The 230,686-nt window shown below is 69.6% G+C and carries 154 protein-coding genes, 2 pseudogenes and 1 riboswitch (1 of these 157 cut by a window edge); of the genes and pseudogenes, 70 read left to right on the forward strand and 86 right to left on the reverse strand.

The genetic code is table 11. The annotated features are described in order from the left end of the window. Positions 1 to 275: 275 nt before the first annotated feature. Together ACX1D1_RS00005 and ACX1D1_RS00010 are read right to left on the reverse strand one after the other, a co-directional pair. The gene (locus ACX1D1_RS00005) at positions 276 to 512 is read right to left on the reverse strand and encodes a type II toxin-antitoxin system Phd/YefM family antitoxin (RefSeq protein WP_182781396.1); all 237 of its coding nucleotides are present in this window, start codon (positions 510 to 512) and stop codon (positions 276 to 278) included. Between the two features lie 67 nt (positions 513 to 579). Next, positions 580 to 1,392, reverse strand: a complete 813-nt coding sequence (locus tag ACX1D1_RS00010; RefSeq protein WP_459055372.1) for a hypothetical protein — start codon at positions 1,390 to 1,392, stop codon at positions 580 to 582. 192 nt (positions 1,393 to 1,584) lie between these two features. On the opposite strand from ACX1D1_RS00010, the gene ACX1D1_RS00015 reads away from it, so the two are divergent. Both ACX1D1_RS00015 and ACX1D1_RS00020 read left to right on the forward strand, forming a co-directional pair. Beyond that, positions 1,585 to 4,806 (forward strand): DEAD/DEAH box helicase, encoded by a 3,222-nt coding sequence (locus ACX1D1_RS00015; protein ID WP_459055373.1) that lies wholly within the window; start codon positions 1,585 to 1,587, stop codon positions 4,804 to 4,806. Between the two features lie 91 nt (positions 4,807 to 4,897). Then, entirely contained in the window at positions 4,898 to 5,182 is a 285-nt protein-coding gene (locus ACX1D1_RS00020) for a hypothetical protein (protein WP_182798891.1), read from the forward strand. Positions 5,183 to 5,198: 16 nt separating this feature from the next. Here ACX1D1_RS00020 and ACX1D1_RS00025 read toward each other — a convergent pair whose 3' ends face one another. Both ACX1D1_RS00025 and ACX1D1_RS00030 read right to left on the reverse strand, forming a co-directional pair. Further along, on the reverse strand, positions 5,199 to 6,395 hold the full coding sequence (locus ACX1D1_RS00025) for a galactokinase family protein (RefSeq protein ID WP_459055375.1): 1,197 nt from the start codon (positions 6,393 to 6,395) through the stop codon (positions 5,199 to 5,201). Then, positions 6,392 to 7,240 carry a nucleotidyltransferase family protein gene (locus ACX1D1_RS00030; RefSeq protein WP_459055376.1) on the reverse strand — a complete coding sequence of 283 codons (849 nt, stop codon included), beginning with the start codon at positions 7,238 to 7,240 and terminating at the stop codon, positions 6,392 to 6,394. Before ACX1D1_RS00030 ends, ACX1D1_RS00025 begins: the two co-directional genes overlap by 4 nt. 145 nt (positions 7,241 to 7,385) lie before the next feature. Between ACX1D1_RS00030 and ACX1D1_RS00035 the strand changes: the two genes are divergently transcribed. Genes ACX1D1_RS00035 through ACX1D1_RS00045 form a run of 3 tightly spaced genes read left to right on the forward strand, consistent with a single transcriptional unit; the run spans position 7,386 to position 10,990 of the window. Beyond that, positions 7,386 to 8,840 carry a phosphoglucomutase/phosphomannomutase family protein gene (locus ACX1D1_RS00035; RefSeq protein ID WP_459055378.1) on the forward strand — a complete coding sequence of 485 codons (1,455 nt, stop codon included), beginning with the start codon at positions 7,386 to 7,388 and terminating at the stop codon, positions 8,838 to 8,840. Between the two features lie 57 nt (positions 8,841 to 8,897). Next, positions 8,898 to 9,782, forward strand: a complete 885-nt coding sequence (locus ACX1D1_RS00040) for an ABC transporter ATP-binding protein (RefSeq protein WP_459055380.1) — start codon at positions 8,898 to 8,900, stop codon at positions 9,780 to 9,782. After that, positions 9,779 to 10,990 carry an ABC transporter permease gene (locus ACX1D1_RS00045; protein ID WP_459055381.1) on the forward strand — a complete coding sequence of 404 codons (1,212 nt, stop codon included), beginning with the start codon at positions 9,779 to 9,781 and terminating at the stop codon, positions 10,988 to 10,990. The genes ACX1D1_RS00040 and ACX1D1_RS00045 overlap by 4 nt, the downstream gene beginning before the upstream one ends. Positions 10,991 to 11,024: 34 nt before the next feature. On the opposite strand, the gene ACX1D1_RS00050 is transcribed toward ACX1D1_RS00045, so the two are convergent. The 9 genes from ACX1D1_RS00050 to ACX1D1_RS00090 all read right to left on the reverse strand — a co-directional run bounded on the left by ACX1D1_RS00050 (position 11,025) and on the right by ACX1D1_RS00090 (position 21,885). Further along, positions 11,025 to 11,999 carry a sugar-binding transcriptional regulator gene (locus ACX1D1_RS00050; protein ID WP_220489060.1) on the reverse strand — a complete coding sequence of 325 codons (975 nt, stop codon included), beginning with the start codon at positions 11,997 to 11,999 and terminating at the stop codon, positions 11,025 to 11,027. An 851-nt stretch (positions 12,000 to 12,850) separates the two neighbouring features. Further along, entirely contained in the window at positions 12,851 to 14,242 is a 1,392-nt protein-coding gene (locus ACX1D1_RS00055) for an FGGY family carbohydrate kinase (RefSeq protein WP_459055383.1), read from the reverse strand. Between the two features lie 194 nt (positions 14,243 to 14,436). Beyond that, the gene (locus ACX1D1_RS00060) at positions 14,437 to 15,462 is read right to left on the reverse strand and encodes a D-ribose ABC transporter substrate-binding protein (RefSeq protein WP_459055384.1); all 1,026 of its coding nucleotides are present in this window, start codon (positions 15,460 to 15,462) and stop codon (positions 14,437 to 14,439) included. Between the two features lie 74 nt (positions 15,463 to 15,536). After that, complete coding sequence (locus ACX1D1_RS00065; RefSeq protein WP_459055386.1) at positions 15,537 to 16,655, reverse strand: ABC transporter permease; 1,119 nt, start codon at positions 16,653 to 16,655, stop codon at positions 15,537 to 15,539. Next, positions 16,652 to 18,223, reverse strand: coding sequence for a sugar ABC transporter ATP-binding protein (locus tag ACX1D1_RS00070; protein ID WP_459055387.1), 1,572 nt, complete (start codon positions 18,221 to 18,223; stop codon positions 16,652 to 16,654). The genes ACX1D1_RS00065 and ACX1D1_RS00070 overlap by 4 nt, the downstream gene beginning before the upstream one ends. Beyond that, positions 18,220 to 18,882, reverse strand: a complete 663-nt coding sequence (locus ACX1D1_RS00075; protein WP_459055388.1) for a DUF2291 family protein — start codon at positions 18,880 to 18,882, stop codon at positions 18,220 to 18,222. Before ACX1D1_RS00075 ends, ACX1D1_RS00070 begins: the two co-directional genes overlap by 4 nt. 194 nt (positions 18,883 to 19,076) lie before the next feature. Further along, on the reverse strand, positions 19,077 to 20,015 hold the full coding sequence (locus tag ACX1D1_RS00080) for a transketolase family protein (RefSeq protein ID WP_459055389.1): 939 nt from the start codon (positions 20,013 to 20,015) through the stop codon (positions 19,077 to 19,079). Next, the gene (locus tag ACX1D1_RS00085) at positions 20,012 to 20,899 is read right to left on the reverse strand and encodes a transketolase (protein WP_459055391.1); all 888 of its coding nucleotides are present in this window, start codon (positions 20,897 to 20,899) and stop codon (positions 20,012 to 20,014) included. Before ACX1D1_RS00085 ends, ACX1D1_RS00080 begins: the two co-directional genes overlap by 4 nt. Beyond that, positions 20,896 to 21,885, reverse strand: coding sequence for a sugar phosphate isomerase/epimerase family protein (locus ACX1D1_RS00090; protein WP_459055392.1), 990 nt, complete (start codon positions 21,883 to 21,885; stop codon positions 20,896 to 20,898). The genes ACX1D1_RS00085 and ACX1D1_RS00090 overlap by 4 nt, the downstream gene beginning before the upstream one ends. Positions 21,886 to 22,196: 311 nt before the next feature. Between ACX1D1_RS00090 and ACX1D1_RS00095 the strand changes: the two genes are divergently transcribed. Both ACX1D1_RS00095 and rbsD read left to right on the forward strand, forming a co-directional pair. After that, a complete protein-coding gene (locus ACX1D1_RS00095) occupies positions 22,197 to 23,093 on the forward strand; it encodes a ribokinase (RefSeq protein WP_459055393.1) in 897 nt (298 codons plus the stop codon). Then, positions 23,090 to 23,476, forward strand: a complete 387-nt coding sequence (rbsD, locus tag ACX1D1_RS00100) for a D-ribose pyranase (protein WP_459055394.1) — start codon at positions 23,090 to 23,092, stop codon at positions 23,474 to 23,476. The genes ACX1D1_RS00095 and rbsD overlap by 4 nt, the downstream gene beginning before the upstream one ends. Before the next feature lie 108 nt (positions 23,477 to 23,584). On the opposite strand, the gene ACX1D1_RS00105 is transcribed toward rbsD, so the two are convergent. Further along, positions 23,585 to 24,625, reverse strand: coding sequence for a nucleoside hydrolase (locus ACX1D1_RS00105; RefSeq protein WP_459055395.1), 1,041 nt, complete (start codon positions 24,623 to 24,625; stop codon positions 23,585 to 23,587). Between the two features lie 366 nt (positions 24,626 to 24,991). Between ACX1D1_RS00105 and ACX1D1_RS00110 the strand changes: the two genes are divergently transcribed. Beyond that, the gene (locus ACX1D1_RS00110; RefSeq protein ID WP_459055396.1) at positions 24,992 to 25,687 is read left to right on the forward strand and encodes a response regulator transcription factor; all 696 of its coding nucleotides are present in this window, start codon (positions 24,992 to 24,994) and stop codon (positions 25,685 to 25,687) included. Continuing rightward, on the forward strand, positions 25,684 to 26,799 hold the full coding sequence (locus tag ACX1D1_RS00115; protein WP_459055397.1) for a sensor histidine kinase: 1,116 nt from the start codon (positions 25,684 to 25,686) through the stop codon (positions 26,797 to 26,799). Before ACX1D1_RS00110 ends, ACX1D1_RS00115 begins: the two co-directional genes overlap by 4 nt. On the opposite strand, the gene ACX1D1_RS00120 is transcribed toward ACX1D1_RS00115, so the two are convergent. The 3 genes from ACX1D1_RS00120 to ACX1D1_RS00130 all read right to left on the reverse strand — a co-directional run bounded on the left by ACX1D1_RS00120 (position 26,800) and on the right by ACX1D1_RS00130 (position 28,582). Then, positions 26,800 to 27,558 (reverse strand): DUF2202 domain-containing protein, encoded by a 759-nt coding sequence (locus tag ACX1D1_RS00120; RefSeq protein WP_459055398.1) that lies wholly within the window; start codon positions 27,556 to 27,558, stop codon positions 26,800 to 26,802. Between the two features lie 98 nt (positions 27,559 to 27,656). Beyond that, a complete protein-coding gene (locus ACX1D1_RS00125) occupies positions 27,657 to 28,319 on the reverse strand; it encodes a PIG-L deacetylase family protein (protein WP_459055400.1) in 663 nt (220 codons plus the stop codon). 29 nt (positions 28,320 to 28,348) lie between these two features. Next, positions 28,349 to 28,582: a hypothetical protein gene (locus tag ACX1D1_RS00130; protein ID WP_459055402.1), complete on the reverse strand. Its 234-nt coding sequence runs from the start codon at positions 28,580 to 28,582 to the stop codon at positions 28,349 to 28,351. A 110-nt stretch (positions 28,583 to 28,692) separates the two neighbouring features. On the opposite strand from ACX1D1_RS00130, the gene ACX1D1_RS00135 reads away from it, so the two are divergent. After that, positions 28,693 to 30,423: a hypothetical protein gene (locus ACX1D1_RS00135; RefSeq protein WP_459055403.1), complete on the forward strand. Its 1,731-nt coding sequence runs from the start codon at positions 28,693 to 28,695 to the stop codon at positions 30,421 to 30,423. Positions 30,424 to 30,672: 249 nt separating this feature from the next. Next, positions 30,673 to 32,445, forward strand: a complete 1,773-nt coding sequence (gene sulP / locus ACX1D1_RS00140; RefSeq protein WP_459055404.1) for a SulP family inorganic anion transporter — start codon at positions 30,673 to 30,675, stop codon at positions 32,443 to 32,445. Positions 32,446 to 32,516: 71 nt separating this feature from the next. Here the strand turns inward: sulP and hslR are convergent, their stop codons facing one another. The 3 genes from hslR to ACX1D1_RS00155 form a co-directional block, all read right to left on the reverse strand. Next, entirely contained in the window at positions 32,517 to 32,882 is a 366-nt protein-coding gene (gene hslR, locus ACX1D1_RS00145) for an Hsp15 family ribosome-associated heat shock protein (protein ID WP_182781378.1), read from the reverse strand. Between the two features lie 271 nt (positions 32,883 to 33,153). After that, positions 33,154 to 34,506, reverse strand: coding sequence for a dihydrolipoyl dehydrogenase family protein (locus tag ACX1D1_RS00150; RefSeq protein WP_385899790.1), 1,353 nt, complete (start codon positions 34,504 to 34,506; stop codon positions 33,154 to 33,156). Further along, complete coding sequence (locus tag ACX1D1_RS00155; RefSeq protein WP_385899792.1) at positions 34,506 to 34,817, reverse strand: thioredoxin family protein; 312 nt, start codon at positions 34,815 to 34,817, stop codon at positions 34,506 to 34,508. Before ACX1D1_RS00155 ends, ACX1D1_RS00150 begins: the two co-directional genes overlap by 1 nt. A 55-nt stretch (positions 34,818 to 34,872) precedes the next feature. Between ACX1D1_RS00155 and ACX1D1_RS00160 the strand changes: the two genes are divergently transcribed. The 4 genes from ACX1D1_RS00160 (at position 34,873) to ACX1D1_RS00175 (ending at position 38,799) form a co-directional block, all read left to right on the forward strand. Next, a complete protein-coding gene (locus tag ACX1D1_RS00160; RefSeq protein ID WP_459055405.1) occupies positions 34,873 to 35,274 on the forward strand; it encodes a heavy metal-responsive transcriptional regulator in 402 nt (133 codons plus the stop codon). A 614-nt stretch (positions 35,275 to 35,888) separates the two neighbouring features. Then, positions 35,889 to 36,740 carry a dimethylargininase gene (gene ddaH, locus ACX1D1_RS00165; RefSeq protein WP_459055406.1) on the forward strand — a complete coding sequence of 284 codons (852 nt, stop codon included), beginning with the start codon at positions 35,889 to 35,891 and terminating at the stop codon, positions 36,738 to 36,740. Continuing rightward, complete coding sequence (gene rocD / locus ACX1D1_RS00170; RefSeq protein WP_459055407.1) at positions 36,737 to 37,978, forward strand: ornithine--oxo-acid transaminase; 1,242 nt, start codon at positions 36,737 to 36,739, stop codon at positions 37,976 to 37,978. Before ddaH ends, rocD begins: the two co-directional genes overlap by 4 nt. 164 nt (positions 37,979 to 38,142) lie before the next feature. Then, positions 38,143 to 38,799: an LON peptidase substrate-binding domain-containing protein gene (locus tag ACX1D1_RS00175; protein WP_459055408.1), complete on the forward strand. Its 657-nt coding sequence runs from the start codon at positions 38,143 to 38,145 to the stop codon at positions 38,797 to 38,799. A 61-nt stretch (positions 38,800 to 38,860) separates the two neighbouring features. Here the strand turns inward: ACX1D1_RS00175 and ACX1D1_RS00180 are convergent, their stop codons facing one another. Further along, on the reverse strand, positions 38,861 to 39,694 hold the full coding sequence (locus ACX1D1_RS00180; protein WP_459055409.1) for an alpha/beta fold hydrolase: 834 nt from the start codon (positions 39,692 to 39,694) through the stop codon (positions 38,861 to 38,863). A gap of 274 nt (positions 39,695 to 39,968) precedes the next feature. On the opposite strand from ACX1D1_RS00180, the gene chvE reads away from it, so the two are divergent. Beyond that, positions 39,969 to 41,120 carry a multiple monosaccharide ABC transporter substrate-binding protein gene (gene chvE, locus ACX1D1_RS00185; protein WP_459055410.1) on the forward strand — a complete coding sequence of 384 codons (1,152 nt, stop codon included), beginning with the start codon at positions 39,969 to 39,971 and terminating at the stop codon, positions 41,118 to 41,120. A gap of 95 nt (positions 41,121 to 41,215) precedes the next feature. On the opposite strand, the gene ACX1D1_RS00190 is transcribed toward chvE, so the two are convergent. Beyond that, entirely contained in the window at positions 41,216 to 41,566 is a 351-nt protein-coding gene (locus ACX1D1_RS00190; RefSeq protein ID WP_459055411.1) for a cupin domain-containing protein, read from the reverse strand. Between the two features lie 128 nt (positions 41,567 to 41,694). Between ACX1D1_RS00190 and ACX1D1_RS00195 the strand changes: the two genes are divergently transcribed. After that, entirely contained in the window at positions 41,695 to 42,990 is a 1,296-nt protein-coding gene (locus ACX1D1_RS00195; protein ID WP_459055413.1) for a glycosyltransferase 87 family protein, read from the forward strand. Here ACX1D1_RS00195 and ACX1D1_RS00200 read toward each other — a convergent pair. Continuing rightward, complete coding sequence (locus tag ACX1D1_RS00200; protein ID WP_459055414.1) at positions 42,974 to 44,233, reverse strand: glycosyltransferase; 1,260 nt, start codon at positions 44,231 to 44,233, stop codon at positions 42,974 to 42,976. The two genes, ACX1D1_RS00195 and ACX1D1_RS00200, sit on opposite strands and share 17 nt — an antisense overlap. A 46-nt stretch (positions 44,234 to 44,279) precedes the next feature. Here ACX1D1_RS00200 and ACX1D1_RS00205 point away from each other — a divergent pair, with 46 nt between their 5' ends. The 4 genes from ACX1D1_RS00205 to ACX1D1_RS00220 all read left to right on the forward strand — a co-directional run bounded on the left by ACX1D1_RS00205 (position 44,280) and on the right by ACX1D1_RS00220 (position 48,821). Next, positions 44,280 to 45,302, forward strand: a complete 1,023-nt coding sequence (locus ACX1D1_RS00205; RefSeq protein ID WP_459055415.1) for a GNAT family N-acetyltransferase — start codon at positions 44,280 to 44,282, stop codon at positions 45,300 to 45,302. 264 nt (positions 45,303 to 45,566) lie between these two features. Beyond that, on the forward strand, positions 45,567 to 45,920 hold the full coding sequence (locus ACX1D1_RS00210; protein WP_459055416.1) for an ArsR/SmtB family transcription factor: 354 nt from the start codon (positions 45,567 to 45,569) through the stop codon (positions 45,918 to 45,920). Positions 45,921 to 45,922: 2 nt separating this feature from the next. Then, positions 45,923 to 46,411 (forward strand): SRPBCC family protein, encoded by a 489-nt coding sequence (locus ACX1D1_RS00215; protein WP_459055417.1) that lies wholly within the window; start codon positions 45,923 to 45,925, stop codon positions 46,409 to 46,411. An 82-nt stretch (positions 46,412 to 46,493) separates the two neighbouring features. Continuing rightward, complete coding sequence (locus ACX1D1_RS00220; protein WP_459056604.1) at positions 46,494 to 48,821, forward strand: ATP-binding cassette domain-containing protein; 2,328 nt, start codon at positions 46,494 to 46,496, stop codon at positions 48,819 to 48,821. A gap of 770 nt (positions 48,822 to 49,591) precedes the next feature. Here ACX1D1_RS00220 and ACX1D1_RS00225 read toward each other — a convergent pair. The 13 genes and pseudogenes from ACX1D1_RS00225 to ACX1D1_RS00285 all read right to left on the reverse strand — a co-directional run. After that, positions 49,592 to 50,614, reverse strand: a pseudogene (locus tag ACX1D1_RS00225) (integrase core domain-containing protein); the annotation flags it as partial. A 620-nt stretch (positions 50,615 to 51,234) separates the two neighbouring features. After that, a complete protein-coding gene (locus tag ACX1D1_RS00230; RefSeq protein WP_459055418.1) occupies positions 51,235 to 52,260 on the reverse strand; it encodes a Gfo/Idh/MocA family protein in 1,026 nt (341 codons plus the stop codon). 42 nt (positions 52,261 to 52,302) lie between these two features. Next, positions 52,303 to 53,196 (reverse strand): oxygenase MpaB family protein, encoded by an 894-nt coding sequence (locus ACX1D1_RS00235; RefSeq protein WP_459055419.1) that lies wholly within the window; start codon positions 53,194 to 53,196, stop codon positions 52,303 to 52,305. 79 nt (positions 53,197 to 53,275) lie between these two features. Further along, on the reverse strand, positions 53,276 to 53,602 hold the full coding sequence (locus ACX1D1_RS00240) for a plasmid stabilization protein (RefSeq protein WP_459055420.1): 327 nt from the start codon (positions 53,600 to 53,602) through the stop codon (positions 53,276 to 53,278). A gap of 59 nt (positions 53,603 to 53,661) precedes the next feature. Further along, complete coding sequence (locus ACX1D1_RS00245) at positions 53,662 to 53,862, reverse strand: hypothetical protein (RefSeq protein WP_459055421.1); 201 nt, start codon at positions 53,860 to 53,862, stop codon at positions 53,662 to 53,664. 87 nt (positions 53,863 to 53,949) lie between these two features. After that, complete coding sequence (gene rplI / locus ACX1D1_RS00250) at positions 53,950 to 54,396, reverse strand: 50S ribosomal protein L9 (protein ID WP_182798916.1); 447 nt, start codon at positions 54,394 to 54,396, stop codon at positions 53,950 to 53,952. Between the two features lie 17 nt (positions 54,397 to 54,413). Beyond that, the gene (gene rpsR, locus ACX1D1_RS00255; protein WP_182781363.1) at positions 54,414 to 54,653 is read right to left on the reverse strand and encodes a 30S ribosomal protein S18; all 240 of its coding nucleotides are present in this window, start codon (positions 54,651 to 54,653) and stop codon (positions 54,414 to 54,416) included. A 98-nt stretch (positions 54,654 to 54,751) separates the two neighbouring features. Next, a complete protein-coding gene (locus ACX1D1_RS00260; RefSeq protein ID WP_182781362.1) occupies positions 54,752 to 55,303 on the reverse strand; it encodes a single-stranded DNA-binding protein in 552 nt (183 codons plus the stop codon). 157 nt (positions 55,304 to 55,460) lie between these two features. Continuing rightward, entirely contained in the window at positions 55,461 to 55,748 is a 288-nt protein-coding gene (gene rpsF, locus ACX1D1_RS00265; RefSeq protein ID WP_182781361.1) for a 30S ribosomal protein S6, read from the reverse strand. A 265-nt stretch (positions 55,749 to 56,013) separates the two neighbouring features. Next, on the reverse strand, positions 56,014 to 56,763 hold the full coding sequence (locus ACX1D1_RS00270; protein WP_182781360.1) for an SGNH/GDSL hydrolase family protein: 750 nt from the start codon (positions 56,761 to 56,763) through the stop codon (positions 56,014 to 56,016). A 1-nt stretch (position 56,764) separates the two neighbouring features. Further along, complete coding sequence (locus ACX1D1_RS00275; RefSeq protein ID WP_182781359.1) at positions 56,765 to 57,142, reverse strand: rhodanese-like domain-containing protein; 378 nt, start codon at positions 57,140 to 57,142, stop codon at positions 56,765 to 56,767. A gap of 45 nt (positions 57,143 to 57,187) precedes the next feature. Next, positions 57,188 to 57,520: a hypothetical protein gene (locus tag ACX1D1_RS00280; RefSeq protein ID WP_459055423.1), complete on the reverse strand. Its 333-nt coding sequence runs from the start codon at positions 57,518 to 57,520 to the stop codon at positions 57,188 to 57,190. Beyond that, the gene (locus ACX1D1_RS00285) at positions 57,517 to 59,307 is read right to left on the reverse strand and encodes an AMP-dependent synthetase/ligase (protein WP_459055425.1); all 1,791 of its coding nucleotides are present in this window, start codon (positions 59,305 to 59,307) and stop codon (positions 57,517 to 57,519) included. Before ACX1D1_RS00285 ends, ACX1D1_RS00280 begins: the two co-directional genes overlap by 4 nt. A gap of 56 nt (positions 59,308 to 59,363) precedes the next feature. On the opposite strand from ACX1D1_RS00285, the gene ACX1D1_RS00290 reads away from it, so the two are divergent. Then, positions 59,364 to 60,152: a deoxyribonuclease IV gene (locus ACX1D1_RS00290; RefSeq protein ID WP_459055426.1), complete on the forward strand. Its 789-nt coding sequence runs from the start codon at positions 59,364 to 59,366 to the stop codon at positions 60,150 to 60,152. A gap of 43 nt (positions 60,153 to 60,195) precedes the next feature. Here the strand turns inward: ACX1D1_RS00290 and ACX1D1_RS00295 are convergent, their stop codons facing one another. Next, on the reverse strand, positions 60,196 to 61,365 hold the full coding sequence (locus ACX1D1_RS00295) for an ATP-binding protein (protein ID WP_459055428.1): 1,170 nt from the start codon (positions 61,363 to 61,365) through the stop codon (positions 60,196 to 60,198). 167 nt (positions 61,366 to 61,532) lie between these two features. On the opposite strand from ACX1D1_RS00295, the gene ACX1D1_RS00300 reads away from it, so the two are divergent. From ACX1D1_RS00300 to mnhG, 6 genes are read left to right on the forward strand one after another with little or no spacing between them, the layout of a single operon-like run. Further along, positions 61,533 to 64,553, forward strand: a complete 3,021-nt coding sequence (locus ACX1D1_RS00300; RefSeq protein WP_459055430.1) for a Na+/H+ antiporter subunit A — start codon at positions 61,533 to 61,535, stop codon at positions 64,551 to 64,553. Next, entirely contained in the window at positions 64,550 to 64,978 is a 429-nt protein-coding gene (locus ACX1D1_RS00305) for a Na(+)/H(+) antiporter subunit C (RefSeq protein WP_182798924.1), read from the forward strand. Before ACX1D1_RS00300 ends, ACX1D1_RS00305 begins: the two co-directional genes overlap by 4 nt. Next, a complete protein-coding gene (locus tag ACX1D1_RS00310; RefSeq protein ID WP_255443456.1) occupies positions 64,975 to 66,528 on the forward strand; it encodes a Na+/H+ antiporter subunit D in 1,554 nt (517 codons plus the stop codon). The genes ACX1D1_RS00305 and ACX1D1_RS00310 overlap by 4 nt, the downstream gene beginning before the upstream one ends. After that, a complete protein-coding gene (locus tag ACX1D1_RS00315) occupies positions 66,525 to 67,115 on the forward strand; it encodes a Na+/H+ antiporter subunit E (RefSeq protein ID WP_459055431.1) in 591 nt (196 codons plus the stop codon). Before ACX1D1_RS00310 ends, ACX1D1_RS00315 begins: the two co-directional genes overlap by 4 nt. A gap of 1 nt (position 67,116) precedes the next feature. After that, positions 67,117 to 67,437, forward strand: coding sequence for a monovalent cation/H+ antiporter complex subunit F (locus tag ACX1D1_RS00320; protein WP_459055433.1), 321 nt, complete (start codon positions 67,117 to 67,119; stop codon positions 67,435 to 67,437). Beyond that, entirely contained in the window at positions 67,434 to 67,808 is a 375-nt protein-coding gene (gene mnhG, locus ACX1D1_RS00325; protein ID WP_459055435.1) for a monovalent cation/H(+) antiporter subunit G, read from the forward strand. The genes ACX1D1_RS00320 and mnhG overlap by 4 nt, the downstream gene beginning before the upstream one ends. Positions 67,809 to 67,818: 10 nt before the next feature. On the opposite strand, the gene ACX1D1_RS00330 is transcribed toward mnhG, so the two are convergent. Then, positions 67,819 to 68,886, reverse strand: coding sequence for an LLM class flavin-dependent oxidoreductase (locus ACX1D1_RS00330; RefSeq protein WP_459055437.1), 1,068 nt, complete (start codon positions 68,884 to 68,886; stop codon positions 67,819 to 67,821). Between the two features lie 164 nt (positions 68,887 to 69,050). On the opposite strand from ACX1D1_RS00330, the gene ACX1D1_RS00335 reads away from it, so the two are divergent. The 10 genes from ACX1D1_RS00335 to ACX1D1_RS00380 all read left to right on the forward strand — a co-directional run bounded on the left by ACX1D1_RS00335 (position 69,051) and on the right by ACX1D1_RS00380 (position 86,387). Then, a complete protein-coding gene (locus tag ACX1D1_RS00335) occupies positions 69,051 to 72,146 on the forward strand; it encodes a S8 family serine peptidase (protein WP_459055438.1) in 3,096 nt (1,031 codons plus the stop codon). Between the two features lie 918 nt (positions 72,147 to 73,064). After that, the gene (gene pta, locus ACX1D1_RS00340) at positions 73,065 to 75,122 is read left to right on the forward strand and encodes a phosphate acetyltransferase (RefSeq protein WP_459055440.1); all 2,058 of its coding nucleotides are present in this window, start codon (positions 73,065 to 73,067) and stop codon (positions 75,120 to 75,122) included. A gap of 18 nt (positions 75,123 to 75,140) precedes the next feature. Next, positions 75,141 to 76,331 carry an acetate kinase gene (locus tag ACX1D1_RS00345; RefSeq protein ID WP_182781346.1) on the forward strand — a complete coding sequence of 397 codons (1,191 nt, stop codon included), beginning with the start codon at positions 75,141 to 75,143 and terminating at the stop codon, positions 76,329 to 76,331. A gap of 149 nt (positions 76,332 to 76,480) precedes the next feature. Continuing rightward, on the forward strand, positions 76,481 to 77,257 hold the full coding sequence (locus ACX1D1_RS00350; protein WP_182798931.1) for an SDR family NAD(P)-dependent oxidoreductase: 777 nt from the start codon (positions 76,481 to 76,483) through the stop codon (positions 77,255 to 77,257). Between the two features lies 1 nt (position 77,258). Then, positions 77,259 to 78,062 carry a lysophospholipid acyltransferase family protein gene (locus tag ACX1D1_RS00355; RefSeq protein WP_370585666.1) on the forward strand — a complete coding sequence of 268 codons (804 nt, stop codon included), beginning with the start codon at positions 77,259 to 77,261 and terminating at the stop codon, positions 78,060 to 78,062. Further along, complete coding sequence (locus ACX1D1_RS00360; protein WP_459055441.1) at positions 78,059 to 79,765, forward strand: FAD-binding oxidoreductase; 1,707 nt, start codon at positions 78,059 to 78,061, stop codon at positions 79,763 to 79,765. Before ACX1D1_RS00355 ends, ACX1D1_RS00360 begins: the two co-directional genes overlap by 4 nt. A 321-nt stretch (positions 79,766 to 80,086) precedes the next feature. Continuing rightward, entirely contained in the window at positions 80,087 to 83,686 is a 3,600-nt protein-coding gene (locus ACX1D1_RS00365; RefSeq protein ID WP_459055443.1) for an nSTAND1 domain-containing NTPase, read from the forward strand. Positions 83,687 to 83,707: 21 nt separating this feature from the next. Continuing rightward, positions 83,708 to 84,478 (forward strand): peroxide stress protein YaaA, encoded by a 771-nt coding sequence (yaaA, locus tag ACX1D1_RS00370; protein ID WP_182781342.1) that lies wholly within the window; start codon positions 83,708 to 83,710, stop codon positions 84,476 to 84,478. A gap of 170 nt (positions 84,479 to 84,648) precedes the next feature. Beyond that, entirely contained in the window at positions 84,649 to 86,268 is a 1,620-nt protein-coding gene (locus ACX1D1_RS00375) for a sodium-dependent transporter (RefSeq protein WP_459055444.1), read from the forward strand. Then, complete coding sequence (locus ACX1D1_RS00380; RefSeq protein WP_182781340.1) at positions 86,265 to 86,387, forward strand: methionine/alanine import family NSS transporter small subunit; 123 nt, start codon at positions 86,265 to 86,267, stop codon at positions 86,385 to 86,387. The genes ACX1D1_RS00375 and ACX1D1_RS00380 overlap by 4 nt, the downstream gene beginning before the upstream one ends. Before the next feature lie 105 nt (positions 86,388 to 86,492). Here ACX1D1_RS00380 and ACX1D1_RS00385 read toward each other — a convergent pair whose 3' ends face one another. The 7 genes from ACX1D1_RS00385 to ACX1D1_RS00415 form a co-directional block, all read right to left on the reverse strand. Further along, positions 86,493 to 87,119, reverse strand: a complete 627-nt coding sequence (locus ACX1D1_RS00385) for a chromosomal replication initiator protein DnaA (protein ID WP_182798933.1) — start codon at positions 87,117 to 87,119, stop codon at positions 86,493 to 86,495. A 1,067-nt stretch (positions 87,120 to 88,186) separates the two neighbouring features. After that, on the reverse strand, positions 88,187 to 89,674 hold the full coding sequence (locus ACX1D1_RS00390; protein ID WP_459055446.1) for a glycoside hydrolase family 43 protein: 1,488 nt from the start codon (positions 89,672 to 89,674) through the stop codon (positions 88,187 to 88,189). Then, positions 89,671 to 92,082, reverse strand: coding sequence for a glycoside hydrolase family 3 protein (locus ACX1D1_RS00395; protein ID WP_459055448.1), 2,412 nt, complete (start codon positions 92,080 to 92,082; stop codon positions 89,671 to 89,673). Before ACX1D1_RS00395 ends, ACX1D1_RS00390 begins: the two co-directional genes overlap by 4 nt. A gap of 76 nt (positions 92,083 to 92,158) precedes the next feature. Beyond that, positions 92,159 to 93,034, reverse strand: coding sequence for an ATP-binding cassette domain-containing protein (locus ACX1D1_RS00400; RefSeq protein ID WP_459055449.1), 876 nt, complete (start codon positions 93,032 to 93,034; stop codon positions 92,159 to 92,161). Further along, the gene (locus ACX1D1_RS00405) at positions 93,031 to 94,827 is read right to left on the reverse strand and encodes a dipeptide/oligopeptide/nickel ABC transporter permease/ATP-binding protein (protein ID WP_459055450.1); all 1,797 of its coding nucleotides are present in this window, start codon (positions 94,825 to 94,827) and stop codon (positions 93,031 to 93,033) included. The genes ACX1D1_RS00400 and ACX1D1_RS00405 overlap by 4 nt, the downstream gene beginning before the upstream one ends. Next, a complete protein-coding gene (locus ACX1D1_RS00410; protein WP_459055452.1) occupies positions 94,824 to 95,765 on the reverse strand; it encodes an ABC transporter permease in 942 nt (313 codons plus the stop codon). The genes ACX1D1_RS00405 and ACX1D1_RS00410 overlap by 4 nt, the downstream gene beginning before the upstream one ends. Before the next feature lie 14 nt (positions 95,766 to 95,779). Continuing rightward, the gene (locus ACX1D1_RS00415; protein ID WP_459055454.1) at positions 95,780 to 97,336 is read right to left on the reverse strand and encodes an ABC transporter substrate-binding protein; all 1,557 of its coding nucleotides are present in this window, start codon (positions 97,334 to 97,336) and stop codon (positions 95,780 to 95,782) included. A gap of 139 nt (positions 97,337 to 97,475) precedes the next feature. Between ACX1D1_RS00415 and ACX1D1_RS00420 the strand changes: the two genes are divergently transcribed. Continuing rightward, the gene (locus tag ACX1D1_RS00420) at positions 97,476 to 98,135 is read left to right on the forward strand and encodes a TetR/AcrR family transcriptional regulator (protein ID WP_459055456.1); all 660 of its coding nucleotides are present in this window, start codon (positions 97,476 to 97,478) and stop codon (positions 98,133 to 98,135) included. A gap of 179 nt (positions 98,136 to 98,314) precedes the next feature. On the opposite strand, the gene ppdK is transcribed toward ACX1D1_RS00420, so the two are convergent. The 4 genes from ppdK to ptsP form a co-directional block, all read right to left on the reverse strand. Beyond that, positions 98,315 to 100,963, reverse strand: coding sequence for a pyruvate, phosphate dikinase (gene ppdK, locus ACX1D1_RS00425; protein ID WP_182781338.1), 2,649 nt, complete (start codon positions 100,961 to 100,963; stop codon positions 98,315 to 98,317). Positions 100,964 to 101,081: 118 nt separating this feature from the next. After that, positions 101,082 to 101,969 (reverse strand): pyruvate, water dikinase regulatory protein, encoded by an 888-nt coding sequence (locus ACX1D1_RS00430; RefSeq protein WP_182781337.1) that lies wholly within the window; start codon positions 101,967 to 101,969, stop codon positions 101,082 to 101,084. Positions 101,970 to 102,507: 538 nt separating this feature from the next. Further along, positions 102,508 to 104,268: a PTS transporter subunit EIIC gene (locus ACX1D1_RS00435; protein WP_459055458.1), complete on the reverse strand. Its 1,761-nt coding sequence runs from the start codon at positions 104,266 to 104,268 to the stop codon at positions 102,508 to 102,510. A gap of 13 nt (positions 104,269 to 104,281) precedes the next feature. Next, positions 104,282 to 106,870, reverse strand: coding sequence for a phosphoenolpyruvate--protein phosphotransferase (ptsP, locus tag ACX1D1_RS00440; protein ID WP_459055459.1), 2,589 nt, complete (start codon positions 106,868 to 106,870; stop codon positions 104,282 to 104,284). A 228-nt stretch (positions 106,871 to 107,098) separates the two neighbouring features. Here ptsP and ACX1D1_RS00445 point away from each other — a divergent pair, with 228 nt between their 5' ends. From ACX1D1_RS00445 to ACX1D1_RS00455, 3 genes are all read left to right on the forward strand, one after another. Continuing rightward, entirely contained in the window at positions 107,099 to 107,497 is a 399-nt protein-coding gene (locus tag ACX1D1_RS00445) for an SRPBCC family protein (protein ID WP_459055460.1), read from the forward strand. 271 nt (positions 107,498 to 107,768) lie between these two features. Then, complete coding sequence (locus ACX1D1_RS00450; protein WP_459056605.1) at positions 107,769 to 110,288, forward strand: sodium-translocating pyrophosphatase; 2,520 nt, start codon at positions 107,769 to 107,771, stop codon at positions 110,286 to 110,288. A 99-nt stretch (positions 110,289 to 110,387) separates the two neighbouring features. Continuing rightward, positions 110,388 to 110,786: a VOC family protein gene (locus ACX1D1_RS00455; protein WP_459055462.1), complete on the forward strand. Its 399-nt coding sequence runs from the start codon at positions 110,388 to 110,390 to the stop codon at positions 110,784 to 110,786. A gap of 484 nt (positions 110,787 to 111,270) precedes the next feature. On the opposite strand, the gene ACX1D1_RS00460 is transcribed toward ACX1D1_RS00455, so the two are convergent. After that, positions 111,271 to 111,642 (reverse strand): FKBP-type peptidyl-prolyl cis-trans isomerase, encoded by a 372-nt coding sequence (locus ACX1D1_RS00460; protein WP_459056606.1) that lies wholly within the window; start codon positions 111,640 to 111,642, stop codon positions 111,271 to 111,273. A gap of 211 nt (positions 111,643 to 111,853) precedes the next feature. Between ACX1D1_RS00460 and ACX1D1_RS00465 the strand changes: the two genes are divergently transcribed. Genes ACX1D1_RS00465 through ACX1D1_RS00475 form a run of 3 tightly spaced genes read left to right on the forward strand, consistent with a single transcriptional unit; the run spans position 111,854 to position 114,661 of the window. Then, positions 111,854 to 112,468: a DUF4282 domain-containing protein gene (locus ACX1D1_RS00465; protein WP_459055463.1), complete on the forward strand. Its 615-nt coding sequence runs from the start codon at positions 111,854 to 111,856 to the stop codon at positions 112,466 to 112,468. A 37-nt stretch (positions 112,469 to 112,505) separates the two neighbouring features. Further along, the gene (locus tag ACX1D1_RS00470) at positions 112,506 to 113,633 is read left to right on the forward strand and encodes a lipid II:glycine glycyltransferase FemX (RefSeq protein WP_459055465.1); all 1,128 of its coding nucleotides are present in this window, start codon (positions 112,506 to 112,508) and stop codon (positions 113,631 to 113,633) included. A gap of 2 nt (positions 113,634 to 113,635) precedes the next feature. Beyond that, positions 113,636 to 114,661 (forward strand): alanine racemase, encoded by a 1,026-nt coding sequence (locus tag ACX1D1_RS00475; protein WP_459055466.1) that lies wholly within the window; start codon positions 113,636 to 113,638, stop codon positions 114,659 to 114,661. 7 nt (positions 114,662 to 114,668) lie between these two features. On the opposite strand, the gene ACX1D1_RS00480 is transcribed toward ACX1D1_RS00475, so the two are convergent. From ACX1D1_RS00480 to ACX1D1_RS00500, 5 genes are all read right to left on the reverse strand, one after another. Further along, positions 114,669 to 116,012: a glycosyltransferase 87 family protein gene (locus tag ACX1D1_RS00480; protein WP_459055468.1), complete on the reverse strand. Its 1,344-nt coding sequence runs from the start codon at positions 116,010 to 116,012 to the stop codon at positions 114,669 to 114,671. A gap of 53 nt (positions 116,013 to 116,065) precedes the next feature. Beyond that, a complete protein-coding gene (locus ACX1D1_RS00485) occupies positions 116,066 to 118,330 on the reverse strand; it encodes a transglycosylase domain-containing protein (RefSeq protein ID WP_459055470.1) in 2,265 nt (754 codons plus the stop codon). Positions 118,331 to 118,422: 92 nt separating this feature from the next. Then, the gene (locus ACX1D1_RS00490; RefSeq protein WP_182781326.1) at positions 118,423 to 118,830 is read right to left on the reverse strand and encodes a hypothetical protein; all 408 of its coding nucleotides are present in this window, start codon (positions 118,828 to 118,830) and stop codon (positions 118,423 to 118,425) included. After that, entirely contained in the window at positions 118,827 to 119,282 is a 456-nt protein-coding gene (locus ACX1D1_RS00495) for a hypothetical protein (RefSeq protein ID WP_182781325.1), read from the reverse strand. The genes ACX1D1_RS00490 and ACX1D1_RS00495 overlap by 4 nt, the downstream gene beginning before the upstream one ends. Positions 119,283 to 119,994: 712 nt before the next feature. Continuing rightward, the gene (locus ACX1D1_RS00500; RefSeq protein WP_182781324.1) at positions 119,995 to 120,867 is read right to left on the reverse strand and encodes a mechanosensitive ion channel family protein; all 873 of its coding nucleotides are present in this window, start codon (positions 120,865 to 120,867) and stop codon (positions 119,995 to 119,997) included. A gap of 9 nt (positions 120,868 to 120,876) precedes the next feature. On the opposite strand from ACX1D1_RS00500, the gene ACX1D1_RS00505 reads away from it, so the two are divergent. From ACX1D1_RS00505 to murJ, 3 genes are read left to right on the forward strand one after another with little or no spacing between them, the layout of a single operon-like run. After that, the gene (locus ACX1D1_RS00505; RefSeq protein WP_182781323.1) at positions 120,877 to 122,400 is read left to right on the forward strand and encodes a CCA tRNA nucleotidyltransferase; all 1,524 of its coding nucleotides are present in this window, start codon (positions 120,877 to 120,879) and stop codon (positions 122,398 to 122,400) included. Positions 122,401 to 122,443: 43 nt separating this feature from the next. Continuing rightward, on the forward strand, positions 122,444 to 124,339 hold the full coding sequence (locus tag ACX1D1_RS00510) for a DUF6049 family protein (protein ID WP_255422003.1): 1,896 nt from the start codon (positions 122,444 to 122,446) through the stop codon (positions 124,337 to 124,339). Beyond that, positions 124,323 to 128,084 carry a murein biosynthesis integral membrane protein MurJ gene (gene murJ / locus ACX1D1_RS00515; RefSeq protein WP_459055473.1) on the forward strand — a complete coding sequence of 1,254 codons (3,762 nt, stop codon included), beginning with the start codon at positions 124,323 to 124,325 and terminating at the stop codon, positions 128,082 to 128,084. The genes ACX1D1_RS00510 and murJ overlap by 17 nt, the downstream gene beginning before the upstream one ends. Here the strand turns inward: murJ and ACX1D1_RS00520 are convergent. The 5 genes from ACX1D1_RS00520 to ACX1D1_RS00540 form a co-directional block, all read right to left on the reverse strand. Beyond that, entirely contained in the window at positions 128,071 to 130,308 is a 2,238-nt protein-coding gene (locus tag ACX1D1_RS00520) for an ATP-dependent DNA ligase (protein ID WP_459055474.1), read from the reverse strand. The two genes, murJ and ACX1D1_RS00520, sit on opposite strands and share 14 nt — an antisense overlap. Before the next feature lie 696 nt (positions 130,309 to 131,004). Further along, positions 131,005 to 132,522 carry a glycerol kinase GlpK gene (gene glpK / locus ACX1D1_RS00525; protein ID WP_459055475.1) on the reverse strand — a complete coding sequence of 506 codons (1,518 nt, stop codon included), beginning with the start codon at positions 132,520 to 132,522 and terminating at the stop codon, positions 131,005 to 131,007. A 22-nt stretch (positions 132,523 to 132,544) separates the two neighbouring features. Continuing rightward, the gene (locus ACX1D1_RS00530; protein ID WP_459055477.1) at positions 132,545 to 133,318 is read right to left on the reverse strand and encodes an MIP/aquaporin family protein; all 774 of its coding nucleotides are present in this window, start codon (positions 133,316 to 133,318) and stop codon (positions 132,545 to 132,547) included. A gap of 214 nt (positions 133,319 to 133,532) precedes the next feature. After that, on the reverse strand, positions 133,533 to 135,896 hold the full coding sequence (locus tag ACX1D1_RS00535; RefSeq protein ID WP_459055479.1) for a YhgE/Pip domain-containing protein: 2,364 nt from the start codon (positions 135,894 to 135,896) through the stop codon (positions 133,533 to 133,535). Beyond that, positions 135,893 to 138,550: an MMPL family transporter gene (locus ACX1D1_RS00540; protein WP_459055481.1), complete on the reverse strand. Its 2,658-nt coding sequence runs from the start codon at positions 138,548 to 138,550 to the stop codon at positions 135,893 to 135,895. Before ACX1D1_RS00540 ends, ACX1D1_RS00535 begins: the two co-directional genes overlap by 4 nt. Positions 138,551 to 138,660: 110 nt before the next feature. Here ACX1D1_RS00540 and ACX1D1_RS00545 point away from each other — a divergent pair, with 110 nt between their 5' ends. The 4 genes from ACX1D1_RS00545 (at position 138,661) to ACX1D1_RS00560 (ending at position 141,098) form a co-directional block, all read left to right on the forward strand. Beyond that, the gene (locus ACX1D1_RS00545) at positions 138,661 to 139,251 is read left to right on the forward strand and encodes a TetR/AcrR family transcriptional regulator (RefSeq protein ID WP_182781315.1); all 591 of its coding nucleotides are present in this window, start codon (positions 138,661 to 138,663) and stop codon (positions 139,249 to 139,251) included. Then, positions 139,248 to 139,871, forward strand: coding sequence for an MBL fold metallo-hydrolase (locus ACX1D1_RS00550; protein WP_459055483.1), 624 nt, complete (start codon positions 139,248 to 139,250; stop codon positions 139,869 to 139,871). Before ACX1D1_RS00545 ends, ACX1D1_RS00550 begins: the two co-directional genes overlap by 4 nt. A gap of 64 nt (positions 139,872 to 139,935) precedes the next feature. Continuing rightward, positions 139,936 to 140,925, forward strand: coding sequence for a UDP-glucose 4-epimerase GalE (galE, locus tag ACX1D1_RS00555; protein ID WP_182798947.1), 990 nt, complete (start codon positions 139,936 to 139,938; stop codon positions 140,923 to 140,925). Between the two features lie 47 nt (positions 140,926 to 140,972). Further along, positions 140,973 to 141,098 carry a hypothetical protein gene (locus tag ACX1D1_RS00560; RefSeq protein ID WP_255443458.1) on the forward strand — a complete coding sequence of 42 codons (126 nt, stop codon included), beginning with the start codon at positions 140,973 to 140,975 and terminating at the stop codon, positions 141,096 to 141,098. Positions 141,099 to 141,193: 95 nt separating this feature from the next. On the opposite strand, the gene ACX1D1_RS00565 is transcribed toward ACX1D1_RS00560, so the two are convergent. Further along, positions 141,194 to 143,671 carry an FAD-dependent oxidoreductase gene (locus ACX1D1_RS00565; RefSeq protein WP_459055485.1) on the reverse strand — a complete coding sequence of 826 codons (2,478 nt, stop codon included), beginning with the start codon at positions 143,669 to 143,671 and terminating at the stop codon, positions 141,194 to 141,196. 207 nt (positions 143,672 to 143,878) lie between these two features. Here ACX1D1_RS00565 and ACX1D1_RS00570 point away from each other — a divergent pair, with 207 nt between their 5' ends. Both ACX1D1_RS00570 and ACX1D1_RS00575 read left to right on the forward strand, forming a co-directional pair. Continuing rightward, a complete protein-coding gene (locus ACX1D1_RS00570; RefSeq protein WP_459055486.1) occupies positions 143,879 to 145,084 on the forward strand; it encodes a sensor histidine kinase in 1,206 nt (401 codons plus the stop codon). A 55-nt stretch (positions 145,085 to 145,139) separates the two neighbouring features. Beyond that, on the forward strand, positions 145,140 to 145,739 hold the full coding sequence (locus ACX1D1_RS00575) for a response regulator (RefSeq protein WP_459056607.1): 600 nt from the start codon (positions 145,140 to 145,142) through the stop codon (positions 145,737 to 145,739). Between the two features lie 16 nt (positions 145,740 to 145,755). Here ACX1D1_RS00575 and ACX1D1_RS00580 read toward each other — a convergent pair whose 3' ends face one another. Both ACX1D1_RS00580 and ACX1D1_RS00585 read right to left on the reverse strand, forming a co-directional pair. Then, entirely contained in the window at positions 145,756 to 147,084 is a 1,329-nt protein-coding gene (locus tag ACX1D1_RS00580; RefSeq protein WP_459055487.1) for an MFS transporter, read from the reverse strand. Between the two features lie 9 nt (positions 147,085 to 147,093). Beyond that, on the reverse strand, positions 147,094 to 148,284 hold the full coding sequence (locus ACX1D1_RS00585) for a TerC family protein (RefSeq protein ID WP_459055488.1): 1,191 nt from the start codon (positions 148,282 to 148,284) through the stop codon (positions 147,094 to 147,096). 209 nt (positions 148,285 to 148,493) lie between these two features. Here ACX1D1_RS00585 and ACX1D1_RS00590 point away from each other — a divergent pair, with 209 nt between their 5' ends. Both ACX1D1_RS00590 and ACX1D1_RS00595 read left to right on the forward strand, forming a co-directional pair. Beyond that, entirely contained in the window at positions 148,494 to 150,401 is a 1,908-nt protein-coding gene (locus ACX1D1_RS00590; RefSeq protein ID WP_459055489.1) for a penicillin-binding transpeptidase domain-containing protein, read from the forward strand. Between the two features lie 51 nt (positions 150,402 to 150,452). Continuing rightward, positions 150,453 to 152,039, forward strand: coding sequence for a choice-of-anchor I family protein (locus ACX1D1_RS00595; RefSeq protein ID WP_459055490.1), 1,587 nt, complete (start codon positions 150,453 to 150,455; stop codon positions 152,037 to 152,039). Between the two features lie 95 nt (positions 152,040 to 152,134). Here the strand turns inward: ACX1D1_RS00595 and ACX1D1_RS00600 are convergent, their stop codons facing one another. Then, complete coding sequence (locus ACX1D1_RS00600) at positions 152,135 to 152,482, reverse strand: DMT family transporter (RefSeq protein WP_459055491.1); 348 nt, start codon at positions 152,480 to 152,482, stop codon at positions 152,135 to 152,137. After that, positions 152,479 to 152,793, reverse strand: a complete 315-nt coding sequence (locus ACX1D1_RS00605) for a DMT family transporter (RefSeq protein WP_182781305.1) — start codon at positions 152,791 to 152,793, stop codon at positions 152,479 to 152,481. The genes ACX1D1_RS00600 and ACX1D1_RS00605 overlap by 4 nt, the downstream gene beginning before the upstream one ends. A gap of 18 nt (positions 152,794 to 152,811) precedes the next feature. Beyond that, positions 152,812 to 152,877, reverse strand: a riboswitch (guanidine-III (ykkC-III) riboswitch). Between the two features lie 330 nt (positions 152,878 to 153,207). Between ACX1D1_RS00605 and ACX1D1_RS00610 the strand changes: the two genes are divergently transcribed. Further along, positions 153,208 to 154,248 (forward strand): LLM class flavin-dependent oxidoreductase, encoded by a 1,041-nt coding sequence (locus ACX1D1_RS00610; RefSeq protein ID WP_182781304.1) that lies wholly within the window; start codon positions 153,208 to 153,210, stop codon positions 154,246 to 154,248. Between the two features lie 26 nt (positions 154,249 to 154,274). After that, the gene (locus ACX1D1_RS00615; protein ID WP_459055492.1) at positions 154,275 to 155,939 is read left to right on the forward strand and encodes a DUF885 domain-containing protein; all 1,665 of its coding nucleotides are present in this window, start codon (positions 154,275 to 154,277) and stop codon (positions 155,937 to 155,939) included. 109 nt (positions 155,940 to 156,048) lie between these two features. Here ACX1D1_RS00615 and ACX1D1_RS00620 read toward each other — a convergent pair. The 3 genes and pseudogenes from ACX1D1_RS00620 to ACX1D1_RS00630 all read right to left on the reverse strand — a co-directional run. Further along, positions 156,049 to 156,678: pseudogene (locus ACX1D1_RS00620) on the reverse strand (extensin family protein); the annotation flags it as partial. Between the two features lie 95 nt (positions 156,679 to 156,773). Then, complete coding sequence (locus ACX1D1_RS00625) at positions 156,774 to 157,271, reverse strand: flavodoxin domain-containing protein (RefSeq protein ID WP_182798956.1); 498 nt, start codon at positions 157,269 to 157,271, stop codon at positions 156,774 to 156,776. 90 nt (positions 157,272 to 157,361) lie between these two features. Continuing rightward, on the reverse strand, positions 157,362 to 157,964 hold the full coding sequence (locus ACX1D1_RS00630; protein ID WP_459055493.1) for a mycothiol-dependent nitroreductase Rv2466c family protein: 603 nt from the start codon (positions 157,962 to 157,964) through the stop codon (positions 157,362 to 157,364). A gap of 172 nt (positions 157,965 to 158,136) precedes the next feature. Between ACX1D1_RS00630 and ACX1D1_RS00635 the strand changes: the two genes are divergently transcribed. Further along, positions 158,137 to 158,811, forward strand: a complete 675-nt coding sequence (locus ACX1D1_RS00635; RefSeq protein ID WP_182798958.1) for a cytidylate kinase-like family protein — start codon at positions 158,137 to 158,139, stop codon at positions 158,809 to 158,811. A 46-nt stretch (positions 158,812 to 158,857) separates the two neighbouring features. Here ACX1D1_RS00635 and ACX1D1_RS00640 read toward each other — a convergent pair whose 3' ends face one another. The 3 genes from ACX1D1_RS00640 to ACX1D1_RS00650 are packed head-to-tail and all read right to left on the reverse strand — an operon-like array spanning position 158,858 to position 161,859. After that, positions 158,858 to 160,093: a dicarboxylate/amino acid:cation symporter gene (locus ACX1D1_RS00640; protein ID WP_182781298.1), complete on the reverse strand. Its 1,236-nt coding sequence runs from the start codon at positions 160,091 to 160,093 to the stop codon at positions 158,858 to 158,860. A gap of 48 nt (positions 160,094 to 160,141) precedes the next feature. Beyond that, entirely contained in the window at positions 160,142 to 160,918 is a 777-nt protein-coding gene (locus ACX1D1_RS00645) for a fructosamine kinase family protein (protein WP_459055494.1), read from the reverse strand. Further along, positions 160,915 to 161,859 carry an NAD-dependent protein deacetylase gene (locus ACX1D1_RS00650; RefSeq protein WP_459055495.1) on the reverse strand — a complete coding sequence of 315 codons (945 nt, stop codon included), beginning with the start codon at positions 161,857 to 161,859 and terminating at the stop codon, positions 160,915 to 160,917. The genes ACX1D1_RS00645 and ACX1D1_RS00650 overlap by 4 nt, the downstream gene beginning before the upstream one ends. A gap of 172 nt (positions 161,860 to 162,031) precedes the next feature. Here ACX1D1_RS00650 and ACX1D1_RS00655 point away from each other — a divergent pair, with 172 nt between their 5' ends. After that, the gene (locus ACX1D1_RS00655) at positions 162,032 to 162,961 is read left to right on the forward strand and encodes a DUF808 domain-containing protein (RefSeq protein ID WP_459055496.1); all 930 of its coding nucleotides are present in this window, start codon (positions 162,032 to 162,034) and stop codon (positions 162,959 to 162,961) included. Positions 162,962 to 163,244: 283 nt separating this feature from the next. On the opposite strand, the gene ACX1D1_RS00660 is transcribed toward ACX1D1_RS00655, so the two are convergent. From ACX1D1_RS00660 to ACX1D1_RS00685, 6 genes are all read right to left on the reverse strand, one after another. Further along, positions 163,245 to 164,849 carry a carbohydrate-binding domain-containing protein gene (locus ACX1D1_RS00660; RefSeq protein WP_459055497.1) on the reverse strand — a complete coding sequence of 535 codons (1,605 nt, stop codon included), beginning with the start codon at positions 164,847 to 164,849 and terminating at the stop codon, positions 163,245 to 163,247. Between the two features lie 298 nt (positions 164,850 to 165,147). Next, entirely contained in the window at positions 165,148 to 165,918 is a 771-nt protein-coding gene (locus ACX1D1_RS00665) for a polyphosphate polymerase domain-containing protein (protein ID WP_459055498.1), read from the reverse strand. After that, positions 165,915 to 166,499: a DUF4956 domain-containing protein gene (locus ACX1D1_RS00670; RefSeq protein ID WP_182800193.1), complete on the reverse strand. Its 585-nt coding sequence runs from the start codon at positions 166,497 to 166,499 to the stop codon at positions 165,915 to 165,917. The genes ACX1D1_RS00665 and ACX1D1_RS00670 overlap by 4 nt, the downstream gene beginning before the upstream one ends. A gap of 106 nt (positions 166,500 to 166,605) precedes the next feature. After that, on the reverse strand, positions 166,606 to 167,976 hold the full coding sequence (locus ACX1D1_RS00675; protein ID WP_459055499.1) for an FAD-binding oxidoreductase: 1,371 nt from the start codon (positions 167,974 to 167,976) through the stop codon (positions 166,606 to 166,608). A 110-nt stretch (positions 167,977 to 168,086) separates the two neighbouring features. After that, positions 168,087 to 171,026: a helix-turn-helix transcriptional regulator gene (locus ACX1D1_RS00680; protein ID WP_459055500.1), complete on the reverse strand. Its 2,940-nt coding sequence runs from the start codon at positions 171,024 to 171,026 to the stop codon at positions 168,087 to 168,089. A gap of 65 nt (positions 171,027 to 171,091) precedes the next feature. Beyond that, entirely contained in the window at positions 171,092 to 171,301 is a 210-nt protein-coding gene (locus tag ACX1D1_RS00685; protein WP_182800196.1) for a hypothetical protein, read from the reverse strand. Between the two features lie 209 nt (positions 171,302 to 171,510). Here ACX1D1_RS00685 and ACX1D1_RS00690 point away from each other — a divergent pair, with 209 nt between their 5' ends. After that, positions 171,511 to 172,335, forward strand: coding sequence for a TspO-related membrane protein (locus tag ACX1D1_RS00690; RefSeq protein ID WP_459055501.1), 825 nt, complete (start codon positions 171,511 to 171,513; stop codon positions 172,333 to 172,335). A gap of 283 nt (positions 172,336 to 172,618) precedes the next feature. Here ACX1D1_RS00690 and ACX1D1_RS00695 read toward each other — a convergent pair whose 3' ends face one another. Further along, complete coding sequence (locus tag ACX1D1_RS00695; RefSeq protein ID WP_459055502.1) at positions 172,619 to 174,130, reverse strand: FAD-dependent oxidoreductase; 1,512 nt, start codon at positions 174,128 to 174,130, stop codon at positions 172,619 to 172,621. A 268-nt stretch (positions 174,131 to 174,398) separates the two neighbouring features. Here ACX1D1_RS00695 and ACX1D1_RS00700 point away from each other — a divergent pair, with 268 nt between their 5' ends. Both ACX1D1_RS00700 and ACX1D1_RS00705 read left to right on the forward strand, forming a co-directional pair. Beyond that, positions 174,399 to 176,594: a GMC oxidoreductase gene (locus tag ACX1D1_RS00700; RefSeq protein ID WP_459055503.1), complete on the forward strand. Its 2,196-nt coding sequence runs from the start codon at positions 174,399 to 174,401 to the stop codon at positions 176,592 to 176,594. Further along, on the forward strand, positions 176,591 to 177,649 hold the full coding sequence (locus ACX1D1_RS00705; protein ID WP_459055504.1) for an alpha/beta fold hydrolase: 1,059 nt from the start codon (positions 176,591 to 176,593) through the stop codon (positions 177,647 to 177,649). Before ACX1D1_RS00700 ends, ACX1D1_RS00705 begins: the two co-directional genes overlap by 4 nt. Positions 177,650 to 177,717: 68 nt before the next feature. Here ACX1D1_RS00705 and ACX1D1_RS00710 read toward each other — a convergent pair whose 3' ends face one another. After that, positions 177,718 to 178,152 (reverse strand): SRPBCC family protein, encoded by a 435-nt coding sequence (locus tag ACX1D1_RS00710; RefSeq protein ID WP_459055505.1) that lies wholly within the window; start codon positions 178,150 to 178,152, stop codon positions 177,718 to 177,720. A gap of 163 nt (positions 178,153 to 178,315) precedes the next feature. Between ACX1D1_RS00710 and ACX1D1_RS00715 the strand changes: the two genes are divergently transcribed. Both ACX1D1_RS00715 and ACX1D1_RS00720 read left to right on the forward strand, forming a co-directional pair. Then, a complete protein-coding gene (locus ACX1D1_RS00715) occupies positions 178,316 to 179,398 on the forward strand; it encodes a DUF7485 domain-containing protein (RefSeq protein ID WP_459055506.1) in 1,083 nt (360 codons plus the stop codon). Further along, complete coding sequence (locus ACX1D1_RS00720; RefSeq protein ID WP_459055507.1) at positions 179,391 to 180,113, forward strand: DNA alkylation repair protein; 723 nt, start codon at positions 179,391 to 179,393, stop codon at positions 180,111 to 180,113. Before ACX1D1_RS00715 ends, ACX1D1_RS00720 begins: the two co-directional genes overlap by 8 nt. A gap of 9 nt (positions 180,114 to 180,122) precedes the next feature. On the opposite strand, the gene ACX1D1_RS00725 is transcribed toward ACX1D1_RS00720, so the two are convergent. From ACX1D1_RS00725 to ACX1D1_RS00740, 4 genes are all read right to left on the reverse strand, one after another. After that, complete coding sequence (locus ACX1D1_RS00725) at positions 180,123 to 180,992, reverse strand: DUF4389 domain-containing protein (RefSeq protein ID WP_459055508.1); 870 nt, start codon at positions 180,990 to 180,992, stop codon at positions 180,123 to 180,125. Positions 180,993 to 181,211: 219 nt separating this feature from the next. Beyond that, positions 181,212 to 183,152, reverse strand: a complete 1,941-nt coding sequence (locus ACX1D1_RS00730) for an acyl-CoA dehydrogenase family protein (protein ID WP_459055509.1) — start codon at positions 183,150 to 183,152, stop codon at positions 181,212 to 181,214. Positions 183,153 to 183,247: 95 nt separating this feature from the next. After that, positions 183,248 to 184,138: a hypothetical protein gene (locus tag ACX1D1_RS00735; RefSeq protein WP_459055510.1), complete on the reverse strand. Its 891-nt coding sequence runs from the start codon at positions 184,136 to 184,138 to the stop codon at positions 183,248 to 183,250. Positions 184,139 to 184,146: 8 nt separating this feature from the next. Continuing rightward, entirely contained in the window at positions 184,147 to 185,562 is a 1,416-nt protein-coding gene (locus ACX1D1_RS00740) for a phage tail sheath family protein (protein WP_459055511.1), read from the reverse strand. Positions 185,563 to 185,909: 347 nt separating this feature from the next. On the opposite strand from ACX1D1_RS00740, the gene ACX1D1_RS00745 reads away from it, so the two are divergent. Continuing rightward, positions 185,910 to 186,434 carry a DUF6328 family protein gene (locus ACX1D1_RS00745; protein WP_459055512.1) on the forward strand — a complete coding sequence of 175 codons (525 nt, stop codon included), beginning with the start codon at positions 185,910 to 185,912 and terminating at the stop codon, positions 186,432 to 186,434. Positions 186,435 to 186,452: 18 nt separating this feature from the next. On the opposite strand, the gene ACX1D1_RS00750 is transcribed toward ACX1D1_RS00745, so the two are convergent. Beyond that, complete coding sequence (locus tag ACX1D1_RS00750) at positions 186,453 to 187,796, reverse strand: right-handed parallel beta-helix repeat-containing protein (RefSeq protein ID WP_459055513.1); 1,344 nt, start codon at positions 187,794 to 187,796, stop codon at positions 186,453 to 186,455. A gap of 125 nt (positions 187,797 to 187,921) precedes the next feature. Continuing rightward, a complete protein-coding gene (locus ACX1D1_RS00755; RefSeq protein ID WP_459055514.1) occupies positions 187,922 to 226,387 on the reverse strand; it encodes a hypothetical protein in 38,466 nt (12,821 codons plus the stop codon). A 384-nt stretch (positions 226,388 to 226,771) separates the two neighbouring features. Between ACX1D1_RS00755 and ACX1D1_RS00760 the strand changes: the two genes are divergently transcribed. From ACX1D1_RS00760 to panB, 4 genes are read left to right on the forward strand one after another with little or no spacing between them, the layout of a single operon-like run. Continuing rightward, positions 226,772 to 227,506 carry a DUF2520 domain-containing protein gene (locus tag ACX1D1_RS00760; protein ID WP_459055515.1) on the forward strand — a complete coding sequence of 245 codons (735 nt, stop codon included), beginning with the start codon at positions 226,772 to 226,774 and terminating at the stop codon, positions 227,504 to 227,506. Next, positions 227,506 to 228,360, forward strand: coding sequence for a pantoate--beta-alanine ligase (panC, locus tag ACX1D1_RS00765; protein ID WP_459055516.1), 855 nt, complete (start codon positions 227,506 to 227,508; stop codon positions 228,358 to 228,360). The genes ACX1D1_RS00760 and panC overlap by 1 nt, the downstream gene beginning before the upstream one ends. Beyond that, positions 228,360 to 228,749, forward strand: coding sequence for an aspartate 1-decarboxylase (panD, locus tag ACX1D1_RS00770; protein ID WP_182800210.1), 390 nt, complete (start codon positions 228,360 to 228,362; stop codon positions 228,747 to 228,749). The genes panC and panD overlap by 1 nt, the downstream gene beginning before the upstream one ends. A gap of 11 nt (positions 228,750 to 228,760) precedes the next feature. Then, complete coding sequence (gene panB, locus ACX1D1_RS00775; protein ID WP_459055517.1) at positions 228,761 to 229,669, forward strand: 3-methyl-2-oxobutanoate hydroxymethyltransferase; 909 nt, start codon at positions 228,761 to 228,763, stop codon at positions 229,667 to 229,669. A gap of 205 nt (positions 229,670 to 229,874) precedes the next feature. Here panB and ACX1D1_RS00780 read toward each other — a convergent pair whose 3' ends face one another. After that, positions 229,875 to 230,686, reverse strand: the 3' portion of a protein-coding gene (locus tag ACX1D1_RS00780) for a VOC family protein (protein ID WP_459055518.1). Its footprint extends 76 nt past the window's final position; only the last 812 of its 888 coding nucleotides appear in the window; its start codon lies beyond the right edge, outside the window; the stop codon is at positions 229,875 to 229,877.

The raw sequence follows: 230,686 nt of genomic DNA on the forward strand, positions 1-230,686 counted from the left end.
GCGCGCTGCAGGCTTTCGCCCCGCAGACCTCAGCGAGGCGGCCACCACCCCGAAGGCCCTCGCCGCGGCACCGTCGAACGGGATGGGGTCGAAGTCCGCCTCCGCCTGCTGCACCAGCGCCTGGCGGGCGGCACGTTCCACATCCGAGCGCGCAACGTGCGGCCCCACTGACAACTCCGCCATCGTGACTGCGGTGATCATGGGCTCGGCAGGCAGCGAGGCGGGTTCCAGGATGCCCAGGTCGATCACTGCGGAGGTGTCCAGAATCCCTTCACTCACAGCGACGGATCCAGCACGGTGTCGATGTCTGCCTTGAGCGCTGCCGCATCCACCCGTGGCAGCGCCCTCCATCTGTCGACCAGCTCGGCGGCACCTCGTGGACGACGCGGGAGCGGAACCACTGCCGCCACCGGCTCGCCGTCTCGCGTCACCGTCAGGCTCTCACCGCGAGCCACGCGCGCCAGCACATCCGCGCTGCGGTTGCGCAGGTCTCGCACCGTCACACTTCCCATCTCCTCACTGTATCACCGGTGATACATCACCTTTGGCTGCCGCCTGGGAGCATCACCAAGCCGCGAATCAGGCCGCGCGGACGTCGTCGGCCGAGATCTGGTTGTTCACCAGATCCTTGCGCAGGTTCTCGGCCAAGGGGAGAGCGTGCTTGCTCAGCTCATTGACCAGCCGGTGGGCGAGGAGCCACAGCCGGTGGCACTCGGCCTCGGCCGCGGCGGCCGCCTCGGCCCGGGAGGTGGGCAACGCCCCACACCAGCTTCTGATGATCTCCCCGGCGGGGGCCTCCTCATCGGCGTACCAGCGATAGTCCCGGCGGGGTGAAAAGTAGCCGGGGCGCTCGTCGTCGTAGTGGTCCGCGTAGCTGTCTCGCCCGCGCGCGATCTGCAGGGCCTCGGCCGGGTGCGCGACGCACAGCGCCATCGCGATCCTCTGGCCTCCCAGCGCCGACACCCGAAGACTGCTGCCTTCCGCAACCTGTCCACACGCCGCCAGCAGGACATCCATCGGCACCCCCGTCCGGGCAGCCAGCCGAGCAGTGTCGTGGATGACGACCTGACCAGAGTGCTCCAGCGTGGCCACCTCGCGCGGGACCAGCCGGAAGACACGTCGGATGGATCCTGACAGGCGGGAATCCGGGGCCTGATTCCGGATGAGCTCCTCCGCGGCCAGCTTCTCCTCGTAGGCCTGGGCGTCCTCCCATCTGCACTTGAGGCGCGTCCGCGCGACCTCCCGCTCCCGACCGTCCTCGAAGCGGATGAGGTAACGGTCCTTCTTGGGCCGAGGCACGATCTGCACGATCTCGACTCTGCTCGCGTTGGGCCGGTAGTCGTCCGGGTAGTGCGCCCAGACCTCGCCCACCTGCACGTCCATTGTTTCCATCTGCGTCGCCCTTCTCTCTGAGGTCGCCCCATCACAGCAGCCGCCGCGGCCGATTCGGGGCTTCATCGACCCCCTGTGGATAACTTCCGACGACTGTCCCCAACCTGGTCGTTGTCCGGGATGACCGCCAGGAGCCGGGACGACCAGCGACGCGACGCGGGCACGAGCCCGTAGCGGGTACCCTCGTCCGTTATGGACCCTGACGACGTGGAGTGGGTTCGGGAGTTCTCCGAGCCCGAGCTGAAACGGGTCTTCGGCGCATCCACCTACTTCCGCGGCAAGGGCTACTTCGACGCCGGGCACGTCCGCGACCTCACCGTCGCACCCGACGAACTCGGGGCGTTGGTCACCGGCAGCGGCCGCCACGTCTACGAGGTCGAGGTCACCCGCAGCGGCCGGCGCCTCGACAACTGGTGCAGCTGCCCGATGGGCCGCTCCTGCAAGCACGTCGCCGCCGTGATGCTCGCGGCGCGCGCACGGCTCCGCCAACGCCCCGCCAGCACTACATGGGAGAGTCAGCTCGCGCACCTGATCAAGCTCGGCGACGCTTCCGCCACCGCCGGACGGGCGCTCGCCCTCGAGTTCTCCGTCCCCACCGTCCACTACGGGGCCGCCGTGTCGCGCATCACGCTGCAGCCCCTCCGCGAGGGCGCCCGCACCCCGTGGGTGAAGACCGGCGCCTCGTGGGGCGACATCACCCAACCGTGGCGGGCAGCGGAGTTGAACCCCGCGCATCGGGCGGCCCTGGCGCAGCTGCACCTCCTGAGCCCCGACAACGCCTACTCCTACGGCGTCCCCGCGACAGTGGACCTCGCGAGCCTCGGCCCCCTCGCCTGGCCGCTGCTGCGGCGCGCGGTCTCGGCCGGCGTCGTCCTACTGGCCGGCGAGGGCCTGCGGTCCGTACGGATCGGCGACGACTCCGCCACGGTCGCGCTGGACCTCACGCGCTCGTCAGACGGCGGGATCACCGCGCAGCCGCGCGTCTCCCTGGTGGATCCCCACGCCCCAGGACGGGTCCTGCTGTTCGGCAACCCGGCCCACGGGGTGGGGCAGCTCGACGGCGGCGCCCTGACTCTCTGGCCGCTCGCCGCCCCACCGGCCGAGGGACTGGACCGGCTCCTCGCCGACGGGAAGGCGGTCGAGATCCCCGCCGAGGACGTCAATCGCTTCCTGACCCTCTATTACCCGGCCCTCGCTCGCACGGGAGCGGTGTCCACCTCTGACGGCACCGTCGAGGCCCCGGAGATCGTCCCACCCGTCCTGCACCTCACCCTCACGCACCTCCCCGGCCACGTCACGCACCTCAGGTGGGGGTTCGCCTATCCGTCGGCGGTGGCCGGACAGGGCCCCACCGTCGTCCCTCTCGCGCATGCCGCAGGGGATCCGCCGCGCTATGTGCAGGTGGAGCGGCGCCTCACCGACGCGGTGGTCGCGCTGCTCAGCGTCGTGGGCGCCTCACTGCTGGAGGCCACCCCCCGCCCAGTCCTGATCGCCCACCACGAGCTGCAGGGCATGGCGGCCGCCGCGTTCCTCGCCGACGTCCTCCCCCACCTGCTCGAAGCAGGGGTGCAGGTGCAGGAGGAGGGCGATGCGGTGGCCTACGAGGAGGCCTCGGAGGCCCCCGTCGTGCTCCTCACAGCAGACGACACCGAGGACCGCGACTGGTTCAACCTCCACATCACCGTCTCCGTCGACGGCCAGGAGGTGCCGTTCGAGGAACTGTTCAGAGCCCTGGCCGCAGGGGACGACGCCCTGCTCCTGGACTCCGGCACCTGGTTCCGCCTCGACATCCCGGAGCTGCAGGACCTCCGACGGCTCATCGAGGAAGCCCGCGAGCTCACCGACGGAAGCCCCAACGGCCCGCTTCGCATCGGCCCCTACCAGGCCGCCCTGTGGGAGGAGCTCGTCGAGCTGGGCGTGATCGCGCGGCAGAGCAAGCGATGGCTGGCCTCCGTGGAGCACCTCCTCCCCGACGCCGACCGCCCGGCGCCCGCCCTCCCGGACGGGATCCGCGCCACGCTGCGCCCCTACCAGCTCCGCGGCTACGAATGGCTGGCCGCGCTCTGGGACGCGCGGCTGGGCGGGGTGCTCGCCGACGACATGGGCCTCGGCAAGACGCTCCAGACCCTCGCCCTGCTGGAGCGGGCGCGCGAGGCCGGGGAGCTGGACGGCACGCCGGTGCTCGTCGTGGCCCCCGCCAGCGTGGTGGGAACCTGGGCCGACGAGGCGGCGAAGTTTGCGCCTGGCCTGAATGTCGCGGTGATCACCGCCACGGGGAAGCGCCGGGGCGACACCGTCGCGGCGGCGGTCGCGGGCGCACACGTCGTGGTCACCTCATACACGCTGATGCGGCTGGAGGACGCCGAGTACCGGGCGCTGCAGTGGAGCGGGCTGATCCTCGACGAGGCCCAGTTCGTGAAGAACCACCGCTCCCGCACCTACCAGGCCGCCCGACGGCTCGGCGCCCCGTTCACGCTGGCCATCACGGGCACCCCCTTGGAGAACTCGCTGATGGACCTGTGGTCCATGCTGTCGCTCTCAGCGCCCGGCCTGTTCCCGCGCCCGGACCACTTCACCGAACGGTTCCGCAAGCCCATCGAGAACGAGCGCGACCTCCTCGCCCTGGAAACGTTGCGACGGCGGATCAAGCCGTTCGTGCTGCGCCGGACCAAGCGCGAAGTGGTGCAGGAGCTGCCCGAGAAGATCGAGCAGGTGCAACGGGTGGAGCTCACCCCCGCCCATCGCAGGGTCTACGACAAGTACCTGCACCGGGAGCGGCAGCGGGTGCTGGGCATGCTGGAGGACATGGACCGCAACCGGGTGGCGATCTTCCGTGCGCTCACGAAGCTGCGGCAGCTGGCGCTGGACCCGGTCCTGGTGGACGCGGAGCACGCCTCGGGGGCGCCGTCGGCGAAGGTGTCCGCGTTGGTGGAGCAGGTCACGGAGCTCGCCTCGGAGGGCCACCGTGCGCTGGTGTTCAGCAGCTTCACCGGCTACCTCAAGCTCGTGCGGGAGGCGCTGAGCGAGGCGGGCATCAGCCACGTCTACCTCGACGGCCACACCCGCGACAGGCCGGCCCGCATCGCCGCGTTCCGCGAGGGCGAGGACCCGGTGTTCCTGATTTCGCTGAAGGCCGGCGGCTTCGGGCTGACGCTGACCGAGGCGGACTACGTCTTCGTGCTGGACCCGTGGTGGAACCCGGCTGCGGAGAGCCAGGCGATCGACCGGACCCACCGCATCGGCCAGACCAGGTCGGTCAACGTGTACCGGATGGTCTCGGAGGACACCATCGAGGAGAAGGTGGTGGCGCTGCAGGAACGCAAACGGGACCTGTTCACCTCGGTCATCGACTCGGGCTCCTTCTCCTCCGGGGCCATCACGGCCGCAGACATCCGCGGCCTCTTCGACGAGTAGGCCCTCCGCCGCTGGGCCGCGTCGCTCCCGGCACGCAGAAGGAGGCGCGCAAACTCCTTGTCTGGCACCGATCCCGTGCAAGGCTGGGCGCATGAGCATGGACGCGCAAGACGGCAGCATTGACGGACTCGAGCAGCTGGACGCCGAGGACGTCGCCGACGCCGAGCACCCCTACGGCGAGGTGACAGCCGAAGACCTCGGCACCGCTGACCTCATCGACGACGGCGCTGACGCCGCCTCGATGGTCCCGAACGATCCCCAGACGCCGGTGGACTCGGCTCTCCACACCGACGACACCGATCACGACGAGACCATCGAGGAACGGCTGCGCCAGGAGGAGCCGGACCCGTCGTCGAGAATCACCTACGGCGGGTAGACCGCCTCCCTCTCCCTCAATCGGCCAGAGCGTGAGCCGGCCCCGCGGGCCTGGTGACCAGGGTGGCGGCACGGCTTCCCGGCTCCGGGTGGGCCCGCACATAGCCGGCGAGCCATTCGGCGGCGAAGCTGTCGGCACCGTCGCGATCCACGAGCGCCCACACGCTGCCACCGAACCCGGCCCCGAAGGAGGAGGCGGCCACCGCACCGAGCCGTCGGCCGTCTTCGACCAGCGCCTCGGTCTGGGGGATCTGATTGTCGAGACCGTCGGCCGCCCACCTCTGGGAAGCCGCGACCAACTCGCCCAGCGCGGCACGGTCACCGGCGCGAAGCGCCTCGACCGACGCCGGCACGATCCAGGTGGATTCGGCGACGAACTGGCGGAGGCGCGCGAGCAGTCGCGGCTCGTCCGCGACGAGCGACTCGATCACCGCTGCGGCCTCCGGGTCGGATTCGACGGCGGCGGCCAGGTTCGCGTCTCCGCGCCCGGCGGCGGCGTTCCAGCGGGCCAGCAGCTCAGCGACCCCGCGTGAGGCCTGGTTGTAGGCGTCCTTCGCCGCGCCGGTCTTCTCCGCCGACACGCCGCTGACCGCCACCACGAAGGCGAGGTCGTCGGGGAGCCGCACGCGCTCCACGAGCGCGGCCGGGTTGAAACTGAACAGTCCGAGGTGGTCGGCTTTGCTGCACAGCATGGCCGTGTGATCCTCGGATCCACCGAACGTGCCGACGCCGGCCCGTCCTGACAGCGCACCGAACGCGCTCCCGTTCTCGACGCAGGCCAGGTACCCGGCCAGCGCAACGTCGTCCCGGATCGCCGCGACCCAGGCCTCGGACTCGTCGAAGCCGTTGAACTGGGCCAACGCCATGGCTGACGCCACGACCAGTGCCGAGGAACTGCTCATGCCGCTGGCCAGCGGCAGGTCCGCGTCGATGGCAAGCCGCGCGGGGCGCAGGCGCCCGAAGTTGGCGCCCAGCCGGTCCACCACCACGTTGAGGTACTGGCCCCAGTGCCCGGCAGGAAGGCGCACCGCGACGCCCGGCTCCAGGGTGATGGCGTCCTCCTGCGCCGTGCTGCGCGCCTCGATCCCCCGTCGGCCCGGCTTCACCGTCGCGGTCACGCCCCTGTCGACGGCGCACACCAGCACGTTGCCGCCGGCGTAGTCGGTGTGCTTGCCGAGGACCTCGATGCGTCCGGGGGCGAACCAGCCGCTCACAACAGCACCGGACGGCTCGCGAGGGCGGCCGCCACCAGGGGCACATCGGTGCGCCCGGACATGTCCAGCACCCCTTCGGCCACCGGGACCACCGTGACGGGCTCGCCGGCCGCGATCAGCCAGCGGACGGCGTCGACGATCTCGTACTCGCCCCGCGCCGAGGGTGTGATGGCGTCGCAGGCATTGAAGATGCTCGCACCGAACAGGAAGCAGTTCATGGAGATCCGCGCATTCGGGCCGAAGCGCGCCACCACGTCGGCGGACGGCTTCTCGATCAGGTCAACGAGGTGACCCTCGGCGTCGGTGTCCAGGATCGCGAAGGCGGCGATCCTGTCGGCGGGGATGTTGGACCTGCTGACCATCGCCGCCGCGTCGAAGCCGACCGTGGCCGTCCCGGGCGCCCGCAGGAGTGCGCGGACGGCCTCGGCGGGATAGAAGTTGTCGGCGTTGACCATCACGAAGCGGTCCCCTCCTGCGAATCCGCGGGCCGCCCGGACGGCGTCGGCGGTGCCGAGGGCCTCCACCTGGACGGCGAAGGAAATCCGCACCCGCGACAGGTCGAGCGCTGCGTAGTAGTCGCGCACGAGGTTGTGCTCGGGTCCGATGACCAGACAGATGTCGGTGAGCCCGGCGTCGGCAAGCTCGCTGATCACATGGTCGAGGAAGGGGCGTGCCGGCAGCCCTCCCTGGGAGGTGTCGCCGAGACCGACCGGCATCATCGCCTTGAGCCCCAGTTCAGCCGCCCTGCGCTGATCCTCGTCGAGGTCGACGTCGGCCGCGCGGCGCATCCGGGTCCCGAGGCCGCGGGCAAGGATGACGGCCTTGGTGGGCATGGTCTCGTTCATGGCCCTCATCCTAGGATCAGCGCCCGGCCCGGCTCCTCCTTCGCGCAGCCATTGTGCGCTTCCGCCCGCCCCACGGAGGCGGCGCCGTCGAGGAGGCGGGTCCGCGCTCAGGGGCACTGCGCAAACGCGCAATGGTCCTGCCCCGATGCTCCTCGCCGGGTGCGGGCTCGGCTACCGTGCGAGCATGATCGAATTCGGCACGGGTGGCTGGCGCGCAATCATCGCCGACGGCTTCACCAAGGAGAACGTCCGGCTGCTGGCCCAGGGTCTCGCTGACCGCATGAACGCCGAGGGGGTCGCCGGCCGCGGCACCGTCGTCGGCTACGACCGACGTTTCCTCTCCTCCGACGCGGCGTGGTGGGTCACGGAGGTGCTGGTGGCCAACGGCATCCCGGTCACGGTGATCGACCGCCCCGCCCCCACGCCCATGATCATGTGGACGGTGCGCAACCTGGGGTGCGCCTACGGGTTGGCGATCACCGCCTCCCACAACCCGGCCGTCTACAACGGCGTCAAGGTGTTCGTCGAAGGGGGTCGTGACGCGGACGTCGAGGTCACCGCCTCCCTCCAGGAGCAGATCAACGCGCTGACGCCAGCGGACGTGCGGTCGGTGCCCGACTTCGAGGTGCGCACCCATCCGTTGGTGACCGTGCAGTTCTCGATGAACTGGTACATCGACGCCATCCTCGAGCAGCTCGACGTCGAGACGATCCGGCACCGTCATCTGAGTGTGGTGCTCGACCCGATGTTCGGCGTGTCACAGACCTGCATGCAGACCGTCCTGATGACCGCCCGCTGCGAGGTGGACGTCATCAACTCCCGCCACGACACGATGTTCGGGGGACGGCTGCCGTCCCCGAAGCTCGAGACGCTGCACCAGCTGCGGCAGACGGTCATCGAGAGGGGCGCCGATCTCGGCATCGCCACCGACGGTGACGCGGACCGGCTGGGCATCATCGACGACGAGGGCAACTACCTGTCGGCGAACCAGATCATGGTGCTGCTGTACGAGTACCTCCTGACCGGCAAGGGCTGGACGGGGCCGGTGGTGCGCAACATCGCCACCACGCACCTGCTCGACCGGGTCGCGGCCGCCCACGGGCAGAAGTGCTACGAGGTGCCCGTGGGCTTCAAGCACATCAGCTCGAAGATGGCCGAGACGGATGCCGTGATCGGCGGAGAGTCCTCCGGAGGGCTCACGGTCCGGGGCCACATCGCGGGCAAGGACGGCGTGTACGCCGGGTCGCTCCTGGTGGAGATGCTGGCGGCCAGCAACCGGAAACTCAGTTCGTTGTGGGCCGACGTCGTCGCCCGGTACGGCGACGCTCAGATGGTGGAGAACGCCTACTCGTTCACGCCTGCGCGGCGCGCCGAGCTCGTCGCCACCCTCTTCGACCGCCGGGAACTGCCCGAGTTCACCCCTGCCGTGGACCACACCAGCTACCTCGACGGCTGCAAGGTCTACTTCTCCAACGGCGGCTGGCTCGTGGTGCGCTTCTCCGGCACCGAGCCCGTCCTGCGCGTCTTCGCCGAAATGCCCACCCTCGCTGAGGCGGAGGCCGCCATCGCCGAGCTGGTGGACTTTCTGGGCCTGGGCTGAGGCCGGCGGAGCCGCGCTGCGCGACCGGTACTGTGGCGGCGAGGCAAGGGGACGAGGATGCTGCAGCTCAGGGGCCTGACCAGGCGGTTCGGACAGCTCACCGCGGTCGACGACGTCTCCTTCGATGTCCCCGCCGGGCAGATGGTGGGGTTCGTCGGCGGCAACGGCGCAGGGAAGACCACCACCATGCGGATGATCATGGGAGTGCTGCAGCCCTCTGCCGGCGAGGTGCTCTGGCGCGGCCGGCCGGCCGGGCAGTCGGACCGGGCGAGGTTCGGCTATCTGCCTGAGGAGCGCGGGCTCTACCCGAAGCAGCCGGTGCTGAGCCAGCTGGTGTACCTGGGTCGCCTCCACGGCATGCGGGCGGGCGCGGCGCGGGAGCACGCCGAGGAGCTGCTGGTGCGCTTCGGCCTGGGTGATCGGACCCGGGACAAGGTGGAGTCCCTTTCGCTCGGCAACCAGCAGCGCGCCCAGATCATCGCCGCCGTCCTCGGCGGCCCACAAGCCCTGATCCTCGACGAACCATTCTCCGGCCTCGACCCCACGGCGGTGGACCAGATGGCGGCGTTGCTGCGGGAACACACCGCGGCCGGGGTGCCGGTGCTCTTCAGCAGCCACCAACTGGAGCTGGTCGAGCGGCTGTGCGACCGGTTGATCGTGCTGCACAAGGGCCGCGTGGTGGCTGATGGCACCGTCGACGAACTACGAAGCACGGCACCTGTGCGGTACCGGCTCGTGGTGGACGGGGACGTCGGCTGGGTGCATGCGGCCGGCGGCGTACGGGTGGTGTCGTCGGGGGCGACGAGCGTGGTCATCGAGCCGGAGAGCGACGAGGCGGTGCAGCGGCTGCTCGTCGACGCCGTCGGGCGGGGCCCGGTGAGGGAGCTGGCGCGGGTGGTGCCCAGCCTGAGCGAGATCTACAGGGAGGTTGCCTCCGTATGAACAGGACCGACGCACGCCCCGCCCACGCAGAGCCGGGGAGGCGGACGCATCCATGGGCCCTGGTCACGGCCCGCGAGATCAGCGTCAAGCTCCGCGACCGCAACTTCCTGCTCTCCACGGGCTTCAGCCTGGCCCTGATCGTCGGCCTCATGGTGGTGCAGTTCTTCCTCACAGCCGGGGCCTCCACCTACACGGTCGCGGTGACCGACAACGACGGGGCCCGGCTCGTCGCCGGCCTCGACGCGCGGATGCAGGCCGCCGATCCGGAGGCGCGGGCCACCGCCGTCCGGGTCACCGACGTCGCGGCCGGGGAACAGCAGGTGCGCGACGGGGACGCCGACGCCCTGCTGGTGAGAGAGGGCGGAGTCTGGACGATGGCGACGGACGGGCAGTCGGGTCGGTTGCTGCATCTGGGGCTCATCGAGCTCGTGTCCGCGTCGGCGCTCGAGGACAACGCGCAACGCCTTGGTGTCGGGGTCGATGACCTGCTCGCCGGAACCCAGTTGGTCACCCGGGATCTGAGCGGTGACACGGATCAGGGGCTGGTGGTCTATATCGTCGGCCTGATCTTCGCTGTGCTTTTCTACATGTCGTCGCTGATGTTCGGGATGGCGATCGCCACCAGCGTGGTGGAGGAGAAGCAGTCGCGGATCGTGGAGATCCTGGCCGCGGCCATCCCGGTTCGACACCTCCTGCTGGGCAAGGTGCTCGGCAGCACAACCTTGGCGTTGCTGCAGCTGGCGCTGATCGCGGGCGTGGGGCTGCTCGGCCTGCAGTTCATCGACCTCAACATCGAGCTTCCTGGGCTGGCCGGGGCGGTGGCCTGGTACCTGCCGTTCTTCCTGTTCGGCTTCCTCGCGCTGGCCTGCATCTGGGCCGCAGCAGGGTCCATGGCGTCGAGGATCGAGGACGTGCAGGCGACTTCGATGCCGCTGACGCTGATCCTCGTCGGCGTCTTCGTCCTGGGCATTAACCTGGACGGCCAGGCTCAGGTGATCGGCTCGTTCGTGCCCGTGATGTCGACCATCCTGATGCCGATGCGGATCCTGGCCGGCGAGACCACCTGGTGGGAGCCCGCGGTGGCGTTGCTGTTGACCCTGGCGTTCTGCGCGGTCACGATCCTGGCGGGGGCCAGACTGTACCGTCGCGCCCTCCTCCACACGACGGGGCGCCTGTCGTGGCGGAAGGCGTGGAGCGCCGGGGGCTGAGTGGGCAACCCGTCAGTCGGCCCCTCTGCCGCGCTCAGCCGTCGGCAAGCAGCGCGCGAGCGGTCCGCGAGTCGGTGATCAGAACGTCGCACCACCCGCCCACGAGCGCGGCTCGGATCGCGGCATGCTTCCGCTCGCCGCCGGCCACACCGATGCGCCGCGGAATGGCCTTGAGCGTTTCCTCGTCGATCCCCAGGGTGCGGTCCACCAGTTCGGTATCGACGTGCACGCCGTGCGCGTCGAAGAAGCGAAGGCAGACGTCGCCGACCGCGCCCAGCCGCGCGAGGGCCTCAAGATCGGCCTCTGGGAGCGTGTTACCGGAGGAGACGAGCAGCGCGGACGGCCGGACGCTCCCGATGCCCACGAGCGCCATCGTGAGCCCGGTCCATTCGTCGCGGATCGCCGCGATCTGGGGGTCCGACATCAACGACGCCCGCACCTCGGGGCTTGAGACCACACCGGGGGCGTTGAAGTAGTGGACCTCCGCGCCTGTGACCTGCGCCAGACGGTCCGCCAGCCGGGTGGCCTGCACCTGGGCCCGGGGGTCTCCGACGCCGCCGATCACCTGCACGATGCGCTCGGCGGTCCGGGTGGTGCGGGGGGTCATGGCATCCACCACCGCCAGGAGCGATGCGGACCAGGATGACAGCCCCACCCGGTCGCTCGGAAGCATGGTGGACTCGAGGTAGCGTGCGCCCGCACTGCCGATGGCGCTGAGGAGGGCCGCGTCTGATTCGCCGGCCTCGTCCGGCCCTCCCGCCACCACGACGTCACGCAGCCCGTAGGCGTCTCGCACCTGGTCCTCGAGCTCGGAGAACATTCCCGGCGGCTCCACGACGATGGTCCGCACGATGCCCGCCTCGACGCCTTCCTTGAGCAGCCGCGACACCCGCGACTGGGACATGTTCAACCGCGCGGCGATCTCCGGCTGACGAAGTCCGTGCTCGTGATAGAGGCGCGCGACCTTGACGACGAGGGGGAGCCGCTCGGGCGCAATGCGAATGGGCACGCTCGGAAACTAGCACGGTGATGCGCGGACCGTCGATGCGACGGCATAACTGTTCGGGACTGGTTAGATAGTCACGCGAGTCTCACCAGGGTGTGCCGGTCACCCTGCCCTCGGCTGAGCGTGAAGGGCTGCACTGGCGTCCCGCCCCCGCGGCGGAGCGTCGGTCAAGCCCCCGGACCGGATGCCAGGGGCTTCGACGCGGGCGCGCCGCTCCGCGGCTCGGCCCGGCTCACCCAGCGGAATGACGCTGGTTGAGCCGGGCCGCAAGGAGCGAAGCGACGCGCGCCCGCGTCGAAACCTCGTTCACCCGGTTCGTGGATCTCGTGGCGAGTCAGGACGCCCAGACCGCGGAGGGTATTCGAAGGGTCGAACCCCCTCCCGAGAGCAAAGGGTGAGGGATGGCAGGGCGGCACTGCGCAGCGGTGCCCAACCCGACGACCACCCAACCGGCATCCCGCTCAAGCAGACCCAACACCAACGCCGCCCTGCCGGCCCATACCCGGAGCAGACCACGCCACAGGAAGACCGCGTGCGGGGAGACGGGAGACGATGCCCGGGCGGCCTCAACCACCCGACCACCGATTGACCAGCAGCCATCAACCACACCCTGGACCAGGGCCGCCCGGGCATCGACTCACGGCTCCCCGCACCCGACCCCAAGAAGCGCGTGAAGGTGGCAGTCACAACCCTTCGAGACGGCCAGCGCCGCTTCGCGGGCGGCCCTCCTCAGGGAGCGACGGGGACGGGACCCGCCCCTGCGCGGGCGGCCCTCCTCAGGGAGCGACGGGGACGGGACCCGCCCCTGCGCGGACGGCCCTCCTCAGGGAGCGAAGGAGACCGGCCCTCCTGCCTTATCGGCGGGTGAGGGCCAGCGCCGAGGCCCACCGCGACCGGGCGACGGCGTTGCTTCCGCGGGGCTCGAAGGTATCCGACTCGACGGGGGCGAACCCACCGCCGAGCGCATCGGCGGCCAACTGGGCAGCGCCGCGCGCGGACAAGCCGGAATACCTCGGACGCCGGACGGTGCGACCACCGAGGTCGGCTTGAAGCTGCATGAGGAAGTCATCCGCGGCAGGGGCGCCGTCGGCGAGGATCGCCTCCACCGGCCCGGCGACCTCCGCCGCGTCGACCACGTCCGTGATCTGATGGGCGATCGCCTCCATGGCCGCTCGGGCCAGGATGCCGGGGTCGGTCCCGAGATCGAAACCGACGAGCACCGCCCGGGCAGTCGGGTCCCAGTGCGGTGCGCCCAGGCCGGCGACGGCCGGGACCAGGACCACGCCGTGATCCTCCGGCGCGCTGCGGGCCAGCCCGGCGAGCTCCTCGACGCTGCGCCCCAACAGCCGCGACAACCACGCCACGGTCGCCCCGCTTGCCAGGATGTTGCCCTCGACGCCAACCGCGGTGCGGTCGCCGAGTCGCCAGGCGACGGTGCCGACCAGCCCGGCGGGCACGCTCGCCGCGTCGTCCACCAGGCCCATGACCGACGAGCCGGTGCCGAACGTAGCCTTCAGCGAGCCCGGTCCCCGGACGCCGTGGCCGTACAGCGCCGCGTGCGAGTCGCCAAGGACCGCATGGATCCGTCGCCCGCCCAGGCCCGCGACCTCGCCAGTGGCCTCGTCTGAGGCCGCGACCCTCGGCAACACCGCAGCAGGAATGCCGAACAGCTCGCAGAGCTCCTCGCTCCACTCCCCCGTCGCCAGATCGAGCAGTTGCGTGCGCGACGCGTTGCCGGCTTCTATGCGGTGCTCGCCGGTCAGCTGGGTGACGAGCCAGGAGTCGACGGTGCCCACCGCCAACTCGCCGGCGCGGGAGCGGCTGCGGTCCGGGTCCACCGAGTCCAGCAGCCACTGCAGCTTGAGCGCCGAGAACATCGGGTCCAGCGGCAGGCCGCTGATCTCCCGCACCCGGTCGGCGTGAGCAGACAGCTCGGCGACGCGGTGCGCGGTGCGGCGGTCCTGCCAGCCGAGCATCGGCCCGACCGGCTCCCCCGTCGCCCGGTCCCAGACCAGGGCGGACTCCCGCTGCGTGCTGAACGCTACGGCGTCGACGGGGTGCCGGGCGGCGATCTCGGCGATGACCGTCCGCACGCCGTCGAGGATCTCCATGGCGTCCTGCTGTACCCAGCCCGGACGCGGATGCGCCTGCCCCAGAGGCACCGAGGCCGACGCGACGGCCGCGCCAGATGCGTCGAACAGCGTCGCCTTGGTGCTGCTGGTCCCCTGGTCGACTGCGAGGATCATCGCCGTGTTCCCTCGGCCGGATGGACGGACATGAGCCCGAAGGGCGCTGAAAGGTGCTGAGACATCTGGATCCTTGTGGGTTCGACTCGGGGGCGATGGACGGTCCAGGGGCCCAATCCGACTGAGGTGCCCTGACACGAGGAGCGGCGCGGGGCGACTGTCCAACTCTCGACAGTCACCCCGCGCCTAGGGTGTCACTCGACGGCGAACAGCGTGTAGCCGTCGGCGTTCGAGGCGTCGATGAGGACGCAGTCGATGGACTGCTTCTCCGGCTGCCCCGTCTCACCCGTGCGGATGAACGCGTCAGCCTGCTCCACAGCCAGCTCAGCGATCGCCACGGCCGGCTGAAGACCAGTCGCCAACAGCTTGCCGTCCTTGATCGCCTGCACCGCATCCGGCGCCCCGTCGAATCCGGCGATGGTCACCTGATCGGACTTGCCCGCCGCGTCCACGGCAGCCACGGCGCCCAGCGCCATCGTGTCGTTACCCGCGATGATGCCCGTCAGATCCGGGTACCGCTGCAGCAGCGTCTCCACCTTGGAGAATGCCTCCTGCTGATCCCAGTTCGCCGTCTCCTGGGCGACCATCTCGAGATCCGGGTACTGATCCAGGACACTGTGATACGCCTCCGAGCGGACCGCCGCGTTGGTGTCGGTCTCGCGGCCGAGCAGCTCGACGTAGGTGCCCTTGCCCTCGAGCGCCGCGCCGAAGGCCTCGGCGACCAGGCTGGCGCCCTGCGAGTTGTTCGCGACGATCTGCGACGTCGCGAGCCCCGTCTGGTTGATCTCGCGGTCGATGAGGAAGACCGGGATACCGGCGTCGACGGCCTTCTGCACGGCACCGATGGTGACGTCAGCACCCGCGTTATCCAGAACGATGGCGACCGCGCCACTCGAGATGGCGGCGTCGATCAGCTCAGACTGCTTGTTCGGATCATCGTCGTGCGAGTCCGAGGTCGTCTCGTAGCCCAGCTCCTCGGCCTTGGCGACGGCGGCGTCGGCCTCGGCCTTGAAGAACGGGTTCGAGTGCGACGGGGTGATGACGGCGATCGTTCCGCCCGCCTCGCCGGTTCCGCCGGTGGACTCGGAGGGTGCCGATGAGCTCGACGCTGTCGTCGGCTCCGCTGTGGGTGTGGTGGACGAGCCGCCGGAACAGCCGGCCAGCGCGAACGTGGCCGCGAAGAGGGCGGTGGCGAGGGATAGAAGGGGTGGTCTGCGCATGATTTCCTCCGTTGTGAATGTGCGCGGGTGGATGGGTTCAGGCCGTGGCTGACGTCAGTCAGTCCCAGCGTTGGTCAGGCGGTTGCAGGGTGTTCTGCGGCCTCCTTCTCCTTGCGGACGCTGGCGGCGGCAGCCGCGGCCGCACGAGAGATCTGCAGGCGCTGCTGGACCTGGTCAAGCATGACGGCCAACACGATCACGGCGCCCTTGATGAAGACCTGCCAGAAGCTGGACACGCCCACGAGGACCAGTCCGTCGGAGAGGAACCCGATGACGAAGGCGCCGATCAGGGTGCCCTTGACGCTGCCGCGGCCGCCGGCGAGCGACGCGCCGCCGATGACGACTGCGGCGATGGCGTTGAGTTCGAATGCGTTGCCCGCCTGGGGAGCCGCGGAGGTGAGCTCTGAGGCGATGATCAGGCCCGCCATGGCGGCGCACGCCCCCGAGATCATGTACACGGTGGTGGTGACCTTCTTGACTGGAACACCGGAGAGTTCGGCGGCCCGCGGGTTGCCGCCGGTTGCGTACAGCCAACGCCCGAAGGGCGTCTTCGCGATGAGGAACCACACGGCGATGGCGACGAGGATGGTGATCCAGATCTGCGTCGGGATGCCGAGCGGCCGCCCGGTGCCGATGAACCAGAAGCCGGTGTTGCCGAGCGCCGGGTCTCCCTGCAGCTTGGGGAAGGTGGAGCCGTTGGAGATCAGCAGCGCCGCGCCGCGGGCCATGTACAGGGAGCCCAGGGTAGCGATGAAGGGCGCGACGCCCAGCCTGGTCACGAGCGTCCCGTTGATCCATCCGACTGCCGTCCCGACCAGCAGTGCCACCAGGACGACCACGAGGACCGACGGGTAGGCATTGAGGTCGAACAGACTGAGCCCGACGCCGTCAAGCATGACGCCGGCGACGATGCCGGACAAGCCGACGATCGAGCCGACCGACAGGTCGATGCCGCCCGTCAGGATGACCAGCAGCATGCCCAGGGCCAGGATGGCGTTGTAGGCCACGTGGCGGGTCATCGTCAGGAGGTTGGACCCAGACAGGAACGTGTCGGAGAGGAACGCGAAGACGATGATGAGGATGATCAGCGCGATGAAGGCGCGCTGATCGAGGATGAACTCACCCACCGACCGGTCACCGATGACGGCTCGGGTCCAGCGGCTCTGCGGCTTCCCGGCAGCGGCTGCGCTCATCGGGCTTGTCCTTCCGTTGTGTGCTCCAGTGCGACCAGTTCAGAGTCGTCAGCGGCGGCGAGCACCTGCTCTCTGGTTGCGGTCGCGGGTGAAATCTCGGCCACGATTCGGCCACGAGACATGATGAGGAGGCGAGACGTCGAGTTCAGGGCCTCGGCGACCTCGGAGGTGGCGAACAGCACGGCGACGCCCTTGGCGGCGAGGGCAGCCATGAAGGCGAAGATGTCGGCCTTCGCGCCGACGTCGACGCCGCGGGTGGGTTCGTCGAGGAGGATCACCTTCGGTTCGGTGAGCAGAGCCTTACCGACAACTACTTTCTGCTGATTGCCGCCCGACAGCGACCCGATCGGTGCGCTCTGCCCTGACGCCTTCACCCGGACGGACGCGATCACCTCGTCGTTCCGCTTTCGCTCCCGGCCGCCGTCGGTGATGAAGCCCCGGGTGAACTCGTGCACGGAGGCCAGCGAGAGGTTGGATCCGACAGACTGGCCCTGAATCAGGCCGTCGCGCTGCCGGTCCTCGGGGACCAGGAACATCCCCGCCGCGATCCTCTCCCGGATACTCCATCCGGTGATGTCGTCGCCGAGGAGCGTGACCACCCCCGCCTGGGGCTTGTTGCGGCCGATGAGGGTCTCGAACAGCTCCGTGCGCCCCGCACCCATGAGCCCGTAGACGCCGACGACCTCGCCTGCCCGGACCTCGAGCGAGAGATTGTTGACCGCCAGCCGCTCCGGCTGACTGGGGTCCGCCAACGTCAGCTCCCGGACCTCGAGCGCGACTCCCCCGACCTCGGCGTTGATCTCGGTGAACATGTCGTCGTGGGAGCGTCCGACCATCGCCGAGACGATCCAACCGATGTCGATGTTCGCGATCTCCTGCGTCGCGACGACAGCGCCGTCCCTCAGCACCACGGCGTGATCGCCGATCTCCAGGGTCTCGTCGAGGTGGTGCGAGATGTAGACGACGGCGACTCCCTTCGAGGTCAGGTCGCGGATCACGCCGAACAGGACCTCGACCTCGCTGGCCGACAGCGCGGAGGTCGGCTCGTCCATGATGAGGACCCGGGCCTCCTGGTCCAGTGCGCGGGCGATCTCCACGAGCTGTTGCTGACCCAGTCGGAGGTCACCCACGACGGCGCGCGGATCGATCGGCTCCTGCAGACGGTCCAGCGCGGCCTTGGCGCGCTTCTGCTGTGCCGCGGTGTCCACCATGCCCAAGCGCGTGAGTTCGCGGCCGAGAAAAATCGACTCCGCGACCGTCAGGTTGGGGCTCAGGTTCAGTTCCTGATGGATGATGGCCACGCCCCGCGACACCGCGTCGGTGGGGCTGCTGAACGCAACCTCCTCGCCGTCGAGGGTCAGCGTGCCGCCGGTCGGCGTCTCGATCCCGGACATCACGCGCATGAGGGTGGACTTGCCCGCGCCGTTCTCCCCGAAGAGGACGGTCACCTTCCCGGCCCTGATGTCGAAATCGACGTTGCGCAGGGCCCGCGTCCCGCCGTAGACCTTCGAGACGTCCCGGGCCGACATCACCACCTGGTCGACGGGGGCCGTCTGGAACGAGGTCATGAAGCGGCCTCGATGGAGATTGGGGTGATCTTGATGTGGCTGGGGTCATCGTGGGTGAACGCACCCACCACTGTCACCTCGTCGCCGAGGAGCGCCTCGAAGTCCGTGACGGACAGAACATTCTCCTTGACCCGGTTGTTGAGCTCGGTGGCGACGGAGGCGAAGTCGATCTGGTTGAGGAACATCTCGAACGTGATCTCGCCGGTGGCGTCCCGGATTGCGGTTCCCGTGACGGCCGGTCCCGTCTGCACGCCGACCGTCACATCCGACGGCAGCCCTTCCACCTCGAGCCCCGCCTCGCCGAAGGCCCCCTCCACGACCGTGCCGGTCACGCGGACCGGGAACGAGTACGGGGAACCGCCGTTGCGGAATCCATACTCGTCGGCGGCCGCTTCGTCCTTGGCCAGGGCTTCCAGGAGTTCGGTGAGGTCAACGGCGTTGTCGGTGATGGCGGGGACGACGTCGGCGTCGTAGACGCTCTGCGCGTAGCTGACAGGGTCGGCGATGACGTTTTCGTCGATGACTGCCCCAGAGGATGGCTCCGTGCCCGGTGCATAGAACCTGGTCCCGGCGACGACGACCGTGAGGAGGACCAGACCCAGGCCCGCCCTGACGAAAGCAGGGCGTCGCCATAGGGGGACCCTGGTTGAAGACTGCATTGTCACTTCCTTGTGATCTGTGAATATTCATTCATTGCCGCACTGATACCCAGCCAACCACATCCGTGTCGATTCGCCAAGCTGACGCGATAACGATCTGACTACGATCGGACGCCCGTCGAGCCGTCGTTCTCCGGGCTCCCGCCGGCCCGCCCAGGCTTCCACGCTGCCGGGGAGGGCCCTGCGGGCAGCCGCTAACGCTGGACCAGCGAAGCCGCCGTGTCGGCAATCCCGGCCGGGTCCATACCGAAGTGGTCGAGGATCCACTCGGCTGAGCCGGTGGGCGCGAAGGCGTCGGGAAGGCCGAGCATCGCGACACGGACGGGGTGGTTGCGCGCGACCGTCTCGGCGACGGCCCCGCCGAGACCACCGCTGGCGAGGCCCTCTTCGACCGTGACGATGCCGCCGGTCTCCTTGGCCGCGGCGATGATCGCGGCCTCGTCGAGGGGCTTCACCGAGGCCACGGACAGGACCCTGGCCTGGATTCCCCGGTCGGCGAGGAGCTCGGCGGCGGCCAAGGCGCGGTGCAGCACGGTGCCGTTCGCCGCGATGGTGACGTCGGTGCCCTCACGCAGGACGACGGCCTTGCCGGGGGCGAACGTGTAGCCCTCGGGGTGGACGGCCGGCACCTTGGCGCGCGAGACGCGGAGGTAGACCGGTCCGTCGTGCGTGTATGCCCAGCGGATGGCCTGCTCGGTCTCGGCCGGGTCGGCCGGCACGAGGACGGTCATGTGAGGCAGGATCCTCATCCAGGCGACGTCCTCGATGGAGTGGTGGGTCGCGCCCAGCGCACCGTAGGCGACTCCGGGGCTCTGCGCGCAGAGCACGACGTGACGCTTGCTGTAGGCCAGGTCGGCCTTGATCTGTTCGGTGGCCCGGGCACTGAGGAAGCACCCGGCGCCGGAGACGAACGGCACCTTCCCGCCGTTCTCCAGGCCGGCGGCCGTTCCCACCATGTCCTGCTCGGCGATGCCGACGTTGACCATCTGGGCCGGCAGCTCCTTCTTGAACGTGTCCAGCTTCGAGGAGCCGACGGAGTCGTTGACGACGACGATCACGTTGCGGTCGTTCCTGGCCAACTCGAGGAGGGTCTTCGAGTAGGTGTCGCGGCAATCGTAGGTCTGCGTGCTCACTTGGCTGCCTCCAGTTCGGCCAGGATGCCGTCGATCTCGGCCTCGGTGGGCACGTGGTGGTGCCAGGCGACGTTGTCGCTCATGAAGGAGATCGGATGGCCCTTGTGGGAGTGGGAGATGATGAAGGTCGGCTTGCCAGGCTCAGGGGCCTGCCCGAAGGTGTCGAGGATGTCGTCGAAGTTGTGCGCGTCCATCTCCCGGACGGTGAACCCGAACGCGCGGAACTTGTCGGCCAGCGGCTCGAGGCCCATGGTGTCGGCCACCAGGGCGCCCTGCTGCAGATGGTTGCGGTCGACCACCGCGACGAGGTTCTCCAGCCCGTAGTGGGCGGCCGTCATCATGGCCTCCCAGTTGGACCCCTCCTGCAGCTCGCCGTCGCCCAGCAGCACCACCGTGCGACGCGGGGAGCCGTCGAGCTTCGCGGCCAGCGCGGTGCCCACCGCGATCGGGAGCCCGTGCCCCAGCGGACCGGTATTGGCCTCGATCCCTGGGATGTAGGTACGGTTCGGGTGGCCGTTGAGCCGCGACTGCGGATCCATGAACGTCATCAGCTCATCGACGGGGAAGTACCCAGCCAGCGCCATCGCGATGTACAGGGCGCCTGCGGTGTGCCCCTTGGACAGCACGAGGCGGTCCCGCTCCGGCGCGAGGGGCTCGGCCGGGTCGAGGTTCAGCTCATGCAGCATCAGGGTGACCAGCACGTCGGCGATCGAGAAGTCCCCGCCGATGTGGCCGTTGCCCGAATGGGCGATCATGATCGGATCCCTGCGTCGCAGCTCGTACGCCGCGGACTTCAGGTGCGCGACGACGTCCTCACGGGAGGCGTCTTTCGCGATCCGTCCCAGCACGGGCGTGGTGAAGTCCCACTTGGAGGTGTCGCTCACAGATCGACCGCCATCGACTTGAGCAGCGCGTTCTGGATGATGCGCTGAGCACCGAGCGCGTCCTGCTTGGCCTGAGCGGCGGCGAGGCCCTCCTCGTCGAGCGTCTCGAGGGCTCGGTGGATGGCCTTGAGGAACCGGATGGACAGCTGGGCGTTCTCAACGGCGTCCTCACGGAACGGGAACTGGTCCAGGTTCCAGACGCCCTCCCAGTTGTTGACCTTGAGGACGTGGAAGAACTCGAAGATCTCGACCATGTGGATGGAGCCGACCATCATGTCGTCGTCCCAGCCGCGGTAGTTGTCGTTGACGTCCATGCCCCAGAGCAGGCCGTGGTCGATGAGCATCTGGGCGGCCTCGGCCGGCGGCTCGCCGCCGAACATGGCGTGCCCGAAGTCGAGGAGGACGCCGACGTTGTCCACCCCCATCTGCTGGATGCCGAGGATGGTCTTGGGCGCGGAGCTCCAGAACATGTGGGTGCGGGGCTCGCGGGGCTTGTACTCGATGACGAACTTGAGGTCCGGGTGGCCGGAGGCAAGCTCGCGCATGCCCTCGACGGCGAGGCGGTTGAGCTCGCGGTAGTCCACCTGGAAGGGGTAGTCGAAGCCGTCCTGGCCGGGCCAGATCTTGACGTACTTGGCGCCGAGCTCCCGCACCGCGTTGGCCGCGTCGTTCATGATCGCCATGGCGGAGGCGCGCTTGGCGGGATCGGGGTTGGTGAACGCGCCCTTGCAGTGCTCGCGCAGGTAGATGTCCGGGGTGAGGCCGATGGCCTTGATGCCGTGCTCGGCCAGCTTGGCCTTCACGTCGTCGATGGAGACCCCGGGCGAGAAGGGGAAGTTGAGGTCAACCCAGGTGATGTCGCCGACCTTCGCGGCCAGGTCGATCTGGTCGAGCGTGCCGCGGGGCTGGCCGTAGCCGTCGGTGGCGTAGCGGTCGAGGTAGGTGGCGAAGTTCCAGAGCCCAGCTCCGAACTCGGGTGCAGTCATGATGCGTCTCCTTCGTATGAGGTCGGGCGGCGAATCGGGTCCACCTGCTGACCCTGCGACCTGATCGATCACATATCTATTCACCCGTGCTTGCACATTCATCCTAGCGCGGGTCGTGGCGATGGTCAATCGCAGGCGACCCTTGCGCCCGCGATCTTCCGCGTGGGCAAGTTCGGCCCCGGGACGGCCCCGCCCCGACCTTCTTGGGGAGGCCGGGGCCCCCCAGGGCGAGAGACGGCGCTACGCTCCGGGAGACAGCTCAGTGGGGAGAGTCACCAGGGGGCATCGCGCTCCGGATGAGGATGGGTGAAGTGGGAGTTGTGGTTGTTGGCTCGCTCAACGTGGACCTGCACCTCTGGCTGGAACGCCATCCGATGCCCGGAGAGACCCTGTTGGCCAGGGGCGGCGGCCTCTCCCCCGGTGGGAAGGGGGCCAACCAGGCCTGCGCGGCCGCGCTCGCAGGCGCCCCCACCACGATGCTCGGAGCGGTCGGCTCTGACGACTCCAGGCACACTGCGCTGCGGCTGCTGGGTGATGCCGGGGTAGACACCAGCCACATCGTCCAATTGCCCGGGCCCACTGGGCTGGCCGTGGTCTCGGTGGCGAAGGACGGCGAGAACACTGTGGTGGTGGTCTCCGGAGCCAACGCACAGGTCGCGCCTTCACACATCGAGGCGTGGGCACCCCTCATCGCGTATGCCGACATCGTCGTGTCCCAAGGGGAGATTCCGGCGGCAGCCACCGTGGCGGTCGCCGAGATGGTTCGTGGGCGCTGGTTGCTCAACCTGGCCCCTGTCATTCCACTTCCCGCGGACGTCATCCGTCGAGCTGATCCCTTGGTGGTCAACGAGCATGAAGCCGAGGCGGTTCTGGTGCAGATGGGCGGCTCGGCGTCCGGCCCCGAGGCGCTCGTGGTCGCATTGATCGATCGGGGCATCGCCTCGGTGGTGTTGACGCTTGGGGCCCATGGAGCGCTCGTGGCCAACGAGACCGGTGTTCAGCACGTCCGCAGCCCTCGGGTCCGCGCGGTGGACACCGTCGGGGCGGGCGATGCCTTCGTCGGCGCCCTCGCCGCTCGACTGTCAGAAGGCCTGGATCTGGTGACGGCGGCGCAGTACGCATCAAGGTTCGCCGCGCATACGGTCCAGTTCGAGGGGGCCCAGTCCTCGTATCCACAGCCAGGTACTCAACTCCCGGAGCTTTCATGAAACGCAGCGGCCTGCTGAACCCGGATCTCGCGGCGGCCATCGCGCGGCTCGGCCACACTGACACTTTCGTCATCGCGGACTGCGGCCTCCCGATCCCGACCACTGTACGGATCATCGATCTGAGCCTGGTCTTCGGGATCCCGCGATTCGCCGAGGTGCTCTCGGCGATCAGCGCGGAGGTCGTCATCGACGGCGTCATTGCTGCCCAGGAAGCCCGCGGTGGGCCGATCGGTGACCTGCTTCACCACCACGTGGAGGCGGAAGTCCAGTGGGTGCCTCACGAGGAGTTCAAGGCGCTGGTGCGCAACGCCTCGTTCGCCGTTCGCACCGGCGAGGCGACCCCTTACGCCAACGTGATCCTCCGTTCGGGCGTCCCCTTCTAGGGGACGCATGTGACCCGATCAGCCCTCGACCGCGCCCGCCAGGGCACCCTGGACGAAGTCCCGGTGAAGCCGGTCTTCGCGAGCGCCGAGTGTGCTGCGCACGCTGGGTCAGCCGGCTTGCCAGCCTTCGAATTCCTGCAGCTTCAGGTAGAAGTCCTCGAACATGAGGCGCACGTCGACCTGCGTGTAGACGCGCATGGGGCGGGTGCCGCGCATTGGACGGTAGGCGCCCTGCTCAGTGATCTCCGGCGCGGGCTTCTCGACGTGGAAGCTTGAGCTGGAGTCGGGCTCGAACATCGATCGCAGCGCCGTGAGCAGGACGAGCGGCGAGTCGCCGAGCGCGTAGGTCTCGAACGCAGGCATGCCGTAATCGCGGATGGCCCCCATGATCGCGCGGACCTCGTCGTAGAGATACTGGCCCAGCGGGCCGGTCTTCGCGACGCGCAGCCGCAGCTCGGTCTCAGAGACGAGGCACTGGCGGTAGATGTCGCGCGGGATCTGCCAGATCTCGAGGTCCTGGGCGCCGAACAGCACCTGGCCGGCCTTCACGTCGATGAGCAGGTTGTACTCGATCGGCATGGCGTTCTTCGGTGGGACGGCCAGGCCATCGTGCTCGGGGCCGCCGATCCAGATCAGCGTCATCCGCTTGGCGATCTCAGGCTCGAGCAGGTAGGCCGACGCGACGTCGGTCAGGCCGCCACCAGCCGCAACGAACAGTGGTAGGTCGGTGTCGTCGCGCATGGCCTCGGCGATGATGGCCCGAGCGGCAGGGGTGTCGTGAGGCGTGTCGACGTCCTCCAGCGCAACCTCGGCGCCGCGGTGAATCACCTCGGTGCTCTCCAGACCCATGCGGGCGAAGACGTCGCGGGCCACCAGCTCGGCGTTGGTCGCGGTGAATTCCGAGGGGTCCATCCCGTCGCGGGGGCGCAGGTGGGAGGCGACGATGGCGCGGATCTCGACGCTCGGCGAGAGCAGGTGGTGGACGAGCTGGTACAGGTCGTCCGGGTCGCCGGAGAAGTCGTTGTCAATGATCAGGCGGGCGCTGGGCGCCGGATACCCGTCGTCGCCGCGCCATGGGGTCTCGCCCAGGCGCCAACGCTTCGCGGGTGACACACCGTAGTCCACACCGGGCAAGGGGATTCTTGTCATCAGTCCTCCGAATATTGCTGCCGCACGTTCGGCGTGGGCAACTTCACCCCCGGGTCATTCCGGCACCAACGTGCACACCGACTGCATTGGTCATCGATCCCCACATCCTGACATAGGCGTTCATGAATGACCAGTTGGTGCCGCATAACTATGCACAGGTGCTGACGAATGGACGCAAGGCAAGGTGGGCGGCCGCATCTGTTGGGTGAGCGCTCGACCGCACCACTCCCCCGTACCCTGCCGGCCGCGGAATCGTGCCCGTAGCGACGGTCACCTCGACCTGGGCTGAGCGTGACCGGCCTCACTGGGGTCCCGTCCCCGCGCCCGCCCATACCCATCTGGGTATTGTGTGACCCAGGAGGCACCGTGGCACCCACCGTTCTCGTCGTCGACGACGCACCCGAGATCCGCACCCTTCTCCGGACCTATCTTGAGGCCGAGGGAATGGCGGTGCTCACCGCCGGCACAGGCGAGGAGGCCGTCCGGCTCGCCGGAGAGCAGCGCCCCGACGTGGTGCTGCTCGACCTCGGCCTCCCGGACCTCTCCGGCCTGGACGTACTCGGCAGGATCCGCGCAAACTCGTCGGTCTACGTCATCGTGGTCACCGCACGGGCTGAAGAGGTGGACAAGATCGTCAGCCTCAGCCTCGGAGCCGACGACTACATCGTCAAGCCCTTCAGCCCCCGCGAGGTGGTGGCCCGCGTGCACGCCATGATGCGCAGGCCGCGCGCCGCCGACGAGGCACCCGACGAAACCCTCCGCTTCCCGGGCCTCACCATGGACCCGGCGGCCCGCGAGATCACGCTCGACGGCGAGCCTGTCACGCTCAGCGCCCTCGACTTCGATCTACTCCTGGCCCTCGCCCGCAAACCCGGCCGTGTCTTCTCCCGCGCTCAACTGCTCGAGCAGGTCTGGGGCTACGCCTTCTACGGCGACGAGCGGGTCGTCGACGTCCACATCCGCACCATCCGCGCGGCCCTCGGCGACGACGGCACCGCCGTCGTCGGGACTGTTCGCGGCGTGGGCTACCGGTTCCTCAAGACCCCTGCGGGGAAGCCATGAGGAGCCTGGCGGTGCGGCTGGCGCTGAGCCATGTCGCGGTGGTGGCGATCGGCGCCCTGGTCACGTTCCTCCTCTCGCGCGCGCTGGCACCGGCCCTGTACGACCGCATGCAACAGCGCGGCCCGCGCCCCGGCCAGGGGCAGGGCTTCCGGCAGCAGATCGTCGAGACGATGGACCTGGCCCTGCTGATCGGAACGGGGGCCGGCGTCCTGGTCGCCGCGACCCTCGGGCTCCTCGTCGCCCGCCGCTTCATGCGTCCCATCCGCGAGCTCCAGGAAGCCGCGCGGCAGATGGCGGCCGGCCACTACGACGTGACGGTCCCCGTGGTGCGTGAGCAGGAACTCAGCGACCTGGGCTCCGATCTCCAGACGCTCGGCCAGTCGCTGGCCAGCACCGAGGCCCGCCGGGTCAGGCTGCTCGGCGACGTGGCGCACGAGCTCCGCACCCCCCTCACCGTCGTCGGCGGGTACGTCGAAGCGATGACCGACGGAATGGTTCCGGCAGACTCCGAGCACCTCGGCCTCATCGGGCGGGAGGTGGAGCGGATGCGTCGTCTGGCCGAGGATCTCGGGGCGCTGTCCAAGTCACAGGAGGAGGGCACGGAGCTCCGCCTGGAGCGGACCGACGTCGGGGCGACAGCCGCCGAGGCCGCGGAGCGGCTGCGCCCCCAGGCGGTCGACTCGGGCATCAGCCTCACCGTCGACTGCCCGCCCGCCTGGGCCGACGCCGATGCTCAACGCATCGGGCAGGTCGTGACCAATCTCGTGGGCAACGCGCTGCGGGCGGTGTCGCGGGGCGGGAGTGTCGCGGTGAGGTGCCGCGCAGAGTCCGGGCGGGTGATGGTCACGGTCGTCGACGACGGGGTGGGCCTGGCCGCCGAGGACCTGGAGAAGGTGTTCGAGCGGTTCTACCGGGTGGATCACCGACAGGGGGATCAGCGGGGCGGAGGATCGGGCATCGGCCTGACGATCGCACGGCAGATCGCGCGGGCCCACGGCGGGGACCTGGTCGCGGCGTCTGCGGGCCCGGGTCGGGGCGCGACGTTCACCTTGATTCTCCGGTCCGGGCATGACAACGGCGCCACCCCCAAGAGTGGCGCCGTCCTCAGTTGATCAGGCGTTGCCGCGGTTCATTCCACGACGCGGGGCGTCCTCGTTGCCGGTGCCGTCTCGCAGCTGGTCGCCCGAGCCGTCACGCGGGCCGTCCGCGTTGCCGCGGTCGGTGTCTTCCATGCCGGTGCCGTCACAGACCGCGCTGCGCTCCGCACGGCGCGCCTCGTTCTGCTGACCCTGCATGCCCTGACCCTGCTGCATGCGCTGGCCCTGCTGCAGACCGGTGACCGGTTCGCCGTTGGCCCAGGCGGTGAACGCCGCGAGATGGTTCTCGGAGCCGGCGAGCAGGCGCTCGTAGACGGCCTCGATGTCATCGTTGGTGTTGCTCTCCAGCTGAACCTTGAGGTCCGCGATGTCTCGCGTCTCCAGCGCAATGGCGGCCTTGAAGGCGTCAGCCTCGGACTTCTGGCCCTGCTTCAGCCAGTCGTCGTACAGCTTCTGGACGTCCTTGTTGTCGAACTTGCCGGCCTTGTTGTCTGCGCTGGGATCCGCGACGCCGAACTGATCGAGGAGCCGCCCCATGGCGTCGAAGTGGCGCTGCTCGCTGTTCGCGATGCGGTCCCATACGGCGCTGTCGTACAGCTTGCCGAACTCTGTGTAGAGGTCGTGGGCCATCTTCTCCTCCTCGCGGCTGAACGCGAGGGACGAATTCTCGTCGGCGTCGGGGGCGGCGGTGTCGGCCGAGGCGAGGGTGGCCCCGCCGAAGGTGAGGGCGGCCACTGCCAGCCCTGCGGTGATGAGGGAAACGGTGCGCTTCATGATGAGCTCCTTCTGGATGTGATCACTGGTTGGTGATGAGTCCAGTTCACCGCGCCGTCATGAAGCTCCCGCCAGGGGAATGTGAAGCTTTCGTGAAGTCAGGCCGGCGAGGTGAGCCGGAGATGCTCGCGGTCGCCCAACAACTCCAACCGGCGCCAGAGCACGCTGCCCGGGACGGCCTGAGTGACATGCAGATGCGCGGCGGCCACCTGCCTGCTGCGATCGACGGCCACGACGATGGGCAGCGCAGCCTCGTCGTGCCCGGTGAACCCTCCCCCGAACTCGTCCCGCAGCGTCGACGCCACGGACGCCGGCAGCCCCCACTCCAGCACCGACAGTCCTCGCCTCCCCGCGACCGTGATGGCGGCCCGGCTCGCCGCCTCATGGTCCGGATGGCCGGTCACCCCGCCCTCCACCGCGAAGACGAGCAGGCCGTCGGGGTCCGTGGTGGCGAGGGCTCCCTCGATGTCGGCGACCAACTCCACCTCGCGGCCGCCCAGCCCGCCGTCGGGATGGTTGAGCAGGGTGGTGGTCCGGCAGCCAAGCACCTCGGCCGCGGCCTCGAGCTCGAGCGCGCGGGTGTGTGCCAAGTCGGGCGCGGCGCCGAGGGTTGACGCCTCACCGGCGGTGAGGCACAGGACGCTGACCTCGGCCCCGTCGTCGACGAGGCGACCGATGACTCCTCCCAGGCCGAAGGACTCGTCGTCTGGGTGCGCCACCACGACGAGGACGCGCTTCCACGGGGGCAATTGGGTCTTCATGTGCCCAGTGTATACCCCCAGGGGTATTGTCAGCTGGTTCGGCGACCCCAACGCAGATAGGCGCACGGCAGCAGGCCCATGGAACTCACCACGGCCAGTGCAGGCACCCACACCGTCTTGGATCCGTTGATCTCACCCTCAGGGCGCCTCGCCACGTCTACCAACGCGTACACCCGCAGCGCCGCATCCGCCATCCCTCCCAACGCCAGCGCGGTGCGCAGCCAGGGCGGCAACTTCTCCCACTTCTTCGTCGCATGCTTCATTGCAAGCCTCCTGTCCTCCAGCGTACGCCCGGCCCCGCAGGTACGTTGGGCTGGAACGACAGGGAAGGGCTGCATTGTTCATCGATGAGTGGACGTGGGACGATCCCACCGTGAACGCAGAGCTGTGGGAAGGCCAGGCCACCTATCGGCGCTCTCTGGAGCAGGTGGCCAATGATGTCCTCGACGCAGCCGGGACGGGCCTCGACGCCCGCGCCTTCGTCGTCGGGATTCCCCTGGACCGGGACGCCGGCGTGGTCGTGGAGCCCGCGCGAGGCCACTTCGACCGCGCCATCGTCGCCCAGTCCACCCACCTCGGCACCCGACGGTTCAACAAGCTCCTCCGCGACGACGACGCCACCGCCGAGAACTCCCCCACGTACCTGGCCGCGCTGGAGGCGCGCACGCGTAGGCGCGCCGTCGCGGACAAGCTCGACGCCGCCGCCCGGGCCGGAGGGCGCATCCACTTCGTGGGCGTGGGCGTGACGATCGGCGATCACACCGTGTTTCCCGTCCTCGCCCTGCAGGAGGACCAGTGGAAGGAGCTCCCCCAGCTGCCCGACGACGCCGGAGACGACTTCCTCACCGCCCGCTCGTTCCAGGAGGCGGTGATCAATAGCGTCCTCGACGTGGCCTCCCGCGAGCTGGACCGGCAGATCCCAGGCTCCCTGGTACGGATCGACCCGGAGTTCGTGCTGCGCTCCGCCGCGGACCTGTTCGTCTCCGCCGTCGTGGCCAGGACCGGCCAGGAGCTTGCCTTCGGGGCGCTGCAGGCGTTCGACGCGGTCTCCGCGCAGCCCTACGAGGGGCGCGCGGGCAAGGGGTCGCTCCTCCTGGCGTCGCGCGGTGGGGAGGGAATCAAGACGGTGATGTCGCTCGAGCACCCGGTGCCCATCGGCCGCGCCCAATCGCTGCGCAAGGTGCTGGAGCTGTCCGCCGGAGACCTGCATCTGCTGTGCGACGGGCGCGAGGTCTACGGCCTCGGCAAGCTGGAAGAGGGCTCCACCCGCGAACACACCTTCGTGGCGCGCATCTCCGGCAACGGCTCCTGGGAGCTGTGGGACGGGGACGTCCCGTTCCTGCGGGTCGACAACGGCGTGGCCGCAATGCCGCGCGAACTCCTGGACGAGGACGAATTCTCCGTCACCGTGGACCGCGTGTTCCCCGAGGTCTCCGCCCGCAATGCCCGCTACCTGTGGCAGATCGCCCGGGCCGCACTGCAGCAGCCGCACGGCACCATGCTCGTGGTCCACCCCGAGGCCGAATCAGAGGCGCAACGGCTCCTGCCCCAGGCCTACGCCATCACCCCCAGCCGGCTGGGCCCCGAGGCGCTGTCGGCCGCCACCGGCATCGACGGCGCTGTCCTGGTTTCGCCGGACGGCAAGTGCCACGCCGTCGGCGTCATCCTCGACGGGCTCGCCACCGGCACCGGGGACCCGTCCCGCGGCTCCCGGTTCAGCTCCGCCATCCGCTACCTCGCGGGCGCAGGCAGGGGCGCCATGGTGATCATCGTGTCCGAGGACGGCAAGATCGACCTGTTGCCCAAGACCAAGCGGCGGGTTCGCCGGGCGACGGTGCAGCGAGCGGTCGACCGGCTCGTCGCCGCCGCGTCCGACGGCGAGGACGGGGACCGGTTCCTGCGCGCCGACAAGGCGGTGGAGGCCATCGAGTTCTACCTCAACCAGGAGCAGTGCGACGCCGTCAACGGCGCACGTGAGGAGGTCGAGGGCCGTCAGTGGGACCAGGCGCGGGTACGTCGCCAGTACATCCCCATCGCCCCTGACCCGGCGATGGACGACTCCTACTTCGTCGACCGCGCCCAGGACGTCGACGTCGCGTCCTGACCCTGCGCCCATGACCGGCTCCCGCCCCCTCCGGGGGGTGAGTTGAGCAAATGGCAGGGTTCGCGGAAACCGCCCCGCGTGACCTGAGCGCGCGACCCACCGCGACCCTTGCCATTTGCTCAACTCACCCCCCATCCGGAGACTGGCCGAGCCGATCGTGCTCGCGGCCCTGGACACCCCGGACGACACCGAGGCCCGCTGGGGCGAGAATCGCAGCAAACCTCCGACGCGGGACACTAGATTCGGTCCATGGACCCGTCGACGACGACGCCCGCCGCCTGGGAGCGCTACCTCCCCGGGGTCGCGGTGCTGCGCCGGTACGAGCGACGGTGGCTGCGCGGCGACACTGTCGCCGGCGTGACGGTGGCCGCCTACCTCATCCCCCAGGTGATGGCATACGCCGTCATCGCCGGCCTCCCCGCCGTCGCCGGCCTGTGGGCCATCCTCGCGCCACTCCTCGTCTACGCTGCGCTGGGCTCGTCGCGGCAGCTCTCCATCGGCCCGGAGTCGACGACGGCGCTGATGACGGCGGCCGGGGTCGGTGCCCTGGTGGCCTCCGCGGGCGGCCCGGAGCGGTACGCCGAGGTGGCGGCGCTGCTCGCGATCGCCGTCGGGCTGGTGTGCGTCGCGGGGTGGGCACTGCGACTGTCCTTCTTGGCTGCGCTGCTGTCGCGGCCGGTGCTGGTGGGCTACATGGTGGGAATCGCGGTGCTGATGATCGTCAGCCAGTTCGGCAAGGTGGCGAAGCTGGACATCGAGGCCGAGTCCACGCTGGGTGCTACCTGGGAGTTCGTGACGCGCCTCGGAGACGCGCACCTCCCGACGGTGGCGATGGCCGCGGCGGTACTCGTGCTGTTGTTCGCGGCGAGGTGGTTGGCCCCGAAGCTGCCCAGCCCCCTGATCGTGCTGCTGCTTGCCGCTGCCGTGGTGGCGGTGTTCGGACTGGAGCGCTACGGGCTTGACGTCGTGGGTGAGGTGCCGTCCGGGCTTCCGGCACCCAGGCTTCCCGGGCTGGCGGACGTTTCGCTGCTGGCGCTGCTTCCCTACGCGGCGGGCATCGCGGTGGTGGGCTACTCGGACAACGTGCTCACTGCCCGCGCCTTCGCGGCGAAACGGCGGCAGTCCGTCGATGCCGGCCAGGAACTCCTCGCCCTCGGGGTCGCCAACGTCGCCACCGGGCTGGTGCAGGGGTTCCCGGTGAGCTCCAGTGGGTCGCGGACGGTGTTGGGCGACGCCGTCGGCTCGCGCACGCAGCTCCATTCGTTGGTGGCGCTGGCCGCGGTGGTCGCCACGCTGCTCTTCGCCGGTCCGGTGCTCTCCACGTTCCCGATGGCGGCGCTCGGCGCGCTGGTGATCTACGCCGCCACCAGGCTGGTGGATGTCGCGGAGATCCGGCGCATCGCGCGATTCCGGTGGAGCGAGCTCGCGCTCACCGCCGTGACCACCGTCTCCGTCATCGTCTTCGGGGTGCTCGGCGGCATCGGGATCGCCATCGCGCTGTCCCTGCTCGACCTCATCCGGCGGATGGCCCACGCGCACGACGGGGTGCTCGGCTACGCACCGGGGGTCGCGGGCATGCACGACATCGACGACTACCCAGACGCCACCCAGGTGCCCGGGTTGGTGGTGTACCGCTACGACTCCCCCTTGTTCTTCGCCAACTCCGACGACTTCCTCGCCAGGGCGGAGGCGGCCGTGGACCTTGCGCCGCAGCCCGTCCGGTGGTTCCTGCTCAATGCGGAGGCAAACGTGGAGGTGGACCTCACCGCCGTCGACACCCTCGAGTTCCTCCGCGAGCGTCTCGAGGCCAGGACAGTGATCTTCACCATGGCCAGGGTCAAGCAGGACCTCCACGATCAGTTGGCTGCGGCTGGCTTCGTCGAGAAGGTGGGCGAGGACCGCATCTTCGCAACGCTGCCGACGGCGGTGCGCGCCTACGCGACGTGGTACCGCGAAACCCTCGGCGAGACACCTAGCGGACTGCCGCCCGAGATCCTCCGCCCCACTGAGCCGTCCGCCTGAGCCGTTCAGCCACCCGCGCTGCACGGGTTCTGCTGGAGGACGTGCGCCCGGCGACGCGATCGACGTTGAGGTCAGCGATCCCGTAGCCGGTCAAGGTCGCGGCGCTCCCGCTTGGTGGGTCTGCCGGCGCCGCGATCGCGGACCGCCACCCGGCCCACCATCTCCGGGATGGGCGGCGGCTTCTCGGGTGTCCGATCGAGGTACGCCGCCTGGGCGATCGGCGCACCGACCCGCTTCTCCAGGTTCGGGTCCACCACCTGGATCAGCTTCTCCTCCTGCTCGCGGCGCACCCTGATCACTTGCCCGGGCACGACGTGCTGCGACGGCTTGGCCAGCTTGTCGTCGACGCGAACGTGGCCGCCGCGCACCGCGGCCGTGGCCGACGAGCGGGTCTTGTACATTCGCACAGCCCACAGCCAGGAGTCGAGTCGTGCCATGGGCCGATCCTACGCGGATGGAGTTGCCCACAGCCTTGTCCACAACTGGGGAAAACTACGCGCGTGTAATTCCGCCTGGCGGCCGCTGCGCGGCACCTCAGCTCCGCCACCTCCGGAACTTGTGAACTTCCGCTCGGTCCGCGGCAATACAGGATGTTCAACGGGAGGATCGAGACGCCGGCCGTGTGTCGCTTCCGACCCAACCGGTTCTCTCCTGTGGTTGGGCTGCCTGGGTCCGAACTTCTCCGCGACCACCCAGGCCTCCTCTAGGTCAGAGGATCGAGCCGACATCTGATCCTACGGTGGGGTAGGCGGCGGTCATCGATTTCAGTTGATGGGTTGTCAGTTCGAGCTTCATGGCGAGGCCGAAGAAGTTGACCAGTTCGCCGTACTCCGGGCCGAGCAGGTGTGCGCCGACGATCCGATCCGTGGATCGGTCGATAAGGATCTTGGTGGCCGCGGTGGTCTCACCGATGCGGTAGTTGGAGTACCAGCCGCGGGTGTCGCGGTAGCGGACGTCGACGTCGATGCCCTGGTCTCGGGCTTGTTGTTCGAGCATTCCAACTCGAGTGAGTTCGGGGATCGTGAACACCGCTGTTGGGATACCCGTGTAGTCGGGGACGGTCTTGGTGGCCTTGAGCATGTTGGAGGCCGCGACCTTGGCTTCGATCACTGCGACTGGGGTCAGTGGCATGCCGGGGGTGTTGGCGGCGTCGCCGGCGGCGTAGACCGCGGGGTTGCTGGTGCTTTGCAGGTGAGCGGCTACCCGCACTCCTCGTTCGTCCCACTCGACTCCGGCGGCGTCGAGGTCGAGGCCGGACAGTTCGGGGATCCGGCCCGCACCGTGCACGATGAGGTCGAACTCCACGTCCTCGGGTCGGCCGGATCGTGCCAAGCTGACCTGGTAACCGCCACCGGACTTCTCGATTGAGGTGATCGTGGTGGAGCGCCACAGCTCGATCCCGGCCTCGGCGCCGCGGTTGCTGAGGAGCTCGACGAGGTCGGGGTCGAACGCCTTGAGCGGCCGCGGCCCGCGGTCGAGGATGACCGGGGTGCTGCCCGCCCGCGCCGCGATGTGAGCGAACTCGAACGAGATGAAGCCACCACCGACGAACAAGATCCTCCGTGGCAGCGCTGGAAGGTCCATGAAGGCGGTGCTGTCGACCAGATGCTCGTGACCGGGAAAGTCCAGCGGCCGTGGACGGGCGCCCGCGGCGATCAGGAAGTGAGCTGCGTCGTAGGACCTGCCGTCAATCGCGATGGTGTGCGCGTTCGTGAACCGCGCCTGCCCGTGGAGCGTGTCCACACCGTTGCCCGAAAGGCTGTCCTCCATGTTTCGCGGGACCGGGTCGGTGAAGCCGTGCTTGTGCTTGATCAGATCGGCCCAGTTCATCGACAAGCCGGCGTCGTCGATTCCCTTGCCCCGCATCAGTCGGGCGCTGTCGATGATCTCGGCCCCGCGACGCAGGATCTTCTTCGGGTCGCACCCTCGAAGCGCACAGGTGCCGCCGTAGGGAAGCGCGTCGACGATCGCGACCCTCCAGCCCGCGGAAGCGCACTTGTTCGCCGCCGCGACGCCGGCCATGCCGGCACCGATCACGATCAAGTCATAGCTGCGCGTCATCAGGACAGCACCTCGGCCACGCCGAGCGCAGCCCGGAGTTCCTGCATCGTGGGCGCCCCCGCCAGCCCATCGGGCGTGCGGTAGAGCCGACAGGACAACCCGACCCCGTCGCCGGGTTTGGCGAAGATGTCGACGCCCTCGACCAGGATGCTCGGCGAGCCGTGGAACCCCAGCCGCTCCGCCTCCTCGAGCGTTTCGACGCGGAGTCGCGTCACCACGACATCGGGGCGTTCGTTGGCGATCGCTGCAAGTCGCTGGTCGGCGACCTTCCAGTTGGGGCAGTCATCGAAGTACAACAGAGAGACGTTCATGGTGCGACGCTAGACCTTGTACCGTGGTAGAAGGTCAAGGGTTAAGGGGGGCGAGATGTTGATCGGTGAGCTTGCCGACATTGCCGGGGTGACGAGCCAGACCGTGCGGTTCTATGAGCGCAGGGGCCTGTTGCCGGACGCCGAACGAGGCGCCAACGGGTACCGCGTCTACGACGAGGCCATGCTCGCCCGGTTGCGCTTCATCAACGTGGCCCAGGCCGCCGGGCTGACACTGTCCGAGATTCGCAGCATCATCGCCCTTCGCGACGACGGGCACATGCCCTGCGCGCACGTGGTTACGCTCATCGACACCAAGCTCGCTGACGTCCGTGCACGGATCAAACAACTTGCCGCGCTGCAAACCGAGCTCGAAGCACTCCGCGACCACAGTGAGCTGCTCGATCCCGCCGACTGCGAAGACGACGACATCTGCCACATACTCTCCTCAGCGAAGTAAGCCCTCGACGGGGACAAAGCACAGACGAGGCTCTCCAGCGAAGCCCAACGCTCGCTACGGCCGGTCCAGACATCCGCCATTCGGCATCAAGCACGTGCGTGCGGTCACGACCGTTGACCTCGACGTCCCCACATGGGCATGTCCGTGATGCCACGCACGCCATTCGGCATGAGCGTGAACCGCACGGCCATCGTTGACATCCCTCAAGGACCCAACGCGGACGAACCGGGCGCCGCCACCGCAGCAGGGAGACCCACTCCCTATTTCTTGACGAGCCTCCCCCGGGCGTCCCGATCTACAACTACCGAGCGCAGAAGTGCACAGAGTGAAGCGCAGCTCGACATCAGCCCAGCGGGACAGCACACGTCTCACCGGCCAAGGGACTAGCCTGCAGTTCTGGTGCCGACTACGACACCAGACCTACCCATGAGGCGCCTGCGATTCCGCAAGCCAGCGACTCACCGGATTGATCGGCCCGATCCTGAGGGGCGCCCGTTCGGTGAATAATGGAGCAAGGCGTGCTCGTGTCGCCTCTTCCTCGCGGGTCGGCCGCGGGTCGAAGTGCCGCCGGGCCCAAGGACAGCGTCCGCCGTCCGCACGTGGTGGGGAGCGAGATGCCTGCTGAAGACCGGATCCAACATCGTCGCCGCTATCTGATGTGCCGGCCGGACTACTTCACGGTCAGCTACGAGATCAATCCCTGGATGAACCGCACGCGGGCCACCGACACGGCCAAGGCGGTGCGGCAGTGGCAGGAACTCCACGACACCTACCTCCGGCTGGGGCACGAGGTCGACCTCATCGTCCCCATCCCCGGCCTGGACGATATGGTCTACACGGCCAACGGCGGGCTCGTCATCGACGGCGTGGCCCTGGGGGCCAGGTTCGCCGTCGGCGAGCGTCGAGGTGAGGAGCGCCCCTTCCGGGAGTGGTTCGCGGCCCACGGATTCGACGTCGTCGAACCCGTCGCGACGCAGGAGGGCGAGGGGGATCTCCTGTTGGTGGGCGAGACGATCCTCGCCGGCTACGGCTTCCGCTCCGAATTGGACAGCCACGCCGAGGTCGCCGACCTGTTCGGCCGCGAGGTCGTCTCGCTGCGGCTGGTCAACCCGACCTACTACCACCTCGACACCGCCATCTGCGTCCTCGACCCCGTGCAGGGCCCCGGCGGCGTCGAGCGGGCCAACATCGCCTACCTGCCGTCGGCCTTCGACGAGCGCGGCCAGGGCGAACTCCTCGAGCGGTTCCCCGACGCGATCCGCGTGCCCGCCGCCGATCCGGCGAGCCTCGAGCTGAACGCGGTCAGCGACGGCCTCAACGTCGTCCTCTCGCCCCCCGTCACCAGCCTCGACGCCCAGCTGCGCGAGCGCGGTTACCACCCGATCCACGTCGACGTGTCCGAACTGCACCTCGGCGGGGGCGGGATCAAGTGCTGCACCCTGGAGCTGCGAGGAGGCAGACCATGAGCACCAAGACCAATCCCGACACCGCGACTGCCGGCTTCATCCAGGCAGAGGGCGAGCATCTGGCGCGCAACTACGACCCGCTTCCGGTGGTCGTGGCGACCGCGGAGGACGTGTGGGTGACCGACGTCGAAGGCAGGCGCTACCTCGACCTTCTCTCTGCCTACTCGGCGCTGAACTTCGGGCACCGGCACCCCGAGCTGGTCGAGGCGGCCGTCGATCAGATCGGCAGGCTCACCCTGACCGGCCGGGCGTTCCACAACGACCGGCTCGGGGCCTTCGCCACCGCCCTCGCCGAGCTGTGCGGCAAGGACCTCGTCCTGCCGATGAACACCGGCGCGGAGGCCGTCGAGACCGGCATCAAGACCGCCCGCGCCTGGGCGTACCGGGTCAAGGGGGTGCCCGCCGACGCCGCGCGGATCGTCGTGGCGGCCGGCAACTTCCACGGCCGCACCACCACCATCGTCGGGTTCAGCGACGACCCGGTCGCCAGGGACGGGTTCGGGCCGCCCACCCCCGGTTTCGACATCGTGCCGTACGGGGACGCCGCGGCGATCGAGGCGGCCATCAACGACAACACCGCGGCCGTGCTCATCGAGCCCATCCAGGGCGAGGCCGGCGTCATCATCCCGCCCGAGGGCTACCTGCGGGCCGTCCGCGAGCTGTGCACGCGGCACAACGTGCTGTTCATCGCAGACGAGATCCAGTCCGGCCTGGGCCGGGTGGGGACTACGTTCGCTTCCGACCGCGAGGGTGTCGTCCCAGACCTCTACCTTCTGGGCAAGGCTCTGGGCGGGGGCATCCTGCCCGTGTCGGCGGTGGTCGGCGACCGCGACGTCCTCGGCGTGTTCCGTCCCGGCGAGCACGGCTCGACGTTCGGCGGAAACCCGCTCGCCGCGGCGGTAGGGCTGCGCGTGGTCGAAATGCTCCGCACCGGCGAGTTCCAGGAACGCGCGACGACTCTGGGGCATCACCTCAAGGGTCTGCTCGACGAGCTGCTGGGCCACGGCCTGACCGAGGTCCGCGTGGCCGGTCTCTGGGCAGGCGTCGACGTCGAATCCTCGCGCGGCACCGGCCGCGAGATCGCGCAGAGGCTGCTGGCTCGCGGCGTGCTGGTCAAGGACACCCACGGCCAGACCATCCGCATCGCACCGCCACTGACTATTCAGGCGTCCGACCTGGACTGGGCCGTCGAACAGCTGAGGCTCGTCCTGCAGGAGAATCCCCCTCCGAAGCCGTGACCAGCCCGGGACGGGCTGCAACTTGCTATCCAGAGGGCGGCTTGTGTGGATATGCACACAAACCGCCGCATAGATAGCAAGTTGCAGCACCATCGCCAGCAGGAGTCCGCGGAACAGAGACTCGGGGCTCGCTTGGGAGGCCCGCGTCCGGCAGGATCGGTGTCATGACCGGCGCTACGCGTGAGCTTTCGATGTTTCCGCTGGGCTCTGTGCTGTTCCCGGGCATGCCGTTGCAGCTGCGGGTCTTCGAGCCGCGCTACGTGGCCATGCTGGCAACGGTGCTCCGGGAGACTGAGCATGAGTTCGGGGTGGTGCTGATCGAGCGAGGCTCAGAGGTGGGGGGTGGCGACGCGCGCTTCGGGGTGGGCACGGTGGCGCGCGTCGTCTCGGTGGAGCCCAGCGAGGGCTCGATCCTGCTGTTGGCCACCGGTGCCGCCCGGTTCGAGGTGGTGTGCTGGCTTCAGGACGATCCGTACCCGCGGGCCCTGGTGCGCGAGCTCACCGCTGTGGAGTTCGACGAATCCACCCCCGCTGCGCTCGGTGCAGCCGAGGCCCTGGTGCGCGCCACCCTCTCCAGGGCGAGCGAGTTCGTCGAGCTCCCCTGGCCGGCTGATGTCGAACTGTCGCACAAGCCGTCGGAGCGCATCTGGCAGGTTGCGGGCATCGCACCCCTGAACCAGATGGACCAGTACGCGCTGCTTCGCTCGAGAACCGCCTCCGAGCTGTTGGCCCGACTGGTTGAGGACACGCAGGGGGCCGACGCCCTCTTCAGCGCCGGGTGGGGCTCCGGCCTGCCCGATGCCGGCGGCCTCTCCGAGTGAGCGCTACCCCGCCGCGTCGCTTCCACGATGGCGACCGGACCGACGACGGCACAGCGATTCCTCATCTGATCCGGTCGAGGATCTCCGCTCCCACCACCTCTGGCCTCTTCTCAGGGAGCCAGTGACCTGCGTCCAACTCGACGAACCGGTAGTCACCGGTGCAGTACCTGACCGTGCCCTCGGCGGCCACGCGGCCGAGGTAGGGGTCGCGGTTGCCCCACAGGTACGTGGTCGGCACCGTCACCGGGGTGTCCAGCTTCACACCGTCGGCGCCGGCCGGCGCGAACAGCCCTCGGTACGGGCCGAGCATCCCGCGCACCGCCTCGGTGTCGACCATCTGGGCGGCATAGGAGGCCGACAGGTCCGCAGGGACGCCGAGGCGCCGGAGGCCCTCCTTCCGCGCCAGCCGCGACAACTGCATCTCCGGCAGCACGGGCATCTGCATCGCCAGCATGTACCAGCTCTTCAACCCCTGGGATGAGCGCAACACGGCCTGGCGGATCGCCGCCGGATGAGGCGTGGACAGCACGGTCAGGCTCCTCACGCGCTCCGGCGTCGTCATGGCGGCGGCCCAGGCCACGCCACCACCCCAGTCGTGACCCACCAGGTGCGCCGAGTCGAGGCCCGCCTGGTCCAGCATCGCGAACACGTCTCCGACGAGGCGCTCGATCCGGTAGGCGCTACGCCCGGTGGGCCTGGCTTTCGAGGTGTAGCCGCGCAGTGACGGGGCCAAGGTGTGGATCCCTGCCCCGTGCAGCAGCGGCGCCACCGCGTCCCAAGCCGCGGGCGTCTGTGGGAATCCGTGCAGCAGGACGACGGTGTGGTCGGCGTCGGCCCGTCGCGGCCCGGAGTCGCGGACCTCGAACGTCAGGCGGTCGTTGGTGAAGCTCTCCATGGGCCCAAGTCTCCCTCCGCGCGGACACGCTGGGGTCGTTCAGTGCCTGAAATGCGGATGTGGCGTAGTCACAAAATTGTTATCAAACTGCAACTAAAGGTTGTTGCTCTTACCTTGACAGCCACGAGACCGGGCAGCAGTATTTAGTACTGGAGAGAGACAAAGTTGTCGGTCACGGACTCACGACCATCGGGCTGCTCATGCGCATCTCCCGCTTCACAGAAACACGGGTCTGGCACTACCAGGAATCCGTCGACGTTCTCAGGAGGAACGAATGAAGATGACCACACTCATGACCGCAGCCGCGGGCATGGTGCTAGCCCTCGCCCTCACCGCGTGCGGTGGCGGCGGCGCAGGAACAGCAACCACCCCCGCCCCCTCGGGCGACGCCAGCGCGTCCACCAGCGCACCTGCGGGCGAGGCCGGCGGTTCCGTCGGCGTGTCGATGCCCACCCAGACCACCGAGCGTTGGATCGCCGACGGCGAAGCCGTCAAGTCCCAGCTCGAAGAGGCCGGCTTCGAGGTGGACCTCCAGTTCGCCAACGACGACATCCCCACCCAGTCCCAGCAGATCGACCAGATGATCACCCAGGGCGTCAAGGTCCTCATCATCGCCGCCATCGACGGCACCGCACTCGCGCCGCAGCTCGAGACCGCGGCAGCGGCGGGCATCAAGATCATCTCCTACGACCGCCTGATCCGCGACAGCGAGAACGTGGACTTCTACGTCTCCTTCGACAACTTCAAGGTCGGCGTCGCGCAGGGCCAGTCCCTCATCGACGGCCTCGCAGCCCGCGGCGAGGGCCCCTTCAACATCGAGCTGTTCGCCGGCTCGCTGGACGACAACAACGCCCACTTCTTCTTCAACGGCGCCATGAGCGTCATCCAGCCCAAGATCGACGACGGCACCTTCACCGTCGTGTCCGGCCAGACCGCCATCGAGCAGGCCGCGACCCTCGGTTGGCAGCAGGAGACCGCGCAGAAGCGCATGGAGGACCTCCTCACCGCCAACTACCAGGACAAGAAGGTCGACGGCGTGCTGTCCGCCAACGACGGCCTTGCCCGCGGCATCATCACCGCCCTGCAGAACAACGGCTACTCGGGCACCGTCGCCGACACCTTCCCCATCATCACCGGCCAGGACGCCGAGATCGCCTCCACGAAACTGATCCAGGACGGCATCCAGTACTCGACCATCTTCAAGGACACCCGGCTGCTCGCCGAGCAGGCCGTGACCGCCGCGCAGGACCTCCTGGCCGGCGAAGAGCCTGAGGCGAACAACACGACCGACTACGACAACGGCGTGAAGGTCGTCCCGTCCTACCTCCTCGATGTGGTCACGGTCACGCAAGAGAACCTCACCGAGGCTCTCGTCGACACCGGTTACTGGACCCAAGAGGAGATCGACGCGGGCGTCATCTCCTGATCCATGCCCCCAACGGTGGCCCGGCTCCCCACGGAGCCGGGCCACTTTCACGCTTCGCCTCTGCCTGGAGAAGCAGACCCTCAGGACGGCGCCTGTCAGGTTCGCTCACCAGCGACGTCGACCATGACCAGGCTCATCCGACACGGCTCGAGCGCCACCAGGGCGTGCCGCTCGTTGGGCGCCAGGTACACCACGTCCGCAGGCGCGAGGGTGACCTCGTCGTCGCCGACCGTGAAACTCATCCGCCCCTCGAGCAACTGCACCACGACCGCACGCGGGGACGTGTGCTCGGTCAGCATCTCCCCCTCGTCGAAGGTGAACTCCACCACGCGCAGCAGCGGGTTGTTGTGGATCACCCGCGAGGTGGTGGACTCCTTGACGACGGGCACCTCAGCCGCCACCCCCGTGTAGTGGGCGGACTGGGACACCGGCTTGGGCTCCTTCATGGCTCCTCCTTCTCCGGCCGACGGCCGGTGAGCCCAGCTCAGCACACGGGCGAGGCCATGGCGCGCAAACCGCCGAGCGCCCCCGAGTGGATTCTCACGCGGGGTGCGCGGGACCATACGATGGCCGGGTGACCACTCGCCCGACGACGCGCCCAGCCGCCGCATGGCTCGGAGCCCTGATGATCGTCGCGGCGGTGGCGATCTCCGCCTACGCAGTCGTCTACGGCAGGGCGGGCGAGGTGCCCTTCCTCCCGGAGACCTTCAAGCTCACGCCGCCGTACCGGATCGATCTCGACGTCTACCGCCTCGGCGCCGAGACCCTGCTGCGCGGCGGGGACCTGTACGGCACCCTCCCCGACACCGAGATCGGCGCGAACCTGCCGTTCACCTACCCCCCGATCGCCGCCCTGCTGTTCGTCCCGCTCGCGCTGCTCACGGTGCGCGACGCCAACCTGCTCTTCTCGTTCGGCACCCTCGGGTTGCTCGTCCTGGTGCTGACCCTCGTGCTGCGTAAGTTCACCGGGCTGCGCGGTCGTCAGCTGGTCCTGGGGGGTCTGGCCGCGGGAGCCATCGGCTTCTGGCTCGGCCCGGTGCGCGAGTCCGTGGAGTTCGGCCAGGTCAACGTCGCACTCATGGCGCTGATCGTGGTCGACGTGGTCGTCGGGCGCGGTAAGCGGTGGCAGGGCGTGCTGACCGGCCTCGCGATGGCCATCAAGCTGACCCCGGCGGTGTTCCTGGCCTACTTCCTCGTCAAACGGGAGTGGCGCGCGCTCATCACGGCCGCCCTCTCCGCCCTGCTGTTCACCGGGCTGGGGTTCCTCGTGGCGTGGGAGCATTCCATCACCTACTGGACGGGCACCATCACCGATCCCGACCGGATCGGTGGCCTGGCCTACGTCTCGAACCAGTCGATCAACGGCGTACTGCTCCGGCTGGGGCTCACGGGCGGCGCGGCCACACTCACCTGGTTCCTGCTGTCGGCGGTGCTGGGACTGTCACTTCTGGCCTTGATGGCCCAGCTCTTCCGCCGCGGACACGGGTTCGCCGCGGCCCTGACCATGGGCTTCTACGCACTCCTGGCGTCGCCGGTGTCGTGGTCGCACCACTGGGTGTGGGCCGGACCAGCGATCGTGATGCTGCTGCTCTGGGCGCGGCGGTCCGGGAGCCCGGGCGCCCTGGCCCTGGCCGGGAGCGGGCTGCTGATCTTCATCACCCGCCTGATCTGGGACCTTCCCGACGAGGACGCTCTCCAGGGGCTGAACTGGACCTGGCAACAGCATCTCCAGGGCAACGCGCAGGCCCTCTGGGGGCTGGCGCTCCTCGCCTTCCTCGCGTTCGGCGCCCCCGCCCGGGCCGAGGCCCTGAGCGTGGAGACCGAACCCGAGCAACCGTCCACACCCGGGAGCGTCACGGAGAGTCGATGAGGCCCACCCGTTCCATCGCCTCGATCGTCCTGCCCACCCCGTCCTCCTCCCGCACCGTGGCCCCCACCTCGCGGGCGCGGTCGCGGTAGCGCGGCGCCTCTGGACCGTCGACCAGGTCGCTGATCAGCCGCGCGAGCCGCTGCGGACCCAGGCTGCGGAACGGGACGGGCGCGGGACCCACGCCCAGCGAGGCGAGGCGCGCGCCGTGGTAGGGCTGGTCCACGCCGAAGGGGACCGCCACCGACGGGCGGCACGAACGCAGACCCGTGTGAGCGCTGCCCGCGCCGCCGTGGTGGATCACCCCCGCCGTCCGCGGGAACAACTGCTCGAACGACACGTCGGAGACGGTGAACACCTCGCCCGGACCCGCGCCGACGTGGCCGGGGTCGGGCGCGATCGTCACGATCCGGCGCCCCGCACGACGCCCTGCCTCGGCCAGGAACGCCAACCCTCCCTCACCCGTCGACGGCGCCAGGCTGCCGGCGCCCACGTACACCGGCGGCTCGCCTGAGGCCAGGAAGGACATGAGGCCTTCCGGGAGGGAGGCCTCGCCGTCGGGCGGGGCGAGGTAGCCGGTGTGATGCACCGTCGGGGGCCGGTCCGGTGCCGGCGGGACGAGGGTGGGACTGGCCGCCACCAGGATGGGGTGCCGGTCCAGCGCCTCCGACGTGGGCCCCTGCCTCGGCGGCAGACCCACCCTGGAGCGCATCTCAGCCACCAGCGGGTCCCCGAGCGCCGCCGCGACCCTCCAGCTCAACGCGGTCCCCCACCGGTTGTAGGCGTCCCACCGCCGGAACCAGCGGCTGAAGCAGTGGCTCTCCGCATAGGACGTGGGCAACTGTCCGGTGAAGAGCACCGTCGCCGACCGGCCACCCAGCGCCTCCGCCGCGACCACCGCTCCCCCGGCCCCCAACACCCCTCCGAGCAGCGCGTCTCCCGGTCGGGCGGCCTCCAGCGTCGCGTCCACGAACGGCCGCGACACCTCCCGCACCCAGCGCCGCAGCAGCCAGCCCTGTCCCAGCGGTGTAGCGGCCACGCGCCGGTGTCGTACCGCCCCCTCCAACGCGGACCGCAGGGTGGCCCGCACCGGAACCACCTCGGCGCCGTACCGCCCCGCCAGGCCTGCGTACTCCTCCAACGCCACCACGCGCGCCTGGACTCCGCGCCGCACCAGCTCACCGCCCAGCACCGCCATCGGCTGCACGTCCCCGCGCGAGCCGAGACCGATCAACACCACCGCCATCGCAGCCTCCTGCCCCCACCGTATGCGTGCGCGTAGCGTGGGCACCATGCCCGCAGACGAAGCGATCCGCCATCTGGCGCAGACCACGCTGCTCACGCAGCGGCTGCGCCTCGATCCGCTGACGGTCGACGACGCCGCCGCCATGGCACAGGTCCTCTCGGACCCGGCGCTCCACCGCTACACGGGCGACCGACCGCCGTCGGTCCAGGAGTTGGAGGGGCGCTATCGGGCCCAGGAGGCCGGCCCGCCACCACCTTCGACCGACGTGTGGGGCAACTGGGCAGTGCGGCTGCCTGACGGCACCGTCGCCGGGTTCGTGCAGGCCACCATCACCCCACCCGCCGCGACACTCGCCTGGGTGATCGGCATCCCCCACCAGGGCTGCGGATACGCCACTGAGGCGATGCGCGTGCTGGTGCGCGAGTTGCGCACCTCAGGCATCCTTCGCCTCTCGGCGTTCATCCACCCCCGCAACGCCTCCTCTCGGCGTCTCGCACAGAAGCTGGGTCTGGCCATGCCCGGCCCGCACCGCCCGTTCGACGGTGAGGACGAGTGGGTCTGGGACGCGCAGGCCCCCGTCCCCATGGCGGACCGACTGGTCTTCCGGCGGATGGACCACGGCGACCTCGACGACATGGCCGCCCTTCTCGGGGACCCCGAGGTGATGGCCTACTACCCGCGCCCCCGCACCCGGGACGAGGCGGCCGAGTGGATCGGCTGGAACCGGCGCAACTACGCCCGCGACGGCCTCGGACTGTGGATCATCACCACCCCCGACGGCGAATTCGTCGGCGACTGCGGCCTCACCTGGCAGCTCATCGACGGAGCCGAGGAGCTCGAGGTGGGCTACCACGTCGTCCCGCGGTTGCAGGGCCGCGGGCTGGCGACGGAGGCGGCGGCCGCCAGCCGCGACCTCGCCCGCTCGCTGGGACACCGTCGGCTGATCGCGATCATCCACCCGGCCAACGTCGCCTCGCAGAGGGTCGCGGAGAAGGCGGGCCTGGCTCTCGACCGTGAGACGGTCAGCCGGAACGGCCGCCCAGTCCGGGTCTACGCCACGGAGCTGTGACCCTCTCGTTCGCTGCCCACCGGCCCTCTTCGCACAGGGCGCAACGTGTGCGAAGAGCACCTCGCACACCCAAGGTGTCCTCGCACACCGCATTCCCTGTGCAAAGACCCCGACGGTGTGCGAAGAGCACTTCGCACACCCAAGGTGTCCTCGCACACCGCATTCCCTGTGCAAAGACCCCGACGGTATGCGAAGAACCCCCGCCCCAACCCGGCCAAGAGCAACCACTTGACAACCTATAACCAATCGGTTGAACATAGAGTCATGCCAGTGATCGACGAGGAACGAGCCGACGCTCTGTTCCATGCGCTGGCGGACCGGACGCGCCGCGACATCCTCCGTCGCGTCCTTGCCGGAGAGCAGTCGATCACCTCTTTGGCGGCGCACTACGACATGAGCTTCGCCGCCGTCCACAAGCACATCACGGTGCTCGAGAGGTCCGCGCTGGTCTCGAGGCGGCGGCAGGGGCGCGAGTCCCTGGCCACCGGCAACGTCGAGGCGGTGCGGTCGGTGGGCAGCATGCTCACCGAACTCGAGGGCATCTGGCGCGGCCGCGTGGCCCGCATCGACGATCTCATCGCCGCCACCCCACCCACCCCCACACACCCCGAGGAGTGACCATGCCCGTCATCGACGTCCAGAAGGACCTGGACAACCGACGCCTCATCATGACCGCGCAGTTCGCGGCCCCCGTGGAACGCATCTGGCAGCTCTACGCCGATCCCCGCCAGCTCGAGAAGGTCTGGGGCCCGCCCACGCACCCGGCCACGTTCGTGGATCACGACCTGACGCCCGGCGGGCGGATGACCTACTTCATGACCGCCCCCGACGGCCAGAAGTACTGCGGGTTCTGGGACGTCAAGGAGGTCGACGAGCCGCGCAGCTTCACCTTCGAGGACGGCTTCGCCAACGAGGACTTCACGCCCGACACCTCTCTCCCGGTGGGGATCAACACCTACTCCTTCAGCAGCCACGACGACGGGACCCGCGCGGTGTACGAGGCCGTCTACCCCTCCGTCGAGGCGCTGCAGCAGGTGCTGGACATGGGCATGGTCGAGGGCGCCACCGGTGCCATCAACCAGATCGACGCCTGGCTGGCCGAAGATTGAGCCACAGGCCCTGGTAAATGTCGCGGCGGGGTGGCACGGTAGCGCGGTGAGCACACCATCGCACCCGGCAGACCGTCACGACATGATCCGCGTCCAGGGCGCCCGCGAAAACAACCTCAAGGACATCGACGTCGAGCTCCCGAAGCGCCGGTTGACGGTGTTCACCGGCGTCTCCGGCTCGGGCAAGAGCTCGCTGGTGTTCAGCACCATCGCGGCCGAGTCCCAGCGGATGATCAACGAGACCTACAGCGCGTTCGTGCAGGGGTTCATGCCCTCGCTGTCGCGCCCGGACGTGGACCACCTCGACGGCCTCACCACGGCGATCATCGTGGACCAGGAGCGGATGGGCGCCAACGTGCGCTCCACCGTCGGCACGGTGACCGACGCCAACGCCCTGCTGCGCATCCTGTTCAGCAAGCTGGGCCAGCCCCACATCGGCTCACCGCAGGCCTACTCGTTCAACGTGCCTTCGGTGACGGGCTCGGGGATGATCAAGACGGAGAAGGCGGGGCGCGTACAGAAGGAGGCGAAGACCTACACCCTTGTCGGCGGCATGTGCCCGCGCTGCGAGGGCAAGGGCAACGTCTCCGACATCGACCTCACCCAGCTCTACGACGAGTCCAGGTCCCTCAACGACGGCGCGCTCACCATCCCCGGGTACACCGGCGACGGGTGGTACGTGCGCATCTTCACCGCCTCTGGCTTCCTGGACCCGGACAAGCCCATCAAGGACTACTCCAAGCGCGAGCTCGACGACCTGCTCTACAAGGCGCCCACCAAGATCAAGGTGGACAACATCAACCTCACCTACGAGGGCCTCGTGCCGAAGATCCAGAAGTCGTTCCTGGCCAAGGACCCGGACGCGATGCAGCCGCACATCCGCGCCTTCGTCGAACGCGCCGTGAAGTTCGACACCTGCCCCGAGTGCAACGGCACCCGCCTCTCCGAGGGCGCCCGTTCCTCGAAGATCGACGGCGTGAGCATCGCCGACGCGTGCGCCATGCAGCTGACGGATCTCGCCGCCTGGATCCGCGGGCTCGACAAACCGTCGGCCGCACCGCTGATGAGGAACCTGCAGCACCTGCTGGACTCGTTCGTCGAGATCGGGCTGGGCTACCTGTCGCTCGAGCGCCCGTCGGGCACCCTGTCCGGGGGCGAGGCGCAGCGGGTGAAGATGATCCGGCACCTCGGCTCGTCGCTCACGGACGTCACCTACGTGTTCGACGAGCCCACCATCGGCCTGCACCCCCACGACATCGAACGCATGAACACGCTGCTGAAGTCCCTGCGGGACAAGGGCAACACGGTGCTCGTGGTGGAGCACAAGCCGGAGACCATCGCCATCGCTGACCACGTCGTCGACCTCGGCCCCGGGGCGGGTACGAAGGGCGGCGAGATCTGCTTCGAGGGCACAGTGGCTGACCTGCGCGCCAGCGACACGCTCACCGGCCGCCACCTCGATGACCGTGCCCGCCTCAAGGACACCACCCGCACCCCCACGGGCGCCCTGGAGATCCGGGGCGCGTCGACGAACAACCTCAAGGAGGTGGACGTCGACATCCCGCTCGGCGTGCTCACCGTGCTGACGGGGGTGGCCGGCTCCGGAAAGAGCTCGCTCATCCACGGCTCGATGCCTGCCGACGCCGGCGCCATCACCATCGACCAGACCGCCATCAAGGGCTCGCGGCGGAGCAACCCTGCCACCTACACCGGCCTGCTCGAGCCCATCCGCAAGGCGTTCGCGAAGGCGACCGGCACCAAGCCCGCGCTGTTCAGCGCCAACTCGGAGGGCGCCTGCCCCGCCTGCAACGGGGCTGGGGTCATCTACACCGAGCTCGGCTTCATGGACACCGTCGCCACCCCCTGCGAGGAGTGCGAGGGCAAGCGTTTCCAGCAGGCCGTGCTCGAGTACCGCTGGGGCGGGAAGAACATTGCCGACGTGCTCGCGATGCCTGTGACCGAGGCGCTGGACTTCTTCGGCTCGGGCGAGACGAGGACCCCGGCGGCGCACGCCATCCTCGTGAGGCTGAACGACGTGGGCCTGGGCTACATCTCCCTCGGTCAGCCGCTCACCACCCTCTCCGGTGGCGAACGGCAGCGGCTCAAGTTGGCAGTCGCGATGGCGGACAAGGGCGAGATCTACGTGCTCGACGAGCCCACCACCGGCCTGCACCTGGCGGACGTGGCGCACCTGCTCGCGCTGCTGGACCGCCTGGTGGACTCCGGCAAGTCAGTGATCGTGATCGAGCACCACCAGGCGGTGATGGAGCACGCTGACTGGATCATCGACCTCGGTCCAGGCGCGGGCCACGACGGAGGGCGGATCGTGTTCGAGGGAACCCCTGGTCAGCTCATCGCCGACGGGTCCACCCTGACCGGGCGGCACCTGTCCGCCTACGTGAGCGCCTAGCGATACCGCGCTCCCTGAGGAGGGCCGCCCGCGAAGCGGCGTGGGCCCCTCCCCATCGCTCCCTGAGGAGGGCCGCCCGCGGAGCGGCGTGGCCCGTCCCCATCGCTCCCTGAGGAGGGCCGCCCGCGGAGCGGCGGCGGCCGTCTCGAAGGGTTGTGACTGTCACCTTCACGCATTCTTAGTGTCGGGTGCGGTGAGCCGTGAGTCGAGGCCCGGGCGGCCGTTGTTCATGTTCTTGAGGTCGTCGCGGCCGGGGCTCGTGGTCGGGTTGTGGAGGCCGCCCGGGCCTCGTCTCCCGTCTCCCCGCACTCGTCCTGCTCGTGGCGTAGTCCTGTCCGGGTGCGTGCCGGCAGGGCGGCGTTGGGGTTGGGCCCGCTTGGGCGGGATGCCGGTTGGGTGATCGTCGGGTTGGGCACCGCTGCGCAGTGCCGCCCTGCCGTCCCCCACCCTTGTGTGATGTCTCAGGACATCGTTGACAGTTGTGCATCAGGACATGGGTGACAGTTGATGTATCAGGACATCGGTGACGTTTGTGGGCGTCGTGGGCCTCGGGGGTGGCCGTTGCTGACGTAGCGGGTGCCGGGCGGGGCGAGGAGGTGCTCGGCGAGGACCTCGCCGGTGAGGGTGTCGATGAAGTCGATGCGGTTGCCGTTGATGGCGGTTCGGACGAGTGTGCCGGCGTGGTTGCTACCGATCTGGTAGGCCGTCTTTTTGACCTTCACGCTGCCGCCGCCGCGGACTTTGAGGATGTGACCGGCGGTCGGGGCGGTGGCCGCCGCCGCGGTGGTGGCGGGTCGTGGCGTCGCGGTGGCGGGTTCGGGGATGGTGATCTCGGTGGGCGTCGGGTGGGGTCTGGGCGGGTCCGTGACCGGTGTCGCGTCCCAGGCCTGCTGGGGGGTGAGGCGGCCTGGCAGTCCCTGGTGGGGGCGTTGGGTGTTGTAGATGTGGTCGAACTGGTCGACCTGATGCTGCAGCTCTGCGATCGTGGCGGCGATGGGTTGCTTGTCGAGCCAGCGGAACAGGGTTTGGTGGAATCGTTCGTTCTTGCCCTGTGTCGTGGGCCGGCCGGGGCGGCCGGTGATGGGCTGGACGCCCAGGCCGGTGACGTAGGTGACCAGCTGGCCGTGCCAGCCGCGACGCGAGGGGTTCAGCGCCATCCCGTTATCGGTGAGCAGACGTTGCGGGACCCCGCGGGCGGCGATGCCGTTCTTGACCACTGTCAACGCGGCTTCGCTGGTCTCACCAGTGGCGACCAGGGACGCGACCGCGAGCCGTGAGTGGTCGTCTTGGAGTTGGAAGATCACGCAGCTGCGGCCCTGGGCCAGTACGTACTGCGTCGCGTCGAGTTGCCAGCAGGCGTTGGGTGCCGGATACACGAACCGTCGATACGCGGCCCGCGGTTTCTTCTTCGGCTCGAGCCGGGCCACGCCCTTCTCCCTGAAGATCCGCGACAACGCAGCGATCGAGGGCGGCTGCAGACCCAGGGTGGTCATCTTGTCGAACACGCTGATCGGGCCGTGATCGAGCCCTGAGCGCTCCAACGCGGCCCGGACATCGACCGCGTCCTGCTTGGCCTGGTCGCTGATCGCGGTGGGGCTGGTCCTGGGCCGCCGCGACCTTGGCTCCAGGGCCGCGGCCGGGCCCTCCGCGACCGCCCGCCGCCGGATCTCGTAGAACGACTGCCGCGAGATCCCATGCTCCGCACAGAACGAGGACACCGCCCCCCGCGGCGCTTTCTCAGGCCACCGGGCAATAGCGAGACGGACACGGGGATCAACAGGATCGTTCTTCACACCGGCCATCAGAGCGCAGAAGTGTCAGGACCAAGACCCCCCGAACTGTCAGCGATGTCCTGACCCAGAACTGTCAGGGATGTCCTCAGACATAACACGTCCCCCACCCTTGCTCTCGGATGAGGGTTTTCGACCTTTCGAGGCTTCCTTCGCGACGCGGGACCCCCAGGAACCGAACCTCGCCGCCCTGCCGTCCCCCACCCTCGCTGTCAGCCGTGGGTTCTCGACCTTTCGAGGCTTCCTTCGCGACGCGGGACCCCCAGGGGCCGAGCTTGGCCGCCCCTGTTTCGCTCCCTGAGGAGGGCCGCCCGCGGAGCGGCGGCGGCCGTCTCGAAGGGTCGTAACTCCAGCTGACAAGCAATCTCTGGATCGCTGGGGCCGCTCCGCCCCTGTTTCGCTCCCTGAGGAGGGCTGCCCGCAGAGCGGCGGCGGCCGTCTCGAAGGGTCGTAACTCCAGCTGACAAGCAATCTCTGGATCGCTGGGGCCGCTCCGCCCCTGTTTCGCTCCCTGAGGAGGGCCGCCCGCAGAGCGGCGGCGGCCGTCTCGAAGGGTCGTAACTCCAGCTGACAAGCAATCTCTGGATCGCTGGGGCCGCTCCGCCCCTGCATCCGAGGGCTGGTCAGCCAAGCTCGATCGACCGGCCCTCAAGGGCGCTCTGCCGCGCGGCGTCGAGCACCTCAAGGGCCCGGATCGCGTCGGCCCCGGTCACCGGCATCGGCCCTTCGCCGGCCACGGCACGCGCGAACTGGGAGTAGAAGTCCTGGTAGGCACCGCGCTCCGACGGCACCCGCCTCTCCCCCGCCGCGGTGTGCAGCACGCCCCATCGTTCCTCGGCCTCGTAGCCCCACGCCTGTCCCTCGTCGACGGGGCGGCGGCCGGAGAACACCGCCTGGGCCTGCACGTCGCTCATCTGCGATTCATAGCTTCCCGCGCTGCCGTAAGCGCGCAGCTCGCGGGCGACGAGGTGGTTAGCCTTGCTGGCACGCATCGTCGAGCTCACCCCCAAGGTGTGGCGCAGGACCACGGAGAACCCCGCGTCTGTGAGCCCCTCCGGCATGTTCATCCAGTCCAGCTTGGCGTAGACCTGGTCCACGGGGCCGAACAGCCACAGCAGCTGATCCGCCAGATGCGTGCCGAGGTCGCGCAGGAGTCCGCCCGTCGGGCCGGGGTCGAGCGTGGAGGGCTCGTCGAGGTCGAAGCGGGACTCGACCCGCCACGGCGTGCCCAACTCGCCGGCGTCGAGGACCGCCTTGAGGGTCCGTACGTCGGTGTCCCACCGCCGGTTGTGGAACACGGCCAGCGGGGCTCCGAGGCGTTCGACGTCGGCAACCAGCTCGCGCGCATCCTGGGCGCTGGGGGCGAAGGGCTTGTCCGCGACGATCGCGACGCCCCGCTCGGCCGCCTCGAGGACGAGGTCCCGCCTCGTCTCAGGCGGAGTGGTGATGGTGACGGCGTCGACGCCGGAGTCCAGCAGGGCGCTCATGGAGTCGAACACCGGGACCCCCGGAAGGTCCGCTGCGACCTCGGCCCGCCGGGCCGGGTTGCGTGTCACCACGCCCGCGAGCTCAAGTCCTTCTGCCGCCTGGATGAAGGGGGCATGGAAGATCCTGCCACCCATGCCGTATCCCACCACGCCGATCCTCATGGCGGCAGTATGCCCGGTCAATCCCCGCGACGGTGGGCGGGATCAGGTGGACGCGGCGCCGGTGCGCGCCCAGCGCCCCGACCGGCTCTCGGGCGTCAGCGACCATCGCACGACGGCGGTGGCGAACCGCCCGCAGGGCAAGCCCACCAACCTGTCGAACCAGCGGCTCGTCGGGAGCCCCAATTCCCGGCGCGCCCACACGGGTAGCGTCGAGATGGCGCCTGCCGCCAGCATCCAGTACCCGGGACGGGCGGGCCATGGGATGGGTGGGTGGCGAAGGAGGAACGTGACGGTGTCGACGGCGGCTGCCGAGGCGCGCAACTCGGGTCGGTACCGCTCCAGAGCCGCGAGCAGGTCCGCCTCGGTCCGGGGAAGGTCGACGGCGCCGAGGAGCTCACCGACGGGCGCGGCCTGGGCCACATACTCGTCGGCCTCCGCCCGGCTCAGCCTCCGGTCCCCGAAGTGCTGGAAGCTGGCCAGGAAGCTCTGCGTCTCGGTGAGGTGCACCCACTCGAGGAGGTGCGGGTCCGACGCCCGGTATGGAGTGCCGTCGTCGGCCTTCCCCCGAACGCGCTCGTGGACGGCCTTGACCCGCTCGATGAGCGCACGCGCCGACGGGATGGGGCCGTAGGTGGTCATCGCGATGAACTCCGAGGTGCGCTGCAGGCGTCCCCACGGGTCCGACTTGTAGCCGGAGTGCCCCGCGACACCCGCCATCGCGGCGGGGTGCAGAGTCTGCAGGAGAAGGGAACGGATCCCGCCCGCGTACATGGCCGCGTCCCCGTTGACGTGCCAGATCACGTCCTCTGGTGTGTGCCACCGCTCGCCGTCGACCTGCCAGATGAAGTGGGCCTTCTCGTCGGCGTCCTCACCTGCCACGCGGCTGCGCAGGGTACGGCCGAGCAGGAGGCGGGTGCGCTCAAGCGGGCTGTGCATGGCTCCGAGAATACGTCGGGCGGCCGGTTCTCCGGAGTCCAGTCGCTGGGGGTGGCGACTGGGAGCGCCTGGGTGGGCCTCAGCCGTCGACGGCGCGCTGCAACTCCGCCTTCGTCATGGCTGAGCGGCCCCTGACCCCCATTGCCTTGGCCTCGTTGTAGAGCTGGGCCTTGGTGCGGCCACCCGGACCCTTGTGGGAGCGGAGGCCGCCTCGTCTTCCTGAGGAGATGTCCTCCCGCGAGAGCCGGCTGGACTCCTTGGCCTCACCTGCGCGGGCCCGCTCCTTGTTGACGGTCCGGGCCGCGATTTCCTCGGCCGTGTCCTCAGCCTCGCCTCGCTCGAGGAGGCCGTCCTTGATGTGCTCGTACTGGCGTTCGCGCTTGTCGCTCCATGCCTCCTGGGGCATGACGGGCCCCTTCCTTCGAGCCATCCACGCTACGCGGCGGAGGGCTCAAGCACCACCCCCTAGGCCCTGTTGTTCTGGTGATGCTGCTGCTTCACGCGGGAGGACGTATCGTCGGCGGGCTCGGTGCGCTCATTGAGCTCGATCCAGGAGGTGTCACAGCCGGGGCATCGGTACACGGGCGCGCCCTCGACCCGCTCGTCGGTCTCAACGGTGCCGCAGGCGTCCTGGCACGGCCACGTGGTGAGGAATCGGGCGCTCATCCCCCAACCCTAGAGCCTGCCCCCATGCCCCGAAAAGCGAGAGAGCCCCGGCCGAAACCGGGGCTCTCTGCTGTGGGTTGCCTCAGATCACTGGGCGACGACCTCGAAGGGAACGTACGCGGTGACAGCCTGGTGCAGCTTGACAGCGGCGGTGTGCGTGCCGACGGACTTGACCGGCTTCGCGAACGAAACCGTGCGCTTGTCGATCGTGGGGCCGCCGGCCTTCTTGACGGCGACCGCGAGGTCGCTGGAGGTGACGGAACCGAACAGGTGACCCTGATCGGAGACCCGTGCCCCCACCGAGACGGTGAGGCCCTCGAGCTGGACGCGCAGTTCCTGCGCGTGCTCGACGCCACGCACCTCACGGGCGTCACGCGCCCGCTTGATGCCGTCGATCTGCTTCTCGGTGCCACGGGTCCAGCGGATCGCCTTCGACTGTGGCAGCAGGAAGTTGCGGCCGTAGCCGTCCTTGACTTCAACGACGTCCCCGGCGATGCCGAGCTTGTCGACGGTGCTGGTCAGAATGAGCTTCATTGTTTCTCCTCCTGCGCTCAGCGAGCGGTCGACGCGTAGGGCAGCAGGGCCACCTCACGCGCGTTCTTGACGGCGATGGCAACCTTGCGCTGATCCTGAACCGACAGCCCGGTGACGCGGCGGGCGCGGATCTTCCCACGCTCAGAAATGAACTTCTTGAGCAGGTTGACGTCCTTGTAATCGACGTTTGCGACCCGCGTCTTCTTTACCGGAAGGATCTTCTTCTTGTTCACAGGCTTGCGCTGTGGACCGGCCATTGTGGTGCTCTCCTTTACTCCCGGGCTTGCCGCCCGTGAAAGCCCGTCTTGCGACGGAATGTGCCAGCTAGCCCAGGCGGGCTAGTTAAGCGGATGGATCAGAACGGGGGCTCTTCCGGCTGGGACTGTGCCCAGGGATCGTTCCCGCCGCGGTTGCCGCCGGGTGCACTGGGTGCACCGGCTGCTCCGGAGCCGGACCACGGATCGGACTGCTGTCCGCCACCGCCGCCAGCCTGGGCGTTACCGCCGCCCTGATTGCCCTGCCAGCTACCGCCACCGCCGCCGCCCTGAGTACGGGTGATCTTGGCCGTGGCATAGCGAAGGGCCGGACCGACCTCGTCGACATCTACCTCAAACACGGTGCGCTTCTCACCCTCGCGGGTTTCGTAGCTGCGCGACTTCAGCCGACCGGAAACGATGACGCGGGTGCCCTTCTGCAGGGACTCGGCCACGTTCTCGGCGTACTGACGCCACACGGAGCAGTTGAGGAACATGGCGTCGCCGTCCTTCCACTCGTTCGTCTGACGATCGAACGTGCGGGGGGTGGACGCGACCGTGAAGTTCGCGACGGCCGCCCCATTGGGCGTGAAACGAAGCTCGGGATCGGCGGTGAGGTTGCCGATGAGCGTGATGGGGGTTTCGCCTGCCATGTCTGTGTGTGCCTTCCGATATCGGACTTGGGTTGCCTCTGCTACCTTACGGCGCCCCTCCGACACTCGGTGCCGGATCTGCGCCTGGTGCGACTGCCTTCACTCTTGGCTGATCGCCCCGAGTTTTCTCAGTCTGCACAGAGGCTGTGGATAACTTTCAGTCCTCGCGACGCAGCACCTTGGTGCGCACGATCCGCTCGTCGATGGACATGAGTCGATCCATCTCGGACACGATCGCGGGCTCCGCGGTGATCTGCAGCACGGCGTAGATCGCTTCGGACTTCTTGTTGATGTCGTAAGCGAGACGACGACGACCCCAGTGGTCGGTGTTGTCGACGGTGCCACCACCCTTGGTGATGACTTCGAGATGCTTATCGACGAGCGCGGGAACAAGGCGTTCATCAACTTCAGAATCGATGAGAACCATGACTTCATACTTGCGCATGCTCAGCCCCACCTCCTTCGGACTAACGGCCACGGGTCTGTCCCGCGGCAGGAGGGCATGACTGACTTCGGATGTCAGCCGACCGCCTAGGTTACCCGTCGGCACTGCACGGGGGAAATCGCCGGTCCCCGCCGGAGGGGTGCGTTGAGCAAATGGCAGGGCTCAACGATGCGCCCACGCTCAAGCTCCCCCGGCCCGGCTCCACGACCCGTGCCATTTGCTCAACGCCCTCCCCCGGAGGACCAGAATCCGAGACCGGACCGGATCAATCAGCGACGCGCAACTGCTCCAAGCGCCCGCTGGCCACGATCGTCCCCCAGAACGCCTCCGCCCACCCCTCGTAACCGCGGTCGTTGGGATGGAAGAAGTCGCCGGCGGTGTGCCGGTGATAGCCGAGCATGCCGGTCTGCCGCGACACCCGATGCAGCGGCACCAGGTGATGCCCGTGCCGCTCCACCAGCGCCGCGGCCAGGACCGACATCCGCTGGGACTGCCCCCCGAGCACCGGCACCATGAACCACGGAACGTCGGCGACGAAGCTCCCCGCGGGCAGCGCCGCGAGGATCTGTTCCAGGCTGCGTTCGAACGTGGCGGCGTTGTGCCCGGGGTAGATGACGTCGTTGCCGCCGATGTCCAGGGTCACCAGGTCCGGCACGAAACCCAGCTGGGCGAACTGCGGAAGCTGGTCGCGCACCACGTCGTCGCTGGTGGCGCCCGAGACCGACAGGTTGGTGACCAGAACGTCGCGGCCGCTGGCGGTGCGCAGCCGCTCGGCGATCCTCGGCACGTACCCGCGGGTCACGGCCGTGGCGCCCACGCCCTGGGCGGCCGAGTCCCCCAGCGCCACGTAGCGCAACCCCTCGGCCCCCTCGGGACGCTGCCCCCAGTGGGCGCGGTAGTCCTCGACATGGCGGTCGATGGTGCGGCGCCCCTCGAGCCAACGGGTGGCCAGCGCGGACGCCGTCGCTCCGGCCAGCACGCCGCCGACGAAGGGCGCCGCCCAGACGGGACGCACCTCAGCGCCGTCGGCGGTAGGGGCCGGGCAGCACCGGGTTGCCGTCCTTCGCCCAGGCGCGGAGCCCGCCCGCGACCGACTCCGCCAGCAGCCCCTTGGACCGCAGCTCGGCCGCCGCGATCGAGGACCGCAGGCCGTTGTCGCAGATGACGATCACCGCACCGTCGCGCTCCGCGAGCGGGTCGTCGCCGTGGATGGCGTCCAGGGGGTTCTCGTGCAGGGCCTTCGGGTCCACCGGACGCGCGCCCGGCGCGTGGCCTGCCTCGTACTCCACCTGGGTGCGCACGTCGATGAGCACCGCGCCCTTACTGAGCGCCATCAGCGTCTCCTCGACGGAGAGGCCGGGCGAACGCTTCCCGAGGAAGTCAAGCAATCCCATGGGCATATGGTGCTCCCTCGGCGTCGGGCAGCCAAGTCAGCCGCCTCACAGGATGCCGAACATCACCAGCCCGACCGCGCCCACGAGGGCGCTGAGCCCCAGCCCGAGCAGCAGGTAGCCGGCCCACCGCTTCCGGGCCCAGCGGCCGGTCAGCACCGGCAGCGCCAGCGCCGCGACACCCACAGTCAGCGCCACCCCACGGGTGAACATCCCCGGCCCCGCGACCTCGAAGTCCACGCCCACGCCCCCGTCGTCAGGGAGCAGCGCCGTGCCGAGCAGCGCGACGATGCCCCAGGCCGCCATCGCCAGCGAAGCGGCCGCCATGGTCAACGCCCCCGGCCAGGTGGCCCACCAGGGGCGACGGTGCGTCCTCGTCACGGCTGCGCGCGCCGGGCCTCCATCCGGGCGTACATCTCGTCGACGAGCGCCTTGAACCGGGCCTCGACCGCGCGGCGGCGCACCTTCAGGGTGGGCGTGAGGAGGCCGTTGTCCATGGTGAACTCCTCGTTGAGTACCTGCGTGTCCTTCGGCCGCTCCTGGCTGGGCAGCTTCGCCGTCATCTCGTCGACCCGCTTCTTGAGCTCCTCGAGCAGTTCGTTGCTGGCGAGCCAGTCGTGCACCTCGCCGGGCCACGCGCGCGTCTTGGCCAGGGCTTCCACGTGCGGCAGCGACGGCTTCACCAACAGCGTGACGAAGGGGCGGTTGTCGCCGAGGAGCACGGCGTGCTCGAAGAGGGGGTCCGACAGGATGAGGCCCTCGATGGGCTGGGGGGCCACATTCTTCCCGCCGAGGGTGACGATGATGTCCTTCAGCCGATCCGTGATGGTGAGGAACCCCTCGGTGTCCACATAGCCGACGTCGCCGGTGTGCAGCCACCCGTCGATGAGCACCTCGGCCGTGGCCTCAGGGGCGTTCCAGTAGCCGAGCATCACGTTGGGGCCCTTGTAGAGGATCTCGCCGAGGTCCCCGATCCGCAGCTCGCCGCCAGGGAGCACCTTGCCGACGGTGCCGGCCTTGAAGTCGTCCGGCGCGTTGAACGAGATCAGCGGCGAGGTCTCCGTCAGCCCGTAGCCCTGCTGGATGGGGAGTCCCACCGAGGAGAAGAACTCCTCGATCTCCGGGCGCAACGGCGCCCCGCCGCAGGCCAGGACGGTCTTGGGCCCGCCGAGAGCCGCGCGGACGTTGCCCAGCACCAGCTTGTCCGCCAGCGCCAGCTGGGTGCGCAGCAGGGCGCTGGGGCGCCTGCCGGAGCGGTAGGCGTACTGGTTGTGGCGGCCCACCTTGAGCGCCCAGGCGAAGATCTGCCGCTTGGCCGCGGACGACTCAACCTTCGCGTGGGCAGTGGCGTACACCGTCTCGAACAGCTTCGGCACGCTGACCATCATGGTGGGCTGCGCCAGCACCATCTGCTCGGCCACGGTCCGCGCGTTCTCCACATAGGTGTTCATGGACCCGTGCAGCAGCACCACGTAGGTCCACGCCCGCTCCAGCGCGTGCGAGAGCGGGAGGAAGCTCAAGGAGTGGTCCTCGGGCTGGATGTTGAAGAAGCTGTCCAGCGCGTCGCTCTGCGTCACGAAGGCGCTGTGCTGCAGCATCACGCCCTTGGGGTTGCCGGTGGTCCCCGAGGTGTAGATGATCGAGGCGAGGTCGTCGCCGCTGGCTTCGGCGAAGCGGGCCTCGACGGCGCCGTGGTCTGGCTCGGCCAGGAAGTCCGCGTAGCTCGTCACGCTCTCCGGCATCCCCGGGTAGGGCTTGAGGATCACGACGTGGGCCAGGTCCGGCAGTTCGTCGGCCACAGACAGGACGCGCTCACACTCGCTCTGATTGCCGACGAACATCACCGTGAGTCCCGAATCGGCGGCGATGTGGCTGATCTGCTCAGGAGTGGAGGTGGCGTACAACGGCACCGGGACGGCGCGGGCGGTGGCCGCCCCGAAGTCGATCTCCGACCATTCCGGCCGATTGGCGAGGAAGATCCCGACACGGCCGCCGGGCTCGACGCCGAGGTTGAGCAGCCCCTGCGCGACGCGGTTGACCTTGTCCTGGAACTGGGTGTACGTCTGCGTGACCCAGCGGTCCCCCTCGCGGATGCGGGTGGCGGTGCGCGACCCGTGCAGCGCGACGACGGCGCGAAGACGCGTGACGACGTGGTTGATCTGCGGCATGGTGACTCCCTCGACGGCCTGTGTGCCCAGGCTACTCAGGCCATTAGCCTGGGCGCATGAAACTTGGCGCACACGTCGACTCCACCGATCCGCTGTCCGACGCCGCCGCGCTCGGCCTGGACGTGGTTCAGATCTTCCTGGGCGACCCGCAGAGCTGGAAGAAGCCCGCCACCCTGGTCGACGGCGGGGCCGCTGCGCTGAAGTCCGCAGCGGAGGCCGCCGGGGTCGGCATCGTCGTCCACGCCCCCTACGCCCTCAACGTGGCCTCCACCAACAACCGAATCCGCATCCCCTCGCGCAAGCTGCTGCAGCAGACGGTCACGGAGGCCGCCGCCGTCGGCGCCATCGGCGTGGTGGTCCACGGAGGCCACGTCACCGCGGACGAAGACCCGGCGGTCGGATTCGCCAACTGGCGCAAGTGTGTGGACGCGCTGGAGCTGAAGGTGCCGATCTTCATCGAGAACACCGCCGGCGGCGGCAACGCGATGGCCAGGCACCTGGAGGCCATCGATCGGCTGTGGGACGCCCTCTCGGGCTCGCCGAACGCGGACCGGGTGGGCTTCTGCCTCGACACCTGCCACGCGCACGCCGCCGGCCTGGAGCTCGACGGGCTGCTCGGGCGCGTGAAGGCGATCACCGGCCGGGTGGACGTGCTGCACTGCAACGACTCCCGCGACGAGGCGGGCAGCGGCGCGGACCGGCACGCCAACCTGGGTCAGGGGCTGATCGACGGCGACACCCTGGCCGCCCTCGTGCGGGAGGCGGACACCGTCACCCTCCTTGAGACCCCGGGCGGGGTCCCCGAACGAGCTCTGGACCTCGCCTGGCTGCGCGGACGCCTCTGAGATCAGGGCGGCTCCCGCTACGGCGTCCGGCCGCAGGGTTGGGCTACCGGGCCTGCCGTTTCACGAACTCGGCCATGGCGGGGACCGTGTACGCCACCACCCCGTGATCCGGCGAATAGATCAGACCCTTGTTGATGAGGTTGGCCCGCACGGGCCCGAGGGCGGTGGTCTTCTTCCGCAGGCGAGCGGCCACCTCACCCGAGCTGCTCCCACCATCACCATTGACCGCCATGGCCTTCAGGTACTCCTTCTCCGCGCTGGTGGCCCGATCCCAGCGGATCCGAAAGAAGCCCGTGTCGAGCGCGAGTTGACCGATCGCCACCCCTAACTTCGCGTCTGGCAGGGTGATCGGAGGCAGCTCCGTCGCGTTCCACGTGTCCTGACCGAACTGCTGAAGGAAGTACGGGTAGCCGCTCGCCGCCATCACGATGTGGTTCATGGCTGCCTCGTCCCACCCCACACCCTCTGCTTCGGCGGGAGTCACCAGTGCGGCAGCGGCGTCGTCATCGGCGAGCGCATCGACTGTTCGGTAGTTGAAGAGTCGTTCGGCGTAGGATTTCGCCTCCGCGAGCTTGCGTGGGAGACTCGGCAACCCGGCGAGTGCGAGAACGAGGCGGTCCTGCCGCTGGTTGGCTGCGTGGACGATGGAACACAACGCGATCAGTTCCTCGTCGGGTAGGTCCTGGGCCTCATCGACGAGAACCGCCACACCAACCCCCTGTTCCTCCGCAGCGCCACCGAGGTCCCGAAGTAGCTTCCCCAGATCGGACTCGAACGTCCCGGTGTCCGCGCCTCCGCCTGGGCTGTCGTTGAGGTTGACCCCGAAGTTCCACGTGCCCGTGAGGTCGTACGAGGCTTTGAAACTCAGGGCGGTCTTCAATGCCTTCAACACCCTGGCGCCCACACCGGGCTTCGCCAGGTCCACGAGATTGTCATGGAGGGCCTCGCCCACCATGTCACGCACAGACCTCCCGGATTTCGCCTCGATCTGGGCCACGATCCAGCCCCGTTCGGCGGCCATTCGAGCGAACTGGGTGAGCAGCACCGTCTTGCCCACCCCGCGGAGCCCATAGAGGACAACCGACTGGGCGTCCCTCCCGATAGTGATTCTTCTGAGCGCGACGTCCCAGGCCTCCAGCTGCGTCCCGCGTCCGACCAGCGCCGCTGGAAGGCGTCCCGCCCCGGGCGAGTACGGATTCGACACTGGATCCACGACGACCTCCCTGTGTATCGATTGATGTCCCAATGTATCAAGAACTTATACAGGCCCACAGATGGCTATAAACCTCGCCGATGTCGATGTTCCGGCATCACCGGAGGCCTTGTGCGCCCGATAGACTGACCCCGCCACCACGAACCCAAGGAGACGGGAGTTCTGGCGTGCTTCTCGCACTGATCGCCGCCCACGCGGTGCTCGGCGCGCTCGCACCACTCTTCGTCCGCTGGTTCGGGGCCCGCTCCTTCTTCGTGCTGATGCTGGGCCCCCTTGCCGCGGCCGTGTGGCTCACCAGCCTCGCCCCCACCGTCGTCGCCGGCGGGGAATACCTCGAGAGCTATCAGTGGATCCCGCTGCTGGGCGTGGACCTCACGCTCCGGATCGGGCTGCTCCAGTGGGTGCTCGCCATGATCGTGACCTGGATCGGCGCCCTGGTCCTTCTCTACAGCCGGTGGTACTTCGACGGCATGACGGTGGCCCGGTCCGCGGCCATCCTGACGATCTTCGCCGGCACGATGCTGGGGCTGGTCACCGCGGACAACCTGGTGGTGCTCTACATCTTCTGGGAGTTGACCACGATCTTCTCCTACCTGCTCATCGCCCACGACCCCACCCGTCGGGCCAACCGCGGCGCCGCGCAGACCGCGCTGATCGTCACCACCACCGGCGGACTGGCCATGCTCGTGGGCATCGTCGCGCTGTGGCAGACCTCCGGCACGCTGTCCATGCAGGAGATCCTGGCGGAGCCGCCGACGGGCACGCTGGCCACCGTCGGCGCGCTGCTGATGCTGGTGGGCGCGCTCAGCAAGTCCGCCCTCGTCCCGTTCCACTTCTGGCTGCCCGGCGCTATGGCCGCGCCGACGCCCATCTCGGCCTACCTGCACGCCGCCGCCATGGTGAAGGCCGGCGTCTACCTGGTGGCCGCCCTCGCCCCCGCCTTCGCGTCGGTCCCGTGGTGGCGGCCTACCATCATGCTGCTGGGCATCATCACCATGATCCTGGGCGGCTGGCGCGCCCTCCGCCAGACGGACCTCAAGCTCCTCCTCGCCTACGGCACGGTGAGCCAACTCGGATTCCTGGTCCTGCTGGTGGGGCTCGGCACCGAGGCGGCCGCCCTCGCCGGGCTCGGGATGGTCATCGCGCACGCCCTGTTCAAGTCCACCCTCTTCATGTGCGTGGGCATCATCGATCACTCCGCCGGGACCCGCGACCTCCGCGAGCTCAGCGGCGTGGGGTACCGGGTGCCGTGGCTGGCCGCCCTCGGCGGGCTGGCCGTGCTGTCCATGGCGGGGGTGCCACCGCTGGTGGGGTTCGTCGCCAAGGAGGCCGCCTTCGAGTCCATCCAATATCTCGTCTCCGGGGACGTGGAGGCTGTGACCCCGCTGGCCGCGGCCGCCCTGGCCGGCGCGCTGGTCTTCGGCTCAGCGCTCACCGCGGCGTACTCGCTGCGCTGGTGGTGGGGGGCGTTCGCGTCCAAGGACGGCGCCCCGGAGCTGTCCTGGCACCGGCCCGCCGTCGGGATCGCCGCCGTGCCGATGTTCCTGGGCCTGCTGTCCCTGATCGGCGGGTTCCTCGGCCCCCAGCTGACTGATCTGCTTGACCCCTACGCCCGCACCGTCGCCACCGGCAAGGCCAGCCACGGCTTCGCGCTGTGGCACGGCTTCACCCCGCCCCTGATCATGTCGATCGTCGCGTTGGTGGCCGGTGTTGCCCTCTTCGTGTTCCGTGAGCGCATCGCCCGCATCCAGGCCACGTTCCCGCAGGTCACCACGGCCGAGGAGTTCTACCACCGCTCCATGCACAACCTGGACCGGGTGTCGGTCGAGGTCACGGCCCGCTCCCAGCGCGGATCGCTGTCGATCTACCTGGGCACCATCCTCGTCACCCTGGTGACCCTGGCCAGCTACGCGCTGCTCCGGGTCCGCCTCTGGCCCGAGATCCGGGTCTTCGACCACTGGGCACAACTGCTGGTGGCGGCCGTCATGATCACCGCCGCCGTCCTGGCCGCAGGATCGCGGGGCCGGATCCGCGGCGTCCTCCTGGTCGGCGTCACGGGCTACGGGTTGGCGCTGATGTTCGCCATGGCAGGCGCCCCCGATCTGGCCCTCACGCAGGTCCTCGTCGAAACCGTCACGCTGGTGGTGTTCGTGCTGGTGGTGCGCAAACTGCCCCGCTACTTCACCAACCGGCCCCTCAGCTCCACCCGGTGGTGGCGGGTGCTTGTAGCCGCCGCGGTGGGGACCACGGTGACCCTGGTGGCGATCGTGGCAGCCGGCGCCCGGGTGGCCGATCCGGTGTCCGACGCCTGGTACGAGGCCGCCTACCAGATCGGCTACGGCAAGAACATCGTCAACGTCGCCCTGGTCGACACGCGCGCCTGGGACACCCTCGGGGAGATCGCGGTGCTGGTCATCGCGGCCACCGGCGTCGCCTCGCTGATCTTCCTCCGCTCCCGCGTGGGGTCGGTCACGCGCACCGACGAGGTCTTCGAGGACCGCGAGGACGCCCCCATGTCGGACACCGCTCCGGGGGTGTGGCTGCGGGCGGGCCAGACGCTGTCCCCCCTGGTCCGGTCGCTGGTCTTCGAGGTGATCACCCGGCTGTTGTTCGGCGTGATGATCATCCTGTCGGTCTATCTCCTGCTGGCCGGCCACAACTCCCCCGGCGGCGGCTTCGCCGGAGGGATGGTGGCGGGCATGGCCCTGATCATCCGCTACCTGGCGGCGGGGCGTCACGAGCTCGACGAGGCCGCCCCGTTCGACGCCGGCCGCCTACTGGGCGGAGGCCTGTTCCTGCTGCTGGGAACCGCCGTCGTCCCGGTGCTCTTCGGCGGCAAGGTGCTGGAGAGCTACGAGTACTACTGGGACGTGCCGGGCCCGGACGCGCTCTCCACGCCGTGGGGCGCGCTCCCCCTCTTCGGTGAGGTGCACCTCGTGTCGTCGACGATCTTCGACCTGGGCGTCTACCTCGTGGTGGTGGGCATGCTGCTCGACGTGGTCCGCAGCCTCGGCTCGGGAATCGACCAGCACGCCAGCGACCAGCTGGCCCCCATGCCGCTCCCGGACTCCACCATCGCGCTTCCGGCGCGGCACGGCGGAACCGCCGAGGACCGCGGCCGGCCGGACGCGCACGACGACTCCCCGCGCCACACCCGGCACACCCGACGCGGGGAGGAGCTGCGATGACAGCCAACCTCGTCCTGGCCGTCACCGCGGGCATCCTGGTGGCCTCCGGCGTCTACCTGTTGCTCGAGCGCTCCCTGACCAGGATCCTGCTCGGCGTCCTGCTGGCCAGCAACGGCGTGAACCTCCTGTTCATCGTCGCCGCCGGAGAACCGGGCGCCGCGCCCATCGTCGGACTGGCGGATCCTGATCAGACCTCGGACCCGCTGCCGCAGGCGATGGTCCTCACTGCCATCGTCATCACCATGGCGGTCGCGGCGTTCGTGCTCACCGTCGCCTACCGCAGCTTCCAGCTGCACGGGCACGACGAGGTGGCCGACGATGTCGAGGACGCCCGCATCCGGCGGCTCGCCGAGGCGGATGTGGCCTCCGAGTCCTACGAGGACACCACCTTCTCCGACACCGGCGAGGACGTGGTGAGCGAATGATGGAGAACCTGCTCCCCGTGCCGGTGCTGCTGGCCATCTTCGGCGCCGCCGTCGCCCTGGCGCTACCGCGGCGCCCGGCCACCCAGCGCATCGTCTCGGTACTCAGCCTCTCCGGCATCGTCGTGGTGGCCGGCATCCTGATCTGGCACACGCATCAGGTGGGGCCGATCGCCTTGTGGCTGGCGAACTGGCCGGAGCCGCTCGGCATCGCGTTGGTGGCGGACCGGCTGAGCTCCCTGATGCTGTTCGTGGCATCGGTGGTGGCCCTGTGCGTCCTCCTCTTCGCCACCGGCCAGGACAGCGACGAGGTGCGCCGCGAGACCCCCGTGTCGATCTTCCACCCCACCTTCCTGCTGCTGATGGCCGGCGTGTCGAACGCGTTCCTGGCCGGGGATCTGTTCAACCTGTTCGTGGGATTCGAGATCCTGCTGTTCGCCTCCTACGTGCTGCTCACGCTGGGCGGCACGGGAGACCGCATCCGCGCCGGCACCACCTATGTGATCGTCTCCCTGCTCAGCTCATCGCTGTTCCTCATCTCCATCTCGGCGGTCTACGCCGCCACGGGCACGGTCAACCTCGCACATCTGGCGGTGCGTCTGCGGGACCTCAGCGAGCCGGTCCAGCTACTGCTCGAAGTGCTTCTGATCGTCACCTTCGCCGTCAAGGCGGCGATGTTCCCGCTCGGGTCCTGGCTGCCGGACTCCTACCCCACAGCGCCCGCGCCCGTCACCGCGGTCTTCGCGGGCCTGCTCACCAAGGTGGGCGTGTACGCCATCATCCGCACCGAGACGCTGCTGTTCCCGTCGTCACCGGTCAACGACGTCCTGATGGTGGCCTCGCTGCTGACGATGGTGGTCGGCATCCTGGGCGCCATCGCGCAGGTGGAGATCAAGCGCATGCTCTCCTTCACCCTCGTCAGCCACATCGGATTCATGATCTTCGGCATCTCGCTCGGCAGCGACGCGGGGATGGCGGCCACCATCTTCTACACGGCCCACCACATCACCATCCAGGCCACCCTGTTCCTCGTCACCGGGCTCATCGAGCGTCGCGGCGGCACGTCGTCGCTGGAGGGCCTCGGCGGGCTCCTGAAGGTGGCTCCGCTGCTGGCCGTCCTGTTCTTCCTCCCGGCCATGAACCTGGCCGGGATCCCGCCCTTCTCGGGGTTCATCGGCAAGCTCGGCCTGCTTCAGGCCGGGGCCGCCCACGGCGGCGCGCTGGCCTGGGCGGTGGTGGCCGGCGGCGTGGTGACCAGCCTCCTCACCCTGATCGCCATGGCCAAGGTGTGGAACCGGGCGTTCTGGGGCGTCACCCCGGCCGAGCATCGCCGCGCCGAGTCGGAGCGGCTCAACGAGGACCTGGACGAGCTCATCGACGACGACACCCGGCCCATGCCGCCGCTCCAGGTGGGCGCCACGATGGCGCTGGTGGCGTTCGGCCTGGCGCTGACAGCCTTCGCCGGCCCGCTGTACGAGTACACGCACGCCGCCGCCGCCGCGCTGCGCGACGGGTCGTACATCGTCGCCGTCCTCCCCGAGGGGTTGCGATGATGAAGTCCACCACCCCGTGGCGCCAACGGTTCAGGTTCCGGCCGCTGTCGGTGTTCGGCATGGCAGGCGTCTGGGTCCTCGCCTGGGGCAGCGCGTCCCCGCTGGCGCTGATCTCGGGCATCGCGCTGGGCTGGATCATCGGCGTGATGTTCCCGCTGCCCCCGATCTTCTGGCAGGGCCGGTTCCGCCCCGTCGGTTTCGCCCTGCTGACCTGGCACCTCCTCTACGACCTGGTGGTCTCGTCGGTCCGCCTGCTGCGCCTCGCCTTCCAGCGGGAGGTGAACCTCCACGCCGGGATCGTGCGCGTGGACCTCCACACCGACGACGACCTGTACCAGGTCCAGGTGGCCGAGATCCTGTCGCTGGTGCCGGGGACGGTGGTGATCGAGGTGGTCCGAGAGCCCCGTCGGCTCTACATGCACGCCCTCGAGCTGGTCGACGACGCGGCCCTCGACAGGGTGCAGCACATGGCCATGGCCGTCGAGTCGCGGGTGGTGCGGGCCTTCGGCTCCGACGAGGAGGTCGCCGCCTTCGACGCCGCGTGCCTCATCCACCCCGTCAACGCGTCCCCCCGGATGGAGGAGTGACATGGTTCAAGTGCTCACAGACGTGATCCTGAGTGTCGCGGCCGTGGTGCTCACAGTCTCCGCGATCATCGGGGCCAACCGGATCGCCGAGGGCCCCACCCAGCTGGACCGCTCCGTGGCCGCGGACCTGATCGTGGCCGTCGTCGTGGCTTCGCTGGGGTTGTGGACGGTGTGGTCCGACAGCTCCACGGAGGTGCTCATCCTGGTGCTGCTGTCCATGCTGGGCTTCACCAGCGCCGTGTCGGTGGCGCGGATGGTGGCCGACCGGATGGCCACCCGGCGTCACTACAGCGCCAACCGAGGGCGGAAGGGGGCCCAATGACAGACGAGATCTTCGACCTCATCGCGTCGCTGTTCGTGCTGGCGGGCGCGCTGCTGTGCTTCGGCGCCGCCGTCTCGCTGGTGCGCTTCCCCAACGTGCTGGGAAAGATGCACGCCATCACCAAACCCCAGGTGCTGGGGTTGATCTCGGTCACGGTGGGCATCACGCTCAGCCTGCGCACCTGGTGGGCGGTGGGTCTGTGCCTGCTCGTCATCGTGCTGCAGCTGCTGACCGCGCCTGTGTCCGCGAGCCTGGTGGCGCGCGGCGCCTACCGCGCCGGGCTGATCAAGGACGACCTGCTGCTGGTCGACCACCTCACGGAGGACCTCGAGCAGGCGGGATACACCCGCCCACCGGAGAGCACCCGCTGAGCGGGTCAGCTCACAACAGTGCCTCGGCCAGGAGCTCCAGGCCGCGGAGCTTGGCCGGCCAGGCATCGGCCGGGTCGCCGTTGCGGGCGCCCGCCACTGGATGCACCATGATCTCGTCCACCCCGAACTCGTCGGCGGTGGCCAGCAGCTGGTCGCGGACCTGCGCCACGTCGCCCACCGCCCAGCTGGCTACGGCGGGCGCGACGGCGGCGCGGAGGTCATCAGTGAACAACGCTCGCACCTCGTCGCCGACGTGCGGCTGCGGGTCCATGCCTCCGCGGGTGGTCAGTGAGGCCATGAGGTACTGATGGGGCTCGGAGAGATCCCATGCCTCGTCCGCGGTTTCGGCCACGCACACGTTGACGCTGACGAAGGTGCGCGGGCGGAGCTCTTGCCCGCCCGACTGGAAGCCGCCGCGGTAGAGGTCGAGGGCGCGTTGGGTGCCGCGGCCCGAGAAATGGTGCGCGAACACGTAGGGAAGCCCGAGGGAGGCCGCGAGCTCAGCCGAGTAGTCGCTGGAGCCGAGCAGCCACACCTGCGGCGCCGCCTCCAAGGTGGGCGCGGCACGCAGCGTGTAGGTCTGGCCGTGGCGGAGGCGGATCTCGGCGCCCCCGGGGCTGAGCAGGGCGAGGATGTCGGTGACGTTGCGCGGGAACTCCAGTACAGGATCCATCGGCCGGCCCGCCGCGTCGACGAACTGCCCGCCGCCGAGGTGACCGCGGATCGCGGCTGAGGTGACGGGGTCCGTGCCGGGCGCGCGGCCGATGCCCAGATCGATCCGATCGCCGTAGACGGCAGCCAGCAGCGCGAACTGCTCGGCGATCGCGAGCGGGGCGTGGTTGGGCAGCATCACGCCGCCGGACCCGAGCCGGATATGGGAGGTGCCCTGCCCGAGGTACATGAGCTCGACGGCGGGGGACGTCGACGCCACGGAGGTCGCGTTGTGGTGCTCCGCCACCCAGTAGCGGGTGTAGCCGAGGCGGTCCGCGGCGTCGACCAGGGCCTTGCCCGCGCGGAGGGCCTGGCCGGTGCTCTGGCCGCGGCGGACGGGGAGAAGATCGAGGACGGAGAGGCGCATGAGTCCCGAGCCTATGCGCCCCCCGAGCCCGCGCCCCTCCTGGACTGTCCCGCCCGGGATGCCCCTCCACTTCATCCACCGCGCGACTTCGTTCATTGACTCGCCCAGACAGCGCTCATAGTGTGACGGCCAGCACTATCTCCCCTAGTGATTTGGCGGAACGCATGAAAAAGGTCGGCGCCGTAGCCCTCACCGCACTGCTCGCCGTGGCAGTCCCCGCGACAGCACAGGCAGCCCCGGAAGACCCACTGGACCGGTTCGAGCGCGTGGACGGCGGCCAGATCTCCTCAGACTTCGTGCCCGTCTCCGCCGACGGCGAGGCCAAGGTGACCGTCATGGTCGAGCTGGCGTCGGACCCCGTCGCCGTCGTGGACGCCGCCTCCACCCGGCCCCTCACCAAGGCGGAGCGGGACTCCCTCAAGGCCCAGCGCAAGGCTGAGCAGGACCAGCTGAAGCCTGCCCTCAGCAAGCTTGGGGCCCAGGTGCGGTCCCAGGTGCAGTCGGCCTACAACGGCATCAAGGTGTCGGTGGCGCGCAAGGACCTCCCTGCGGTGGAGGCGCTGCCTGGGGTCAAGGCGGTGCACCGGGTGCAGACGTACGATCCCACCACCCTCACCTCCGTCCCCTACCTGGGCGTCGATCAGGTGTGGCAGGACAACGGGTACACCGGCGCGGGCGTCAAGGTGGCGATCATCGACACCGGGATCGACTACACCCACGCCACCTTCGGCGGCCCGGGGACACCGGAGGCCTTTGCGGCCGCGTCCGCCGACAACACGACGAACCGAGCCTGGATCGGCGACGCCGCTCCGCGGGTCAAGGGTGGCTGGGACTTCGTCGGCGACTCCTACAACGCCAGCGACCCGGCCAACTCGACACCCAAGCCCGACGCCAACCCCATCGACTGCAGCGGCCACGGCACCCACGTGGCCGGCACCGCCGGCGGCGGCGGCGTGACTGAGGACGGCTCGCCCTACACCGGACCCTATGACGCCACGACGGCCGAGGGCGCCTTCCGCGTCGGGCCCGGCGTGGCGCCCGAGGTGGACCTGTACGCGCTGAAGGTGTTCGGCTGCCAGGGCTCCACGGACCTTACGGTCGAGGCCATCGACTGGGCGGTTGAGGCGGACATGGACGTCATCAACATGTCGCTCGGATCCGATTACGGCAACGCCGACGACCCGGCCTCGGTTGCGGCCAGCAACGCCGCTGCCAGGGGGATCGTTGTGGTGGCCTCCGCGGGCAACGCCGGCGCCAACCCGTACCTGGCCGGTTCTCCCGGCGCGGGCAACGGGGTGATCAGCGTGGCGGCCAATGACTCCACCGAGTCCTTCCCCGGAGCTGACCTGAACCTCGGCGACGCGACCATCGAAGCAATCAATGCGAATGGGGCGGACCTTCCGCCGGGACCCTACGAGGTGGTCGTCCTTCAGGACGACCCGACCACCACGGCGGTGGACGAGTCCTTGGGTTGCACTCCCGAGACGTATGTCGATGCCCACTCCACGGCGAATGGAGGCGCCGCGACGATCGCAGTCACGACCCGCGGAGTCTGCGCCCGGGTGGCCCGCGCGGCCTATGGCCAGATGGCCGGCTTCGACGCCGTCGTCATGGTCAACACCGACGACTCGCTGCCCCCGTTCGAGGGTCCGATCACCGAGATCCCCGAGACCGACCCCCTCGTGAAGTACGACGTCACCGTCCCGTTCCTCGGCGTCCGCAAGTCCGCCGGAAATGCTCTGCGGGCGGTGGAGAGCTTGACGATCAGCCCCAAGGATCTCGCGAATCCGGGGTTTGAGAACTATGCCTCGTTCAGCTCAGGGGGCCCACGCGGCGGCGACTCGGCGCTGAAGCCCACTGTGACGGCCCCCGGTGTGTCGATCGCCTCGGCCGCCGTCGGGTCCGGGAGCGGAGCGGCGATCCTCTCGGGCACGTCGATGGCGGCCCCGCACGTCGCGGGTGTCGCGGCGTTAGGCGTTCAGGCCCACCCGGAGTGGTCCGGCCAGGATGTCTCGGCCGCACTCGTCTCGACTGCGGATCCCGCTGAGGTGGCGGGCTACCGCCTGACGCTCGGCGGGGGCCTCGTCGATCCGGCCGGCTTGGTGAACACCGAGACCTTCGCCTATGGCGACTCGGCGAGGGGCAGGGGCGCCTTCCAGGAGTCCACGCTCAGCTTCGGCTTTGCGGAGGTGGCGAGGGACTTCACCGCGACCAGGACAGTCACCGTCGTCAACAAGGGCACTTCCGCCCGCACATACACCGTCGGCTACGAAAAGACGGCCGAGTCGTTGCCGGCAAAGGTCACGTTCGACAGGAAGAGTGTCGCGGTGCCTGCAGGGGGGACCGCGACGGTGAGGATGACCCTCGCGGTGAAGGCCACGGATGTACCAGCCTCGGTCGGCGCCACCCAGGCCAACCTCGCCGAGGTCTCCGGCAACGTGGTGCTCACCAGCAGCGATGACACCCTGCGGGTGGGCGCGCTCCTGGTACCGCGGCCCTCGACGAAGGTCTCGGCGACTGTGAGGGGCTCGCTGAACGGCCCGCAGACGCAGGCCACCCTGGCGGTGTCGAACATGGGTGCTGTCACCGCTGGTGACGCTGACCTGTACACGTGGGGCCTGGAGGACCGTAAGGACCAGCGCATCGGCGGCGGTTTCGACCTCCAGGCAGCGGGGGTCCAGTCGTTCCGGGTGCCGCGGGTCGACCTGGAGGGTGCCCCTGAGGACGACCTCCTGGTGTTCGCCGTATCGACGCACGACCGCTACAGCAACGCCGCCAGCATCGAGTTCGACATCCCGATCGACACCGACGGGGACGGCACCGACGACGTCGTGCTGTTCGGCTACGACGCAGGGGCGATACTCACCGGCGACCACAACGGGGACAACTGGGGCTTCATCTACGACCTCGAGACGAGGGCCATCACCGGCTCAGGTTTCCTTCCCGTGTCGCCCACCAACTCCAGCACGGTGCTCATGCCCGTCTTCGCCAGCGACCTGGGGATCGACGGCGCCTTCAGCTACACCGTCGTGTCCTTCAACGGCGACGCGTTCGACCAGTTCCCGGGCAGGGCGACGTACGACGCGACCGCGAAGCCGTTCAACGACGGCGGATACGTCGAGGTCGCGGCCGGGGGCAAGGCAAGCGTGCCCCTGACGAAGAATCCGGCGGCCTTCTCGGCCCTCAAGCCGTTGGGGTTGATGGTGGTGTCGTACGACGACCCGGCCGGCAAGGAGGCGTCGCTCATTCGGGTCAAGTAGGCCTTCCGGCTCACCTCAGATGCGGCAGCCCCGTCCAGGCTCCACCGGCACGGTTGCGCCACGACCCTTCGAGACGATCGATGGCGCTTCGCGCGCCGATCTCCTCAGGGAGCGGTGCACGGGTGCGGCTCACCGAGCTGTCGGGTGGGGAGCGAACGGCCCACACTCCCTGATTGGCAAGTCTGGCATCGACTACGACCTCAGACGTGACAGTTAGGCTCCGGACAGCCGCAGCCCTCGGCCAGCGGGGACCTGGCAGGGTCGCCGCGCACAAGGGTGGGGAACGGCAGGGCGGCACTGCGCAGCGGTGCCCAAGGCGAGGGTCGCTCAGCTGGCATGCCGCCCAGGACCAACCCAAGCCAACGCCGCCCTGCCGGTCGGCACCCGGGTCCGGAAGGGCAACAGCGGGACGTATGCGGGGAGACGGGAGACGAGGCACGGGCGGCCTCACTACCCGGCGACGGCCCGACCGTCACACACACCAAGATGGGTGGACAACGGCCGCCCGTGCCTCGGCTCCCGGGTCACCGCACAGACGGTGGTTCCGACCACCGGGACCGTTGCGACACGACCCTTCGAGACGACCGACGGCGCTTCGCGCGTCGATCTCCTCAGGGAGCGGGGGGTACGGCGCTTCGCGCGCCGATCTCCTCACGGAGCGGGAGGCTCCCGGCTCACCGCACAGACGGTGGTTCCGACCACCGGGAACGTTGCGACTCCACCCTTCGAGACGATCGACGGCGCTTCGCGCGCCGATCTCCTCAGGGAGCGGGGGTACGGCGCTTCGCGCGCCGATCTCCTCAGGGAGCGGGAGGCACGGCGCCCGGCTGGGTCAGCGAGGACGGGCGGATGCTCAAGCTCCTGCCCCCGATGGAAGCACGGGCCGGGGTCTCCCGGAAAGGACGATAAGGTGTCCCCGTGACGAAAAGCGTTTACATTGCCTCATCGGAGCGGCAGGTCAGCAAGTCGTCGATCGCCCTCGGCCTCATCGACCTGTTCGCCCGCCAAGTGCGTTCCATCGGCGTCTTCCGCCCGCTCGTGCACTCCACCGAGTCGGACCCGGTCACCGAAGCGCTCCTCTCACAGAAGGGCGTCAAGGAGAAATTCGACGACGCCGTCGGCGTCACCTACGAGGACTACGCGGCCAACACCGGCGACGCCATCGACACCATCGTCGCCAAGTACAGCACCCTCGCCGCGGCGCACGACGCGGTGGTGGTGCTCGGCTCCGACTACGAGGACATCGAGACCCCGTCCGAGTTGGGGCACAACGCCGTGATCGCCGCCAACCTCAACGCCCCGGTGCTGTACGTGTGCAAGGCCCTGGGCCGCACCGTCGAGCAGGTGGCGCGCCTGGCCGAGTCGGCCATCGAGGCGTACGAGGCCAAGCACAACACCGTGATCGGCATCATCGTCACCCACGTCGACGAGGCGGACGCGGAGTCGCTGCGAGCGGCCCTCCGCGCCGTGCGGGACGTGGCGATCTCCGTGCTTCCCGAGGATCCGGTCCTCACCGCGCCGCTGGTGGGCGCCCAGTTCGACGCCGTGGACGCCGTCCAATGGTTGGGCAAGCCGGAGTTCCGCTCCCACGAGTCGCTGCACAACATCGTGGCGGGCATGACGCTGCCCAACCTGCTCCCCCGCCTCAAGCGCGAGGCCACCGTCATCATGCCCGCGGACCGCCTGGATCTGCTTCCTGGGCTGGTGATGGCGCACCGCTCCCCGGACTACGGTCCGCTGGCGGCGCTGATCCTGACCGGCGGCTTCGAGGTGCCGGAGTCGGTCTCCAAGCTCTTCGCAGACTCTGAGATCGATCTGCCCATCGCGGTGACCCAGCGCGACACGTTCTCCACCGCCGTGCGGCTGCAGAGCGTCCAGGGCACCTCGACGAGTTCCCCGCGCAAGATCGAGGTGTCGCGCGCGCTGTTCTCCCAGCATGTCGACGAGGCCGCGCTCCTGGCTGCCATCGACCTGCCGCGAACCGAGATCCGCACGCCCACCATGTTCGAGCACCAGATCATGCAGATGGCGCGCACCCGCAAGCAGCGCATCGTGCTGCCCGAGTCCGCCGACGACCGGGTGCTGACGGCCGCGGCCGTCGTGCTGCAGCGGGCTGTGGCGGACATCATCCTCCTGGGAGATTCGGCGAAGATCAGCCGTCGCGCCTCCGAGCTGGGCCTGAACCTCGCAGACGCCACCGTCGTCAACCCCGAGGATCCCGAGCTGCTGGAGAAGTTCTCCGACGAGTATGCCAGACTCCGCTCCCACAAGGGCGTGAGCATCGAGAAGGCCCGTCAGACGTTGAAGGATCTGTCCTACTTCGCCACCATGATGGTGCACTTCGGCATGGCCGACGGCATGGTCTCCGGAGCCATCAACACCACGGCCAACACGATCCGCCCGTCGCTGGAGTTCATCAAGACCACCCCTGGGGTCTCGGTGGTCTCCGGGTCGTTCCTCATGTGCATGAGTGATCGCGTCCTGGTCTATGCGGACTGCGCCGTCAACCCGGACCCCACCGCTGAGCAGCTGGCGGACATCGCCATCTCGTCGGCCAAAACGGCGGAGAGCTTCGGCATCGAGCCGCGGGTGGCCATGCTGTCGTACTCGACGGGTGACTCGGGCTCCGGCGCGGAGGTCGACAAGGTCCGCGAGGCCACCCGCCTGGTGCGGGAGCGGGCACCCGAGCTGAAGGTGGAGGGCCCCATCCAGTTCGACGCCGCCGTCGACGAGGTGGTGGCGAAGAAGAAGATGCCCGGCTCCGAGGTCGCGGGCCGCGCCACCGTGTTCATCTTCCCGGACCTCAACACCGGCAACAACACCTACAAGGCCGTCCAGCGCACCTCCGGTGCCGTGGCCATCGGCCCCATGCTCCAGGGTCTGCGCAAGCCCGTCAACGACCTGTCGCGCGGCGCCCTCGTCGACGACATCGTGTCCACCATCACCATCACAGCCATCCAGGCCCAGGCGGTCTGAACCCGAAGAAAGGGCGTCATGTCCCAGCCGATCCTCCTGCTCAACTGCGGGTCGTCGTCGATCAAGTACCAGTACCTCGACCCCGCGATCGGTGTGCCTCAGGCCGTCGGCATCGTGCAGCGGATCGGGCAGGACGTCTCCACCATCACCCACGAGGTGGGTGAGGCGGAATATCACGACGAGCGCCCGTTCGCCAACCACACGGAGGCAGTGGCAGCCGTGGTGGCGATGTTCCGGGACCACGGACCCAGCCTGGACCACGTGACGGCCGTCGGTCATCGCGTGGTGCACGGCGGGGCGAAGCTGGTGCACTCCACCCTCATCGACGACGACGTGGTGGCCCAGCTGGAGGAGCTCTCCGGCCTCGCCCCCCTGCACAACCCGCCCGCTGTGGCCGGCATCCGCGGCGCGCAGGAGGTCCTGCCTGGTGTGCCGCACGTGGCGATCTTCGACACCGCGTTCTTCTCCACCATCCCGCCGGCGGCCTACACCTACGCCGTCGACTACGACACCGCCCAGCGCCTGGGGGTGCGGAAGTACGGCTTCCACGGCACCTCGCACAGCTTCGTGTCCAAGGAGGCGGCCAAGTTCCTCGGACGCCCGCTGGAGGAGACGAAGATCATCGTGTGCCATCTCGGCAACGGGGCGTCGATCTCGGCGGTCGACGGCGGTGTCGCGGTGGACACGTCCATGGGTCTCACCCCTCTGCAAGGCCTGGTGATGGGCACCCGCTCCGGAGATGTTGATCCTGGCCTCCACGCCTACCTCGTGCGCAACGGGATGACCATCGACGAGGTCGACGACCTGCTCAACAAGCAGTCCGGCATGGGCGGCATGTGCGGCTACACCGACATGCGCGATGTCGCGGCCCAGATCGAGGCCGGCGACGAGCGCGCCAGGCTCGCTCTGGACGTCTACGTCCACCGGCTGGTCAGCTACATCGGCTCCTACATCGCCATCCTCGGCGGATGTGACGCGCTGGTGTTCACCGCCGGCGTGGGCGAGAACGCCGCGCACGTGCGGCGGCCCGTCATCGACCGGCTGAAGGGTCTGGGCTTCGAGTTGGACGTGCACGCCAACCTGGTGCGCTCCAGGGAGCCCCGCGAGATCTCCACCCCGGCGTCCAAGGTGCGCGTCCTCGTGGTACCCACCAATGAGGAGCTGGCCATGGCCCGCGAGACGGTCGCGGTCACCGCGGCCGCCGAGTAGTCAGGGACGTCGTCGACAGACTGCGCGGGCCGGCTGGTTGTGGCACCCCCACAACCAGCCGGCTCTTTGATTGTCGGACTACAACGAACGGGCGCGTCAGGGCGCCGTACGCATCGCGGCGACCCTCCCGGGTGGCGTACCTTAATCCCATGGCTTCAGCACTGATCACGGGCGGGACTTCAGGCATCGGACACGCGTTCGCGCGCGAACTTGCCGGCCGCGGGACGCACCTGATTCTCGTTGCCCGCGACACCGACAGGCTTGAGTCCGTGGCCGCGGAGTTGCAGGCGGAGCACGGGGTCGACGTGGAGGTGATCAGCGCGGACCTGGCCGTCCGGGCCGATGTGCTGCGCGTGGCTGAGCGTCTCGAGGATCCCGCCCGCCCCGTCGACCTGCTCGTCAACAACGCGGGGTTCGGCCTGCACACCACGCTGCTGGACAAGAACGACATCGACATGCACGCCAAGGCCCTCGACGTGATGTGCCTGGCCGTCCTGATCCTCGGCGGCGCCGCCGCGAGGTCGATGCGCGCGCGCGGCCACGGCCGGATCATCAACGTCTCATCGACGGCGGGCACCATCTTCACCGGCAACTACTCGGCGGTGAAGGCCTGGTGCACCACCTACTCGCAGGCCCTGGCGCTGGAGCTCAGCGGCACCGGCGTCACGTCCACCGCGCTCTGCCCGGGGTGGGTGCGCACCGAGTTCCATCAGCGCGCCGGCATCCGGGCCACGTCCCTGCCCAGCATCGTGTGGATCGACGCCGAGACCCTGGTGCGAGGGGCGCTCGCGGACGCCGAGAAGGGGCGCTTCGTCTCCGTTCCCACCCTGAAGTGGAAGGTGGCCAACTTCATCGCCGTCCACGGCCCGCGGTCGTTCACCCGCTGGTTCTCCCACAAGCTGAGCGCGTCGCGGAAGAAGCACTGACGTGGCCAAGGACGTCGATCCGGCCAATACCAGGTACACCTCGAAGGTTCAGGCCACCACGCGCCAGACGGCCCAGATGCTGCTCCTTAAACCGGCGCTGCTGCGGATCCTGAAGATCCACGTGCACGGGTTGTCCAACCTGGACGGGTTGGAGGGCGCGTTCGTGGTGTTCGGCAACCACTCCTCGCACCTGGACGCCCCGCTCATCCTGTGCTCGCTGCCCACCCGGCTGTCGAAGTTCGTCGCCACTGGCGCGGCCGGCGACTTCTTCTTCGATAACTGGATGAAGTCGATGTCGATGTCGCTGTTCATGAACGCCTTCGCGATCGACCGCGGCAAGGGCGGCAAGGGCAAGCGCGGCATGTCGGCGCAGCTTCTCGACGACGGGGTGCCGATCCTGCTGTTCCCGGAGGGCACCCGCTCCCGCACCGGGGCGATGGCGCCCTTCGTCCCGGGCGTTGCGTCGCTGTGCATCTCCAGGGGGGTGCCCGCACTGCCCGTGGCCCTCGTCGGAGCGTTCGACGCGTGGCCTTCGCGGCAGAAACACCTCCCGAAGGGCCGGCCTGAGGTGCACGTGGTGTTCGGCCGCCCCATGACCCCGTACCCGGGCGAGATCGCCCACGAGTTCAACGAACGGATGCGCCGCCAGGTGCTCCAGCTCCACGACACCACGGCCCGCGCCTACGGCAAGAAGACCCTCGCCGAGTATGCCCGCACCGAGGCCATCGAGCTGGCCCAGAAGTCCCACATCGCCGCCTTGGTTGAGGATGCCAAGGAACAGGCACATAAGCAGGAGGATCGATGATCGACGGCGTCAAGCAGCAGAAGTGGTGGGGTTGGGGTGAGGAAGGCAAGGCCTACCGCTACGAGGACAAGCCGAAGTTCCCGCCCTTCGTGATGAAGATGGTGGGCGTGGACATCACGGCCCCCGTCGAGCCCATCCCTCCGTTCTCCTCCCTCGAGGTGCCCGCCAGCCGTCTCTCGGACACGCTGAGGGCCGAGCTCGCCGGGATCATCGGCGAGGGCTTCGTGCAGACCGACGACGAGACCCGCGTCGTTCACGCCTTCGGCAAGGGTGTCCGTGACCTCCTGCGCGTCCGCAGCGGCCTGCTGGGACGCATCCCGGACGCGGTGCTCTACCCCGGAACGCAGCGCGAGGTGGAGCTGCTCGTCGACGCGGCTGTCGCGGCCGACGCGGTGCTCATCCCGTTCGGCGGTGGGTCCAACATCGTCGCCGCCCTGGAGGCGCAGCCCGGTGAGACGCGTCAGGTGCTGTCGGTGAACCTCGGCCGGATGAGCAGAGTGCTGGAGATCGACGAGGTCTCCGGGCTCGCTCACATCGAGGCGGGCGTCTTCGGGCCGGACATGGAGGACCAGCTGAAGGCACGGGGCTGGACGATGGGCCATCACCCGGACTCGTTCGTGTGGTCCACGCTGGGCGGCTGGATCGCCACCCGGTCCTCGGGCATGCAGTCGGACAAGTACGGTGACATCGCTGACATCTGCCGCGGTCTCACCATGGTCATGCCCGGCCAGGTGCTGACGCTCCGGCCGCTTCCGTCGTCGTCGTCGGGTCCGAGCGTGCGGGAGATGGTGCTGGGGTCTGAGGGCCGCCTGGGGATCATCACGTCGGCGTGGGTCAACGTGCACCGCATCCCGGAGGTGCGGGAGCTGCAGGCCTACTTCTTCGCCACGTACGAGGACGGCCTGCGGGCCTGCCAGGAGATCGTCGAGTCTGACGCCTCGGTGATGATGGCGCGCGTCTCTGACGCCGTTGAGACGCAATACATCATGGCCAACGGGAAGAAGTCCAGCCGGCTGGGCTCGCTCAGCAGCAAGGCCATCCAGCGGTTCATGCTCCAGAAGGGCTGGGATCTGGAGAAGATCGCCATGAGCTTCGTGGGCTACGAGGGATCCCCCACTCACGTGCGCTACGAGAAGGGCCTCGTGGCCAAGATCGTGCGCAATCACGGCGGGATCGGCGTCGGCAAGGGCCCCGGCTCGCTATACGACCAGAAGAAGTACGACACCCCCTACATCCGGGATTTCATGCTGGACCGCGGCCTGGTGGCCGACGTGTCCGAGACCACTACGCCGTGGGCCTATGTGGAGCAGATCCACACCAACACCGTCGCGGCGTTCCACAAGGCGATGGCGGAGATCGGGGTGCGCGGCGTGGTGTTCTGCCACCTCAGCCACTCCTACCATTCGGGGGCGTGCCAGTACTTCACGTTCGCCATCGCCGACAAGTCGGACAACGCCATGGTCACCTACGACGTGGCCAAGCGCGTGCTGCAGCAGTCGTTCATGGACAATCACGGCACGGTGTCGCACCACCACGGCGTGGGCGAGGAGCACAGCCCCTGGATGGATCAGGACATCTCTCCGGCCGGCGTATCCATCCAGCGTGCACTGTTCGACGGCGTGGACCCGGGGCACAACCTGAACCCTGGCAAGATCATCCACGAGGGACGGCCGGGCATCTCGACCAACTCGCTGGACGCCTGACCCTCCCCGCTGACTGACGAGACCCTCGGATCCGGCACCTATGTGCTGGATCCGAGGGTCTCGGTTCGTCTGCGGCCTCGTTGGTGCCCTCCCCCCGGGGGGACACCCTCCCCGATGCGAGGCCACAGCCTCGCATCCCCCCGGGGCGGGGATCGCCGACATCTCCGAGACTAGGCACCAACCCGCCGCGGAGACGAACCACCAGCTGTACGAGAGTGCACCGGTTACACAAACCCGTTGTCAGGCCCACGTGTCGCGAGGCCCGTCCATGCGGGACGACCCGCCGAATCCGCGGGGGGACGGGGCAAGTATCGTGCCGCCATGCAGCCACCACTGAGCCGCGAGGCCCTCGCCGAGCACATCGGCGCGGCGCGACACGCCACCAACCTCTCGATCCGCCGAGCGGCGTCGCTGGCGAAGGTGCCGCCGTCGACTGCCCAGGGCTGGTTCGAGGGAAGGCTGCCAACACCGGCGCTCACCTCCAACTTCCTCGACCTGCTCGAGGCACTGGGGCTGGTGACCTCGCCGGAGGAGCGCGAGGCCTGGCAGCGGGCGGTGGCATCCGCCAGGTCCGCCCCCGTCGTCGAGGCGTCCCCCTTCGTGGGCCTGCGCAGCTACACGGCGCAGGAGAGCGCCGTCTATGTGGGCAGGGAGCGCGCCTACCAGGCTCTGGTCGAGGCCTGCCTGCGTGACGACGCGCCCCGCCCCGTCGTCGTGCTGGGAGACTCCGGCGCCGGAAAATCATCGCTGCTCGCCGCGGGCCTCATCGGCACCGCCTGCGCCCCGGATGGGCCGCTGGCTGCGTTCACGCCCGTTGCCGTGCGGGTGGCCGACCTTCACACGCTGACGCTCCCGCCGGGCCGGGTGCTGCTCGTGGTGGATCAGGTGGAGGAGGCCGCTGCACTCCCCGCCGCCGAGCGCGCCGCGTTCTTCGACGCCCTGACCGGGCTGCCGCCTCGCGTGACGTCGGTGGTGGCGATCACCGCCGACGCGTTCGGGTTCGCCATGCGCGACGAGCGGCTCGCGGCCTCGCTCGCGGCGCCGATCCTCGTCGGGCCGCTCAGCACGGCCGAGTACACCCGCATCATCGAGGAGCCCGCCCGCCGGCACGGCCGGACCGTCGCGCCTGACCTGGTCCGGCTCATCCTGCGTGACCTGCGGCTCTACGGGGAACCCGCACCCGGCACCGCGCTGCCGCTCCTGTCCAGCGCAATGCGGCGCTGCTGGGCCGCGGCGCACGGCGCCACCCTCACCCCCACGCACTACCTCGCCATGGGCGGGCTGTGGTCGGCGCTCGATGAGGAGGCCGAGGCGGTCCACGCCGGCCTCACCGAGCAGCAGAAGCCGCTGGCCCGGAGGCTCCTGCTCGCCCTGATCCAGCTCGACGGTGACCGTGTGCTCCGCGGCAGGCTGCCGTTGGAGGACCTCTCGGAGGAGATGTCGCCGATCGTCGACGCCTTCCTCGGGTCGCGCCTGTTCACCCTGTACGGCGGCAGTGTCGCGGTGTCCCACGATGCCCTGCTGAACAGATGGCAGCGCCTCCGCGGCTGGATCGACGAGGAGCGGACGTCCCTGCTCATCGCGCGCCGCATCCAGATGGCGGCCCAGGTGTGGGAGGAGGGCGGCAGGCAGGACGACGCTCTGATGCCGGTGGAGGCCGAGCTGTGGAGCACGTGGGCCAGGCAGGCGGGCGCCCCGCTTCTGTCTGCCCGGGAGAACAGCTTCATCACCGCCAGCCTCGATCTGGCAGACGCCCAGCAGCGCGCGCAGGCGGACACGATCCGCACGCTGCGCCGACGGCAGCAACTCGCCGTCGCCGCCGCCGCGATCGCCCTCGCGATGCTCGTCGTGGCGGTGGGGGCCGGCCTGCAGTCTTCCAGCCTGCGCCAGGCCGCACAGGCCTCGGAACGATCGGCGCAGGCGCGGCAGCTGGCGCTCATCGCGGACGAGATCCGGCCGTCCGCCCCCAACCGCGCGGCGCAGTTGAGCGTGGCCTCCCTGGCGCTCGACGAGAGCGTGGAAAGTCGCTCGGCGGTGCTCAAGTCAGCCGGCACCCCACTGTCGACGCGGTCCGTCGGGCCGAGTGGGACCACCATGGTGTCCCACGTCGACGGGGCGGATGTGACGCTACGCGCTGACAGCTCCGGGAGCGTGACGCTGTGGCGCGGCGGCTCGATCACGGGCGAGGCCGAGACGTTCGACAGCGGCGGCGGCCAGCTGTTCGTCCTCGAGGGCGCGACCGTGGCGGGGCGCGCCCTGGTCCTGGTCGGGGGCCAGCAGACCGCTGCAGTGTGGGACGTCACCGGTGAACCCACCAGGCTCCTGGAGTTGGGAGACGACACCGTCGCGTACAGCGCTGCGTGGTCCGGTCCAACGGTCGCCGTCGGCACCCTCGAGGGTGACGTGCGCCGTGTGGACCTCGCCGACCCGGATGCCCCGGTGCCGTTGCCCGATCTCAGCCTCGACGAGCCGATGGCGGTGACGGGGTTGGCGATGACGCCCGAGACCGTCTTCGTCGGTGGCGTGAGCGACACCGTGACGGTGTTCGGCGTCGACGGCACGCGGCAGGCCGATCTGGCCGTCGCCGGCACCGTGATCTCCATGAACACCTCTCCGGACGGCAGCGAGGTGCTTGCTGGGACCACGCAGGGGTTCGGCTACCGCTTCGCCACGCCGCCCGCCGGCCCCTCCCTGATCGACTCGGTCGAGTTCGAGGCCTCAGCCAACGCAGTCCGGCACCTCGGGGACCGGCTCCTGGTCGGAGGGGCCTTCGGGGAGCTGCGTGAGTACCTCCCCGGGTGGGAGTTGGTGCGCAGTTTCCCCGAGCCGACGGTCGTGACCAGCCTGGGTGCGCGCGGCGATGTCCTGCTCGCGGGCGCGACGGGCGGCGCGGTGACCGCCTGGCCCACGGCTGAGGACCCGAGGGTCCTGCAGCTGGCGGAGGGCCGCTTCTTCGGTGTGTATGGCGGCGCCGACGCCGTGATGCTGGGCTCCTCCTCCGGCGGGCTGGTGCTGGGACGCGACGACGACGCCTGGGTGGAGCTCCCCGTCGAGGCTCCGGCCGACGGCGACACCTACAACGGCTTCGCCATCCTGAGCGAGGATGCCTCCGTGCTGGTCAATCTCACCGAGGGCGGCACGCTGGTCACCCTCGAACGGACCGAGGACGGGTTCGAGGCGGTGGACCGTATGCCCGGTCAGGGCGGTCTGGCGGATGTCGAGGTGTCCGCGTCGGGGCGTTATCTGTCGCTCGGCTACCGCGGCGAGCCCGGCTACCGCCTCTTCGAACGCGACGGGGACGGCTGGGCGCTCGTCAGCGTCCTGGAAGACACCTGGCCCGGCGGGTCGGGGTTCACACCCGACGAGAGCACGTTCGTGGCCATGCACGTCGACGGCAAGTCGGCCGTCCTGTGGCGGCTCACCGACAACGGCCCGGAGGAGGCCGCCACCCTGACGTTGGCGGACGACGCCATTCCCATCGACTACGCATTCTCGGCTCGAGGCACCCTCGCCGTCGGCGACACCGCGGGGCGGATCACCGTCTTCGATGTCTCCACGCCTGAGGCTCCGCAGGTCCTGCACGAGCTGAACCAGGCGCAGTCCGAGTTGACGCAGGTGGGCTTCGGACGCGGCGGCGACCTGCTGTACGCCGCCACCCGGGCGGGGCGGCTCTGGGTGTGGCGCATCGATGACGGCTCGGCGCGCCTCGAGCTGTCGCTGAGGCCGGAGGCCACCAACCTCACCGGGGCGGCGTGGGTCGACGGCCACTTCGTGATGGCGCTCAACGGGGGCCGCGCCGTCGCCTGGCCCGACGACCCGAAGGCCGCCGTCGAGGACCTGTGCGGCCGGTTCGGGTCCCGCGTGTCACAGGAGGAGTGGGATGCGCTGGTGCCCGGGGTCGAGCTGACCGACGGCTGCTGAGGGGGCGTTAGACTCGCTGCCATGCTCACCGTGCTGTCGCCGGCCAAGTCGCTGGACTTCGAGTCTCCGCTGCCCACGAGGAAGCGGTCCGAGCCCAGGCTGCTCGGCGAAGCCAGCGAGCTCATCGAGATCATGCGCGAGAAGTCCCCGTCGGACATTGCGGCGCTCATGCACATCTCCGACGACCTGGCCCACCTCAACGCCACCCGATACGCGGAGTTCACAGCCGACCACACACCCCGTAGCGCCCGGCCGGCGGTGCTGGCCTTCAACGGTGACGTGTACCAGGGCCTGGCTGCGCGGACCCTGGACGAGCGGGACTTCACCGAGGCCCAGAAGACGCTGCGCGTCCTGTCCGGCCTATACGGTCTCCTGCGCCCGCTGGACCTGATCCAGCCGCACCGGCTCGAGATGGGGACCCGCCTGGAAACGGGGCGGGGCCTTTCTCTGTATGACTGGTGGGGCGATCAGGTCACCGACCTGCTGCGTCGCGACCTCGACGAGTCGCCCGGCGCCGACGTCCTGATCAACCTGGCCTCGCAGGAGTACTTCGCATCGGTGCGGCCCGAGCGCCTCGGTGCCCGCATCATCAGCCCGCGCTTCGAGGACCGGGACCCACACGGGAAGCCTCGGGTGGTCAGCTTCCACGCCAAGCGGGCCCGCGGCACCATGGCCGGCTGGATGATCCGTGGCCGGGTGCGCACGCCCGGGAAGCTCGCGGACTTCGACGGCGACGGCTACGCCTACGATGAGGCCCGCTCCACGAAGGACCAGCCGGTCTTCGTCCGATGAGCCCCTCCGAGTGGGGTGGAGCCGGCCCCGATGGGTGCGGTGCAGCCGGGCCCCGACGACTGAGAGGCGGATCTGGTGGCGTAGTCGACACCAGATCCGCCGCCTGAGACTCCTGCTCCAGCAGACCGGGGGCTCGCGCGACACGACGGACCAAATCCCCACCCGCCCGCATGCGGCGGGTTGCGTGGAATACGCTACGCGGGTCAGCACACCCCCACTCCCTGAAGGGAGGGCACATGTCCGAACCCAAGACCGCGAACCGTGAGGTCTTCCACTCACGAAACGTGTTCATCCTCGCCGCCATCGGCTCCGCCGTCGGCCTGGGCAACATCTGGCGTTTCCCGTATGTCGCCTACACCAACGGCGGCGGCGCGTTCGTCATCCCCTACCTGGTCGCTCTGTTGACCGCAGGCATTCCGCTGCTCTTCTTCGACTACGCGCTGGGGCATCGCTACCGCTCCGCTCCCCCGCTTGCTCTCCGTCGCGCCGGGAAGAAGTGGACCGAAGTGTTCGGCTGGTGGCAGGTGCTGGTGTGCTTCGTCATCGCCGTCTACTACGCCGCCATCCTGGCCTGGGCCGCGATGTACTTCTTCTTCAGCTTCACCGAGGCCTGGGGCGACGATCCGGGCGGCTTCCTGATGGGCGAGTTCCTGCAGGTGGCGGAGACGCCGAGCGTCGGCTTCGACTTCGTGCCTCAGGTCGCTATCCCGATGGCTGCGGTGTGGATCCTGGTCATCGCGGTCATCGCGCTCGGGGTCAAGCGGGGCATCGCCCGCGCCAACGTGATCATGATTCCGCTGCTTGTGGTCATGTTCCTCGTCCTGGTCATCCAGGCTGTCACCCTGCCGGGCGCGATGGATGGCCTCAACGCCTTCTTCACCCCGAACTGGGCCGCCTTGGGAGACCCAGGGGTGTGGGCCGCCGCCTACGGCCAGATCTTCTTCTCGCTGTCTGTCGGCTTCGGCATCATGATCACCTACTCGTCCTACCTGAGGCGCCGCACCAACCTCAGCGGGTCCGGGCTCGTGGTGGCGTTCGCCAACTCGGGCTTCGAGCTGCTCGCCGGCATCGGCGTGTTCGCGGCGCTCGGCTTCCTCATGCAGGCCACGGGCCAGCCGATGGAAGAGGTCGCGGCCGGCGGCATCGGGCTCGCGTTCATCGCCTTCCCCAGCATCGTGTCTTCGACGTCCTTCGGACCTCTACTCGGCGTACTGTTCTTCGCCTCGCTGGTGTTCGCCGGGTTCACCTCGATGATCTCCATCGTGGAGGTCGTGGTCGCGGCTATCCAGGACAAGCTCGGCCTGGGCCGACTCAAGGCCACGCTGGCCGTCAGCGTGCCGATGGCACTGGTCTCGATGCTGCTCCTCCCCACGACGACGGGGCTCTACTTCCTGGACATCACGGACGAGTTCATCAACAAGTTCGGCATCCTCGCCGGAGCCTTCTCGATGGTGGTCGTGGTGGCCTGGGTGCTACGCAAGCTGCCGCTGCTGCAGCGCCACGTGGACCGCGTCTCGAGCATCCGCTTCGGCCGGCTCTGGCTGGTCCTGGTGGGCGTTGTGGTGCCCATTGTCCTGGGATACATCCTGGTCAATGAGGTAATCACCAAGGTCACCGCGCCCTACGGTGACTACCCGCTGGGCATGCTGGGCTTCTTCGGCTGGGGCATGTCTGCGTTGCTGATCGTCGTGGCCGCGGCGCTGGCGTTCACGCCGTGGAAGCGTTCCACCATCACTCACGTCGACGAGGATGCTCTCGACGCCAGGTACGAGGAGATCATGGCGAAATGACCACCACCGCACTGATCATGATGATCATCGCAATGCTCACCCTGTGGGGCGGGCTCGCCGCCTCGATCGTGCACCTCGTGCGCACGCCGGAGGTCGTCGTCGACGAGGGCGACGACTGACCCTCAGAAACCGACGAAGGGGGCGGGTCGACCATCAGGTCGGCCCGCCCCCTTCGTCTCCCGACCCCGTGGGGGTCTCAGGCGTGTAGGGGCGCCTGGGCGATGCTAGAAGCCGGTGGTGGCGAAGAGCCCGAACATGAAGACCAACCAGACGATGGTGAGGACCACCGAGGCGATCTGGATGATGCCCAGGATCTTGCCGATCAGATAGCCGATCTTCAGGGTTCCGTCCCACTGATACGGCGCGCCGGACTCGATCTGTCTCTTGATCTGGCCGCCCATGTACCAGGCGACGAACGGCACGATGGGCACGAAGAAGCCCAGAATGCCGAGCACCAGGATGGTGGTGGCCTGAGGGTGTTCCGGGTAGCCGTAGCCGTAGCCGGGCTGCTGGCCGTAGGCCTGCTGGCCGTAGGGCGCCACGCCGTAAGACGGCGGGATTCCCTGGCCGTACGGCGCCTGGCCGTAGGGGGTCTGGCCGTAGTCGGCGCCGTAGGAGGGCTGGGCCGGATCGCCGTAGGCCGGCTGCGCGTAGCCCGTCGCGGACCCGCCGTCGCGCGGCAGCTCGCCATAGGTGGGCTGCGCGTAGGGATCCGGGGAGCTCGGCGGGTAGATGGGCATCCGCTCGGTCTGGCCGCTCTGCTCCAGGGGCTGCGCGTACGGGTCTGCCGACCCGGGGTAGGTGGGCGACTCCTGCGGATCGGGCTGGCGGAATCCGGGCTGGTCGGACATGGCGCTCCTTCAAAGGCGTTGCTACCTCATGATTGTCCTGGATCGGAGGTCCACACGCCACCCGGTGACACCCCTGGCCTCGCCCTGGTTCAGCGTGAGCGTGGATCAGGGCAGGGCCCACTCCGCTGGCTGACTTGAAGGCAAGTCCGGTTGGGCGTGTCATGGACCGCAGGGCGTTACTGGCCCAGACCGCGGCGCTGCGGCGGATGAGGTCGTCGTTGTCAGGCGGGTCGGGGTCGATCACCTCGACCAGGATCCCAAGTCCGCGGAGGCGGGGCGCCAGTGCGGGGCTCCACGCTCGGGGGGCCCACCAGAGGGTGCCATTACGGGCACGATTCCGCGCCCCACTCTCCTGAGGTCCGAGGCAGCCGCGAGTTCGCCGAGGCGAGCTGTAGGCCATGGCTCCCTGATCCGCTGATGGTGGGGTTCTCCTCTGCGCGGAAACGTGCCCGTAGTGCCGGTCACCCTGCCCTCGGTTGAGCGTGAAGGGCGGCACTGGCGTCCCGCCTCCGCGGCGGAACGTCGGTCGAGACACCGGACCAGGTGCCAGAGGCTTCGACGCGGCTGCGCCGCTGCGCGGCTCGGCCCGGCTCACCCAGCTGTCGGCGGGCAGCCACGTTCGATCACAGAGGGTCCCGCACCTGAGAGCAAGGGTGGGGGACGGCAGGGCGGCACTGCGCAGCGGTGCCCAACCCGACGATCACCCAGCTGGCATCCCGCTCAAGCAGACCCGACCCCAACGCCGCCCTGCCGGCCCACACCCGGAACAAGGCAACGCCACAGGCATGACCAGTGCGGGGAGACGCGAGACGATGCCCGGGCGGCCACAACAACCCAGCCACGGACCCGGCCGCGACAACCTCAAGAACATGGACAACGGCCGCCCGGGCATCGACTCACGCCTCACCGCACCCGACCACAAGAACTGCGTGAAGGTGGTAGTCACGACCCTTCGAGACGGCACCCGCGCCTTCGGCGGCGCGCCTCCTCAGGGAGCGATGGGGACGGGCCCCGCCGCTCCGCGGGCGACCCTCCTCATGGAGCGCTGGGGAGGCGCCACGCCGCCGTCAGGAGTTGTCGCCCCAGTAGTCGATGCGATCGACCGCGACCTTGCCCTCCGTCGCGTAGACGCCGAACACGCGGCCCGTGAAGGAGGCGGCGACCTCATTGGACAGGTAGCGGGCGTCGACCTCCTCGAGCACGCGGACGCTGCCGGACCCGTCGACGACACCCAGGGAGACGATGTCGGAGGACGGGTGCCCGAGCCCCTTCGCGGCGGGAACCGCGGAGGTCACGACGAGCGTCACGGGGCCGTCGCCCACCTCCAAGGAGGACTCGCGGACGAAGCCGGGGATGACGGCGCGAGCCGTGACCCTGCCGCCGGCCGCCTCGACCTCGTAGTGGAACTCCTCGTCGTAGCGGACCGCGAGTCCGCCGATGCCCTGGGAGGCATCCACGACGGCGCGGATCTCACACGTCTGGTGCTCCTGGCGGTGGCCGACGAACACGGGCCGGAAGGCGCCCATGCCCTCGCCCTCACCGGTGAGCGTCAGCCAACCGGGGCGGATCTGGAGGTCGGCGACCCGTGCCGGCAGACGACGCACACCCATCCACTCCGGCCCGAGCGGGCCGTCGAAGTCCTCGGACCAGCCGAAACCGTCGCGCGGGTTGAGCTCGACAGGGTCGATCTCCAGCCACTCGTCGCGCGTCCAGCGCGCCGGCGAGATGAAGGTCTCGCGACCCAACGCGGAGAATGAGCGCACCATGCCGCGGGGACGGGTGCCGAGCATCACGACGTACCACTGGCCGTCGGGGCCCTCGACGAGGTCGCCGTGGCCCGTGCACTGGACGGGCCGCGCGGTGCCGCGTGCGGTGACCAGCGGGTTGTCGGGGCACGAGACGAACGGGCCTCGCGGCGAGTGCGAGCGTGCGATCGAGATGGAGTGGCCGCGCTCGGTGCCGCCCTCCGCGACCATCAGGTACCAGTGGTCGCCGATCGCGTAGAGGTGCGGCGCCTCCGGGAACATGCCGCCGTCGCCGGACCACAGCGACCGCTTCGGCTCCAGCACCTCCCCGGTGGCAACGTCGACGACGATCTGCTCGATGCCGCGATGCGCGCCGATGTCGGGGCCCGAGAGCACCAGGCCGGAGTACGTGATGTAGGCGGTGCCGTCCTCGTCCCAGGCCAGATCGGGGTCGATGCCCTCAAGGTCCACCACCACGCCGTCGCTCCACTCTCCGGCCGGGTCGGTGGCGGTGAAGATGCACGTGCCGCGGCCGGCGGTGTCGGTGACGATGAGGTAGAAGAGCCCGTCGTGGAACCGGATGGTCGGTGCCCAGACGCCCAGGTTGGTGGGCGCGTTGACCACGCCCAACTGCTCGTCACGCACCGCCACGTTGGAGACGTGGGTCCACGTGACCAGGTCCGTGGAGTGGTAGATCGGCAGGCCAGGGAGGTACTCGAAGGTGGAGGTGGCGAGGTAGTAGTCCTTCCCCACCCGCACGATGCTCGGGTCGGGGTTGAAGCCGGGGATGAGGGGGTTGGGGAGGTTCACGACAGCTCAACATCCAGGGTCAGGGGGGTGTCGGTCACGCTGGAGCCGACGTGGAGCGAGAACGTGCCGGGCTCCAGTTGCCACCCGCCGTCGAAGTGCTGGAATCGACGACGTGCGATGGTGATCTCGACGGTGGACGTCTGGCCGGCCTCGAGCCGGACGGGGGCGAACCCGGCGAGCCACCTCACCGGGCGGTCCACAGCGCTGGGCTCGCGAGAGGCGTACACCTGCACCACGTGCTTGCCCGCGCGGTTTCCAGTGTTGGTCACGCGGACCCGGACGGCCACGCCGTCGGCACCCGTCTCGACGGTGGCGTCGGCGAGCTCCCACGACGTGTACCCGAGGCCGTGTCCGAACTCGAAGGCCGGGCTGACGCCCGCCTTCAGCCAGGCGCGGTGGCCGATGTGGATGCCCTCGTCGTAGCGCACGGTGCCGTCCTCGGGGGTGCAGTTGAGGACGGGCACGTCCTCGAGGGCCGCGGGCCATGTGGTGGGCAGGCGGCCACCCGGCTCCGCCTCCCCCATCAGCACGTCGGCGATGGCGTTGCCGAACTCCTGGCCTCCGAAGTAGCCCACCAGGACGGCGGCCACGTCGCCCCGCCACGGCATGAGGACCGGGGACCCGGAGTTGACGATGACGATGGTCTTCGGGTTGGCCGCGGCGACGGCGCGGACGAGGTCGTCCTGGCGGCCGGGGAGGTCCAGGTTCTCGCGGTCGTAGCCCTCGGACTCGACCTTGGAGTTGGTGCCCACCACGACGACGGCCACGTCCGCGGCGGCGGCGGCGTTCGCCGCGGCGCTAATCAGGTCGTCGGGGTCGTGGTTGGCAGGCGCGGTGCCGAAGGTGACCCCGATGGCGCCGATGAGGGCGAACTGCGTGGACGCCAGGTCGAACTCGACGCGCAGGTCCACGGGCTTCCCTGCGGTCAACCGCACCGGGCGCGTCTCCGACGGCGGCGCGAGGAGGGCGGCCCCGAGATCGGTCCCCGTGACGATGGGCTGGTCCTCGAAGAGGAGTTCGCCGTCGATGAACACCCGCCCGCGCATCGAGGTGGCGAAGCCGAGCTCGCGCTCCTCCGTGACCGCAGGCGTGAAGCGGGTGTCCAGCGCGAGCACGGCGGCCTTCAGGATGACGTCCTCTCCACCCCCGAACCAGGTCAGGGAGGTGGCGAAGCGGTCCTCGGTCATCACCTCGTTGCCGGCGGCGTCGAGAAAGGTGGCCACCAGTCCGCGACCGCCGGTGCGGGGGTTGGTCAGCTGCTCCGGGTTGATGGCCGCGACACCCTCCTGCACCACCGCCCCGAGGCTGTAGGTCACGTCGACGCCGGGCAGCGCGGCCCGGAGCCCGTCGAGGGGGTTCACCACGCTCTCCGGCACGACGGTGGCGCTGCCCCCGCCCTGGGTGCGGGCCTCGTCGGCGTTGTGGCCGATCAGTGCCACGCTCGTCAGCCCCGACGCGTCGAGCGGAAGGATGCCGTCGTTGGAGAGCAACACCATGCCTTCGGCCGCGGCTCGGCGCACGAATCCGATGCCGTCCACCTCGGCCGGGATCTTCGGTTGCGCGTCGCCGAGCGCGCCGACGCGCTCCGCGAGGAGCAGGAGCCGAGCGACGTGCCGGTCGATGGCCTCCTCAGGCACCTCGCCGGACTCGACCGCCTTGAGCAGCGCATCGCCCCACACTCCGGGGGCGGGCATCTCGAGATCCTGCTCGGCATTGGCGGCGGCGGTGCTGCGGACCGCGGTCCAGTCGCTGACCACGACTCCATCCCAGCCCCACTCGCCGCGGAGGGGGTCGCGTAGGAGATCGTTCTCGGTCATGGTGGCGCCGTTGACTGAGTTGTAGGCGCTCATGATGGACCAGGTGCCCGCCTCGACGGCCCGCTCGAACGGCGCGAGGTAGAGCTCGCGCAGCGTGCGCTCGCCGGCGACGACGTCGACGGTGAAGCGGTCGGTCTCGAAGTCGTTGGCCACGTAGTGCTTGGGTGTCGCGGCCACGCCGTTGTCCTGCAGCCCCGCGACGTAGGAGGCGGCCAGCTCGCCGGTGAGCACCGGGTCCTCGCTGAAGCACTCGAAGTGGCGGCCGCCGAGCGGCGAGCGGTGGAGGTTGATGGTGGGGCCGAGCACCCAGTCCACACCCTTGCGGCGGGCCTCGGACGCCGCTGCGGCACCGTACTCGCCGGCCAGCTCGACGTCCCAGGACGAGGCCAGGGCGGTGGCCGACGGCATGTTCAGCGACGGAGACCGCTCGTCCCAGACCGGGCCGCGCACCCCGGAAGGGCCGTCGGAGAGGGTCATCTTGCGCAGCCCGATCTCGGGGATCTCGATGGTGGTCCAGAAGTCCTCGCCGGTGAGGAGTCGGACCTTGGTGGGTAGGTCGAGCTGCGCCACGAGGGCGTCGATGTGGGTCATTGTTGGTCTCTCCCGTGCTTCAGTCAGGGGTGGTGTGGGTCGGGGAGGCGGGTCGGCCGCCTCCCCGAGGGGGTGCTCAGAGAGCGTCGAGCTCAAGGCCCGCGCCGGCCTGTTCCTTCATCTCCGCCTGCTGTGCGAGCATCCGCAGCCGCTGCGCGCGGCGCGCCTCCTGGCGGTCCGGGTCAGGAACCGGGGCCGCCATGAACAGACGTTGGGTGTAGGGGTGTTCGGGGTGCTTGGTGACCGCGTCGACCAGCCCGGACTCCACGATCTCGCCGCGGTACAGCACAGCCACCCGGTGGCTGACGTGCCGCACGACGGCGAGGTCGTGGGTGACGAAGAGCAGGGCCACGCCGGTGGCCTCCTGGATTTCGACGAACAGGTCCAGCACGCGGGCCTGCGTCGACAGGTCCAGCGCCGAGACCGCCTCGTCGGCGACAATCAGCTTCGGGTCGAGGGCCAGCGCCCTGGCGATGGCGATCCGCTGACGCTGGCCGCCGGAGAACTCCTTGGGGAGCCGGCTGCCTGAGTCGGTGGGCATGTGGACCTTGTCCAGCAGGTCCTTCACCCGCGCCCGCGCCGCCTTACCCTCGACGCCGTTGGCGGTGAGCGGCTCGGCGAGGATCTGCTCGATCGTCATCGACGGGTTCAGCGAGGAATACGGGTCCTGGAACACCACCTGGATGTCCTTGGCCAGCTTTCGGCGCTCCCTGCGGTGCAGCTGCGAGATGTCCTGACCGTTGAACGTGATGGACCCGCCGCTGACCGGGGCCAGCCCGAGGACCGCGCGGCCCAGGGTGGTCTTGCCGGAGCCCGATTCCCCCACCAGGCCCACCGTCTCGCCCGGAAGGATGTCGAGGGAGACGGACTTCAGGGCATGGAAGGGCTTGCGGCCACCGCCACCCGGGTAGATGACGTCGAGGTCCTTGACCTCAAGGAGCGTGGTGGTCATGCGACGCCTCCAACGGTGAGCGGCGGGCGGACGGGACCGTCCTCGTCGAGCATGGCGTCGAGGAGCGAGCGGGTGTAGTCGTGCTGGGGAGCTTTGAAGATGGACCTGACAGGCCCAGTTTCGACGATGAGGCCCTCCTTCATCACCGAGACGCGGTCGCAGAGGTCCGCGACAACGCCGAAGTTGTGCGTGACCAGCAGCACAGCCATGTGGAACTCGCTCTGCAGGTCCCGGATCAGGTCCAGAACCTCAGCCTGGATGGTGACATCCAGCGCCGTGGTGGGCTCGTCGGCGATGAGCAGGTCCGGGTCCGAGGACACCGCACCGGCGATCAGCACGCGTTGGGCCATGCCGCCGGAGACCTGATGGGGATAGGAGTTGAAGGTGCGCTCCGGCTCGGGAATGCCGACCCGCGCCAACAGCGCGAGCGCCCGCTCCTTGGCAGCCACCTTGTCCAGCCCCATGGTTGCTCGGAGTGGCTCGACGAGCTGGCTGCCGATGGTGAACATTGGATCCAGATTGCTCATCGGCTCCTGCGGGATGTAGGCGATCTTCTTGCCCCGCACCGCGGCATGCCCGCGGGCGCTCCCGGAGACCAGATCGGTTCCCTCGAACACGATCGAGCCGCCGAGCACCCGCCCACCAGTCGGGAGGAGGCCCAGGACCGCGAAGGAGGTCTGGGTCTTGCCCGAGCCGGACTCGCCGATCAGCCCGTGCACCTCGCCGCGCCTGATCGTCAGGTCCACGCCGTGGACCACCTCGATCACGGCACCGTCGGGCTGGTCGTAGCCGACCCGCAGGTCTGTGACCTCGAGCAGCACCTCGCCGGTGCGCTCCGCGATGCGGGCGTCGTCCTCGTGCTTGAGGGACGCGGGGGCCGCCTTCTTCTCGGGATCGGACCGCTTCTTCTTCCGGCCCGCGGTCGCGGTCCGTTCGAGGGCGTCGCGCATGGCGTTGGCCAGGAGAGTGAGCGAGATGGTGGTCAGGCCGATGGCCAGTGACGGCCACAGCATGTTGATCGGCATGCGGTACATGACGTCGAACCCATCCGCGAGCATCGAGCCCCAGGTGGGGGTCTGCGGGTCGCCGATGCCCAGGAATTCGAGGCCGGACTGGATCGCGATCGCGATCGCCATGATCATCGAGGCCTGAATGATGATCGGCGCCCGGACGACGCCGAGGATGTGCCGGCTCATGATGCGTGCGTCGGACAGGCCGGCCACGCGCGCCGCATCGACGTAGAGCTCCTCACGCACCGCACTGACCGAGGCGTAGACGAGCCGGTAGAACGACGGGCTCATCAGGAAACCGAAGATCACCATCGACCAGTACACCGACGGCCCGACGACAGCGCGGGCGGCCAGCAGGACGATGATGCCCGGCAGGGCCATGGTCAGCGACGTGACCCACGTGAACGTGGTGTCGAGCCACCCCTTGTAGTACCCGGCGAGGAGGCCGGCCGTGACGCCGATGAGGAGAGCCACCACGAGGGCGACGAGCGCTGCCGAGATGGAGATCTGGGTGGCGGACAGGAGACGGGAGAAGATGTCGCGGCCAGCGCCGTCGTACCCGAGGAGGGACCCGTCGCCGGCGGGGGCGAGGATCTTGTAGGCGTCGGCCTTGTTGCCGTCGAGCGGCGCCAACATGGGACCGAAGAGCGCGGCGAGGCCGACCAACCCAAGGAATGTCATGGCGAAGACGGCCACCGGGTTGCGGAACACGCGGCGCAGCACCCCGGACCGCTTGGCCGCCTGGGGGGCCACCGGAATCTGGAGAGTGACTTGTTGGCTCATCCGAGTCTCACCTTCGGGTTCAGCAGACCTTGCGCGATGTCGATCAGGAGGTTGACGATGATGACGATGACCGCTGTGGCCACCACCAGACCCATCACCATTGGAATGTCACCCTGTGTGGTGGCACCCACGGAGAGCTGGCCGAGGCCGGGCATCTGGAAGACCTGTTCCACGATGACGGCGCCGCCCAGCATGCCGATGAACTGGACGTTCAGCACCGCCAGGGCTGGGCTCAGGGAGTTTCGGAGGACGTGCTTGAAGACGACGCTCCGGGTGCCCAGGCCGCGGGAGCGCAGCGTACGGACGTAGTCCTTCTGAAGCGCGTCGACGACGGATCCTCGGATCTGCTGGGCCACCGCGGACGATCCGCCGATGGCCAGCGCCGTGATGGGGAGGGCCACAGACCGCGCCCACCCGCCGAAGCCGTCTCTCAGCGGGGTGAACCCGGTGGCGTTGAACCACCCGAGCTCGATGGCGAAGACGAAGACCAGGCCCACGGCGATGAGGAAGCCGGGGATGGCCATGCCGAGCACGGTCAGGAACTGGATGCCGCGATCAACCCAGCCTCCGGAGAGAGCCGCCAGGACCCCGAGAATCACGGCAAACACTGCGGTGATCAGAGTGGCGCCGATGACCAGCGAGAGTGTGACCATCAGCCGGCTGGTGACGCCGTCGATGACGAGCTGCCCGGAGAACCAGGACCGGCCGAAATCACCGGTGAGCGCGTTGCCCAGCCAGCTCATGTACTGCTCCCAGAGGGGGCGGTCCAGGCCCAGCTCGGCCGCCTTGGCCGCCACCTGTTCCTGCGTGGCGGTCTGTCCGACAAGTCGACGGGCGATGTCGCCGCCGCCGAGATACAGCAGGACGAAGGCCAGGGTGGTGATGGCGAAGACCAGCACCACCCCGGCGATCAGCCTGCGTCCGATGAAACGCAGCATCTACTCAGTTCCGATCAGGCGGGCTTGGTGTCGTAGAGGTTAGGGATGGTGTTGGTCGGAAGCATCGTCACCGTGGTCTGAGCATCGGTGGCGATCACGCCGTTGACGCGGTAGAACGGCGCGAACCACGCCTCTTCGACGATGTGGGCGTTGAGCTCCTTGATCAGTTCGTCGCGGCGGGCGTCGTCGGCCGTGCGGTACTCGTCCAGGATCTCCGCGACCTTGGGGTCGGCGTACTTGAACGGGTTGAACACGGCGCTCTCGGCGATCATGAACTGCGTGAGCTGCCAGTCCGGGTTCTGCTCGAGCGCCATGAAGGCGGCGGAGAACTTCGGCGCCAGGAGGTCGGCGATGAAGTTCTGGCCGGGCTGGACGTCGTTGACGGTGATGTTGATCTCGGACAGGGCCTGCGCGACGAGGGCGTAGACGGTGCTGCCGAGGACGGGCGAGCTGGGCATGTCCATCGAGAACCCGGCCTCGTAGCCGGCCTCCGCCATCAGAGACTTGGCCTTCTCGATGTCGTAGGGGTAGCGCTCATCGAGTGCCTCGTCGTAGGCGGCCGACGTGGGTGGGAACACCTGGCCGGTGACGGTGCCGTAGCCCAGTGCGACTGCCTGCAGCATGGCTGGGCGGTCGAAGACGTGGTTGATGGCCTGGCGAACGCGGACGTCGCCCAGCTCAGGGGTCTGCACACCCGCGCGGTCCAGCAGCAGCAGGCCCTGGAAGTCCAATTCGTTCTTGTTGAGCGTCCAACCTGCGCCCTCGGCTTCCGCGAAGGTCTCGGCCGAGGAGAGCTTGGCGTAGTTGATCTCGCCGGCGCGCAGCGCGTTGAGCATGGCGGTGGTGTCCTCGAAGACGCGCATGACGATGGCGTCGTAGTGCTGCACGTCGGGGTTCCAGTAGCCCTCGCGCTTGAGGAAGGTGTAGCTGGTGTTGGTGACAGTGTTGGCCACATCGAGCGTGTAGGGGCCGGAGCCGACGGGCTCGGTGGCCAGGTTGGGGTCCTCGACCGCAGCCGGGCTGGCGACGAGGCCGGCAGTGCGGGTCAGGTAGTTGAGGAACGCCGGATCCGGTGCGGTGAACGTCACGATGACCGTGCTCTCACCCTGGGCGGTGATGGCGTCGACGTTGGCCATGTAGCCGGCGTCAGGGCCGGTGCCGGACTTGAAGCGGTTCATGCTGAGAGCGGCGGCCTCGGCGGTGAGCTTCTCGCCGTCGGAGAAGGTGACGTCGTCGCGCAGGGTCAGGGTGAGGGTCGTCTGCGCCTCGTCGTACTCGAAGGCGGTGGCGAGCCAGGGCTCGATGGTGGCGTCCGGTGTGGCTACCAACATAGTGTCGTAGGCAGCCTGGTAATACGGGAGGCGGTTGCCCCACTCGGCTACGGACGGGTCGAACGACATGGGTGCCGAGATCAGGCCCATCACGAGCTCGCCGCCGCTTGCGCCGCCGCTCGGCGAGGCGCCACCGGTCTCGGTACCGGTCCCGCCGTCATCGGAACAGGCGGTTGAGAGTCCCAATGCGGCCACTGCGACAGATGCGGCGCCGATCTTGAGGAAGTCCCTACGGATCATCTTTGGTCCCTTCACACTGTGGCCGCGCATCCTTGCTTCGGCCTTCTGACGGAAACCATAGCAACAAAACCGAGCAAGCGGTAGGTTTTGAGACACACTCGTGATGCCCGATACTTGACAGCAACCAAAGGAGGTTGTCGTGACGATTTCGCCCATCGTTCCCGATGAGACGACGGCGGGCCCGCGGGGCACCTACCGCAAGACCGCAGGCACCCGGGCGAGGATCCTCGACGCAGCGCTCCAGGTCTTCGGCGTGCAGGGCTACGAGGCAGGGTCCTTACGGGAGGTGGCTGCTCTGGCGGGCATCAGCCAGGCGGGCTTGCTGCACCACTTCCCCAACAAGGTGGCCCTCCTGTCAGCTGTCCTGGAGCGGCGCGACGAGGGCGCCAGCGCGCTGACCATGGGGAAGCCGCCAGGCATCGAGGTGCTGGGCTGGCTCGTCGAGTATGCCCGGGAGAGCGCCTTCAAGCCCGGCGAGATCGAGCTCTTCGCGGTCCTGTCGGCCGAGGCGACCCGACCCGAACACCCGGCCAACGCCTACATGAGGCGCAGATACGAGTGGGTGACTGACATCGCGGGGGAATCGCTGGCCGCCGCACGCGACCAGGGCCACCTGAAGCCCGGCCTGGACCCGCTGAGAGTGGCGTCGCAGATGTTCGCCCTCTGGGATGGGCTCCAGATCCAGTGGCTGCTGAAGGTCAACGACGTCAACGTCGCGGAGGGCATCGAGCACTTCCTCGACCTGCACCTCGTCAGGCCCCTCCGCGAACTGCTGCGCGAGGTCCAAGCCCAACGCTGATGTTGGGCAGGCCGCTGGTCGCCGCTGACCCAACCGCTGACTGAAACGGAGGCTGACAAGGTCACGTTCTTCAGGCTTCGAGGCCGCTCCGCGGCACCTCAGCCAGCGGAATGGGACGAGACGCGAGGAGGGGCGGTCGGCAGCACACTGCTGCCGACCGCCCCATCATCCAGTTGCGCTCAGCGCTGCTTCAGCACCGCCTTCGCCGCCGCGAACCGCGCGATCGGCACCCGGAACGGCGAGCAGCTCACGTAGTCCAGGCCGACGGAGTTGAAGAACTCGATCGAGTCCGGATCCCCCCCGTGCTCACCGCAGACGCCGGTCTTCAGCTTCGGCTTCACCGAGCGGCCCTTCTCCACGCCCATCTGCACCAGCTGTCCGACGCCCTCGACGTCGATCGTCTCGAACGGGTTGCGCTCCAGCACGCGCTCCATCACGTAGGTGGTGAGGAACCCGTTCTCGGCGTCGTCGCGGGAGATGCCGATGGCGGTCTGGGTGAGGTCGTTGGTGCCGAAGGAGAAGAAGTCCGCGAACTCGGCGATCTTGTCCGCCACCAGCGCGGCGCGCGGAAGCTCGATCATGGTGCCCACCGTGTAGTCGAGCTCACGACCTGCCTTGGCCAGCTCGTCCTCCACAGCCGCGACGACGATGGCCCGCTGGGTCTCCAGCTCCTGGGTCAACGCCACGAGCGGGATCATGATCTCCACGCCCACCGTCTCCCCCTCACGGTCCAGCACCGCGAGCGCGGCGCGGACGATGGCGCGGGCCTGCATGTCCGGAATCTCCGGGTACAGCATGGCGAGGCGGCAGCCGCGGGTGCCGAGCATCGGGTTGATCTCGTGCAGCCTCTTGACCTGGGCGAGCGTCGCCTTGGCGTCTGCCAACTCCTGCGCGTCCCCACCCTGCAGCTCCAGCCGCTGCACCAGCAGCGACTGCTCGACGAGGTTGGGCAGGAACTCGTGCAGCGGCGGGTCCAGCAGGCGAACCGTGACCGGCAGCCCCTTCATGGCGGTGAAGATGCCCTCGAAGTCCACCTGCTGCATGGGCAGGATCTCGGCGAGCGCGGCGGAGCGCTGCTCCGGGCTCTCCGCGAGGATCATCTTGCGCACCGCGGGAAGGCGGTCCTGCGCCATGAACATGTGCTCGGTGCGGCAGAGCCCAATCCCCTCGGCCCCCAGCTCGCGGGCCTTCGTCGCGTCCTCGAAGTTGTCCGCGTTGGCGCGCACACCGAGGCGGCGCACCTCGTCGGCCCACTCGACCACACGGGAGAAGTCCTCATTGATCTGCGGAGGAATGAGCTCGAGCTCCTCGCCGTAGACGAGGCCCTCGGTGCCGTCGAGGGTGATGATCTCGCCCTCGGCGATGACCCGATCACCGATGGTGAGGGTCTTGCCCACAGTGTCGATCCGGATGCCCTGAGCGCCGGCCACGCACGGCTTGCCCATGCCGCGTGCCACGACGGCCGCGTGCGAGGTCATGCCACCGTGGGCTGTGAGGATGCCCTGGCAGACGATGACGCCGTGAATGTCGTCAGGGGTGGTCTCGAAGCGGACGAGGACCACGGGCTCGCCGCGACCCCCGCGCTCCGCGGCGGTGTCCGCGTCGAAGACCACCTCGCCGACGGCGGCGCCGGGTGAGGCCGGCAGGCCCTGGGCGATGGGCGTCTTGCCGTGATGCGGGTCGATGGCCGGGTGCAGCAGCTGATCCAGCTGTCCGGGCTCGATGCGCATCAGGGCCTCCTCCTGCGTGAGCAGGCCCTCGTCGACGAGGTCCGAGGCCACCTTGAGGGCGGCTGCGGCGGTGCGCTTGCCGTTGCGGGTCTGCAGCAGGTAGAGCTTGCCGTTCTCGACGGTGAACTCCATGTCCTGCATGTCGCGGTAGTGCTGCTCCATCTTGTGCATGGTGGCGATCAGCTCGTCGTAGGCCTCGGGCAGCACCTCCCTCATCTCACCGAGCGGGCGGGGGGTGCGGATGCCGGCGACGACGTCCTCGCCCTGGGCGTTGACCAGGAACTCGCCGTAGAGGGCCTTCTCGCCGGTGGAGGGGTCGCGGGTGAAGCAGACGCCGGTGGCCGAGGTGTCGCCGCGGTTGCCGAAGACCATCTGCATGATGTTGACCGCGGTGCCCAGGTCCGCCGGGATGTTGTGGGCGCGGCGGTAGACGTCTGCGCGGGGGTTGAGCCAGGACTTGAACACGGCGTCGATGGCCCGGTTGAGCTGCTCGACGGGGTCCGAGGTCCACTCGCCGCCCAGGTGGTCGTTGGAGATGTCCTTGAAGGACTGGACGAGGCCCTTGAGGTCCTCGGCGGACAGGTCAGTGTCCAGCTCGACGCCGCGCTGGTGCTTGAGTGCGGTCAGGGCATCCTCGTAGGCATGCCCGGGCACGCCCTCCACCACTTCGCCGTACATCTGGATGAAGCGGCGGTAGCAGTCCCACGCGAAGCGCTCATTGCCGGACTCCGCGGCCACCGCGGCCACCGACTCGTCGGAGATGCCCAGGTTTAGGATGGTGTCCATCATTCCTGGCATCGAGTGGACGGCGCCGGAGCGGACGGAGACGAGCAGCGGCTTCTCGCTGCCGCCGAGCGTGCGCCCGGTGCGCTCCTCCAGGCGGGCCAGACCGGCCGCGATCTGATCCGAGAGGCCCTCCGGCCATTCGCCCTTGCGCTTCATGGTCTGGACGCAGGCCGTGGTGGTGACGGTGAACGCGTCGGGCACGGGAACGCCCACGCGCTTCATCTCCGCGACGCCGGCGCCCTTACCTCCGAGGAGGTTACGCATCGTGGCGTCACCCTCGGACAGGTCATAGATGTAACGATCCTCGCTCATGCTGGGGAAATCTCCTTTGACAACCCTGGGGACCTCGATGTCCCCATCCGTCGCCCAGCCTAGACCCGACGCCTCGGCACCGCGCCCCAGGGGCGAACTTCTCCCACCCCTTGCGGGATCACGGAGACCAGGGCGTGCCCGGCCGGACGATGCCCGGTGGGCGACGGAGTCGTGCGCCCACCTGCTTGGCCCGATCGTCGACCATTTCGATGATCCGCGACGCCGCCTCCTCGATGGCCACCCCAGTGGTGTCGACGATGGGGCACCCCAGGCGCTTCTGGACCTTGCCGATCTCGTCGAGTTCGTCATAGATCTTGACCAGGTCCGCGTAGCCGTCCTTGGTGCCGAAGCCGCCCATGCCCCGCACGCGCTGCCCGCGGATCTTCAGCAGCCGCTCGGCGTCCATCGTCAATCCGACGATGCGCCACCGGTCCAGCTCGAAGAGTTCCTTGGGTGGCGTGATGCCGGGCACCAGCGGCACGTTGACGGCCTTGTAGCCCATGTAGCCCAGGTAGATCGACAGGGGCGTCTTCCCGGATCGCGACGGCCCCACCAGGCAGATGTCGGCCTCCCGCAGCGCTGCAGGGAGGGAGCCGTCGTCCATCCGGACGGCGAAGTCGATGGCCGCCATCCGCACGAAGTACTCGGCCTCCACCCCGGGGGGACGCATCGCCACCTGGTCCGCCTCGATGCCCGAGATGCGCTCCAGGGCGTGCATCGCGTCGGTCATCAGGTCCGCGTACGGGAGGTCGGCGTCGCGGCAGAAGTTGCGCACCAGGTCCGCCAGCTCCTCGTTGACGAGGGTGAAGAACACGGCTGCGGCAGGGGCGCTGTCGCGGACGGCCTCCAACGCGCGCAGCAGGGCCGCGGTGGTGTTGATCTTGCGATGGCGGACGATGGTGAAGTCGCGGCTCGGGAACTGGGTGATCGCCGCCCGCGCGATCCGGGCGGCCGTCTCCCCCGTCGAGTCGGCGATGATGTGGATTTCCAGCGGCTCTGCTGACATGGTCCACACTCTATGACCCCCGGACGTGGGTTCGGACCGTGGGAGGGTACGACACAACCTTCGAGACCCGCCGCACCGGTAGGCGGGCAGCGCCCTCAGGGATCGTCGAGACAGACGCCCCCGCGCCTGCGTTAAGTCTGGCCGCCGGCGCTACAGCGCCGGCGGGTGAACCGAGGACAGGCGGCTGCGAGGCGCCTGCGATCTAGAGCAGGCGTCGAGACATAAGACAGGCGGCGAGGCGACGGGGCCGCAGGGCGGCGGGTGGGGGGGCCGGGGCAGGTTGGGTGAACTGAGGACAGGCGTCGAGACACAAGACAGGCGGCGAGGCGACGGGGCCGCGAGGCGACGGGGCCGCAGGGCGGCGGGTGGTGGGGGCCGGGGCAGGTTGGGTGGGCGTTGATGACGGCGCCGCGCGCGAAGCGCCACCGCCGGCATCATGGGCGGCCCGGCCCCCCACCACACACCGCCAACCCGACCACCAGTACCCGACCACAGCACCCGACAGCAGGATGCCGCAGTCGGCGATGGGGGCGATCAGTTACACGGAGGCGAGGCGCCGTCGCATGCCTTCGGTGAACTGCTCCGCCTCCAGACCGGCGACGAGGTGCCATGTGTTGGGCGCCACCTTGACCGCGCCGGCCAGGCCGGCCCGCTGCAGCGCCTCGACGTCCACGAGGGAGTCGTCCTTGACGCCGACGCGCACGCGCGTCTCCGCGATCCACTCGACGCCGTCGACGTTCTCCTCGCCGCCCAGAGCCGCGACCCACTGACGAGCCTGGTTGACCTGGACGTCGTCGACGACGATGACGCGAGGCTCCGCGGTCGCGACCTCGGCCTCCACGTTGCCACGGCGTGCGGCCGCCTTCTGCTCAGGGGTGCGGTAGTCGGTGAAGACGACCAGCAGCATCGAGGTGAAGAACGCGGCCGCGATGGCCAGGGCGTAGAGGGCGATGTTGTCGAACGCCGGGATGGTCAGCAGGGAGGTGAACACGAACGCGCTCGTCTTCAGGCCACCGCCGAAGCCGATGATGACACCGCCGACGAGGCAGCCGGCCAGCAGGCGCGGATAGATCTTCTTGAAGCGCAGATGGATGCCGTAGAGGCTGGGCTCCGAGATCCCGCCGAGCAGGCCGGCGGCCAGGGCACCGGAGGCCGTCTGCCGCATCTGGACGTCGCGTTCCTTCCACGCCAGGTACAGCACGCCGGCGGTAGCGCCGAAGCAGGCGAAGTTCCACGCGCCCATGGGGCCCTGGATGTAGTCGAACCCGTTCTGGGAGATGTTGAGCAGCATGATGGCGTTGATCGGCCAGTGCAGGCCCAGCGGCACCATGAACGGGTAGGCCAACGGGACCACGATCGCGAAGATGAACGGCGAGAAGCCGTTGATGGACTCCAGCACCGAGGCCAGTCCGGCGCCGGCGTAGACGCCGATCGGGCCGATGAGGAAGGCCGTCAACGGCAGCATGACCAGCATGGCGAGGAACGGCACGAAGATCAGGTGCAGGTTCTCGGGGATGATCTTCTTCAACAGCTTGTACAGCGGGCCGAGCACCCCTGCCATCAGGAGCGGCGGGAACACCTGCGAGGAGTAGTTGAAGATGGTCAGCGGGACACCGAAGATGTCGACGAGCGTCACCTCGCTCCCCGCGATCATCGCCGTGTAGGCCTCGTCGATGCCACCCAGGGCGCTGAAGCCCGGCAGCATCACCAGGCCCATGATGGCGAACCCCACCCACGGGTCGGCGCCGAGCTTCTTCGAGGCGTTGTAGGCCACCATGAGCGGCAGGAACACGAACACCGACTGCCACAGCAGGTTCATGAACTGCCACGACGGCGGGAGCGTGACGCGCGGATCCGCCCAGTTCCCGATCACGCCGAGCGTGCTCATCAGCGACATGAAGGTGATGAACAGCGACGCGCCGAGCAGCGCCCCGAGGATGGGGCGGAAGCTGTCCGAGAGGAACTCGAAGAACGAGTCGATCCACGCGAACCTGCCCCGCACTCCACCGGCCCGGGCGGCGGCCTTGAGCTCCTCGTCGCTCAGTGGTGTCTGGTTCTTCAGCTCCGGCAGCTCGTTGATCTCGTTGTAGACGTTCTGGACGGCGCCACCGATGATCACCTGGAAGCGTTCGCCCGACTGGGGCACGGCGCCCATCACGCCCTTGATGGATTCGACGGCGGCCACGTCGATGCCCGAGGCGTCGCGCAGCTGGAACCGAAGACGGGTGGCGCAGTGGCTCAGCCCGACGATGTTGCCGCCCCCGCCGACGGCGGTGACGATGTCCTGTGCGGTGCTCATCTTGGGTCGCCTCTCAGCTCTCAGCCATGGGCACGAGGGCCCGGACTTCTTGCGGGGTGGAGCAGGCCACCGCGCGGGCGGCCAACTCCTGACAGGTGACCAGGTCGTAGGCGCGGACCATGGCCTTGACCGCCGGGATGGCGGGGATCGAGCAGCTGAGTTCGTCCACGCCGAGCCCGACGAGGAGGGGCACGGCCTGCGGATCCGAGGCCACGCCGCCACACACGCCCAGCCACTTCCCGTGCGCGTGCAGCGCCTGCGCTGCGCCGCCGATCAGGGTGAGGACCGCCGGGTTGCACGGATCCACCTGAGCGGCCAGCTTCGGGTGGCCGCGGTCCATGGCGAGGGTGTAGCTGGTGAGGTCGTTGGTGCCCACGCTGAAGAAGTCGCAGCCCTCCTCGGCCGCGAACTGCTTGGCCATGACCGCCACCGATGGGACCTCCATCATGATCCCCACCACCACGTCCGCGTCCGGCGCGTGGGCGGCGCGCTCCTCGTCGAAGATGGCCTTGGTCCGCCGCCAGTCCTCGATGGTGGCGATCATCGGGAACATCACGTGCAGCTTCGCGCCGGCGCCCGCCGCGTCGAGGATGGCCCGGATCTGTGTCCTGAGCACCTCCGGCTGCTCCAGCCCGACGCGCACCCCGCGGATGCCGAGGAACGGGTTCTCCTCGGCCGGGATCGGAAGGTAGGCCAGCGGCTTGTCGCCGCCCACGTCCAGCGTCCGGATGACCAGGGGCTGGCCCGGGCTGAGGGCCCGCGAGCACTGGGCGTAGATCTCTGCCTGCTCGTGCTCGGTGGGCGCGCTGGTGCGTCCCATGAACACGAACTCGCTGCGCAGCAGGCCGACCCCCTCGGCGCCCTTGGTCATGGCGCGTTCGGCGTCCTCCACGCCGCCGATGTTGGCCACCACCGCGACGCGATGTCCGTCGGTGGTGACGGCGGGCTCATCCTTGGCCGCCTCCTCGGCGGCCTTGCGGACGGCGAGCCGCTCCTGCCGCCCCCGGATCTCCTCCACCTGGTCCTCGGTGACGTTCATCCTCAGCGAGCCCGCGGTGCCGTCGAGGACCACCAGGGTGCCGTCGGCGATCTCGAGTGCCCTGCCCTCGATGCCGGCGACGGCCGGGATGTCGAGGGAGCGGGCGATGATGGCCACGTGGCTGGAGGCGCCACCGGCGGAGGTGGCGAAGCCGACGACGCGGCTGCGGTCCAGCTGGGCGGTGTCCGACGGGGTGAGGTCCTCGGCGATGAGAATGGTGTTCTCCGGCAGCTCGGCGCGCTCGGACCGCTGGCCGGTGAGCTCCTCCAGGACCCGCTGGCCCACGTCGCGGACGTCGTTGGCGCGGCCTGCGAGCACCTCGTTGCTCAGGCCCGCCAGCTGATCGGCGAAAGTGCCGAACGCGGCCCGCCACGCGAACGGCGCGGATTTGCCCTTGTCGATGGCGCTCGCCGCCAGGTCCAGCAGGTCGGGGTCTGCCAGGATCTCCTGGTGGGCGGCGAAGATCGCCGCCTTGTCCTCCGACGCCTCGTCGGCGAGCCGCTTCTCGAGGGCGGACAGGTCCAGCAGTGCCCGGTCGATGGCCGAGTTGAGCTTGCGCCGCTCCAGGTGGTGATCCTGGGCCACCTCGTCGACGTCGATGTCCTTGCGCCGCATCTGCAGCACGCGGCCGATGCCGAGGCCCGGCGACGCCGCGACACCCAGCATCAGGTCCCAGTCCCCGGACTTCGGGCCGACGGCCTGCGGCTCCACGTCGGGCTCGGGCTCGGCGACGGCCCGCCGCGCGGGAACCACTTCCTCGGCGGCTGTCAGTGGCGGGCAGTCCTCGCCCAGGCCATCACGAACGGCCTGCGCAAGCGCCGCGACGGCGTGCTCGGCGTCCGGCCCGTGGGCCGTGAACGTCACCTTCTCGGCTCGTGCAACGGCGAGACCCATCACCGAGACGATGGACTTGGCGTTGGCCGAGTCGTCGCCGCGGCGGAGCCGGATGTCCGAGCGGTACTGCTTCGCGAGAGCGGACAGGGTCGCGGCGGGGCGGGCGTGGATGCCGGTGGGGTTAGGCACCAGAATGCCGTCGGAGGCCGCGGTCCGCGACGGGCCGGCGACGTCCGGGTCGTCGGCGGTGGCAACCGCCAGGACGACGGTGGCGACCACGTCGACGCCGGCCGTGACCAGTCCGGTGGCCGCCTCGATGCTCGCCACGGCGTCCGAATTGGTGATCACCATCTGGGTGAGGAGGCTCTTGGCCTTGCGGCCCACCTCGTCGAGGTCGAACTCGATCAGCGGATCCCCGACGGCGACGCGCTGGCCCGCTTTCACCTTGGGTGAGAACCCCTCGCCGACGAGCCGCACCGTGTCCAACCCGATGTGCATGAGGATCTCGAGTCCCTCGTCGCTGCGCACGGTCACGGCGTGCGCGGACGGCTGGACGTCCATCACCTCACCCGCCACCGGGGAGACCAGGACGTTGCCGAACGGGTCGATGGAGATCCCGTCGCCCACCATCTTGCGCGCGAATACCGGGTCCGGCACCTGGTCCAGCGGCACGAGCACTCCGGTAAGCGGCGCCAGCAGCGTCACAACTGTCGGGTTCTGAACGCTCACGGGACCCCCTTCAGCGGCGCCGCCGACCCGGGGATCGGGCCTCGTCAGCGGGACCGTTCGATTGCTTCGGAGCGTATCCGCACGAGGGCTCAGATGGAGGCGAATTCTCTGATCTGCGGGGTCCGGACGGGTTTCTGCCCATCCCCCTGCCCGACGCCAGACCGGCGGTACTAGGCTGGATGGACAAGGGCACCACAGTCGTTGCCCGGCTTACCAGGAGGTGCAGTCATGGAGACCATGGAGGAGACCACCGAACCGAGAAGCGTGCGGGTGACACGCGTGGTCGCCCACCCGTTGGACAGCGTGTGGAATGTCCTCATGAAACCCCACGGAGCCGAGGCGTTGCTCGGTGAAGGAGGACAACTGGGCAGCAAGGGAGAGGATTGGCGCGCCGCAGACGGCACGTACGGCGTGACGCGCAGCTTCCATCCCAGAGAGCAGATCAGATTCTCCTGGCACGCTAGCGACGGCGCCCCGCGCACGCTCGTAGATCTGCACATGCGCTCGTCGGGAGACCGGACCGAGCTTGAACTCGTCCATGAACACCTCCCCGAGGACGTCGACGCGGCTGAGTTGGAGCGGCGCTGGCAATCGGCCCTCGAGAGGATCGACAGCGCGGCCTCGTGACACGGCAGCTGGCCCGGGAGCGATCCCGGGCCAGCTTCGTCTCTGCCCCCGGAGGGGCGCTCCCCCGCGCCCCAGGCCACCCCGAAATGTAATAACTAACCCCGCCCGATTGTCATTACTACCGGGCGTAGGATGTGCGCGACGGCATGGGCGCCGTGACCTGTTTCAAGGACATGAGCCCACACATGGAAGCTCAAACAACCCCAAGGAAGACATCGTGACGAATCCCTCGCTCGTTACCCAACCCGCCACAGGGAGGCCGCGCGGATTCGTGCGCGCGGCCCTCTACGGCGCGTTCGGGCTCCTGACCCTGACCCTGGCCGCGTGCTCGGGCGGCCCGGCTGAGCCCGCCGAAACCGGCACCCACACCTCCGAGTTCGATCTGCCACTGCCCGATCTGCACGCGGTCACCTTCTTCGGCGGGACCATCAGCGGCTGGTGGCTGCTCATGGTCGGCATGCTGATCTGCGTGGCCGGATTCGTGTTCGGGATCCTCAGCTACATCAAGCTGAAGAACCTCCCCGTCCACTCGTCCATGCGGGACGTCTCCGAGCTGATCTACGCCACCTGCAAGGCTTACCTCCTGCAGCAGGGTAAGTTCCTGATGCTGCTGTTCGCGTTCATCGGTGCCGTGATCTTCGTCTACTTCGGGTTCCTCAACACCACCGGCGGCTGGGCCCGAGTGTTCATCGTCCTTGGGTTCGCGATCATCGGCATGCTGGGTTCCTACGCCATCGCCTGGTACGGCATCCGGCTCAACACCTTCGCCAACTCCCGCACCTCCTTCGCCGCCCTTGAGGGCAAGCCGTTCAAGGTCTACGACATCCCGATGCGCTCGGGCATGAGCGTGGGCATGGTGCTGATCTCGACCGAACTCATCATGATGCTGGCCATCCTGATGTTCGTGCCGGCCGACATCGCCACCGCCTGCTTCCTCGGCTTCGCGATCGGCGAGTCCCTCGGAGCCTCGGCGCTGCGCATCGCCGGCGGCATCTTCACCAAGATCGCCGACATCGGCTCGGACCTGATGAAGATCGTGTTCAAGATCGGCGAGGACGACCCGCGTAACCCCGGCACCATCGCCGACTGCGTGGGCGACAACGCCGGAGACTCCGTCGGCCCCTCCGCGGACGGCTTCGAGACCTACGGCGTCACGGGCGTCGCGCTGATCACCTTCATCCTCCTCGGCGTCCAGGCGGACCTGCAGGCCCACTTCCTGATCTGGATCTTCTTCATCCGCGCGATCATGCTGGTGGCCTCCGCACTGTCCTACTTCGGAAACGCCATGTGGGCCAAGTCGAAGTTCGGCGACGCCGACGAGATGGAATTCGAGACCCCCCTCACCTCGCTCGTGTGGCTCACCTCGATCGTGTCCATCGTCCTGACCTTCATCATGTCCGCCATCCTGATCCCCGACGTCGGCGGCGACACCACCCTGTGGTGGAAGCTCTCCCTGATCATCTCCTTCGGCACCCTGGCCGGCGCGGTCATCCCCGAACTGGTCAAGGTCTTCACCGGGGTTCGCGCCAAGCACGTCCAGGAGGTCGTGAAGTCGGCCAAGGAAGGCGGCGCTTCGCTCGACATCCTCTCCGGCCTGGTCGCCGGCAACTTCTCGGCCTACTGGCTCGGTATCGCGATCGTGTCCCTGATGGCGGGCGCCTACGGCGTCTCCACGCTGATCACGCCCGGCGCGATGGTCGACGGCGTGGTCACCGGCGGCGTCATGCTGGTCCCCGGCGTGTTCGCGCTGGGTCTGGTGGCCTTCGGATTCCTGGGCATGGGCCCGGTCACCATCGCTGTGGACTCCTACGGCCCGGTCACCGACAACGCGCAGAGCGTCTATGAGCTGTCCCAGATCGAATCCCTCCCGGGCATCCGTGAGGAACTCGAGCGCGACTACGGCATCAAGCCCAACTTCGAACGGGCCAAGTACCTGCTCGAGGCCAACGACGGCGCCGGCAACACCTTCAAGGCCACCGCAAAGCCGGTGCTGATCGGCACCGCAGCGGTGGGCGCCACCACGATGATCTTCTCGATCATCATGGGCCTGACCTCCGGCCTGACCACCAACGTGGAGAACCTGTCGCTGCTGCACGTCCCGTTCCTGCTCGGCCTGATCACCGGCGGCGCCATCATCTACTGGTTCACCGGCGCCTCCATGCAGGCCGTCACCACCGGGGCGTTCCGCGCGGTGGAGTTCATCAAGGCCAACATCGACCTTGAGGGCACCACCAAGGCCTCCGTCGAGACCTCCCGCAAGGTGGTGGAGATCTGCACCCAGTACGCCCAGAAGGGCATGTTCAACATCTTCCTGGGGATCTTCTTCGCCACCCTCGCGTTCGCGTTCGTCGAGCCGTACTTCTTCATCGGCTACCTGATCTCGATCGCCATCTTCGGGCTCTACCAGGCCATCTTCATGGCCAACGCCGGTGGCGCCTGGGACAACGCGAAGAAGATCGTGGAGGTGGACCTGCAGGCCAAGGGCACCGAACTCCACGACGCCAGCATCGTCGGCGACACCGTCGGCGACCCGTTCAAGGACACCTCCTCGGTGGCCCTCAACCCGGTCATCAAGTTCACCACCCTGTTCGGCATGCTGGCGATCGAGCTCTCGATCATCATCGGCAACCCCGCCATCAACGCCGTCCTCGCCGTCACGTTCGGCGTGGCGAGCATCTACATGGTGTACCGCTCCTTCTACAACATGCGGATCGACGCACCCATGCTCACCTCCGCGGACTTCGCCTACCTCAAGGAAGACGCGAAGAAGGATCCGATCACCGTCGCCTGAACACAGCACTGTCCGCGCGAGGGCCGGAGGCATTCTGCCTCTGGCCCTCGTGCTGTGCCGGTGGAAGACTGAAGGTGGAGTCCAACGAAAGGGCAGCAGATGAACAGCGTCGTCCACTTCGAGATCCACGCCGAGGACGTCCCGCGGGCCGTGGCCTTCTACGTAGCAGCGTTCGGGTGGAAGACGGAGGACTGGTCCGCCTTCACCGGCTCGCCCTACATCGGGGTCACGACGCACGACGAGGGTGAGCCCGGCATCCACGGCGCCATCATGCAGCGGGAGGGTGCGAACCCCCAGCCCGGGAGTGCCGTGGCGGGCGCGGTGATCACCGTCGAGGTGGACGACTTCGACGCCGTAGCGGATCGCATCGAGGCGGCGGGAGGCATCGTCGCGATGCCGAAGTACCCGCTGACGGGCATGGCGTGGCAGGGCTACTACCTGGATACCGAGGGCAACGTGTTCGGCATTCACCAGCCCGACGAGAGCGCTGGGACGTAGGCCGCGCGCCTGTCTGGTGCGGCGCGGTCTGCTGCCTCGCGCGGGGACCCGGGTTCCGCTGCCCGGGCGGCCCGTGGCGGTGACGCCTGCCGTTCACCAGACCAAGAAGGTGGTCGGGGCCTGCGGCGGTTCTGAGGGCCGCCCGGGCAGCGGACCCCGGTTCCCCGCGGCCTTTCGCTGTGGCGTGGCCGGGTCTGGGCGCTGCTGGCCGGGGCGGCCCTTGGGCCGGGCTGGTCCCGGGCGGCATGCCAGCTGGGCGATCCTCGGGTTGGGCACCGCTGCGCAGTGCCGCCCCCGACCACCAACGCCCCTCTGAAGCTGAGGACTCTCGGCCGTCCCTACGGCCAGCCCTCCTGTGTACATGAGTACCCCGCCGTCCTGACGACCAGCCCCTAGCGCAGCGATCCGCGGAGGCGGCGGTCCCGTGTGGGAGTGATCGACGGGGCCGGCCGCGGTCGGGCGCTTCGGGGTCCGAGCGTCAGGGTCAGTTGAGCGCGACGAGGTCGCACACGAAGACCAACGTCTCGCCCGGCGCAATGACGCCGCCGGCGCCGCGGTCGCCGTAGGCCAGGTGGGACGGGATGACGAGCTGGCGACGACCGCCCACCTTCATGCCCTGGATGCCCTGGTCCCAGCCCTGAATGACCCGTCCGGCGCCGAGCGGGAACGACAGCGGCGCACCGCGGTTCCAGGAGGAGTCGAACTCCTCGCCGGAGCTGAACGCCACGCCGACGTAGTGCACGTGGGCGGTGTCGCCGGCCTTCGCCTCGGCGCCGTCGCCCTCCACGATCTCGGTGATCTGCAGGTCTGCGGGGGCCTCGCCGCCGGGGAAGTCGATTTCGGGCTTCTCATTCATGTTCGTCATGCGGCGAGCCTAACGTCCGGCCGCGGCAAGCCCAAGCCTCCTGCGCGGGCACCGTCGTGCACGACACGCCGCCTCAGACCCTGCCGGAGCCCCCCAGCGGACCCGACCCGCATCTCCGACGGCGTTTCGTGCCCGCCGGAGACGGTGACGGCGAAACGCCGATGTGCGACAGTGACCGCGTACCACCACGAAAGGACTGACGATGAGCGATCAGTACCCGCAGTATCAACCGCCCGACGGCGGAGGTTCCCAACCTCAGGGCCAACCGGATGACGCCAGACGGTTCGACGCGCCCTACGGCCAGCCGGGGCCCCCCGGGTTCACCGCCCAACCCGGCCCCCCGTCGGGCTACGGCGCCCAGCCTCCCGGCCCATCCGGCTACGGCCAGCAGGCCCCGGCGCCCGGGTCCTGGACACCCGACCCGGGCTACCACTACCAGACCCCGCCGTCCGGGCCTCCGCACGCCGGGCCTCCGCCAGGCCCGCAGCCGTGGCTGGCCCCCGGCACCGCGAGCAACGTCGGCGCCTCGGCGAAGGGGTTCCTCGCGGCCCTGTTCGACTTCAATTTCGACACCTTCATCACACCCAAGATCATCAAGGCCGTCTACATCGTCGTCACCGTGATCATCGGGTTGACCGCGGTGGGCTTCCTCCTCTCCGCGGTGCTCAGCGGCGAACCCGGCCTCATCGTCCTCGCCCTCATCGGCGTGCCCCTGGCCGCCATCGTCTACCTCGCCATGGCCCGGATGACGCTCGAGCTGTACTTCGCCGTCGTCCGGCTCTCCGAGGACGTCCACGAGCGTCTGCCGCGACAGTGAAGCCTTGAACCAGCGCCCGTCGCGGTAAGTTGGCGGGGTGAGTATCACCTGTGGACCCATCACCGCCGAGCAGCATCTCGCGTTCATCGAGCAGCGCGGTTCCGCGTCGTTCCTGCAGACTCCCGCCTGGGCAAAGGTGAAGCCGGAGTGGCGTGGGGAGTCGGTGGGATTCTTCGCCGACGGCGAACTCACGGGCGTGGCTCTGGTGCTCTACCGGCAGCTGCCCAAGCTCCCCCGCTTCCTGGCCTACCTGCCCGAGGGCCCGGTCCTGGATTGGGGCCGCCGCGACATTGCCGCCCACCTGCAGGCGCTCGTCGCCCACGCGAAGCGCAGCAAGGCGTTCGCGGTGCGGATCGGCCCGGCGCTGGTGCACCGCCGCTGGAGGGCGGACACCATCAAGGCCGCCATCGCCGACGAGGCCGTCACCCGGCTCTCGGACGTGACGCCGGACGAGACCACCCTCGTCGGCACCCGCGTGATCAACGAGCTCATCCACGGCGGCTGGCACACCGACGAGAGCGGCCACGGCTTCGCGGCCGGGCAACCCATGTTCAATTTCCAGCTCCCGTTGCGCCACGACGACGGCACGCAGAAGTCCGAGGACGAGCTCCTCAAGGGCATGAATCAGCTGTGGCGGCGCAACATCAAGAAGGCGGCCAAGGAGGGCGTCGAGGTGCGTCGCGGCACCCGCGAAGACCTCGCCGCCTTCCACCAGGCCTACCTCGAAACCGCCGCCCGCGACGGCTTTAAGGGGCGCTCTCTGGCCTACTTCCAGACCATGTGGGACGCGCTCAACGCCGAGGACGAGGACCGGATGCGCGTCTACCTCGCCGAGCACGACGGCGACCTGGTGGCCGCCACCACCTTCGTCCGCGTCGGCGAGCACTCGTGGTACTCCTACGGCGCCTCCACCAACGCCAAGCGGGAGGTCCGGGGCTCCAACGCGGTGCAGTGGCAGATGATCCGCGATGCCAACGCTGCCGGGTGCGCCGTCTACGACCTGCGGGGCATCGTCGAGGGGGTCGGCGCCGATGACCCGGAGATCGGGCTGATCCAGTTCAAGGTGGGCACCGGCGGCGAGGCAGTGGCCTACCTCGGCGAATGGGACTACCCGATCAACAAGGCGCTGTACCGGGCGTTCGACCTCTACCTGAAGAAGCGCTGACGATGACGCTCACCCTCACCATCGACCGCTCCCGATGGCAAGCGCACCAGCGCGCCATCCTGGAGGACGCGCCGGGCCTGGTTCCCGTCGCGAAGGGCAACGGCTACGGCTTCGGGCTGAGGCTGCTGGCGTCCGAGTCGGCGCGTCTGGGCGTGAAGACCATCGCGGTGGGCATCGCCCAGGAGGTGCCGGCCGTGCGCGTGGGCGGGTTCGACGGCGACATCGTCGTCCTCAGCCCCTGGCGCCCGTTCGACGACGCGGCCACCGCACTGCTGCACGACCCGAAGGTGATCACGACGGTGTCGCGGGCCGAGGATCTCCGCGCGCTGGCCTCGGCGCACCCGGGCGTGCGGGTCATCGTCGAGATCGAGACCTCGATGCACCGGCACGGACTGGATCCCCGCACCCTGACGGAGCAGGACTTCGGCCCGCTGACCTTCGAGGGCTGGACCATTCACCTTCCGGCCAATGGCTCGCTCGACGAGGCGAAGAGGCTGGCGGGCGCGGGCCTCGGGGTGCGCCGCGGCCCGGTGTGGGTCTCGCATCTGAGCGTCACCGACTATCGCGTGCTGCGCACCGCGCTGGGCGTCCGGACGCATCTGCGGGTGGGGACGCGGCTGTGGCTGGGTGACAAGCGCGCCTACGCCACCACCGCCACTGTGCTTGACGTGCACCGGATCACCTCGGGCTCTCCTTTGGGCTATCACGGAGTCAAGGCGCCGGGCAACGGATGGCTCGTCATCGTGTCGGGCGGCACCGCCCATGGGGTGGCGATGAGCGCACCCACACCGCAGCGGTCGCTGCGCCAGCGTGGCGTGACCGTCGCTCAGGGCGTGCTCGACGCGTTGGGGCGCTCACTCTCGCCGTTCACGATCGGCGGCCGGAAGCGCGCCTTCGCCGAGCCGCCGCACATGCACTCCTCCATGGTGTTCGTCCCGGGATCCGATGCCCCCGCCCAGGTGGGCGACGAGGTGCCGGTGACCACCCGGATGACGACGGTCACCGTCGACGAGATCCGCCAGGTCTGAGCCGGCCTCAGTCTGGGATGGGAGCCAGTTCGCCGGTGTTGAGCTCGCCCCCCAAGGGGTCCGGCCGGTCAGGCCTGCGCAACGGATCCCGCCCGGGGTCCACGATGTCGGTCAGCGACGACGCCAACACCCACGCCTCCACTGCGGCCCGGGCGATGATGGCGCCCCAGTACACGCCGTAGGGGCCCAGCTGACTGAGGGTGAGGCTGCCCGCCAGCCAGCCCCAGACGGCCAGGTAGTGGGCCACATGGGCCACCGTCACCGCCGCCCATTCCTGCCGAAGCGGCCGCGACACCAGTACCGCGAACATCACCCACAGCGAGGTCTGCGGTGGGAAGGACGGCCCGAGGAGGGTGGCGGCGAGGATCATCACGGCCACCAGCGATCCGACGCGTGGCCGCCGCCGCGACACGTACAGGTACGCCACCAGGACCGCGAGGAACAGGGCCAGGAACAGGAATCCGAGTGAACCGGCGTGCCTGAGCGGACGGCCCAGCAGCGACATCAGGTACCACAGTGAGCCGTAGCCGGCCTCCTTGTGGATCTCCTGGTGGTAGAAGCCGAACACCTTCCCGGCGTCGGCGAGCAGCAGGGGCAGGTGCACCGCGGCGACGGTGATCGCCGCTGGGCCAGCGAAGGTGAGGGCCTGCCGCAGCCCGCCGCGCAGCCCCGCCGCGACCGTCACTGCCAGGATGACGGCGAACGGCATGGTGCCGGCGCACGCGGCCAACCCCAGCACGATGCCCGACTCCAGAGCACGCCCGCGGGCGTACTGGGCCAGCCCGAGCGCCGTGATGGCCAGCGGAAGCAGGTCCCAGCTGATCAGGCCCACCGCGAACACGATCGGCGATCCGGCCACGAGGATGGCGTCCCACGACGGTGCCTGTCCTCGGCGGCCGAGCCGGGAGGTCGCGGCGATCAGGAGGAGGAAGCAGAAGAAGAGGCCGACGACGGTGATGCCGAAGAACGCGACGCTGGAGTCGACCTGGTCCTGCAGGGGCGCCCCGGGTCCGACGGGCGCGCCCAGGAGCGCCGCCGCCCGGACGGCCAGCAGGATGGCGACGCCGACCAGCGGAGAGAAGGCGAGCTTCTCCCCGCTGAACGGGGTGGCGCCGAGGCCGAACCCCTGGCCGAGGAACGTGCCCTGAATGTCGGAGTAACACAGCAGTGCGTAGCTGTTGATCTGGACCTCGGCGTCGGTCTGGACGCACTGGGTGTGCCGCAGGAACAGGACGAGGAACAGCACGGTGCCGACGGCGATCGCCCAGGGGAGCGCCGCGAACCAGAGCCCGCGCCCGGCGGCGTGGCGACCCATCGGTCCGCCTAGGCCGGGCAGCAGCGCGTTGTCCACGCCGGACACTCTAGTCCGGGGTCACCAGGCCGGAGGCCGGCCGCTGCGGGGCGTCAGGTGGTGGGGTTGGGCGTGGGACGTACCCCGGCCCCCACCCCTGCACCGGCCCCGGGTGCGTCCTCGGTGACGGTCTCCTCTACGGTCTCGCTGGGAGTGGGCGTCGGCTCCGGGCTCTGACCGGGTGGCGTCGGTTTTCCGCTCTGGCCAGGGGGCGTGGGCTCCTCCGTGGGTTCCTCGGTCGGCTCCTGCTCGGTCGGCTCCGGGGTGGGAGTCTCCGTGGTGGGCTCCTCAGACGGGGTGGGCGAGGGCGTTTCGGAGGGGGTCTCCGACGGCGACGGCGTGGGCGTGGGTGATGGCGACGCGCTCTCTGAGCCCTTCGTCGCCCGGATTTCGCGCGGCACGTCGAACTGCTCGACGGGCATGCCGTCGGTGGCCCGGGTCATGAACTCCACCCAGGTCATGAGGGGATAGCTGGAGCCGAAGAAGGTGGGATCCTGGGGGCGCTTGTAGTCGTCGAGATCCTCGTTGCCGGAGTCGCCTGCCACATACATGACGGCGGTGGAGATCTGCCTGGTGTATCCGACGAACCATGCCGAGGTGATGTCGTCCTCGACGCCGTTGGTGCCGGTCTTGCCCGCGACGGGGCGTCCCAGCTCGGAGGCGCGCCTGCCGGTGCCCTCCTGCACCACGGAGGTGAGGGAGTCTGTCACGTTGGCGGCCACATTCTGGTCGATGCTCTGCACGCCCTCGGGGTTGGCCTCGAGGAGCACCTCGCCGTTGCGTCCCTCAACCTTCGCCACGACGTGCGCGGGGTTGCGCCGGCCGCTGTTGGCCAGCGTGGCGTAGGCGGTTGCCATGTTGACCGGGCTCACCTCGGCGGCGCCGAGCGCGATGCGATTGTTGGCGTCCCAGCCGCGGCTGGTGGGCGCGCCGGCGTCGTTGGCGGCCGTGATCACCTGGTTGGCGCCGTCGGGGATCTGCTGAGTCATGTCGACGAAGGCGGTGTTGATGGACTCCGCCGTCGCCTCTCGGAGCGTGACCGGGCCGTACTGGTTGCTGAACTCGTTGCGGATGGTCTGGGTGTCGCCGTCGGGGGTGAACGTGTTGCCGTTGAAGATCGACTTGAGCGAGAATCCGTTGCGGAGTCCGGCGATGGTGGCGAACGTCTTGAACGTCGACGCGGCGGGGCGGTCGGTCATGGCCCAGTTCCGGGAGCTCGCCACGTAGTCCGGCCCGCCGTACATCGCGAGCACACCACCGGTGGCGGTGTCGACGGAGGCGATGGCGGCGTGCAGCTGCGCCGGGTCCTGGTCGCCTTCCGCGTCCTCCGCGGCCTGCGCTGTGTACTTCTGGGCGGTCTCCACGGCCGCGGCCTGCATGGACTCGTCGAAGGTGGTGGTGACCTTCAGCCCGCCGCCCTGAATCTCGCCCTCGGTGAAGCCGCTGGCGAGAAGCTCATCCTCCACCGCCTTGATGAGGAAGCCCTTCGGGCCGCCGTAGCGGTCGTTGACGGGTACGTCCGGGAAGGCGGGCAGCTGCGGGCGGGCGGCGACGTGCTCCGCGTCGGTGATGGCGCCCATCTCGAGCATGCCGTCGAGCACGTACTGGTAGCGACCGAGCAGTCGCTCCACCTTCTCAGGGCCACCGGACGGGTTGAAGCCGGCCGGGTTGTTGAGGATCGCGGCCAGCGCCGCCGTCTCCTCGATGGTGAGGGCGCTGGCGTCCTTGAGGAAGTAGGACTTGGCTGCCGCCTGGATGCCGTAGGCGCCGCGGCCGAAGTAGATGGTGTTCAGGTATCCCTCGAGGATCTCCTCTTTGGAGAGTTCCCGCCCCATCTTGATCGCCAGGAACAACTCCTTAACTTTGCGAGACAGGCGCTGACCGGAGTCCAGGTAGAGGATCTTGATGTACTGCTGGGTGATGGTGGAGCCACCCTGCAACTCGCCGCCGGTGGCGATGGACACCATGCTGCGCGCGATGCCTGAAGCCGAGAAGCCCGGATCCTCCCAGAAGCTGCGGTTCTCAGCCGCGACGACGGCGTCCTTCATCAGCTGCGGCATCTCCGCGTATTCCAGCGTGACCCGGTTCTGGACCGCGAGGGAGCCCAGCTGGGTGGTCCCGTCGTTGTAGTAGAGGAAGGTGGTGTTGGTCTGGAAGTCCGCGTTGGGATCCGGGAGATCCGTGGTGGCGTAGAGGTACGCGAAGGCGCCCAGTCCGGTCAGCCCCGTGATGATGAACAGCACAAGCGCCGTGAGTCCGATCCGCTTCCAGATCGTCCCCGCCGTCGTCTTCTTGGCAGCCCGCTTCGCTTTAGCCATAGAGGTTCTCTACTCGTCTCTTCTTGACACCACTTCCGTTCAAGGGTAGGTGTCGCGGCGCGGAGCGCCAAAGACGGGCGGTTGGTGAGTTGTCAGTACGGGTTGAACATGACGTAGATGATGACGTACACCCACGCACCGATGACTGCCGCCCCGATCAGGAGACCTGTCCACGTCGGCCAGCCCCGATCGCCCCGTTTGAGGGCGAGACCGGCGGTGGCCGCAGCAGCGATCCCGGTGACCGTGCCCACCATGTAGAGGCTCTGCGAGTCGAACTCTCCTGAGGCCGCCGCAGCCTCGGCCTCCGACGCGAAGTCAGGCGCGAAGGCGTAGCCGACGGCGGCGAGGATGAGGGTCAGGACGCCGAGGCCCAGCGCGGCCCACCCGAATCCGGTGGAACCGCCTTGGGAGTCGCCACCTTTGGCTGCTCGGACGATGAGGACGACGACGAGCGCCGCCACTGCCAGTCCGCCAAGAACGGCCAGCACCATCTGAGTCATGATGAATCCCTTCCATCCTCAACGGGCGCCGGGCGCCTCGTGCCGATCAGTCCGGCGAGCGCCGGTCCGAGAAGGATGCAAAGCAGGTAGACCCACGCGCCGAGCAGCACAAACACCTGTACAACCCCGGGCTGGAGTCCCAGGAGGAACTGGCTCAGCCCCACGACGGCGACCCAGACGGCGCCGCGCTTGAGGCCGTCGGCCACCCCGTCGGTCTTCAGCAGCCAGCCGAGCAGGAAGCTGAGGATCAGCATCCCGACGGAGGCGAGAAGGTACATCGCGTTGATCTGGTCGAGCAGCGCGGGCGGGGTGCTGCCGTCCTCCGGAGCCATCTCGTAGGGCATCGGGATGCCGAGCATCGGGCCGGTGAAACTCGCCGCCAACAAGACGAACTGGCCGGCAATCGCCAGGCCGAGGCCGGCCGCGACGTCGACGAAAACTCGCTTGATCATGAGGTCCTCCGACCACGAGTAGTACCTCCAACGCTACTCCTGAACACACCTCGGGCGCGGAAAGCGCAGCCAGCGGCTGGGCCCGACCGCCTAAATGTCAGAGCTGGTGTCGACTACGGCACCAGCTCTGACATTTAGCGAACCGGAAGGCAACGCGAGGGCGGGAGACGGCAGGGCGGCACTGCGACGCGAGGCGGGAACGCGAGGGCGGGAAACGGCAGGGCGGCACTGCGACGCGAGGCGGGAACGCGAGGGCGGGAACGCGAGGGCGGCACTGCGACGCGAGGTGGGAACGCGAGGTGGGAACGCGAGGCGGGAACGCGAGGGCGGGAAACGGCAGGGCGGCACTGCGCAGCGGTGCCCAACCCGACGATCACCCAACTGGCATCCCGCCCAGACAGGCTCGACCCAGGGCCGCCCTGCCGGGTCGCGCCCGAACGCGACGACGCCACGGGCAATCCAGTGCGGGGAGACGGGACACGAGGCACGGGCGGCCTCGACACCCGACCCGAGTCCAGCTGGCGTGTGCGTGCTGAGGTGGGAAGTGCGGCCGCCCGGGCCTCGTGTCCCGGCTCCGTGCACCGGTCCGGGGGGTTTCGACGCAGCAGCGGGGGGTTCGACGCAGCAGCGGGGGGTTCGACGCAGCAGCGGGGGGTTCGACGCAGCAGCGGGCGCTTCGCGCCGCGGCTGGCTCAACCAGCGACATACGGGATCAGGGGGCGGCGGGGCGGGCGCCAGGGAGGATCGGCCCGCGGATCCCCTCGGCGGCCAGCGCACGCTGCGCGCGGGCCCGCGCCTCCCGCATCGGCCCCCACTGCTTGTCGGGCCCCGTCTTGAGCAGGATCCGCAGCACCATCGTGCCCTCGCTCATCGACTCGACCCCCAGCACCGTCGGGTTCTCAAGCAGCACCTCGGACCACTCGGGCTCCTCCCCCATGGTCCCGACGGCGCCGCGCAACACGTCCTGCACCCGGTCCGGGTCCTCGTCGATCGCCACCGGGACCTCGACCAACGCCGTCGAGAACCCCTGCGACACGTTGCCCAGCGTCAGCACTTCACCGTTGCGCACGTACCAGACCGTGCCCGACGGGTCGCGCAGCTTCGTCACCCGCAAGGTCACCTCCTGGACGGTGCCGCGGAGCTCCCCCACCTGGATCAGGTCTCCCACCCCGAACTGGTCCTCGGCGAGCATGAAGATGCCGGACAGGTAGTCCTTCACCAGGGACTGCGCGCCGAAGCCGAGCGCCACGCCACCGACGCCTGCCGAGGCCAGCAGCGGCGCCATCGGCACCCCGAACGTGGCCAGGACGGTCAGCACCACCACCACGATCAGCACCACGTCTACGACGCTGCGCAGCAACGACCCAAGCGTGGTCACCCGCTGCCTCTGGCGCTCGTCGCCCAGACCGCCCGCCCTCGCGAGGATGGAGCGGGCCTTCGCCCCCAGGTCGTCGTTGCGGTCCTTCGGCTTGCTCGCCAGGGCCTTCACGGATCGTCTGATCACGTGGACCAGGACGGCCCGCAGTATCAGCGCGACCACGAGCACGACCGCGCTCAGCAGTACCTTCTCCCACACATCAGCCATGCCCCCATCATGACGCACCGCGATACCCCGCCCGCGGCGGAGACCTCCCCGCACCGCCGTCGGAGCGCGCACGACGTAGACTCAACCCTCGTGCCGGACCTGACTCAAGCGCAGACCAACGCGATGCATGAACTGCTGCGCATCGCGCCCGTGATCGACGACCTGGGCCGCCTGTACCGCGAGGAGGGGCACCAGCTGTACCTCGTCGGCGGCTCCGTCCGCGACGCGCTCCTCGGCTCCCTCGGCCACGACCTGGACTTCACCACCTCCGCCACGCCGGAGCAGACGCACGAGATTCTCAAGCGCTTCACGCCCACCACCTGGGACATCGGCAAGGAGTGGGGCACCATCGGCGCCTTGAAGCGGGCCGCGGATCAGGACTGGCAGATCGAGGTGACCACCTTCCGCGCTGATGTGTACCGCAGCGAGTCCCGCAAGCCCGAGGTGACCTTCGGGGACACCATCGACGGCGACCTCCACCGCCGCGACTTCACCGTCAACGCCATGGCCGTGGACGTGTCCACCCGCGCCTTCGTCGACCCGTACGGCGGGCTCGCGGACCTGGCGGACCAGGTGCTGCGCACGCCGTCGACGCCCGAGTCGTCGTTCTCGGACGACCCGCTGCGCATGATGCGTGCGGCCAGGTTCGCGTCCCGGCTCGGGTTCCAGGTGGCGCCCGAGGTGGTCGCTGCCATGACGGACATGGCAGAGCGCATCACGATCGTCTCGTCGGAACGCATCCAGGGCGAGCTGACCGGCCTCCTGCTGACGGACAATCCGCGGGTGGGCCTGGATCTCCTGGTGAGCACCGGCATCGCGGACCACATCCTTCCTGAGCTGCCGGCGCTGCGGCTGGAAGTCGACGAACACGCCCGCCACAAGGACGTCTACCAGCACACCCTGACCGTGCTGGACCAGGCGATCGAGCTGGAGAAGGCCCGCGGCCACGAGCCTGACATCGTCAATCGGCTCGCCGCCCTCCTCCACGACATCGGCAAGCCCGCGACCCGCCGGTTCGAGGGATCGAAGGTGACGTTCTACCACCACGACATCGTGGGGGCGAAGCAGGCGACGAAGCGGCTCAGGACGCTCAACTACCCCACGCAGGTGGTGAAGTCGGTGGCCAAGCTGATCGAGCTTCATCTCCGGTTCCACGGCTACTCCGACGGCGAGTGGACCGACGCGGCGGTGCGCCGCTACGTCCGCGACGCCGGCGACGAACTCGAGCACCTGCACATGCTGACCCGCGCGGACTGCACCACCCGCAACCGTCAGCGCGCCACGAAGCTGCGCCGCGCCTACGAGGAACTGGAGTGGCGGATCGACGAGCTGGCAGGGCAGGAGGAGCTGGCCGCGCTGCGCCCGCACCTCGACGGGACCCAGATCATGGAGATCCTGGGCATCTCACCCGGGCGCGCCGTCGGGGAGGCCTACTCGTTCCTGCTGGAGCACCGCACCGAGCACGGCCCCATCCCCCACGACGACGCCGTGGCGCTGCTCCAGCAGTGGTGGGCCGATCGCGGCGGCCAGTGACGCGAGCTTCCGCGGGGGCCCCGGCAACTACCATGGGACGGTGATGGTCGGTCGGTTCGCGCGCGCGCTGCTGGTGGCGGCGCTGCTCGCCCTGGCGGTGGTGATCGTCGACCCCCGGCCCGCCGCGGCCGCCACGGACTACCTCGAGGTGGAGCTGACCAGCGTCTCCACGCCCACCCTGGATCTGGCAGACCCGGCGCAGGTGGTGGAGCTGAGCGGGACTCTCACCAACGTCTCCACGGTGCCCATCCGCTACGTCAACGTCCACTTCTGGCGGCTGAGCACGCCGCAGACCACCACCACCCAGCTGGCCCAGACCCTGGCTGACGTGCCGATCGGCGCCAGGCTGTTCGACGAGCAGGCCGGCAACCTCGACATTCTCACCCGGGACGAGGACTTCGCGCCCGGGCAGCGCGCCGACTTCACCGTACGGGCCACCGTCGCTCAACTGACCGCCGGGCAATACGCCTTGACCAGGACCGATGCCGGGTATCTGCTCGGCGTACAGGTGCGCGGCATCCCGGCCGATGGCCCCAACCAGGTGGTGGGCGAGGACCAGGTGGTGGTGGCGGCCACCACGGAACCCGTGGAGTCCAGCGCCCTCGTGCTGCTCACCGCCCCACCCACCTGGCTGCCCGACGGGGACTTCATCGACGACTCCCTCGCCCGCGACCTCGCCGGCCGACTCGACACCCTCCTGGCCAGCGCCGAGCGCGACGGGGTGGTCGCGGCCGTGGATCCGGCTCTGCTGGAGGCCGTCGAGCTGATGACCGGGGACCACGTCGTGGGCGGGGTGAGCACCCCCGGAAGCGGGGTGGCGCTCGCCTGGCTGCGGCGCGTCCAGGCCCTCGCCGAGCAGGACCGGCTCTGGCGGCTCCCCTACGCCAACCCCCATCTGACCAGGGCCGACGCCGCCGGCGAGCTGGACCGGGTGCTGGAATGGAGCGCCACCGCCACCCCGCCGTCGATGCTGGCGCTGCCGGGTGTCGCGGTGATGGAGGACGGCGCCGGCGAGCAACTGGCCGAGCAGCTGACCGACGTCGACACCGTCGTGGTGCGCAACGCCAGCGGCAGCCGCGGCGGCGCGCCCGCGCTGCTGGGGGCCTCCCCCCTGGCCAGCTTCGCGGCGCTACCGCCCGGGGTTCGGCTGGGCAGGCTGATCACCGAGGAGTTGCTCGCTGACGCGACGCCGCTCTACGTCATCTCGACGGTGGAGGCGGCGGAGGCGGACGCCACCCCCGGCGCTCAGCGGCGCCACATCGCCCCCGGCTCCAGCCCCGCCGGCCGGCTTGTCTGGCCGGATGCCACCGAGCCTGCCCAGTGGCCCGCCCTGGCAGACCGCCTGCACGCCATTGAGGCCGACGCGGAGTTCCTGCGCCAACTCATGGGCTCCGACGAGCCGACGGACCTGTCCAGGATCGGGTCCACGGCCTTCTCGAAGGACTTCGCCGACGAGGCCGCCGCGCTGGCCTATCTCGACGCCGTCGCCCCCTCCCGCATCGACGCCTCGCTGGTGACACTGCGGGCGGCCGAATCGTTCGTCATGGGGTCGCGCACCAACACGTTCCCGGTCACCGTCACCAACGGCCTGGGGGTTCCCATCCAGGTGAGGCTGGAGTTCGCGTCGGACTCCCCGCAGCGCATCCGGGTCCCCGCGGTGGGTCCCGTGACGGTGGGGCCGGGCCAGGCGGCCACCGTCGACATCACGCCGGAGGCCACCGCCAACGGGGTCGCGATCGTGCGCGCCCAACTGACCACGGTGGCGGGCGACCCCTTGGGGAGGCCGCTGCCCATCGAAATCAGCGCTACCGACTTCGGGCGCGTCGGCTGGATCATCATCGTCGTCTCGGGTGCTGTAGTGGTGGGGGGCACCGCCCTCCGGATCCGCGCCGTGCAACGCGAACGTTCGGGCAAGGAGAACAGTGAGCCAAGTCAGTAGCACCAGGAAACTCATCGGCGCCGGCGCCATCATGGCGTCCGGGACGATGATCTCGCGCATCCTCGGAGTCATCCGGGTCATGCTCGTGGCCTTCATCCTCGGCAACGGCACCCGGCAGGCGGACATGCTCGCCCTGGCCACCATGGTGCCCAACTCGCTCTACATCCTGTTCGCCGGCGGTGCGCTCAACACCGTGCTGGTGCCGCAGATCGTGCGCGCCATCAAGAACGATGACGACGGCGGCGAGGCCTACACCAGCCGCATCATGACCGCGTTCATGCTGATCATCACGGTGGTGGCGGTGGTGGTCACCATCGGCGCGCCACTCGTGACGGCCATCTACACCTCCCCCGCCTGGCGCGGGACGGACCTGGAGGCCCAGTACGCGTCGCTGGTGGCGCTGACCTACCTGACGCTGCCGCAGATCTTCTTCTACGGAGCCTTCTTCCTCCTCGGACAGGTGCTCAACGCGCGGGACAAGTTCGGCCCCATGATGTGGGCACCCATCGCCAACAACATCATCTCCATCGCCGTGATGGCCCTCTACTTCGTCGTGTGGGGCAACGACGACGACCACTCGAGTGCCTTCACCACGCCGCAGATCCTCCTGCTGGGTATCGGCACCACGCTCGGCATCGTCGCGCAGACCGCCGTCATGATCCCCTACATCCGGAAGCTCGGCTTCAAGCTGCGTCCCCGGTTCGACCTCAAGGGCACCGGGCTGGGCCACACCTTCTCCCTGACCAAGTGGACGATGGGTTTCGTGGCCGTCAACCAGGTGGGGCTCATGGTGGTCAACAGGCTTGCCACCTCCGCGACCGCGGGCGGTAGCGGCGCGGGCGTCACGGTCTACGCCAACGCGCACCTGCTGTGGATCCTGCCGCACTCCCTGATCACCGTTTCCCTGGCCACCGCCATGCTGCCCAATGCGTCGCGGCTGGCCGCGGGTGGCGACTTCAGTGGTGTCGCGGGCGAGTTCACCAAGACCGTGCGGCTGGCCATGGTGGCCATCGTGCCCGCCACCGTCGCGTTCCTGGCACTGTCGGGCCCAATGGCCGGGCTTCTCTTCGGGCAGGGCACGGGCGCCACGGACGCCGTCTGGATCGCGTGGGCGCTGATGGCGTTCGCGCTGGGGCTGATCCCGTTCACCGTCCAGTTCGTCTGCCTGCGCACCTTCTACGCGCTGGAGAACACGCGCACCCCGTTCTTCCTGCAGACCCTGATCGCGGGCCTGAACATCGCGGGCGCCATCGCGCTCGTGTGGTGGGTGAATTCCGACGCCTGGGTGGCGGGGGCGCTGGCCCTGGCGTACTCGCTGGCCTACTCCATCGGCGTGCTCGTCACCTGGCAGGCGTTGCGGCGCAGGGTGCCGGACCTCGACGGCCGGGCCCTGGTCATGCACCTGGTTCGGCTGCTGCTGGGCGCCGGAATCGGCGGCGTGGCCGCCTACTACCTGTCGGGATGGCTGATCGGGGTTGTGCCGGGCCGCACCGTCGGCCAGATCGTCGCGCTGGCCGCGGGCGGACTGGTGATCCTCGTCTCCTTCCTGCTGATGGGCAAGGCGCTCAAGGTGAAGGAGCTCGGCAGCCTGTCGGAGCTGGTGGGGAGCCGGTTCGGGCGCCGCGGAGGGTCGCGGGCCGGCGCCGTCGAGTCCTCCCGGGATGACCGGTCGCAGGGCGACGACCAGATGCCGACCGCCGTCGTGCCGGCGCTTCGCGACGACATGATCGACTCCTTCGACACGGGTCCCGCGACGGTGGTGCGCAACAAGCCGGCCACCACCCAGCACACGTTCCCCCCCGTCGCGGGCACGCCGTCGGCCCCCTCCTCCGTCGACGAGGAAACCGGCCGGATGGCGCCGTTGGCACCGGCCGGGCCGCGATCCGCCGCGGTGGACTGGTCCGACGGTGGGGAGCTGGCCGCGGGTGGCGAAGCCTCCGACCAGGACGAGACCACCGGGGCGCTCGACATTCCGGGCCTGTTCCGCGACGCCACTCCCGCCCGGATCGCCGCCGCCGGGGCCCTGCTCAGCACCCGCTACGAGCTGGTTGAGCGACTGGCCTCCCTGTTCGGCACCGAGACGTGGCGGGCCCACGACCAGGTGCTCTCTCGCGACGTCGTGGTGCACGTCATCGCACCGGGAGACCCGCGCATCTCCGACGTCATGCTGGCGGCCCGCAAGGGCGCCGTGGCCACCGACTCGAGGTTCCTGCGCGTGCTCGACGCCGACGAGGTGCTGGACCCCACGCAGGGCATCGGGGCGTTCGTCGTGCGCGAGTACGCGCCCGGCCGCTCCCTGACCGACATCCTGGCTGCTGGACCGCTGAGCGCGATCGAATCCGCCCACATCGTGCGTGACCTCGCCGACGCGCTCGTCGCCGTCCACGCCCAGGGGCTGTTCCACGAGCAGCTGAGCCCGGACAACGTCATCATCACCACCTCGGGGGCGGTCCGGCTCGGCGGGTTCGGCGTCGAGGCGGCGCTGGCTGACCGCGCCGACCACCAGCACGCCTGGTCCGCGCGCGAGAGCTCTGACGTCGTCGGCCTGGGAAAGATCCTGTACGCCACCCTGGTGCGGCACTGGCCAGGGGAGGCCGCCTTCGGGATGCCCGCCGCGCCCATCGTCGCTGGGGAGACCGCGCCGGCACACACGGTCAAGGCGGGGGTCTCGCCTGCCCTGGACCGGATCTGCACCGTCACGCTCACCCAGCGAGGCGCGATGAGCGAGCCCCGGATCTCATCCGCGGGGCAGCTGGTGGAAGCACTGTCCATGGTGCTGGGCACCGCGAACGCCGCGGCTGACCTCGAGGAGCGCGTCCGCGGCCTGGATCGCGCGGTGCCGTCCCCCTCGGGCGCCCCGCACGACCCGTTCCGGCGCCCGGGCGAGACCCGCGTCGGGATCTGGGCCCCGGTCTCCGGGACCGCACCGGAGGAGGGCACGGACGTCGAGGCGGCCACCCTGGCGCGCTCGGCCGGATTGTCGCGGGAGGGTGACGGCGCGGGCAGGCCAGTGCTCAGCGACGACCTGTTCACGGGCCCGCGCCGCACTCCCGGGGATGTGGTTCCCCCGCCGGTGGCGTCCACGAGGGTCGCGGGCGAGGACCCCGACCGTCCCCGAACGCGCCGCGGGGTGGTGGCGCTGCTGGCGCTGCTGGTCCTCATCGCGGTGGCGTCGATCATCGCGCTGTGGACGGCGGACCCGGATCAGGCGACCACCTCGCCGTCCGGCCCCGGCGCGTCGAGCCCGGCAGCGCAGTCGCAGTCGCCGTCGGTGTCGCAGGGCGCTGCGGGGTCTCCGGCGATCGTCGGCGTGCGGGACTTCGACCCCGAGGAGGACGGCGGAAACGGCGAGGAGAACGGGGACCGGGCCGCGACCGTGATCGACGGGGACGCGGGCACCACGTGGGTGACGATGCGCTACCTCCGCAGGCCGGACATGGGCGGGCAGAAGCCCGGCGTCGGGCTGATCCTGGACCTCGGTGCACCCACCACGGTGACGAGCGCGACGGTGACGTTGGTGGGCGGGGAGACCGCCGTCGAGCTGAGAGTGCCGTCGGGGTCTGAGCCGTCGATGCGCACCGAGGCTGACTGGACGATCGTCGGCTCGAACCCTGCCGCGACGGGCACGGCCACCATCGCGCTGGATGAGCCGACGGAGACGCAGTACCTGATGGTCTACGTCACGAGCCTGCCGCCGGTGGAGGGCGGGTTCCGCGCCGAGATCGCGGAGGTCACCCTGCAGTAGGGGTGTGGTTCCCGAGGACCCGGGCCAGGTCGTAGCTGACCGGCTCGTCGAGCTGGTCATAGGTGCACGACGCGGGGTCCCGATCGTCCCTCCACCGCACGAACTGGGCTGTGTGACGGAATCGCTTGTCTTGTCCTGAGCCCTGCGAGGAACGAGCAGGTGTCGAAGGGCCCTCCATGTGGTCGTAGCGCACCTCCACCACCCGCTCCGGGCGCAGCGGAGTGAAGGACAGGTCCTTGGTGGCGTTCCAGCGCGAGTGCGCGGCCGCCGTCGGGGTGCGGGGGAAGGACTGGTCGCGGTTGTCGGCCTCCGTGTCCTCCGGCTCCGCCCACGCCCAGGGATGGCCCTCGAACGACGTGACCAGGGGCTGGAGCTCCTCGAACAGCTCGCGGCGCCGCGCCATCGGGAGGGCCCCGATCACCCCGACGGAGTTGAGCGTGCCGTCGTCGGTGTACAGCCCCAGCAGCAGCGAGCCGATGGCGTCGCGCTCGCCCTTGTACAGCCGGTACCCTGCGACAACGCAGTCCGCGGTGCGCTCGTGCTTGTACTTGAACATCACGCGCTTGTCCTCGGCATACGGCTCGCCGAGTGGCTTGGCGATCACCCCGTCGAGCCCTGCCCCCTCGAACTGCTCGAACCACTGCCCCGCGACGCTCACCTCCCGCGTGGCCTGCGTCAGGAAGATGGGGGGCCGCGCCCCGGCCAGTGCCGTCTCCAGCGCGGCTCGCCGATCCCGGAACGGCTTCTCGGCGAAGTTCTCCATGCCGAGCGCAAGCAGGTCGAACGCCACGAAACTGGCGGGCGTGACCTCGCTCAGCTTCCTGATCCGCGACGCGGCGGGGTGGATCCGTTGCTGCAACGCGTCAAAGTTGAGCCGGTCGCCTGTCTCGGGGTCGATCATGACGATCTCGCCGTCGATGACCGAGTGGTCCGGGAAGTTCTCGACGACGGCGCGCACCAGCTCAGGGAAGTAGCGGGTCATGGGGCGCGAGTTGCGCGAGCCGATCTCAACCTGGTCGCCGGAGCGCCAGATGAGGGAGCGGAAGCCGTCCCACTTGGGCTCGTAGAGGAAGTCGCCCTCGGGCAGCTTCTTCACCGGCTTGGCGAGCATCGGCCCGTACGGCGGGGCGATGGCGGTGCCCCATTCGGCGTCGCGTTCGGCCTTCGGCGCCATGTACTCGTCGTCGGCCCGGTCCGCCTTCCGCTTGCTCGGCGGCACTCTGGGCGGTTCGCCCGGCATCTTGGGATAGTCGGGCGGAAAGTTCAGCTCGCCCAGACCGCGCTCGAGGTCCGCTGCCCACAGCGACAGCGCCCCGGACACCTCGCCCGGCTCATCGTCGATGTCCGCCCAGGCGCAGCCGCGACGCTCCAGCAGCGCCGGGACCGTGCGGAGGGTGAGCTCGCGCGGGTCGGCATCGGGGAGCTCGTCCCAGGTGAGCGGGGTGGAGACCGGTGCACCGGGGAGGGGTCGCGGGGAGTAGGCGGCGGCGATGGTGCGGTCGCGGTTGGCCTGGTTGAAGTCCACGAAGATGCGCTCCCCGCGCTCCTCCTTCCACCACGACGTGGTGACGAGGTCCGGAAGGCGACGTTCCAGCTCGCGCGCGATCCCGATCACCCCGTGCCGCACGTCCTGGAACTCGTGGGTGGGGAGGATCCGGGCGTAGACGTGGATGCCGCGGTTTCCGGAGGTCTTGGCGTACGCCTTCAGCCCCGCCTCGGCCATCACCTCGCGCAGGGCGAGGGCGGCCTCGACGGCGTCGCGGAAGTCGCGGCCGGGCTGGGGGTCGAGGTCGATGCGGAACTCGTCGGGGTTGTCGAGGTTCGCGGTGCGCACCGGCCAGGGGTGGAAGGTGATGGTGCCCATCTGTGCGGCCCAGGCGAGTGCTCCCGGCTCGTCGAAGGTGAGCTGGTCGTGCTTCCGGCGCGACGGGTAGGTGCAGGTCACGCGCCGAAGGAACGACGGCGCCCCCTGCGGTGGGCGCTTGGAGAAGAACTCCTCGCCGTCGATCCCCTCCGGGAAGCGCTGCAGGGTCATGGGCCGGTCGCCGTTCAGGTGCAGGAACGGCCCGGCAACGGCGATGAGGTAATCGGCGAGGTCGCGCTTGGTGACCGCCACGCCGTCGGCCATTCCGTCGCCGGGCCACATCACCTTGTCCGGGCTCGTCAGCTTGACCTCGCGCGCACCCTCGGGACCGTCCACCTGCAGGATCACTGAGTCAGCCATGTCGGCAAGGCTAGTCGGCAGAGGCCCCCTCATCGCCCAGTGGCGCATACCGGTCGCGGTTACCGCTCGCCGTGCCTCCAGGGCGCTGGAGGGTCCTGCCTGCGAGGCGCGTCTCTTTCGCGGTCGCGGTGGGTCCCATCGCGCCTGCGATAAATCTCCCCGCCCGCGCCAGAGCGCAGGCGTCGACAACGAGGGCAGGCGGCCCGGACGCGCCTGCGTTCTGGTGCAGGCGTCGACAACGAGGGCAGGCGTCGGGACGCAAGGCAGGCGGCTCGGACGCGCCTGCGATAAGTCTCGCCGCCCGCGCTAGAGCGCGGGCCCACCAACATAGGGCAGGCGGCTCTGACGCGCCCGCGCTGTAGCGCAGGCGCTCATAACGAAGTCAGGCGCCGAGACCCAAGGCAGGCGCGGGGTGGCGGAGGCGGGAGGGGAGGCACCGCAGAGCGGTGGATGAGGGGGACCGGTCGCGGTGGGTCGGGCGTTGGGCAAGGCACGCCGCGTTTGGGCGTGCCGAGGGCGCCCATGGGCGAGACCGGTCCCCCTCAGCCACCGCGGAACCCAGGTCCCTGGGAAGCCAACGTCGGTTTCGACGCACGCTGCGCCGCTCCGCGGCTAGGCGTGGCTCAACCAGCGGGGAGGGGGCGCGAAAGGGGCGCCGGTTGCCCGGCGCCCCTCGCGTGAATCAGCCTTGGAGGATCACTCCTTGACGTCCTCGTCGACCCAGTCGAAGGTCCGCGTGACGGCCTTCTTCCAGAGGCGGAACATGCGCTCCCGCTCGGCCTCGTCGACGACAGGCTTCCAGCGCTTGGCCTCGGCCCAGTTGTCGATGACGTCCTGCTCACCCTCCCAGTAGCCGACGGCGATGCCGGCTGCGTAGGCGGCGCCCAGGGCCGTGGTCTCCGCGACGACGGGGCGAACCACGTCGACGCCGAGCTGATCAGCCTGGAACTGCATGAGCGTCTCGTTCATCGTCATGCCGCCGTCAACCTTGAGCTCGGCGAGCTTGACGCCCGAGTCCGCCTCCATGGCTTCCAGCACCTCGCGCGTCTGGTAGGCGGTGGCCTCCAGGGCTGCGCGGGCGATGTGACCACGGTTGACGTAACGGGTGAGGCCGACCAACGCGCCGCGCGCGCTGGACTTCCAGTAGGGCGCGAAGAGGCCCGAGAACGCGGGCACGAAGTACGCGCCGCCGTTGTCCTCGACCGTGCTGGCCAGCTCTTCGACCTCGGGGGCCGAGCTGAACATCTTCAGGTTGTCGCGCAGCCACTGCACCAGCGAGCCGGTGACCGCGATCGAGCCCTCGAGGGCGTAGATGGCGGGCTTGTCGCCGATCTTGTAGCACACGGTGGTCAGCAGGCCGTTCGTCGACGGGACGATCGCTTCGCCCGTGTTGAGCAGCATGAAGTTGCCGGTGCCGTAGGTGTTCTTCGCCATGCCGGGCTCGAAGCAGGCCTGGCCGAAGGTGGCCGCCTGCTGGTCGCCCAGGATGCCTGCGATGGGGACTTCGGGCAGGAGACCTGCCGCGCGACCCACGCCGTACACCTCGGCCGAGCTCTTGATCTCGGGCAGCATCGACATGGGGATGGTCATGTCTGCCGCGATCTCCGCGTCCCAGCTGAGGGTGTTGAGGTCCATCAGCATGGTGCGCGAGGCGTTGGTCACGTCGGTGACGTGCACTCCACCGTCGACGCCGCCGGTCATGTTCCACAGCACCCAGGTGTCCATGGTGCCCATGACGAGGTCGCCGGCTTCGGCGCGCTCGCGTGCGCCCTCGACGTTGTCGAGGATCCACTTGACCTTGGGGCCACAGAAGTAGGTGGCCAGGGGGAGGCCCACGCGGGCCTTGTACTTGTCCTGGTCCCCGCCGCCGAGCTCTTCGACGATCTTCGCGGTGCGCGTGTCCTGCCAGACGATGGCGTTGTAGACGGGCTCACCGGTGTTCTTGTCCCACACGACGGTGGTCTCGCGCTGGTTGGTGATGCCAACAGCCGCGATCTCCTGGTGGTTCACGGAGGCGGTGCTCAGTGCCTCGGCGACGACGGCGCGGACGTTGTTCCACACCTCGACGGGGTTGTGCTCAACCCAGCCGGCGCGCGGGAAGATCTGCTCGTGTTCCTTCTGGCCGGTGGCGACGATCTGGCCGCTGTGGTCGAAGACGATTGCCCGGGAGCTCGTGGTTCCCTGGTCGATTGCGAGTACGTACTTGTCAGCCATTACTTAACCCATTTCCTTTCGATCAGACGGCCGGCAGGAGAACGCCGGAGAGGAGGCCGGCCAGGACGCCACCGATGATGGGGCCGACGATCGGCACCCAGGAGTAGCCCCAGTCGGAGCCACCCTTGCCCTTGATGGGGAGGATGGCGTGGATGATGCGCGGGCCGAGGTCACGCGTCGGGTTGATGGCGTAGCCGGTGGGGCCACCGAGGCTGGCGCCGATGCCGACGATCAGGATGGCCACGCCGAATGCGCCGAGCCAACCGAGGTTGGCAGGTGCTGTGCCGCCGGCTGCTGTGAAGCTGCCTGCACCGAGGATGACGAACACGAGGACGAAGGTGGCGATGGCCTCAGTGACCACGTTCATGGCGTAGTTGCGGATGCCAGGGCCGGTGGAGAACACGGCGAGCTTGAGGGCCGGATCCGGCTCCTCGTCGAAGTGGTCCTTGTAGGCCAGCCAGCAGAGGACCGCGCCGATCATGGCGCCGACGAGTTCAGCGGCGAGGTAGACGACGGTGGACGCTGCAGTGATCGGTACGTTGGCAGCGTAGTTCTCCGAACCCGAGGCCAGGATGCCCAGGGTGACGGCGGGGTTCAGGTGACCGCCCGACTTGTATGAGACGAGGACGCCGGAAAAAACCGCGATACCCCAGCCCCAGTTGATGAAAAGGAAGCCCTGCCCGTTGCCCTTGGTCTTGGTGAGGATCGCGTTAGCGACGACACCACCACCAAGCAGCAGCAGCATGGCTGATCCCACGACTTCCGAGAGGAAGACAACACCCAAAGAGGTTTCCATCCCTCACTCCGTTCCTGACAGCTCTGTCAGTCCGGCGTCACCAGTGACGCATGCTTCATGACGACCCCAACGGCCGCCAACGACAAGCCAACTCTGGTCTGCACGTCCTTGCAAGGCGGGTGCACGTTCGTGCACCAAGAGGTTCTGACAATGCACCTTTCGGGACGACCTGCGCGTCGCCTTGCAGAATCCGGCAGACTACCGGGCCGGGCACTCAGGCCGCGCGCAGGTACTGCTCCACGGTGATCCGACGGCGGCTCGAAACTGCCAACACCGACAGCAGCAGCCCGACCGCCGCCATCAGCACCGCCATCGTCGCGAGGCCGATCTCGCCGCTGCCTCCAGACAGCCAGGCGCGCACCAGCAGCAGGCCGTTGTGCAGCGGGGAGACCGCCGCGATCGGGTTCAGCCAGGACGCGGCCGACGACAGGCCCAGGGCCACCGTCATGACGAGCAGGAGCAGCGACACCGCCCGCCCAGCGTTGCCCAGCCATCCGGCCAGCGCATGGTTGGCGAACACGAACGACGCGCCCATCACGATCAGCAGCGCCGCGAGCGCCACCGTCGACCCGAACCCGACGTCGAGGACCACCCCGCCGACGAGGCCGAGCAGCAGGCCCTGGGCCGCCACGACCGCCAGCGGCAACCACATGGTCTGCGCCCACAGGGCCAGGCTGGACGCACGCGAGGTCACCACATCGCGCGGGATGGGACGGGCGACGACGAAGCTTGCCAGCGCGCCCAGCCACAGCCCGGCGACGAGCAGCAGCGAGACAAGAGGCACGCGTCCGCTCTCCAGGAGGTCGTCGGGGGTATCCACGGGCGCCGCGACGACGGTGGCGAGCCGCTCACGATCGCGCGGGGAGTAGGTGGGCACCTGGTCAGCGCCCTTGGCCAGCTCGGTGGCGAACGTGGTCACGCCGTCGTCCAGCTGCCGGGCACCGTCGGAGAGCTGCGCGAGCCCATCGGCGAGGAGCGCGGTGCCGTCGGCCGCCGACGTCACACCCTCGGTGTACTGGGTGAGGCCGTCGACGAAGGTGGCGGCGCCCGTCTCGAGCTGGCCGACGCCGTCGTCGAGCTGGGCGACCCCGTCGGCGAACTGCAAGGCGCCGTCTGCGAGTTCGCCGGCGCCGTCGTTGAGCTGGGTGGCTCCGGCGGAGATGGCGGGGGCGTTGTCGACGATGGGCTGGGCCTCGGTGGCCAGGGTGTCGGCGCCGTCGCGGATCTGGGTCAGGCCCGCCTTGAGCTCGCCCAGTTGGGCCTCGGTCTGGGCGGGCAGTTCGGTGACGAGCTGGTCCACGCCGTCGGCCAGCTGGTCCGCTCCCCCGGCCAGCGCCTCCGCGCCGGCCACGAGCGAGAGGCCGGTGGCGGCATCGGGGGTGGTGAGGGCGGCGGACGCGGTGCCGGTGCCGGCCTGGAAACCTGCGCCGACTCCGGCGGACGCTCCCGCGGCGAAGGTCTGCTGAAGCATCTCGCACGTGGCCGGGTCGGCCACCGGGCACTCGAAGCCCGCGGCGATCTGGCCACCGATGGCGGTCACCTCATCAGGCGCCGGGATCGCGCCGGAGCTGAAGCCCTGCATGGCCTGGTTGACCTGCGCGATGCCGCCGGACAGCCCCGCGGCGCCGTCGGCGGTCTGCCTGGCCCCTGTGGCGAGTTGTTCGAGCTGAGAGAAGTCCTGCGGCTGGTCCAGCCCCGCGATGACCTGGTCCAGTCCGTCGCGCAGCTGCCCCACCCCGCCGATCGCCTGCGCGGCGCCGTCGGCGAAGGCCGGGATGCCCGTGAGGAGCTGGTCCGCGCCGTCGGCGAACTGCTGCGCGCCGTCGGCCAGCTCGGCGGCGCCGTCGGCCAGCTGGGAGCTGCCGGAGCTGAGCTCGCGGATGCCGATGACCAGCTGGTCACCGCCGTCGGCGAGCTTCGGCCCGTTCTCGCCGAGCAGCGCCATGCCGTCGCTCAGCTGGTTGGCACCCTGGGACGACTGGAGCGTCCCGTCGGCCAGCTGGGCGGACCCGTCGCTCAGCTGCTGCGCGCCGTCGACGATCGTGGAGAATTGCTCACCCACGGTGTTGAAGCCCACGTAGATTCCGTCGAGGTAGCCCTCGGTGAGGGTGCTGTTGATGGTGTCGCTGGCCAGCCGGGCGATCTGCTGGGCGAGCTGCGCGTCGGCGACCGGCGCGTTCTCGCTGACCTGCACCTCGATGGTGGCCTGCTGTGCGGTGTCGGCGTCGTTCTCCGAGAACGAGGTGGCGGCCGCGGAGAACCCCTGCGGGATGGTCACCACCGCGGCGAACTCCCCGGAGGCGAGCCCGTCCGCCGCGCTCGGCTCGTCCGCCAGCGTCCAGCTGACGTTCTCGCCCTCGCGCTCGATCATCGCGGCGGCCAACTGGCGGCCCATCGGAACGAGTTGCCCGTTGACGGTGACCGCCTCGTCGAGGTTGACGACGGCAGCGGAGATCTGTTCGTCCCCGCCCGGACTGGTCAGGGCGAGCAGGGCCGCCACCGCCAGGAGCGGCACCAGCACGAGCGCGATGATGGCCGGCCAGGTGACGCGGCGTCCGGACTGGGTCTCGGGTGTCATGCCCGGCTCCCCTCGTGAGCGATGGCCGGGGCGGCGTAGATGCCGTCCAGGGTGTGGTCTGTGAGGTGGTCCTCGACGGCGGCGCACAGCACGACGACGCCGTCTGGGCGGATCCTGTCCACGAGCGCGTTGAGGGCGGCCCGCGCCTCGGGGGTGGTGACGAGGTCAACCGAGTCGATGAACGCCACCCTCCCCGGGTTGGTCTGGACGAGCGCCAGCGCGGGATCGTCGACGTGGGCGAGGTCCAGGTAGGTGACCCGACGCCTCGCGTTCCCGGCGGCCTGCGGCAGGAGCGCCCCGGCCACCCGGGCGCGGCCGCCGGTGGTCTCCAGGCGCCCGCTGAGCGCGAGCGCAGCGCCGGTGCGCGCGCCGACGGGGCCGACGAGCCCGATCACGTTGCCGGGCACGAGCCTGAGGTCCATCGGCCCCACCACGCCGTCGACCGTGAGGCCCTCGGCGTAGAGCAGGGAACCGTCGCCGGGCCAGCCCTTCAGTGCCATCTCGGTGGAGAGCACCTCGCCCTCCACGTCGAAGGTGGGCAGGAGCCGGTCCAGCCACTTCGGGAGCCACCAGGCGCGCTCACCGAGCAGCGCGAGGACGGCGGGCACCAGGGTCATCCTGACGAGGAACGCGTCCACCGCGACACCCACCGCCAACGCGAAGGCGATCGGCTTGATGGCGCTCATGCCCTGCGGCACGAAGAACGCGAACACGGCCACCATGATGACGGCCGCCGCCATGACCACCGGCCCGGAGGCGACGAAGCCGCCGCGGATGGCCTCCAGGGGCGACTTGCCGTGGACGTACTCCTCCCGCATGCGGCTGACGAGGAACACCTCGTAGTCCATGGCCAGGCCGAACAGGATGCCCATCAGCAGGATGGGCAGGAAGGAGATGATCGGCATGCCGCGCTCGAGGTTGACGACCTCCTTGAGGAAGCCGTAGTTGAACACCAGCGCGGTGGCACCGAAGGCGGCGCTGACGCTGAGGAGGTACCCCACCGTCGCCTTGATGGGCACCCAGACCGAGCGGAAGACCGCAGCCAACAGGACCAGGGAGAGCCCCACCACGAGGAGCCCGAACGGCAGCAGGGCTGCCGTGAGCTTCTCGCTGATGTCGATCTGGACTGCCGTGAGGCCGGTCACGTTGGTGGAGACGCCGTAGCTCTCCTCCCAGTCGTCGGCCCGGCCCTGGAGGGCGCGGACGAGATCCGCGGTGGCGGGGTCGTCGGGGCCGGTCTCGGGCACGATCTGGATGAGGCCGGTGTCGGCGTTGGGGTTGGGGGTGGCGAGCGGGACGCTGGCCACCCCGTCCATCTGCTCGATATCCGCCTTGAGACTGGCCATGAGGCCGAGGGGGTCGGTGGAGCCGATGATGTCCGCGGTGACGATGAGGGGCCCGTTGACACCGGGGCCGAAGTGCTCGGCGATCAGGTCGAAGGCGATCCGTGCGGGTTGGTCCGGGCGCTGCTGGCCCGCGTTCGGCAGCGACACCTGCAGCCCCAGCGCCGGAAGCGCCAGAGCCACCAGGCTGCTCACCACCAGCACGATGGTGAGGACGGGGCGGGAGGTGGTGAGGTTGACCCACCACGCGAACGCGCCGCTGTGCTTCCTGGGCTTGGCGGCCGCCTTGCGTGGCTTGGGGCGCATCCGCTCCCCCATCACGCCCATCAGCGCGGGGAGGAAGGTGAGCGCGATGGCCACCGCGACGGCGACGGTGATGGCCGCGAAGATGCCCATGACGGTGAGGAAGGGGATGTTGGCCACCCCAAGTCCGAGCAGCGCGATGAACACGGTGAGGCCGGCGAAGACGACGGCCGAGCCTGAGGTGCCGACGGCGCGGCCCGCGGATTCCTCGGGGTCCAGCCCTTCGCGGAGCTGGTCGCGGTGCCGGGAGAGGATGAAGAGGGCGTAGTCGATGCCGACCGCCAGCCCCAACATCACCGAGAGCAGCGGAGTGGTGGAGTTGATGTCGAAGATGCTGGTCAGCAGGAACATCAGCGCCATCGCGATGCCCACGCCGGTGATGGCGGTGAGCAGCGGAAGGCCGGCCGCCACGATGGAGCCGAGCACCACCGTCAGCACCACCAGCGCCACCACCAGCCCGATGGCCTCGATGACGGAGAGGTGAGGCAGTTCGATGTTGTAGGCCTCGCCGCCCATGCTGACCTGGGTGCCCTCCGGCATGGCCGCCTGGAGGGCATCGGCCACCTCGCTGATGGGTTCGAGCTGCTCCTCGGTGGGCGACTGGCCGTCGAAGTCCAGGCTGAGCTGGATGATGGCGGCGCGCCCGGAGTCCGAGATCAGCCCGTCGACGTACTCGTTCCACGGGGACGTGACGGCCTCCACCATGGACAACTCGCCGAACTCCTCGAGGGAGGCCTCGATCTCGGTCCGGGAATCAGTCACCTGCTCACCCTCGGGGGCCACGACGATGGCCAGGGCGGAGAGCGCCGCCCCTTGCGGGAACGTCATGCGCAGCTTGTCCAACGCCTCCTGGGACTTCGAGGACGGGATCTCGAACGCGTTGTTGAACGACCCCCCGAAGGTCACCGCGGCGAGGCCCAGCACAAGGAGGGCCGAGAGCCAGAGACCGATGACGGTGAGGCGGCGCCGGTAGCACCAACGACCAACGGCATAGAGCCAAGCAGACATACTTCGGGGCCTCTTCTTCAGATCGATCCCAAGCCGGATAGGCTCACAGGATACAACTATGCACCGAAATGCCTACATTTCTGCATCCATCCTTCTGGAGGTCCGCGACCATGACTATCGAACTCACGCGACGCCGGTCTGAGACGCGGCGCAGGCTCGTCCTGGCGGCGATCGAGGAGTTCAGCCGGCGCGGCATCGACGCCACCAGCGTCGAGCACCTGTGCGCCGCCGCCGGCTTCACCCGTGGCGCGTTCTACTCCAACTTCGCCACCAAGGACGACGTGTGCGTCGAGGTGATGCGGCACGTGGCCGAGGATCAGGTGGCCCTGTATCGCTCATCGCTGGCGGCGCTGCCCGACGAGATGACCACCGAGCAGATCATCGCCGGCATCCTCGACGTCAACCAGGCGGGGCCCGAGGTGATGCGGACGTTGATGGAGATCGACCTGCGCGCCTACCGGGACCCGGAATTCGGCGAGCGGGTCGACGAGATGCGCAAGGACGTCTGGCCCCTGTACGTGGACCTGGTGACCTCGGCGGCCGAGCGGGCCGGGCTCGAGTTCGAGGTGGACGTGGAGGATCTGCTGCTGATCTTCGAGGCCATCTGGCATCACCCGCGCACCGCGGCCAGCGATCAGCCCGGGCTCCGCAACCGGCTGATCACCGCCGTCGCCCGCCACCTCACCCGGGAGAAGGCGTGACCGCGCGGGTGCAGCGACTCCTCACCGCGGGAAACCACGACCCCGCCGGTCCGCCGGTGCACGAGAACAACGTGTGGATCGTCGGAGAGGGCGCAGACGTAGTCGTGATCGATCCGGCCCACGATGCTGACGCGGTGGCCCGGGCTGTCGCGGGGCGGAGGGTCACCGCGATCCTGCTCACCCACGGGCACTGGGATCACGTGCGGGCGGCGGTGGAGTTCGCCGCGCTGGTGGGGGCGCCGGTGCACCTGAACGAGGCGGACCGGTTCCTGTGGGCGGCCGAGCACGGCGAGGCGACGTTCGAGCCGCTGCGGGACGGCGACGTCTTCCACGCGGGCGGGGTAAAGCTCGTCGCGCGGCATACCCCTGGCCACACCCCCGGCTCGACGTCGCTCGTCGCGGCGAGCCTCGGCTGCGTGTTCAGCGGCGACACCCTCTTCGAGGGCGGCCCGGGCGCCACGCGATGGGACTACTCGAGCTTCGAGCAGATCATCGAGTCCATCGAATCGCAGTTGTTCACACTCCCCGACGAGACGGCGGTGCATACCGGCCACGGCCCGTCGACGACCATCGGCGCCGAACGCCCTGCGCTCGAGGACTGGATTCGCCGCGGCTGGTGACCGCTGCCCGTCCGCGTGGCCCCCTCGGCAATAGGATGAGGGAAGGCACCAGGGAAGGGTACGAATGAAGGTCTTGATCACCGGCGGCGCCGGCTACATCGGCAGCACCGTCGCATCGGCGTGCGAGGACTCCGGACACGAGGTGGTGATCCTCGACGACTTCTCGACCGGCCGTCGCGAGTTCATCGGAGACCGCGACGTCTATGAGGGCGACTTCGCTGACGAGGCCCTCCTGGAGCGGGTCTTCTCCGAGCACTCGATCGACGCCGTGGTGCACTGTGCCGCCAAGATCGTGGTGCCGGAGTCAGTCGAGCAGCCGCTGGACTACTACGAGAACAACGTCTCCAAGACCATCACGCTGCTGCGGGCGATGGAGCGGGCCGGGGTCCTGCGGTTCCTGTTCTCCTCGTCCGCCTCCATCTACGCGCCGGACGAGAACTTCATCGTCACGGAGGACTCGCCGCTCTCCCCCGGCTCGCCGTATGCGCGCACCAAGTACATCGTCGAGATGATCCTCGAGGACTTCACCAGGGCCTCGGCCATGAAGGTGCTCTCGCTGCGCTACTTCAATCCCATCGGCACGGACCCGAAGCTGCGCTCCGGCCAGCAGCTCGAGAAGCCCAGCCACGTGCTGGCCAAGCTGCTCGAGGCGTGGAGCAAGGGCGAGACGTTCACCGTCACCGGCGTCGAGTGGCCCACCCGCGACGGCTCCGGCATCCGGGACTTCATCCATGTCTGGGACCTCGCCCAGGCCCACGTCGCGGCTCTGGAGGGCTTCGACAAGGCCACGGCCACCTCGTCCTACGAGGTGTTCAACATCGGCACCGGCAGCGGCGTCACCGTCAAGGAACTGGCCGCCTCGTTCGAGGCGATCTCCGGCGACGCGCTCAAGGTCCAGGAGGGCCCGTCCCGGCCTGGCGACGTGGCCGGCGTGTACACGGTGTCGTCGAAGGCCAAGGACGTGCTGGGCTGGGAGGCGAAGCTCACCGAGCAGGAGGCGGTGCGTGACGCCATCGCGTGGCTGCCCGTGCGCAAGGAGATGCTCGGCTACTGATCGGGCCGGACTGGCTCGTGGCCCGGGCCCCGCTTACAGTGGGGACCATGATGCGCAAGGTGCTGTGGATGGTGGCCATCCTGGTGATCGTCTCCGCGGTGTCGACCTTCGTCGACCAACGCGAGGCAGCCCGCCGTCGCGCGCTCTGGGCCGAGGCCACGGACCCCGTCTGAGCGTCGGGTGTCAGTTCTGGTGTCGTAGTCGCCACCAGAACTGACACTCGCCTGAGCCGCACCCGACTGGTACGGCCGGGGCGCACGCCCGCGGCTCAGATGAACAGCGTGGTGCCCGACTTCTGGGCCTCCCCCAGGAAGGTGGCCACTCCACCCAGCTCAATGCCCTCGATCAGGTCGGATTCGGCCATGCCAAGCAGGTCCATCGTCATGGTGCAGGCGATCAGACGCGCCCCGTCCCTCTGCGCGGCCTCGATGAGCTCGGGCAGCGTCGGCACGGAGTGATCCTGCATCACCTTCTTGATCATCGCCGCCCCCATGCCCGCCATGTTCATGGTGGACAGCGGCAGCTTCCCAGGCCCGGACGGCATCATTGTGCCGAACATCTTGTCCAGCATTCCCCGGTCCCGCTTGGGCGGGTCCTGCCGACGAAGCGCGTTGAGCCCCCAGAAGGTGAAGAAGATCGACACCTTCTGCCCCATCGCGATGGCGCCGTTGGCGATGATGAACGCGGCCAGCACCTTGTCCATGTCACCGGCGAACACGACGAACGACACCTGATCCAACCGCTGGGACATGGCACCCATCGGCTGCTGGCCACCCTTGCGGAAGGTCGCGGCGTAGCCGGGGCCCTCGGGCACCATGGTGAGCAGCTCGTGCCCCTTCGTCGCGGCCCACGCCGGGCCGTCGGCAGCGAAGCCGGGGTCTGAGACGTGGACCACGATGTCGTCGCCGGGGGCCAGCTCGTCCATCTTCTTCGAGAGCTTCATGATGGGCCCCGGGCAGGCCAGGCCGGTGCAGTCGAGATCGACGACCTCGCCCGTGCCGCGCTTGGCAGTCACGAGGTCGATCGCCTCGGCGTAGGAGATCTCCGGGTTCCTGGCCGCATCGCCGACGGGCTCGAGGTCGTGCCAGAACCGGAAGGTGTGCGAGCCGCCCGACAGCGTCTTGACGTCGGCGAACCCGCGCTGGACGAGCAGGCGGCATGCCAGATAGCTGCGGAAGCCGACGGCGCAGTACAGGCGGATCGGGACGGACGTGTCCCACGCTCCGCAGACCTGCCGCATGGTGCCCAGCGGCACGTTCTCGGCGCCGGGGAGGTGCCAGATGTCGTACTCCTCGGGCGTGCGGACGTCGATGATCCGCGCCCCCTCTACTGCGGCGGGGAAGTCCTTGGCGTACCAGAGCTTCAGGTCCCCTCGGAGGACGTTGGTGGCGACGAAACCGGCCATGTTGACCGGGTCCTTCGCGGAGCCGAACGGCGGCGCGTACGCCAGCTCGAGGGTCTCAAGGTCCTGGACTGTCGCGCCGAGCCGGATGGCGGTGGCGAGCACGTCGAGGCGCTTGTCGACGCCGTCGAACCCGGCGATCTGAGCCCCGAGCACCTTGCCGTCGACAGGCGAGAACAGCACCTTCATGTGCATCATCGCGGTGCCCGGGTAGTACCCGGCGTGGCCGGAGGGGTGCACGTGCACCGTCTGGTAGGCCACACCCTCGCGTTCGAGCTGCCGCTCGGTGGCGCCCGTGCCGCCGGCTGTCATCTCGAAGACCTTGACGATCGAGGTGCCCTGGGTGGAGAGGTATTCGGTGCTGCGGCCGCAGATGTTCTCGGCGGCCACGCGCGCCTCACGGTTGGCCGGGCCGGCCAGAGGCGTGATCCACGAGCCGGGGAGCACGGTGTGCGGGGTCTCGACGGCGTCGCCGGCGGCCCAGATGTGCGGGTCCGAGGTGCGCATGTGGGTGTCGACGGCGAGGCCGCCGCGGGGACCCAGCGCCAGCCCGGCCTGCTCGGCGAGGCCCACGTTGGGGCGGACGCCTGCGGAAAGGATGACCAGGTCCGCCTCCAGGGTGCGGCCGTTGTTGAGCTCCACCTTGAGACTGTCGCCTGGCCCCTTCGCGAACGCCGCCGCCGCGGTGCTGAGGATCAACTCCACCCCGCGACCACGGATGTGCTGCTCGACCGGGATCGACACCTCCTTGTCCAGTGGCGGCAGGATCTGGTCACTCAACTCCACGACGGTGACTTCGGCGCCGCGGTGGCGCAGGTTCTCGGCCATCTCGATGCCGATGTAGCCGGCCCCGATGACGACGGTGCGGACCGGGCGGCGGGCGGCCTCGGCCGCCTTGAGGGCGGCGTCGAGGCGGGCCTTGATGTCGTCCATGTCGTGAATGTTGCGCAGGACGTGGACGCCGGGCAGGTCGATGCCGGGAAGCTTCAGCTTCAGCGGGTCCGCCCCTTGGCACAGCGCCAGAGCGTCGTAGGACTCGGTGTACTCCCTGCCGGTCTTCACCTCGCGCACCGTCACCGTCCTGGCCTCGGCGTCGAGCGCCACCACCTCGGTGGCCACGCGCACGTCGATGGCCAGCGATTCGTTCAGGCTCTCGGGCGTCTGGAGGAGCAGTCGGCTGCGATCGGTGATCACCTCGCCGATGTGGTAGGGCAGCCCGCAGTTTGCGAAGGACACGTACTCGCCCCGCTCGAAGACGATGATCTCTGCGGACTCATCCAGGCGGCGGGCGCGCGCCGCGACCGACGCACCTCCCGCGACACCGCCGACGACGACGATCTTCATGACAGGGCTCCTCTGCTCACGGGTGGGACTCACCTCTGTCAGGACAATACCCGTGGGGGTACCCGCGTCCGCGGGCGGGGTGGGCGTTGGCATCTCCTGCCTCGGCCGCCTGGGACCGGACGGTCAGACCCGGGTACACCCCCGACGACGGATCGACGCCGACGGTCTGACCCCCCATCGGCCACCTCCCCCTAGGCTGACCACATCATGATGGACAACCGGTGGTCACGCGACGGGCGCACCGTCCTCCGCGACGCCGCCCTGGCTGCGGTGTTCGCCGTCGGCACCGGGGTCCCCGTCCTGGCTGTGCCGGATGTGGACTTCTCGCGGCGGGCCATCGCCTGGTCGCTGCTCATGTGCGCCTCGTTGGTGGTGCGACGCGTGGCGCCGTTGGCCGCGCTGGGCGTCCTGAGCGCCGCGGGCGTCGGCATGGCCGCGACACTCACCACCCCGGTCCCCGCCCTCCTCGCCGTCCCCGTCGTCATCTACAGCGTCGGCAGGTATCAGCGGATGTCGGCGGTGCTGCTGGTGGTGGCCTTCGGCGTGGCCGGCTCGCTGGCCGGGCCGCTCAGCTGGACGGGCGGCATGCCGCAGCCGTACCGCCTCGTCGGCACCACGCTGCTGGTGCTGCTGTGCCTGGCCATCGTCGCGCTGAGCTTCCTCTGGGGGCGGTTCCTGCGCGAGCGCGCCTTGACGGAGGCGCTGGACCGCGAGATCGTCACCGAGCGGTTCACGGCCGCCCAACGCTCCGAGCGGCAGCGCACGGAGCTCGCCGCGAGGCGGGCGCGCACCGAGGTGGCGCAGGAGCTCCACGACGTCCTCGCCCACTCGTTGTCGATCATCGTCGTGCAGGCCGAGGGGGCCCGCGCAATGGCGGCGAAGCGTCCCGAGGCCGCCGTCGAGGCCCTTGACGTGATCGCTGACACGGGGCGCAAGTCGATCGGGGAAGTGCGCCGGATCGTGGCCCTGATGCGCGGCGACGCCGGCTCCCCCGCCTTCGGGCCGTCGCCGTCGCTCACCCAGATCCCCGAACTGATCGCCGGCGCGGGCGACCGGATCACGTTGGAGGTCGACGGCGAGGTCCCGCTGGTGCCCGAATCGTTGGGCGTGACCGCGTTCCGGGTCCTGCAGGAGGCGGTCACCAACTTCCTCAAGCACGCCGGCCCCACCGCGACCGCGGAGGTACGCGTGGGGTTCACCCCGGAGGCCATCGAGATCCAGGTCCGCGACGACGGGCTGGGCGCGCTCTCGACCTCCGACGGACACGGCTCCGGGATCCCCGGGATGCGGGAGCGGGTGCTGGCGATGGGCGGCGAGTTCACGGCCGGGCCGTGGGCCGGTGGCGGATACGAGGTCCGGGCGCGGCTTCCGATGCCGAGCCAGCTGGGCAAGAGTTGGCTGAGAGGGGCCTGACGTGATCACAGTGCTGTTGGCGGACGATCAGTCGTTGGTGCGCAGTGGCTTCCGGATGCTGATCGACTCGGCCGACGACATGGAAACCGTGGGCGAGGTGGACAACGGCCGCGACGCTGTGGCCGCGGTCCGGACCAGGCAGGTCGACGTGGTGCTCATGGACATCCGGATGCCCGTCATGGACGGCATCGAGGCCACCCGGCAGATCAGCGCCCTGGGCCTGGACACCAAGGTGCTGGTGCTGACCACCTTCGACCTGGACGAGTACGTGTTCGCGGCCATCCGGGGCGGCGCGAGCGGGTTTCTGCTCAAGGACGCCCTCCCCGAGGAGCTGCTGGGCGCCATCCGCGCGGTGGCCAGCGGCGACGCCGTCGTGGCGCCGTCGGCGACCCGCCGGCTGCTCACCCAGTTCGCGCCGCTCCTCCCCAAGGCGGGCCTGGCCCCGGACAGTCGCCTCGACGCGCTCACGGACCGCGAGCGGGAGGTCCTCGAGCAGGTGGCGCACGGGGCGAACAACACGGAGATCTCGCAGCGCCTGTACATGGCCGAAGGCACGGTCAAGACCCACGTCGGGCGGCTGCTGAGCAAGCTGGGCGCCCGCGACCGGGTTGGCCTGGTCCTCATCGCCCACGAGTGCGGCCTGCTCGACACCTGACCCGGATGGAGGGGGCTCAGGAGCGCAGGAGATCCTCGGTGCCGCGCTCCAACGCCTCACGGCCCAGCCGTCGGCTCACGTCCACCAGCACCACGACGCAGGCCGCATAGACGACCGCGATTCCCAGGAAGGCGGGGGTCGAGAGCCCGCCCGGGGGGAGCACCGCCATGGCCACCAGCCCGGCCAGCACGAAGGCGCCGTTGAAGCCCACGTCGTAGAACGTGAACGCCCGGCCCTTGTACTCCTCGTCGACGTGCGCCTGCACGATGGTGTCGACGCAGATCTTGAACGACTGCACGGTCAGGCCGATGAAGAAGCTCGCCACCAGCAGCGGCAGCATGGACGTGGTGAGGGCGGCGCCCACCGACGCGACGGCGGCCGTGGCGAGCAGCGCCGTGGCGGCCCGTCGAAGCCCGAGGAGACGAACCAGGGTGGGGACCACGGGCGCGGCGAGGATGAACCCGGCGCCCGTGACCAGCCCCCACACGGTGAGGTCCGCGAGCGCATCCCCGGGCCTGTCGACCGGGTTCCACAGGTGCCTCGCGGCGAGGATCACCGCGACACTCCACACCCCGAACAACAGGCGCGTCACCGCCATCAGCGCCAGCGCCAGCACCGCGGCGGGACGGGTCCGGAGGTGTCGCCCCGCCTCGGCGAGGCCCGCGAGGACCCGCCGCAGGCTCGTCCGCTCCCCCGCGACATCCGGCCCCAGCGCCCCGCGCGCGAACCCGCGACACACCAGGACCGAGCCCACGAACATGGCCGAGGCAAGCCCGAACACGACGGCGTCCGCCTGGTGCGCCGGCATCACCCCGCCGAGCGCGGCGCGCGTCACGAACCCCAGCACGGCGCCGATGACCACGCCGAGCGGCCCCACCGTCGGCAGGATCGACGACGCGGTCAGGTACTCATCGGCGTCGACGGTGTGCTGCAGCCCCGCCGACAGCCCCGCCAGCATGAACCTGTTGATGCTCATCGCCAGCAATAGGGCGACGTAGAGGACCACCGCCCAGCCCCCCGTCGTGGCGCCCGAGGCGATGACCAGGCCGATGAGGGCCGCGAGACCGGCTCGGGCGACGTCGGAGTAGAGGGCCACGTTGCGGCGCGGCCAGCGGTCCAGCAGCGGGGAGACGAACGGCCCGATCACGGTGAACGGCAGCAGCGTGATGGCCAGCACCCCGGCGATCGCGGCCGCATTCGGCTGCGACTGTGGCGAGAACAGGATGTAGGAGGCCATCCCCACCTGCAGGGTGCCATCTGCCGCCTGGCTGAGCGTGCGCAGCGCCAGGAGACGGCGGAACGAGGCGTGGCGCCAGAGCCGCCGGAGGGCGGCGATCACCTGCATCCGTGACGGCTAGCGCCTGGTGGCGTCCGCGTGCATCCGGTGAGCCTTCTCCACCGCGCGCAGGGCCCCGGTCTCCTCCATCTGCTCCATGAGCTTGTCCTGGTCGAACTGCGTGAGCGCCGACTCGGCGTCCAGCATGCGCTGGTAGTTGGCCTCGCGCTCCACCTCGTCGCCGTGGTACTCGGTGTGGACGTAGCCGTAGGCGAGGCGATCGATCTGACGGACGGCGGTCTGCATCTTGCCGGTGGGGCTGAAGATCGACGCCAGCACCGTGACGACCAGGATGCCGAGGATGACGGTCAGCGACAGCCCGATCTCGATCTCGTAGACCGGCACCGGCTCGCCGTCGTTGATGAACGGCAGGTTGTTCTCGTGCAGCGCGTGCAGGATCAGCTTGACGCCGATGAAACCGAGGATCAGGGACAGCCCGTACTTGAGGTAGATGAGGCGGTCCAGGAGGCCGTCGATGAGGAAGTACAGCTGGCGAAGCCCCATCAGGGAGAACGCGGTGGCCGTGAACACGATGAACACGTTCTGGGTGAGGCCGTAGATGGCGGGGATGGAGTCCAGCGCGAACAGGATGTCCGTGCCGCCGATGGCGATCATCACCAGAAGCATCGGGGTGAGCACGCGGCGCCCATTCTCGATGGTGAAGAGCTTGTCGCCGTCGTAGTGGTCCGTGGTGCGCAGGTACTTCTTGGCCAGGCGGATGATGAAGTTGTTGGCACCCTCCTCCTCGCCGTCCTTCTCCGGCGCCAGCAACTTGCCCGCCGTGAAGATGAGGATGAGCCCGAACAGGTAGAACGTCCAGGAGAACGCCTCGATCATGGCCTTGCCCGCGAAGATGAACCCGGTGCGGGCGATCAGCGCGAACACGATGCCGAACAGCAGCACCTTCTGCTGGTCCTGCCTCGGGACGGCGAAGCTGGACATGATGATGAGGAACACGAAGAGGTTGTCGACGCTGAGCGCCTTCTCCGTGATGTAGCCGCCGAAGTACTCCGCGCCCATCTGGGCGCCGCCGAAGACCCAGACCAGCACGCCGAAGAGCAGCGCCAGCCCCACGTAGATGGCGGACCAGACGGCCGCCTCCCGGAGCGTGGGGATGTGCGCCTTGCGGACGTGGAAGAAGAAGTCGAAGGCCAGCAGGCCGAGAATGACGAGGATGGTGATGGCCCACACCCAGAGGGGTACGTTCAACGGATTCTTCTCCTGTGTTGAGGCGACTGGCTCGGGAAGACCCGGGTAGAAGGTCTGCGAGACGCCATTTCCAGGGTACCGGGGCACGGGCCGACCACCAATCCGCGACGAGGCACGCCTGGATGGCGAGCCTCCGCCGTTTCCCGACGGCGGGGTCACCGAAGGTGTCGGAAGGCCCCGGTAGCCTTGTCACGAACAGGAGGTCCCCCATGAGACGACGTCTGCTGGCCGCCGCGATGACGCTGGCACTGCTCCTGGCAGGGTGCGCCCCCGGGCCGGACCCTGATCCCAACCCCAGTGGTTCGCAGGCGGGGCGCCCGGATCTGCCCCCCATCGACGAGGCCCTCACCGCCGTCGTGGATGCGCTCAACGCGCAGGACGTCTCCGGCCTCCCGATGGTGGGCGTGGCCGCGGAGGCGCAGACAGACTTCGAGGCCATCTTCGCCGGAATGGACGAGATCTACCCCACCGTCAGCGCCGGGCCCGTGGCCTACGAGGCCAACGACGACGTGGCCGTCGCCACCCTCACCATGAGCTACCAGCTGGGTAAGGAGGGGTGGACCTACCCGTCGGAGGCGAGGCTGCGCTATTCCGGGGACAAGTGGCGGTTGAGTTGGGCGCCCTCGATCATCCACCCGGAGCTCACCGAGGCCACCCGGCTGCGGCACACGCTCACGGAGGGCCGCCGGGCACCCATCAACGACAACGCCGGCGTGGCGATCGTCGAGGAGGGGGCCATGTTCGAGGTGGGCCTGGACAAGTCCTCCGTGGAGGCAGCCGAGTGGCCGACGGCCTCGTCGGACCTGGCCGCCATCCTGGAGGTGGACGCCGCGGCGTTCACGAAGAAGGTCCTGGCCAACGGCCCCAGGGCGTTCGTGGTCGCGGCCACCATGGTCCAGGCTGAGATTCCGCCCACCATCAGCCAGGTGCCGGGCGCCTACGTCCGCGAGATCTCGGCCATCGTCGGCCCCGGCGGCTCCTTCGCGGCACCCATCCTGGGCTCGGTCGGCACCCCCACCAAGGAGATGATCGACGAGTCCGGCGGCACGCTGACCATCCAGGACCGGGTCGGGCTGAGCGGCCTGCAGGCCCGCTACGACGAGCAGCTGCGCGGCGTGCCCTCCGTGCGGGTGGACCTGGTGCCGCGTCAGGACGCCACCGCGTCGGAGTCGGCGTCGCCCGCCCCGGAAAAGGCGCTGTTCCAGCAGGATCAGAGCGTGGGCTCCGGCATCGACCTCAGCCTGGACCGGGATCTGCAGACGAAGGCCGAGGAGGTGTTGAGCACGCAGACCGGCATGGCGGCGCTGGTGGTGCTGGACGTGGCCGACGGCGGCGTCCTCGCCGCGGCGCAGTCCCCGGCTGGCGGCACCTACCCGCACGTGACCTACGGCAACTACGCGCCCGGCTCCACCTTCAAGGCGGTCTCCGCCCTGGCCATGCTGCGGTCCGGGCTGACGCCGTCGTCGACGGTGAATTGCCCTGCCTCGCTCACGGTGGGCACCTACACCTTCGGCAACTATTCGGGTTACCCGTCCGGTTCGCTGGGCCGGATCCCGCTCAGCACAGCCTTCGCGCAGTCGTGCAACACGGCCTTCGCGGGCGCGTCGGAGTCCATCACGGGTGAGCAGCTGCACGCGGCAGCGGGGTCGCTCGGGGTGGGCACCGATTACGACGTGGGCTTCACGTCCAACTTCGGCACGGTCCAGCCGGCCAACTCCATCGACCTCGCGGCCTCGATGATCGGGCAGGGTCAGGTCACCATGTCACCGCTGGGGATGGCCACTGTCGCGGCGTCTGTCGCGGCCGGGCGGACGGTGCTGCCCTGGTTGGTCAAGGGCGAGGAGGCCACCCCGACGGCGGCGCCGCTCACCGCGGCAGAGGCGGAGTCGCTCCAGTCCCTGATGGAGACGACGGTGACCTCGGGCACGGGCCGGTCGCTGCAGGGAGTCATGACGGGCGCGAAGACGGGCACGGCCCAGTGGGGCACGGCTGGGGCGCTCCAGACGAGCGCGTGGATGATCGCCTACAACGACAGGTACGCGGTGGCGTCGTTCGTCGAAGTGGGGGATTCGGGTGGCACCACGGCCGCTCCACTGATCATCTCGTTGTTCCGCTGAGCGTCACCCCTCGTTCACCTGGTGTTCTCCGTCGGCCTTTAGCGTCGCGGCATGACTTCTTCAGCATCGTTGCGCCGCGCCGTGCGTCTCTCGCTCGCCGCCGTCGTGGCCGGGGCCTGCGTCCTGGTCCCCTCCGTCGCCCCCGCCGCCCCGCCGTCGGGGATCACCCTCGACGTGCTCGGCACCTACGCCTCCGGCGGAAAGTGGGACGAGTCGGCCGCCGAAATCGTGGCGTTCGACAAGCTGACCGCCCGCCTGTTCGTGGTCAACGCCGAAGCGGGCACCGTCGACGTGCTTGATGCCTCTGATCCGTCGAACCCGGTGAAGGTTGGGGAGCTGGACACCCCGGGGGCGAACAGTGTCGCGGTGAGCCACGGGCTGGTGGCTGTCGCGGAGGCCGCCGACGAGAAGCATCTGCCGGGCTCGGTGGTCTTCTTCGACGCCCGCACCCTGGTGCAGACCGGCGAGGTCGCGGCCGGCTCGCTGCCCGACATGGTGACGTTCACGCCTAACGGCAAGACGGTGCTGGTGGCCAACGAGGGCGAGCCCGAGGGCTATCTCGACGAGCGACTCGACGATGAGAACAATCTGCTGGAAGCCCAGGTTGACCCGGAGGGGTCAGTGACGGTCATCGACGTGACCCGTGGCGCAGCCCGGGCCACTGCTCGCACGGCGGACTTCTCCGCCTTCACCAAGGAGGCCCTCGTCGCCGAGGGCGTGCGGATTACCGGGCCCCGCGCCACCGCCGCACAGGACCTGGAGCCGGAGTACATCGCCGTCGACAAGTCGGGTCACACCGCCTACGTCACGCTGCAGGAGAACAACGCGATGGCGACCGTGGACATCCGGACCGCCACTGTGACGGACATCGTCCCGCTGGGGCTCAAGGACCACTCCGTGGCCGGTTCTGGGCTCGACGCGTCGGACATGGACGACGCCATCAACATCGCGCCGTGGCCGGTCAAGGGCCTCTACATGCCCGACGCCATCGCTGCGTACACCGCGCAGGGCAAGACCTTCACCATCACGGCCAACGAGGGCGACGCTCGCGAGTACGACGGGTGGGAGGACGAGGCTCGGATCAAGAGCCTTGCGCTGGATCCGACCGCCTTCCCCGACGCCGCCACCCTGCAGGAGGACGAGAACCTCGGCCGCCTTGCCGTCGTCACCGATTCGCCCAACATCGACGGCGTCTACTCCGAGCTGTGGAGCTACGGCGCCCGCTCGATCACCATCCGCGACGCCTCCGGCGCCCTGGTGTGGGATTCGGGCGATGCCCTGGAGCAGATGATGGCCGATTTCGACCCGGGCACCTTCAACGGGGACGTGGACGACGACGGGGTCCTGGGCCTCGACAACCGCTCGGACGCCAAGGGTCCCGAGCCGGAGGGCGTCACCACTGGGCGGATCGGTGGCCGCACGTATGCGTTCGTCGGTCTGGAGCGGGCGAGCGCGATCGTGGTGTTCGACGTCACCAACCCGACCGCCCCCGTCGCTCAGGGCGTGTACCGCAACGCGGGTGACTTCGGCCCCGAGGGCCTGTTGTTCATCCCGGCCTCGGACAGCCCGACGCACTCCCCGCTGCTGGTCGTCGGCAACGAGGTGAGCGGCACGACCACCGTGTGGCAGATCTCCTGACGTCGTCGCGCGCTCGGCCCTTCCCGCGGGGTTGAGCCGGGCGCGCGCGCGAAGCGCCGCGACCGCGTCGAAACCACCCTGCGCCCGCTGCGGAGTCACGCACCAGCGTCGGGCGGGTGGTCCAGGCGCTTGAGTCCGACTACGCACCCGATGATCCCGGCCAGGAACAGGGCCTTCAGCCAGGTGATGCCCTCCGCACCGATGGCAACCGAATACGCGACCGTCAGCACCGTTCCGACGCTGGTCCACACCGCGTACGCCGTCCCAGTCGGGATGTGGCGCATGGCGAAGGCCAGCCCGACGACCGAGGCAACCGTGGCCACCAGGAACACGACAACGGGAACCGGGCGGGTGAAGCCCTCGCTGGCGGACAGGGCGTTGGCCCACACCGCCTCGAGGACGGCGCTGGCCAGAAGCATGGGCCAGGCCCATCGCGCGGTCATGCCAGCACCTTCAAGCCGACGACGCACGTGACGATGCCCACCAGCAGCAGGATCTTGGCGAGGCTCACCGGCTCGACGCGGGTGAACATCGCCCACGCAACTGTCAGCGAGGCGCCGGTGGCGGTCCACACTGCGTACGCGGTGCCGGTGGGAAGCGTGTTGAGCGCGAACCCGAGCCCGACGAGGCTGAGGACGGCCGTCACCGCGAAGATCAGGGTGGGGGTGGGACGGCGCAAGCCGTCGGAGCGGCCGAGGGCGGTTGCCCAGACTGCCTCGAGGACGCCGGAGGCCAGCAGAATGACCCAGTCCATGGACGAATCCTTTCAAGGAATGGCCAGTCTTGTCGTCACCGGGTACTGATCCGTCGTCCGGGGCGGGTCGCCGCGGCCCACGCTAGCACCCAGCGCGGAGACGCCGCCCCATGCGGCCCCCCGCGCCTGCGCTCGGTCTCGACGCCTGCCCTAGTTCTCGACGCCTGCGCTAGATCTCGGCGCCGGGACGGCGCCTGCGCTAGATCTGGCCGCCTGCGCTACAGCTCAGGCGGCGGAAACGAAGGCAGGCGCATGACGGGCACCTGCGCTAGAGGGCAGGCGTCCGCACGGAGGGCAGGCGTCCGCACGGAGGGCAGGCGTCCGCACCGAGGGCAGGCGTCCGCACCGAGGGCAGGCGCCTGCATGAGCGGGTAGGCTAGGAATAGTTGATCTCTCAATCTTTGCGAGGAACCCATGGACATCGACCGGCTCGAATTCGGCATCGACACGTTCGGCGACGTCACCGCCGGCCCCGACGGTGCCCTCCTCCCCCACGATCAGGTGATCCGCAACCTCATCGACGAGGCCGTCCTGGCCGACGAGGTGGGCCTCGACGTCATTGGCATCGGCGAGCACCACCGCGACGACTTCGCCGTCTCAGCCCCCGACATGGTGCTGGCGGGCATCGCCACCCGCACGACCCACCTGAAGCTGGCCACCGCCGTCACCGTCCTCTCCTCTGACGACCCCGTCCGCGTCTTCGAGCGCTTCGCCACCCTCGACGCCCTGAGCGGCGGCCGCGCCGAACTCATCGCCGGCCGTGGCTCGTTCATCGAGTCCTTCCCGCTGTTCGGCTACGACCTCGCCGACTACGAGGCCCTCTTCGAGGAGAAGCTGGCCATGCTCGCTCAGCTCATCCATGGCGGGCGGCAGACCTGGTCGGGTCAGCTCACGCAGAGCCTCGACGACGTGGAACTGTTCCCGCGCCTCGCCACCGCACCGCTCACCACCTGGGTGGCCGTCGGCGGCAGCCCGCAGTCCGTGCTGCGTGCGGCCAACTACGGCCTGCCGCTCATGCTGGCCATCATCGGCGGCTCCGTGGACCGGTTCGCGCCGTTCGCCGACCTGCACCGCCGCGCCCTCGACGAGTTGGGCAAGGAGCCGCAGCCTGTGGGCTGGCACTCCTACGGACACCTCGCCGCCACCGACGATCAGGCCCGCGAGCGCATGTTCAAGCCCTGGCTGGAGCAGACCTCGAAGATCGGGCGCGAGCGCGGGTGGGGCCGGATGACCCGCGCCCACTTCGACGACGAGGCGGAGCACGGCGCCATGGCCGTCGGCTCACCCGAGACGGTGGCGGCCAAGGTCGCCCACGGCTTCCGTACGCTCGGCGCGCAGCGGTTCCAGCTCAAGGTGTCCACCGGGCGCCTGTCCCACGAGGCCATCATGGACACCATCGGCCTGTACGGCACCGAGCTGGTGCCACTGGTGAAGGACATGCTCGCCGGAAGCTGACGGAGCCCGCTGGTAGCGTCGGCGCCATGACCAACCGCGTGAGCACCCCGCTGGACATGGTCGCCGACGCCTACGTCGACACCATCGTCACCCTCAGCCCCATCACCGCCACCGGAATCGGCGCGCCCGGCCACGATCACCAGCTCGACGACTTCTCCCCCGCCGGCCTGGCCGCGCGGGCCGAGGCCACCCGGGCGGCGCTGCGCCTCGCGGAGGCCACGGAGGCCGTCGACGACGTGGACGCCGTGACCGCCGCCGCGATGCGCGAACGCCTCGGGCTGGACCTCGAGCTGTTCGAGGCCGGGGAGGACTACGCCCAGCTCAACAACATCGCCTCCCCGCTCCAGCACATCCGTGACGTCTTCGACCTCATGCCCACCGCCACCACCGACGACTGGGAGATCATCGCCGCGCGCATGGGCGCGGTGCCCGCAGCCGTCGACGGGTACATCGAGTCGCTGCGCCTCGCCGTCGACCAGGGCCCCGCGCCGGCGCTCCGGCAGATGGAGATGGGCATCAGACAGGCCGACGAGCTCGCCGGGGACGGCTCCTTCTGGACCTCCCTGGCGGCCTCCCCGGACGCGTCCGGGCCGCTCGCCGACACGCTGAGCCACAACGCGGACCAGGCCCGCGGCGCCTACGCCCGGCTCGCGGAGAGCCTGCGCGAGCTCGCCCCCCGCGCGCCGCGGGCCGACGCCGTCGGCCGGGAACGCTACGGTCGGCTGTCGCGGCAGTTCCTGGGCGCCACCATCGACCTGGACGAGACCTACGAGTGGGGTCGCGAGGAACTGGCCCGCATCGTCGCGGAGCAGGACGAGGTGGCGCATCAGCTCTACGGTGACGGCACCACCGCCGACGAGGCCATGCGTCTCCTCGACGAGGACGTCACCAGACAGCTCCACGGCACCGACGCCCTCCAGCGCTGGATGCAGCAGACGTCCGACGCGGCCGTCGAGGCCCTGGCCGGAACGCACTTCGACATCGCGGACCCGATCCGCAGGCTGGAGTGCTGCATCGCCCCCACGCAGCACGGCGGCATCTACTACACCGGCCCCACGGACGACTTCTCGCGGCCGGGGCGGATGTGGTGGTCGGTTCCCCCGGGCGTCGAGAGCTTCGGCACCTGGCGCGAGAAGACGACGGTTTACCACGAGGGCGTGCCGGGGCATCACCTTCAGATCGCGCAGGCCGTCTACCGCGCCGGCGAGCTCAACAGGTGGCGCAGGATGATCTGCTGGGTGTCCGGCCACGGCGAGGGCTGGGCCCTGTACGCGGAGCGGCTGATGGAACAGCTCGGCTTCCTCGACGACCCGGGAGACCGGATGGGGATGCTCGACGCCCAGCGGATGCGGGCCGCCCGCGTTGTCCTCGACATCGGCGTCCACCTCGGCAAGCCGGCCCCCGAGGAGTGGGGCGGCGGCACCTGGGACGCGGACAAGGCGTGGCCGTTCCTCAAGGCCAACGTGAACATGGCCGAGGAGTTCGTGCGCTTCGAGTTGGAGCGGTACCTGGGCTGGGCAGGGCAGGCCCCGGCGTACAAGGTGGGGCAGCGGCTGTGGGAGCAGGCCCGCGACGAGGCGGCGGCGCGTGACGGGGCGTCGTTCGACCTGCGAAAGTTCCATAGCCGGGCTCTGGACCTCGGGTCCGTCGGCCTGGACGTGCTGCGGGAGGCGCTGAAAGCTCAGCGCTGACCCGCGGCGCCCGTGAGGAACTCGCGCCACCGTCGGCCGAGGCCAGGGGGACGCTGATGCCCAGCTCCCGCTGGACGGCGCGGACCGCGGACCTGGTCTGCTCGTCGTAGCGGCCCGACGCCTCGACGTCGCGGCCGAACAGATGCCGCAGCACGCCCTGCACCAGCTCCACCTGGGTCCGCGACCCCTCCCGGAACGACGCGGCCTCGTAGCCGTTGATCCCGTTGTCGATGTGGATGTGGTTGTGGTGCTGCGCGTTGTAGCGGTAGGTCAGCGTGTAGGTGAAGCGGGACGCGACGGAGGCGGCGAGCCGCCAGTAGCCGGGGAGCTCGGCGGGGTCCTCGCCCCAGAGGTCGTAGCGGCAGGACACGCGGCCGCCCTCGTGCACCAGCTCGGCGAAGTCGAAGGCGCGGCCGGCGGCGTGCCAGGAGTCGCACCTGTCGACGAAGGCGCCGTACGTGGATACCTCCCGGAGGGGCCCTAGGCCGCTGACCGAGACCCACTCCGCGGCCCATTCCTCGAGACGCTCGATGAACCGGGGGTCGGCGCGGAACGCCTGCGGGGTGCCGGTGATTTCGTAGCTCAGCGGTGCGCCGCCGAGCGAGGAGAAGGACGTCAGTGAGTCGGGTGTGCGGCACCCGCCGAGGCCGCCGACGTCAGGGATGGGCAGCGACACGGGACCTGAGCAGGCCGCCGCCGGGAGTGCGGCGGCTCCGAGGAGGAAGGCACGGCGTCGCATGCCTTCGATGGTATGCGCGCCTGGCTCGGGTCGGCGTCGGGGTGGGGGTCACCACCCGTTCGAACGGGGCCCCGCGCTACCGGCGGGGCCGTCGCTTAGACAGCGGATGAGGGCACGTCGAGGGTCGACGCCCAGGCGCGCACCGCGCCGAGATCCAGGTTGTCCTGCATCGGCTTCTGCATCGTGTGCAGAAACCATCTCCTCCACCAGCTCACACGCTCGGGAACGAACCGCCCGGCGAACGACTCGCTCGCCTCCGCGCCCAGCCGTTGCGCCATCGAAGCGTTGTAGGCCAGCGACTCGACGCGTTTGGCCGGATCCGCGGCGTTGAGGCAGGCGTTGAACACCGCGACACTCACCTCCCGCAGCGCGCCCTCCTCCGCCGCGACCCACGCCGTCGCCTCCTGATACCAGCTGCCCGCATTGATCCCGCTGCCGAGCACCACCAGCGCCGCGCCGTCGACGGAGGGGCGAGACTTCAGGTCCGCGACGAGGACCTGATGCCCGGTGGATCTCAGGACCGAGCCGACGGCCTCGGCGATGTCGCGTGCGGTGCCCCCGCGGGTCGCGTACGCAACCAGAACCTTGCCCATGGCGCACACGCTAGCCAACGGGGTCCGCCCCGTAGCTCCCGGGGTGGACTAATAAGTCCAAATGTCCGGTGCTAATTGCGGCTTCGGCACTCAGTCGAAGATCGGGTCCGTGGTTCGGGTGCGCTTCAGCTCGAAGAAGCCGGGGTAAGCGGTGACCTTCACGAAGCCGTCGAACAGGTTGCCCGCCTCCTCGCCCTTCGGCGCAGGGGAGATCACGGGCCCGAACAGGCTCATCCCGTTGACGCGGAGCACCGGGGTGCCCACCTCGTCGCCCACCGGATCCATGCCCTCGTGGTGCGAACGGCGGAGATCGTCGTCGACGGCTTCGGTCTGCGCGATGTCCAGGATGTCGGCATCGGCGCCGACGGCGGCCAGCGCGGCCGCGACCGTCTCCGGCCCCTGCTTCTCACCGCCGGGGTGGAAGCGGGTGCCGAGTTCGGTGTAGAACTCGCGCAGCATGTCCGAGCCGTGGCGCTGCTCGACGAGGAGCGCGGCGCGGGCCGGCATCCAGGCGCGGTCCATGTGCCGCCGGTACGCCGGGGGCAGGTCGCGGCGGTGATTGAGGACGGCCAGGCTCATGACGTGGAAGGTGACCTTCACGTCGCGGACCTTCTCCACCTCGAGCATCCAACGCGAGGTCATCCAGGCCCAGGGGCAGATGGGATCGAACCAGAAGTCAACGTCAGTGGTCATGGGGCCATCTCACCACAGTCCGGCTTGGTCGCCGGTTGAGATCGCTGAGGGGGATGAAAGCGCCGCGTCGAGGGACGCGGGCGATCAGGGATCGCCGCGCGGGGGCGCTGCGGCAGGACTACAGTCGGATGCAGGAGCGGACACCGATGTCCGCGGGCTCGAGGAGGTAGTCATGGCCGTCATCACCGTGTCGCGTCAGCTCGGCAGCCAGGGAGGCCGCATCGCGCAGGAACTGGCCCATCAGTTGGGCTACGACTTCGTGGATAAATCGACCATCAACAAGGTCATCCGTCAATACGGCGTCACCCGGCTCGATGCGATCTACGACCACAAGCCCAAGATCTGGGAGTTGTTCAAAGAGGACAGCGCCACGACCATCCAGATGATGAACGAGACCATCGCGGCCTTCGCGGCCCGCGGCAACGTGGTGATCCTGGGCCGGGGCGGATTCCGGGTGCTCCAGGGCATGGCGGACGTGGTGAACGTGCTCGTCAAGGCGCCGGACTCGGTGCGCGCGGGCCGGGTCGCCAAGCGCACGAGCATCGAGCCCGACGAGGCGGCCCGCCTGATCAAGGCCGACGACGAGATCCGCGCCCGGTTCGTTCGTCTGTTCTACAACGTCGACTGGTCTGACGAGTCCAACTTCGACCTCGTCATCGACAGCGACTCCATGTCCGAGCGGGCCGCCATCGCTCAGATCGCGGCGGCAGCAGCCGCCCTCCCGGCCCTCACCGGAGGAGAACGCGCTGCCGCCACCATTCAGGTGGACCCGGTTCTGGCGACGACCGCGGAGGCGGCGTTGTCGCGCAGACCGTCCGGGTCCGATCAGGCTGCCCCCGAGTCCTGAGGCTGATGGTCGCCGCCCAGGCTCCACTGGGCGAACGCATCCAGCGTCAGGCGGCGGCCCGGACGGCGGCCTCGTCGGCCAACTCGTCCTTGTGCCTGGAGCGCGACACCCACTTGTCGACGATGGCCGCCAGGGCGCCGTCGCCGGTGACGTTCGTGGCGGTGCCGAAGGAGTCGATGGCGATGTAGGCCGCGATCATGAGGCCCACCTGCGCCTCGGTGAACCCGAGCATCGTCGAGAGCAGGCCCGCCGCGGTCATGATCGCGCCGCCGGGCACCCCTGGCGCCGCCACCATCATGACGCCCAACATCATCACGAACCCGATCATCACGCCCACGTTGATCTCGATCCCTGCGAGCATCATCACTGCCAGCGCAAAGCAGGTAATCTTGATGGTGGATCCCGCGAGATGGATGGTGGCGTTGAGCGGGATGGCGAAGGCCGCCACCGGCTGCGACACGCCCATCTTGATCGCCTGGCGCAGCGTGACGGGGATGGTGGCGGCCGAGGAGGACGTGCCGAGCGCCGTGGCGTAGGCCGGCAGCATGGTGACCAGCATCTTCAGCGGATTCCGCCCGGTGATGATCCCCGCGACGGTGTACAGCGCCAGCAGCATCACCCAGGTCAGGATGAACACGAACACCACCACACCCAGGAAGGTGGCGATGACCGTGTACACCTGGCCGCCCTGCGTCATGTTGAGGAAGATGCCGAAGATGTAGAACGGCAGCAGGGGGATGAGGATCTTCTGGATGACCATGTTGATCACCTCGCGGAACTCCTCGAACCCGCGCTGCAGCGCGCCGCCCTCGATCATCGTCAGCGCGACGCCCACGATGAACGCCAACACCAGCGCCGACATGACGCCGAACAGGGGCGGAATCTCCAGCGCGAAGTAGGGGGCGAGCAGCGCCTCGTCGGGGTTGGTGAGCGACGGCGCCCCGCCTTCGGGCAGCACCCGCGGGAGGACGAGCAGTGACGCGCCCAGCCCGATGAGGCCGGCGCTCAGCGTCGACGCGTAGGCCAGGGCGGCGGTCACCGCCAGCCACCGGCCGGCGCCGCGACCCAGCTGGGCGATGGCCGGGGCGATGAGTCCGAGGATGATCAGGGGGATGGCGAAGCCGAGGAACTGGCCGAAGACGCCGTTGAAGGTGACGAAGACGCGCGTCAGCCAGTCGGGGAAGAAGTTCCCGAACAACACGCCCAGCGTGATGGCGACGACGATCCGGGGCAGAAGACCGAACGTGAACTTCTTCTTCTGGGCGACGGCTGCAGTGCTCATGCGCGCAAACCTAACCCAGCATCCCTCCACGGGCTACCCGAGGCCCCGCTAACGCAGGAGCCCGCGCGCCACATTCAGGGCCATCGGCAGGTATCCGCCCCCGAACAGGACCACGTGAACCAGCAGCATGTGCAGTTGGTGCAGGGGAATCCGCTGGCGCATGCCCTCCGCCGGCGGGCTGACCTCGCGGTAGCCGTCAAGGATGTCGGAGATCTGCCCGTTCCCGAACAACGCCAACTCCGCCAGGTCCGTCTCTGCGTGTCCTCCGTTGGCACAGGGGTCGATGAGCGCGCCCACCCCGTCGGCCGTCCACACCACGTTGCCGGCCCACAGGTCGCCATGGATGCGCGCCACCTCCCCACAGAGCGCGGGTTGCGGCGAGTCGAACCGCCCCGTCGCCACGGCGTCGCACGCCCGGTGAAGCAGCCGGTTGTCCTCGGCTTCAAGTCCGGCGGCCATCGCGACGTAGGGCCTGAGCCGCCCCTCCGCGTAGTACTCGCCGAACGACCGCCAGGTGGGCACTGCGGCGGCGGGCGTCGGCAGGTTCGCCGTCGCCAGATCCGCCGGCTCCAGACCCGGTGGCGCCTCGCCCCACCACCTGGCGCCGGCGGCGTGGGTCAAGGCCAGCCGACGGCCGAACTCGGCTGCGTGTGCGCGCGTGGGCACCCTTTCGTCCAGCAGCAGCGTCTCCAGCCAGGTCTCCCCCGAGCCGGCGAGTTCGGCGACCGCGGCGCCCCCTCCTGGGGTCGCCTCGGACAGCCAGCGCAGGCTGGCCACCTCGGTGGCGATCGCCCGCCGGGTGCCCGCCTTCCGGAACGTCTTCATCCGAGGCGTGCAACCCAGGCGGCGAGCACGTCCTCGAGCCGGCCGTGCAGGCGCAGGGTGGCGAGGTCGTCGCCGCGGGTGGCGCCGTCGTTGACGATGACGACGTCGTGGCCCCGCTGGGCGGCACGGCGCACGAACCGGAGGCCGCTCATCACCGACAGGCTGGACCCGAGGACGAGCAGCGTCGCGGCCTCGTCGAGCAGCGCCATCGCCTCCCCCACGACGGTGCGGTCCGCATTCTCCCCGAAGAAGACCACGTCGGGTTTCAGCATGCCGCCGCAGATTGGGCAGTCCGGGTAGAAGAAGTCGTCCGTTCGATCCACTTCGGCGTCCCCGTCGGGGGCGGTGCGGCTGTCGACGGCGAGCGCGTCGAGGCGCTCGGCGAAGCGCGGGTTGAGCGCGAGGAGTTGCTCCTGCATGCCGTCCCGGTCAATCAGGGTGCGGCAGGCGAGGCAGACCACCCGTTCGAGTGCGCCGTGCAGGTCCAGCACCGGCCGCGACCCCGCCGCCTGGTGCAGCCCGTCGACGTTCTGCGTGACCACGCCGGTGAGCGGGGTCAACTCGCCCAGGTCAGCCAGCGCGTGGTGCGCCGCGTTCGGGCGCGCCTGGGCGAACCATCGCCAGCCCACCGTGCTGCGCGCCCAGTAGCGCCGACGGCTGAGGTCCGAGCCCACGAACTCCTGGTAGGTCATCGGCGAGCGCGGCACCGCGTCGCGGCCGCGGTAATCGGGCAGGCCGGAGGCGGTCGACATGCCGGCGCCGGTGAGGACCATGGTGGGGCGCCCGCGGAAGAGGTCCGCCGCCGCGGCGAGGTCGTCGTCGTGGGAGCGCAGCCCGAAACCGCCCGTGCCGGGCCCCCACGAGGGGGTCGACGGCAGCGCGACGGCGTCCGCGGCGGTGCGAAACCAGCCGCCGACGTCCGGAATGGGGGCACTATTCATCGGTCTCCTTCCCGGCCAAGCCTAGGCCTCTCCAGAGTGGCGCCTGGGGGTCGGTCTAGCATCCCCGAACCCCCAGTGAGCAGGCACTCACTCGCGGGCGGGTACACAGCCACCATGCCGGGGCCGCCAACCGCCGTAGAATCGCCGACGAAACCTGGTGAGAGGGGAACCCATGGCCGGCGGCCTTGCAGCACTACTCGACGATGTGGCAGCCATCGCCCGCGCGGCGGCGGCCTCCGTCGACGACATCGCGGCCGCGGCCGGCAAGGCGTCCACCAAGGCGGTGGGCGTGGTGGTCGACGATGCGGCGGTCACCCCCCGCTATGTCGACGGCTTCACCCCGGACCGCGAACTGCCGGTGATCTGGAAGATCGCCAAGGGATCGATCCGCAACAAGCTGTTGTTCATCCTGCCCGCAATCCTGCTGCTGAGCCAGTTCCTGCCGTGGGCACTGACCCCGCTACTCATGGTGGGCGGCCTCTACCTCTCCTACGAGGGCGCCGAGAAGATCTGGGAGGCGGTCAGCGGCCACTCCAAGGTGAAGGAGGCACCGGTCGCGATCAAGGGCGAGAACCACGAGGACAAGATGGTGGGTGGCGCCATCCGGACCGACTTCATCCTATCCGCGGAGATCATGGTCATCTCCCTCAACGAGATCGCCGGCGAGGGCTTCTGGATGCGGGCGATCACGCTCGTGGTGGTGGCCTTCGGCATCACCGCGTTGGTCTACGGCGTCGTGGCGCTGATCGTGAAGATGGACGACGTCGGCCTCAGGCTGGCCGCCAACCCGCCCACCAGCCGGCTGGGCGAGGGCTTGGTCAAGGCGATGCCGATCGTCATGAAGGTGCTGTCCACTGTGGGGATCGCGGCGATGCTGTGGGTGGGTGGACACATCCTTCTGGTCGGCATCAACGACCTAGGCTGGCCCGTCATCTACGACTTCGTGCACCACTGGGAGGTGTTGGCGGCCGAGGCGGCGGGCGGCTTCGTCGGCTGGTTGGTCAACACGCTCGCGTCTGCGATCCTCGGCCTCGTGGCCGGCGGGATCGTCGTGGCGATCATGCACCTGATCCCGCGGAAGAAGAAGGTCGCGGCGCACTGACCCTCGCCTCCTGCAGCCTGCTCTCCGGGCAGCGTGGTCTGGTACAGGATGCCCGGGTGCGCGACGGCAGGGCGGGCCTGGGTCGGGTCAGCCCAGGCGGGACGCCAGCTGGGTGATCCCCGGGTTGGGCATCACTGCGCAAGCCCGCCCTGCCGTCCCGCATCCTCGCTGTCGGGCTCAGGCGCTCCGCGGCAGCGGGCCACGCGCGGCGGCTGGCTCAACCGTTTTTCTTGGGGGGGGGCTCTACCCACGACGTAGCCCAACCAGCGTTCGGCGTGGCGGGTCAGCGGTTGGGGCGACCGCCTCCTCCACCCATCCCGCTTCCGGTCGAGGTGCCGGCGGTCACGACCACCGACTGCCCATCCACCGCGACGGTGTACTCCTGGCCGCTGCTGATGCCCTCACCGGAGTAGACGACGTTGGAGAAGTCCTTCTCAGCGGTGAACTCACCAACCATCTCGGAGCCCGAGAGGATCTGGACGGTGGAGCCCGCGGAGCCGGAAACCGTCGCCTGCACCCACCCCTGCGCCGACTCCGCGTCCGGGGTCTCGGCCATCCCGGAGGAGCCGACCGCCAGCAGCGTGCCGCCGCTGATCGTGAACGTGCCGTTGACGTCCAGCGCGCCGTTGCCGTCGTTCAGCGGCCCGTGCACGATGACCGTACCGCCGGTGATCTCGGCGTCTCCGTTGGAGTCGAACCCGTCCCCACCTGCGTCGATGGTGAGCGTTCCGCCGCTGACCAGCGCCGACCCGTCGATGACCCCCATCCCTCCCCCGCCTGGGCCGCCGCCCATCTGCCGGTCCGTGGAGGCGGTGTCGGTGGACGTGGTGGTGTCGGCGGCGGAGACGTTGAGGCCGTCATCCTCCGCGGTCACGTCGATGGTGCCGCCGGTGATCGCGATGTACTGCGCCTCGAGGCCCTCGTAGGACCTGGCCAACGTGACCTCGCCGTCGCCGATGACGAGGCTGAGCTCGGCGTGGATGCCGTCGTCGCCCGCCTCCACCGTGACGGTGCCCCCGGAGATGATCACGTCCGTGGCGGCGTCGAAGCCGTCGGACCCGGAGGTGAGCGCCAGGGTGCCGCCCGAGATGTCGATGAAGCCGGATTCTACCTCGGTGTCATTGGTGGACTTCAGCGCGTCACCACCCGCCTCGACCGTGACGGCGCCGCCCGTGATGGCGAGGTGGTCCTTGCCGCGGATGCCGTCGTCGGCCGCGGTGACCTGGATGCTGCCGCCGACGATGGCCAGGCCGTCGGCAGTGGCGATCCCGTCGAGGCTCCGCCCGGTGACCGTGAGGGAGCCGTCGCCGCCGATGGTCAGGTCCGCCTTGGAATAGAGGGCCGCGGTGGGCGCCTCGTCGGAGGTGCCGGCGTAGCTGGCCGCGTCGGTGAGCGTGCTGCTCGTGCCGTCGGCGAGCACCACCACCGCCTCGCCGGCATCGGCGATGGTGATCGCCGGCCCCGTGTCCGAGGTGATCTCGGCGTCGGAGAGGACGAGCTTCACCTCGTCGTCGGAGGCCGAGTTGACCACCACCTGGCCGTCGAGCGAGCCGGTGAGCACGTAGGTGCCGCCGGCAGTGATGGTGACGGTGTTGCCGTCGATGGTGACGCCCTCGCCGTCGACGGTCGCGGTGCTGCCGCTCAGCGTGATGGTGGTGGCCGACGATGCGTCCCACGTCACGTCGGCGGCGTCCGGCGTGGCGTTGGCGGCCCGGGTGGCGTCCACAGTGAGGGCCGCGCCGTCGACGGTGGTCGCGGTGGTGGTCGTGGTGGTGGCGGAGGTCGTCCCGGCGGCGGCCGTGCTCCCGACGCCGGTGGCGCCGCAGCCCACGAGCAGGGCGCCGACGGCGAGGGAGGACAGGGAGGCGAGGAGTCGCTTGGGGGTCATGGTCATATCTCCTGTGGTGCTTGGTGGGTGTCGGGTTGGGTCGGGTGACGGGGGGGTGTGACTGGTTGTCAGGTTGCGTTTCTTAGGCTTCGAGGCTCGTCGCTGCGCTCCTCACACCTCAGCCAGCAGAAGGGTGAGCGACCACTTCCCGGGTCACTCGGCGGCGGCCCCACTCCGCTGGCTGAGGTGCCGCGCAGCGGCCTCGAAGCCTACGAAACGTAGGCTGACAAGGTCACGTGTATTGGGCTTCGAGGGTCGTCGCTGCGCTCCTCACACCTCAGCCGGCGGTGGAGGGTGGTCAGGCGGCGGCGAGTTCGGTGTGGGTCATGAGGCGGTGCCAACGGTTGTGGGGCAACTCGGGGCGGAGCGTCGCCAACCCCGTGGCGTACTTCGACATGGACACGGGCCGGTGCCCGCGACCCCACAGCACCCGGTCCGCCACCGACGCCCCGGCACTGGACTTCGTCTCGACGATCACCAGGCCGTCGGCCGATCGCTCGTGGCCGGTCTGTCGGTCGGACCACGTCAGGTGCGTGTCGAGCGTGGCGCGGGCGGCGCCGTCGGGCATGAGGAACGTGGACCGGGTGTAGGTGACGTCCAGGACGGGCTCCAGTTCCTCGTCGAGCCGGATCCGGTCCCCCCCGAGGGCCTCGGCGACGAACTCGCGGGCGCCTCCGTCGAGGTGGCGGATCGGCTGCTCCCACGCCACCCGGCGCTTGACCGTGCAGCCGCCGCGGCGGGTCTTGACCTCGAGGAACTGCTGGTCCGTGTCCACATATCGGCGGGTGCGCACCTTGAAGCGGTGACGGCGCCTGTGGGCCGTGCCGAGGAAGCAGTCGAGACCCGCGGTGTCGAAGTAGGTGGAGAGGTAGCCGAATCGACGGCGCCCGTCGATCTCGAGGACCCGGGCCTCACGCGGGAGACCGAGGACGAACGCGTCGGCCTCGGCTGAGGTGAGCACGTACTTGCGGTCCACCCGGGTGAGCAGGGCAGCGGTCCGGTTGAGCTCGTCGAGGGAGACCGGTTCGCGGGCGGCGAGGCCGCGGAGCGGGAGTGTCGCGGCGGTCATCGTGCGTCCGCCCAGGCGACGCGGCGCGTGACGGACGGGGTGGTGGAGCGGTAGCGGACGTCGACGGTGGTGGTGTCGTTGACCAGGTCCAGCCGCTGGACGCTGAGGTGCTTGACGGTGCCGCCGAGGCGGTCCTGCAGGTAGCCGATCAGCGTCGCCTCGTCGGTGATGGCGCGGTCCACCACCACCACCTCACGCTTGTGGCCGCGCAGCAGCATCCCGTGGTCCGCGACGAACATGCCGGCGAGGACCACCGCCATCAGGCTGAGCGCCATCACGGGCTCGGCCCCGAGGCCGCTGAGCAGGCCGAGCGCCAGGGCGCTGAAGTAGTAGGCGATCTCGTGCTGGGCCAGCTCGTCGGAGCGGAGCCGGATGATCGACAGTACGCCGAAGAGCCCTAGACCCAGGCCGGCGCCCACCGCTGTGGAGAGCAGGACGGAGCTGACCGCCATGATGCCGATGTTGACGCCGAGGTAGGCCACGACGAGGTCGCGGCGGCCGTGGCGGGGAAAGTACAGGCCGAGCGTCAGGATCAGGATGCCGACGATGTTGGCCAGGTACAGGATGGCGGTGGTGGACACAGGGGTACTCCTCGGTGGCGGTTTCGGTGATGCACCTATTCCGCCAGCCGAGTCTGTGGGGTCACTGTGGGCGCCCTGCGCCGCCGCTATGAGTCTCTTCGGCGCCTCAGAGCGGGAGGCCCCGGGAACGGAAAAGGTTCGAGGGGTCGTAGAGGCTCTTGACCGACGCCAGCCGTTCGAAGTTCTCCCCGTGTGCACGCCTGACCGCCGACGGGTCGGTGAGGTCGTCGAAGTTGAGGTAGGAGCCCGCGCTCGAGAAGGGCTGCAGGGCCTTCGTCGCGTCGCGCGCCCAACCGATGTTGGCTCGGTCGTCGGCGGGGTCGTCCCAGTTGGATTCCAGCCCGATCATGTACGGCGAGGTCCGGTTGGCGATCGGCGTGCCGTCCGAGGGCACCACCGCGATCGCGCCACCGTTGATCCAGATGTCCAGTGACGTCAGGGGCGAGGGCCGCCGGGCAGCCAGGTCGAGGATCACCTCAGAGGCGTCAGGGGTGAGATCCACCAGGTGCGACGAGCGCCAGTAGTAGCGCCGGCCGCGCGGATAGTCCTCGTCGAAGAACTTCTGCGCCTCCACCCAGGGCACGACGCCGCTCATGTCGGTGAGGACGGTGCCGAGGTCGCGCAGCGGCGCGCAGACGCGCTCCCCATCGTCGACGTCCCCGATGTAGGGGCCGGCGATCCCGACGAACGGCTGTCCCCACAGCTCGCGGGGGAACGGTTCCGCCTCCGGGAAACTCCAACACACAGCGATGGAGCCGAACTCGTCCGGTGCGGACCCCACGAACTCGCGCAGGTTGGCCAGCACCTTCTTCCCCTCGCTCAGCGGGTAGGTCAGGAACGGCAGGTACACGTCAGGGCCGACGGGGTGCGCCTCGTACTCGAGGGCCGTCACCACGCCGAGGTCCCACCCGCCGCCGCAGAGGGCCCAGTACAACTCCGAGTGCTCCTCGATGGACGCGTGGACCAGGCGACCGTCGGCCGTCACGACGTCGGCGCCGGTCACGTTGTCGCAGCTCAGGCCGTGCTTGCGGCGCATCCAGCCGTAGCCGCCACCCAACGTCAGCCCCGCGACCCCCGTCTCGGACACCACACCCAGCGGCACCGCCAGCCCGTGCTTCTGGGTGGCCGCGTCGACGTCGCCGATCTGCGCCCCGCCCTCGGCGCGCACCAACCGCTGGACGGGGTCCACCCTCACGGCCCGCATCCGCCCCAGATCGATCACCAGGCCGCCGTCGATGACTGAGGAGCCGGCCACGTGGTGGCCTCCGCTGCGCACGGAGATCCCCAGGTCGTGAGACCTGGCGAACCTGACCGCCTCGACGACGTCGTCCGTCCCTTGGCAGCTCACGATGGCCGCGGGCCTCTTGTCGATGGTGCCGTTCCACACGCGGCGTGCGGTGTCGTACTGGTCGTCCGCGGCTGAGAGCACCGAGCCGTGGACGCCGGCCGCGAGCTGAAGGAGAGCGTCCCTGTCCATCTCCGGAGTGTGCCTGCTCGCCCGCCGAAATCCGACGCTGACGAGGGCGATCACTGGCGGCGCACGCCTCACCAGCGACGACGCTGCGGCGTTCGGCTCGCCGCACCCCTTTATGGGCGGTCCCGGCCGGTCTCGGCCCCTTGGAGTCTGGCCGCGATGACGGCGGCCTCAGTGCGCGAGCCGACGCCGAGCTTGCGCAAGATGGCGGACACATGGACGCTGGCAGTCTTGTCGCTGATGAACAGGCGCCTCCCGATCTCGCGGTTGGTGAGGCCCTCAGCCACCAGGTGGAGGACCTGCCGCTCGCGGTCCGTGAGATGCGCAGGGGCTTGGGTGGAGTGGGGCACCTCCGCCAACAGATGCGCCCGGCTTCTCAGCTCGGTGACCTTCCGCAGGGTCAGCAGGTCATGGATCCGCCCCGACAGGTGCGCCGCCTGGTCCAGCGTCTCCTCGGCCGCCAGCCGGTCGCCCGACATGATCTGTACCTCACCGAGCCGGAAGAGGGCATCCGAGTGGTACTGGATCGGGACCCGTCCCCGCTCCGCGGCGGCCACGGCCTCGCGCCAGGCGACGACGTCGGTGCCCGCGCCGTCGGCGCCCCCCAGCCGGGCCTCCAGGAGGGCGCGCCAGTCGGCCACCACCTCCCACAGGGCGAGGCTGTCGAGGGTGGAGCGGAGCCGCTGCTCGGCGGCGGCGAAGGGATACCCCTCGCCGGAAAGGATGCCGTCGGCATGGGCGCTTCGCAGAGAGGCCATCACCTCCGCGCCGAGCACCGTGAGCCTCAGGGCAGCGCGGCTTGCCACCGACCGATGACCGTCCCACAGGCACTCGACCTGCTCCCAGGCGCCCGGCAGATCATCGACGGCGAGCGCCACCGCGCCCACCGCCCGCGCGACCGTCAGCCTGCCGGTTGCGCTGCGGCGAGCGCCGTCGATCGCCTGGGCGTGCTGCCGCATCAGGTCCCGGGCCTGGCCGGCCCGGTCCCGGAGGCGCAGGATGTCCATCTGGGCCAACCTGCAGTAGCCGCCGGCGAAGGTCCACGGCCCCAACCCGATCAGTTCCTGCCCCATCCGCTCGGCGGCGGGCAGGTCCCCCAGATCGAGGTGGACGTTCATCACGTGCAGCGAGATGGCGCTCCCCCAGCTGCGCTGCCGCCACGTCTCGCGCGCCAACGTCAACGCGGCAAGGCCTTCCTCGAGCGCTTCACGATGCCGTCCGACGAGGCGCAGCAGGTCCAGCCGCAGGCCGGAGGCGCGCAGGAAGGCATCGGGGTCCGCGTTCATGGCCTGTACCTCGGCCAGGCCCTCGAGGGCGCCGTCGACATCGCCGGAGTATCCGCGGATCGAGGAGATCGAGGTGAGTGCGCGTGCGAACTCGGCCCGAGCCTTCCCCTTGACGCGGTCTGATGCGTCACCCTCCATCAGCACTCTCGCACCCTCCAGCGCCTCCTGGAGCCTGCCCCATCCGACCTCCGGGTCGCCGTAGAAGGCCTGGGCGATCCCGAGCCCACAGGTCACCCGGACGCGCGCCAACCGGTCCAGGTCGTCGCCGTCCGGCGGCAGCTCCGCGTACGCGGCCTCGGCCAGCTCGCAGATCCCGGGCTGCCCCAGGCCTTGGGCGAAGATCGTCTGCTCATGCAGGAGCAGCGCGCGACTGCGGTGATCGTCGGCCGCGCACCGCGCCAGCTCACGCTGCAGAAGCGCCAGCGACCGCGGGTCCGCGGTCTCCATGAACAGGGCCGCAACGTCCAGGACGAAGTCGGTGCGGGTGCAACCCGCGACCGTCGGCGCGTCGGGCACCGCGGACCACAGCTCCAGCGCCTGCTCGCCGAACGAGGCTGCGCTCACCAGCGCCCCCGTCGCCCTGGCCTCGCGGGTGGCCCGGTGCAGGGCCTGGAAGGCGCGCGGCCAGTTGCGGACCTTGGTCCAGTGGTGGGCGATCTGGGCGGCGCTCCCGGCCCCGCCGGCCCTCTCCAACTCCTCCGCGTACCGGGCGTGGAAGCGTGCGCTCTCCCCCGGCAACAGTTCGCCCTCGATCGCCTCCTGGCTGAGCGCGTGGCGGAAGGCGTAGCTGGTGTCCCGCGCGGAGAGGATGTGCGCCTCAACCGCCTCCCGCAGCGCGGCCTCCAACTCAGACGGGTCGCCGTCATGGACTGCCTCGACGAGGTCGTGCGGCACGGACACCCCGCCTGCCGCCAGCATCCGCAACACGGCCTGGGTGGGCCGGCCGACCCCGTGGTAGCGGGCGAGCACCACATCGCGCAGGGACTCCGGGAGGGCGTGGCCGTCGAGGGCGACGAGCTCCTCCACCAGGAACGGGACGCCGTCGCTTCTTCGCGACAGGCTGGCAACATCGACGCCGTGGTCCGGGCCGCGGAGGTGGGCCACCTGCGCCTCAATTTCCTCCCGGGAGAGCCGTCGGAGGTCGATGCGGAACACGTGCCGCATCCGCTCCAGCTCGACCAGGAACGGCCGCAGCGGATCGGTCCTGCCCACCTCGTCGGTCCGGTAGCTGAGGGCGAGCATGAGGCGGCCGCCCCGGAATCGCCCCATCACGGCGCGCAGCAGGTCGAGGGTCGCGGCGTCGGCCCACTGCAGGTCCTCAAGCACCACCAGGACCGGGGTGATCCTGGACAGGCCGACGAGGAGGTCGCGGACGGCCTCGTGGAGCTGCTCGCGGTCTGCGCGCTCTGTTTCGCCGCCGTCCAATTCCGGGACGAGGGCGGCCAATGTGGCGAGACGGACGGGTCCCGCCACCGCGCTGACAGTATCGGCGCTGAAGGCCGCGACCAGGTCCCGCAGCGCCTCGCGCACGGGCTCGAACGGGGTGGCGAACCGGCCCATGCCCACGCAGTGCCCCACCGCGACGGCAATGTCGGACCCCAAGCCGGCGGCGAAATCACGCAGCAGCCTGGTCTTCCCGATGCCTGCCTCACCGGCGATGATCACGCCCCTCGGCACGTTGCCGAGTGAGGCGCGGAACAGGTCGCGCAGATGAGCCAGCTCCCAGTCCCTGCCGACGATGACAGGGCTGACCGTGGCGTCAGTCATTCCTCATGGTGACATACGGACCGACCGCCACCAAGGGTCAGGAAAGCGGGGCCGCTGACGGGTCCTCAGGCGCCCAGTGGCGCATGACGCCTGGGGATGTGGAAACCCTTGAGCAGATCGGACAGGCCCTCCCAGAGGGACCAGTGATGGTTCGGGTCGCTGGGCGTCAGTCCGCCGCGTTCGGCGATGATCCGACGACGTTCAGCGTCCAAGGCGACGTCTGCGGCGCGGTCGCGGTAGACCGACGACGCGAGGTTGATCTCGAGCTGTGACATGGCTGCCTTTCCTCTGGCTCTCCCCCCATGGGGCCATGGGTCAACACTCCGCTCTAAGGGGGGTGGCCGGCATCGGGCAGGTGCCTTAGTTCCGCTGCTTGGGCGGCCCGATCCTGCGGCCTGAGGCATCCGGAGTCGACGGGGGCTGGCGCCGTGACCAATGTTTGTATAAGCTTTGTTCAACGTTAGTCTCTGAGGAAGGGCGAACCATGCTCCGCAACGATCGAATCCGGCAAGTCGTCATCACCGCCAGCGCGGTCTTCATGATCATCGGAACCCTCTTCGGCATCGGGGTGATCGGCACCCGCGTCGAGGAGGCCGCCGGCGGCAGCCTGTCCGCCACCGCGACACTCGTCGCCCCCGCGGTCAACGCGTTCTCGATCTGGTCGGTCATCTACGCCGGACTCATCGCCTACGTGGTCTGGCAGTGGCTGCCGGCCAACACCACCAGCGCCCGCGCCCGCTCCATCGGCTGGCTGGCCGCGGCGTCGATGGTGCTCAACGCCTCTTGGCTCCTGGTCACGCAGGTGGGCTGGCTGTGGGCGAGTGTCGCGGTGATCGTCGCCCTCGCGCTGGTGCTCGGCGAGCTGGTCCGACGGCTGACCGCGCTCCCCGCCGACGCCGACCGCCCCGCCACGACGTGGGCCGAGCGCTTCATCGTCGACGGCACCTTCGGGCTGTACCTCGGCTGGGTGTCGGTGGCCACCGTCGCCAACATCACCGCGACCCTCGTAGATTCCGGCGTCAACCCGGCGGCTCCCGTCTCGGAGTACCTGGCTGTCGCGGTGCTGGCGGTGGCCGCTGCGCTGGGCGTCATACTTGCGAAGGCGTTCGGCGGCCGGTTCGGCGTGGCCGCCGCCATGGCCTGGGGCCTGGGCTGGATCGCTGTGGGACGCCTCACCGACGCGCCGGCGTCCACGCTCACCGGGGTGGCGGCTGCGGTCGCGGCGGCTGTGATTGTCGCGGCGGCGGTGGCCGTCCGGCTGCGCACGTCGTCGCCCGTCAGGTCCCGGGCAGCCCAGGCGACCGCCTGACCCGACCACGTCGGCTGTGGCGCGGGAGCGAAGCGACGAGCCCGCACCGCGGGCTGAGGTGCGAGGAGCGCAGCGACGAGCCTCGAAGCCTAAGAAACGTACCTAGTCAGCTCACGTTTCAAAGGCTTCGAGGCCGCTTCGCGGCACCTCAGCCAGCAGGGAAAGCAACACGCAGCACCTCCCGCTGGCTGAGGAGCGAGGAGCGCAGCGACGAGCCTCGAAGCCTAAGAAACGTACCTAGTCAGCTCACGTTTCAAAGGCTTCGAGGCCGCCACGCGGCACCTCAGCCAGCGGGAGTGGCGACCGGGGGTAGGTCCTTCACCGCGGGACCCTCGAGCAAGGCCCCGTCGGCCGCGAACCTGGAGCCGTGCAGCGGACAGTCCCATGACCTCTCCGCATCGTTCCACCGCACCACCCCACCCAGGTGGGTGCACACGCCAGACACCCGGCAGGTCACACCGCCGACCGTCGACACCGCCTCAGGGAGGCCCCGCGAACCCCGGCCGACGACGCCCTCCCCCTCCGAGGGGGGCCCGTCGGGGAGGGCGCGCAGCTCAGCTTGGACCCAGTCCTGCGCGAGGGTCGCGGCCACCTTGAGGTTGGGCGCGACGGCGCTGACCACAGCCTTGGGCTTGGGTCGCCGCGACAGTAGCGTCTCCGCCCACGCCATGGATCCGTCGAGGATCTGCGCGCTGAGGCTGAGCGCCGCCGCGACCCCGTTGGTCATGCCCCACTTGTTGTAGCCCGTGGCGACGAAGATCTTCCCGCCACCTCGGGGCATGGGCCCAACGAACGGCACGCGGTCCACGGCCTGGTAGTCCTGCGCGGACCAGGCGTGCAGGGGTTCTGCGCCGGGGAAGTTCTCCTGCGCCCACCGTCGGAGATCCGCGACGGCCTCCGCCTCGGAGTCGGTGCGGCCCACGACGTGCCCGTTGCCGCCCACCATGAGCAGCTCGCCGTCGTCGACGGGGACCGTGCGGAGTGATCTCGACGGACTGTCCGCGCTCAGATACATGCCCTGCGGGATGGCGCCAGGCACGCGGTAGGTGGTGGCGTAGGAACGCATCGGGGCGAGCTTGGCGAAGTAGCCGCCGCGGTCCAGGATGGGGCTGCCGGTGGCGAGGATGAGCCGGTCGGCGGTGAGGGTGCCGCGCGTGGTGGTGACGGTGACGATGCGGCCCGGGTCCGCGTCGGTGACCCGGGCATCCTCGACGAGCACGCCCCCGTGCGCGGCGAGCTCGGCCAGGAGGACGTCGAGGACCAGCAGCGGGTGGATCTGCACCTGGTCCGCCAGAGAGATGGCTCCGGCCACCTTGAACGGCAGCTCGGTGTCGACGGTCCACTCGGCCTCGAGGCCCGACGCGCGGCAGGCGTCGTGTTCGGCGCGCAGGCCCATCACGGCGTCGTCGCCCGCCACGTAGGTGTAGGCGGTCCTGCGCTGGTACGCCACGCCGCGATCCTCGAGCAGCCGAACCAGCCACGCCTGCCCCTCCCTGTTGCCCTCGACGTAGGCGCGGAGCACGTCGTCGGACTGGTGGGACCGGAGGTCGGAGAGGACGGTGCCCTGAAGCAGCGACACCTTCGCGGTGGTGTTTCCGGTGGCGACGGCGCCCACTGATCGCGCCTCGATGACGACGACGCGCTGGCCGGACCTGGCCAGCAGCGCCGCGACGGTGAGGCCCGTGATCCCGGCACCGGCGATGACGGTGTCCAGGTGTGCGCCCTCCGGGAATGGGCCCGACGGCGCGCTCAGGGTGGGGTGGGTGACGAACCAGACTGACTTCATGGTCTCCATGCCCCATCATCGCCCCGGCCGGGTCGTGGCCCCGGCCGGTTGGCGAAATCAGGTCCGGATTCCGCCCCTTCCCCGCGGCTCCGTCCGGCCGTTAGGGTGAGCCATGAGCGAGCGTGCCCCCGTCGAGCGGGTCGATGCAGTGGTAGTGGGATCAGGCTTCGGGGGGTCCGTGACGGCCTTTCGGCTGGCCGAAGCGGGACACGCGACGGTCCTTTTGGAGCGCGGCCGCCCATATCCACCAGGAAGTTTCGCGCGGAATCCGCACGAGATGAGCCGTGCCTTCTGGGAGCCGAAGGACGAGCTGTTCGGCCTGTTCGACATCAAGTCCTTCCGCAAGCTGGAGGCGGTGGTCTCCAGCGGCCTGGGCGGCGGTTCTCTGATCTACGCCAACGTGCTGCTGCGCAAGGACGAGAAGTGGTTCGTGGCCGACTCGCCGCTCCCCGGCGGCGGCTACGAGCACTGGCCGATCAGCCGCGCGGACCTGGAGCCGCACTACGACGCGGTGGAGGCGATGCTGACCCCCGTCCCGTCGCCCTACCCGGACCTGCCGAAGACGAGGGCTTTGCGCGAGGCCGCGGAGTCGTTGGGGCTGGACGTGATCCACCCTCCCCTGGCCATCTCCTTCTCCGCGACCCCGCACGGGGCGCCCGCGATGAAGCAGATCATCGCGCCCCCGGAGTACGGGAACCTGCACGACACCACCCGCCTCACCTGCCGGCTCTGCGGCGAGTGCGACATCGGCTGCAACGAGGGCGCCAAGAACACCCTGGACCACACGTACCTCTCGGCCGCGGTCCACCACGGCGCCGACATCCGCCCCCACTGCGAGGTCTCGGGCATCGTCCCGCTGAGCGGCGGCGGCTACTCCGTGCGCTACACCGAGTACGGCGACCCGCTGGAGGACAACGGCCACCGCACGCGCACCACCCGCACCCTCCATGGCGACCGGCTGTTTCTGGCCGCCGGTGCGCTGGGCACCACCACCCTCCTGCTGCGCAACCGGGTGAACCTCCCTGGCCTGAGCCGGGCGTTGGGGTCGCGGTTCTCGGGCAACGGCGATCTCCTCACCTTCGCGATGGGCGCCCGGGTGGACACCGAGTCCGGGAACCCTCGGCTCATCGACGGCAGCCACGGTCCAGTGATCACCACGTCGATCCGCGTGCCCGACGCTCTGGACGGAGACCCGCAGCACCACCGCGGGTACTACGTGCAGGAGGCCGGGTTCCCCGAGTTCGCCAACTGGCTGATCGAGACCGCCCAGGTGACGTCGTCGCTCCAGCGGGCGGCGAAGGTGGCGCGCGAGATCCTGCTGCACCGCCTTCGGGGGCAGAACGAATCGACCATCTCGGCGGAGGTCGCTGGGCTGGTCGGTCAGGGCCGCCTGGGCTCGAGCTCGCTGCCGATGCTGGGAATGGGCCGGGACGTCGCGGACGGACGCGTGGTCCTGAGGGACGGCCAGATCGATGTCGACTGGTGCAGCGCGACGTCGATGCGCTACTTCACCGCCATGCGCGAGACCATGCGGGCGATGTCGGACAAGCTGAACGCCGACTTCCACGACAACCCGCTGTGGTGGACGAAGCGCGTCGTGACTGTGCACCCGCTCGGGGGCGCGCCGATGGGCCGCTCGCCCCATGACGGGCTGGTCGACGCGCATGGTGAGGTGTTCGGCTACCCCGGTCTCTTCATCGTCGACGGCGCGGCGATGCCCGGCCCGGTGGGCCCGAATCCGGCGCTCACCATCGCCGCGAACGCGGACCGGATCGTGGAGCGGGTGCTGGAATCGGCGCCTGCAGGACGCCGGTCGGACGAGAACGACGACGACCTGCCGGGATCCGCGCCGGCCGCTCTCCTCGACGGCGACACCGTCGAGTTCACCGAGCAGATGAAAGGCTTCCTGGCGCTCGGCGAGACGGATCCCGTCGTCGGCTGGAAGCGGGCGCGGCTGGTGAATCAGCGGTTCATGTTCGAGCTGACCATCACCGTCCCCGACGTGGAACGGTTCCTCGCCGACGACCTGCACCCCGGGACCGCGTCGGGGTACGTGCGCTGCGAGGAGTTGGGCGGGAAGCTTCCTGTGGAGCGGGGCTTCTTCAACCTGTTCGTCGCCACGGAGTTCGCCGCCACGCGGGAGATGCGCTACCGGCTGTGGTTCCGTGACCTCGCCGGTGCGCCGGTGACGATGTACGGCTTCAAGACCGTGCGCAACGACCCGGGGTTGGACATCTGGAAGGACACCTCCACCCTGTACATCACGCTGCTCAAGGGGCATGTGCCGCCCGGCGGCGACGGGCCGGTCCTCGGCGCCGGGCTCCTCCGCATCCTGCCGCGCGACTTCGCCCGCCAACTCACCACGTTCCGCGCGGACGGCCGGACCCCGCTGCGCTCGTTGGGCAGGTTCGGGACCCACTTCGCGCGCACCTTGACCGATACCTACGGGCCCGTTCGCAAGGAGGACCGATGAGCACCCCGGTACAGATCCGGCCCACCACCCGCGCCGACCATCGGGTCACCCACCACGTGATCGCCGCGCGCGACGGGCACCCGATCACCCTGCTGCGGATCCGCGGCAGGCATGAGCCGACGCGGGAGCCGGTGATTCTGGTGCACGGCGCGGGGGTCCGTGGGGAGATCTTCCGGCCCCCGGTGCCGCGGACGTTCGTCGACGCGCTGATCGACGACGGGTGGGACGTGTGGCTGCTCAACTGGCGGGCGTCGATCGACCTCGATCCGGTTGCCTGGACCCTCGACGATGCCGCCGCGTGGGACCATCCGGCCGCCGTCGAGTACGTGGCCGAGGCGACCGGGTCACCGACCATGAAGGCGGTCATCCACTGCCAGGGGTCCACCTCGTTCGCCATGGCCGCCGCGGCGGGGCTGCTTCCTCAGGTGACCACGATCGTCTCCAACGCGGTGTCGTTCCACCCCGTGATCCCGCCGGTGTCGGTGTTCAAGATCCGTCGGCTTCGGCCTCTCCTCCAGCCGCTCAGCCCGTACCTGAACCCGGCCTGGGGCGACGAGCCGGACTCGCTGTTCGCGCGCGCCACCAGGGCGGCGGTGAACCTGACGCACCGCGAGTGCGACAACTCCGTGTGCCGGCAGGTGAGCTTCACCTACGGCGCGGGCAGGCCTGCGCTGTGGTCGCACGCCAACCTGGATGCTGACACGCACGAGTGGATCCGCGGCGAGTTCGGGAAGGTGCCGATGAGCTTCTTTGCGCAGATGGACGCCTCGGTCCGCGCGGGGCACCTGGTGTCGGTGTCGCGGAGGGAAGGGCTCCCGGACGACTACGGAGTGAGCGCGCCCCAGACCGCCGCCCGGTGGGTGCTCTACGCCGGGCGCAACAACCGCTGCTTCCTGCCCGAGAGCCAGGAGCGCACTCATCGGTGGCTGGAGGGGGTGGAGCCGGGGCGGCATGCGCTGCGCGTGGTGCCCGGGTACGGTCACCTGGACATTTTTCTTGGCCGCGACGCGGCGCGAGACGTGTTCCCGGGGATGCTGGCCGAGTTGGCCCGCTGACCCCCACCGCTGGTTGAGGCGCTGCGCGGCACCTCAGCCAGCGGGCCAGCCGGCTGACACGGACACGCTCAGGCCGCGAGCAACCTGACCAGCACTCGCCGGTAGCCGCCGCGCAGCACCCGCGCCGCCGTCGGCTGGAGGAAGCCCGGCAGCCACGGGAGATGGACGGTCTGCTCCCATCGGACCGCGCTCCCGCCGGCCGACGGCGTGGCGGTGACCTGCACGACACCGCGGATGACGCGACCCCGCTTTACGATGGTCGCCGCCGCGTCGGGCGCGAAGGTGAGTGCCTCGATGCGCATGTGGTCATCGAAGCCGAACCGGCCCACGCCGGTGCGGCCGACGAACCGCGACCCCACCGTCAACTCGTCCGCCGAAACCGCCGGGGTCACCCTGGTCAGCGGGATGAGGCGGTCATGGGCGCGGAGGTCGAGGAGGCGGCGCAGGGCCTGGTCGGACGGGCATGCGGCCGGGAGTTCGACGGTGAAGTGGGCCCGGATCATCGCCCAATCCTAGGCGGCCCCGGGCCGGGCGAGATCCGGTCTGCAACTTGCTATCCATAGAGCGGTTTCTGCGTATATACACACAAGCCGCTCTCTGGATAGCAAGTTGCAGACAGCTTCGGGCCAGCGCCCAGGGGTATCGTGAGGAGATGAGGTTTGCTTGATGTTCTGCCGTGTATCTGCCGTTGTCGGCGCCGTTTGCATCGCGCTCGGCGTCTCAGGCTGCGCCCCCGCGCTGCCCTCACCCTCGCCGACGACGAGCCGGTCGGCGACGTCGACGGCCGCACCCACCCCGGATGCCACCCAGTCGGCAAACCCCGCAGCTTCACCGTCGCTGCTCGACTTCACCACGCAGACCGTTCTCCTCCCCGAATTCCACGAGCTCGCGCCGCCCTGGGAGGAGCTGTTCACGCTCCCCTACGGCGACGGCGAGGACCGGCTCGGCACCTCCCCCGGCGGCGAGGGCCTCGAATGGGGCCCCAGCTACGGCACGCAGCTGCCCGACGGCACCTGGTGGTTCCTCGACACCGCCAACTTCCGCCTGGCCCACTTCGACGAGGGCGGCTCGTACCTCGGCGACGCCCCCCTCCCCGAGGAGCACCTCGCCCAGGGAGAGTTTCTTCAATGGCAGTCCCCGCAGGCGCTGGCCGACGGCACCGTCGTGCTGCAGAGCACCACCCCCGACCGCCCCGGGATGCTGAGGCTGGCCCCGGACGGCACGTTCTCCCGGGTGGAGCTGGACCGGTTCCCGGGGCTCAAAGGCACCGACGGCACCAGCCTCTTCGGCTTCGACGAGGATGGCCGCCCCGTCGTGGTGGACCCGGCAGATGGCTTGCTCGCGCAGGTGGATTCCTTCGTCGGGCAGGGTGGGCTGAGCTATTTCGTCGAGGCGGAGCCAGGGAGCGTCTCGGTCCAGCTCGGTGACCTGGCGCTGCCCATCCCGCTTGAGGCGGCGGACCACCCCGACGCCCTGGTGTATCCCTCGATCGAGGCGGCCACGGGCACCGACGGAGTTCTCACGCTCCTGGTGAGCGGGATCGCGGAGGTGGAGACCGGCGTGGCGGTTGACGCCTCAGCCGTGCTGCGCATCGACGCGGCGGGGGCGGGCACCGTCGAGCCCGTTCCCATGCTCACCAGCGAGGCCGACCCGGGCGACGGCGCCCGTCTGGGCATCCGGCTCGGGGATGATCGCCCGTGGCTGATGGCTGTCGACGCGGACGCCCTCCGGGTCTACCGCCGTGGGTGAGGAGTGGGCCGCGGGTCTGGCCGCGGAGCTCGACGCCGAGCTTCGCGCGCGGGCGGTCCCCGAGCGCGCCGCGGGCGAGAAGGCCTACCTCAAAAGCGAGTTGACGCACTACGGGGCATCGATGCCGGCGATGCGCGCCGCTGTCCGCGCGGCCATGGCGGGGGTCACGCTGGGCCACGACGAGTTGGTCGCGCTCGTCGAGGCGCTGTGGGCCGAGCCGGTGCATGAGCGTCGCGCGGCCTCCGTCGACCTTCTGGAGACACACCGCGGGCTCCTGGGGGTGGCGGATGCCGACCTGCTCGAGCGGCTGCTGCGGGAGTCGCGGACCTGGGCGCTGGTGGACTCGTTAGCCGGCTCCGTCGTCGGCCCGGTCTCCGACGGCGACCCGTTATGGGGTCCCGTCCTGGACGGATGGGCCTCCGACGACGACTTCTGGATCAGGCGTTCGGCGCTCCTCGCCCACCTGATCCCGCTGCGCACCGGGGGCGGGGACTGGGCGCGCTTCGCCCGCTACGCCGACGCCATGCTGGAGGAGAAGGAGTTCTTCATCCGCAAGGCGATCGGGTGGATCCTCCGCGACACCGCCCGACGGCGGCCGGAGTATGTCTTCGACTGGCTGCTGCCGCGCGCGGGCAGAGCGTCGGGAGTGACGATCCGAGAGGCGGTCAAGTACCTCGCGCCGGAGCAGCGGGAAGCCGTTCTGGCCGCCCGCTGATCCGAACGTTCAGGCTGGTGGTGGCGGGGGCGGAGTCGGTGGTGGCGGGGGCGGGGCCTCGTCGGTGGGCCAGCCGTCGTCCCACGTGGGCGGCAACGGCATCAGCCGTGGACCGTCCTGCTCGTACGGGCCCTGGTCCAGGCGGAACGGTGGGTACTCGTCGGTCATGAGGAGGGAGTAGGCCGTGACACGCAGCTGCCATCGGTTGAACCCCATGACCACGCGGTAGACCTGCTGCGGGTAGGTGCCGGAGACCAGCACGATGATGAGCGCGATCAGGACCAGGATCGGCACGAGGCCCGGCCAGTTGGTGTCCGTGGTGACCTGCCCGGCCTCGTCGTTGTGGGGGCGGGTGAAGCCGAAGAGGATGGCCAGGATGATGTAGTGCGGGATGGCCAGCAGCCACCACTTCACCAGGACCAACCCGCGGGAGAGCCGCTCGGGGTAGCGAACGTCCAGCCGGGCGGGGTAGTCGGGCACGTCGGCGAGCGTGAACGGCGGATATCGGTCCGTGGCGCCGACGCTGTAGAGGTAATACGCCAGGCGCCAGCCCCAGCGCATGACGCCGACGAGGTAGTCGAACGCCCCGCGCGGGTACCGGCCGGTGATGAGGATCGCGAGCAGCGCCCAGAACCAGGCGAACACCGCCCCGATCGCGAGGAAGGCGAGCGCGATGTAGTGAGGGAAGGCCAGGAGCCACTTCACCAGCCAGAGCGCTCGCGACACGTCGGGTCGCTCAGCGCCTTCGACGGTGACAGGGGAATCGGGACCGCGGAACGTATCCATGTCCATGGCCGAATCGTCCCAGATGTGGGCGTCCGGCGACGGAACGGTGATGAGACGCACAACAGCGCGGGTGCCCTCGGCAGTGCCACCCATCAGCGGGCTGAGGAGCGAGGAGCGCAGCGACGACCCCACCCCCGCGGGCTGAGGAGCGAGGAGCGCAGCGACGAGCCCACTCCCGCGGGCTGAGGAGCGAGGAACGCAGCGACGAGCCTCGAAGCCTCAGAAACGTGAGCTGACAAGGTCACCTTCTCGAGGCTTCGAGGCCGCTGCGCGGCACCTCAGCCAGCGGGTGGGCGGCCGCTGCGCGGCACCTCAGCCAGCGGGTGGGCGTGGGATCCGACGCCGGACGTCGGCCACCGTGGATGGGCCCGGCTCCCACGCCGCGACCCACGGCAGGTCGTCGGCGATGTGCAGGACCCCGTCCTCCAGCCCCGCGTGGTGCCCGTCGAGCACACGGCGGGCCAGGTGACGGTCGCTGCGGTCCGAGTTGTGCCACAGCGCGCCGAACAGGGCATCCACCCGAATCCTGGCCTGCTCGCAGAACGCCCCGGCCAGCTCCACGCCCTCGGGGTTGCTGTCCCGCTCGGCGGTGGCGCGCACGCAGGAGGCCGACATGGCGAACAGCTCCGCGCCGATGTCGACGATGCGGCCCAGGTAGGCCTGACGATGCTCCAACCTGCCCTGCCAGCGCGCCATCCCGGCGAAGATGGCCCGGGCCAGGCGCCTGGCGGCGCGCTCCACATAGCGAAGATGCTCGGCCAGCGGGCCGTGCTCCCGGTACGCCCCAGGCACGGTGCCAGCACCGACGGCGAGCATCGGCAGCCACCTGGCGTAGAAGCCCGACGCCCGCGCCACAGCCTCCGCCCGCGCACGTGTCGTCGCCTCGGGGTCGATGATCTCGCCGGCCACCTCGAGGTGGACGTCGACGGCCTCGCGGGCGATGAGGAGGTGCATGATCTCGGTGGATCCCTCGAAGATCCGGTTGATCCGCATGTCGCGCAGGAGCTGCTCGACTTCGGCCGGGCGCTCGCCCCGGGCGGCCAGCGACTCTGCCGTTTCGTATCCTCGCCCGCCGCGGATCTGGACCAGGTCGTCGACGATCCGCCACCCCATCTCGGAGGCGTAGAGCTTGACCAGGGCTGCCTCGATGCGGATGTCGTTGGCGTCGTCGTCGGCCAGCATGCCGGCCAGGTCCAGCATCGACTCCATGCCGTAGGTGGTGGCCGCGATGAACGCGATCCGGGTGGCGATGGCCTCATGGTCGCCCACGCGCCGCCCCCATTGGACCCGCTCCCCGGCCCAGCCGCGCGCGACGTGCAGCGACCACTTCGCCGCGCCGACGCACATCGCGGGCAGCGACAACCTGCCGGTGTTGAGGGTGGCCAGCGCGATCTTGAGGCCCTTGCCGGTGGCGCCCAGCACGTTGGCGGCAGGCACGCGCACCTGATGGAACCGGATGAGCGCGTTCTCGATCCCGCGGAGGCCGACGAACGCGTTGCGGCGCTCGACGGTGATGCCGGGCGAGTCCGCCTCCACGATGAAGGCCGTGATGCCGCCCTTGCTCCCGGGGGTGGCCGGGATGCGGGCCAGCACGACGAACAGGCTGGCGATGGTGCCGTTGGTGGCCCACAGCTTGAGCCCGTCGAGGACGTAGAAGTCGCCGTCGGGAGTGGCCGTGGTGGCAAGGCGGGCGGGATCCGATCCGACGTCGGGCTCGGTCAGCAGGAACGCGGAGACCTCACCGGCGGCCACCCGCGGGAGATACGCGTCCTTCTGGGCGGTGGTGCCGAACATCTTGACCGGCTGCGGCACGCCGATGGACTGGTGGGCAGAGAGGGTCGCGGAAACGGCTGGGTTGGCCGACCCGATCAGCGTGAGCGCCTTGTTGAAGTAGTACTGGCTGAGGCCCTGGCCGCCGTGCGACTCGGGGACCTTCATCCCGAAGGCCCCGATCTCGGCGAGCTCGGCGAAGGTCTCGTCGGGGATGCTGGCCTCGCGTTCGATGCGGGCGCCGTCGATCCGGCGGCACACCTCCTCGACCCGCGTGAGGTAGCTCTCGCCCTTGGCCCTGGCCGCCGGGCTGGGCGTGGGCCAGGGCTCGATGAGATCGAGCCGCAGTCTGCCGAGGAAGAGCTCCTTGCCGAAGCTGGGCTTCGTCCACTCGGTCTGTCGTGCCGCCTCCGCAACTGTGCGGGCCTCGCGGGCGCTGGGGCCGTGGGTGGGCGTGGATGTGGGGTGAGTCGCGGTGCTCATGATGCCCTCCAGGAACGCATTCCACGATACTCCTGGGCGGTCGCTCCTGCGGCGGGCACTGCTACCCCCAGCGAGATGGCCTCCTCCGCGGCACCTCAGCCAACGGGATGGGCGGGGAGTGGCTCCGGGGGTGCGTCGAAGAAGCGGGTGTCGCGGGCGAAGGCGCGGAAGAACGCGAAGATGAAGCCCATCCGCTCCTCGTAGCACTCCCAGGTGGTGGCCGAGCTGCCGGCCACGTCGACCGTCAGCGCATGCTCGAAGCGTTCGGCCAAGTCACACAGGTCGGCGTGCGCGAGGTGGTCGAGCACCGCCGGGTAGCGGAGCCCGCCCAGGTACGACGGCGGGGGTACGTCGCGGCACACATCGATCGGCCCGTCAGGGGTGTAGACGTCGACGAAGCGGGTCACGATCCGCCCGAAGAGCCCGCCCAGCGGCATGGCCTCGTCGATCAGCGAGTCAGCGATCCACTGCTCGTGCGCGGCCACCCGCACGTTGCCCAGCAGCATCAGCTCCGCGACGGCCCGGTCCGCCTCGTCGTCGAGCTCCTCCTTCACCGCCAGAGCCCGCAGCTCAAGGGCCGACTGGTATGCGGTCAGCGCCGCAGCCAGATCTGGGGCCTCGCCGAAGAGCGGATCCGCGACGGCGACCTCGAGCGCCAGGCGGGTGGGCCCACCCGCCCGCGCCACCTCGTCGAGCCAGCGGACGAAGCGGGGCGCGACGTCGGCGATGATCGTCCGGTTGCCCTCAGCGACCGCGGCCGAGGTGCCGGGGTCGAGGCCGAACGGCAGCGCGTCGCGACGGATCACCCGGCCGGCGGACGCGCTCGCCCAGGCGCCGAACGCGAGCCAGTTGACGTCAGAGCGGCCGACGAGTTCGGCGACTGAGAGGGCGAGGTCGCGGTAGCAGGCGGTGATGGCTACGTTGCGCATCACCGGATCTGTGAGCGCGACCACCTCGGCGACCGCCAGCTGCGACGGATAAGGCATGGTTCATGCTAGGCGGGGGGACGTGGCCGCCGCCAGCGCACCTCGACCTGCCGCTCCCTCGCCAACTTCTCGATCAGGTAGCTGACCTCCTGGTTGGCGTAGCGGTCGTGGGAGTCGCGGACGTCCGAGCGGCCGCCAAACAGCGCGTCTGCCTCGTCGAACAGCAGCACCTGGCCGGCGCGCTCCGCCGCGTCGAACACCTCGGCCAGATTCTTCTCCGTCTCGCCGATGTAGCGCGAGACCACGCGCGACAGGTCGACGGTACGCACAGTCTGCGCGTCGATGCGCCTGCGTCCTACGAGACCGAACGGCTGGGTATCGCCGTCCGCGGGCTCTCCTGGCGCCTGGGTCTGCAGCGTGAGGCGGTGGACGTCGAACTCGGCGGGCCTCACCGTCGCGATGAACACCTCGAGGATCAGCCGTCCCGCCTCCACATCCGCCTGGGTCATGGTCTGGCCCAGTCCGCACCGTGCCCCGTAGGCATGCTCCGGCTTGGTGCCCTGCAGCGCGCCCTGGCGCCAGAGGTCGAAGAGGAAGTTCTCCACCGTCGTCCGCACCTGCACCCAGAGGGGCACGTCGTTGGGCTCGAACACCACGAAACCCAACCCCGCGGCGATGGAGGCAAGGACGTGGTCGGTGAGCCGGCGGACCGACAGGTACCGCTTGGGTGGCTCGATGCTCTGGGCGCCGGCAAGGGTGCGCGCCCCCCACACCAGGCGGCCCCGGCCGGGGAACTCACGGAGGGCATTGACGCCCTCCTGGGTCAGCAGCTCGCCCGCCTCCTCGCCTAGCGCCTCGGTGAACCCATCGATGCCGTGCAGCGCGATGTTGGCGGGGGCCTTCCAGACCCCGCGCTCGGCGTCGGATCGGGAGATGGCGCCCGCGACGGCTCCCGAGGGCGGGACCTGCACCCCGCCGACGACGAGCCATGGGTGATAGGCGGCTGCTCGCTCACGGTATGGTCCCGTCTGCTGCACCGTCGCCCTGGCAACGGCGTCGAAAGGGCCTGCGGGGAGGTCGAGCAGCAGCACGGAGCGGTGGGCCGCGCAGAAGGTGAGCGCGGCGGTCACGTGTTGGTGATGGGCGGCCGTGAGCCCGGGGATCGCGAGGACGGTCACGCCGGAGTCTTCGAGGGCGTTGAGGCCCGAGGCGCCGTCGACGGGCACGAGTTGCTCCGGGGCGGGCCCTGCCGCCCGGACGACGATCGCGCTGGTGCCCCCGTTGGCGAAGAACAGGTCGACGGCGTGACCCAGTGGCTGGTCGGCCCCGAGGGTGGGCCCGAAGGTCGCGTGATACTCGCCCGGGGCGGTGACCGTGACCGGCGTGTCCACCGGCCCCTGGGCGCAGGCGCCCACGAAGCCCGTCACCGAGGTGGGCAGCGGCTGAATGGCGGTGCCGGCGGGGATTTCCTCGATGTAGGGCATCTGTCCACTGTGGCTGACGGACCAGCGCCTGGCAAGACCATGTCGACCGCTCACTGAGGGCCTGGCCTCTCGCCGGGTTGGCTCGCACCGCGCCAATCGGTCCACCGCTCGGCGCGACCGCGACAAGCAAGGTGCCGTGACGAGACGCCCGCGCGGCTCACGTTCCTCCAGGACTGCCTCCGAGTCCCCTGAGGGCTCGACATGCGTCCTGGAGGAACAACAGCCGCACAGCCATCACTCGACCAACGCCGCGCCCCCCACAACTCGTCGGAGGGCGCCGTCCTCAGACGGCGCCCTCCGGTCAAGGGCGATGTGTGGATCACCGCGACAGTGGGTACGTCACAGGCATGAGTGATCACGATGACAACCCCCGAGCCGTGAGGGCGCGCTATCCCGACGACGAGGATCCGACCGAGCGCGACGAGACGCCCGGGGAACGCCTCGACAGACAGTGGAACGAACTGCTCCAGGAGCTGAGGGTCACGCAGACGGGCCTCCAACTCCTCTCGGGCTTCCTGTTGACGCTGCCGTTCCAGAACCGCTTCGCCGACCTGTCGCCCACCCTGCTGACGGTGTTCCTGCTAGCAGTCGCGACGGCGACGCTGGCCACGGCGCTCGTGGTCGGTCCGGTCGTGCTGCACCGGCACCTGTTCCAGGAGCATCGCAAGGACACCATCGTGGCCGCGGGGCATGTGATGGCGAAGATCGGCCTGGGACTGCTCGCGGTCACCATCGTGGCGGTGTCGTGGCTGACGTTCGGCTTCGTCCTCGGCGACCAGTGGGGCCTGGTGGGCGCGGGTGCCGCCGTCGTGGTGTTCCTCGGCCTGTGGATCATCCTCCCTCTCATCCTCAGGTCGCGCCGGGACGCATGACGGCAGTCGCTTGAGGGTTCAGCCTCCAGGGGAGGGCGACGGCGAGGGGGAGCCGATGCTTCCCCTCGCGAGCGCGCAGGTGTTGCCGGTGAGGGTGGGTGCGGCGGTGTCGGTGACCACGATCCCGTAGTCAACGTCCTTGCACACCACCGAGGCCAGAGCCCCCGTCGCTGTGCCTCCGACGATCACGGCGGCCCGGCTGGAGCCGGAGATGGTGGCGCCGTCGACGATGGGGGCCGCGGATCCCTCAACCTGAAGGCCCACCTCGCCACCGTCGATGGTGAGATCCATCAGCGTTGGGCGAGCCGCTTCGGCCACCGCGACCCCGACCTTGTTGGCGTCGAAGGCCGCCGTCGTCACCGACCCGTCAGCGTCGCCGAGGAAGCACAGGCCGCATTCGCCGTTGCCGGTGAAGGTGGTCGAGGTGATGCTGACCCGGTGCGTGCCCGCGACGGCGAGGCCGGCCCAGCCGTTGTCGCGGAACACCACGTCTGTGGCCTCCATCGAGGTGCGGCGGTCCGTGGCCAGGTCCTCGCCGACAAGCATCACACCGGCACCGCCGCCCGTGTCGTCTGGCCGGCCGCCGGAGATCTCGAGTTGGTCGAGGACGAGGGTCGCGGTGCCGCCTGCGACGACGCCGGAGCCTGGGACGGTGGTGTCGCGGGCGAGGCTCATCGACTCCAGGGCCACCGGCTCCGCCGTCGCCACCAGCACCGCGGCCTCCGGGGCGCTGGAGTTCAGCGTGGTGACGCCGGCTCCCTTCCCCTCAAGGGTGATGGCGCTGAGCAGCACCAGCGGGCCGGTGAGGTCCCACTCCCCCTCGCTGAGGAGCAGGGTTGAACCTGAGGGCGCCTCGGCGAGGGCCTCGTGAAGGTCGTCGTCGGGGAAGATGGCCCGGCGGACCGGAAGCTCGGGGATCCGCCCGTCGAGTCCCGCGACAAGCCGGGCGCGCACCGCCTCGGCCAGAGGGGTCATCGCACGGACCTCGTCGATGCCCTCGTCGACGTCCTGCCTCATCTGCTGGGCGGCGCAGTTGAGGTCTTCGACGGCGTCGCGCACCTCCTCGAGGGCATCCTGGATCTTGGTGGAGTCACCGTCGACGACAGAAGCGGGAGTGGCGGATTCGCTGGCTGTGGGTGTCGCGGTGGACTGCGGGCCCATGGCCTGCTCGTAGGAGTCGACCACGCCTTGGAGGGCCGCGCCGACGGTCGCGGCCAGGTCGCGGCATTGGGACTCGGGCCAGGCCGACGGCGAGGCCGAGGGACTGGGCGAGGGCGTGGGGGTCGCGGCGGGGTTCGCGGAGCAGCCCATGAGGGCAGTGGACGCGACGATCGACGTCACGAGTCCCACAACGGCCTTCATGCGGCCACGCTACAGCCAGTGATGCGTGATGGCGCCGGTTACGACCCTTCGAGACGGACCACGCCGCTTCGCGGGCGGCCCTCCTCAGGGAGCGAAAAGAGACCGACCACGCCGCTCCGCCGACGCTACTTCTTCTTGGGCGGCTTGGTCGGCTCAGGGACCGGCTCGGGCTCCGGGTCCGCCGGGACGGGATCGGTCGGCTCGGGGTCCGCCGGGACGGGATCGGTCGGCTCGGGGTCCGCCGGGACGGGATCGGTCGGCTCGGGGTCCGCCGGGACGGGATCGGTCGGCTCGGGGTCCGCCGGGACGGGATCGGTCGGCTCCGGGTCCGCCGGGACGGGATCGGTCGGCTCCGGATCCGCCGGGACAGGATCCTCCGGGACAGGGTCGGACGGAGCGGGGACCGGATCTGCGACGAGCATGGCATCCGGCGGACTCCACCCGTCGGTGCGGATCTGCACAGACTGGTAGGAGGCCGAGCCCGCGTTGACGATCAGGCCCACCCGGCCGTCGGCCAATGCCGAGTTGTACGCCCGCGACCTGACGAACGCTCCGTTGAGCACCAGCGACACCGACGCGCCCTTGATGGTGACCAGCATCGTGTACGACGTCCCGGCCACGAGCGTCCAGGCGACGACCTCGTCGACGGCCAGGCGCCCGTGCACCACGTGGCCGAAGACAACCAGCCGCGCCGCGACGTCAAGGACGATGAACTTGAACTCGTCGACGCTGTAGAAGTCGTACACGATCCCCGCGACGGCGCCGGCGCCGAGGGTGAGCCTCGCGGTGATCTCCAGGTACGAGTTGGCCTCGAGGGTGTCGCCGAGATCCAGTAGCGTGACCGCCGGCGCCGTCGGCGTGCCGGAGGCGGTGAGCGCGCCGTCGCTCGCCGTCCAGGTGCCCTGCTCCACGTCGTCGGCCAGGCCTGCGCCGTCGTCAAACTCCTCGGTGACGTCCAGCGTGATCTGCGGCGGCAGCACGGCCACCGAGATGTTGTCGAACTTGCCGCGCGCCTGGTTCGACCCGACTCCCACGAAGCCCTTGTTCAGCCCCACCGCGACGCCGTCGATGATCCGCGGCGCGAACGTGTACGTGAACGCCACCGTGCCGCCCAACAGCACCGTGACCGTGGTTCCGTTGACGGCCACGAGCATCGTGTACCAGGTGTTGTACTTCACGCCGCCCGGGATGAAGCTCTGCACGTCGACGATCCAGCCGGCGGCGGTGCGGCGGCCCATGACCAGCTTGTTGGTGGACTGGTCGACGCCGGCGAACTTGAAGTCATCGGGGGCGAAGTAGTCGAAGATGACGTACGCGTTGGCCTTCCAGCCGCCGGTGGGCTTGGTGAGGTAGACCTGTGCGTGGATCTCGTAGTAGATCGGCAAGTACTGGTCGATGTAGTACACCGCCACCGCGTCGCCGCTGGTCGACGTCGCGGTCACGTTGAGCGTGCCACCGGAGGCCACGAAGACTCCGGAGTCGGCGAAGAAGGCTTGGGCCGTGGCGTCGTTGAAGTCGGCCGCGCGAAGGACGTCGCGCTTGCCGCCGGGCACGTTGCCGGGCTGGGGGTCGCGCGGGCCGCCGGTCTGCTCCTGCCAGAAGTCGTCCTGCTGGACGATGAGGCCGATCTCGCCGAACGGCTCGCCGTTGCGCGCGGCGCTCATCTGCCCGGCCAGCTGGGCGACGGTGAAGTCGGCGCCCTGGGCGGCGGACAGCTGGTAGAGGAAGTCGTACAGCCCCGGAGGCACCTGACGGCTGACCGTGCCGAGGCCGAACGGCGCGAACGGCACCAGGTAGCTGTTGAACTCGCCCACCCAGTCGATCAGGCGGTCGCCGCCGGTGTTGCCGATGAGCACGTCGAGCCCGGCGCCACCGACCGCGCGGTCCTCGTACGTGGTGTGCGTGTCGGGAGCGTCGTTGAGGCCGCCGTTGGTGGTGAGCACGTCGTCGGCGTTGAGGAGGTCGTTGCCCCAGCCGCCCCACAGGGTGTCGCGACCGGTGCCGCCGACGAGCCAGTCGTTGCCGTGATCGCCGAAGATGACGTCGCTGCCATCAGTGAAGTAGCCGCCACCGACCGCACGCCCGTCGAGGTGGCTGAAGTTGAGGAACCACTCGCCGCTGCCCACGAGGATCTTCCTCATGGGTGCGTACTCGTCGTAGAGCTCGAACATGGCGGTGGTGGTGTCGAAGCCGAGGAGCTGGCCGTCGTTGAACGGACGGTAGAAGTCGCTGCGGACCCCGCCGACACCGTAGCCCTCTACCAGCGCCTCGGCGCCGGAGATGGCGTCGTCGCCGGAGCCGCCGTGGATGAAGTCGTCGTCCCAGCCGCCGAAGATGACGTCGTTGGCGTGGTCGATCTCGTTCAGCGGGTTCGCCCAGTCGCCGTCGGCGGCGAACGGGGTGAGGTCGACTGTCTTGTTGAGCTGGTCGGTCGGGTGCAGGATCGCGGTCTGCACCTTGCCGGGGGTGTAGATGGTGCTCTGCTCGGTGGCGGAGATGCCGTTGAGGGGCTCGGCGGTGCCGTTGCGGGCTGTGAAGATGCGGCCGTCGTCGCCGAGGATGCCGTCGATGCCGGTGCCGCCGGAGATCCAGTCGTGGCCCCAGCCGCCGATCAGGTCGTCGTCGCCGGCGTCGCCGAAGATGAAGTCGTCGCCCGCGCCGGTGTAGACGGTGTCGTCGCTGGACTCGCCGTGGACCTCGTCGTCGCCGAAGATGTCGCTGGTGAGCGCTGCGGGCAGGATGTCCGGGCCGCCAGGGGTGTAGTCCAGCAGGTCGACGGCGCGCGGGATGAGCCGCTCGTTCGCGACGGCGCTGTACCTGTCGTAGGCGAACGTCAGGTATCCGCTGCCGGCGGTGCCGTTGATGCCCACGAGCCGGTGGATGTTGCCGTTGTCGCCGACGATGGTGTCGGAGTCGCGGCCGTGGCCGACGGGACCCTCGACGGTGACCCAGTCTTCGTCGTCGCTGACATCGTCGTTGTTGCGTCCGATGCGGGTGCCCGCGCCACCGACGATGAAGTCGGCAGCGTCCGGTCGACGGTCGGGCGTGGTCAGCGAGAAGAGGCTGGAGCTGCCACCGATGATGTCGTCACGGCCGAGGTTGCCGAAGATGGTGTCGGCGCCGCCGCCGCCCTCGATGTAGTCGTCGCCGTCGGTGCTCGCCTCGAACGACGGGTTGAGAACCAAGAAGCCGTTGGCGTCGCGGGCGGCGGAGACGTCCTCGCCGCCGGTCAGTGCGATGTCGATGGACCCGTCGCCCTGGATGACGTCGTCGCCCAGAGCACCGAAGATGATGTCGTCATGCGCGCCGCCCGCAATGTAGTCGTCGCCGAAGCGGTCTGCAGCAGACCCGGTTGCCGCGCTTTCGGTGTCGGCGTCGTGGTCGAGCAGGGTGATCCGGAAGTCGCTCCAGGCGGTCGGTCCCGCGGGGTCGTTCTGCCAGCTGCCGGTGACCTGGGAGGCGCCGGCCGTGTTGCCACCGACGACGGAGTAGATCGTCGTCCCGATGAGCACCTGGAACCGCGGGTTGGTGTGGTTGCCGAAGCTTCCGGAGCGGTCGAGCGACACGTTGTCGCCGAAGATGAGGTCACGCTGGGTGCCGCCGTCGATGCGGTCGTTTGCCGTGCCGCCGATGAGGATGTCCTCGCCGGCCTCGCCGCGGATGGTGTCGGCACCGCCGAGGTCGTTGGCGTTGACCGTGATGGTCACCACGACGAGGTTGCCCTCGCGCACCGCCAGGTCCATGAACCCGTGGTCGCCGACGGCGACGTCGTGGTTCGCGCCGACGGAGATGTCATCGCCCGTGGCGCCGCCGAGAACGAGGTCGAGGCCGGAGCCGGAGGTGATGGTGTCCACGCCACCGATCGTCGGGTTGGTGGTCTCGAGGGTGCCTGTGGTCAGCGGCAGGGTGCCCCAATTCGGGGTGGCGACAGCCAGCGAAGCGGTGAACCGGCCGTTGTCGCCCAGCACCACGTTGACGCCGTCGGAGACGGTGATCGTGTCGGCCCCGGGGCCGCCGATGACCAGGTCGTCGCCGATTCCGGAGATGATCGTGTCGTCGCCGCCGACGGCAGGGTCGGTCGACCACACGCGGTCGAAGTCTGCGGGATCGATGTCGTCGCCCGCCGAGGAGTCGGTGTAGGTGCGACCGGCGTCGGCGGCGGTCCAGTCGATGAACCCATGATCACCGAAGACGTAATTGATCCCGTCCCCGACCTGCAGGTCGTCGCCCGCAGCGCCGCCCAGGACGAGGTCATTCCCCGCACCCGAGGTCACCGTGTCCACGCCACCAATGTCTGCGTCCAGGGTCTCCACCAGCCCAAGCGTGATCGGCACACCCCACTCGACCCCATCGGTCGCCGCGGCCGTGATCCGACCGTTGTCACCGATCACAATGTTGTTGCCCTCGGACGCGGTGATCCCGTCGGCGCCCAGTCCGCCGACCACCACGTCGTGGCCGAGGCCGCTGATGACGGTGTCGTCGCCGCCGAGGTCCGTGGCCAGGGACCAGATGCGGTCGATGTCGGTGACGTCGGTGTCGAGCGACACCCAGTCGATGAAGCCGTGGTCGCCGAAGACGATGCCGCCGGCGTCGGGGCTGCCCGCGGTCTCGCCGCGGTTGGTCGTGATGTGGTCGCCCGCCGCGCCGCCGAGCACCAGGTCCCACCCGATGCCGGTGGTAATGGTGTCGGTTCCGCCGATGGTCGGGTCGACGGTGGTCACGAGCCCGAGCGGGCGGATGGCGCCGTCGGTGAAGTCGTCCACGCCGCCGTTGCCGGACTGCGCCACGGCCACTCCCGCCGCGTCGACCCACTGGACGAGGCCGCGGTCGCCGAAGACTATGTCGCCGCCGGTGCCGCCGTGGAGGGCGTCGTTGCCGATGCCGCCGAAGACGACCAGCGGGAGCGTGGAGGCGTTCCCGACGACAGTGTCGTCGTCGGTGGTCCCGACCGGCAGGATGGCGTCGGAGGCGGGCATCTCGAAGCTCTGGGTGGAGGTGCGGGTGACCTCGACGACGACGTGAGCGGTCGAGCCGTCGCGCTGGTTCGGCGTGGCGAACGTGAGCCGCGTGTCTGTGGCGGACAGCTCGCTCTCGGCGATTTCGCTGGCGGCCAGGAGCCGGCCGTTGACCCAGACGCGGTACCCGACAACGTCGGAGTCGTTCATCAGATCGAACGCGCCGGTGCTCTGAACCGTCCACGACGTCAGGTGCAGCGTCACGACGACGGAGTCGCCGGGCACCAGCGAGTCGAACAGGCCGATGAGGTCGAGGCGCGAGCTGACGGTGTAGCGGCTCACCGGAATGGTGGTGGTGCCGTTGACCACGACGGAGACCACGCGGTCGGCCGCGGCCGGCTCGTCGCCGTCGTCGAGGTCTGCGGTCAGGTCGAGCACGTTGTCGTTCTGACCCTGCGTGTTGAGGACGAAGAACCCGTCCTGGCCGGCGGTGAGGTTCACGGTCACGTGGTCGTTGCCGAGGCCGGTGTTGAGCCACGTGGTGGTGCGGACGTCGCTGCGCTCGTGCGTGCCGTCGATGACGATCCGGTCGGCGAACCCGGAGGTCCAGATCCGGATGCCGTCGGCGAAGGTGCCGGTGGAGCCGGCGGCCGCGCGCCAGGAGATGCCGGCCGGGGCGAGGCCGACGACGAAGATCTCGCCGAGGGCGGCCAGGGCGGCGTCTCGGGCCTGCGCGGCGGCGACGACGTCGGTGATGAGGACCGGGGTGGCGACGGTGCCGTCGCCGGCGCCCGCGTCCTCGTCGCTCAGCAGCAGCGTGTGCGTGCCGAGGCCGAGGTCGAGGTTGAGGGTGCCGTCGACGTCGTCGAGGTGGCCGGCGAGGAACTCCGGCCTGTCGTTGATGCCGACGTCGGCGCGCGAGGAGATGTACACGCGGTCGTCGCCGGTGCCGAACGAGACGTTCGTGACGGGGAGGGTGCCGCGGACGTTCAACACGTCGTCGCCGGCGCCGAGCTGCAGGTTGAGGGTCTCGAGACCGACGTAGCGGATGCCGGCACGGGAGTCGAGGTCGGTGGCCACCGCGCCGTCACCGAGCGCGGACAGCAGGATCGTGATGGGCTCCGGCGTGGTCTCGTCGTCGTCCGCGAGGCCCTCGTTGACCTCGCCGCGGAAGCCGATGACGTAGGTGCCGCCGACCAGCCAGACGTAGACGCTGTCGCTGCACCGCGTGTCGTTCTCCTCGCCGCAGCTCATCGACACGCCGTCGTCGGCGCCGGAGGTGGTCGGGAACAGGAGCTTCTGGAGGGCGAACCGAACATCCTCGGCGGAGGTCCCGACGGCGAACCTCAGCGCGCCGATGCCCGCGGCGTCGTCGCCCTGGAGCTGCGACAACATGATCGTGAAGTGGGTGGCGCCGGCCTGCGGGGTCACCGAGTACAGCCGGTCGAGCGGGCGACCCACCTCGTCGAGGCCGGTGCGCGGGGTCATGTCGAGACCGGTGACGGTGTCCTGGGTGAGCCAGCCGAGGTTGTCCTCGGACTCGCCGTCGTCACGAAGCGTCGCAACGTCCTGCCCTGTGCCGCCGTCGAGGACCAGCAGCGCTGCCAGCAGGTCGAGCAGGCTGGTCTCGCTGCCGATGATGAACTCGTCGTCGTCCGTGCGGCCGAACGCCAGGGCTTCGGGGCCGCCCACGAGCCTGGTGTGGCCGTCGATGGTGCGGACGGTGACGGCGTCGTCCCCGAGGCCGGCGTCGATCGTCGTGGTGCCGGCATGTGTGCTGTGGACGGTGAAGGTGTCGTCGCCATAGCCGAGGAGGATCGTGAGGTCCTCGAACAGTTCGTACCGGATGCCACCGAGCACCGGGCGCCCGGCGAGTGAGTAGTCCTCGGCCATCCCGAGGCCCGTGATGCGGGTCGAGGTGAGCTCGCCGACATCGTTGGCCGGGGAGTCCTCGTTGTGGACGACGAGGGAGTCGATCTGTGCGGACTCGATCGCGTCGGCCGTGCTCGCCGTGACGGGCAGCGGGTTGCCGGAGCTCTCACCGGGCATGGTGATCGGCAGGTAGTCGTCGATGTCGAGGTACTCGTTGTCGTCCTGGTCGCCGGAGACGAACAGCGGACCCTGGACGAGGTGCGTGCGGCGTGCGGAGTCCGCGAACTCCTGGACGAGGTGGCCGTCGGCGATCAGGTCGTCGATCGCGCGGATCTCGACGTGCTGCACCATCCACCAGTTGGTGTCGTCGAAGGTCAGCACGAGGTTGCCGTCGACATCGAGGCTCTGGCCGGCGCCGAGGATGAACTCGAGCTGGATCTCGAGGCAGCCGTCGCTGGTGTCGCAGTCGCTGCCGTAGGTGTACGAGCGGATGGGGCTCACCCGGATGGTGATGGTCTCCCCCGCGGCCGGCGCGGTGGTGAGGCGCACGGTGTAGGTGGCCGACGTGCCGAACTGGCCACCGGCGGCACCCTCGACCAGGCGGATGGGGCCGCCGTCGGGGCTGATGACGACGCCGGGGGTGTCGCCGTCGTGGACGAGCACGCCGACGCGCGGGACCGTGACACCGAGGAGCTCGGCGACGTAGATCTCGGTGACGCCGAGAGTGAAGGTGTCGGACGTCCAGGGGTCGGTCACCGTGATGGTGGTGGCGGTGTTCCAGGCGATGGTGCGGTACGTGCCCGGGCCGTCGAGGCCGACGAGGCGCAGCAGGGCGCCGGCCAGTCCACCGTCGGCCGTCGGCAGCGCGACTCCGGTCACCGTGATGGTGGTGAGGTCCGCAGAGATGGCCGTGGTCGTGCCGACCAGCGAATCGGTCGTGGCGGGCGCCGAGTAGCCGAGGATCACGAAGGCATCGCCGACGGAGGGGGCGACGTCCCACTCGCCCTCGACCTCGATGAAGGAGCCGGTGTTGTCCCAGATGAGGCGCGTCTGGCCCGCGCCCGCGCCGCTCGTGATCAGGACGGTGAAGCCCTTGAGCGCTCCGGCGGGCAGGCCCGAGGCGAAGCCGAACTCGGTGGGAACGCCGCCGGGCGCGGAGATGGCGCCGTTGATCGCGTCCCTCGAGGTGAGCCGAGTGGTGATCGTCTCGATGTGCTGGCCCTCGACGACGCCGTCGTCCTCGGCGCGCACCTTGAGCACGCGGTCGCTCGCCCAGTCGGGGGGCGTGAAGGTCAGGATGAGGACGCTGACCCACGTCGTGCCGTCGAGGGAGATCTGGAGGCCGTCGGGTGCGGTGACCTCGACGGTGGCGTTCGCCAGGGGCTGTCGGGTGAGCCGCACGGTGTAGTCGACCGTGGTGCCGCCGACGGCCCCGACGGGCTCGACGACGCTGACGCCGCCGTCGGGCTCGATGACCGCAACGTCGGGTGTCTCGTCGTCGAGGACCCGGACGAAGGTGGTCACGACCGGGGCGCCCTCGTAGTTCCCGCCGGCGACGATGGCGTCGATCGGGTGGGAGCGCTCGCCCTCGGCGGCGATGTCGTCGGTGGCGCGGACCCGGACCGTCTGCTGGACGGCGAAGTCGGCAACCGTGAACGTCAGCGTGACGGAGGTGGCCCACTCGGTGCCCGTCCAGAACTCCAGCGCGCGGTCGCGGCTCGGGGACAACGGGTTGACCGGGGGCCCCGACAGCGTGACCGTGACGTCGACGGTGGGCTGGTAGGTCAGGCGGACGGTGAGCTGGCCCTCGGTGCCGTCCTCGGGGATCACCAGCTGGCCGGCCACGGGTGCCACCACGACGATGGGCTCGTCGTTGTCCATGATCTCGGCGGCGATGCCGTCGACGGGGATGCCCTCCAGGGCGCTGCCGGCCACGGTGCTCTCCACCGAGTGCCGGATGAGGCCGGTGTGGCCGAGCAGGTCGTCGGCCTGGACGGCGGGGGCCTGGCTGCCCACCTCGACGCGGTCGGAGCCCTGGCCGCCGAACAGCGACAGCTCCACCTCGGGGTTGGTCGAGAGCACATGGAAGACGTCGTCGCCCTCCGTGCCGTAGACGGACACCCGCTCGACGTTGACGTAGCGCACGACGCGACCGGCCCCGTAGATGCCGTCGGCGGTGATGACGTACACATCCGCGAACTCGGTGCCGATGACGATGAGCGTGTCGAAGCCGGAGCCGCCGTCGATGTTGACCGGCGCGTTGGCGGCGTACTGGATGAAGTTGCGGCCCTCGCCCGCGTCGAGGGCGGTCAGCTCGGACTCGTCGACGAAGGAGCGCACGATGAAGGTGTCGTCGCCGGCCTCGCCGTACAGGTTGAGCGTGGCGACGTTCCGGAAGACCTCGAAGATGTCGTCGCCGGAGCCGCCGTAGACGTGCGCAGTGTAGGACACGCCGTTGGTGAGCCAGCCGCGCGTCGAGTCGAAGAAGTAGTCGCCGAAGTCCGGGTCGCCCTCGGAGGTCGGCATGGCGAAGTCCGCGAAGCCGAGGGCGGCCTGGACGCTGCCGGGTGCCGGGGTGGCGACCATGTAGTCGGTGTACAGCTGGCCGAAGCGGAAGATGTCGCTGCCGGTGCCGCCGAGAACGGTGAGGATCGACGAGGTGTCGTCGAAGGCGAGGGCGTCGTCGCCGCCACGGGCGTCGACCACGACGCCACCGGTCATCGTGGGACCGTAGGTCACGACCTCGGCGTCCCGGAACAGGCCCGAGACCTTGTTCGACATCTGCGCGATCATGCCGCGGCGGAACAGGAAGGTGTCGTCGCCGGCGGAGCCGCCCACGGCGAGGACGTTGGTGCCGCCGATCTGGTCCAGGACGTCGATGCGGCTGTTGCCCACGCCGAACAGCTCGATGACGAAGGTGTCGGAGTCGGCGCCGCCGTCCAGGGTGAGCCGCTGGCCCTCGATGTGGTTGACGCGCTCGCCGAGCGGGCCGAGCGGACCCGGGACGGGGTTGAGGAGCAACCAGTCGTTGCCGGCCTGGCCCTCGACGGTGGTGGCGCCGGCCAGCGACTCGATGGCGATCCGGTCGTCGCCGTCGGCGGCGTGCACCACTGTGGTCGCGGCATGGGTGGAGTCGATGTTGAGCACGTCGTCTCCCGCCCCGAGGGTGAGGTCCAGCAGTTCGAAGTCGAGGTAGTCCACCGTCCCGTCGGTCATGGCGAGGACGCCGGTGGTGACGCTGCCCGTTCCCGTGAGGTCGTGGCCGGTGACGGGGACGATGCCGAGGGTCGCGAGCCGGCCGTCGGCTCCGGCGAGGTCTCCGGCCCAGGCGACGGTCCAGCGGTCGCCGGCCTTGGTGACGAGCACGTTGCCGACGCCGACGAGCGCCTCGAGGAGCTCCTGCATGCGCGCGGCCGAGGTGTCGAAGAGCAGCTGGCCGGTGGTGCCGTACCCGGTGACGGCGAGCGCGAAGCGTCCATCGTTGGCGCCGGTGACGGTGACGACCTGCACGAGGCTGGGCGTCGGGGCGCCGCCGGTCATGCCGAGGCCGGAGACACTGGTGCCGGTGACGACGCCGATTCGGTCGAGCGCGGTGGCCGCGTCGTCGAGGTAGAGGGTGTCCGAGCCGGTCCCGCCGGTGATGCCGAGCGGGGCGGTGATGCCCGTCAGCTCGCCGCCGATGCCGGTGAGCGTCGACGAGATGCGCACGACGTCGTCCTGGGCGCCGGTGTCGATCGAGGTGGTCCCGGCCACGCTGCGCACGACGACCAGGTCGGCGCCGTCGTTGGTGGTGAGCGCGGTGCTGCCGGTGTGGGTGCTGTGGATGGTGAAGGTGTCGGCCCCGGAACCGAGGTCGATGGTGAGGAACTCGACGCCGGTGTAGTTGATGCCGACGCCCATGCCGAGGCCGGTGATCCAGTCGAAGGTGAGCTCGCCCGTGTTGTCCGCGGTGTCACCCGTGTCGTCGATCGCCAGCAGGTCGTTGCCGGTGATGGCGCCGGGGCCGGTGCCGCCGATGACGGTGAGCTTGGCGTCGACGGCGTCGACGGTGCCGCCGATGTTGGTCCAGAGCGTGGCGGTGGTGCCGGTGCCCGCGGCGTTGGAGCCGACGGCGACGCGGTCGGTGTGCTCGCCGGTGGCGATGACCGTCTCGACGTCGAGGGCCCGGACCGCGACGCGGTCGCCACCGGTGAGGGTGTTGATCTCCACCAGCTCCACGCCGGAGTGGGTGATGGTGCCGATGGTGGTCAGGACGCCGGACGGGAAGGCGATCCGCTGGATCCCGTTGCTGCCGGTGTCGGCAGGCGGGGACGCGACGGTGTCGAGGATGAGGCTGTCGGGGGCAGTGGTGCCCTGGACGACGAGGCGGTCCGAGCCGGAGGTGTCGAGCACGTGGACGGCGATGCCGGTGGAGCGGGCCAACTCGACGCGGACCAGGTCGTCGCCGGGACCGGCGTCCAGGTAGGCGGTGCCGGTCCATGCGTCTGCGGTCAGCACGTAACCGGCGACGGTGACGGTGCCGTCGGCGTCGCCGATGAGCATCGTCGTGGCCCGGTCGCCCGTGGAGGTGAGGCGCGCGATGGCGAAGATGTCGAGCAGGTCCTCGGCCACGGAGCCGACGCCGAAGTTGAGGCCGACGGCCAGGCCGACGACGAACAGGTTGTCGTAGAGGCCGAAGTCCACGCCCTCGAACGACTCGACCAGCGTGTTGGTGCCGCCGTCATCGAAGAAGGTGTCGCGGCCGAGCCCGCCGGTGACGGTGTCGTCGCCGCCACCGAGGTAGAAGGTGTCGTCGAACCTGGAGCCGATGAGCGTGTCATTGCCGTCGGCGACAACGGCAGTGTCATCGTCGCCGTCGAGGACGAGCGCGAGCTGATCGAGGGACACGAGGGACGCGTCAATGGTGTCGTCGCCACCGCGGCCGCGGACGAAGAGCCGGTCACCCTGGGCACGCACGCCGCCGATGATCGAGACGGTGTAGCCGTTCGGCGCCTCGCGCGTGACGGTGGTCGCGGTCCCGGCGGTGCCGAGTCTGAAGGTGTCGGCGCCGGAGTTGCCGAGGATGGTAACCACGTCGGTGCCGCCGGTGCCGAGCGTGATCCCGATGGTCAGGATGCCGGACGCGTTGCCGGTGATGTCGTCGAGTGTGATCTGGTCGGATCCCGCTCCGGCGTCCACGAGGAGGTTCTCGATGCCCGAGGAGTCCTTCGTGAGACCACCGAGCGTGTGCGTGAGGATGCCCACCGGGCTGGCGGTGGAGGGCTTGCTGACCAGGTAGTTGTCTGCGCTGCCAGTGAGGACGACGCTGAGCGTGTCGGTGCCGGTGCCGCCCACCACCGGGACGGCCTCGGTGCTGGTGAAGATCGAGGAGGTGGCGACGATGGTGTCGTTGCCGGCACCGCCGTTGTAGAGCGCGGCCGAGCCCTCGAGGGTGTCGTCGTCGCCCTCGCCGTACAGCTTCGCGTCGGGGGCGTTGCCGACGAGCAGATCGTTGCCGTCGCCGCCGTAGAAGCGAACGTCGCCGGTGCCCGTGTGCCGAATGGTGTCGGCGCCGCCGCCGCCGTGGACCACCGCGGAGGCCGCGTTGGTGACGGTGATGGTGTCGTCGTTGTCGCCGCCGCAAAGGACGCTACCCGCGAAGGAGGCGGGGGCGGCCGGGGTGTAGACGGCGCACAGCGACGCGTCGCCCGCCAGCGTGCCCGACGGGAGGGCGGGCGAGCCGTGCAGGACGATCGTGTCGTTGGCGGCGCCGCCGTCGAGGATGACGGGGATCTGGACGCTGGGGTCGACCGTGACCGAGTCGACACCGCTGCCGAAATAGCCGTAGACGCGCGCGACATGCTGGTAGGTCTTCTCGTAGCCGAACGCGGAGACCTTGATCGTGGCGCGTCCGCTGCCGTCCAGGGCGCCGAGCTGCTCGATGAGGACGGTCTCGTTCTCCACGGTGCCGGCCACATTGCGGGCGGTGCGCTGCGGCAGCGCGCCGACGTTGAGGAACAGTTGGGTGTCGGTGGGCGTCCAGGCGCGCAGGTTGCGGTACGTGCCGGACGTGCCGGCGTCGGCGCCGTAGTCCGTGCGGCCGTTGCTGGCCAGGTACGGCACGACCGGGAAAGTCACGGTGCCGATGGTGAACGTGTCGCTGCGGGAGTACCAGGTGCCGAGCACCTTGAACCGCACGGTGATCCGGAACTTCAGCGGCACGTTGCCGTTGATGTCGGCGTCGCGGGAGTCCGCGCTGACCGACAGCTCCAACCCCACGCCGAGGGAGATCTCGAAGATCTTGAAGTCGAAGTACACCTCGACGCTCGCCGAGCCGCCGATGAACATCGTGTAGTAGGTGATGCCCCAGGCGTCCACGTGCTTGAGGAAGGACACCTCGAGCGAGAAGCTTCCCCGGATGCCCATGAAGCTGCCGCCGAGTTGCATACGGCCGGAGAGCTTCAGGCTGAAGTCGCCCTCGGAGCTGAGGAAGATGTCGCCGCTGAGGTTGAACCCGAAGAAGCTGAGGCTCGCGTATGCCTTGAGGTACCAGTCGCCGGCTTGGAAGTCGGCATCGGGGCGCGCCCGCCCGACCTCGATCGTGAAGCCCGCGTTGAAGCTGAACAGCTTGAGCAGGGTCACGGAACCGGTGAGCTCCATCTTGAAGCCACGCTCGACGCCCTCGCGCACGCCGGGGGTGGTGTTGATCGACAGCGTGCCGGAGGCGCTCAGGCTGAAGATGAAGGCGTCGGCCGACACACTGACCGCGACCTTCATGACGATGCCGTCGCTGTACACGCCGGCCACGCCGTCGGCCATGAACTTGAGGCCGGCGAGGTCGAACGCGACGCCGAACTTCATGACGAAGGCGCCGCCGCCGATGCGGATCTCGGCGTAGCCGCTGCCCTTCGCGAAGCCGAGGGTGATGGAGCCGTCGAGGCGCAGCAGGAAGCCCGGCTTGACTGTGGTGCTGCCGAGCACGAAGTCGCCACCGGTTGTGTTGAGCTCCAAGAGTGCGGACACGTTGAACCCGAGCCCGACGGAACCGCCGAACCCCGCCCCGAGGCGGATGTCGATGCGGGCGACAAGGCCCTTGTTCGTGATGGAGAAGCCGGAGTCGGTGATGTAGACCGCGCCGAGGTACTGCAGCGAGGCCGACCCGTTGACGACCAGCGTGATGCCGCTGGTGGCCAGAGAGAACACGACGTGGCCGTCGATGTCGAGCACGTTGCTGACGATGAGGTGGCCGCCGAACTCGAGGCGGAAGCCGGCCACGACGTTGATGGTCTGGTTCGTGACGACGAGGTTGCCGAAGCCGTCGCGCTCGAAGCCGTTGAACACCTGGCGGCCGTTGACCTCGCGCGTGTCGAGCGCGAACGACTGGATGGTCTGCGTCGACGTGAAGGTGTTGATCTCCAGCAGGAACTGCCCGTTGAGGCTGACGCCCGGGATGCTGTTCGCGCCGAGGGTGAGCTGGACGCGCCCGACGACACCGGTCCGAGCACCGACGTACACGGCCAGGTAGATGCTGCCCGTGAGCGCGCCGAGGTACGGGATGGTGGTGCCGACGATGCCGGTCACCTCGAGGCGGGCGGTCGATCCGCTGCCGGCCGCGGTGATGCCCAGCATGCCGGTGAGCGTGAAGGCGCCACCGATGGTCAGCTCGGCCTCGATCACGGCCTTGATGTAGATCTCCGGGGCGGCGTCGGGGATCGGGGCACCGTCGAGTCCGGGTGCCGAAGCGGGGATGACGAACGTGGGCGACTGGCCCGGCAGCAGCAGCGGCAGGAACGCCGTCGGAACCGTGAAGGACTGCTCGAAGAGCGTGGTGTTGAAGATCACCGACACCGACCCGGAGGCCGAGAACAGGGAGCCGACGTTCGGCAGGCCGATGCCCACGCCGGTGGACACGCGAATGCTGCCCGCCACGCCGGGGATCTCACCCGTGACGGGGTCGAGCACGGTGGAGATCATCAGCACGCCGGTGACCGAGCCGTACTCCAGCCGCGCGGAGCCCGATCCGAAGGACAGGGTGCCGGTGAGGAACAGGTCCATCGACGGTGTGGGCGGGTTGAGCGAGATGTTGAGATACACGCCGCCCTGGACCCGCATCAGTTCGTTGCCGCCGGGAGCGACGATGAGCTGTCCGACGATCTGGAAGCCGAAGCTGAACGGCTGCAGCACGAAGGTCTCGGTGAGGTCGGTGCCGCCGGGGCCGACGCCCTTGAGGGTCAGCGTCTCGGTCTTGACCTCGTTGGTGAGGTTGATGCGCAGCTGCGCCGAGCCGGAGAGGTAGAGGCCGTACTGCTCGAGAGCCTCGAAGTTGGTCTCGATGGACGCAACGCCCCACAGCTGCGGCACGGGGTACATCGGGTTGGTGCTCTCGTCGCCGATGACCAGCACGAATCGGCCGGCGGTGGCTCCGATGGTGCCGAGGCCGTAGACCTGGATCTGACCTTGGAAGGTGAGGATGAACGAGGCGCGAGCGAAGTCGATCTCGAGGATGACCTCGGCAGTGATGTGCAGCAGCGGCTCGGGCAGGGCGTCGGCCAGCTGAAGCATGATGCCGCCGGACAGCTCGATGAAGAACGAGGTGCCCTGCTCGATGACGCGCACGGACTGCGTGCCGCCGGTCGACAGGTTGCCCGCCGAATCCGCCCAGGCACCGGCCGCGAACGTGTAGGTGAGGGTGCCGGCGGTGAGCGAGATCGGGCTGGCTGACGTGTACGCGTAGTAGGCGACGCCGCGGCCGTCCGGCGATCCGTCGGGCACGAACCCGACGCCCACGAAGGTGAGGCCGACGAGGCCGGCACCGGTCAGGGTGAAGTCCGTCGCACCGAGCGTGGAGACGTTGACGGTGGTGCCGAAGGTCGGGGTGAGGTTGACCGACAGCCAGATGCGCTTGGCGAGCGCATCGGCGGTGGGCGCCTCGGCCGACGGCGCGGTGTGGTCAACGGCGGAGAAGACGACGCCGTCGATGTTGGACCACGAGAAGTCGATGTACGCGACGGTCAGTGTGCCCGAGGTGTAGCCGGAGAAGAAGTAGCGGTAGGTCGTCCCGCTGACGAGGACCGGTGCGCCGATGACGGTGAGGTCGCCCCCGGCGTCGCTGAGCCTGATCTCGGGGTCCGCGTCGAGGATCGACGCCGGGTCGATGGCCTTGCCGCCGAAGGGGCCGAACGTGATGTCGATCCACCCGCGACCCTTCAGCTCGGCGGAGTACTCGACCTTGTCGACGACGGACCCGGCGCCGGGGTTGGTGATCGACGTGGTGGGCGAGGCCACATACAGCGTCTCCGTCTCGGCCGCGTTGAGGTTGCCGGTCAGATCGGCGAAGCGGCCGGACAGGAAGGTGATGGTGTACGTGCCGGCGGCAAGGGTCGCGGTGAAGCTGTAGCGGTAGACGTTGGAGGTGCCGACGCGGACCGGGGCACCGAGGGCGATGAGCGCGCCGTCGGGTCCACGGAACTCGATCTCGTCGCCACTGATGGTGGTGTGGTCGAGGTCGGAACCGGAGGTGCCGCGGAAGCGGATCTCGAGGTACTTGAGCTGGTTGAGGAGGTCGCGGCCGATCGTCGCCCCTGCGAGGGGTACGGTGGCGGACTCGTCGACGTCGGTGGTGGCGGGGTTGTCGGGGATGTTGCGGACGACGTCACCCGTTGCGCCGACGACCTGGAAGGTCTTGGCGAGGAGGGTGCCGACAGGCGGCGGGCCGCGGCCCGAGGTGTCGGTGACGTTGTGCAGATCGAACGTGATGACGACCGCCCCGGCGACGAAGGTTCCCGACAGCAGGTACCGCCAGGTGGTTCCCCCCATGAACACCGCCTGGAGGATCTGGATTCCGGTGCCGGTGCCGGCGCCGGTGAGGGTGAACTCGTCGAGGTCGATCGACGAGTGGGTGATGTCGAACGGCACGCCACCCACGACGGGGTTGACGGACGGGATGTAGGTGACGTCGAGGTAGCTCTGAGTGCGGCTGGACACGCGGGCCACCACGGGAGTCGAGTCGGTGCCGAACGTCACGGCAACGGGGACGCCTGCCTGGGTCCCGGTATCGGGGGCCGCGCCTCCGTAGGTGCTGCCGGTGGACGTCAGCAGTGTCCAGGCGCCCGTCGCCGTAACGACGACGGCGTCACCGGCGGCGATCGGCGTGCCGAAGGTGTAGCGCACCCAGAGGATGCCGTCGACCAGCGCGAGGATCTGGAAGCCGGTGATGGCGACCGTGGAGCCGTTGACGGTGAGTGTGATGTCGTTGATGCCGATGCTGGACTGGTCGATGCTCAGGCCGGTGGGTGCCGTGAGCGGCACGTCGACGAAGGTGCGGGCCGGTGCGGTGAACGTGCTGCCGGGCAGATCGGCGGTCGTGGCGGCGAGGAGCGGGAGGCTGAGGGCGTTGAGCTGCACCGTGCTCGATCCTGCGGCCGCCGTGGTGTCGCGGAAGACGTGCACCGGGATCAGGAGGGTGCTGCCGGCGACCGAGATGGAGCTCGAGGTGTCGGCCACGACGGTCCACCCGGCGGTGCCTGCGGTGAATGTGAGGCCGCTGAGGAAGGCGAGGCTTTCGACGGAGGCCTCATCGAGGCTGTATCCGGCCGGGATGGACGGCAGGGTCACGGTGAGGGTGGTGCTGACGGTGCCGGCACCGATCGCCAGATTGACGGTCGGGGTGGCGGACAGCGCCGCGGTGGCAAGCAGGTAGGACCAGCTGCCGGCGATCGCGGTGAGCGTCACCGACAAGCCTGCGTCGTATTGGCCGGTCAGCCAGTAGCGGAACCGCAGCACCGTGCTGGGCACGCCGGAGGTGAGCTGGACGGGAGCGCGGGTGGCGTCGAGTTGGACGCTGCCGAGGCCCTCGCCGTAGAGCTCGAACTCGGCGGCCAGATCGAGGATGGACGCGAGGTCGAGGGTCACGCCGGACGCCGTTGGCTTGGTGAAGTCGACGTCGATGAAGCCACGCGGGGTGATCGCGACGACGCCCGCCTGCGTACCCGCGGTCACCGAACCGACATAGCCGATCGGCGCGGAGGTGAGGGCGGCGGTCAGGGCCGCGCCTCCGACCGCGGTCACCTGGACTGGGATGCGGAACTCGCCCGGCGCGCCGGTGGCGGTGATGGGGGCGGTGAGGTCGCGCTCGATGTCCCACCCGGAGCCGGCGAAGGAGAGTCCGGCGAGCCGGTTGATGACGGAGTCGGGGTCGACGGTGAAGCCGGCCGGGATGCCGTACTGGCCGCCCGTCGGGAACACGACGGCGACGCTGCCGGCGCCGGGTTCCTCGGGCGCGTCGGTGACGATGAGCGGTGCCGTGACGGTGAATAGATACGACCACGAGCCGGCCAGGAAGGTCACTGTGACGCCACCCGAGGGGGCGAACCGGCCGCTGAGCCAGTAGCGGTAGGTCATCGTTGTCGAGGTGGTCGTCACCAGCGCGGGCGCGAATGCGCCTTCGAGCTTGACGGTGCCCAGGCCGGCCCCGCCGAGCGCGAACTCGGGCGCGAGGTCGGTGATCGACGCGGGGTCGATGGTGAAGAACGTCGGCTTCGTGAAAGTCACGTCGATCCAGCCGCGGCCGTTGAGCACGTTGATGTCGATGGACGCCCCTGGCGTGGGGTTGGACACGGTCGCGGTGGTGCCGACGACCGTGAAGGTCAGGGTGGTTGCCGCGTTGCCGGCGCCAGGGGTCGTGCCGGAGTCGGTCGTGATCGAGGCGTTCTTCACGACGTCGGCGGCGAATGTCAGCGTCCAGGTGCCCATGGCGAAGTCGCCTGAGCCGACCGCGTAGCGGAACCGGGTGATCCCCAGTGCCCGGAGGGCGGCGACCCTGAGCTGCTCGTCCGTCATGCCGTCGGTCTTGGGGAGTACGTCGACTCGGGTGCTGCCATTCATGTAGTACGCGCCCGTGGCGTCGACGAGCATGGAGATCGCGAGGAACTCGATGCCGGTGTCCGTGGTGACCGCAAGAATCGGCACGGGCGCGACGATGGTGCGGGCGGCCCCGGGACCGGTCAGGGTGAAGTCGCCACTCTGGCCGAGGATGGTGCTGAGGTCGAGGCTGGCGCCGGGCGGCGGCGTGAAGACGACGTCGACGTACTTGGTGCCGGCCTGGTTGATGACCGTGTTCTGCACGCTTCCGCCGTTGGCCGACGGGGACCCGAGCGTGACGACGGGCGCGGTCGCGGTCGCCGTCGGGTCGGGCAGGTCGGCCACGTCGAAGGTGACCTCCTGACCGGAGGAGTTCTTGAAGCCCATCTTGAGCTTGCCGTAGAGGGTGAGCAGGCGCACCTGGTCCGGGATGTCGGCGAGGAACAGGATCGTGACGCTACCGGTGGCCACCTTCGACAGGTCGGCGTAGAGCCGGCCGCTGATGGAGATGTTGTCGGCGGCGAAGTTGAGCTTGCCGATGATGAGGATCTTGCCGTCGGTGGAGATCTTGACGATCACCTGGCCGTTGAACACGGCCTGCGAGGTGTAGATCGAGTAGATCTTGGCGGAGCCGGTGATGACCATGGGTGAGGTGAACGCGGCCGCGAACCCGCTCCTGCTCGGATCCGCCGCGATGGCCTTGACCTGGTTCGCGACCTGCGTCTGCAGCTGGGCCAGCCACTGGTCCGCCGTCAGGGACGTCGGCAGCTGGAACGCCGAGGAGCGCAGCGCGAACGGGTCGTCGATGGTCGGGAGCGTGGTGAAGAACTCGACGCCGCCGAAGAAGTCGTTGATCGCCAGGCCGGAGTTGGGTTCGAGCAGGATCCCGCCCGGCACGTTGGCCGACAGGAACACCTGCAGCGGCCCGAGTTCGGACAGGCCCAGGCGGATGCCGAAGCCGGCGAGCCCTGCGATGGAGATGGTGCCCTCGAGACCGAAGTACAGCACGCGACGCGCCACCGGGGTGGTGGTGTCGAACACGCCGATGATGTTGTACAGCGAATCGAGCTTGAGGATGCCGCCCACGAGGCTGGCGGAGACCTCGCCGCCGAACATCTTGCCCTTGACGCTCACGCCGAGCGCGTCGATGCCGATGATCGGGAACTTGCCCTCAGCCAAGAGCGACGGCTGGATCCGGATGCCCTGGATGGCGCCGGTGATCTGCAGGCCGCTGAGACCCTGGATTCCGGTCACGCTGGCCGACAGGATGAGCACGAAGTCTCCGGGGGCCTTCTCGACGTCGTCCCACTGGATGCCGATCGCGTCGATCCGGACGGGCAGGAACGACGGCCACTTGAAGCTGTCGCCGGTGGCGGAGCCGATGGACAGGAACACTCCGAAGCCGGGCAGGGCCTTGAAGGAGCCGTCGCCGGTGATGGCGAAGTTGCGGCCCTCGCCGGCGATCGCCAGCGAGCCGATGGTAACCTTCGCGCCCACCGCGCCGAAGCTGGCCATCAGTGCGGAGCCGGTGGCGCCGGTGTCGAGCCGGAAGTCGCGCGCTGTCAGCGTCACGAACGTGCCGAGGCGGATCTCCAGGGTGTCGACGGTGAGCTGGAACGCCTGCACCCTGCCGTCGGCGAACGTCAGGGCGATCCGGAACGCCTCGTCGTCCATCGTGCCGTCGGGCCGCTTGTCGTCGGCAGTCAGCCGGTCCGACAGCGTGGCCCCGAAGGACTTACCCGGGAACAGCTTGGCGCCGCCGGTGGCGATGTAGATGACGCCGGTGAAGCCCGCCGACTCGGTGCTGGGCGCGCCGGCGGCCGGGAAGCGGACCTCGAGGCCCGAGATGCCGATGCGGATGTCGTCGAGCTCGAGGATGCTACCGAGGGTGATCTTCTTGTCCGGTTGGGCGGGCGCGATCGGGTCGGGCGTCTGACCGGGCTGGGTCGACGGCAACCCGTAGGCGAGTTCGGCCGTGCCGAGGCGGAAGCCGTTGCCGTAGATGGTGAGGCCCGGGATCTGGCCGGTGCTGAGCGCCTGATCGTTGTTGCGCGTGATGTTGGAGCCGAGTGCCGGGTCGTAGGGGCGCAGGCTGCCGGTGACGCCGAACGACGGGAACGTGATCGTGGCGGTGTTGATCCGCATGATCTCCTGGTCGGCGGCACCCTTCGGGTCGTAGCCGAAGCGGATGCCGGTGGCCTGCAGCCGCGCGACGTTCGGGATCTGCGCGTCGAGGGACGCGATCTGAATGCCCCACTTGCCGGTCGCGCTGATGTCGACGTTGCCGCCGAGCAACCCGAACACGTCGACGGCCAGCTCGAAGGAGCCCATGAGGCCGAGCAGATCGACGGTGACGCCCGAGTTGGTCTGGGCCGTCGACTGGGCGCCTGTGGTCGGGTCGCCGCCGAAGGACAGCGAGGCGCGCTGTACGCCGAGGATGACGGAAACGATGAGCTTGCCGTCGGAGAACCCGAAGCCACCCAGCCCCACGGTGGGGCCTTGCAGCGTGAGCGGGCCGAGGGTCATCGGGCCGCCGGAGGTGGATTCGCCGACGGTGCTCGCCGCGAGCGTGAGAACGAGCGTCTGAGCCTGGCTCGTGAGCGTGCCGCTGCGGGCGGCGTTGGCGGCGAGCTGGATGGTGATCGGGCCGGTCCCGGTGAACAGGCCGAGGGTGTTGGCCGTGTTCTTGTCCTTGAGGAAGTACCGGAAGGTCACCGACGTCGAGCCGGCGGCCTGGCCGGCCACGATGATCGGGGCGCCGAGGAGCTCGGGAGTGGTGCCTGTCACGTACTTGAGGTCGCCGACCTGGCCGGTGATCGTGAACGGGGCGACGGTCGCGTTGGCCGTGAAGTCCTTGTCGATGGGCAGCAGCGCACCGGCGTCGTCCTTCGCCAGCGACGTGTAAGAGATGTCGATGTAGCCCTGCGCGTTGAGTTGGGCCTGGCTGATGCTGGGGACCGCGAGCGACGCCACGGGGCCGGGCTTGGGCTGCAGCGGGGTGGCCTGGAAGGTGTAGAACTGCTCGGTCGAGCCGACCATCGTGCCGACCTGGGTCGACGGCGTGGGGCTGCCCGAGTCCTCCGCGATGACGGTGCCGGCCTTGAAGCGCACACTGACGATCGCCGTCCCGGCCGGAATCGTCACGGCGTAGCTCCAGGTGTTGGCGCTCCCGGACACCGGCGTCGGAGCGCCGAGCGTGAGCGGGGTGCCGCTCCCGCTCAGGGTGACCTCGAGTTCGTCGCCGTTCACCGAGCTGGTGCGGATCCGACCCGATGTGGTGCTGTACCTGACTGTGATCGCCGTCGCGGACGAGACGACAGCGCCGCGCAGCGGGGTGACGAGGTTGCCGGTGACCAGCACCGGGAACGTCTCGGCGGGGGCGGGCACCGGGCTGCTCGGGAACAGCTTGAAGGTGGTGACGCGGAACGTGCCGAGCTGGAATCCCGCCACCGGCGAGATGGTGAAGGTCGCGAAGCCTCCGAGGCTCACCACCGTTGTCGCGTCGAGCGTGATGGTGACCACCGCGTTGAGCAGAGCGAGGTCGAGGGTCCCGTTGGGCTGGCGCGTGACCCGGAGGCTGCCGCTCAGGGTGGCGATGTTGCCCGCCGTGATGACGACGGAGGTGATGCTCAGGCTGAAGCTGCCCGGGTCGACGCCGCCCGACATGCCACCCAGGGACCCGAGCGAGGAGAACATGTTCGACGTCGAGGTGTTGACCTGGAAGGCGACCGTGCCCGTGATGCCCAGCCCGTCGAGGCCGAGCAGGGCGATCGTTCCGGTTGCCCGGAGGGCCCAGCCGGTGCTGTCCGAACGGAAGGAGACGGCGGCGTTCTTGATCAGGACGCCGATGGCCTGGGGGTTGAGGGCGCCGTCGATCATCGACGGGCCGGAGCCGACAAAGATCTCGAGGCCGTCTCCATCGAAGTTGCCGCTGCCGTCGACCGAGAACTCTCCGGCGCGAATCTCCAGGATGGGGGGATCGCCGAAGTTGAAGTCGAGGTTCTGGACCACGAACTCGAACACACCGGTGGGTTCGGTGGCGAGCGGTGCCCTGACGTTGAGGCTGATGGTCTCGCCGTCGACCACGATGGACTGGGTGACGGCGACGTCGGTGGTGTTGAAACGGAAGCCGAGCGAGGCTCCGCCGGTGAAGCCGGGCACGGTGATCTTGGCCTCGCCGGTGATGATGCCCGCGACGCCGCCGGTGGTGGTGACGGTCGGCGCACCGGAGTTGGTGTCGGATCCGGCCGGGAAGATCACGATGAAGCCCGTGCCCGAGACGATGCCGGGGTTGTTCGCCGCGCTGACGGCGCCGATCTGCTGCCCCTCGCCCATGGTGAGGTTGGCCAGCGCGATGCGCGTGATCGCCGTCAGCCCGGTGCCGAGGCGCTCGAACGCGAAGTCCGCGGTGATCAGGAACGTCTCGTCCGGCGTGGGATCGGGGTTGTCCTTGATGACGAAGGTGATCTCGATGTCGTCCGCCGCGACGCGCACGAACGGGCCCTTGGGGAGCGAGAGCAGTCGGATGTTGGGCTGGAGGGCCGCCTTGTTTCCGACGCTTCCCCAGGTCACGGTGTAGCCGACGACGGCAGAGCCGTCGAGGATCCCGGTCACCCCGACGCCGGAGCCGCCGACGAGCGTGTCGAGTGCCGTCTCGACGACGGAGGCTGCCGCGCCGACGGCGATGGCGCCGGTGGTTTCGCCGTCGTCGATGTGGCCGTTGAGGTTGACGTCGAGGGAGAGCGTGAAGCTACCGGCGGGTGCCTGCACGTCGATCCGCTGGACCTCATTGACCGAACCCGTGCCCTGCGTGGTCGTGGCCACCGTCACGCCGGCGAACTGGAAGACCTCATTGACGACGACGCCTTGGCCACCCACCTGGATGGAGTTGAGCTGCAGGGTCAGCGCCGCGGAGATCCGGATGGGCAACCCGACGAGGGCGACGGCGCCAGAGATCTCGCCGGCGGTGCCGGTGGGCGTGATGATGAAGGCGCCCTGGCCGCCCGTGAGTCGCAGTCCGATGTCGTCGGTATCGGCGCTGGTAGGTCCGGGGTCCCCGACGAACAAGGACACCTCGGCGAACGCGATCCGCACGATCTTCGCACCCGCGGCCGTCTTGCGCTGCTCGAACACGGCGACGCCCGAAAGCTCCTGGCCGAAGATCTTGATCGTGGCCGGCTTCTCGGGCAGGCCCACCTGCACGAGCAGCGTGCCGGGTGCGAGGTCAATGGTTTCGGAGCTGCCGTTGAGCGTCACGGTCCGCGTGACCTGGCTGGTTCCGGTGTTGACGTTGATCACCACGTCGACGTCGATCAGCGCGTCGGGCACCGCGGTGGGGTTGACGGTGACGCCGGCCACCAGCGCACCGGCGACACCGGTGCGCGTGATCACGAAGAGGCCCGAGGCGACGGTGGCGCGGACGAACCACTGGGTGCCGTCGCCCAGTTCCAGCACGACGTCGTTCAGCGCGAGGGTGACTTCCTTGGTCACGGGGTTCTGCGAGAAGACGAAGTCGCCGGTGAGGCTCTGGCCCATGACCTCGAGGGCGATGTCGTTGGCGGCCACCGTGACGCCCGGGGTGATGACGACGCTGTCGACGATGCGGTTGCCGGTCAGGGTGTTGAGGCGGACCTCGAGGTTGCCGGAGAAGGTGACGCCCGGGATGAACAGTTCGACGGTGGCGGACAGCATGCCGGCCACGCCGCCCTTGCCCGCCGGGTCGGCGACCTTGCCCACGATGTCGAACGCGCCGGATCCGTTGCTCACGACGATGAGGTCGCGGTCGGCGGTGCCGATGCGCAGGCCGACGTTGTCGAAGCGGATCTTCGTGCTCTCCACGTCGTCCGGGGTGGCGAGGGTGCCGTCCAGGCCGGGGGTGGTGGACTTCGCGAAGGACACGTCCGCCGTGAGCACCTGGCCGGCGATGGTGAGGTTGATCTGGGTGGCGGTGACCTTGAGGTACGGGCCCGCGGGCAGCGTGAGCCGGAGGGTCTCCCCCGCGACCTCGAACGCCTCGTCGACGGAGACGCCGACGGTCTTGCCGCTGACGACGCGGCGGATGTCGCTGAGCTCCACGCCGACAGTGGCACTGGCGGTGAGCCCGTCGCCCAGGCGTATGGCGGCGGTGGCCGAGATCGTGCCGGCGAAGCCCTCCGGGGTGATCAGCAGGAGGGCGGTGCCGCCGCTCAGCCGCAGGCCGATGTCGTCGGTGAGGTCGGCACCGGTGCCACCGTTGTCGCCGACGAACAGGGCGACGTTGGCCCCGGCTATGCGGAGGATGCGGATGTCGTCGGTGGTGCCGAGCACACGGTCGGCGCCCGCGCCGGTGGCCTGCTCGAACATGAAGGTGCCGGAGATGGTCTGTTCGAAGACGGTGATGCCGCCGGTGATGGAGGCCCTGACGAACCGGCCCGCCGGCAGAGTGATGGTGGTCGCGCCGAGCGTGGTGGACACGGGTGCCGGGCCGGTGTTGACCTGGAGCCTGACGGTGAGCCCGCCGTTCAGCGAGAAGGGCACGTTGCTGAGGCCCACCAGGTTCACGCTGGCCGTGACGTCGAGCGCCAGACCGGCGGAGGTGAGGAGGAATACGCCCGAGCCGCCCGTGAGGCTGAGTCCCTTGTCGTCGACCCATGTCGGGTCGTCCACGATGCCGTTGGCTCCTACGTCGCCGAGGAACAGCTTGACGTTCTGCGCCGTGACCTTCACCACGCGCGCGGCGCCGACGCCGGTCTGGGCGAAGGTGAAGTCGCCGCGCAACTGCTGGCCCGCCAGGTCCAGGACCAGGCCGGTGGCGCGGATCTCGAACTTCGACGTGGCCGGGGCGGTGTCGATGACCAGCTTCATCTGGGCGGTCAGGGACACTCCGGGGACGTTGAGCGAGACGGTGCCGACGATGCCCGCGGCGGTCGTCGCCATCCCGGTGGCGCCGAGGGTCAGCGTGCCGGCGCCGCCCGTGAGGCTGAGCACGCCGTCGCCGATGCTGAGGCTGATGTTCGCGAGCACGATCGTCGTGGTGGCGCCGGAGCGCTCGAACGCGAGGTCGCCCGTCAGCGACTGGCCCGCGATGGCCAGCGTGATGCCGGCGCCGCCCACGCGGACGAACGCGCCCTGCTTGAGGTCGAGCGAGACGGTGCGACCGCCCACCGTGACGTTCTCCTTCACGGGCACCGTGGCCTGGTTCATCTGTAGGAAGAAGGAGCCGGAGATGGTGACGCCGTCGGGCAGGAGCGAGCCGAGGTCGAGTGTTCCGGCCAGGCTCATTGCCATGCCTGCGGAGGTCAGGACGATGATGCCGTCGACGCCGGTGAGGATCGCGGGGTCGGTGCCGAGTTGCACGCTACCCCCGGCCACGACGATGACCGTGCGGGTGACGCCGACCGAGTTGGCTGTCTGCTGGAACGCGAGCGAGGCCGTGAGCTTGATGTCGCCGAGTTGCACCACGATGCCCGCGCCCACGATGCGCAGGTAGGGACCCGCCTGGAGGATGCTGCCGTCGGCGAGGGTGACGGCCTGGGTGGCGCGGTTGATCTCGAGGCGCAGGTCCGCCGCGGCCACTGAATAGCCGCCGCCGAGCTGGATGCTGGTGTCCGTCAGCGACAGCTTGCCTGCGAACCCGGCATGACCGATGAGGAGAGAGCCGTTGAAGGTAAGCGTGTTGATCGGTGCCCCGAAGTTCGCGGTGAGGCCGGTGACGGCCACGTTGACGACCTTGGCTCCACCCACAGTGGTCTGTGCGAAGGTCAGGCTGCCGCCGCTCAGGACGAATCCGCCGACGGTGAGCTGGAGCGAGGTCACGGTCACGCTGAGGCTGCTGGTGGCGGCGGTCAGGGTGATGGTGAAGTTCCCGGTCAGCCCGACGTCGGGCAGGGTGAGCGCGGCGGTGCCGGTGACGGAGCCGGTGACGCCGGTGGCGTCGATGGTGAAGGAGCCTGCGGTGATGGTGAACACGGCGAACTCGGTGGTGCCGTCACCGAACGCGGCGCGGGCGTTCGCGAGCGTGATCTGTGTCGTGAAGTTCGGCGAGGTGCCCTGGCGGGTGAAGGTGAAGTCGCCGGTGATCTTCTGCCCGGCCACCTCGAGCGCGACGCCCGTGCCCTCGACGCGCAGGTACGGGCCGACGGGGAGGTCGAGGACGACGGTGGTGCCGTCGACCGTGATCGTCTCGTTCACCGCGACACCGGAGTTGACGGCGACGGTGAAGGTGCCGCTGAACTTCACGATGCCCGCCGGGATGAGGAAGGTGACGGTGCCGGTGACCCGCCCGGCAACGCCTGCCTCGGTGATGACGAACATCGCGGAGCCGTCGGAGAGCTTCACGCCTGCCGTCTCGGTGCCGATGGTGAGGCTGAGCGCCGAGGCGACGATGACGGCCTTGCTCGGCGGGGTGGTGCCGGCCGGTGCGCCCGGGGCGACGGGGCCCAGGATCTGGGTGAACAGGAAGACGCCCTTCAACTCCTGCCCGCTGATCGTCAGGACGGCGGGCGTGGCCAGGGTGCCGACCTGGATGCGCATCGAGCTCGGCGGGAGCGCGATGCCCTGCACGGTGCGCGTCGTGGTGGTGGTGTTTAGCTGGAGACCGATGGAGCCGGTGAGCTCGAACGCGTCGCCGGCGTTGAGCGCCAGGGAGGCCTCGAGGACCGTCGCGAGGCCGGCGGGGGTGAGTTCCAGCTCGCCGCTGGCGACTGTGGCCACGACGACGCCGTCGCCGAGGCTGAGGGTGAGCGGGTTGCCGCCGTCGCGGGCGGAAGTGCCGAACTTGAGGCGCAGGCCGCCGCCGGTGAGGGTCTCGATGGCGAAGGTACCGGTGAGGCTCTGTCCGGCCACGCCGAGGTTGAGGTCGCCGACGACGAGGAGGAACGGCGTCGTCGCGGTGCCCTCGGCGAGCGTGACCGCGTCGTCCCCGGTGCCCAGGACCTGTTCGGTCGTCGTCTGGTTGTAGAGTACCTGCAGCGTGCCGCCGAGAGTGAGGCCGGTGAAGCCGACGAGCTCGACCGTGCCGCTGATCGCGAAGAAGCGCCCGGTGCCGGAGCCACCGATGTACCCGCTCGCGTTGGAGATGAGGACGCCCTTGGCCAACGGGTTGAGAGACTTGTCCTCCAGGAACCCAGGGCCCTGGCCGACGAAGATCGTCAGGTTCTGCACCGACGTGTCGACGCCGAAGTTCATGGTGCCCGTGATCTCGACGAAGTCGCCGAACTTCAGTCCGCCGGTGATCGATCCCGCGACGAACGGACCCGAGACGGTGGCGATCTCGTCGTTGGTGGCGTCGCCGTCGTCGGAGACGACGAACACGATCGGGATGTCGACGCCGGCCACCGTGATCTCCCGGTCGATGGCCTGGGAGGTGCCGTTGTAGCGGACGCTGATCTCGGCGCCGGCGTCGAAGCCGCCGCCGGCGATCGCGACGGAGCCGGTGAAGAGGCCGGCGATGCCGCCGCTCAGCCCGGTGCCGGCGAGGAGCAGGAACGCACCCTGACCGTCGGTGACGCTGAAGCCGCTGCTGCCCGACCCGAGGGTCACCGAGACGCCGGTGAAGGCGATGACGGTATCGGTGCCGCTGCGGCTGACGAGGAAGCTGCCGGAGAACTCGGGGCCGCTGGTGCCGACCTTGAGGCGTCCACCGACGATCTCGACGTGCAGGAAGGTGCCGGCGGGCACGTCGATGCCGAGGTCGGGGCGGCGGACGGCAGACGGGATGGTGTTGACGGCGAAGCGGACGCTCCCGTCCACCGTGATGCCGGGGAGGGCGAAGACGCCCGAGATGTCGCCGCTGAACGATCCCGCGACCCCCTGGGCCGTGACGAGCAGCGCGCCGTCCCAGTTGTGCCCGGTGGTGACGGTGACGAACGTACCGAGGCTGAGGGTGAGGTTGTCGACGACGAGCGACACGTCGCCGGCGGCGGTGCGGCGGATGCTGACCTTCGTGGCGCCCAGGGTCTGCCCGGCGATGACGAGGGTGGCGGTGGTCACGTCGACCGCCAATGTGCCGAGGGCCGAGTCCACCGCGACGGCCACACTTCCACCGAGGGTCACGCCGGGGATGGCGACGACCACGGTGGCCGACAGGGAGCCGACGATGCCAGCGGCGGTCATGGTGAGGGTGCCGGTGACGGCGGTGGCGCGGACGACGGGCGACCCGACCGCGCCGAAAGCGAGCTCGCCGTTGCTGACTGCCACGCTGAGCGTGCTGCCGCTCTGGATGATCAGGACGTCTGCGGCGAGGCTCTGCCCGGCGATGACGATGCTCAGCCCGGTGCCCGCGAACCGCAGGTAGCTGCCCGTGGCTGCCGGGAGATCGACGGTGACGCTGCCGGTGCCCACCCGCATGGTCTCGGTGACCTTAAGGCCAGTGGTGTTGATCTCGACCGCGAGTGCGCCGGAGATCGCGAGGCCGGGGACGCCGGTGAGCGCGACCGTACCCGACACCCGGCCGGCCAGTCCGCCGCCCGAGGGCAGGACGAAGAGCGCGGTCCCGGCGGTGAGCGACAGGTCGGCCGTGCCCGCGGTGAACGACAGCGCGGCGTTCGCCACGGCGATGCGGGTGACGGTGGTGTCGTCGATGGTGCCGAGGATCTGGTCCGCCCCGGCCGCGGTCGCGCGCTCGAAGGCGACGTCGCCGCTGAGGCTCTGGCCGAGGATGCCGAGCGTGATGCCGGTGGCGGCCAGCCGTACGTACGGCCCGGCCTCGACGTCGATGGAGACCGTCCCTGCGCCGACGGCGAGGGTCTCGGTGACGCGCGCGGTGGTCGTGTTGAGCAGCAGGTCCAGGGTCCCCGAGAAGCTGAAGGGGGAAGTGACCGCCGCGATCGTGACGGTGAGGGTGCCCGCGACGCCCGCGTCGCTGATGATGAACAGGCCGCTGCCGGCGGTGGCCGTGAGCGGGCCGAGGGTGAGCGTGACGTTGTCGATGCCGATGCGGGTGACGACGGTGCCGGCGGTCGTGGTGCGGCGTTCGAGGGTGACGTCGGCGATCAGGCTCTGTCCGAGTACGGAGACCGTCAAGTTCTGGCCGCCGAGGCGGAGTAGGCCGGCGGGCAGTGAGGCCCAGCCGTCGACGGCGTGCGCCGACGTGGTCGTGTTGAAGGCGATGGTGACCATGCCCGTGATCGAGACGCCGGGGACCGCGACCGTGACGTCGACGGCGATGGCACCGTAGGTGCCGCCTGTAGTGAGGACGATGGTGGCCACGTCGCCGGTCTCACCCGCGGCGGGCTGCGCCAGGGTCACCAGCGGGGTGGCGCCGCCGAGGACGACGCGCGCGTTGCGGACGGTGAGCCGGGTTTCGGTGCTGATCTTCTGGACGACGACGTCGGCGGTGATCGTCTGACCCGCGATGGTGAGTGTGATGGCGGTGCCCGCGACGCGGACGTACCCGCTGGTTCCGCCCTCGGGGAGGACGAGGGAGGTCGTCACTCCACCGAGGACGAAGCTCTCGTTGACGGCCGCGGTGGCGGTGTTGAACTCGACGGCCACGCTGCCGGACAGGCTCACCTGCGGGACGTTGAGCGTGATGTCGCCGGAGATGCGGCCGGCGAATCCGGCGGAACTGAGCAGCAGGAGGGCGGTGCCGTCGGTGAGCGAGACGACGCCGGCGATGTCGAGGGCGACGTCGGTCGCGGCGATGCGCAGGACGGAGCGGCTGGGATCGGGCGTGCCCCCGGCGGTCAGGGCGGTGACCCGCTCGACCGCGACGGACGCGGTGATGCTCTGGCCAAGGACGATGAGGCTGAGCCCGGTGCCCTCGAAGCGGACGTATGGGCCGGCGGCGACGTCGAGGGTGCGGGTCTCGGTGCCGACGAGGATGGAGGCGGTGACCCGGGCCGCGGTGGTGTTGATCGCGAAGCTGACGGTGCCGCTCAGGGAGGCGGAGCTGCCGAGCTGCATCGTGGGCTGGCCCTCGATGCGCGCCGCCAGGCCGGTGGCGGTGAGGACGATGAGGCCGGAGCCGCCGGTGAGTCGGAAGCCGAGGTCGTTGGTGCCGGGACCGTCGCCGCGGTCGTCGCCGAGGAACAACGCGACGTTGCCGAGCCCGATGATCGTGGTGGCCACTCCGCCGGAGGTGCGGCGCTCGACAGCGACGTCGGCCGTGATGCTCTGGCCGGCGATGCTGAGGCTCGCGGCGGTGGCGCCGACGCGGAGGTACGGCCCGGCGGGGAGAGGCGTCGAGCCGACGGTGATCGCCGCGGCTGACGTGTTGACCGCAATGGTGGCGCTCGGCACCGTGAGCCCGGCGCTGGGAACGCTGAGGCTCGCGCTGAGGGTGCCCGCGATGCCGTCGGGGCGGATGACGAGGATGCCATCGATGTCGCCGAGGGTGACGGCACCGCCGAGGTCGATGGCGCCGTCGGTCACCTCGAGCTTGATGTCCTCGGTGGTGCGGCTGAAGGAGAACGTGCCGGTCAGGGACTGGCCGGCGAACGCGAGGGTCGCGGCGGAGACGACGAACTCCTTGAGCCCGATCTCGGCGGCGGTGAACTCGACCGCGACGCCCGGCTCCGTGCTGCCCGGAATCTCGATGACGGTGTCGACCGCCAGGCCGGTCGTGTTGATCCGGACGCTGGTGGTGCCGGTGACGGTCACGCCGGGCACGCCGATCAGGCTGACGGTGCCGGTGGCGACGAACGCGTGGCCGGTGCCGATCTCGACGACGCCGATGGTGGCGTCCGTCAGCAGCACGCCGACCGCGAGCGGGTTGATGCCGCCGTCGCTGGTGTAGGCGGGACCGCGGCCGAGGAAGATCGACAGGCCGTTACCGGCGAACACCTGCGCCGGGGAGCCGCCCACGATGGCGTCGCTGTAGGTGACGCTGCCCTCGATGGTGATGAAGTCGCCGATGGTGACGGTGACGTTCGACGCCGACAGGCTGAAGAACGGGTCGTCGGCCGCGGGGGCGGCGGCGATCTTGATGACCACGTCGGTTCCGCCGACGTCGACGACGGTGTCGATGGCGGTGGTCATCGTGTTGATCTGCAGCAGGACGGAGCCCTCGATGCTCACGCCGGAGCCGGAACCCGACGCGGTGCCGGAGATGAAGCCCGCAATGCCTCCGGACCGGAGGATCAGCGCGCCCTGGCCGCCGGTGAGACCGTCGGTGCCGACGGTCGCGGTGACGTTGGTGGCGGCGATGACGGTCTCGGCGGTGGGGCCGGCGCCCGACAGCGTGATCGCGACATCGGCCGTGAAGTTCCCGGCCGGGTCGGCGTCGTCGAGGGTGACGCTGAGGCCCTCCACGACCGCTCGCAGGTACGGACCTGCAGGCAGGTCGGTGGTGCCGACGGTCCGCGGCGACGGAGTGGTGTTGATCTCGACGGTGAAGGTGGGGGTCCCGAACGTGAGGCCGGCGATGGTGGGCAGCGTGACGGTGACGGCGAGGGTGCCGGCCACGCCGTCGGGGACGACGACGAGCGTGCCGTTGATGGCGGAGATGGTGACAGGGCCGAGGGAGGCGGTGCCGCCGGAGATGTCGACGGTGAGCACGCCCGCGCTGCTCTCGACCCAGATGTCGCCGGTGATGCTGACGCCCGCGAACGCGACGGCGAGCCCGTTGGCGCCGACGCGCACGGTGTCGATCGCGATGCCGCCCTGCGGGGAGGAGCTGGTGTTGAACTCGACGGTGAGCGACGCTGCCGCGATGGAGAGCCCGGGGACGTTCAGCGCGGGCGTGCCGCTGATCGAGCCCCAGACGCCGGTGGCGTCGGCGGTGATCGGGACGGTGGTGAGCCCGGTCAGCGTGACGGCGCCGTCGCCGAAGTCCACCGAACCGTCGGCGATGGCGACGGTGGTGGTTCCGGAGGCATGGGTGACTGTGACGGTACCGGCGATCCGCTGCCCGGCCACCTCGAGCACGACGTTCTCGCCGTGGACCCGCAGGTAGATGCCGGTGGGGAGCACGATCGACTGGTCGGTGCCGCCCACGGAGACGGTGGTGTCGACGGCGGCGGTGAAGCTCTTGACCTGCACGCTGAGCTCGCCGGTGAGCGAGACGCCGGTGAGCCCGACGGAGACGGTGCCGGCGAGGCTGGCGGCGAAGCCGTCGGCGGTGACCAGCAGCGCGCCGCTGGCGTCGTTGACGGCCAGCACGGTGGTGGCGCCGGACTCGAAGGTCAGCGACCCGTTCGCCAGGCCGGCGCGGAGCACCACGTCGCCGTCGGCATCGACGCTGCGTTCGATTGTCACGTCAGCGGTGAGGCTCTGCCCTGCCACGGTCAATTCGGCGGCGAGGACCTCGACGCGGAGGTACGGCCCGGCGGGCAGCTCGCCGATGGCGGCCGCGCCGGTGTTGACAGCGAGGCTGAGCGCGCCGGTGAAGGTGAGGCCGGTGACGGTGGAGGTCAGGGTGCCGACCGTGAGACTCCCCGCAGTGCCGGCCGCGGTGAGGACGAGATCGCCGCTGATGGCCCCGGCCGACAGCAGCGTCGTCGTGCCGGCCACGATGGTCAGCGTGCCGCCGGTGGCGTGGATGCGGGTGGTGGTGACGCCGGCGTCGGTGACGCGCGCGAATTCGAAGGTGGTGAACGACACCGACTGCCCGGCGAGCGTCAGCGCCACCGGGGACCCGGTGACCTTGACGTACCCGGCGCCGGCCGTGCTGAGGCCGAGGCTCAGGTCACCGCTGAAGGCCAGGCCGGGGAGCGCGATGGTGAGCTTGCCGGTGACCGTGGCGGCGAGGGTGTTGGCCGTGTCGTCGAACGTGAGTGTGTTGGTCGTGCCGGTGCCGGTGAAGGTGGCGAGCGTGGCGCCGCCGGCGGTGAACCCCATGCTGAGGTTGGCGACCGCGACGGTGAAGCCGCTGCCGGTCTTGGTGAAGGTGAGGTCTGCGGTGAGCTGCTGGCCGAGTACCGCGATCGTGAGGCCGACGCCGCTGAACTTCAGGTACGAGGTGGTCCCGGTGGCGACCTCATCGGGAGCGGTGAACGTGATGGCCACGGTGCCCGAACCGTCGGCGAAGTCGATCGTCTCGGCGACCGCCACCTGGAAGGTGTTGACCCGCACCACGAACGAGCCACTGACCGCGACCCCCGGGAAGCCCGTCAACGCGACGGCGCCGCGGGCGTCGAGCGCGTAGGTGGTGCCGGTGGCGGTGACCTGGACGACGAGGCCGACGACGGCGTCGCTGACGCTGAGCCCGCCGTCGAGGTCGAGGCTGAGGTCGCGGGCGGCGAGTGCGACGCGCACCGTGCCGCCGCCGAAGGTGACGGTGCCGGCAAGGCTGGCGTCGAGGTAGCCGGCCGCGACGATGGTGGCGGTGAGGGTGCCGCTGACCTCGGTGCCGAGGATCAGGGTGCCGGAGCCGCCGCTGATGCTGACGCTCTGGGCGGAGCCGCCGATGCTGGCGGTGGCCGCCAGTCCGCTGACCGACAGGCGGAACGTGTCGCCCTGGCGGGTGAGGACCGCGGTGCCGGTGAGGACGGCCGAGCCGACGGTGATGCTGGCGGTGGCCTGCACCGACAGCCCGGCGACGCCGTCGTAGCTGACGGTGACGGAGGAGAGGGTGACGCCGGTGGTGCCGCCGACGGTGACGGAGGGGACCGACAGGGACAGGGCGATGTCGCCGTTGTCGTCGAACGAGGTGACGGTGAGGCTGCCTTCGGCGATGGTCAGCACTGCCGGGCCGGTGCCGACGCTGCCGCTGACGCCCGTCGCCGTGATGGTGACGTTGGAGCCGGACTGGCTGATGGTCGCCGTCGCGGCGGTGAAGGTGCCGACGACGGTCGTGCCGGACTCGACGGTGACCGACAGGCCGTTGATGGTCAGGGTGAGGGTGCCTGCGTCGAGGTCGTCGGCGGCGAGCACGTAGGTGCCGGCGAGTGTGGCCCCGGCCTGGATCCGCCAGGACCCGACGGTGAGGTCGAGGGCCAGCGTGCCGGTGAGTGTGACCGAGCCGGTGTACTTCCCGCCGGACTCGATCGGGATCACGAAGGACAGCAGCACGTTGGTCAGCGACACCGCGTCGCCGAGGGTGAGGTCGCCGAGCGGGTGGTTGGTGACGCCGGTGCCGACGTACTGGGTGACGATGGCGACGACGTGGTCGTAGATGGTGGCGAGCGGCGAGCCGGCGACGTAGTCGGAGAAGTGCGGCAGGGCGGCGGTCAGTGTGCCGGTGGCGGGGTCCGCGGTGGTGGCAATGGCCTGGAGTGAGCCGTCGGGTGCGAGGTACCAGATGCGGGCGGCCGGGTCGGCGACGACGACGGTGAGGACCGGGGCGATCCGGAAGGTGGCGATCTCGGCGCCGGTGCGGGCGTCGATGGCACGCAGATCGTAGATCAGGGAGGCGGTGCGGAGGCCGGGGACGGCGTCGTCGCGGGCGGTGATGGTGATCCAGGCGTCAGCGGGGAGCGAGCCGGGGGCGAAGGTGAGGGTCGCGGCGCCTGCGGTGAGGGTGCCGCCCAGGGCTGCGGTGACGAGGACCGCGCCTGCTGGGGGTTCGAAGCTGGTGACCGCAGCTGCTGTGGGCTGCTCGACGGTGGTGACCGGAGCTGCCGTGGGCTGCTCGACGGTGGCGGTGAAGGTGACCAGGTGTACTGCGGTGCCGGTGAGGCTCGGGGCGAAGGTGGTGGAGACGTGCTGCCCGGCCGGGGGTCCGCGGCCCGCGTAGACCTCGAGGTCGCCGTCGGCGTAGACCGTGTCGAGCACGGTGGCCGAGGCGCGGAGACGGGCGAAGGTGAGTGCGATCGACGGGCCGTCGGTGGCCTTGTCCATGCCGATGACGATGGCCGAGGCGCTGCCGGCGGTGACGGCGGCGATGCCGACCGGGCCCTCCGAGGTCAGGGGCGCGCCGGGCGGGACGAGTGCGGCCACGTCTGTGGTCAGCACGGTGGCGGCGAACGAGGACAGCGGGACCGCTCCGACGGCAACCGCGAGGCCTCCGGCGGCGGCGGCGGGGGCGCCGGCCAGCGCGAGGGCGGCGGCCAGCGCCGGCACCACGGGGGCGGTGCCCGGGCGGGCCGTGGCCAGCGCGACGGATCCGTCGAGGGCCAGGACGTCGATCGAGCCGGCCAGCAGCGCGCGCAGCACGTCGGCGTTGACCCGGTGCGTGCCGAGCACGAGCGCCATGGCGTCGGCGTCGGCGGTGGCGGAGACGAACTGCTGCGCGGTGACCGAGACGTTCCCGGCGGCCGTCAGCGGGGCGCCGGAGCCGAGCAGCGCCGAGGTGTCGGCGTTGGAGACCAGGAGCGCCAGCGACCCGTCGCCGAGCCCGGTGGCGGTGCGCGTCTCGGTGGTGGTGGCCTTGACGGTGACGTCCGAGGCCCCGGTGACGCTCGAGTCGGTGAGGGAGGCGGAGGTGGTGGAGTCGGCGAGCAGCACCGCGATACCGGGGCCGTCGGCGCCGTCTGCGGTGACGGTGCTGCGGTCGGTGGCGGAGGCCGTGATGATCAGTCGACCACCGGCGAGGGTCAGGAACCCGCCGAAGAGGCCGGCGTCGGTCAGGCTGCGGAGCAGGCCGAGGGAGAACGCGCCGGGCCACTGCGCGAGCCGGTTGAGCGCCGCAACCTGGGTGGCGGAGAGACCCGCCTCGCTCAGGGTGGTGGCGTCGGGCGTCGGGCCCGCGATCGCGTCGAGGGTCAGGGTTCCGGTGGCGACGGCGTCCACGTCCACCCCGGCCGCGTCGACGTCGGTGCCGGACAGCCACGCGCTGGTGGTGCGGTCGATGCGTCCCGAGGCGGCGACGGCTGCGCCGGCGAGCTCCGCGTGGTTGCGGGCCAGCACCTGGAGCTGGCCGTCGGTCTGCACCGAGCCGCCATCGATCCCGGCGCGGGCCGAGCTGGTGGCGGAAAGCAACTCTGCGTCGAGGGGTCGGCTGCTGCCGTCGGTGGTCGCGGACACGGCGCGGGCGTCGGACGAGGCCAGGAGAGACACGGGGCCGTCGGCCAGCAGGCGGCTGTCGCGGACGAGCACGGCGGCCGACGAGGAGGCGGCTGATCCGCCCAGTGCGCGGGCATGGGCCTCAAGCGTGATGCCGCCGGCGGCGAGGGTCGCGTCGTTGACCTGCACGAGGGCGGAGGAGCCGGTCTCGCGTTCGTCGGACGCGATCATCGTGATGGCGCCGGAGCCGGTGTCCACGAAGGAGCCCGCGGCGACGGTGATGTGACGGGCGCGGATGATGAGTTCGGGACCGGTCTCCGTCAGCCGAATCTCGCCGGTGATCCAGAGCGAGCCGCCGGCGACGGTCACGATGATGCTCAGCAGCCCGGTGGTGGCCGTCGCATGCTGGGTGCCGTCTTCGGCGGTGAAGACCAGTTGCTCGGTGTCGGAGTCGTAGCTCAGCGTGCCCCCGTTGACGGAGCCGTCGAGGGTGGCGGTGGTGCCGTCCACGTTCCACGCGCTGCCACCCTCTGCCGCGAAGGCTGCGGGGGGCGCGTCGGATGAGGGGGCGATGAGCGCCACGCTCTCGGCCTCGTCGGACTCCAGGGGGGCCGCCGGGGTGTCAGTCTCGGGGCTGTCGGCCTCGGCGTCGGCGCCGGGTTCGGCGGCCGCCGGAAGGCCGGTCCCATCTTCGGTCAAGGCTGTCGGGTCGGACGTCTCGGCGGTCTGCCCGTCGTCGGCTGTCTCAGTGTCGGTGGCCGCGGCGGGATCGCTGGCGGGCTCGGCGCCGGCCGGGGCTTCGTCGGACTCGACGGCGGGCTCGGCGGCAGGCACGGCCTCGGCTGCCGGCGCCGGAGCAGGTTCAGGGGCCGGTTCGAGCTCGGGGGCAGGTTCCGGTGCCGGATCGGGCTCGGGGGCAGGTTCAGGCGCGGGCTCGGGGGCCGGTGCAGGCTCAGGTTCGGGGGCCGGTGCAGGCTCAGGTTCGGGGGCGGGCTCCGGTGCCGGCTCCGGCTCAGGCAGGAACGAGGAGCTCACGCCGTGGCTCTCGCCCGGCTCGAGCGTGTCGTCCATCAGTCCGGAGCTGTGCCCGAGGCCGATAGCATGGCCCACCTCGTGCCGCACGACGGTGATGAGGCTCATCCGCGACCAGCCCCAGCCGGCCGCGTCGGCGTCCACCACGATCGAGGTTCCCGACGCGGACCCGAGCCCCGTCCCGGAGAGGTCGCCCACGGACGCCGAGATGCCGGATATGTCCGCGCCTGCGGACTCCCACTCGGACTTCGCCTGCGAGAGGGCTGCGGCGAGGTCGCCGGAACTCAACGCATCCGTCACAGGGTCATCGGGGAGGCTGGACGCGGACATGCCCTCGGGTTGTTCCTCGGGCTCGGTGGCTTGCTCCTCGGGTTCGGCGGCACTCTGCTCAAGGTCCGGACTCGGCTCAGGATCGGTGGTCTCGGTGACCGCCGGCGACGGACTGGGCACGGTCACCTGGACGTTGTCGTCGCCGGAGATCGAGGCCTCAGAGCCGTCCGCCATGGGACAGGAGATGGATGCCTGCTCCCCGTTGGTTCCGCCCACCGTCGTGCACTGGCTGGTTGACAGCGCCTTGGCAAGGGCCTCGAGCGCTTCCTGGAGCCTGGCGTCGGCCTCGGCCTCGGCCTTCTCGGCCTCCGCGATCGCCTGCTCCTGCGCCAGGACCTCCTGTTGCTGGCGGACCACCTGCTGCTGGACCTGCACCTGCTGCGTCTGGCGCTCCTCCTGCACCCGCCTGGCCTGCTGGACCTGGGCCTCCAACCCCTTGAGAGCCTCGTCGATCCGGGCCCGGGCCTCGTCTGCGGGGAGCACCACAACGGTGGAAGAGTCAGGCAGCCTGAGGATCCGCACCACTGGGCGCGACGTCTCGTCGGAGAGGAGCGACGGTGAAGCGGGATCGACGGCGGGTTCAGTGGCCGGCGGCGGCTCGGCCGGATCGGCGGAGGCCTGCTCCGGCATGAAGACGGTCAGCCCGAACACTAGGGCCAGGGACGTCGCCAGCCCGACGAGACGATGCCCGCGGTGGGGGGCCGCAGCGGAGCCGCCTGGTCCACCCTGGTGGGTGGACGAACCTGGTGATTCCGCGTCCATGGCACCCCCTCGTTGGGTGAGTCGATCGGACGAACGACTTCGACGCTAGGCGCGTTTCTTGAGCGACCACAAGACTTACTTTCGGTACCCCCTCCCGGTCTCATCCACCGCATTGCCCTCCACTCCCGGGCTGATGGCGGTTGACTAGGGGTGACACACCTTCGGAGCCACCAGCCCTCTCGATTGCGCCCCGGCCTCGGCGGCAAGAAATCGCGTCTACTAGTTGCCTGGCGCGACATATCTCGCGCGGCGCAGGTACTACACTTCGTCGTAGTTATGCCCACTTCCGGTCGTGCCCGGCGCCCGCCCCCGGGCACGACGCGAGCTTCTCGGCAACCTCGTCTACAGTTACTGCACCCACCCCCCGTTCCTCAAGGAGCTCCCATGGACGATGTACTGACGCGTCCGCGCGTCGCCGTCGTCGGTGGAGGTCGACTCGGCACGGCGCTGACCGCCTCGCTCCGGAAATCCGGATGGGACGTCCAGGGGCCCCTCGGGCGAGGCGCCGACCCCCGCACAGCCGGCATCGTGCTGCTGTGCGTTCCCGATGGCCAGATCGCCGACGCGGCCGCGGGCCTGACGCCGCGGGCGGACCTCCTTGTCGGGCACTGCTCCGGGGCCACGCCGCTCGACGTCCTCGGCCCCCACGAAGCCCTCGGCCTGCACCCGCTGATGACCGTCCCGGCCTCCGGCGCCACCGTGTTCGCCGGCGCGACGGCGGCGGTCGCGGGGACCACCGGGCGTGCGCTCGAAGCCGCCACTGCGCTGGCCACGTCGCTCGGTATGACTCCTGTGGAGATCGCCGACGACGCACGCCCCGCCTACCACGCCGCGGCCTCGGTGGCCTCCAACTTCCTCCTCACCCTCGAGGACCTGGCCGAGCGACTCGCGGCCTCGGCTGGGGTACCGCGCGAACGGCTGGTGCCGATGGTCCGCGCCACCGTCGACAACTGGGCCAGGGCGGGAGCCGCCCCCGTGCTGACCGGGCCAGTGGCACGCGGCGACCACGCCACCGTCGCCAGACAGCGCGCCGCCGTCGAGCAGCTGAGCCCGGCGGATCTGGACCTGTTCGACGCCATGGTCGCGGCCACCTCACGGCTCGCTGAAAGGGGACGCTGATGAGGATTGTGCGGACTGTCGCGGCGCTGCGCGAGGCCCTCGCCGACGCCGGGCGCTTGGGGTTCGTGCCCACCATGGGCGCGCTGCACGAGGGGCACCTGACGCTGATCTCCGCCGCCCGCGACGAGTGCGACACGGTGGTCACCTCCGTCTTCGTCAACCCCACCCAGTTCAACGACCAGATAGATCTGGCCGCCTACCCGCGCGACGAGGCCCGCGACGCCCACCTCGCCGACAGCGCCGGCACGGACCTGCTGTTCGTCCCCGCCGTCGAGGAGATGTACCCGCAGGGCTACGCCACCACCGTGAGCGTGCGCGGGGTGAGCGAGCCGCTTGAGGGCGCCCACCGCGGCGCCGCGCACTTCGACGGCGTGGCCACCGTGGTGGCGAAGCTGCTCATCGCCGTCGCGCCGGACGTGGCCTACTTCGGGCAGAAGGACGCGCAGCAGGTGGCCGTGGTCCGGCGCCTCGTGACGGACCTCGGGCTGCCGGTCGAGATCGCCGTCTGCGCCACGGTGCGCGAACCAGACGGCCTGGCGATGTCCAGCCGCAACGTCCGGCTCGGCCCCGACGACAGGCTGCGCGCGCTGGCGCTGAAGGCCGGGCTCGAGGCAGCTTCCGCGGCAGTGGCAGGCGGCGCCGACCCGCGCGCCGCCGAGCGCGACGGGGCGGAGGCCATGCTCAGCCGCGGCGTCGAGCCGGAGTACCTCGCCGTCGTGGACCCGGACACCTTCTCCCCCGCCCAGGACCTCACCCGTCCCACCCTCGCCGTCGTCGCCGCCCGCGTGGGCGCCGTCCGGCTCATCGACAACCAACCCATCCCGCCCGTGACCCCCAGCCAGGAGGCCCGCTGATGCACCGCACCATGTTGAAGTCCAAGATCCACCGCGCCACCGTGACCGACGCGGACCTGCATTACGTCGGCTCGATCACCGTGGACCCGGACCTGCTCGAGGCCGCCGACATCCTCGAGCACGAGCAGGTTGCGGTGGTGAATGTGGACAACGGCGCACGCTTCGAGACCTACACGATCGCGGGCGAGCGCGGCTCCGGCCAGATGAAGGTCAACGGCGCCGCGGCGCGCCTCGTCCACCGCGGCGACACCATCATCGTCATCTCCTACGCCCAGTACGACCGCGCCGAGCTGGCCACTTACGAGCCTGTCGTCGTGCACGTGGAGGCGGGGAGCAACGCCATCATCGACATCGACGCCGAGGTCGCCACCCTGCTCACCGGACGCTGAGGCGCCCGCCCATGTCAGCCCGGCCCCGCCACGGAGGCGCCCCCGCCGCCGGATCCCGCGTCACGACGTCGGACCTAGCGGACATGAAGCGCGCCGGGGAGGCGATCGTCATGGTCACCGCCTACGACTACCCGGGCGCGCTCGCGGCGGAGGAGGCCGGCGTCGACGTGGTCCTGGTGGGCGACTCGGCAGCCATGACCGTGCTCGGCTACCCGAGCACTACCGAGGTGACCGTCGACGAGATGCTGATGCTGACCGCGGCGGTGCGGCGGGGCCTGGGCGCTCCGATGTTGGTGGGCGACCTGCCCTTCGGCTCGTACGAGCACAGCGACGAGCAGGCAGTGGCGACGGCGCGCCGCTTCGTCGACGAGGCGGGCTGCGACGCGGTGAAGCTGGAGGGCGGCGGCGAGGCGTCGGTGTCGCGGGTCCGGGCGATTGTCGCGGCTGGGATTCCAGTCATGGGTCACGTCGGGTTGACCCCGCAGACGGCAGCCGAGTTGGGCGGATTCAAGGCACAGGGACAGACCGCGGACGGTGCTCGACGGGTGGCCGCGGAAGCGCTCGCGCTGCAGGAGGCCGGCTGCTTCTCGATCGTGTTCGAGGCCATCCCAGCCGCGGTGGCCGAGGCGATCATGCCCTCGATGGACGCCGTCGTGATCGGCATCGGTGCGGGCCCCTCCACCGACGGGCAGGTGATGGTGTTCCACGACCTGCTGGGCATGTCGTCGGGTGGGTCGGCGCGGTTCGTCAAGCGCTACGCGGACCTGCACGGCCGGGTGGTCGACGGCCTCCGCGGGTTCGCGGCCGAGGTCCGCGACGGCTCCTACCCGGCACCCGAGCACTGTTACGGCATCAACGCCGAGGAGTTGGCGGCCTTCCGCGGGAAGTCCGCCGCACACTCCGCCTCTCCCGCTGGTTGAGCCTGCCCCCCAGCCGCTGGCTGAGGTGCCGCGCAGCGACCTCGACCCCCAACCGCTGGCTGAGGTGCCGCGCAGCGGCCTCGAAGCCTAGGAAACGTGAGCCGACAGCGTCACTTTTCTGAGGCTTCGAGGCTCGTCGCTGCGCTCCTCGCGCCTCAGCCAACGGGAAGCGCCACGCGGCGGCGCTCCCCCTGTCGGGGCGCCCTCAGAACGCCGCGATCTCCAGCTTCTTCATCCCCATCATCGCCTGGAAGGCGCCGGGACGCTCCATGAGTTCCGCCATGTTCGACGGCGTCACCTGCCAGCTGACCCCGAACCGGTCCGCGCACCACCCGCACGCCTCGGCCTCGGGCACCTCGCTGAGCGCGGCCCAGTACCGGTCGATCTCGGCCTGATCGTCGCAGCGGATCTCCAGGGAGACGCCGGGAGTGAACGTGAAGGCGTGGTCAACCTCTGAATCCATCAGCGAGAACCACTGGCCGAGCAGCCGCACGACGGCGAACTCGACCTGGCCCGGGGACGTCGCGTCCGGCGCCTCCTCAGGCACGCGGACAGTCACCTCCGAGTCCGGGAACACGGAGGTGTAGCGCTCCAGCGCCTCGCCGCCCCTGCCCTTGGCCGCCCCCGCAAACAGGAGGCACGGCACTATGAAGGGCCTCGGCTCGGCGTCGGGATCCGACAGGACGAGCTGCCAGGACACGCCGAACTTGTCCTGCAGCCACCCGAATCTGCGGCTGTAGGGGTACTCGCCCAGCGGCATCAGCACCTCGCCGCCGTCAGCGAACGCATCCCAGACACGGTCCAGCTTCTCGCGGGCTTCGTCATCTTGCGACGGGTCGAAGTACAGCAGGAAGGACACCGATGGGTTCGCCCTGAATTCGGGTCCGGCGTTGATCGCCCCGAACGCGTAGCCGCCCACCTCGAACTCGAGGTAGAGCACATCTCCGGCGAAGTCCTGCTGGAAGTCGGTCAGCCCCTCCGTCGGGTAGTGCTGCGTGACGGTTACCCGGGCGTCCG

Source organism: Tessaracoccus luoxuelianae, from assembly GCF_054483915.1.

Bases quoted from the DNA above. Each gene is read 5' to 3' on its own strand.
- ACX1D1_RS00005 (WP_182781396.1), bottom strand. From the start codon at position 512: ATGGGAAGTGTGACGGTGCGAGACCTGCGCAACCGCAGCGCGGATGTG.
- ACX1D1_RS00010 (WP_459055372.1), bottom strand. From the start codon at position 1,392: ATGGAAACAATGGACGTGCAGGTGGGCGAGGTCTGGGCGCACTACCCG.
- ACX1D1_RS00015 (WP_459055373.1), top strand. From the start codon at position 1,585: ATGGACCCTGACGACGTGGAGTGGGTTCGGGAGTTCTCCGAGCCCGAG.
- ACX1D1_RS00020 (WP_182798891.1), top strand. From the start codon at position 4,898: ATGAGCATGGACGCGCAAGACGGCAGCATTGACGGACTCGAGCAGCTG.
- ACX1D1_RS00030 (WP_459055376.1), bottom strand. From the start codon at position 7,240: ATGAACGAGACCATGCCCACCAAGGCCGTCATCCTTGCCCGCGGCCTC.
- ACX1D1_RS00035 (WP_459055378.1), top strand. From the start codon at position 7,386: ATGCTCCTCGCCGGGTGCGGGCTCGGCTACCGTGCGAGCATGATCGAA.
- ACX1D1_RS00040 (WP_459055380.1), top strand. From the start codon at position 8,898: ATGCTGCAGCTCAGGGGCCTGACCAGGCGGTTCGGACAGCTCACCGCG.
- ACX1D1_RS00045 (WP_459055381.1), top strand. From the start codon at position 9,779: ATGAACAGGACCGACGCACGCCCCGCCCACGCAGAGCCGGGGAGGCGG.
- ACX1D1_RS00055 (WP_459055383.1), bottom strand. From the start codon at position 14,242: ATGATCCTCGCAGTCGACCAGGGGACCAGCAGCACCAAGGCGACGCTG.
- ACX1D1_RS00060 (WP_459055384.1), bottom strand. From the start codon at position 15,462: ATGCGCAGACCACCCCTTCTATCCCTCGCCACCGCCCTCTTCGCGGCC.
- ACX1D1_RS00065 (WP_459055386.1), bottom strand. From the start codon at position 16,655: ATGAGCGCAGCCGCTGCCGGGAAGCCGCAGAGCCGCTGGACCCGAGCC.
- ACX1D1_RS00070 (WP_459055387.1), bottom strand. From the start codon at position 18,223: ATGACCTCGTTCCAGACGGCCCCCGTCGACCAGGTGGTGATGTCGGCC.
- ACX1D1_RS00075 (WP_459055388.1), bottom strand. From the start codon at position 18,882: ATGCAGTCTTCAACCAGGGTCCCCCTATGGCGACGCCCTGCTTTCGTC.
- ACX1D1_RS00090 (WP_459055392.1), bottom strand. From the start codon at position 21,885: ATGACTGCACCCGAGTTCGGAGCTGGGCTCTGGAACTTCGCCACCTAC.
- rbsD (WP_459055394.1), top strand. From the start codon at position 23,090: ATGAAACGCAGCGGCCTGCTGAACCCGGATCTCGCGGCGGCCATCGCG.
- ACX1D1_RS00105 (WP_459055395.1), bottom strand. From the start codon at position 24,625: ATGACAAGAATCCCCTTGCCCGGTGTGGACTACGGTGTGTCACCCGCG.
- ACX1D1_RS00115 (WP_459055397.1), top strand. From the start codon at position 25,684: ATGAGGAGCCTGGCGGTGCGGCTGGCGCTGAGCCATGTCGCGGTGGTG.
- ACX1D1_RS00120 (WP_459055398.1), bottom strand. From the start codon at position 27,558: ATGAAGCGCACCGTTTCCCTCATCACCGCAGGGCTGGCAGTGGCCGCC.
- ACX1D1_RS00125 (WP_459055400.1), bottom strand. From the start codon at position 28,319: ATGAAGACCCAATTGCCCCCGTGGAAGCGCGTCCTCGTCGTGGTGGCG.
- ACX1D1_RS00130 (WP_459055402.1), bottom strand. From the start codon at position 28,582: ATGAAGCATGCGACGAAGAAGTGGGAGAAGTTGCCGCCCTGGCTGCGC.
- sulP (WP_459055404.1), top strand. From the start codon at position 30,673: ATGGACCCGTCGACGACGACGCCCGCCGCCTGGGAGCGCTACCTCCCC.
- hslR (WP_182781378.1), bottom strand. From the start codon at position 32,882: ATGGCACGACTCGACTCCTGGCTGTGGGCTGTGCGAATGTACAAGACC.
- ACX1D1_RS00150 (WP_385899790.1), bottom strand. From the start codon at position 34,506: ATGACGCGCAGCTATGACTTGATCGTGATCGGTGCCGGCATGGCCGGC.
- ACX1D1_RS00155 (WP_385899792.1), bottom strand. From the start codon at position 34,817: ATGAACGTCTCTCTGTTGTACTTCGATGACTGCCCCAACTGGAAGGTC.
- ACX1D1_RS00160 (WP_459055405.1), top strand. From the start codon at position 34,873: ATGTTGATCGGTGAGCTTGCCGACATTGCCGGGGTGACGAGCCAGACC.
- ddaH (WP_459055406.1), top strand. From the start codon at position 35,889: ATGCCTGCTGAAGACCGGATCCAACATCGTCGCCGCTATCTGATGTGC.
- rocD (WP_459055407.1), top strand. From the start codon at position 36,737: ATGAGCACCAAGACCAATCCCGACACCGCGACTGCCGGCTTCATCCAG.
- ACX1D1_RS00175 (WP_459055408.1), top strand. From the start codon at position 38,143: ATGACCGGCGCTACGCGTGAGCTTTCGATGTTTCCGCTGGGCTCTGTG.
- ACX1D1_RS00180 (WP_459055409.1), bottom strand. From the start codon at position 39,694: ATGGAGAGCTTCACCAACGACCGCCTGACGTTCGAGGTCCGCGACTCC.
- chvE (WP_459055410.1), top strand. From the start codon at position 39,969: ATGAAGATGACCACACTCATGACCGCAGCCGCGGGCATGGTGCTAGCC.
- ACX1D1_RS00190 (WP_459055411.1), bottom strand. From the start codon at position 41,566: ATGAAGGAGCCCAAGCCGGTGTCCCAGTCCGCCCACTACACGGGGGTG.
- ACX1D1_RS00200 (WP_459055414.1), bottom strand. From the start codon at position 44,233: ATGGCGGTGGTGTTGATCGGTCTCGGCTCGCGCGGGGACGTGCAGCCG.
- ACX1D1_RS00205 (WP_459055415.1), top strand. From the start codon at position 44,280: ATGCCCGCAGACGAAGCGATCCGCCATCTGGCGCAGACCACGCTGCTC.
- ACX1D1_RS00210 (WP_459055416.1), top strand. From the start codon at position 45,567: ATGCCAGTGATCGACGAGGAACGAGCCGACGCTCTGTTCCATGCGCTG.
- ACX1D1_RS00215 (WP_459055417.1), top strand. From the start codon at position 45,923: ATGCCCGTCATCGACGTCCAGAAGGACCTGGACAACCGACGCCTCATC.
- ACX1D1_RS00220 (WP_459056604.1), top strand. From the start codon at position 46,494: ATGATCCGCGTCCAGGGCGCCCGCGAAAACAACCTCAAGGACATCGAC.
- ACX1D1_RS00230 (WP_459055418.1), bottom strand. From the start codon at position 52,260: ATGAGGATCGGCGTGGTGGGATACGGCATGGGTGGCAGGATCTTCCAT.
- ACX1D1_RS00235 (WP_459055419.1), bottom strand. From the start codon at position 53,196: ATGCACAGCCCGCTTGAGCGCACCCGCCTCCTGCTCGGCCGTACCCTG.
- ACX1D1_RS00240 (WP_459055420.1), bottom strand. From the start codon at position 53,602: ATGCCCCAGGAGGCATGGAGCGACAAGCGCGAACGCCAGTACGAGCAC.
- ACX1D1_RS00245 (WP_459055421.1), bottom strand. From the start codon at position 53,862: ATGAGCGCCCGATTCCTCACCACGTGGCCGTGCCAGGACGCCTGCGGC.
- rplI (WP_182798916.1), bottom strand. From the start codon at position 54,396: ATGAAGCTCATTCTGACCAGCACCGTCGACAAGCTCGGCATCGCCGGG.
- rpsR (WP_182781363.1), bottom strand. From the start codon at position 54,653: ATGGCCGGTCCACAGCGCAAGCCTGTGAACAAGAAGAAGATCCTTCCG.
- ACX1D1_RS00260 (WP_182781362.1), bottom strand. From the start codon at position 55,303: ATGGCAGGCGAAACCCCCATCACGCTCATCGGCAACCTCACCGCCGAT.
- rpsF (WP_182781361.1), bottom strand. From the start codon at position 55,748: ATGCGCAAGTATGAAGTCATGGTTCTCATCGATTCTGAAGTTGATGAA.
- ACX1D1_RS00275 (WP_182781359.1), bottom strand. From the start codon at position 57,142: ATGGGATTGCTTGACTTCCTCGGGAAGCGTTCGCCCGGCCTCTCCGTC.
- ACX1D1_RS00285 (WP_459055425.1), bottom strand. From the start codon at position 59,307: ATGCCGCAGATCAACCACGTCGTCACGCGTCTTCGCGCCGTCGTCGCG.
- ACX1D1_RS00290 (WP_459055426.1), top strand. From the start codon at position 59,364: ATGAAACTTGGCGCACACGTCGACTCCACCGATCCGCTGTCCGACGCC.
- ACX1D1_RS00305 (WP_182798924.1), top strand. From the start codon at position 64,550: ATGACAGCCAACCTCGTCCTGGCCGTCACCGCGGGCATCCTGGTGGCC.
- ACX1D1_RS00310 (WP_255443456.1), top strand. From the start codon at position 64,975: ATGATGGAGAACCTGCTCCCCGTGCCGGTGCTGCTGGCCATCTTCGGC.
- ACX1D1_RS00315 (WP_459055431.1), top strand. From the start codon at position 66,525: ATGATGAAGTCCACCACCCCGTGGCGCCAACGGTTCAGGTTCCGGCCG.
- ACX1D1_RS00320 (WP_459055433.1), top strand. From the start codon at position 67,117: ATGGTTCAAGTGCTCACAGACGTGATCCTGAGTGTCGCGGCCGTGGTG.
- mnhG (WP_459055435.1), top strand. From the start codon at position 67,434: ATGACAGACGAGATCTTCGACCTCATCGCGTCGCTGTTCGTGCTGGCG.
- ACX1D1_RS00330 (WP_459055437.1), bottom strand. From the start codon at position 68,886: ATGCGCCTCTCCGTCCTCGATCTTCTCCCCGTCCGCCGCGGCCAGAGC.
- ACX1D1_RS00335 (WP_459055438.1), top strand. From the start codon at position 69,051: ATGAAAAAGGTCGGCGCCGTAGCCCTCACCGCACTGCTCGCCGTGGCA.
- ACX1D1_RS00345 (WP_182781346.1), top strand. From the start codon at position 75,141: ATGTCCCAGCCGATCCTCCTGCTCAACTGCGGGTCGTCGTCGATCAAG.
- ACX1D1_RS00350 (WP_182798931.1), top strand. From the start codon at position 76,481: ATGGCTTCAGCACTGATCACGGGCGGGACTTCAGGCATCGGACACGCG.
- ACX1D1_RS00360 (WP_459055441.1), top strand. From the start codon at position 78,059: ATGATCGACGGCGTCAAGCAGCAGAAGTGGTGGGGTTGGGGTGAGGAA.
- ACX1D1_RS00365 (WP_459055443.1), top strand. From the start codon at position 80,087: ATGCAGCCACCACTGAGCCGCGAGGCCCTCGCCGAGCACATCGGCGCG.
- yaaA (WP_182781342.1), top strand. From the start codon at position 83,708: ATGCTCACCGTGCTGTCGCCGGCCAAGTCGCTGGACTTCGAGTCTCCG.
- ACX1D1_RS00375 (WP_459055444.1), top strand. From the start codon at position 84,649: ATGCGGCGGGTTGCGTGGAATACGCTACGCGGGTCAGCACACCCCCAC.
- ACX1D1_RS00380 (WP_182781340.1), top strand. From the start codon at position 86,265: ATGACCACCACCGCACTGATCATGATGATCATCGCAATGCTCACCCTG.
- ACX1D1_RS00385 (WP_182798933.1), bottom strand. From the start codon at position 87,119: ATGTCCGACCAGCCCGGATTCCGCCAGCCCGATCCGCAGGAGTCGCCC.
- ACX1D1_RS00395 (WP_459055448.1), bottom strand. From the start codon at position 92,082: ATGACCCACATCGACGCCCTCGTGGCGCAGCTCGACCTACCCACCAAG.
- ACX1D1_RS00400 (WP_459055449.1), bottom strand. From the start codon at position 93,034: ATGACCACCACGCTCCTTGAGGTCAAGGACCTCGACGTCATCTACCCG.
- ACX1D1_RS00405 (WP_459055450.1), bottom strand. From the start codon at position 94,827: ATGAGCCAACAAGTCACTCTCCAGATTCCGGTGGCCCCCCAGGCGGCC.
- ACX1D1_RS00410 (WP_459055452.1), bottom strand. From the start codon at position 95,765: ATGCTGCGTTTCATCGGACGCAGGCTGATCGCCGGGGTGGTGCTGGTC.
- ACX1D1_RS00415 (WP_459055454.1), bottom strand. From the start codon at position 97,336: ATGATCCGTAGGGACTTCCTCAAGATCGGCGCCGCATCTGTCGCAGTG.
- ppdK (WP_182781338.1), bottom strand. From the start codon at position 100,963: ATGAGCGAGGATCGTTACATCTATGACCTGTCCGAGGGTGACGCCACG.
- ACX1D1_RS00430 (WP_182781337.1), bottom strand. From the start codon at position 101,969: ATGTCAGCAGAGCCGCTGGAAATCCACATCATCGCCGACTCGACGGGG.
- ACX1D1_RS00435 (WP_459055458.1), bottom strand. From the start codon at position 104,268: ATGAGCACCGCACAGGACATCGTCACCGCCGTCGGCGGGGGCGGCAAC.
- ACX1D1_RS00445 (WP_459055460.1), top strand. From the start codon at position 107,099: ATGGAGACCATGGAGGAGACCACCGAACCGAGAAGCGTGCGGGTGACA.
- ACX1D1_RS00455 (WP_459055462.1), top strand. From the start codon at position 110,388: ATGAACAGCGTCGTCCACTTCGAGATCCACGCCGAGGACGTCCCGCGG.
- ACX1D1_RS00460 (WP_459056606.1), bottom strand. From the start codon at position 111,642: ATGAATGAGAAGCCCGAAATCGACTTCCCCGGCGGCGAGGCCCCCGCA.
- ACX1D1_RS00465 (WP_459055463.1), top strand. From the start codon at position 111,854: ATGAGCGATCAGTACCCGCAGTATCAACCGCCCGACGGCGGAGGTTCC.
- ACX1D1_RS00475 (WP_459055466.1), top strand. From the start codon at position 113,636: ATGACGCTCACCCTCACCATCGACCGCTCCCGATGGCAAGCGCACCAG.
- ACX1D1_RS00485 (WP_459055470.1), bottom strand. From the start codon at position 118,330: ATGGCTAAAGCGAAGCGGGCTGCCAAGAAGACGACGGCGGGGACGATC.
- ACX1D1_RS00490 (WP_182781326.1), bottom strand. From the start codon at position 118,830: ATGACTCAGATGGTGCTGGCCGTTCTTGGCGGACTGGCAGTGGCGGCG.
- ACX1D1_RS00495 (WP_182781325.1), bottom strand. From the start codon at position 119,282: ATGATCAAGCGAGTTTTCGTCGACGTCGCGGCCGGCCTCGGCCTGGCG.
- ACX1D1_RS00500 (WP_182781324.1), bottom strand. From the start codon at position 120,867: ATGGCTGATGTGTGGGAGAAGGTACTGCTGAGCGCGGTCGTGCTCGTG.
- ACX1D1_RS00505 (WP_182781323.1), top strand. From the start codon at position 120,877: ATGACGCACCGCGATACCCCGCCCGCGGCGGAGACCTCCCCGCACCGC.
- ACX1D1_RS00510 (WP_255422003.1), top strand. From the start codon at position 122,444: ATGGTCGGTCGGTTCGCGCGCGCGCTGCTGGTGGCGGCGCTGCTCGCC.
- ACX1D1_RS00520 (WP_459055474.1), bottom strand. From the start codon at position 130,308: ATGGCTGACTCAGTGATCCTGCAGGTGGACGGTCCCGAGGGTGCGCGC.
- glpK (WP_459055475.1), bottom strand. From the start codon at position 132,522: ATGGCTGACAAGTACGTACTCGCAATCGACCAGGGAACCACGAGCTCC.
- ACX1D1_RS00530 (WP_459055477.1), bottom strand. From the start codon at position 133,318: ATGGAAACCTCTTTGGGTGTTGTCTTCCTCTCGGAAGTCGTGGGATCA.
- ACX1D1_RS00535 (WP_459055479.1), bottom strand. From the start codon at position 135,896: ATGACACCCGAGACCCAGTCCGGACGCCGCGTCACCTGGCCGGCCATC.
- ACX1D1_RS00540 (WP_459055481.1), bottom strand. From the start codon at position 138,550: ATGTCTGCTTGGCTCTATGCCGTTGGTCGTTGGTGCTACCGGCGCCGC.
- ACX1D1_RS00545 (WP_182781315.1), top strand. From the start codon at position 138,661: ATGACTATCGAACTCACGCGACGCCGGTCTGAGACGCGGCGCAGGCTC.
- galE (WP_182798947.1), top strand. From the start codon at position 139,936: ATGAAGGTCTTGATCACCGGCGGCGCCGGCTACATCGGCAGCACCGTC.
- ACX1D1_RS00560 (WP_255443458.1), top strand. From the start codon at position 140,973: ATGATGCGCAAGGTGCTGTGGATGGTGGCCATCCTGGTGATCGTCTCC.
- ACX1D1_RS00565 (WP_459055485.1), bottom strand. From the start codon at position 143,671: ATGAAGATCGTCGTCGTCGGCGGTGTCGCGGGAGGTGCGTCGGTCGCG.
- ACX1D1_RS00570 (WP_459055486.1), top strand. From the start codon at position 143,879: ATGATGGACAACCGGTGGTCACGCGACGGGCGCACCGTCCTCCGCGAC.
- ACX1D1_RS00575 (WP_459056607.1), top strand. From the start codon at position 145,140: ATGCTGATCGACTCGGCCGACGACATGGAAACCGTGGGCGAGGTGGAC.
- ACX1D1_RS00580 (WP_459055487.1), bottom strand. From the start codon at position 147,084: ATGCAGGTGATCGCCGCCCTCCGGCGGCTCTGGCGCCACGCCTCGTTC.
- ACX1D1_RS00590 (WP_459055489.1), top strand. From the start codon at position 148,494: ATGAGACGACGTCTGCTGGCCGCCGCGATGACGCTGGCACTGCTCCTG.
- ACX1D1_RS00595 (WP_459055490.1), top strand. From the start codon at position 150,453: ATGACTTCTTCAGCATCGTTGCGCCGCGCCGTGCGTCTCTCGCTCGCC.
- ACX1D1_RS00600 (WP_459055491.1), bottom strand. From the start codon at position 152,482: ATGACCGCGCGATGGGCCTGGCCCATGCTTCTGGCCAGCGCCGTCCTC.
- ACX1D1_RS00605 (WP_182781305.1), bottom strand. From the start codon at position 152,793: ATGGACTGGGTCATTCTGCTGGCCTCCGGCGTCCTCGAGGCAGTCTGG.
- ACX1D1_RS00610 (WP_182781304.1), top strand. From the start codon at position 153,208: ATGGACATCGACCGGCTCGAATTCGGCATCGACACGTTCGGCGACGTC.
- ACX1D1_RS00615 (WP_459055492.1), top strand. From the start codon at position 154,275: ATGACCAACCGCGTGAGCACCCCGCTGGACATGGTCGCCGACGCCTAC.
- ACX1D1_RS00625 (WP_182798956.1), bottom strand. From the start codon at position 157,271: ATGGGCAAGGTTCTGGTTGCGTACGCGACCCGCGGGGGCACCGCACGC.
- ACX1D1_RS00630 (WP_459055493.1), bottom strand. From the start codon at position 157,964: ATGACCACTGACGTTGACTTCTGGTTCGATCCCATCTGCCCCTGGGCC.
- ACX1D1_RS00635 (WP_182798958.1), top strand. From the start codon at position 158,137: ATGGCCGTCATCACCGTGTCGCGTCAGCTCGGCAGCCAGGGAGGCCGC.
- ACX1D1_RS00640 (WP_182781298.1), bottom strand. From the start codon at position 160,093: ATGAGCACTGCAGCCGTCGCCCAGAAGAAGAAGTTCACGTTCGGTCTT.
- ACX1D1_RS00645 (WP_459055494.1), bottom strand. From the start codon at position 160,918: ATGAAGACGTTCCGGAAGGCGGGCACCCGGCGGGCGATCGCCACCGAG.
- ACX1D1_RS00650 (WP_459055495.1), bottom strand. From the start codon at position 161,859: ATGAATAGTGCCCCCATTCCGGACGTCGGCGGCTGGTTTCGCACCGCC.
- ACX1D1_RS00655 (WP_459055496.1), top strand. From the start codon at position 162,032: ATGGCCGGCGGCCTTGCAGCACTACTCGACGATGTGGCAGCCATCGCC.
- ACX1D1_RS00660 (WP_459055497.1), bottom strand. From the start codon at position 164,849: ATGACCCCCAAGCGACTCCTCGCCTCCCTGTCCTCCCTCGCCGTCGGC.
- ACX1D1_RS00665 (WP_459055498.1), bottom strand. From the start codon at position 165,918: ATGACCGCCGCGACACTCCCGCTCCGCGGCCTCGCCGCCCGCGAACCG.
- ACX1D1_RS00675 (WP_459055499.1), bottom strand. From the start codon at position 167,976: ATGGACAGGGACGCTCTCCTTCAGCTCGCGGCCGGCGTCCACGGCTCG.
- ACX1D1_RS00680 (WP_459055500.1), bottom strand. From the start codon at position 171,026: ATGACTGACGCCACGGTCAGCCCTGTCATCGTCGGCAGGGACTGGGAG.
- ACX1D1_RS00685 (WP_182800196.1), bottom strand. From the start codon at position 171,301: ATGTCACAGCTCGAGATCAACCTCGCGTCGTCGGTCTACCGCGACCGC.
- ACX1D1_RS00690 (WP_459055501.1), top strand. From the start codon at position 171,511: ATGCTCCGCAACGATCGAATCCGGCAAGTCGTCATCACCGCCAGCGCG.
- ACX1D1_RS00695 (WP_459055502.1), bottom strand. From the start codon at position 174,130: ATGGAGACCATGAAGTCAGTCTGGTTCGTCACCCACCCCACCCTGAGC.
- ACX1D1_RS00700 (WP_459055503.1), top strand. From the start codon at position 174,399: ATGAGCCGTGCCTTCTGGGAGCCGAAGGACGAGCTGTTCGGCCTGTTC.
- ACX1D1_RS00705 (WP_459055504.1), top strand. From the start codon at position 176,591: ATGAGCACCCCGGTACAGATCCGGCCCACCACCCGCGCCGACCATCGG.
- ACX1D1_RS00710 (WP_459055505.1), bottom strand. From the start codon at position 178,152: ATGATCCGGGCCCACTTCACCGTCGAACTCCCGGCCGCATGCCCGTCC.
- ACX1D1_RS00715 (WP_459055506.1), top strand. From the start codon at position 178,316: ATGTTCTGCCGTGTATCTGCCGTTGTCGGCGCCGTTTGCATCGCGCTC.
- ACX1D1_RS00725 (WP_459055508.1), bottom strand. From the start codon at position 180,992: ATGGGTGGCACTGCCGAGGGCACCCGCGCTGTTGTGCGTCTCATCACC.
- ACX1D1_RS00730 (WP_459055509.1), bottom strand. From the start codon at position 183,152: ATGAGCACCGCGACTCACCCCACATCCACGCCCACCCACGGCCCCAGC.
- ACX1D1_RS00735 (WP_459055510.1), bottom strand. From the start codon at position 184,138: ATGCCTTATCCGTCGCAGCTGGCGGTCGCCGAGGTGGTCGCGCTCACA.
- ACX1D1_RS00740 (WP_459055511.1), bottom strand. From the start codon at position 185,562: ATGCCCTACATCGAGGAAATCCCCGCCGGCACCGCCATTCAGCCGCTG.
- ACX1D1_RS00745 (WP_459055512.1), top strand. From the start codon at position 185,910: ATGAGTGATCACGATGACAACCCCCGAGCCGTGAGGGCGCGCTATCCC.
- ACX1D1_RS00750 (WP_459055513.1), bottom strand. From the start codon at position 187,796: ATGAAGGCCGTTGTGGGACTCGTGACGTCGATCGTCGCGTCCACTGCC.
- ACX1D1_RS00755 (WP_459055514.1), bottom strand. From the start codon at position 226,387: ATGGACGCGGAATCACCAGGTTCGTCCACCCACCAGGGTGGACCAGGC.
- ACX1D1_RS00760 (WP_459055515.1), top strand. From the start codon at position 226,772: ATGGACGATGTACTGACGCGTCCGCGCGTCGCCGTCGTCGGTGGAGGT.
- panC (WP_459055516.1), top strand. From the start codon at position 227,506: ATGAGGATTGTGCGGACTGTCGCGGCGCTGCGCGAGGCCCTCGCCGAC.
- panD (WP_182800210.1), top strand. From the start codon at position 228,360: ATGCACCGCACCATGTTGAAGTCCAAGATCCACCGCGCCACCGTGACC.
- panB (WP_459055517.1), top strand. From the start codon at position 228,761: ATGTCAGCCCGGCCCCGCCACGGAGGCGCCCCCGCCGCCGGATCCCGC.